Annotated in this window: 192 protein-coding genes, 3 tRNA genes and 3 riboswitches; of the genes, 99 read left to right on the top strand and 96 right to left on the bottom strand. The window is 75.1% G+C overall.

Translation table 11 applies throughout. From position 1 onward, the window contains the following. Nucleotides 1-161 precede the first annotated feature (161 nt). Nucleotides 162-1,004 (top strand): glycosyltransferase, encoded by an 843-nt coding sequence (locus ACFVNO_RS16235; RefSeq protein WP_378893320.1) that lies wholly within the window; start codon nucleotides 162-164, stop codon nucleotides 1,002-1,004. Here the strand turns inward: ACFVNO_RS16235 and ACFVNO_RS16230 are convergent. From ACFVNO_RS16230 to ACFVNO_RS16200, 7 genes are all read right to left on the bottom strand, one after another. Beyond that, nucleotides 982-1,866 (bottom strand): aminoglycoside phosphotransferase family protein, encoded by an 885-nt coding sequence (locus ACFVNO_RS16230; protein WP_378893317.1) that lies wholly within the window; start codon nucleotides 1,864-1,866, stop codon nucleotides 982-984. The genes ACFVNO_RS16235 and ACFVNO_RS16230 overlap by 23 nt on opposite strands. Before the next feature lie 115 nt (nucleotides 1,867-1,981). After that, a complete protein-coding gene (locus ACFVNO_RS16225; protein ID WP_378893406.1) occupies nucleotides 1,982-2,614 on the bottom strand; it encodes a histidine phosphatase family protein in 633 nt (210 codons plus the stop codon). Beyond that, complete coding sequence (locus ACFVNO_RS16220) at nucleotides 2,614-3,720, bottom strand: ABC transporter ATP-binding protein (protein ID WP_378893314.1); 1,107 nt, start codon at nucleotides 3,718-3,720, stop codon at nucleotides 2,614-2,616. Before ACFVNO_RS16220 ends, ACFVNO_RS16225 begins: the two co-directional genes overlap by 1 nt. 38 nt (nucleotides 3,721-3,758) lie before the next feature. Further along, nucleotides 3,759-5,537, bottom strand: a complete 1,779-nt coding sequence (locus tag ACFVNO_RS16215) for an ABC transporter permease (protein WP_378893311.1) — start codon at nucleotides 5,535-5,537, stop codon at nucleotides 3,759-3,761. A gap of 32 nt (nucleotides 5,538-5,569) precedes the next feature. Further along, on the bottom strand, nucleotides 5,570-6,736 hold the full coding sequence (locus ACFVNO_RS16210) for an ABC transporter substrate-binding protein (protein WP_378893308.1): 1,167 nt from the start codon (nucleotides 6,734-6,736) through the stop codon (nucleotides 5,570-5,572). Nucleotides 6,737-6,820: 84 nt separating this feature from the next. Then, nucleotides 6,821-7,648 (bottom strand): MurR/RpiR family transcriptional regulator, encoded by an 828-nt coding sequence (locus ACFVNO_RS16205; RefSeq protein ID WP_355266759.1) that lies wholly within the window; start codon nucleotides 7,646-7,648, stop codon nucleotides 6,821-6,823. A gap of 428 nt (nucleotides 7,649-8,076) precedes the next feature. Further along, nucleotides 8,077-10,911, bottom strand: coding sequence for a BTAD domain-containing putative transcriptional regulator (locus ACFVNO_RS16200; RefSeq protein WP_378893305.1), 2,835 nt, complete (start codon nucleotides 10,909-10,911; stop codon nucleotides 8,077-8,079). 183 nt (nucleotides 10,912-11,094) lie between these two features. Between ACFVNO_RS16200 and ACFVNO_RS16195 the strand changes: the two genes are divergently transcribed. The 6 genes from ACFVNO_RS16195 to ACFVNO_RS16170 all read left to right on the top strand — a co-directional run bounded on the left by ACFVNO_RS16195 (nucleotide 11,095) and on the right by ACFVNO_RS16170 (nucleotide 14,878). Further along, on the top strand, nucleotides 11,095-11,679 hold the full coding sequence (locus tag ACFVNO_RS16195; RefSeq protein ID WP_355266766.1) for an XRE family transcriptional regulator: 585 nt from the start codon (nucleotides 11,095-11,097) through the stop codon (nucleotides 11,677-11,679). A gap of 72 nt (nucleotides 11,680-11,751) precedes the next feature. After that, entirely contained in the window at nucleotides 11,752-12,429 is a 678-nt protein-coding gene (locus ACFVNO_RS16190) for a class I SAM-dependent methyltransferase (protein ID WP_355266769.1), read from the top strand. After that, on the top strand, nucleotides 12,426-12,920 hold the full coding sequence (locus ACFVNO_RS16185) for a DinB family protein (protein ID WP_378893300.1): 495 nt from the start codon (nucleotides 12,426-12,428) through the stop codon (nucleotides 12,918-12,920). Before ACFVNO_RS16190 ends, ACFVNO_RS16185 begins: the two co-directional genes overlap by 4 nt. 42 nt (nucleotides 12,921-12,962) lie before the next feature. Next, nucleotides 12,963-13,520, top strand: coding sequence for a helix-turn-helix domain-containing protein (locus ACFVNO_RS16180; RefSeq protein ID WP_220560582.1), 558 nt, complete (start codon nucleotides 12,963-12,965; stop codon nucleotides 13,518-13,520). Between the two features lie 2 nt (nucleotides 13,521-13,522). Further along, complete coding sequence (locus ACFVNO_RS16175; protein ID WP_378893296.1) at nucleotides 13,523-14,410, top strand: CPBP family intramembrane glutamic endopeptidase; 888 nt, start codon at nucleotides 13,523-13,525, stop codon at nucleotides 14,408-14,410. A 96-nt stretch (nucleotides 14,411-14,506) separates the two neighbouring features. Beyond that, the gene (locus ACFVNO_RS16170) at nucleotides 14,507-14,878 is read left to right on the top strand and encodes a VOC family protein (RefSeq protein WP_220560584.1); all 372 of its coding nucleotides are present in this window, start codon (nucleotides 14,507-14,509) and stop codon (nucleotides 14,876-14,878) included. 57 nt (nucleotides 14,879-14,935) lie between these two features. Here ACFVNO_RS16170 and ACFVNO_RS16165 read toward each other — a convergent pair whose 3' ends face one another. The 5 genes from ACFVNO_RS16165 to ACFVNO_RS16145 all read right to left on the bottom strand — a co-directional run bounded on the left by ACFVNO_RS16165 (nucleotide 14,936) and on the right by ACFVNO_RS16145 (nucleotide 20,503). Beyond that, complete coding sequence (locus ACFVNO_RS16165) at nucleotides 14,936-15,814, bottom strand: shikimate dehydrogenase (protein ID WP_355266779.1); 879 nt, start codon at nucleotides 15,812-15,814, stop codon at nucleotides 14,936-14,938. Then, entirely contained in the window at nucleotides 15,811-17,688 is a 1,878-nt protein-coding gene (locus tag ACFVNO_RS16160; protein ID WP_378893291.1) for a TIM barrel protein, read from the bottom strand. The genes ACFVNO_RS16165 and ACFVNO_RS16160 overlap by 4 nt, the downstream gene beginning before the upstream one ends. Before the next feature lie 65 nt (nucleotides 17,689-17,753). Next, entirely contained in the window at nucleotides 17,754-18,755 is a 1,002-nt protein-coding gene (locus tag ACFVNO_RS16155) for a DctP family TRAP transporter solute-binding subunit (RefSeq protein WP_355266785.1), read from the bottom strand. A 36-nt stretch (nucleotides 18,756-18,791) separates the two neighbouring features. After that, nucleotides 18,792-20,066, bottom strand: a complete 1,275-nt coding sequence (locus ACFVNO_RS16150) for a TRAP transporter large permease (RefSeq protein WP_378893288.1) — start codon at nucleotides 20,064-20,066, stop codon at nucleotides 18,792-18,794. Then, complete coding sequence (locus ACFVNO_RS16145; RefSeq protein WP_378893285.1) at nucleotides 20,063-20,503, bottom strand: TRAP transporter small permease; 441 nt, start codon at nucleotides 20,501-20,503, stop codon at nucleotides 20,063-20,065. Before ACFVNO_RS16145 ends, ACFVNO_RS16150 begins: the two co-directional genes overlap by 4 nt. Nucleotides 20,504-20,765: 262 nt before the next feature. Between ACFVNO_RS16145 and ACFVNO_RS16140 the strand changes: the two genes are divergently transcribed. Then, nucleotides 20,766-21,767 (top strand): LacI family DNA-binding transcriptional regulator, encoded by a 1,002-nt coding sequence (locus tag ACFVNO_RS16140; RefSeq protein WP_355266793.1) that lies wholly within the window; start codon nucleotides 20,766-20,768, stop codon nucleotides 21,765-21,767. 45 nt (nucleotides 21,768-21,812) lie between these two features. On the opposite strand, the gene ACFVNO_RS16135 is transcribed toward ACFVNO_RS16140, so the two are convergent. Beyond that, complete coding sequence (locus tag ACFVNO_RS16135) at nucleotides 21,813-22,625, bottom strand: NAD(P)H-dependent oxidoreductase (protein WP_355266796.1); 813 nt, start codon at nucleotides 22,623-22,625, stop codon at nucleotides 21,813-21,815. Between the two features lie 130 nt (nucleotides 22,626-22,755). Between ACFVNO_RS16135 and ACFVNO_RS16130 the strand changes: the two genes are divergently transcribed. From ACFVNO_RS16130 to ACFVNO_RS16115, 4 genes are all read left to right on the top strand, one after another. Beyond that, entirely contained in the window at nucleotides 22,756-23,706 is a 951-nt protein-coding gene (locus tag ACFVNO_RS16130; protein ID WP_355266799.1) for an AraC family transcriptional regulator, read from the top strand. Between the two features lie 190 nt (nucleotides 23,707-23,896). Next, nucleotides 23,897-24,409: a hypothetical protein gene (locus ACFVNO_RS16125; protein WP_355266802.1), complete on the top strand. Its 513-nt coding sequence runs from the start codon at nucleotides 23,897-23,899 to the stop codon at nucleotides 24,407-24,409. Between the two features lie 38 nt (nucleotides 24,410-24,447). Beyond that, a complete protein-coding gene (locus ACFVNO_RS16120; protein WP_355266805.1) occupies nucleotides 24,448-25,290 on the top strand; it encodes a DUF4097 family beta strand repeat-containing protein in 843 nt (280 codons plus the stop codon). 23 nt (nucleotides 25,291-25,313) lie between these two features. Next, nucleotides 25,314-26,465: a DUF418 domain-containing protein gene (locus ACFVNO_RS16115; protein WP_378893279.1), complete on the top strand. Its 1,152-nt coding sequence runs from the start codon at nucleotides 25,314-25,316 to the stop codon at nucleotides 26,463-26,465. A gap of 96 nt (nucleotides 26,466-26,561) precedes the next feature. On the opposite strand, the gene ACFVNO_RS16110 is transcribed toward ACFVNO_RS16115, so the two are convergent. The 4 genes from ACFVNO_RS16110 to ACFVNO_RS16095 are packed head-to-tail and all read right to left on the bottom strand — an operon-like array spanning nucleotide 26,562 to nucleotide 28,864. Beyond that, complete coding sequence (locus ACFVNO_RS16110; RefSeq protein ID WP_378893276.1) at nucleotides 26,562-27,323, bottom strand: ABC transporter permease; 762 nt, start codon at nucleotides 27,321-27,323, stop codon at nucleotides 26,562-26,564. 10 nt (nucleotides 27,324-27,333) lie between these two features. Further along, entirely contained in the window at nucleotides 27,334-28,146 is an 813-nt protein-coding gene (locus tag ACFVNO_RS16105) for an ABC transporter ATP-binding protein (protein ID WP_220560595.1), read from the bottom strand. After that, entirely contained in the window at nucleotides 28,146-28,532 is a 387-nt protein-coding gene (locus ACFVNO_RS16100) for a DUF1048 domain-containing protein (protein ID WP_378893271.1), read from the bottom strand. Before ACFVNO_RS16100 ends, ACFVNO_RS16105 begins: the two co-directional genes overlap by 1 nt. Before the next feature lie 2 nt (nucleotides 28,533-28,534). Further along, nucleotides 28,535-28,864, bottom strand: a complete 330-nt coding sequence (locus ACFVNO_RS16095) for a PadR family transcriptional regulator (protein WP_355266818.1) — start codon at nucleotides 28,862-28,864, stop codon at nucleotides 28,535-28,537. A gap of 199 nt (nucleotides 28,865-29,063) precedes the next feature. On the opposite strand from ACFVNO_RS16095, the gene ACFVNO_RS16090 reads away from it, so the two are divergent. The 11 genes from ACFVNO_RS16090 to ACFVNO_RS16040 all read left to right on the top strand — a co-directional run bounded on the left by ACFVNO_RS16090 (nucleotide 29,064) and on the right by ACFVNO_RS16040 (nucleotide 44,750). Beyond that, nucleotides 29,064-30,347, top strand: a complete 1,284-nt coding sequence (locus ACFVNO_RS16090; RefSeq protein ID WP_355267011.1) for a hemolysin family protein — start codon at nucleotides 29,064-29,066, stop codon at nucleotides 30,345-30,347. A 346-nt stretch (nucleotides 30,348-30,693) separates the two neighbouring features. Continuing rightward, entirely contained in the window at nucleotides 30,694-31,707 is a 1,014-nt protein-coding gene (locus tag ACFVNO_RS16085) for a ParB/RepB/Spo0J family partition protein (protein WP_378893267.1), read from the top strand. Further along, the gene (locus ACFVNO_RS16080) at nucleotides 31,704-32,798 is read left to right on the top strand and encodes a thiopeptide maturation pyridine synthase (RefSeq protein ID WP_378893263.1); all 1,095 of its coding nucleotides are present in this window, start codon (nucleotides 31,704-31,706) and stop codon (nucleotides 32,796-32,798) included. The genes ACFVNO_RS16085 and ACFVNO_RS16080 overlap by 4 nt, the downstream gene beginning before the upstream one ends. Next, entirely contained in the window at nucleotides 32,795-34,159 is a 1,365-nt protein-coding gene (locus ACFVNO_RS16075) for a SagB family peptide dehydrogenase (protein WP_378893260.1), read from the top strand. Before ACFVNO_RS16080 ends, ACFVNO_RS16075 begins: the two co-directional genes overlap by 4 nt. After that, nucleotides 34,156-36,021: a hypothetical protein gene (locus tag ACFVNO_RS16070; RefSeq protein WP_378893258.1), complete on the top strand. Its 1,866-nt coding sequence runs from the start codon at nucleotides 34,156-34,158 to the stop codon at nucleotides 36,019-36,021. Before ACFVNO_RS16075 ends, ACFVNO_RS16070 begins: the two co-directional genes overlap by 4 nt. Next, nucleotides 36,018-37,937 (top strand): TOMM precursor leader peptide-binding protein, encoded by a 1,920-nt coding sequence (locus tag ACFVNO_RS16065; protein WP_378893255.1) that lies wholly within the window; start codon nucleotides 36,018-36,020, stop codon nucleotides 37,935-37,937. Before ACFVNO_RS16070 ends, ACFVNO_RS16065 begins: the two co-directional genes overlap by 4 nt. Before the next feature lie 15 nt (nucleotides 37,938-37,952). Further along, the gene (locus ACFVNO_RS16060) at nucleotides 37,953-39,692 is read left to right on the top strand and encodes an ABC transporter ATP-binding protein (protein WP_355266836.1); all 1,740 of its coding nucleotides are present in this window, start codon (nucleotides 37,953-37,955) and stop codon (nucleotides 39,690-39,692) included. Between the two features lie 168 nt (nucleotides 39,693-39,860). Continuing rightward, nucleotides 39,861-40,103 carry a thiomuracin/GE37468 family thiazolyl RiPP peptide gene (locus tag ACFVNO_RS16055; protein ID WP_220560607.1) on the top strand — a complete coding sequence of 81 codons (243 nt, stop codon included), beginning with the start codon at nucleotides 39,861-39,863 and terminating at the stop codon, nucleotides 40,101-40,103. Between the two features lie 40 nt (nucleotides 40,104-40,143). Further along, complete coding sequence (locus ACFVNO_RS16050; protein ID WP_378893250.1) at nucleotides 40,144-42,843, top strand: lantibiotic dehydratase; 2,700 nt, start codon at nucleotides 40,144-40,146, stop codon at nucleotides 42,841-42,843. Beyond that, complete coding sequence (locus ACFVNO_RS16045; protein ID WP_378893247.1) at nucleotides 42,840-43,802, top strand: lantibiotic dehydratase C-terminal domain-containing protein; 963 nt, start codon at nucleotides 42,840-42,842, stop codon at nucleotides 43,800-43,802. Before ACFVNO_RS16050 ends, ACFVNO_RS16045 begins: the two co-directional genes overlap by 4 nt. 159 nt (nucleotides 43,803-43,961) lie before the next feature. After that, nucleotides 43,962-44,750, top strand: a complete 789-nt coding sequence (locus ACFVNO_RS16040; protein ID WP_378893236.1) for a 2-keto-4-pentenoate hydratase — start codon at nucleotides 43,962-43,964, stop codon at nucleotides 44,748-44,750. Nucleotides 44,751-44,849: 99 nt separating this feature from the next. Here the strand turns inward: ACFVNO_RS16040 and ACFVNO_RS16035 are convergent, their stop codons facing one another. Further along, a complete protein-coding gene (locus tag ACFVNO_RS16035) occupies nucleotides 44,850-45,518 on the bottom strand; it encodes a TetR/AcrR family transcriptional regulator (RefSeq protein ID WP_355266849.1) in 669 nt (222 codons plus the stop codon). A 106-nt stretch (nucleotides 45,519-45,624) separates the two neighbouring features. On the opposite strand from ACFVNO_RS16035, the gene ACFVNO_RS16030 reads away from it, so the two are divergent. Beyond that, the gene (locus ACFVNO_RS16030; protein ID WP_378893232.1) at nucleotides 45,625-46,083 is read left to right on the top strand and encodes a nitroreductase/quinone reductase family protein; all 459 of its coding nucleotides are present in this window, start codon (nucleotides 45,625-45,627) and stop codon (nucleotides 46,081-46,083) included. Nucleotides 46,084-46,162: 79 nt separating this feature from the next. On the opposite strand, the gene ACFVNO_RS16025 is transcribed toward ACFVNO_RS16030, so the two are convergent. From ACFVNO_RS16025 to ACFVNO_RS16000, 6 genes are all read right to left on the bottom strand, one after another. Further along, complete coding sequence (locus tag ACFVNO_RS16025) at nucleotides 46,163-47,329, bottom strand: thiolase family protein (RefSeq protein WP_355266855.1); 1,167 nt, start codon at nucleotides 47,327-47,329, stop codon at nucleotides 46,163-46,165. A gap of 375 nt (nucleotides 47,330-47,704) precedes the next feature. After that, complete coding sequence (locus ACFVNO_RS16020) at nucleotides 47,705-48,706, bottom strand: phosphatidylinositol-specific phospholipase C (protein ID WP_378893228.1); 1,002 nt, start codon at nucleotides 48,704-48,706, stop codon at nucleotides 47,705-47,707. A gap of 172 nt (nucleotides 48,707-48,878) precedes the next feature. Further along, nucleotides 48,879-51,188, bottom strand: a complete 2,310-nt coding sequence (locus tag ACFVNO_RS16015; RefSeq protein ID WP_378893225.1) for a transcriptional regulator — start codon at nucleotides 51,186-51,188, stop codon at nucleotides 48,879-48,881. A 1-nt stretch (nucleotide 51,189) separates the two neighbouring features. Further along, a tRNA-Glu gene (locus ACFVNO_RS16010) sits at nucleotides 51,190-51,262 on the bottom strand. A 40-nt stretch (nucleotides 51,263-51,302) separates the two neighbouring features. Then, a tRNA-Ser gene (locus ACFVNO_RS16005) sits at nucleotides 51,303-51,375 on the bottom strand. A gap of 19 nt (nucleotides 51,376-51,394) precedes the next feature. After that, nucleotides 51,395-51,467, bottom strand: a tRNA-Met gene (locus ACFVNO_RS16000). 222 nt (nucleotides 51,468-51,689) lie between these two features. Here ACFVNO_RS16000 and ACFVNO_RS15995 point away from each other — a divergent pair. Further along, nucleotides 51,690-53,540 carry a BTAD domain-containing putative transcriptional regulator gene (locus ACFVNO_RS15995; protein WP_378893223.1) on the top strand — a complete coding sequence of 617 codons (1,851 nt, stop codon included), beginning with the start codon at nucleotides 51,690-51,692 and terminating at the stop codon, nucleotides 53,538-53,540. A 125-nt stretch (nucleotides 53,541-53,665) separates the two neighbouring features. On the opposite strand, the gene ACFVNO_RS15990 is transcribed toward ACFVNO_RS15995, so the two are convergent. The 7 genes from ACFVNO_RS15990 to ACFVNO_RS15960 form a co-directional block, all read right to left on the bottom strand. Then, nucleotides 53,666-54,136 (bottom strand): S26 family signal peptidase, encoded by a 471-nt coding sequence (locus ACFVNO_RS15990; protein WP_355266867.1) that lies wholly within the window; start codon nucleotides 54,134-54,136, stop codon nucleotides 53,666-53,668. Further along, the gene (locus tag ACFVNO_RS15985; RefSeq protein ID WP_378893219.1) at nucleotides 54,133-56,058 is read right to left on the bottom strand and encodes an ABC transporter ATP-binding protein; all 1,926 of its coding nucleotides are present in this window, start codon (nucleotides 56,056-56,058) and stop codon (nucleotides 54,133-54,135) included. The genes ACFVNO_RS15990 and ACFVNO_RS15985 overlap by 4 nt, the downstream gene beginning before the upstream one ends. Beyond that, nucleotides 56,048-56,596: a TlpA disulfide reductase family protein gene (locus tag ACFVNO_RS15980; protein ID WP_378893217.1), complete on the bottom strand. Its 549-nt coding sequence runs from the start codon at nucleotides 56,594-56,596 to the stop codon at nucleotides 56,048-56,050. The genes ACFVNO_RS15985 and ACFVNO_RS15980 overlap by 11 nt, the downstream gene beginning before the upstream one ends. Further along, nucleotides 56,593-57,168: a MauE/DoxX family redox-associated membrane protein gene (locus tag ACFVNO_RS15975; RefSeq protein ID WP_378893215.1), complete on the bottom strand. Its 576-nt coding sequence runs from the start codon at nucleotides 57,166-57,168 to the stop codon at nucleotides 56,593-56,595. Before ACFVNO_RS15975 ends, ACFVNO_RS15980 begins: the two co-directional genes overlap by 4 nt. 15 nt (nucleotides 57,169-57,183) lie before the next feature. Continuing rightward, nucleotides 57,184-57,369 (bottom strand): hypothetical protein, encoded by a 186-nt coding sequence (locus tag ACFVNO_RS15970; protein WP_220560623.1) that lies wholly within the window; start codon nucleotides 57,367-57,369, stop codon nucleotides 57,184-57,186. Nucleotides 57,370-57,551: 182 nt separating this feature from the next. Then, nucleotides 57,552-57,746, bottom strand: a complete 195-nt coding sequence (locus tag ACFVNO_RS15965) for a hypothetical protein (RefSeq protein WP_355266879.1) — start codon at nucleotides 57,744-57,746, stop codon at nucleotides 57,552-57,554. Between the two features lie 152 nt (nucleotides 57,747-57,898). Then, on the bottom strand, nucleotides 57,899-58,651 hold the full coding sequence (locus ACFVNO_RS15960; RefSeq protein ID WP_355266882.1) for a hypothetical protein: 753 nt from the start codon (nucleotides 58,649-58,651) through the stop codon (nucleotides 57,899-57,901). Between the two features lie 228 nt (nucleotides 58,652-58,879). On the opposite strand from ACFVNO_RS15960, the gene ACFVNO_RS15955 reads away from it, so the two are divergent. Then, nucleotides 58,880-59,734 carry a hypothetical protein gene (locus ACFVNO_RS15955; RefSeq protein WP_378893209.1) on the top strand — a complete coding sequence of 285 codons (855 nt, stop codon included), beginning with the start codon at nucleotides 58,880-58,882 and terminating at the stop codon, nucleotides 59,732-59,734. A gap of 251 nt (nucleotides 59,735-59,985) precedes the next feature. Here ACFVNO_RS15955 and ACFVNO_RS15950 read toward each other — a convergent pair whose 3' ends face one another. Further along, nucleotides 59,986-60,759 (bottom strand): DNA polymerase beta superfamily protein, encoded by a 774-nt coding sequence (locus ACFVNO_RS15950; RefSeq protein ID WP_355266888.1) that lies wholly within the window; start codon nucleotides 60,757-60,759, stop codon nucleotides 59,986-59,988. A gap of 230 nt (nucleotides 60,760-60,989) precedes the next feature. Between ACFVNO_RS15950 and ACFVNO_RS15945 the strand changes: the two genes are divergently transcribed. Then, nucleotides 60,990-61,790 (top strand): SAM-dependent methyltransferase, encoded by an 801-nt coding sequence (locus ACFVNO_RS15945; RefSeq protein WP_355266891.1) that lies wholly within the window; start codon nucleotides 60,990-60,992, stop codon nucleotides 61,788-61,790. A gap of 147 nt (nucleotides 61,791-61,937) precedes the next feature. After that, on the top strand, nucleotides 61,938-62,402 hold the full coding sequence (locus tag ACFVNO_RS15940) for an SRPBCC family protein (protein ID WP_355266894.1): 465 nt from the start codon (nucleotides 61,938-61,940) through the stop codon (nucleotides 62,400-62,402). A gap of 29 nt (nucleotides 62,403-62,431) precedes the next feature. On the opposite strand, the gene ACFVNO_RS15935 is transcribed toward ACFVNO_RS15940, so the two are convergent. Then, nucleotides 62,432-63,352 carry an AraC family transcriptional regulator gene (locus ACFVNO_RS15935; protein WP_355266897.1) on the bottom strand — a complete coding sequence of 307 codons (921 nt, stop codon included), beginning with the start codon at nucleotides 63,350-63,352 and terminating at the stop codon, nucleotides 62,432-62,434. 177 nt (nucleotides 63,353-63,529) lie between these two features. Here ACFVNO_RS15935 and ACFVNO_RS15930 point away from each other — a divergent pair, with 177 nt between their 5' ends. Together ACFVNO_RS15930 and ACFVNO_RS15925 are read left to right on the top strand one after the other, a co-directional pair. Then, on the top strand, nucleotides 63,530-64,987 hold the full coding sequence (locus tag ACFVNO_RS15930; protein WP_378893203.1) for an aldehyde dehydrogenase family protein: 1,458 nt from the start codon (nucleotides 63,530-63,532) through the stop codon (nucleotides 64,985-64,987). Between the two features lie 93 nt (nucleotides 64,988-65,080). Beyond that, nucleotides 65,081-67,024, top strand: coding sequence for a primary-amine oxidase (locus tag ACFVNO_RS15925; RefSeq protein ID WP_378893200.1), 1,944 nt, complete (start codon nucleotides 65,081-65,083; stop codon nucleotides 67,022-67,024). A gap of 13 nt (nucleotides 67,025-67,037) precedes the next feature. On the opposite strand, the gene ACFVNO_RS15920 is transcribed toward ACFVNO_RS15925, so the two are convergent. Then, the gene (locus tag ACFVNO_RS15920) at nucleotides 67,038-67,448 is read right to left on the bottom strand and encodes an arsenate reductase ArsC (protein ID WP_355266906.1); all 411 of its coding nucleotides are present in this window, start codon (nucleotides 67,446-67,448) and stop codon (nucleotides 67,038-67,040) included. Nucleotides 67,449-67,541: 93 nt separating this feature from the next. On the opposite strand from ACFVNO_RS15920, the gene ACFVNO_RS15915 reads away from it, so the two are divergent. From ACFVNO_RS15915 to ACFVNO_RS15905, 3 genes are read left to right on the top strand one after another with little or no spacing between them, the layout of a single operon-like run. Further along, entirely contained in the window at nucleotides 67,542-67,853 is a 312-nt protein-coding gene (locus ACFVNO_RS15915; protein ID WP_220560635.1) for a helix-turn-helix transcriptional regulator, read from the top strand. After that, entirely contained in the window at nucleotides 67,853-68,932 is a 1,080-nt protein-coding gene (gene arsB, locus ACFVNO_RS15910) for an ACR3 family arsenite efflux transporter (protein ID WP_220560636.1), read from the top strand. Before ACFVNO_RS15915 ends, arsB begins: the two co-directional genes overlap by 1 nt. Beyond that, nucleotides 68,929-69,969, top strand: coding sequence for an ArsO family NAD(P)H-dependent flavin-containing monooxygenase (locus ACFVNO_RS15905; protein ID WP_355266910.1), 1,041 nt, complete (start codon nucleotides 68,929-68,931; stop codon nucleotides 69,967-69,969). Before arsB ends, ACFVNO_RS15905 begins: the two co-directional genes overlap by 4 nt. A 28-nt stretch (nucleotides 69,970-69,997) precedes the next feature. Here ACFVNO_RS15905 and ACFVNO_RS15900 read toward each other — a convergent pair whose 3' ends face one another. Then, complete coding sequence (locus ACFVNO_RS15900; protein ID WP_355266913.1) at nucleotides 69,998-71,068, bottom strand: NAD(P)-binding domain-containing protein; 1,071 nt, start codon at nucleotides 71,066-71,068, stop codon at nucleotides 69,998-70,000. Beyond that, nucleotides 71,065-72,528 carry an FAD-dependent oxidoreductase gene (locus ACFVNO_RS15895; RefSeq protein ID WP_378893194.1) on the bottom strand — a complete coding sequence of 488 codons (1,464 nt, stop codon included), beginning with the start codon at nucleotides 72,526-72,528 and terminating at the stop codon, nucleotides 71,065-71,067. Before ACFVNO_RS15895 ends, ACFVNO_RS15900 begins: the two co-directional genes overlap by 4 nt. 93 nt (nucleotides 72,529-72,621) lie before the next feature. Between ACFVNO_RS15895 and ACFVNO_RS15890 the strand changes: the two genes are divergently transcribed. Beyond that, nucleotides 72,622-73,479, top strand: a complete 858-nt coding sequence (locus ACFVNO_RS15890; RefSeq protein ID WP_378893191.1) for a helix-turn-helix domain-containing GNAT family N-acetyltransferase — start codon at nucleotides 72,622-72,624, stop codon at nucleotides 73,477-73,479. 15 nt (nucleotides 73,480-73,494) lie between these two features. Here the strand turns inward: ACFVNO_RS15890 and ACFVNO_RS15885 are convergent, their stop codons facing one another. Then, entirely contained in the window at nucleotides 73,495-74,646 is a 1,152-nt protein-coding gene (locus tag ACFVNO_RS15885; protein WP_355266922.1) for a helix-turn-helix domain-containing protein, read from the bottom strand. Between the two features lie 215 nt (nucleotides 74,647-74,861). Here ACFVNO_RS15885 and ACFVNO_RS15880 point away from each other — a divergent pair, with 215 nt between their 5' ends. Beyond that, nucleotides 74,862-76,148, top strand: coding sequence for a M20 family metallo-hydrolase (locus ACFVNO_RS15880; protein ID WP_378893188.1), 1,287 nt, complete (start codon nucleotides 74,862-74,864; stop codon nucleotides 76,146-76,148). A 266-nt stretch (nucleotides 76,149-76,414) separates the two neighbouring features. Here ACFVNO_RS15880 and ACFVNO_RS15875 read toward each other — a convergent pair whose 3' ends face one another. Continuing rightward, on the bottom strand, nucleotides 76,415-77,749 hold the full coding sequence (locus ACFVNO_RS15875) for an MFS transporter (protein ID WP_355266928.1): 1,335 nt from the start codon (nucleotides 77,747-77,749) through the stop codon (nucleotides 76,415-76,417). A 71-nt stretch (nucleotides 77,750-77,820) separates the two neighbouring features. After that, nucleotides 77,821-79,479 (bottom strand): amidohydrolase, encoded by a 1,659-nt coding sequence (locus tag ACFVNO_RS15870; RefSeq protein WP_378893185.1) that lies wholly within the window; start codon nucleotides 79,477-79,479, stop codon nucleotides 77,821-77,823. A 271-nt stretch (nucleotides 79,480-79,750) separates the two neighbouring features. On the opposite strand from ACFVNO_RS15870, the gene ACFVNO_RS15865 reads away from it, so the two are divergent. Then, on the top strand, nucleotides 79,751-81,082 hold the full coding sequence (locus ACFVNO_RS15865) for an SLC13 family permease (protein ID WP_355266934.1): 1,332 nt from the start codon (nucleotides 79,751-79,753) through the stop codon (nucleotides 81,080-81,082). Between the two features lie 71 nt (nucleotides 81,083-81,153). Here ACFVNO_RS15865 and ACFVNO_RS15860 read toward each other — a convergent pair whose 3' ends face one another. Continuing rightward, on the bottom strand, nucleotides 81,154-81,861 hold the full coding sequence (locus ACFVNO_RS15860; RefSeq protein ID WP_260697219.1) for a FadR/GntR family transcriptional regulator: 708 nt from the start codon (nucleotides 81,859-81,861) through the stop codon (nucleotides 81,154-81,156). Nucleotides 81,862-82,108: 247 nt separating this feature from the next. Between ACFVNO_RS15860 and ACFVNO_RS15855 the strand changes: the two genes are divergently transcribed. Beyond that, a complete protein-coding gene (locus ACFVNO_RS15855; protein WP_378893182.1) occupies nucleotides 82,109-83,599 on the top strand; it encodes a carboxyl transferase domain-containing protein in 1,491 nt (496 codons plus the stop codon). Between the two features lie 46 nt (nucleotides 83,600-83,645). Beyond that, complete coding sequence (locus ACFVNO_RS15850) at nucleotides 83,646-84,851, top strand: CaiB/BaiF CoA-transferase family protein (RefSeq protein ID WP_220560646.1); 1,206 nt, start codon at nucleotides 83,646-83,648, stop codon at nucleotides 84,849-84,851. A gap of 45 nt (nucleotides 84,852-84,896) precedes the next feature. Here ACFVNO_RS15850 and ACFVNO_RS15845 read toward each other — a convergent pair whose 3' ends face one another. The 8 genes from ACFVNO_RS15845 to ACFVNO_RS15810 all read right to left on the bottom strand — a co-directional run bounded on the left by ACFVNO_RS15845 (nucleotide 84,897) and on the right by ACFVNO_RS15810 (nucleotide 95,273). After that, nucleotides 84,897-86,300, bottom strand: a complete 1,404-nt coding sequence (locus tag ACFVNO_RS15845) for a lyase family protein (protein WP_378893180.1) — start codon at nucleotides 86,298-86,300, stop codon at nucleotides 84,897-84,899. Beyond that, a complete protein-coding gene (locus ACFVNO_RS15840; RefSeq protein WP_355266947.1) occupies nucleotides 86,297-88,285 on the bottom strand; it encodes an FAD/NAD(P)-binding protein in 1,989 nt (662 codons plus the stop codon). Before ACFVNO_RS15840 ends, ACFVNO_RS15845 begins: the two co-directional genes overlap by 4 nt. Before the next feature lie 83 nt (nucleotides 88,286-88,368). After that, nucleotides 88,369-89,940: a class I adenylate-forming enzyme family protein gene (locus ACFVNO_RS15835; protein WP_355266950.1), complete on the bottom strand. Its 1,572-nt coding sequence runs from the start codon at nucleotides 89,938-89,940 to the stop codon at nucleotides 88,369-88,371. Nucleotides 89,941-89,968: 28 nt separating this feature from the next. Beyond that, nucleotides 89,969-90,517 (bottom strand): SRPBCC family protein, encoded by a 549-nt coding sequence (locus ACFVNO_RS15830; protein ID WP_355266953.1) that lies wholly within the window; start codon nucleotides 90,515-90,517, stop codon nucleotides 89,969-89,971. Between the two features lie 55 nt (nucleotides 90,518-90,572). Then, nucleotides 90,573-91,568 carry a zinc-binding dehydrogenase gene (locus tag ACFVNO_RS15825; RefSeq protein ID WP_378893175.1) on the bottom strand — a complete coding sequence of 332 codons (996 nt, stop codon included), beginning with the start codon at nucleotides 91,566-91,568 and terminating at the stop codon, nucleotides 90,573-90,575. 55 nt (nucleotides 91,569-91,623) lie between these two features. Beyond that, nucleotides 91,624-92,982, bottom strand: a complete 1,359-nt coding sequence (locus ACFVNO_RS15820) for an FAD-dependent oxidoreductase (RefSeq protein ID WP_355266959.1) — start codon at nucleotides 92,980-92,982, stop codon at nucleotides 91,624-91,626. 222 nt (nucleotides 92,983-93,204) lie between these two features. Further along, nucleotides 93,205-94,002 (bottom strand): phytanoyl-CoA dioxygenase family protein, encoded by a 798-nt coding sequence (locus tag ACFVNO_RS15815; protein ID WP_220560655.1) that lies wholly within the window; start codon nucleotides 94,000-94,002, stop codon nucleotides 93,205-93,207. A gap of 44 nt (nucleotides 94,003-94,046) precedes the next feature. Continuing rightward, the gene (locus ACFVNO_RS15810) at nucleotides 94,047-95,273 is read right to left on the bottom strand and encodes a cytochrome P450 (protein ID WP_355266963.1); all 1,227 of its coding nucleotides are present in this window, start codon (nucleotides 95,271-95,273) and stop codon (nucleotides 94,047-94,049) included. 368 nt (nucleotides 95,274-95,641) lie between these two features. On the opposite strand from ACFVNO_RS15810, the gene ACFVNO_RS15805 reads away from it, so the two are divergent. After that, nucleotides 95,642-96,298 (top strand): NADPH-dependent FMN reductase, encoded by a 657-nt coding sequence (locus ACFVNO_RS15805; protein ID WP_220560657.1) that lies wholly within the window; start codon nucleotides 95,642-95,644, stop codon nucleotides 96,296-96,298. Then, on the top strand, nucleotides 96,298-97,935 hold the full coding sequence (locus tag ACFVNO_RS15800; RefSeq protein ID WP_355266966.1) for an MFS transporter: 1,638 nt from the start codon (nucleotides 96,298-96,300) through the stop codon (nucleotides 97,933-97,935). The genes ACFVNO_RS15805 and ACFVNO_RS15800 overlap by 1 nt, the downstream gene beginning before the upstream one ends. Nucleotides 97,936-98,006: 71 nt before the next feature. Here the strand turns inward: ACFVNO_RS15800 and ACFVNO_RS15795 are convergent, their stop codons facing one another. Next, nucleotides 98,007-99,110, bottom strand: coding sequence for a nucleotide disphospho-sugar-binding domain-containing protein (locus ACFVNO_RS15795; protein ID WP_378893167.1), 1,104 nt, complete (start codon nucleotides 99,108-99,110; stop codon nucleotides 98,007-98,009). 116 nt (nucleotides 99,111-99,226) lie between these two features. Further along, nucleotides 99,227-100,627, bottom strand: coding sequence for an alpha-L-fucosidase (locus ACFVNO_RS15790; protein WP_378893164.1), 1,401 nt, complete (start codon nucleotides 100,625-100,627; stop codon nucleotides 99,227-99,229). A gap of 204 nt (nucleotides 100,628-100,831) precedes the next feature. Here ACFVNO_RS15790 and ACFVNO_RS15785 point away from each other — a divergent pair, with 204 nt between their 5' ends. The 3 genes from ACFVNO_RS15785 to ACFVNO_RS15775 all read left to right on the top strand — a co-directional run bounded on the left by ACFVNO_RS15785 (nucleotide 100,832) and on the right by ACFVNO_RS15775 (nucleotide 106,536). Beyond that, nucleotides 100,832-104,086 carry a BTAD domain-containing putative transcriptional regulator gene (locus ACFVNO_RS15785; RefSeq protein WP_378893161.1) on the top strand — a complete coding sequence of 1,085 codons (3,255 nt, stop codon included), beginning with the start codon at nucleotides 100,832-100,834 and terminating at the stop codon, nucleotides 104,084-104,086. Nucleotides 104,087-104,203: 117 nt separating this feature from the next. Next, a complete protein-coding gene (rfbA, locus tag ACFVNO_RS15780; protein ID WP_355266978.1) occupies nucleotides 104,204-105,130 on the top strand; it encodes a glucose-1-phosphate thymidylyltransferase RfbA in 927 nt (308 codons plus the stop codon). Continuing rightward, nucleotides 105,127-106,536, top strand: coding sequence for an NDP-hexose 2,3-dehydratase family protein (locus ACFVNO_RS15775; RefSeq protein WP_378893157.1), 1,410 nt, complete (start codon nucleotides 105,127-105,129; stop codon nucleotides 106,534-106,536). Before rfbA ends, ACFVNO_RS15775 begins: the two co-directional genes overlap by 4 nt. Before the next feature lie 27 nt (nucleotides 106,537-106,563). On the opposite strand, the gene ACFVNO_RS15770 is transcribed toward ACFVNO_RS15775, so the two are convergent. The 5 genes from ACFVNO_RS15770 to ACFVNO_RS15750 all read right to left on the bottom strand — a co-directional run bounded on the left by ACFVNO_RS15770 (nucleotide 106,564) and on the right by ACFVNO_RS15750 (nucleotide 112,368). Continuing rightward, nucleotides 106,564-108,450: an anthranilate synthase family protein gene (locus ACFVNO_RS15770; protein WP_355266984.1), complete on the bottom strand. Its 1,887-nt coding sequence runs from the start codon at nucleotides 108,448-108,450 to the stop codon at nucleotides 106,564-106,566. After that, a complete protein-coding gene (locus ACFVNO_RS15765; RefSeq protein WP_378893154.1) occupies nucleotides 108,447-109,118 on the bottom strand; it encodes an isochorismatase family protein in 672 nt (223 codons plus the stop codon). Before ACFVNO_RS15765 ends, ACFVNO_RS15770 begins: the two co-directional genes overlap by 4 nt. 67 nt (nucleotides 109,119-109,185) lie before the next feature. Further along, nucleotides 109,186-109,968: a 2,3-dihydro-2,3-dihydroxybenzoate dehydrogenase gene (locus ACFVNO_RS15760; protein WP_220560667.1), complete on the bottom strand. Its 783-nt coding sequence runs from the start codon at nucleotides 109,966-109,968 to the stop codon at nucleotides 109,186-109,188. Nucleotides 109,969-109,993: 25 nt separating this feature from the next. Continuing rightward, nucleotides 109,994-111,169: a 3-deoxy-7-phosphoheptulonate synthase gene (locus tag ACFVNO_RS15755; RefSeq protein ID WP_378893151.1), complete on the bottom strand. Its 1,176-nt coding sequence runs from the start codon at nucleotides 111,167-111,169 to the stop codon at nucleotides 109,994-109,996. 59 nt (nucleotides 111,170-111,228) lie between these two features. Further along, nucleotides 111,229-112,368: an IS701 family transposase gene (locus tag ACFVNO_RS15750; RefSeq protein ID WP_378893148.1), complete on the bottom strand. Its 1,140-nt coding sequence runs from the start codon at nucleotides 112,366-112,368 to the stop codon at nucleotides 111,229-111,231. A 430-nt stretch (nucleotides 112,369-112,798) separates the two neighbouring features. Here ACFVNO_RS15750 and ispH point away from each other — a divergent pair, with 430 nt between their 5' ends. Genes ispH through ACFVNO_RS15725 form a run of 5 tightly spaced genes read left to right on the top strand, consistent with a single transcriptional unit; the run spans nucleotide 112,799 to nucleotide 118,886 of the window. Next, on the top strand, nucleotides 112,799-113,749 hold the full coding sequence (gene ispH, locus ACFVNO_RS15745) for a 4-hydroxy-3-methylbut-2-enyl diphosphate reductase (RefSeq protein WP_378893145.1): 951 nt from the start codon (nucleotides 112,799-112,801) through the stop codon (nucleotides 113,747-113,749). 28 nt (nucleotides 113,750-113,777) lie between these two features. After that, on the top strand, nucleotides 113,778-114,824 hold the full coding sequence (locus ACFVNO_RS15740; protein ID WP_355266999.1) for a polyprenyl synthetase family protein: 1,047 nt from the start codon (nucleotides 113,778-113,780) through the stop codon (nucleotides 114,822-114,824). 49 nt (nucleotides 114,825-114,873) lie between these two features. Continuing rightward, nucleotides 114,874-116,730: a 1-deoxy-D-xylulose-5-phosphate synthase gene (locus ACFVNO_RS15735; RefSeq protein WP_355267002.1), complete on the top strand. Its 1,857-nt coding sequence runs from the start codon at nucleotides 114,874-114,876 to the stop codon at nucleotides 116,728-116,730. Beyond that, a complete protein-coding gene (gene ispG, locus ACFVNO_RS15730; protein ID WP_378893140.1) occupies nucleotides 116,727-117,884 on the top strand; it encodes a flavodoxin-dependent (E)-4-hydroxy-3-methylbut-2-enyl-diphosphate synthase in 1,158 nt (385 codons plus the stop codon). The genes ACFVNO_RS15735 and ispG overlap by 4 nt, the downstream gene beginning before the upstream one ends. 42 nt (nucleotides 117,885-117,926) lie before the next feature. Then, a complete protein-coding gene (locus tag ACFVNO_RS15725; protein ID WP_355268026.1) occupies nucleotides 117,927-118,886 on the top strand; it encodes a UbiA family prenyltransferase in 960 nt (319 codons plus the stop codon). A gap of 118 nt (nucleotides 118,887-119,004) precedes the next feature. Here the strand turns inward: ACFVNO_RS15725 and ACFVNO_RS15720 are convergent, their stop codons facing one another. The 3 genes from ACFVNO_RS15720 to rfbB form a co-directional block, all read right to left on the bottom strand. Beyond that, entirely contained in the window at nucleotides 119,005-121,305 is a 2,301-nt protein-coding gene (locus ACFVNO_RS15720; protein WP_378893137.1) for an ATP-binding protein, read from the bottom strand. Between the two features lie 613 nt (nucleotides 121,306-121,918). After that, nucleotides 121,919-122,482 (bottom strand): NAD(P)H-dependent oxidoreductase, encoded by a 564-nt coding sequence (locus tag ACFVNO_RS15715; protein WP_355268032.1) that lies wholly within the window; start codon nucleotides 122,480-122,482, stop codon nucleotides 121,919-121,921. A 201-nt stretch (nucleotides 122,483-122,683) separates the two neighbouring features. Next, nucleotides 122,684-123,661, bottom strand: coding sequence for a dTDP-glucose 4,6-dehydratase (gene rfbB / locus ACFVNO_RS15710; protein WP_355268035.1), 978 nt, complete (start codon nucleotides 123,659-123,661; stop codon nucleotides 122,684-122,686). Nucleotides 123,662-123,896: 235 nt separating this feature from the next. On the opposite strand from rfbB, the gene ACFVNO_RS15705 reads away from it, so the two are divergent. Further along, a complete protein-coding gene (locus tag ACFVNO_RS15705; protein WP_355268038.1) occupies nucleotides 123,897-125,006 on the top strand; it encodes a DegT/DnrJ/EryC1/StrS family aminotransferase in 1,110 nt (369 codons plus the stop codon). 15 nt (nucleotides 125,007-125,021) lie between these two features. Here the strand turns inward: ACFVNO_RS15705 and ACFVNO_RS15700 are convergent, their stop codons facing one another. From ACFVNO_RS15700 to ACFVNO_RS15685, 4 genes are read right to left on the bottom strand one after another with little or no spacing between them, the layout of a single operon-like run. Further along, complete coding sequence (locus ACFVNO_RS15700) at nucleotides 125,022-125,942, bottom strand: NAD(P)-dependent oxidoreductase (protein ID WP_355268041.1); 921 nt, start codon at nucleotides 125,940-125,942, stop codon at nucleotides 125,022-125,024. Continuing rightward, on the bottom strand, nucleotides 125,932-126,552 hold the full coding sequence (locus tag ACFVNO_RS15695) for a dTDP-4-dehydrorhamnose 3,5-epimerase family protein (protein WP_220560682.1): 621 nt from the start codon (nucleotides 126,550-126,552) through the stop codon (nucleotides 125,932-125,934). Before ACFVNO_RS15695 ends, ACFVNO_RS15700 begins: the two co-directional genes overlap by 11 nt. A gap of 2 nt (nucleotides 126,553-126,554) precedes the next feature. Next, nucleotides 126,555-127,298, bottom strand: a complete 744-nt coding sequence (locus ACFVNO_RS15690; RefSeq protein WP_355268044.1) for a methyltransferase domain-containing protein — start codon at nucleotides 127,296-127,298, stop codon at nucleotides 126,555-126,557. Between the two features lie 27 nt (nucleotides 127,299-127,325). After that, nucleotides 127,326-128,573 (bottom strand): class I SAM-dependent methyltransferase, encoded by a 1,248-nt coding sequence (locus tag ACFVNO_RS15685; protein ID WP_355268047.1) that lies wholly within the window; start codon nucleotides 128,571-128,573, stop codon nucleotides 127,326-127,328. A 238-nt stretch (nucleotides 128,574-128,811) separates the two neighbouring features. Here ACFVNO_RS15685 and ACFVNO_RS15680 point away from each other — a divergent pair, with 238 nt between their 5' ends. Further along, a complete protein-coding gene (locus ACFVNO_RS15680; RefSeq protein WP_378893128.1) occupies nucleotides 128,812-130,218 on the top strand; it encodes a serine hydrolase domain-containing protein in 1,407 nt (468 codons plus the stop codon). Here the strand turns inward: ACFVNO_RS15680 and ACFVNO_RS15675 are convergent. Further along, the gene (locus ACFVNO_RS15675; protein ID WP_378893125.1) at nucleotides 130,204-132,438 is read right to left on the bottom strand and encodes an ATP-binding cassette domain-containing protein; all 2,235 of its coding nucleotides are present in this window, start codon (nucleotides 132,436-132,438) and stop codon (nucleotides 130,204-130,206) included. The genes ACFVNO_RS15680 and ACFVNO_RS15675 overlap by 15 nt on opposite strands. A 62-nt stretch (nucleotides 132,439-132,500) precedes the next feature. Between ACFVNO_RS15675 and ACFVNO_RS15670 the strand changes: the two genes are divergently transcribed. Both ACFVNO_RS15670 and ACFVNO_RS15665 read left to right on the top strand, forming a co-directional pair. Then, entirely contained in the window at nucleotides 132,501-133,454 is a 954-nt protein-coding gene (locus ACFVNO_RS15670; protein WP_378893122.1) for a helix-turn-helix transcriptional regulator, read from the top strand. Between the two features lie 281 nt (nucleotides 133,455-133,735). Next, the gene (locus ACFVNO_RS15665) at nucleotides 133,736-135,004 is read left to right on the top strand and encodes a metallophosphoesterase family protein (protein ID WP_355268059.1); all 1,269 of its coding nucleotides are present in this window, start codon (nucleotides 133,736-133,738) and stop codon (nucleotides 135,002-135,004) included. A 59-nt stretch (nucleotides 135,005-135,063) separates the two neighbouring features. Here the strand turns inward: ACFVNO_RS15665 and ACFVNO_RS15660 are convergent, their stop codons facing one another. The 4 genes from ACFVNO_RS15660 to ACFVNO_RS15645 all read right to left on the bottom strand — a co-directional run bounded on the left by ACFVNO_RS15660 (nucleotide 135,064) and on the right by ACFVNO_RS15645 (nucleotide 139,269). Then, the gene (locus ACFVNO_RS15660) at nucleotides 135,064-135,753 is read right to left on the bottom strand and encodes a response regulator transcription factor (RefSeq protein WP_355268062.1); all 690 of its coding nucleotides are present in this window, start codon (nucleotides 135,751-135,753) and stop codon (nucleotides 135,064-135,066) included. Beyond that, a complete protein-coding gene (locus tag ACFVNO_RS15655; protein WP_378893117.1) occupies nucleotides 135,750-136,880 on the bottom strand; it encodes a sensor histidine kinase in 1,131 nt (376 codons plus the stop codon). Before ACFVNO_RS15655 ends, ACFVNO_RS15660 begins: the two co-directional genes overlap by 4 nt. A gap of 27 nt (nucleotides 136,881-136,907) precedes the next feature. After that, nucleotides 136,908-137,642: a hypothetical protein gene (locus ACFVNO_RS15650; protein WP_378893114.1), complete on the bottom strand. Its 735-nt coding sequence runs from the start codon at nucleotides 137,640-137,642 to the stop codon at nucleotides 136,908-136,910. Nucleotides 137,643-137,808: 166 nt separating this feature from the next. Next, nucleotides 137,809-139,269, bottom strand: coding sequence for an alanine/glycine:cation symporter family protein (locus ACFVNO_RS15645; RefSeq protein WP_355268071.1), 1,461 nt, complete (start codon nucleotides 139,267-139,269; stop codon nucleotides 137,809-137,811). A 302-nt stretch (nucleotides 139,270-139,571) separates the two neighbouring features. Here ACFVNO_RS15645 and ilvA point away from each other — a divergent pair, with 302 nt between their 5' ends. Both ilvA and ACFVNO_RS15635 read left to right on the top strand, forming a co-directional pair. Continuing rightward, the gene (ilvA, locus tag ACFVNO_RS15640; RefSeq protein ID WP_355268074.1) at nucleotides 139,572-140,852 is read left to right on the top strand and encodes a threonine ammonia-lyase IlvA; all 1,281 of its coding nucleotides are present in this window, start codon (nucleotides 139,572-139,574) and stop codon (nucleotides 140,850-140,852) included. A gap of 4 nt (nucleotides 140,853-140,856) precedes the next feature. Further along, complete coding sequence (locus tag ACFVNO_RS15635) at nucleotides 140,857-141,258, top strand: hypothetical protein (protein WP_355268077.1); 402 nt, start codon at nucleotides 140,857-140,859, stop codon at nucleotides 141,256-141,258. A gap of 11 nt (nucleotides 141,259-141,269) precedes the next feature. Here the strand turns inward: ACFVNO_RS15635 and ACFVNO_RS15630 are convergent, their stop codons facing one another. After that, on the bottom strand, nucleotides 141,270-142,481 hold the full coding sequence (locus tag ACFVNO_RS15630) for a hypothetical protein (protein ID WP_378893109.1): 1,212 nt from the start codon (nucleotides 142,479-142,481) through the stop codon (nucleotides 141,270-141,272). 731 nt (nucleotides 142,482-143,212) lie between these two features. Between ACFVNO_RS15630 and ACFVNO_RS15625 the strand changes: the two genes are divergently transcribed. The 3 genes from ACFVNO_RS15625 to ACFVNO_RS15615 all read left to right on the top strand — a co-directional run bounded on the left by ACFVNO_RS15625 (nucleotide 143,213) and on the right by ACFVNO_RS15615 (nucleotide 144,625). Further along, nucleotides 143,213-143,761 (top strand): hypothetical protein, encoded by a 549-nt coding sequence (locus tag ACFVNO_RS15625; RefSeq protein ID WP_378893106.1) that lies wholly within the window; start codon nucleotides 143,213-143,215, stop codon nucleotides 143,759-143,761. Between the two features lie 141 nt (nucleotides 143,762-143,902). After that, the gene (locus ACFVNO_RS15620) at nucleotides 143,903-144,025 is read left to right on the top strand and encodes a hypothetical protein (RefSeq protein WP_355268086.1); all 123 of its coding nucleotides are present in this window, start codon (nucleotides 143,903-143,905) and stop codon (nucleotides 144,023-144,025) included. Nucleotides 144,026-144,133: 108 nt separating this feature from the next. Continuing rightward, nucleotides 144,134-144,625: a hypothetical protein gene (locus tag ACFVNO_RS15615; protein WP_355268089.1), complete on the top strand. Its 492-nt coding sequence runs from the start codon at nucleotides 144,134-144,136 to the stop codon at nucleotides 144,623-144,625. Between the two features lie 67 nt (nucleotides 144,626-144,692). Here ACFVNO_RS15615 and ACFVNO_RS15610 read toward each other — a convergent pair whose 3' ends face one another. The 5 genes from ACFVNO_RS15610 to paaK all read right to left on the bottom strand — a co-directional run bounded on the left by ACFVNO_RS15610 (nucleotide 144,693) and on the right by paaK (nucleotide 149,366). Continuing rightward, entirely contained in the window at nucleotides 144,693-145,046 is a 354-nt protein-coding gene (locus ACFVNO_RS15610) for a hypothetical protein (protein WP_378893101.1), read from the bottom strand. 401 nt (nucleotides 145,047-145,447) lie between these two features. Next, nucleotides 145,448-145,846: a RidA family protein gene (locus ACFVNO_RS15605; RefSeq protein ID WP_355268095.1), complete on the bottom strand. Its 399-nt coding sequence runs from the start codon at nucleotides 145,844-145,846 to the stop codon at nucleotides 145,448-145,450. A gap of 27 nt (nucleotides 145,847-145,873) precedes the next feature. Further along, nucleotides 145,874-147,127, bottom strand: coding sequence for an MFS transporter (locus ACFVNO_RS15600; RefSeq protein WP_378893096.1), 1,254 nt, complete (start codon nucleotides 147,125-147,127; stop codon nucleotides 145,874-145,876). 97 nt (nucleotides 147,128-147,224) lie between these two features. Next, nucleotides 147,225-147,698: an RrF2 family transcriptional regulator gene (locus ACFVNO_RS15595; RefSeq protein WP_378893093.1), complete on the bottom strand. Its 474-nt coding sequence runs from the start codon at nucleotides 147,696-147,698 to the stop codon at nucleotides 147,225-147,227. A 306-nt stretch (nucleotides 147,699-148,004) separates the two neighbouring features. Further along, nucleotides 148,005-149,366 (bottom strand): phenylacetate--CoA ligase PaaK, encoded by a 1,362-nt coding sequence (paaK, locus tag ACFVNO_RS15590; protein WP_220560714.1) that lies wholly within the window; start codon nucleotides 149,364-149,366, stop codon nucleotides 148,005-148,007. Nucleotides 149,367-149,614: 248 nt separating this feature from the next. Between paaK and ACFVNO_RS15585 the strand changes: the two genes are divergently transcribed. From ACFVNO_RS15585 to ACFVNO_RS15535, 11 genes are all read left to right on the top strand, one after another. Then, on the top strand, nucleotides 149,615-150,850 hold the full coding sequence (locus ACFVNO_RS15585; protein WP_378893090.1) for a thiolase family protein: 1,236 nt from the start codon (nucleotides 149,615-149,617) through the stop codon (nucleotides 150,848-150,850). Between the two features lie 11 nt (nucleotides 150,851-150,861). Then, nucleotides 150,862-151,617, top strand: a complete 756-nt coding sequence (locus tag ACFVNO_RS15580) for an enoyl-CoA hydratase/isomerase family protein (RefSeq protein WP_355268108.1) — start codon at nucleotides 150,862-150,864, stop codon at nucleotides 151,615-151,617. Continuing rightward, on the top strand, nucleotides 151,614-152,504 hold the full coding sequence (locus tag ACFVNO_RS15575; RefSeq protein WP_378893085.1) for a 3-hydroxyacyl-CoA dehydrogenase family protein: 891 nt from the start codon (nucleotides 151,614-151,616) through the stop codon (nucleotides 152,502-152,504). Before ACFVNO_RS15580 ends, ACFVNO_RS15575 begins: the two co-directional genes overlap by 4 nt. Before the next feature lie 4 nt (nucleotides 152,505-152,508). Next, on the top strand, nucleotides 152,509-153,297 hold the full coding sequence (locus tag ACFVNO_RS15570; protein WP_378893082.1) for an enoyl-CoA hydratase/isomerase family protein: 789 nt from the start codon (nucleotides 152,509-152,511) through the stop codon (nucleotides 153,295-153,297). Nucleotides 153,298-153,721: 424 nt separating this feature from the next. Beyond that, entirely contained in the window at nucleotides 153,722-154,714 is a 993-nt protein-coding gene (paaA, locus tag ACFVNO_RS15565) for a 1,2-phenylacetyl-CoA epoxidase subunit PaaA (protein WP_355268117.1), read from the top strand. Beyond that, entirely contained in the window at nucleotides 154,711-155,046 is a 336-nt protein-coding gene (gene paaB, locus ACFVNO_RS15560; protein ID WP_378893078.1) for a 1,2-phenylacetyl-CoA epoxidase subunit PaaB, read from the top strand. The genes paaA and paaB overlap by 4 nt, the downstream gene beginning before the upstream one ends. A gap of 40 nt (nucleotides 155,047-155,086) precedes the next feature. Continuing rightward, entirely contained in the window at nucleotides 155,087-155,965 is an 879-nt protein-coding gene (gene paaC / locus ACFVNO_RS15555; RefSeq protein WP_220560720.1) for a 1,2-phenylacetyl-CoA epoxidase subunit PaaC, read from the top strand. Then, complete coding sequence (gene paaD / locus ACFVNO_RS15550) at nucleotides 155,962-156,480, top strand: 1,2-phenylacetyl-CoA epoxidase subunit PaaD (protein ID WP_255646520.1); 519 nt, start codon at nucleotides 155,962-155,964, stop codon at nucleotides 156,478-156,480. Before paaC ends, paaD begins: the two co-directional genes overlap by 4 nt. A 2-nt stretch (nucleotides 156,481-156,482) precedes the next feature. Beyond that, nucleotides 156,483-157,583: a 1,2-phenylacetyl-CoA epoxidase subunit PaaE gene (paaE, locus tag ACFVNO_RS15545; protein WP_220560722.1), complete on the top strand. Its 1,101-nt coding sequence runs from the start codon at nucleotides 156,483-156,485 to the stop codon at nucleotides 157,581-157,583. 38 nt (nucleotides 157,584-157,621) lie between these two features. Continuing rightward, nucleotides 157,622-157,999 (top strand): hydroxyphenylacetyl-CoA thioesterase PaaI, encoded by a 378-nt coding sequence (gene paaI / locus ACFVNO_RS15540; protein ID WP_220565721.1) that lies wholly within the window; start codon nucleotides 157,622-157,624, stop codon nucleotides 157,997-157,999. Nucleotides 158,000-158,187: 188 nt separating this feature from the next. Continuing rightward, nucleotides 158,188-160,323 (top strand): LamG domain-containing protein, encoded by a 2,136-nt coding sequence (locus ACFVNO_RS15535; protein ID WP_378893072.1) that lies wholly within the window; start codon nucleotides 158,188-158,190, stop codon nucleotides 160,321-160,323. A gap of 184 nt (nucleotides 160,324-160,507) precedes the next feature. On the opposite strand, the gene ACFVNO_RS15530 is transcribed toward ACFVNO_RS15535, so the two are convergent. Next, entirely contained in the window at nucleotides 160,508-162,166 is a 1,659-nt protein-coding gene (locus ACFVNO_RS15530; protein ID WP_355268126.1) for a catalase, read from the bottom strand. A 153-nt stretch (nucleotides 162,167-162,319) separates the two neighbouring features. After that, nucleotides 162,320-163,195 carry an alpha/beta fold hydrolase gene (locus ACFVNO_RS15525; RefSeq protein ID WP_378893069.1) on the bottom strand — a complete coding sequence of 292 codons (876 nt, stop codon included), beginning with the start codon at nucleotides 163,193-163,195 and terminating at the stop codon, nucleotides 162,320-162,322. 569 nt (nucleotides 163,196-163,764) lie between these two features. Between ACFVNO_RS15525 and lhgO the strand changes: the two genes are divergently transcribed. The 3 genes from lhgO to ACFVNO_RS15510 all read left to right on the top strand — a co-directional run bounded on the left by lhgO (nucleotide 163,765) and on the right by ACFVNO_RS15510 (nucleotide 168,169). Then, complete coding sequence (gene lhgO, locus ACFVNO_RS15520) at nucleotides 163,765-164,970, top strand: L-2-hydroxyglutarate oxidase (protein ID WP_355268129.1); 1,206 nt, start codon at nucleotides 163,765-163,767, stop codon at nucleotides 164,968-164,970. A gap of 85 nt (nucleotides 164,971-165,055) precedes the next feature. Beyond that, the gene (locus tag ACFVNO_RS15515; protein WP_378893065.1) at nucleotides 165,056-167,320 is read left to right on the top strand and encodes a protein kinase; all 2,265 of its coding nucleotides are present in this window, start codon (nucleotides 165,056-165,058) and stop codon (nucleotides 167,318-167,320) included. 447 nt (nucleotides 167,321-167,767) lie between these two features. Beyond that, a complete protein-coding gene (locus tag ACFVNO_RS15510) occupies nucleotides 167,768-168,169 on the top strand; it encodes an ADP-ribosylation/crystallin J1 (RefSeq protein WP_370634688.1) in 402 nt (133 codons plus the stop codon). Here the strand turns inward: ACFVNO_RS15510 and ACFVNO_RS15505 are convergent. Then, nucleotides 168,166-169,476 carry a DUF4303 domain-containing protein gene (locus ACFVNO_RS15505; protein ID WP_378893062.1) on the bottom strand — a complete coding sequence of 437 codons (1,311 nt, stop codon included), beginning with the start codon at nucleotides 169,474-169,476 and terminating at the stop codon, nucleotides 168,166-168,168. The genes ACFVNO_RS15510 and ACFVNO_RS15505 overlap by 4 nt on opposite strands. 299 nt (nucleotides 169,477-169,775) lie before the next feature. Here ACFVNO_RS15505 and ACFVNO_RS15500 point away from each other — a divergent pair, with 299 nt between their 5' ends. After that, nucleotides 169,776-170,666 (top strand): ABC transporter ATP-binding protein, encoded by an 891-nt coding sequence (locus ACFVNO_RS15500; protein ID WP_355268138.1) that lies wholly within the window; start codon nucleotides 169,776-169,778, stop codon nucleotides 170,664-170,666. Between the two features lie 56 nt (nucleotides 170,667-170,722). Further along, nucleotides 170,723-171,439 (top strand): ABC transporter permease, encoded by a 717-nt coding sequence (locus ACFVNO_RS15495; protein WP_355268141.1) that lies wholly within the window; start codon nucleotides 170,723-170,725, stop codon nucleotides 171,437-171,439. A 135-nt stretch (nucleotides 171,440-171,574) separates the two neighbouring features. Here the strand turns inward: ACFVNO_RS15495 and ACFVNO_RS15490 are convergent, their stop codons facing one another. Further along, nucleotides 171,575-171,763: a hypothetical protein gene (locus ACFVNO_RS15490; RefSeq protein ID WP_355268144.1), complete on the bottom strand. Its 189-nt coding sequence runs from the start codon at nucleotides 171,761-171,763 to the stop codon at nucleotides 171,575-171,577. A gap of 276 nt (nucleotides 171,764-172,039) precedes the next feature. Here ACFVNO_RS15490 and ACFVNO_RS15485 point away from each other — a divergent pair, with 276 nt between their 5' ends. Together ACFVNO_RS15485 and ACFVNO_RS15480 are read left to right on the top strand one after the other, a co-directional pair. Beyond that, nucleotides 172,040-173,152, top strand: coding sequence for an LLM class flavin-dependent oxidoreductase (locus ACFVNO_RS15485; RefSeq protein WP_355268147.1), 1,113 nt, complete (start codon nucleotides 172,040-172,042; stop codon nucleotides 173,150-173,152). Beyond that, nucleotides 173,149-173,769 (top strand): FMN reductase, encoded by a 621-nt coding sequence (locus tag ACFVNO_RS15480; protein WP_378893057.1) that lies wholly within the window; start codon nucleotides 173,149-173,151, stop codon nucleotides 173,767-173,769. The genes ACFVNO_RS15485 and ACFVNO_RS15480 overlap by 4 nt, the downstream gene beginning before the upstream one ends. A gap of 139 nt (nucleotides 173,770-173,908) precedes the next feature. Here the strand turns inward: ACFVNO_RS15480 and ACFVNO_RS15475 are convergent, their stop codons facing one another. After that, nucleotides 173,909-174,493 (bottom strand): TetR/AcrR family transcriptional regulator, encoded by a 585-nt coding sequence (locus tag ACFVNO_RS15475; RefSeq protein ID WP_355268153.1) that lies wholly within the window; start codon nucleotides 174,491-174,493, stop codon nucleotides 173,909-173,911. A gap of 74 nt (nucleotides 174,494-174,567) precedes the next feature. Between ACFVNO_RS15475 and ACFVNO_RS15470 the strand changes: the two genes are divergently transcribed. From ACFVNO_RS15470 to ACFVNO_RS15460, 3 genes are all read left to right on the top strand, one after another. Further along, nucleotides 174,568-175,740 (top strand): MFS transporter, encoded by a 1,173-nt coding sequence (locus ACFVNO_RS15470; protein WP_355268156.1) that lies wholly within the window; start codon nucleotides 174,568-174,570, stop codon nucleotides 175,738-175,740. 105 nt (nucleotides 175,741-175,845) lie between these two features. Further along, a complete protein-coding gene (locus tag ACFVNO_RS15465) occupies nucleotides 175,846-176,514 on the top strand; it encodes a maleylpyruvate isomerase family mycothiol-dependent enzyme (protein WP_378893052.1) in 669 nt (222 codons plus the stop codon). Between the two features lie 339 nt (nucleotides 176,515-176,853). After that, nucleotides 176,854-178,224 (top strand): cellulase family glycosylhydrolase, encoded by a 1,371-nt coding sequence (locus ACFVNO_RS15460; protein ID WP_355268162.1) that lies wholly within the window; start codon nucleotides 176,854-176,856, stop codon nucleotides 178,222-178,224. A gap of 69 nt (nucleotides 178,225-178,293) precedes the next feature. Here ACFVNO_RS15460 and ACFVNO_RS15455 read toward each other — a convergent pair whose 3' ends face one another. Beyond that, complete coding sequence (locus tag ACFVNO_RS15455; protein ID WP_378893049.1) at nucleotides 178,294-178,890, bottom strand: flavin reductase family protein; 597 nt, start codon at nucleotides 178,888-178,890, stop codon at nucleotides 178,294-178,296. A gap of 68 nt (nucleotides 178,891-178,958) precedes the next feature. On the opposite strand from ACFVNO_RS15455, the gene ACFVNO_RS15450 reads away from it, so the two are divergent. Then, nucleotides 178,959-179,924 carry a threonine/serine dehydratase gene (locus ACFVNO_RS15450; protein WP_378893046.1) on the top strand — a complete coding sequence of 322 codons (966 nt, stop codon included), beginning with the start codon at nucleotides 178,959-178,961 and terminating at the stop codon, nucleotides 179,922-179,924. A 148-nt stretch (nucleotides 179,925-180,072) separates the two neighbouring features. On the opposite strand, the gene ACFVNO_RS15445 is transcribed toward ACFVNO_RS15450, so the two are convergent. Together ACFVNO_RS15445 and purB are read right to left on the bottom strand one after the other, a co-directional pair. Beyond that, nucleotides 180,073-180,249: a hypothetical protein gene (locus ACFVNO_RS15445; protein WP_355268171.1), complete on the bottom strand. Its 177-nt coding sequence runs from the start codon at nucleotides 180,247-180,249 to the stop codon at nucleotides 180,073-180,075. A gap of 145 nt (nucleotides 180,250-180,394) precedes the next feature. After that, nucleotides 180,395-181,825 (bottom strand): adenylosuccinate lyase, encoded by a 1,431-nt coding sequence (purB, locus tag ACFVNO_RS15440; RefSeq protein ID WP_378893043.1) that lies wholly within the window; start codon nucleotides 181,823-181,825, stop codon nucleotides 180,395-180,397. 157 nt (nucleotides 181,826-181,982) lie between these two features. Here purB and ACFVNO_RS15435 point away from each other — a divergent pair, with 157 nt between their 5' ends. Further along, nucleotides 181,983-183,374, top strand: coding sequence for a sensor domain-containing protein (locus tag ACFVNO_RS15435; RefSeq protein ID WP_355268177.1), 1,392 nt, complete (start codon nucleotides 181,983-181,985; stop codon nucleotides 183,372-183,374). Then, nucleotides 183,344-184,024 (top strand): response regulator transcription factor, encoded by a 681-nt coding sequence (locus tag ACFVNO_RS15430; RefSeq protein WP_255646521.1) that lies wholly within the window; start codon nucleotides 183,344-183,346, stop codon nucleotides 184,022-184,024. Before ACFVNO_RS15435 ends, ACFVNO_RS15430 begins: the two co-directional genes overlap by 31 nt. 138 nt (nucleotides 184,025-184,162) lie before the next feature. Here ACFVNO_RS15430 and ACFVNO_RS15425 read toward each other — a convergent pair whose 3' ends face one another. Then, the gene (locus ACFVNO_RS15425) at nucleotides 184,163-184,873 is read right to left on the bottom strand and encodes a nuclear transport factor 2 family protein (RefSeq protein ID WP_355268180.1); all 711 of its coding nucleotides are present in this window, start codon (nucleotides 184,871-184,873) and stop codon (nucleotides 184,163-184,165) included. Between the two features lie 246 nt (nucleotides 184,874-185,119). Here ACFVNO_RS15425 and ACFVNO_RS15420 point away from each other — a divergent pair, with 246 nt between their 5' ends. Further along, nucleotides 185,120-186,058, top strand: coding sequence for an oxygenase MpaB family protein (locus tag ACFVNO_RS15420; RefSeq protein ID WP_355268183.1), 939 nt, complete (start codon nucleotides 185,120-185,122; stop codon nucleotides 186,056-186,058). Nucleotides 186,059-186,071: 13 nt separating this feature from the next. Here the strand turns inward: ACFVNO_RS15420 and ACFVNO_RS15415 are convergent, their stop codons facing one another. Next, nucleotides 186,072-186,758: a TetR/AcrR family transcriptional regulator gene (locus tag ACFVNO_RS15415; protein WP_355268186.1), complete on the bottom strand. Its 687-nt coding sequence runs from the start codon at nucleotides 186,756-186,758 to the stop codon at nucleotides 186,072-186,074. A gap of 61 nt (nucleotides 186,759-186,819) precedes the next feature. Between ACFVNO_RS15415 and ACFVNO_RS15410 the strand changes: the two genes are divergently transcribed. From ACFVNO_RS15410 to ACFVNO_RS15390, 5 genes are all read left to right on the top strand, one after another. Continuing rightward, nucleotides 186,820-188,043 carry an oxygenase MpaB family protein gene (locus tag ACFVNO_RS15410; protein ID WP_355268189.1) on the top strand — a complete coding sequence of 408 codons (1,224 nt, stop codon included), beginning with the start codon at nucleotides 186,820-186,822 and terminating at the stop codon, nucleotides 188,041-188,043. 112 nt (nucleotides 188,044-188,155) lie between these two features. After that, nucleotides 188,156-188,683 (top strand): GNAT family N-acetyltransferase, encoded by a 528-nt coding sequence (locus ACFVNO_RS15405; RefSeq protein WP_355268192.1) that lies wholly within the window; start codon nucleotides 188,156-188,158, stop codon nucleotides 188,681-188,683. A 220-nt stretch (nucleotides 188,684-188,903) separates the two neighbouring features. Next, nucleotides 188,904-190,397, top strand: coding sequence for an aminopeptidase P family protein (locus ACFVNO_RS15400; protein WP_355268195.1), 1,494 nt, complete (start codon nucleotides 188,904-188,906; stop codon nucleotides 190,395-190,397). 133 nt (nucleotides 190,398-190,530) lie between these two features. Beyond that, entirely contained in the window at nucleotides 190,531-190,938 is a 408-nt protein-coding gene (locus ACFVNO_RS15395) for a YciI family protein (RefSeq protein WP_378893034.1), read from the top strand. Further along, nucleotides 190,929-192,167 carry an RNA polymerase sigma factor gene (locus ACFVNO_RS15390; RefSeq protein WP_378893031.1) on the top strand — a complete coding sequence of 413 codons (1,239 nt, stop codon included), beginning with the start codon at nucleotides 190,929-190,931 and terminating at the stop codon, nucleotides 192,165-192,167. Before ACFVNO_RS15395 ends, ACFVNO_RS15390 begins: the two co-directional genes overlap by 10 nt. Before the next feature lie 21 nt (nucleotides 192,168-192,188). On the opposite strand, the gene ACFVNO_RS15385 is transcribed toward ACFVNO_RS15390, so the two are convergent. Genes ACFVNO_RS15385 through ACFVNO_RS15375 form a run of 3 tightly spaced genes read right to left on the bottom strand, consistent with a single transcriptional unit; the run spans nucleotide 192,189 to nucleotide 194,697 of the window. Continuing rightward, on the bottom strand, nucleotides 192,189-192,614 hold the full coding sequence (locus ACFVNO_RS15385) for a GNAT family N-acetyltransferase (RefSeq protein ID WP_378893028.1): 426 nt from the start codon (nucleotides 192,612-192,614) through the stop codon (nucleotides 192,189-192,191). Nucleotides 192,615-192,661: 47 nt separating this feature from the next. Beyond that, nucleotides 192,662-194,035 carry an ATP-binding protein gene (locus ACFVNO_RS15380; protein WP_378893025.1) on the bottom strand — a complete coding sequence of 458 codons (1,374 nt, stop codon included), beginning with the start codon at nucleotides 194,033-194,035 and terminating at the stop codon, nucleotides 192,662-192,664. Continuing rightward, nucleotides 194,032-194,697: a response regulator transcription factor gene (locus tag ACFVNO_RS15375; protein WP_220560750.1), complete on the bottom strand. Its 666-nt coding sequence runs from the start codon at nucleotides 194,695-194,697 to the stop codon at nucleotides 194,032-194,034. Before ACFVNO_RS15375 ends, ACFVNO_RS15380 begins: the two co-directional genes overlap by 4 nt. Nucleotides 194,698-194,820: 123 nt before the next feature. Between ACFVNO_RS15375 and ACFVNO_RS15370 the strand changes: the two genes are divergently transcribed. Together ACFVNO_RS15370 and ACFVNO_RS15365 are read left to right on the top strand one after the other, a co-directional pair. Beyond that, entirely contained in the window at nucleotides 194,821-195,600 is a 780-nt protein-coding gene (locus ACFVNO_RS15370; protein ID WP_378893021.1) for a PepSY domain-containing protein, read from the top strand. Nucleotides 195,601-195,738: 138 nt separating this feature from the next. Next, nucleotides 195,739-196,818, top strand: coding sequence for a hypothetical protein (locus ACFVNO_RS15365; protein ID WP_378893018.1), 1,080 nt, complete (start codon nucleotides 195,739-195,741; stop codon nucleotides 196,816-196,818). On the opposite strand, the gene ACFVNO_RS15360 is transcribed toward ACFVNO_RS15365, so the two are convergent. Both ACFVNO_RS15360 and ACFVNO_RS15355 read right to left on the bottom strand, forming a co-directional pair. Then, nucleotides 196,815-197,774, bottom strand: a complete 960-nt coding sequence (locus ACFVNO_RS15360) for an oxidoreductase (RefSeq protein ID WP_355268215.1) — start codon at nucleotides 197,772-197,774, stop codon at nucleotides 196,815-196,817. The two genes, ACFVNO_RS15365 and ACFVNO_RS15360, sit on opposite strands and share 4 nt — an antisense overlap. Before the next feature lie 270 nt (nucleotides 197,775-198,044). Continuing rightward, on the bottom strand, nucleotides 198,045-198,881 hold the full coding sequence (locus tag ACFVNO_RS15355) for a hypothetical protein (protein ID WP_378893015.1): 837 nt from the start codon (nucleotides 198,879-198,881) through the stop codon (nucleotides 198,045-198,047). 117 nt (nucleotides 198,882-198,998) lie between these two features. Continuing rightward, a riboswitch (cobalamin riboswitch) is annotated at nucleotides 198,999-199,207 on the top strand. Between the two features lie 52 nt (nucleotides 199,208-199,259). On the opposite strand from ACFVNO_RS15355, the gene ACFVNO_RS15350 reads away from it, so the two are divergent. The 4 genes from ACFVNO_RS15350 to cobM are packed head-to-tail and all read left to right on the top strand — an operon-like array spanning nucleotide 199,260 to nucleotide 203,087. After that, entirely contained in the window at nucleotides 199,260-200,135 is an 876-nt protein-coding gene (locus tag ACFVNO_RS15350) for a nitrite reductase (protein WP_378893012.1), read from the top strand. Then, on the top strand, nucleotides 200,132-200,797 hold the full coding sequence (locus ACFVNO_RS15345) for a precorrin-8X methylmutase (protein WP_378893009.1): 666 nt from the start codon (nucleotides 200,132-200,134) through the stop codon (nucleotides 200,795-200,797). The genes ACFVNO_RS15350 and ACFVNO_RS15345 overlap by 4 nt, the downstream gene beginning before the upstream one ends. After that, nucleotides 200,794-202,335, top strand: a complete 1,542-nt coding sequence (locus ACFVNO_RS15340; protein ID WP_220560757.1) for a precorrin-2 C(20)-methyltransferase — start codon at nucleotides 200,794-200,796, stop codon at nucleotides 202,333-202,335. Before ACFVNO_RS15345 ends, ACFVNO_RS15340 begins: the two co-directional genes overlap by 4 nt. Further along, entirely contained in the window at nucleotides 202,320-203,087 is a 768-nt protein-coding gene (cobM, locus tag ACFVNO_RS15335; protein WP_355268230.1) for a precorrin-4 C(11)-methyltransferase, read from the top strand. Before ACFVNO_RS15340 ends, cobM begins: the two co-directional genes overlap by 16 nt. A gap of 47 nt (nucleotides 203,088-203,134) precedes the next feature. Here the strand turns inward: cobM and cbiE are convergent, their stop codons facing one another. Continuing rightward, the gene (gene cbiE, locus ACFVNO_RS15330) at nucleotides 203,135-204,367 is read right to left on the bottom strand and encodes a precorrin-6y C5,15-methyltransferase (decarboxylating) subunit CbiE (RefSeq protein WP_355268233.1); all 1,233 of its coding nucleotides are present in this window, start codon (nucleotides 204,365-204,367) and stop codon (nucleotides 203,135-203,137) included. 52 nt (nucleotides 204,368-204,419) lie between these two features. After that, nucleotides 204,420-204,558: riboswitch (cobalamin riboswitch) on the top strand. A gap of 25 nt (nucleotides 204,559-204,583) precedes the next feature. On the opposite strand from cbiE, the gene ACFVNO_RS15325 reads away from it, so the two are divergent. The 3 genes from ACFVNO_RS15325 to ACFVNO_RS15315 are packed head-to-tail and all read left to right on the top strand — an operon-like array spanning nucleotide 204,584 to nucleotide 209,804. Next, complete coding sequence (locus ACFVNO_RS15325; RefSeq protein WP_378893004.1) at nucleotides 204,584-206,683, top strand: VWA domain-containing protein; 2,100 nt, start codon at nucleotides 204,584-204,586, stop codon at nucleotides 206,681-206,683. Next, a complete protein-coding gene (gene cobO / locus ACFVNO_RS15320) occupies nucleotides 206,683-207,297 on the top strand; it encodes a cob(I)yrinic acid a,c-diamide adenosyltransferase (RefSeq protein ID WP_355268239.1) in 615 nt (204 codons plus the stop codon). The genes ACFVNO_RS15325 and cobO overlap by 1 nt, the downstream gene beginning before the upstream one ends. After that, complete coding sequence (locus ACFVNO_RS15315) at nucleotides 207,291-209,804, top strand: cobyrinate a,c-diamide synthase (RefSeq protein WP_378893001.1); 2,514 nt, start codon at nucleotides 207,291-207,293, stop codon at nucleotides 209,802-209,804. The genes cobO and ACFVNO_RS15315 overlap by 7 nt, the downstream gene beginning before the upstream one ends. Before the next feature lie 61 nt (nucleotides 209,805-209,865). Here ACFVNO_RS15315 and ACFVNO_RS15310 read toward each other — a convergent pair whose 3' ends face one another. The 7 genes from ACFVNO_RS15310 to ACFVNO_RS15280 form a co-directional block, all read right to left on the bottom strand. Continuing rightward, nucleotides 209,866-210,585, bottom strand: coding sequence for a cobalt-precorrin-6A reductase (locus ACFVNO_RS15310; RefSeq protein WP_355268245.1), 720 nt, complete (start codon nucleotides 210,583-210,585; stop codon nucleotides 209,866-209,868). Further along, a complete protein-coding gene (locus ACFVNO_RS15305; RefSeq protein ID WP_378892998.1) occupies nucleotides 210,582-212,063 on the bottom strand; it encodes a cobyric acid synthase in 1,482 nt (493 codons plus the stop codon). Before ACFVNO_RS15305 ends, ACFVNO_RS15310 begins: the two co-directional genes overlap by 4 nt. A gap of 167 nt (nucleotides 212,064-212,230) precedes the next feature. After that, the gene (gene cobF / locus ACFVNO_RS15300; protein ID WP_220560763.1) at nucleotides 212,231-212,953 is read right to left on the bottom strand and encodes a precorrin-6A synthase (deacetylating); all 723 of its coding nucleotides are present in this window, start codon (nucleotides 212,951-212,953) and stop codon (nucleotides 212,231-212,233) included. After that, complete coding sequence (cobN, locus tag ACFVNO_RS15295; RefSeq protein ID WP_378892994.1) at nucleotides 212,950-216,540, bottom strand: cobaltochelatase subunit CobN; 3,591 nt, start codon at nucleotides 216,538-216,540, stop codon at nucleotides 212,950-212,952. The genes cobF and cobN overlap by 4 nt, the downstream gene beginning before the upstream one ends. Continuing rightward, nucleotides 216,537-217,481, bottom strand: a complete 945-nt coding sequence (locus tag ACFVNO_RS15290) for an ABC transporter ATP-binding protein (RefSeq protein ID WP_378893402.1) — start codon at nucleotides 217,479-217,481, stop codon at nucleotides 216,537-216,539. The genes cobN and ACFVNO_RS15290 overlap by 4 nt, the downstream gene beginning before the upstream one ends. A gap of 17 nt (nucleotides 217,482-217,498) precedes the next feature. Next, nucleotides 217,499-218,515 (bottom strand): FecCD family ABC transporter permease, encoded by a 1,017-nt coding sequence (locus tag ACFVNO_RS15285; RefSeq protein WP_378892991.1) that lies wholly within the window; start codon nucleotides 218,513-218,515, stop codon nucleotides 217,499-217,501. Then, nucleotides 218,512-219,549: an ABC transporter substrate-binding protein gene (locus tag ACFVNO_RS15280; protein ID WP_355268256.1), complete on the bottom strand. Its 1,038-nt coding sequence runs from the start codon at nucleotides 219,547-219,549 to the stop codon at nucleotides 218,512-218,514. Before ACFVNO_RS15280 ends, ACFVNO_RS15285 begins: the two co-directional genes overlap by 4 nt. A gap of 56 nt (nucleotides 219,550-219,605) precedes the next feature. Continuing rightward, nucleotides 219,606-219,818: riboswitch (cobalamin riboswitch) on the bottom strand. A 193-nt stretch (nucleotides 219,819-220,011) separates the two neighbouring features. Here ACFVNO_RS15280 and ACFVNO_RS15275 point away from each other — a divergent pair. The 3 genes from ACFVNO_RS15275 to ACFVNO_RS15265 all read left to right on the top strand — a co-directional run bounded on the left by ACFVNO_RS15275 (nucleotide 220,012) and on the right by ACFVNO_RS15265 (nucleotide 222,084). Next, a complete protein-coding gene (locus tag ACFVNO_RS15275) occupies nucleotides 220,012-221,091 on the top strand; it encodes an RNA ligase (ATP) (RefSeq protein WP_355268259.1) in 1,080 nt (359 codons plus the stop codon). A gap of 176 nt (nucleotides 221,092-221,267) precedes the next feature. Continuing rightward, a complete protein-coding gene (locus ACFVNO_RS15270) occupies nucleotides 221,268-221,750 on the top strand; it encodes a hypothetical protein (protein ID WP_378892987.1) in 483 nt (160 codons plus the stop codon). Between the two features lie 130 nt (nucleotides 221,751-221,880). Beyond that, complete coding sequence (locus ACFVNO_RS15265) at nucleotides 221,881-222,084, top strand: hypothetical protein (RefSeq protein ID WP_378892984.1); 204 nt, start codon at nucleotides 221,881-221,883, stop codon at nucleotides 222,082-222,084. Nucleotides 222,085-222,151: the final 67 nt, after the last annotated feature.

The raw sequence follows: 222,151 nt of genomic DNA, 5'->3' as shown, positions 1-222,151 counted from the left end.
CGCCGCCCCCCCCTGTTTTTTCACGCAGTTATCGGGGGGGCTGTGCGTTTTGTTTTTCTCCGCCGGCCCGTGGGTGGGGTCTTTGGGCCCGGGCCCGGGGCGGCCGCCCGGGTCCGGGACGAGGCGGGCACAGCCGTCGCAGGACCGAGGAGAGGAAATCCGTGACCGACGTCGATATCCCGAGAAGGAGGCGCGGGAGGGCGGCCCGGGCGGTGGCGTCCGCGCCGACGGTGTCCCTGGTCATCCCGGCGTTCAACGAGGAGGCCACCATCGAGCGGTGCCTGCTCGCCGTGCTGGCGCAGACACGGGCCCCCTGGGAGGTCATCGTGGTCGACAACCGCTCGACCGACGGCACGGCGGAGACCGTCCGGCGCCTGGCCCGGGCCCACCCCGAGGCGGGGATCAGGCTCCTACGGCAGTTCGACGCCCAGGGGCTGGTCCCCACCCGCAACGCCGGGTTCGCCGCGGCGACCGGCGACGTCCTCGGGCGTATCGACGCCGACTCCGTGCTCGCCCCGGACTGGGTCGAGAACGTCTCCCGGGCCATGGAGGACCCGGCCGTCGGGGCCGTCACCGGGCCGGTCACCTACTACGACGTGCCCCGGTTCGGGTCCCTGCCGGTGTCCGACGACCTCGTGCGGCGCACGCTCTGGCACCTGGGGAGGCGGCGCTGCCCGTTCCTCTACGGCAGCAACATGGCGATCCGCGCCACGGCGTGGAAGTCGATCGAGCACGCGGCCTGCCCCGACCACGAGGACGTGCTGCACGAGGACATCGACCTGGCCGTGCACCTCAAGCAGACCGGTATCCGCGTCGCCTACGCCCCCCGGATGCGGGCGGGGGTCTCCGCCCGCCGGCTGGACTCCTCCCCGGCGTCCTTCCGCGCGTACACCCACCGCTTCGTCGCCACCTACGAGAGCCACGGTATCGACCACTGGACCCTCCGCGCCCCGCGCCACCTCCTCCAGGGGCTGTTCTGGGCTACCCGGCGAGGGCGGCGGTGATCTGGCGGGTGGTCTGCGCGGCGACGCGCGCGTCGGTGGCGGCGTAGGCGGTGTAGGCGTTCAGGCCGGTGGCCAGGGCCCAGCCGCGGCCGCGCAGCCAGGTGGCCCCGTCCACGCCCAGCGCCGCCCGGAAGTCGGCCCGGCGGTCGGCCGACATCAGCGTGAAGGCGACCATCAGGTCGCGGGACGGGTCGCCGGCGCCGAACCCGCCGAAGTCGATGACCGCGCTCAGGCGGCCGCCGACGGTCAGCAGGTTGCCGGTGTGGAAGTCGCCGTGGAACCACACCGGGGGCCGCCGCCAGTCCGGCGCGGCCAGCGCCGCCTCCCACACCTCCGTCATCGCCGCCGCGTCGAACACGTCGGCGGTCGCGGCGATGGCGGCTCGGGTCTCGCGGTCCCGGTCGGCCAGCGGCTCGCCGGCGAGCCCGCCGCGGGCGCTAGCGGCCGGGACCGCGTCGGGGGCGAACCGCTGTAGGGCGGTGAGGAATCCGGCGAGCCCGACGGCGGCGTCGGAGGAGTCCGCCAGCGCCCCGACGGTCGCGGGCTCGCCGTCCAGCCAGCGGGTCACCGCCCACGGCCACGGGTAGCCGAAGCCGGGAGATCCCACCGCCACCGGCTCGGGCACGGCCAGCGGCAGGTGCGGGGCGAGCCGGGGCAGCCACTCGGCCTCCTTGCGGGCCTGCCCGACGGCCCCGGCGTGCCGGGGCAGCCGGACGGACAGCTCCCCGCCCAGCCGGTGGATCACGTGGTCCGAACCGCCGGGCTCCACCCTGGTCAGGGGCAGGTCCGCCCACCGCGGGAACTGCGCGTCGACCAGGCGTCGGACGAGGTCGTGGTCGATGGCGGGGCGGACGGTTCCCACAGGCGCGCTCCTGCGTTCGGTCCGCCCGGGGCGGGCGGCGGTGTACACGGCAGGTCCCCATCCCAGCGCCTCGGCGCCCGTCCGTCCAAGGGTTTTCCCGGGCCCCGGGGCGGAGTCAGTCCGGCGGGTCCAGCGGGGACAGGGCCGGGGCGTAGTTGAACAGCCGCAGCCTGGCCGCCCCCGGCTCGGTGAGGGAGGCCGCCCCGGGGTCGACGTCCACGATGCTGAGGCTGGCCGGATGGCTCGGCACCGTGCGGGCCGGGTCGAGCCCGACGGCGGCCGTGAGCAGGGCCCGGGCCGGCCCGCCGTGGGTGACCGCCATGAACAGCTCGTGTCCCCGGGCCGCGGCGTCGCGTACGGCGGCGTCGATCCCCGCGACCACCCGCTCGGTGAGCGTGCCGAAGCTCTCGGCCCCGGGCGGGTGGTAGCGGCCCGCGCGCCACGCGGCGTACACGCCGCCGCCCTCCTCCTTGATCTCCGCCGAGTACCGCCCCTCCCAGCCGGCCAGGTACGCCTCGTTCAGCCGCGGGTCGCACGCGTCCGGGCGGACGCCCAGCACCTCGGCGGTCTCGCGCGTGCGGCGCAGCCCCGAGGTGACGACGTACCCCGGCGCCAGGTACCCGACCATCTCCGCCAGCGCGGCGACCTGCCGCCGCCCGGTGGCGGACAGCCCGATGTCCTGCTGCCCCTGGAGGCGCCGTTCCTCGTTCCACTCGGTCTCGCCGTGGCGGACCAGGACCAGCCGCATCACAGGGCGGCCCCGGCCGCCGGGCGCCCGTCCGCGGCGTCGAAGTACGCGTCCGCCCTCTCGGGCAGGCGCACCCCGAGCCGGTCGCCGGGCCGCAGGTCCACCGGGGCGTCCCGGGAGAGGTGCAGCCGGGTCCCGTCGTCGAGGTCCGCGCCCAGCACCCACCGGTCGGCCATCGGCACCTGGTCGGCGAACGTCGCCGGCAGGCACCCGGGCCCCGGCTCGGCGGCCGGCGCGAGCGAGCCCGCGCGGTACATGGCCTGCACGGCCCCGCCCGTGACGCCGTCGGGGGCGGGGCCGCAGTCGACGCCGTACGCCCGCAGCCGCCCGTCCTCCACCCGGCATCCGATGATGTTGGCCGGGGGAGTGCCCACGAACGTCGCGGCGAACGGCGTGCGCGGCGCCTCCAGCAGCTCCCGCGGCGTGCCGAACTGCTCGACGCGGCCGTCCCTCATGAGCGCGATGTGCGTGGCCATGGTCATCGCCTCCACCTGGTCGTGGGTGACGTAGACGCTCGTCGCGCCGGTGGAGCGGTGGATGCGCATCAGCTCCCCGCGGGTCTCGACCCGCAGCCGCGCGTCGAGGTTGGACAGCGGCTCGTCGAAGAGCAGGACCCGGGGTTGCGGCGCGATCATGCGGGCGATCGCGACCCTCTGCTGCTGCCCGCCGCTGATCTCCCCCGGGTAGCGGTCGGCGAGGTCGGTGATCGCCAGCATCGACAGCACCCGCTCGGCGCGGGCCCGCCGGTCGGCCCGCGGCCACTTGGCCACGACCAGCGGCCATTCGACGTTCTGCCGCACCGTCTTGTGCGGCCACAGCGCGTACGACTGGAAGACCAGCCCGGCCTCGCGCTCGCCGGGGGCCACGGCCGGGCCGCCGCCCCGGGCGATGACGCGGTCGCCGAACCGGATCTCGCCCCCGGTGGGGTCCTCCAGCCCCGCGAGCATCCGCAGGGTCGTCGTCTTCCCGCACCCGGAGGGGCCGAGCAGGACGAGGAAGGAGCCCGCGGGGACGTCGATCGAGATGCCGTCGACGGCCGCGGTGCCGCCGAAGTCCTTGCGCAGGTCGGTGATGGTCAGGGAGGCAGCGGGTGCTCCGGTTCTCATGCCGGTCCTTTCCGCCCGTCGGTGGTCCGTCGTGGAGGTCATGGGTTCGGGTTCCAGGGTTGGGCGGCGCCTTCGAGGCGCCGGGCGAGGACGGTCGCCCCGACCGAGATCACCGCGATGACGACGGTGACCGCGTTGGCGAGCTGGGTGAAGTTCTCCGAGGAGTACTGGTAGGTCAGGACGGCCAGGACCGGCATCGCCGGGGTCGCCAGCAGCACGACCAGGGACAGGTCGCGCACCATCTGGACGAACACCAGCACCCCGCCGGTGAACAGGCCGCGGGCGGTCAGCGGCGCGATGACGGCGCCGATCCGGCGGAACAGGCCGGCCCCGGCCATCACCGCCGCCTCCTCCACGTCCCGGGACACCTGGCTCAGCGCCGAGGTGCCCGACCGCACCGCGAAGGGGATCGTCGCGGCGATCCCGGCCAGCACCAGGATCGCGAAGGTCCCGTACAGGCTCGGGAACGGCCCGATGGGCGCCCCGAACTGCGCGATGAACGCCGCCCCGAGCGCGATGCCGGGGATGAGGAACGGCACGAAGGAGACGACTCCCAGGGTCGCGGGCAGCCATCCGGTGCCGCCGGAACGGGTGACGGCGTAGGAGACGAGCAGCCCCAGGACGCCGGCGCCGACCGCCACGCACACCCCCAGGAGCACCGTGTTCCAGGTCGCCTGGAGGATCTGCGGGTTGCCGAGGATCCCCGGCAGCCCCTGCGCGAACGCCGGGTCGGAGTCACCGATCCAGTAGTGGAGGGTGAACCCGGAGGCGAAGTCGTTGGTGCGCCGGGTCAGGGAGCTCAGCACGAGCACCGCGCCGGGGACGACGGTGGTGCACACGACCACCAGCCAGGCGAGCGCGGCCGTCGGCCGGGTCCACGGACCGAGGTCGACGCTGCGGCGGCGGCCGCCCTTGCCGGTGATCGTCGCGAAGCTCCGCCGGCCCCCGGTGAGGCGGGTCGAGGCGTACATGATCATCGCGGCCACGAGGATGAGCACGATCGACAGCACGTAGCCGCGCACGACGTCGCCGGTGGAGATCGCCCCGTACAGCCGGGTCGAGAGCGTGTGGAACCGGACCGGCAGCCCCAGGAGCGCCGGGGTGACGAAGTTGGAGACCCCCTCGGCGAAGGCCAGCAGCGCGCCGGACACCATCGCCGGGGCCACGACGGGCAGGGCGATGTCGCGGGCCACGCGCAGGGTGGAGGCCCCCGTCAGCTCGGCGGCCTCCATCAGGTCCCCGTTGACGCTCGCCAGGGCGGCGGCGATGAGCATGAACGACAGGGAGAAGTAGTGGGCCGTCAGGGTCGCCGCGACCGGCACGGGCCCCCAGGCCAGCCAGTCCGGGACGGCGACCCCGAGGTTCGTCAGGATGCCGGCGGAGCCGCCGATCAGGTCGTTGCGGAACACCGACTCCCAGGCCAGCGCCAGGGCGAAGCTCGGCAGCGCGAACGGGATCGTCGCCAGCAGTCCGAGGACGCCCCGCCCGGGGATGCGGGTCGTCACGACCACCCAGGCGAGGAATCCGCCGATCACCGTGGAGCCGACGGCGGTGGCCGCGCCCACGAGGATCGAGTTGCCCATCGGCCGCCACAGGAGGTTCTCCGACATCGGGCTGGCGAAGACGTCGGCCCACGCCCCGCGCCCGTCCTGGGTGAGGGTCGTGTTGACCAGCCCGGCGAGCGGCGCCACCACGAGGACGGCCAGGACGAGCAGTGTGCAGGCCCCCAGCACCGCGGTGGGCCGGGTGAGGGCGGTCCGGGCGCGGGCCGCCGTGCGGCCGGCCGCGGTGCGCCGGGGGGAGGGTGCCGTCGGCATGGCGTCCTTTCGTCGCTGCGCTGGCGGGGGGCTCACAGGGTGAGCAGGAAGTCGGCCACGCCGTCGCGGATCCGGGCGGTCTCCTCCGGGACGATGTCCCAGGCGCCCAGCTCCTCCAGGGGGGCCGCGTCCGCGGGCTCGGCCATGTCGGTGCGCACGGGGTAGTCGCCGGGGACGTAGAACGGCTCGTAGGCGGGGCCGCCGGTCTCGGAGCCGTCGCCCATGAGGAAGTCCGCGACCAGCCGCGCGGCGGCCGGGTTCCGGGCGCCGTTCACCATGCCGATGTAGGCGGGGAAGGTGATGCCCGGCGACGGGACGGTGCCCAGGGACGCCTGGAGGGCCCAGCCCTCCTCCTCGTTGTCCCGGCGGTCGGAGTACGAGGTGATGCCGACCGGCGGGTCGTCCTGGCCGGTGGCGCCCACCGCCTGGTTGACGTTGTCGGTGTCGTCGACCAGGACCAGCCCGTTGGCGTACAGGTCCTTGATGAACTGCTGCCCGGCGTTCTCGATGCCCTCGTCGAGGACGACCTCGGTCCCGAAGTGCTCCCGGTGCGCCTGCGCCATCTCGTCGGACCGCCGGACGATCTCCGCCATGAGGTCCAGGTAGTCGCCGCGAACGGAGGGGTCGACCATGACGACCCGGCCGTTCCACTCCTCCTCGGTGAGCTGCCACAGGTTCTCGACCGGGCTGCCGTCGGGGTGGGCCTCCTCGTTGTACATGAGGATCTTGGTCGAGAGCCGGTTGGCCAGCAGCGGCTCCCGGTACTCCCGGGGGACGCTCTCCGCCAGGCGCGGCGGGACGTAGTTCCGCAGGATGCCGCCCGCGACGAGCTCGGTGACGACCACCGGCGCGTCGGAGATGTAGGCGACGTCCGCGGACGGGGCCCCGGCCTGCGACTCCGACCGCAGCCGGGTGATCTGCTCGGAGGAGGCGATGTCGTGGCCGATCAGGTCGATCCCGGGGTACTGCGCCTCGAACGCCTCCTCGACGGAGGCGATGCGGGAGGTGAAGGAGTAGACGGTGACCGACCCCTCCTCCGTGGCCAGTTCCACGAGCTCCTCGTGGGTGGCGTCGTCGAGTTCGTGGGGTTCGGCGGCCGCGTCGGCGGCGGGGGCCTGGGGGGTGCCGCCGCCGCAGGCGGTGAGGGCCGCGGCGAGGGAGAGGGCGACGGGGGCGGAGAGCATTCCTGACAAGCGCATGACGGTTCCTCGGTGTCGGTGGGCGCGCTGGTGGAGGGGTGGGGGACGGCGCTGCCGCCGTGCCGGGGCTTTCGGACCGTGCGGTCAGTCGAAGTCCGCGAGCAGGCCGTCCAGGCGGTCGAGTGCGGGCAGGACGGCGTCCGGGTGCCGCCGGGCGATGGTGAGCACGATGGCGTTCGCGATCAGCATCGGGACGCTGAGGGAGGAGAAGCCCTCCTGGTGCCCGCGCGGGGCGGACAGCACGGTGGTCGGGGCGGGGTCGAGGGTGTGCAGGGTGTCCGTGACGAGCACGGAGGGGGCGCCGACGGCGGCCGCGTGGGCGTACAGGTCGGTGAGGTTGCGCGGGGCGCGGCGGAAGGCGAAGGAGACGACGGCGTCGGACTCCGACATCGCCAGGAGGCGTTCGGCGACCTCGCGGCCGGGCCCGGTGAGGTTGACCGACCGCATCCCGAACCGGCGCAGGCGGCCGTCGAGGAGTTCGGCCAGGACGGCCGCGTTGCCCCGGGCGAAGAGGTAGACCGTCCGGGCTCCGGCCAGGAGGTCGGCGACGCCGTCGATCTGCGACTGGTCCACGTGCCTGACGACCGCGGACAGCGATTCCAGCTCCGTGGCCAGGAGCGTGTCCAGGACGAGCCCCGGCTCGCGGAGCTCCTCCCGGAAGCGGTCCCCGGCCCCGTTGAGGCGGTCCTCGCGGTCCTTGCGCAGGTCGTCCCGCAGCTCCGGGTACCCCTGGTAGCCCAGTCGCTGCGCCAGGCGGGTGGCGGCGGCCGCGTGGACCCCGGCGCGCCGGGCGACGTCGCCGCCGCGCCAGAACGGAGCCTCCGCCGGGTGGGCGAGGATCTCGTCGAGGAGCACGCGGTCGGACCTGGTCAGTCGGTCGCGGTACTCGTTCACACGCTCGGGGAAGGTCATGGCCGTCACGCTACAGCAACTTTAATTGCAGAGATAGGAATCTCTGCAACTTTACTTGCGTTTCATCGGTCCGTCACCCTTCGGACGGGCGCGCTTCCCCTGGTCAACGCCCTGCGGCGGGCGCGGTCGGGCCCTGTCGCAGGAGCTTGTACAGGCCGGCTTCGGCGGGGCCGTGGGGGGTGGCGGTCAGGCCGTGGGGCGCGGGCGTACGAGGGCCCGGCCCGGTGGCCTCCCGCGTCGGCGGGGGCACCCGTCGGCGCGGGACCGCGGCCCGACGGCCTGTTCGGACACAGGGGGCGGGGCGCGGGTCCGGCGGACGGGCGGCGCCCGGACGGAGGACGCCGCGGGGCCGGGAGGCGCCTCGTCCCGGGCCGGGGCGATCGCGGTGGCCGCACCCTCCCGCGCCCGCCCGGCGCGTCACCGAGGGGTCAGGACGAGGCGCGGAGCCTCTCCTCGGTCTCCCGCACCTGTTCCGTCCGGTGCTGGGTGCGGTAGAGGTCCAGGGCCCGCAGCCAGGCACCGCGGGCGGCCTCCGTCTCGCCGAGGGCGTGGTGGGCCTCGGCGATACCGCTGAGCGTGTTCGCCTCCTCGAAGGCGTCCTTCAGGGCCCGGTGCACCTGAAGTGCCTGTCGGTAGTGTTCGACCGCCTCCGTGTGGCGGCCCGAGCGGGTGGAGATGTAGCCCAGGCTGTCCAGGGAGGCGGCCTCACCCACCCTGTAGCCCAGTGCGCGCGCGGCCTCCAGCGCTTCGAGGCAGCATTCGCGTGCCCGCTCGTACCGGCCGAACCGCGCGAGGAACCAGCCCAGGTTGTTGAGCGCTCCGGACACCCACATCGACTGTCCGGCGCTCCGGTACAGCTCCAGGGACCGCTCCGCGGCTTCGACGCCCTTCTCGTCGCCGGTGAGGATCGCCATCAGCACGAAGGTCTGGAGCGTGTGCGCCTGGTTGAGCAGGTCCCCGGTCTCCTCGAAACCCTTGAGAGAGCTGGTGAGGTGGTCCAGAGCCTCCTCGCCGGGACGCCCGGCCAGAAGAAGGGCGGAGGCCAGGCCCCGGTGCGCCATCGCCCGCATCGTCAGGGCGTCCGGACCGGTGAGCCCGGCCGTGGAGTCGAGCCCGACGCGGCGGAGTTCGATGAAGTCCTCGACCCGTCCGCGGCGACGGACGTAGGAGTTGCAGTCCCAGCACAGCCGCCAGACCTGTCGGTTCAGGCCCAGGTCCGAGGCGAGCCGGACCACGGCCGGAAGCCAGGACCATTCGGTGGTGAACCACTCCAGCGCCTCGGTGTCGTTCGCCATACCGGGGGCGAGCGGGTGCCCGTCGGACGGTCCCCCGGCCAGGGACGAGGGGACTTCGTGCGGGTTCAGGGCGCTGTTGGCGAGGGTGGTGGTGTGGACGTAGAAGTCGACCAGGGAGCGCAGGGCCTCGCGGCGCTCCTCCTCCGGAAGGTCCCCCTCGGCCCGCTCCCTGCCGTACAGGCGGACCAGGTCGTGCAGTTCGTAGCGGCCCGGTACCGGCTGTTGGACGAGGTGGGCCGACTCCAGGGTGCGCAGCAGGGTCCTGGTGCGGGCCGGGCCGTGTCCGGCCAGGGCCGCGACGGCGGTCAGTCCGATGTTCTGGCCCGGGAGCAGGCTCAGCAGGTCGAGCAGGCGTGCCGCCGCGCCGGGCAGCGCCCGGTGGGAGGCTTCCAGGACACCGCGCAGGGAGGTCCCCAGGTCGCCGGTGTCCAGGGCGTCCAGCCGGGTCTCGGCCTCCCGCAGTTCGGAGGCGAGTTCGGCGAGCGGGAGGTGCGGGCTCCCCGCGGCGCGGGCGGCGGCGACCACCAGGGCCAGGGGGAACCTGTCGCAGCCGGTGATGATGGACTCCAACGCTTCGGGTTCGGCCGCCACACGGTGCTCCCCGATCCGGGCGGCGAGCAGTCGGCGTGCTTCGGCCGGGGTGAGCGGGCCCAGACCGACGGAGCGGGCCCCCTCGGTGGCGACCAGGCCGCTGAGCCGGTCGCGGCTGGTGACCAGGACGACGCACGAGGGGGAGCCGGGGATCAGGGGGCGCACCTGCCCTGCGTCGCGTGCGTTGTCCAGCAGGATCAGCATCCGCTTGCCCGCCAGGAGGCTGCGGTACAGGCCGATCTTGGCCTCGGTGCTGGTCGGGATGGCCTTGTTGTCCACGCCCAGGGCGATGAGGAAGTCGTGGATCGCGGATTCCGGCTGTGTCGCGGAGGTACTCGGGGAGAAGCCGTGCAGGTTCACGTAGAGCTGGCCGTCGGGGAACCGGTCGAGGTTGTCGTGCGCCCACCGCAGGGCCAGCGAGGTCTTGCCGATGCCGCCGATGCCGGAGACCACGGTGACGGGGGCCGCCTCGGCTTCCGGAGCGGTGTCGAGCGCGGCGAGTTCCCTGCCGCGTCCCGCCAGCAGCGGCGGCGGCGCGGGGAGCTGGCTCGGCAGGGGGACGGGAGGGGGCTCCACCGCAGAGGACGAACGGACCGCGGAGAGGGCCGTCGCCGGGGACGGGGCGTCCAGTGCCGGGTCGGTGTTGAGGATCTTCAGGTGGAGGTCCCGGAGTTCGGCCCCGGGGTCGGCGCCCAGTCCGTCGGACAGCGCGCCGCGGATGCGGTCGTAGTGCTCCAGCGCCTGGGCGGCCCGTCCCTCCCGGTACAGCGCGAGCATGAGCTGGCCGATCAGCCGTTCGTCGAGCGGGTGCGCCCGGGCCAGGGAGAGCAGGTCGCCGAGGCGTTCGGCCTGCCTGCCCTGGCGCAGCAGCAGCTCGTTGCGGTCCAGTTCCGCCCGCAGGCGCTCCAATCGCAGGCTCTCCCGGAACTCGTTGACCCAGGGGCCGTCCAGGGTGCCGAAGGCGTCGGCCCGCCACAGGGCGAGCGCCTCCTCCAGGAGGGGCAGGGAGGCGTGCTCGGTCGGGGCGTCCCGCGCCCGGGCGGCGAGTCGGCGGAAGCGGTACAGGTCGACGGTGTCGAGGGCGTCCCGGCTCAGGGAGAGGACGTAGCCGCCCGGGCGGCGGCCGACCGCCGCGTCGTCCCCGGCCGCGGACAGGGCGGTGCGCAGCCGGGAGACGTAGCTGTAGAGCGAGGACCGCGCCCCGTCGGGCGGCACGTGCCCCCAGACCCGGTCGATGAGCCGGTCCACCGGGACCGTGCGGTTGACGTCGGCCAGCAGTCCGACGAACACGGACTGCCGCCGCCCGTGCCCCAGGTCGACGGCGCGCCCGTCGATCCGCGTCTGGATGTCGCCGAGTACGGAGATCTCGACCGTCAACGCCACTCCCGGGCTGGAGAGAAAGGGGACGCCTGCGGGTCCGGTACGCGGGAGCACAGCGATACCTGGGGTCCCAGGAGTTTACTCTCCGAAGACCGTTCCGGAAGCCGTGTTCCCGGCCGCCCCGGCCGGGCTTTCCGGAGGGGGACCGCCGAACGCCGGGCCGGCCGCTAGATTGCCGACATGGACGACACCGGGGACGACGGCGCGGTGCTGCGGGCCGTGGGCGAGCGGCTGCGGCGGCTGCGCACGGGGGCGCGGATGACCCTCGCCGAGCTGGCGGAGCGGACCGGGATCACCCCGAGCACCCTGTCGCGGCTGGAGACCGGGCGGCTGCACCCCACCCTGGGACAGCTGCTCCCGCTCTCGCGCGTGTACCGGGTGCCGATCGACGAACTCGTGGACGCGCCCCCGGTGGGGGACCCGCGGGTGCACCTGCGCCCGGTGCGCCGCTTCGGCCTCACCTTCGTCCCGCTCACCCGGCGCGCGGGCGGGGTGCAGGCCTACAAGGTGGTCTACCCGCCCGCCCGGACGCTCCCCGCGCCCGAGCTGCGCACGCACGAGGGCCACGAGTGGTTCTACGTGCTCTCCGGCACCGTCCGGCTGGTCCTGGGCACCGAACAGGACCTGCTGCTGGGGGCGGGGGAGGCGGCCGAGTTCGACACCCGTGTCCCGCACTGGATCGGCAACCCCGCCGAGTCGGCCGCCGCGGAGGTCATCGCGATCTTCGGGACCCAGGGGGAGCGCATCCACCTGCACGGGGCCTGAGGCGCCGCCTCCCCTTTTGCGGATCCGCAAGAGAACGTGCGCGGCGGGCGCGGGTGCGCCCACCATGGCGGCATGGAACCAGACACCACCCGATCCCCGTCCGGCCGCGGGTTCTGGGAGCAGCGGTACCGCGACGAGGACCCCTCGGGGCCGCCGCCCGCGCCCAACCCCGCCTTCACCGCACTGGCCGGCGAACTCTCCCTCGTGCCGCCCCCGTCGGAGGGGGCCCGAGCGCTCGAACTCGCCTGCGGCCGCGGCGGGGACGCCCTGTGGCTCGCCGCCGCGGGATGGCGCGTCACCGCCGTCGACATCGCGGAGCACGCCCTCTCCGCACTGGCGGAGCGGGCCCGCCGGGCCGGCCTGGGGGACCGCCTCGCCGTGGAGCGGCACGACCTGGCCCGGTCCGCCCCCGCGCCCGGGAGCCGGGACCTCGTCTACGCGAACTACTTCCACACCGTCGTGGACCTCGACCGCGGCGCCGCGCTGCGCCGGGCGGCGCGGTCCGTGGCCGACGGCGGGGTGTTCGCCGTCATCGACCACGGCTCCAGCGCGCCCTGGTCCTGGGAGCAGCGCGACGACCACCCGAGCGCAGAGGACCTGTGGCGCTCGCTCGGCCTCGGGGCCGGCTGGACCCTCCTCGTGTGCGAGGGGCGTTCCCGGCTCGCCCGCGGCCCCCACGGGGGGACGGCGACGGTGGTCGACACCGTGGTGGCGGCGCGCCGCCGGGCGGGCGGGGGTGAGCGCGCGTGAGCCCCGCGGGACCGCGCCGCCGGGACCGGCCGCCGCCCCGGACCGGCCCCGGTGAGAAGGCGGTGCTCACCGGTTTCCTGGACTACCTGCGCGGGAGCGTCCTGGCCAAGGTGGACGGGGTGCCGGAGCACGACCTGCGCATCCCCCGGGTGCCCTCGGGCACCAACCTCCTCGGGCTCGTCGAACACCTGGCCCACGTCGAGCGCTTCGTCTTCCTGGGGGAGCGGGCCAGCGACTGGCAGGCCACCTTCCACGCCGCCCCGGACGCGAGCCCGCGGGACGTCGTCCGCGGGTACCGGGAGGCCGTCGCGGCCGCCGACCGGGCCATCGCCGCCTGTCAGGACCTGGACCTGCCCGCCCACGCGGGCGGCCCGGGCGGGCCCGCGCCGTCGATGCGGTGGGCGCTGGTGCACATGATCGAGGAGACCGGCCGCCACGCCGGCCACCTCGACATCCTCCGCGAGCTGGCCGACGGGGCCACCGGCCGTTGATATCGGATTTGATAACATTCTCAAAGTTGATAACGTAAGGGCATGGCCACCGCCGACGTCCTCCTCCACCCGGTGCGGCTGCGCGTCGTGCAGTCGCTGTTCGACTCCGACCCGCTGACCACGGCGCAGCTGCGCGACCGCCTCCCCGACATCCCGCCCGCGACCCTGTACCGGCACATCGCCGTCCTGGTCGAGGCCGGCGTCCTGGAGGTGGTGGAGGAGCGCCGCGTGCGCGGGGCCGTGGAACGCGGCTACCGGCTGAGCCGGGGACGCGTGGAGGTCGACCCCGAGGCCCGGGCCGCGATGACCGCGGACGACCACCGCCGCGCGTTCACCGCGTTCGCCGCCTCGCTGATGGCCGACTTCGACCGCTACCTCGACCACGAGGACGCCGACCCCGTCCGGGACGGCGTCGCCTACCGGCAGGCGGCGGCCTGGCTCACCGACGAGGAGCTGGCCGACCTGGTCGCCCGGATCGGCGAGCTGGTCCTGGCCGCGGCCGGGCGCGGCCCGGGCGGCGGGCGGCGGCGGCGCGTCCTCAGCTACCTGGCGGTACCCGACTCCCACCGGGGCCACGGGGCCCCGCGAGAAGGAAAGTGATCATGTCCGACACCCCCCGAACCGCGGTGGCGCCCGAGTCCGGCCGGAGGGGGCCGGCGCCGGCCCGCAACGGCCCGCGGTGGCTGCGCCCCGCCCTGGTGCGCATCGTGCTGCTGACCGTCCTCTTCCTGGCGGTGCAGGCGCTCGCCGCCCAGTTGATCCTGCCGGTGATGGACCGCCCCCTGTGGGCCCAGACCCTGGGCGTGGGGGTCGCGGTCCTCACCCTGCTCCTCTACGCCGCCATGGTGCGCCTCACCGAGCGCCGGGGCGTCACCGAACTGCGCGTCACGGCCCTGCCCCTGGGGCTGGTGGGCGGTTCGGTGCTGGGCGTCGCGCTGTTCGCGGCGGTGATCGGGATCATCGCCGTGCTCGGCGAGTACACGATCACCGGCCGGGGCCCGGTCGACGGCGTCATGGCGGCGATCGGGCTGATGTGCGCGGTCGCGGTCATCGAGGAGGTGATGTTCCGCGGGGTCCTGCTGCGCGTCCTGGAGGAGGTCACCGGCCCGTGGATCGCGCTGGCGCTGTCCTCGGTGCTCTTCGGCGCCATGCACATGGCCAACCCCGGGGCCACCCTGTGGACCGGGACGGCCATCGCCGTGGAGGCGGGCCTGATGCTCGGCGCCGCCTACCTGCTCACGCGCAGCCTGTGGCTGCCCATCGGCCTGCACCTGGGCTGGAACCTCGCGGCCTCGGGGATCTTCGGCACCGCGGTCTCCGGCGTCGACCACGGGGAGACGAGCGTGTTCACCGCCACGGCCTCGGGCCCCTACCTGCTCACCGGCGGCGACTTCGGACCCGAGGCGAGCCTCACCGCGGTCCTCGTGTGCAGCGTCCTCACCGTGCTGTTCCTCCTCCGGTTCCGGAAGGGGGCCCGAGCGGACCGCTGACCCGCCGCACGGGGGACGCGGGCCCCGCGGAGAGCCCGCCACGCCCGCGTCCCACCGCCTTGACCGGTCCGGCGGCGGCTCCTAGGGTCGTGCACCATGGAGCCCATCGCCACGTTCAGCCTCGTCGCGCTCGACTGCCCCGACCCGGCCGGCCTGGCCGAGTTCTACGCTGCGGTCACCGGTTGGCGGGTCCGCCCTTGGGAGGACGACTCCTGGATCCAGCTCGTGAGCGACACCGGTGCCACGATCGCCTTCCAGAAGGCGCCCGGCCACGTGCCGCCCGAGTGGCCCGGCGACGAGCGCCCGCAGCAGCTGCACCTGGACTTCGACGTCCCCGACCTCGACACCGGCGAGCAGCGGGTGCTCGCGATCGGTGCCCGCAAGGCCGGGTTCCAGCCCGCCCCGGACTCCTTCCGGGTCTACCTCGACCCGGCCGGGCACCCCTTCTGCCTCGTGCGCTCCGGCTGACCGCGGGGCGGGACCCCGCCCCGCGCCCCGCCCCGCGGCGCCCGCGCCGTGCGCACGTCACCCCGCGGTGAGCCCGGCGAAGTGGGCGGCCATGCGGTCCCGGTCGGGGACCAGGCCGGTGATCAGCTCGAAGGCCTCCACCGCTTGGAGCACGGCCATGCGGCCGCCGGGCAGCACGCGGCATCCGCGCCGCTCCGCCGCGGCGACCAGTGCGGTGCGCAGCGGACGGTAGACGAGGTCGGCCACCCACAACCGGGGCTCCAGCAGTTCGGCCGGGACGGGCAGCCCCGGATGACCGGCCATACCGCTGGGGGTCGCGTTCACCAGGCCGTCGGCGGCCGCGACCCGTTCCCCCACGGCTCCGGGCGGGACCGCGGAGCACGACCGCCCGGGGAACCCGGCCCGCAGGCTCCCCACCAGCTCGGCGGCGCGTTCGAGGTCCAGGTCGACCACGGTCAGGTGCTCGGTGCCGGAGCCGAGCAGGGCATGGGCCGCGGCGGCCCCCGCCCCTCCGGCGCCCAGGAGCACCACGCTGCGGCGCGCCGCGCCCGGCAGCCCCTCCTCCAGGGCCCCCAGGAACCCCGACCGGTCGGTGTTGTGGCCGACGGCCGATCCCTCGTCGAACACCACGGTGTTGACCGCGCCCACCGCGGCGGCGCCGGGGGCGAGCGCGTCCAGGTGGGGCAGGACCAGCCGCTTGCACGGGTGGGTGATGTTGAGGCCGTCGAAGCCGTAGCGCGGTGCCGCGCGGACAAGCTCCCCCACGGCCTCGGGGGGCAGTTTCAGGACGTCGATGTCGATCGTCCGGTACACCAGCCGGCGTCCCAGGGCGGCGGCCTCCCGTTCGTGCATCGCCGGGGTGAGGGACGGGCCGATCCCCGCGCCGATCAGTCCGACCAGGAAGGACCGCTCCGGCACGGCCGCCGTCCCCCTCACGCGGCGCGCTCCGTCCGGTGGACCGCCAGGCGCACCGGGGTGTTGCGCGCCCCGTAGCCCGCGTAGCCGCCGATGCGCTGGACCACCTCGAAGAAGAGGTGCCCGTCCAGCAGCGGTGTGAAGAAGTGCAGGAACTCGCCCCGGCCGTCGGGGTCCCGGTCGTGGAGGATGTTCAGCCTTCTCATGTGCTCTCTTCGGTGCGGCGGCAGGTCGGTACGCGCCGCCAGGTCGTCGTAGTAGTTGTCGGGGACCGGTAGGGTCCGCAGCCCGGCCGCCACCGCGGCCTCGGCCACGGCGACGGCGTCCTCGCAGGCCAGGGCGATGTGCTGGACTCCTCCCGCGGTGTCGGCCCGGGGTCCGTCGCCGACCAGTGAGACGTTCAGCGCGATCCGCGGCCCGCCCCCGGCGATCGCCAGGGCCCGGCTGCGGATCAGCCCCTCCGGGGAGGCCAGTTCCGTGCTCTCCCCCGGGGACAGGCCCAACAGGGCGGTGTAGAACAGCGAGGCCTCGTCGAAGTGGGCGAAGGGCTGGTGCAGCCCCACGTGGTCGATCCCGGTGAGGGCGGGGCCGCCTCCGGAGTGGACGTCGCCGACCGCGGGGGCCGAGAAGTCCGACAGCCAGGGCTCCTCCCCGCCGTCGCCGGACGGGCAGAGGAAGACGGCGGTCCCGTCCGGGGCCGCGACCGCGTGCAGCGGCGTCTCGGACGGGTCCTGCCGCCGGGCGAGGACCGGGGAGCACAGGCGCTCGGCCCGGGCGGCGGAGCGTTCGGGGGAGTCCAGGACCAGACCGAGCGCGGTGACGGAGGCTGCGCCGTCCCAGGTGTGTCCGAGCCGGGGGTCGGCCGCGTTGAGCAGGATGCGGGCGGGACCGTGCTCCCACAGCTGCACCGGCTTGGAGCGGTGGTCCCGGGTGTGGGCGAAACCCAGGGCCGCGAGCATGGGCCGGATCCTGCCGGCCGCCTCCCCGGTCGCGGCCACCTCCACGAACCCGAAGCCCCGCGGAACCTGCGGTTCGGGCAGTCGGGCGAGCGTCACGGACGGCCTGTCCCCGGGCGGGGCGTCCCGGCGGGCGAGGGCGTCCTCCAGGACGGTGAGCGAGCGCAGCGCGTCGGCCGCGGTCCGCCCGGGGTCGCCCGCCCGGAACACGTCGTTGAACACCTCCAGGGACAGCGGCCCCGTGTACCCGGCGGCGAGCACGTGTCCGGTGAACGCGGCCAGGTCGAAGCCGCCCTGGCCGGGGAAGCACCGGTGGTGGCGGCTCCACTGGAGCACGTCCATGCTCAGCCGCGGCGCGTCCGCGAGCTGGAGGAAGAAGAGCTTCTCCCCGGGGATGCCGCGGACGCCCTCCGGGTCGTCCCCGCGGGAGAGGATGTGGAAGCTGTCCAGGCACAGCCCGAGCGACGGGTGGTCGGCCCGGCGGACGAGTTCCCAGGAACGGCGGTAGGTGGACACGTGGGTCCCCCAGGCCAGGGCCTCGTAGGCGACCCGGACCCCGTAGCGTTCGGCGGTCTCGGCCAGCAGCCGCAGTTGGGCGGCGGCCCGGGCGTCGTCGTCGATCGCCGACGTTGTGGCGTTGGAGCACACCAGGACGGTGTCCGCGCCCAGTTCCACCATGAGGGCGAACTTGGCCTCGGCCCGCCGCAGGTTCGCGGCCAGCGTCGCGTCGTCCACGCCCTCGAAGTCACGGAAGGGCTGGTAGAGGTCGATGGTCAGGCCCAGGTCCCGGGCCAGGGCCCGGATCTCCCGGGGGCGCAGCGGGGAGGCGACGAGGTCGTTCTCGAAGATCTCCACCCCGTCGAAGCCGGCCCCGGCCGCGGCACGCAGTTTCTCCTCCAGGGTGCCGCTGAGGCAGACGGTGGCGATGGAATGCCGCATGTGGGCGTCCTCCGATTCCGGTAGGGGGCGCGGTCGGGACCGCGCCCGTTCGGGTGCCGGGCGGGTCAGCGGGCGTCCTGGAAGCCCTGGTAGAGCTCCAGCTCCTCGCCCTCGAGGTTCCGGGCGAAGTACTCCCGCGCCCGCTCGCGGAAGGCCTCCACGTCGACGTCGTCGACGACCTCCATGGCCCCGGTCTCCTCCCATTCGGCGAGGGTCTCCGCTTCGGCCTCCTCGATGCAGGCGCGGTTGTCCTCGCGGACCGAGGACACGGCCTCCTGGAGCGCGCGTTGCTGCTCCTCGGTCAGGCCGTCCCAGGTGGTTCCGGAGACCACGATCATCTGCGAGCCGATCTGGTGGCCGGAGAGGCTGATGTGGGACTGGACCTCGTCGAAGTTGTCCGCGGCGACGGTGGCGATGGGGTTCTCCTGGCCGTCGACGATGCCCTGCTGGAGTGCCATGTAGACCTCCTCGAAGGCGACGGTGGTGGGGCTGGCCCCCAGGGCTTCGGCGTTGGCGAGGTAGACGGGGGAGTCGGGGAAGCGCATCCGCAGCCCCTCCAGGTCTCCGGGGGTGCGGATCGGCCGGTCGGCGGTGAAGTGGCGTTCCCCGAAGTACCAGACGTCGAGGATGTGGGTGCCGGTGGCCTCGGCGAAGCCGTCCTTCATCGCGTCGGCGGCCGGGGAGTCGAAGAAGGAGAACATGTGGTCGACGTCGTCGAAGGCGTAGGCCGCGTCGAAGACCCCGATGGGGGAGTAGGCGGCGCCCAGTGCGGCCGAGCCCTGCACGTCCATGTCGATGTCCCCGGACATGACGGAGGCGAAGGTCTCCGTGTTGCTGCCGAGTTGGCTGTTGGGGAAGGTCTCGACGGTCAGGCCGACGCCGGCCTCGGCCACCCGCTCGGCGACCAGGTCGATGCCGCAGCGGGTGTGCGGGTGGTCCTCGGTGTAGCTGTTGGAGAAGGTCAGGGTGGTGCCCTCCGCCCCGTCGCCGTCGCCGGAGGCGGAACAGCCGGTCAGGGCCAGGGCGGCGGCCAGGGCGGGTGCGGTCGTGCGAAGCAGGCGGTTCACTTCGGGTCTCCTTCTGGGGTGGGGGGAGGGGCGGGGTCACAGACCCAGCAGTCCGGGAAGGAACAGGACGAGGTCCGGGGCCAGGGTGAGCAGGAGCAGTACGGCGACGATCGGGACCAGAAACGGCGCGGTGCCGCGGAAGACCTCGTGCATGGGTGTGCGGGTGGCGGAGCCCAGCACGAAGAGGACACCGCCGATGGGCGGGGTGAGCAGGCCGATCATCAGGTTCACGATCACGATGACCCCGAAGTGGACCGGGTCCACGCCGAACTGGGCGGCGATGGGGAGCAGGACCGGGACGGTGATGACCAGGGCGGCCATGGGCTCCAGCAGCGCGCCGATGATGATCAGAGCGACGTTCACCATGATCAGGAACACCACGGGGCTGTCGGTGAACCCGAGCAGGAAGGAGGCGACGTCCTGCGGGACGCGCTCGCGGGCCAGGACCCAGCCCAGCAGCCCGGAGGCGGCCAGGATGAGGGCGATGGAGGCCGTCGTGGAGGCGGTCTCGACGGTGATGTCCCACAGGGAGCGCAGTGTGAGCCGGCGGTAGGCCAGGCCCAGGAGAACGACGTAGGCGACGCCGACCGCAGCGGCCTCGGTGGGGGTGAACAGGCCGCTGAGGATGCCCCCCAGGAGGATGACGGGGGCGCCCAGCGGGCCGATGACCCGCAGCCCGGCCCGGCGGAACTCTCCCGGTTCGGCCCGCCGTCCGGCGAGCTCGGGCCGCCTGCGGCTCCAGAGGAAGACGTACAGCGCCAGCCCGAGCGCGATGAGCAGGGCGGGGACCACGGCGGCGGCGAAGAGGGCGGCGGTGGACACCGCCGCGACCGAGGCGTACACGATCGCGGGGATGCTCGGCGGCATCACCGGGCTGATAAGGCTGGAGGACGCGGTCAAGCCCAGGGTGAACCGACGGGGGTAGCCGCGCCCGGTCATCGCCGGGACCATCATCTTCCCCGTGCCGGCGACGTCGGCCATGGCGGCGCCGCTGATCCAGGAGAACCCGAGGCTGACACCGATGTTGACATAGCCCAGGCTGGCCCGGACCCGCCCCAGGAGCACCTGTGCGAAGGCGAAGATGCGGTCGGCGATGCCGGTGCGGTCGGCGACGACCCCCAACAGGATGAACAGCGGGACGGCCAGCAGGGGGAAGCTGTTGACCTCCTGCGCTGCGGTGCGCAGGCTCAGGCCGGTGGACTGGTCGGTCAGGGACATGTACACCAGGCAGGGGCCCAGGATCGCGAACGCCACCGGTACGCGCAGGACCAGCAGGACGAGGATGCCCAGGATCACCGGTACCGCGCTCATCGGGCCTCCTCGCTCGGTCGGGTCTCCAGGGCCGGAGGCGTGGGAAGCAGGGTGTTGAGCAGGGCCCGCAGCCCGGCCAGGGCCAGGCCGGCCATGGGGACGGCGTAGGTCCAGGACAGCGGGACGCCCAGGGCGGGGGTGCGCTGGGGCGAACCGCCGAAGACCAGTTCGGCCGCGTCCAGGACCAGCCCCGCGGCCACCGCGGCCACGACGAGGTTCGCCAGGACCCACACCGTCCGCAGTGCCCGGCCCCGGAGGAAGAGGTCGACGATCTTCAGAGTGATGTGCTCGTCGCGGCCGACCAGATACCCGGCCAGGGCGAAGGCCAGCCACACGAGTCCGTACCGGGCGAGTTCGCCGGTCCAGACCCAGCCGGCCACCGGCAGGTGGCGCTGCACGGCCTGGGTGAACATCAGGGCGAAGACCATCGTGAGCATGAGCGCCCCGGTGGTCAGTTCCGCCTTCTCGAGCCACCGGGAGGCGGTTGCCAGGGGGCGCGGGATCAGGGGGGGCGGGTGGACGGGAAGAGGCTGTCATGGGAGTGGGGTTTCCGGTCGGCGGGGGGTGTTCGTGCTGATCAGCGGAGTGAGTGTGGCGTGGGCCACTTTCTGCTGAGTTGTGCCGTGAACTCTAGGTTTCGGGCTTATCGAATGGCAAGCGATTGCCAAATGTTGCCGCGGGAGGGTAGGAACGGGAGCCATGAGCTCCCCCCGACGCACGACCATCTACGACGTCGCCCGCGAGGCGGGCGTGGCCGCCTCCACCGTCTCCCGCGCCCTCAACAACCCCCGCCGGGTCAACCCCGCCACCCGCGAGCACGTCCTCGCCGTCGCCGAGCGCCTCGGCTACCGGCCCGATCCGCTGGCCACGGCCCTGCAGTCCGGGCACAAGGCGACGATCGCGATGCTGGTCCCCGACATCACCAACCCCCACTTCTTCGGCACCATCCGGGGCGCGGAGAAGCGGGCCAGTGAGGCGGGGCTGACCTTCATCCTCGCCAACACCGAGGAGTCGGCGGACAACGAGCGCAACCGGATCGAGCGGCTGTCCCGGTCCGTGGACGGATTCGTCCTGGCGGCCAGCCGCATGCGGGAGGAGACCACCCGGGAGCTGGCCCGCGAGTACAACCTCGTCCTGGTCAACCGGCAGGTCGAGGGACTGCCCAGCGCCGTGGTGGACAACGGTGCGGGCAGCCGCCAGATCGTTGAGCACCTGGCCTCGCTGGGACACCGGTCCCTGGTCTACCTCTCCGGGCCGCACCGCTCCTGGCCCGCGGCCCAGCGCTGGCGGGCGCTGCGCGCCGCGGCCGAGGCGCGCGGCATGGCCGCGCGGCGGCTGGGCCCCTTCCCGCCCAGGGTCGAAGGCGGCGGGGTGGCGGCCGACGCCGGGCTGGGCGCGGGCGCCACCGCCCTGGTCGCCCACAACGACCTGCTCGCCATCGGCGTGCTGCGGCGGCTCGCCGAACGCGGCGTGGCCGTCCCCGAACAGGCCAGCGTGGTCGGCTACGACGACATCTTCGGCGCAGACCTGTGCGTTCCCGCGCTGACCACGGTCGCCGGGCCGCACGAGGAGGCGGGGCGGGCCGCGGTGGAGCTCCTCACCCGCAAGGGGTCCCTGTCGCGCTCCCAGCCCGCCCCGCAGCAGGTGGTGCTCTCCTCCCACCTGGTCATCCGCCGGTCGACCGGCCCGGCCCCGCGCTGACCCGGCCGGCTACGCGGGCCGGACGCCCGCGCCGGCGGGGCCGGGTCAGCGGTCGGCCTCCCCGTCCCCGGCCAGGTGGATGCCCAGGTCGGTGCGGCCGGGAAGCAGGTCCTCCCGCAGCGCGCGCGTGCCGTGGTAGTCGCCGTCCCGCAGGCGGCGGAACGGCCGGGCCCGCTCGGTGTCCAGGGTCTTCAGCCGGTCGCGCAGCCGCCCGGCCTCGTGCTCCAGGCCCTCCGCGTCCAGGGAGTCGGCGTCGTGGACCACGTGCAGGTCCAGCACGTCGATCCCGACGTACCACAGGGTGCCGTGGGTGAGGGGGAACAGGAGGGAGTCGAGGTCGCCGCTGATCCCGCGGGGCCCGATGGAGCGCTCGTCCTCGCCCGCCGTGACCACCACGAGCGCGCGGCGCCCGGCCAGCCCGCCGTCGCCGTAGCGGCGGGGCAGGCCGGAGGCCGGGTCGAGGTCGCCGTAGGCGAACCCCTGTGTCAGCACCCGGTCGAACCAGCCCTTGAGGATCGCCGGCGGCCCGTACCACCACAGCGGGAACTGCAGGACGAGCAGCTCGGCCGCGGCGAGTTTCGCCTGCTCCTCCCGGACGTCCGCGGGGAGCAGGCCCCGGGAGTACGCCTCGCCGGCGAGTTCGGCGACGTTCCCCGGGCGGCCCGCCGGCTCCCCCAGGTCGCGTTCGGCCAGCACGGGATCGAAGCCCTGGGCGTACAGGTCCGAGGCCGTCACCTCGTACCGCTCCGCCAGGGCCTCGGTCCCGGCCCGGAAGAGCCGGTCGTTGAACGACCCGCGGCGGGGGTGCGCGTACACCCACAGGGCGGTGCCGGGTTCGGGCCGGTGGGCGATGGTCATGGTGCGCCTTTCCGTGTCGGTGCGCGGCGGCCGGAGCGGTCCGCCGGACGCCCTCCAGTCAAGCCGCCGCCGTGAGACGGGGGAATACCTCCGAGGCTCGGATCGATACGCGATCGTCTAGGCTGGCGGCATGGACACGCTGAGCGAGGTGCTCGACCACATCCGTTCCTCCGGCGCCCTGGTCGGGCGGAACCTCATGTCGCCGCCGTGGTCGATCGGGTTCGACGAGGGCGCGTCGATGACCCTCGTGACCATGCTGCGCGGGGACGGGTGGATCGTCCAGGAGGGGGCCGGGCCCGTGCGCCTGTCCAACCGCGACCTGGCGGTCGTGACCGGCCCGCGGCCGTTCGGCGTCACCAGCGACCCGGACGCGCGGATCGCCCCCCTCTACGTCCTGTCCGCCCAGGGGACCTGCACCGACGGGGCGGGGAGGGCGCTCGCCCCGGAGGACGTCTCCCTGGGCGTGCGGACCTGCGGTACCCGCCTCGACGCCGAGCACGCGCTGCTCACCGGTTCCTACACGGCGACCGGGCGGATCGCCGACCGCCTGCTGACCGCCCTGCCGCGCGTCCTCGTGGTCCCGGGGCGGCACCGGCGCTCGGCGCCCCTGGAACTCCTGGAGGCCGAGATCGCGCGCGACGAGCCCGGCCAGCAGGCGGTGCTCGACCGCCTGCTGGACCTGGTGCTGGTCGGCACCCTGCGCGACTGGTTCGCCCTGCCGGAGGCGTCCGCGCCCCGCTGGTACCGGGCCGCGGCCGACCCGGTCGTGGGACCCGCGCTCAGCGCGATCCACGACGACCCCGCCCGGCCGTGGGACGTGGGGAGCCTGGCGCGCGAGGCGGAGGTCTCGCGCGCGACCTTCGCCCGCCGGTTCACCGAGGTGATGGGCGAGCCGCCCATCTCCTACCTCACCGGCTGGCGCCTGTGCCTGGCCGCCGACCTGTTGCAGCGCAGCGACGACAGCATCGAGTCCATCGCGCGCCGGGTGGGCTATTCCAGCGCCTACGCGCTGAGCGCCGCCTTCGTGCGGGAGTACGACGTCCGCCCCGGCCGCCACCGCGCCCTGGCCCGGGCCCTGTAGGGGGCGCTCCGGCCGGGGAGCCCGGGGTCTCCGCGTGTCGCTCGGGGGCGATCCGGTGTCATCTTGGCGCCATGAGGTGTGTCGTGGCGCCATCCCATTCCTGCTGTTCAGGGGAGTCGTATCCCTCTTTCTGGTGGGTTCGGCGCAGATATGCCTTTGAGTTGCGCCATCTGTGTGCCACTATGGCGCCATGGATCTCACGTCATATGTCGCCGCGCTGAGGGACGAACTCGCCCTCGCCGCCGAAGCGGGCGGGGACGACGCCCGGGCCCTGGCCGAACGCCTCGTCGCGCCCCTGGACTCCGCCGCCCGCCTCATGCTGCTCAACGTCCTGTCCGACGCCATGGCCGAGGTCACCCGCGAGCTGGCCCCGGGATCGGTCGACGTCCGCCTGCGCGGCCGCGACCCCGAGTTCGTCGTCACGCCGCCACCGCCGGAGCCCGAGGCCGCCGGCGTCCGGGCCGCCCGGCCCCTGCCGCCCGCGCCGCCCGCCGACGCCGAAGGCGAGGGCGGCACCGCCCGCGTCAACCTCCGCCTGCCCGCCCACCTGAAGGGCCGCCTCGACGCGGCCGCCGAGCAGGAGGGCCTCTCGACCAACGCCTGGCTCGTGCGGGTCGTCGCCACCGCCCTCGACCCCGCCGACCTCCCCGCCTCCCGCGCCCGCGGCGGCGGCCGCGAGAGCTTCACCGGATGGGTCCGATGAACCCCCGCCCGTCCGCCCCCGACCGTGAGGAGACCGCCATGCCCGCCTTCGACACGCCCGGCCCGACCCCGCTCGTCCTGCGGCTCGAGATCGGCACCGTCCGCGTCACCGCCTCCGACCGCGCCGACACCCTCGTCGAGGTGGCGCCCGCGGACCCCGGCACCGGGGCCGACGTGCGCGCGGCCGAACGGATCGAGGTCACCCGGACCGCCGACGGGATCTCCGTCAGGGCACCCCGGAGCCTGTCCTCGCTCGGCTCCCGGAACCAGGGGTCCGTCCGGGTGAGCGTGGACCTGCCCGCCGGCTCCCCGGTCCGGGCCCGCACCGAGATCGCCGACCTCCTCTGCGAGGGCGACCTCGGCCACTGCGACCTGCGCACCTCCATCGGGGACGTGACCGTCGAGCGGGCCCGCGGAGCCACCCTCGCCAGCGGCAACGGGACCGTCCGCGTGGACCACGTGGCCGGCGACCTGCGGCTGACCGGATCCGACCGGGTCCGCGTCGGCCGGGTCGAGGGCGCCGCCACCGTCACCGGGCTCAACGGCGGGATCGAGATCGGCGAGGTCGCCGGCGAACTCGCCGTCACCTCCGCCAACGGCCACGTCCACGTGGGCGGCGCGCACGGCCGGGCGGAGATCCGGTCCTCCAACGGCACCGTCCGCGTCGACGAGGTCGTCCGCGACGAGGTCACCCTGCGCGTCGGCGTCGGCGACATCGAGGTGGGCGTGCGCCGGGCCACCGCCGCCTGGCTGGACCTGGACACCCGCCTGGGCCGCGTCCACCGCTCCCTGGAGGACTCCGCCGGGCCGGACGGGGACGAGCGCACCGTCCGCGTCCTCGCCCGCACCGGGGTCGGCGACATCACCGTCCATCCCGCCTGAACGACACGGAAGGGAACACCGACATGCCCCCCGGCCGACCCGGGACGGAGGTCCCCGCCGGGACCCGCTCCCCGGCCCCCGACCTGGCCCGCGGCGTCATGCTCCTGGCCATCGCCGTCGCGCACGTCCCCGCCCTCCTCGCGCACTGGGGCACGGGAGCCCCCGACCGGGCGGCCCTGTTCGCGGGGACGCTGCTGGCCGAGGACCAGGCCCGCCTGATGTTCGTGCTCCTCTTCGGCTACGGCGTGGGCCAGATCCTGCGCCGCGAGACCGGGCGGGGCGCGGACTGGCCGGACGTCCGGTCCCTGCTGCGCCGCCGCGGCCTGGTGCTGCTGCTCATCGGCTTCGTCCACACCCTGCTGCTCCCGCTCGACATCGTCGCCGTCTACGGGGCCGCCCTGCTCCTGGCGGCCCCGCTGGCCCGGGCGCGCACCGCCACCCTGGCGTGGGTCGGGGCGGTGGCCCTCGTGCCGGGCGTCCTGCTGGTCTCGGCCCCGGCCGTGGCCCTCGCGCAGGCGGGCGTCCCGCCCACGATCGCCCACCTCATGGCCGACGGCCCGGTCGCGCACGTGGCCGCCAACCTCCAGTGGACGTGGCCGCTGGAGACGCTGGTCTCGGTGGTGTCGGTGCTCCCCGCCATGGTCCTGGGCATCGGGGCCTCCCGCCTGCGCGTCCTGGAGGAACCGGCCCGCCACCGGACCCTGCTGGTCCGTGCCGCCGTACTGCTGACGGCGGTCTCCCTGGCCGGGCGGCTGCCCCACACGCTGGTGGTCACCGGGGTCTGGCCCGTCGACGCGTCCGCGCCCCTGCACGCCTTCTCCGCGCTGCACGTCCTGGCGGGGCACGCGGGCGGCGTCGCGGCGGCGGCGCTGGTCGGCCTGTGGGCCCTGCGGCCGACGGACGGCCCGTTCGCCACGGCCGTCATCGCCCTGGGCCGCCGGTCGCTGACCTTCTACCTGTTCCAGTCGGTGGTGTTCGTGGCGCTCTTCTACCCGTTCACGCTGGGCCTGGCCGACGACCTCGGCGCCGCCGCGGGGCTGGGCGTCTCCGCCGCGCTCTGGGCGGTGTCCCTGCTCCTGGCCGAGTGGATGCGCCGCACCGGCCGCCGGGGCCCGGCCGAGACCCTCCTGCGCCGCCTCACCGCGCGCCCCTGGCGCCTTCCCGCCGCGAGGTGACCCGCGCCGCCGCGTCGTCCGTCCGGGCGACGGGTGCCTGAGACGCGAACGGGCGGCGGCCCCCCGGGGGGGGCCGCCGCCGGGGGGGGGCGGTGGTCAGGAGGTCTTCCTGCGGTAGGTGGCCATCGCGAAGGCGTAGGCGACGACGAGGATGCCCGTGCACCAGGCCAGGGCGGTCCAGGCGTCGTCACCGGCCGGCCGACCGGACAGCAGGTCGCGGATGGTGTTGACGATGGAGGTCACCGGCTGGTGCTCGGCGAACCAGCGCACCGGGCCGGGCATGGTCTCGGTGGGGACGAACGCCGAGCTCAGGAACGGGAGGAAGATGAGCGGGTAGGAGAACGCGCTCGCGCCCTCCACCGAGGTCGCCGTCAGGCCCGGGATCACGGCGATCCAGGTCAGCGCGAGGGTGAACAGCAGCAGGATCCCGGCGACGGCGAGCCAGGCCGCCGGTCCGGCGTCCGAGCGGAAGCCCATGAGCAGGGCCACGCCCACGACCACCGCCAGCGAGATGACGTTGGCGACGAGCGAGGTCAGCACGTGCGCCCACAGCACGCCCGACCGGGCGATCGGCATGGACTGGAACCGCTCGAAGATCCCGCCCTGCATGTCCGTGAAGAGCCGGAACGCCGTGTAGGCGATGCCCGAGGCGATCGTGATGAGCAGGATGCCCGGCAGCATGTAGTTCACGTACGGGCCCGAGCCGACGTCGATGGCGCCGCCGAACACGTACACGAACATCAGCATCATGGCGATGGGCATGACCGCGGTCGTGATGATCGTGTCGGGGCTGCGGGTGACGTGGCGCATGGTGCGCCCGGTCAGGGCGGCGGTGTCGCCGAGGAAGTGTGTCGCCATGGTCCGTCCCCTACTTCTTCTCGCTCGGTGCGGTCCGGCGGTCCCCGCCGTTCCCGCCGGAGCCGCCGGTGACCGCGAAGAAGATCTCCTCCAGGGTCGGCTGCTTCTCGACGTACTCGATCTCGGAGGGCGGCAGCAGCTTCTTGAGCTCCTCCAGGGTGCCGTTCACGATGATCCGCCCCTGGTGCAGGATCGCGATCCGGTCGGCCAGCTGCTCGGCCTCCTCCAGGTACTGCGTGGTGAGCAGCACCGTCGTGCCGCTGTCGGCGAGGCCCTTGACGGCCTCCCAGACCTCGACGCGCGCCTGCGGGTCGAGCCCGGTCGTCGGCTCGTCCAGGAAGACGACCGGCGGGTTCCCGATGAGGCTCATCGCGATGTCCAGGCGCCGGCGCATCCCGCCGGAGTAGGTCGACACCCGCCGCCCGCCCGCCTCGGTGAGGGAGAAGCGGGCGAGCAGGTCGTCGGCGATCGCGCCGGGGTCGCCGAGGTGGCGCAGCCGGGCGACGAGCACGAGGTTCTCCCGCCCGCTGAGGATCTCGTCCACCGCCGCGAACTGGCCGGTGAGGCTGATGGACTCCCGTACCCGCGCGGGCTGCGCGGCGACGTCGAAGCCGTTGACGGCGGCCGTCCCGCCGTCGGCCCTGAGCAGGGTGGACAGGATCCTCACGAGCGTGGTCTTGCCCGCCCCGTTGGAGCCGAGCAGTGCGAAGATGCCGCCGCGCTCCACGTCGAAGTCCACCCCGCGCAGCACCTTCAGGTCCTTGTAGGACTTCTCCAGGCCCCGCAGGCGGATCGCCGGTACCGGCCGTGTCTTCGTCTCCATCAGAGGGATTCCCCGTCCTTTTCGCCGTCTTCTCCGGCCGCGCGGTCGATGGCCTCGACCAGCCGGTCCCGTTCCTTTTTGATCCACCGGCCCTCGGAGTAATTCGCCAGGAACGCCTCGGCGAATTCGACGGGGTCCTCCCCGACGACCTGGCGGACCGGCGTCCCGTTCGCCGCGCTCTGCTCGAACAGGTCGATGAGGTCGTCCAGCATCGTCTGGAGGATGTCCTCCCTGGTGATGGCCCCGAAGTACATCAGGTACCGGTCGAGCGCCTCGACGGCCGTGCGGTGGTTCTCGGGCAGTTCCCTGACGCGCGCCTTGTACCGCTTGTAGCGCTTCTTGTCCTCGAACGATCCCGTGACCTTCTCGATCCATTCAGCCGCCATGGCTACCGGCCCCCTTCTCGGAGCTGTTCGATCTTTTCCGCGAGGAAACCCCAGTTCCCCCAGAACTCTTCGAGGTATTCCCGCCCTCGGGAACCGAGCGAGTACACCTTGCGCGGCGGGCCCTTCCCGGACGGGACCCGCCGCGCGTCGACGAGGCCGCGCTGCTCGAACCTGACGAGCAGGGCGTAGACGGTGCCCTCGGCGATGTCGGTGAAGCCCTGGTCCCGCAGCCACGCCGTGATCTCGTAGCCGTGCGCGGGCCGGCCGGACAGGGCCGCGAGGACGATGCCCTCCAGGGTCCCCTTGAGCATCTCCGTCGCCTGCCTTCCCATGGGTGCCTCCCTTCACTACTCGTTGCCGCTGAGTACCACTGCATAGTAGTACTGACTACCGGTACATAGCAACACCGAATACCGGGCGGGATGCGGCGTGTGCGTCCGGACGCCGGGAGGCCGCCGTGTGAAAGGGTGAGTCGGCACGGAAACGGCCCCAGGGCCACCACCACCATCCGCATCGGAGATGACCGCAGTCATGGAGAGTTACGGGGTGCAGATCGGCCTCGTCCTGGTCCTCGTCCTGGTCAACGCACTGTTCGCGGGCAGCGAGATCGCCCTGATCACCCTGCGCGAAGGCCAGATCAGACAACTGGAGGAGAGGGGGCCCGGCGGCAGGGCGGTCGCCCGCCTGGCCCGCGACCCCAACCGCTTCCTCGCCACCATCCAGATCGGCATCACCCTCGCCGGCTTCCTCGCCTCCGCCACCGCCGCGGTGGCGCTCGCCCAGCCGCTCGTCGAGCCGCTGGGCTTCCTCGGCTCCGCCGCGGGGCCCGTGTCCGTCATCCTGGTCACCGTCGTCCTGACCTTCGTGACCCTGGTGTTCGGCGAACTGGCCCCCAAACGCATCGCCATGCAGCGCGCCGAGGGCTGGGCCCTCATGGTCGCCCGCCCGCTCAACCTGCTCGCCACCCTGTCCCGCCCGGTCGTGTGGCTGCTGAGCGTGTCCACCGACCTGGTCGTCCGCCTCACCGGCGGGGACCCCTCCGCCGCGCGCGAGGAGGTCGGCGAGGAGGAGCTGCGCGACATGCTCACCGCCCAGCGCGGCATGACCCGCGAGCAGCGCACCATCATCAGCGGCGCCTTCGAGATCGACGACCGCAGGCTGCGCCAGGTCGTCGTCCCCCGCGGCGAGGTCTTCACCATCCCCGCGGCCACCCCCACCGCCGAGGCCACGCGCATGCTCGCCGAGCACGGCCACTCGCGCGCCCCGGTCGTGGCCGACGACGACCTCGACGACGTCCTGGGCATCGTCCACTGGTCCGACCTGGTCCGCGGCACCGGCACCGCCCGGGACGTGGCCCGCGAGGCGATGCTGCTGCCCGACTCGCTGGTCGTCTCGCTGGCGCTGCGGCAGATGACGGCCGAGCACCAGCAGCTGGCCGTGATCGTCAACGAGATGGGCGGCATCGACGGCATCGTCAGCCTGGAGGACCTGCTGGAGGAGATCGTCGGCGAGATCTACGACGAGACGGACTCCGACATCCGCACCGTGGTCTCCAACGACGACGGGACCCTGACGCTCCCGGGCACTTACCCGGTGCACGACCTGTCCGACATCGACCTGTCCCTGACCGACCCGCCCGAGGGCGACTACGTCACCGTCGCGGGCCTGGTCATCGCCGTCCTGGGCCACATCCCGCGGGAGCCCGGCGAGACGGTCGACTTCGGCGGGTGGACCGCGGAGGTCGCCCGGACCAGCGGCCGCACCATCACCGAGGTCAGGGTGCGGCGCATGGAGGAGGCCCGGCCCGAGGAGTGAGCGCGGGACCGGGCCCTGTCCGACGGCCGCACCGCTTTCGGCGGTGCGGCCGCCGGCGTCCTCCGGGCGGCGCGCGGCCCGGAGGACGCCGGGAGTCGGCCGGGCGGCCGGGCCCGTCCCGCGGCGCGCGCACCGCGGTTCAAGGTCGCCGCAAGGTCCGTTCAAGGTCGGGCCGGGAGGATCCTGCCACCGAACGCGAGCCCGTCCACGGCGGCGGGCGTGGCCGGTCGGCCCCCTCACCCCTCGGAGAACGCATGCCCAGCGCTTTCGATCGGACCGCCGACCCCGAAACCCGGAACGCCCCCGGCGGCCGGCTGTCGGCGCGGGAGCGGGCGTGGCGACGGGGATGAGCACCCGGGAACGGCGGTCCGCCGCCCCGGATCCCGTGCTCGCCCGCCTCCCCGTCGAGACCGCCCGGGTCGCCCTGCTGAGGGACGCCCGCTCCCCGCGGCTCGACGGCACCGACCCAGCCCGGGTCGCGCGGCTCGCCGAGATCGTCGACGAGCTGCCGCCCATCGTCGTGCAGCGCCCGGCCATGCGCGTGGTGGACGGCATGCACCGCCTCCAGGCCGCCCGGAGCCGGGGGCGCGCCTCGATACGGGTGCGGTACTTCGACGGGTCGGACGAGGACGCGTACATCCTGGCCGTCCGCCTCAACGTCTCCCACGGCCTGCCCCTGCCCATGCGGGACCGGCTGGCGGCCCTGTCCCGTGTCCTACAGGCGTTCCCCCACTGGTCGGACCGGCGTATCGCGGCGACCTGCGGGGTGTCGCCGGGCACGGTCGCCGCCCGACGCCGCCGTTCAGGTGACGAAAGACTGCACGTGAACATGCGGATCGGCAGCGACGGGCGCCGCCAGCCCCGGTCGGCGGCCGCGGGCCGGCAGGCGGCGGCCGAGTTCATGCGCCACAACCCCGAGGCCAGCCTGCGGGTCGTGGCCCGCCACGCCGGGATCTCCGTGGGCACGGCACTGGACGTCCGCCGCAAGGCCGCGCACGGCCCGACCTGCCCGGACCCGGGAGGCGACCGGCCCGAGCCGGACGCCGCGGCCGCCGTGCTGCGCGACGCCGCGGCCCGGGTCGAGCAGCTCGCCCGCGACCCCTCCCTGTGGGGCTCCGAACACGGCCGGGCGGTACTGCGCCTGGCCTCGGCCACCCTGGGCCTGACGAAGCGGTCCGAAGAACTGGCCGACGGTATGCCCGACCACGCCCGGCGGGCGCTGCACGACGTCGCGCGGGCCTGCGCCCTGGTCTGGAACCGGTGCGGCGACCGGGTCGGCGGCGCCGGAGCGGCCGCACCGCCCCCCGGCGTCCCGGACCGGCCCCACCGCCCGCCGGAAGAGGAGAACGGAGAACCATGATGGACGCCCGGTCGTGGCACAGCATCCACGTCCACCACCACGGCGAGGCCACGTCACAGCTGGTGGCCGAGGCCCTGTGGCCGGTCTCCCGCGAGCTGGAGCGCCGCGGACTGCGGAACTGGTTCGTGCGGCACTGGCGGCGCGGGCCGCACCTGCGCCTCAACGTCGAGGCGGGGAGCGGGGAGTTCCGCGCGGCCCTGCCGATGGTGGCCCAGGTACTGGACCCCTACCTCGCCGCGCTGCCCGCCACAGAGACCGACGTCGGCGCCCTCCTGCCGCTGCACCGCCGCACGGCCGAACAGGAGCAGGAGCCGGGCCCGCTGACCCCGTGGTTCCCCGACAACTCCTGGCACGTCGACGACTACGACGACCGGATGGCGGTGCACCGGACGCCGGAGGCGGCGGCCCTGGTCGCGGACTTCCTGCGGGACGCCAACGAGCACGCCTTCGAGGTCACCGCTGAGGTCGCGGCCGGGGCGAGCCTGCCCGCCGTCGTCTTCGACACCATGGCCGTCCTGGCCGACCGGCTGGTCGACGGCGGCATCGCCGTCGGCTACCTCAGCTACCGGTCCCACGCCGAGGCGTACCTGTCCTACCTGCCCGAACGCGCCCCCTGGCGCCGCGAGTGGGACGACCGCTACCGGTCCCACGCCCGTGCGCTCGCGGACCGGATCGACCGGCTCGTCGGTCCGGGCTCCCCGGGGGACCCCCGGGCGTCGGAGTTCGCGGACCTCATCGCGCGGTACCGGTCGGCCGGGGCGGAACTCTACGAGCGGGGGCTGCTCCCGGCACTGCGGATCGACCCCCTGGACGGCCAGCGGGACGACCCGCGGGCCGCGGACAGCCCGTTCCACCACGCCCTGCTGTCCAGCGGGCACTGGACGACGCGGGTCGGGCCCTCGGCCGACTTCGCGGTGTACCGGCTCGCACTCAACCTGATGTACCTCCAGTTCACCCGGCTCGGGATCACGCCGCACCACCGGCTGTTCCTCTGCCACCTGCTCGCGGAGGCGGTGGAGCGGCGCACGGGGCGGTCGTGGGCCGACCTGATCCGCTCCTGGGACGCCCCCGCCGCCGGAGCGGTGACATGAGCCCGCCGGACACGGGACCGTACGAGACCGTGCGGCTGCGCGGCGGGGTCGAGAGCATGCGCCACCCGCGCGGGACGTCGCTGGTCGACCTCCCCGACCAGGAACCGGTCACACCCGAGGAGGAGGCGGTCGTCCGAACGCTGGTCGACGGATCGCACCGGATGACGGTCCGGGACGACGGCACCGGCGCGCTGCTGGACCGGCTGCGCAGCGGAGGCTGGCTGGCGGTCACCGTCCATGACGCGGACGGCCCCGTCTTCACCGTTGAACCCCACCGCTCGCCCGCCGCGCGGCCCGTCCCGCCGCCTCCCGGGCGGCCGCGCCTGTCCCGTTTCACCGCCGTCCGGGCGTCGGCCGACGGCCTGCTGTGGGTCTCCTCGCCGCGCGCCTGGGCGGCCGTGGTCGTGCACCGGCCCGAGGCCGCCGTGGTCCTGGCCGATCCCGGCGGGGAACGGCGGGTTCCCGGCCTGGACGAGGCGGTGGCCGCCCGGCTGCGCCACGACCTGCTGTGGGCCGGGCTGGCGGTGGTCGGCGACGAGGACGAGGAGTTCCGGGTACGGCAGTGGTCGTGGGCCGACCTGGAGTTCCACCAGAGCAGCCGGGGTTATACACCGGGGTTCAGGCTCGGGCGGACCGGCTGGGGAGCGGAGTACGCCCCGGCGCCTCCCCCCAGGCCCGAGCCCTCCGGGCCAGCGGTCGAGCTGCGCCGCCCGGACCTGGAACGGCTGCGCGGGACCGACCCGCCGTTCACCTCCGTCCTGGAGAGCCGGCGCTCCCTGCGCCGGCACGACCCGCGGAACCCGCTCACCTGCGACCGGCTCGCCGAGTTCCTGTACCGCACCGCGCGCACCGTGCACCGCCGACCGGGTGACGGTATGGAACTCCAGTACCGCCCCTACCCCTCCGGCGGCGCGGCGCACGAGCTGGAGGTCTACGTCGTCGCCGCCCGGGTGGCCGGGCTCGAACCCGGCACCTACCACTACGACGGCCACGACCACCGGCTCGAACTCGTCCGCCCGATGGACGGCCCGGGGCGCCTGCTCGTGGACGGCGTCGGGAGCGCCACCTCGCAGACCGGCGCCCCCCAGGCGCTGCTGCTGATCAGCGCCCGGTTCGAGCGGTTGATGTGGGCCTACGAGGGGCTCGCCTACGCCCTGATCCTCAAGCACGTGGGGGCGCTGATGCAGACGATGAACCTGGTGGCCACCGCCATGGGCCTGGCCGGCTGCGCCCTCGGCACCAGCACCCGGCACGCGTTCGGCCGCCTGACCGGGCTCGACCCGCTGGAGGAGGACCTCGTCGGCGAGTTCCTCCTCGGTGTCCCCGCCGGACCGGCACAAGAAGAAGGAGGCCGCCGGTGAAGCTGCGCCTGCACGACGACGCCTACCTGGCACCCGTCGACGACGGCACCTACATCATCGCACCGCGGGAGCGGACCTGGGTGGGCGGCACGTCGTTCGCCCGCTGGGTGGAGGCGCTGTCGCCGTGGTTGGACGGCCGGTTCACGGCCGCCGAACTCGGCGCGCGGTTCCCGGACACGCACACGCCCGCGCTGGAGGCCGTACTCGGGCGCCTGCGCGACGCGGGCGCCGTGGTGGAGGAGCCGACGGGGCCGCCACCACTCGACTCCCCGGTCCGCGAGCGGTTCGCGCCCGAGCTCTCCTACCTGGCGGCGCACCACGGCGACGCCGCCGCGGCGTTCGGCCGGTTCCGGGACCTCTCCGTGGCCGTGCTGGCCGAGGCCGCGTGGGCGGCGCCCATCCGGGAGCACCTGCGCTCCGCCGGCGTGCTCCGCGTCGACACCCTCCCCCTCGGGGCGGACGGCGCCCGAGCCGAGACCGTCACCGGTCGCGACCTCGTCGTCGCCGTCGTCGCGGACCCGGCGCGGCTGCTGCGGCTCGACGCGCGCTGCGCCGGGTCGGGGACCGCGCTGGCGGCCGTGCTGCCCGACGGGGCCGACCTCTGGCTGCCGCCGATCGCGGACCCCCGCGCCGACCCGGGTGACCCGCTCGCGCCGGCGCGCCCCGGCTCGGTACTCGACCGGTCACCCGGCCCGCGGCCGCCGGTGGAGCCGACCGCGGCCCACCGGGAGGTGGTGGCCGCCGCCGTGGCGCGGTCGGCGTTCCACTGGGCGACCGGCACCGGCACCCCCCGGTGGGAGCGAGATGTCATCCGGATCGGGCCCGACCTCGCCGCGCACCGCCACCACTGCCTCCGGCACCCCCGCCGGCTGCCGGTGCCCCCGGGCGGCGGCGAGGGGGGCCGGGACCGGGTCGCGTCGCTACGCGACCGCCCGGCTGTGGCCGACGCCGAGTTCGCGCGGACGGCGGTCCGCGCCGCCGACGACGTCTTCGGCCTGTTCCGGTACCTGCCCGACGACGGCGCCGCGCAGAGCCCGGTGCACGTCGCCGAGGCGCAGATCCGAGACCCCCTCTCCGACACGGGCTGGGAGGGGGCCGCGGTCGTGCGCGCCGTCGCGTTCGACTACGCGACCGCCCGGATCGAGGCCGCCCGATCGGCGCTCACCTGGTACGCGGAACGGTTCGTCGACCCGCGCCGATTGGTGGACGCGCCGGACGGCCCCCACAGCCTCGTCGCCGGATACGACCTGGTCGCCGACCGCGTCGTACGGGTCCCCGCCGCCGCCGTCTTCCCCCGGCTCAGCGGCCCGGCCGCCGGCACCGCGGCGGCCGCCGCAGGGGAGTCCTGGGACGCGGCCCTGGAGCGGGCCGTGGCCGGGCTTTGGTGGAGCGACCCGCGGCTGGTCGGTGACACCGCCGGACGGCCGGTCCGGGTGGACCCGGCGACGCTCGACGAGGCGGGGCGGCGCTGCGCCCTGATCCTCGCCGAACTCGGCGAACTGCCGCAGGTGTACGACCACGGCGGCCGCCACGGTGTCACGGCCCTGTCGTTCCGGCGCGGCGACCTCGTCCTGGAGCGCACCGCGGGCCCGGCCGGACGGGCCTGGACCGACGGCCTGCTCAGGACCCTTTTCACCGTCCAACGGTGGATCCACGGCGACCTGCGGCGGCCGCCGCAGGCGACCGCGCCCCGGGCCCCCGCGACCGGGGAGGAGGTCCGGGCGGACCCCGCCGCGCCGGACCCCGGCACGGTCCTCGCCGCGCTGGCCGCGGCGGGCCGCACGGCCGTCGTCGTCCCGCTCGACCACGACCCGGCCGCGGCCGCGCTCCTTCCCCACACACTCAAGGTGGTGCTGCTGTGACCTACCCGCTGCCCGGACCGGCCGTCGTCGGACGGGGCCTGATCGCCGACGCGGTCGCCGAACGCCTGGGGGTGTCCGTCCGCCCGGCGTCCGGCGACGCCCCCACCGGTGGTCCGACCGTGTTCGCCGCGGACGGCTGGGCGGACCCCGTGCCCGAGGGGGCACGGGCCCGCGGCCCGTTGCTGCCGGTGCGCACCGAGATCGACCGGCTGGTCATCGGCCCCTGGGAGGTCCCCGGGGAACGGGGGTGCGCGCGCTGCGCGCAGACCCGGTACCGGAGGATGGGTCACTCCGGCGAACAGGCCGCCCGACGGCTCCACAGCGGCCGGCTGGACCGCGCCCCGGCACTGCTCACCGGTCAGGCCGCCCGGCTGGCCGCGGCGCTCGTCGAGGACGACGTCCGCTCCGCCGCACGCGGAACCGCCCCCCGCACCCGCCACGCCGTGCTCTGCGTCGACCTGCGGGACCTCACGGTCACGACGCACCGGGTCCTGCCCGATCCGGCCTGCGAGACCTGCGCGTCCCCGCGGCCGGACGCCCCCGACGACACCCTCGGCCGACCGGTGCCGCGCCCCGCCCACCGTCCCGGGGCGGCCCGCGGCCGCGATCTCCCCGTGGAACTGGAGAGCCTGACCGCGCGCTACGTCGACGCCCGTACGGGCGTCCTACGGCGCCTGCACGACCGCACCGAGGGCGCGCAGATCGTCACCACCGCCGAACAGGCCGGACCGCACCACGGCATGGCCGGGTACGGCCGTTCGCCGCAGCGGCGGACCAGCCGCACCACGGCGATCCTCGAAGGGCTCGAACGGTTCGCCGCCACACCGGCGGCGGGCCGACAGGTCACCGTCGGCTCCCACCGGGAGCTCGCCGACCGGGCGCTGGACCCGCGTACCCTCGGGCTGCACCCGCCGCGGGAGTACGACCGGCCGGGCTTCCCCTACGCGCCGTTCGACCCCGACCGGTCCTACCGCTGGGTGTGGGGGTGGTCCTTCCTGAGGGGCGCCCCGATCCTGGTGCCCGAACCCCTGGCCTACTACGGCCTCGGACCGCACGGGGGCGGCTTCGTCTACGAGATCTCCAACGGCTGCGCCCTGGGCGGCAGCCTCCAGGAGGCCGTCCTCTACGGGGTGCTGGAGGTCGCCGAACGCGACGCGTTCCTGATGACCTGGTACGCGCGCCTGCCCGGCCCGGAGATCGACCCGGCCACCCTGGACGAGGCGGACCGGCTGCAGGCGGCCGTGCTGCGGGCGGAGACCGGCTACGACATCAGGTTCTTCGACATCACGACCGAGCAGGGGATCCCCGCCGTGTGGGCGATGGCCACCGCCCCGGCCGGCTCGACCGGCGCCGCCCTGCGCTGCGCGGCGGGCGCCCACCTCACCGGCGCGCGTGCGGTCCGCGGCGCGCTGTCCGAGCTCGGCGCCGGCCTGTCCTACGCGATCGAGCACTTCGCGCACCCGGAAGTCGCCGCACGGGCGGCCCGGATGGCCGACGACCCGGAGGCGGTGCGCGATATGGAGGACCACCCGCTCCTCTACTGCGAGCCGCGCACCGCCGAACGGCTGGGCTTCCTCACCGGCCTCGCCCCCACACGCCCGGTCGGCGACGTCGGCGTCCGAACCGGGGAGTTCGCCGACGACGACATCGACACCGTGATGCGCGCCGTCGTCGGACGGTACCTCCGCGACGGCCTCGACGTCGTGGTGGTCGACCAGACCCCCGACGAACTGCGGGAGGCGGACCTGCACTGCGCCAAGGTGCTCGTCCCCGGAACGCTGTCCATGACCTTCGGCCACCGCAACCGCCGCACCACGGGCCTGCCGCGGCTGCTGGAGGCGCGCCGGCGCCGCGGGCTCGCCGACCGCCCGATGCGCGAGGACGAGGTCAACCCCCACCCGCACCCGTTCCCCTGACTCCGAGGAGCCCACGTGACGACGTCCACCGGCGCCGCCCCGCGACCCGCCTGGCGGGCCGTCCTGGGCCGACTGCGCCCCTATCGCGGCGGGGCGGCCGTCGGCATCCTGCTCTCCCTGGCGGCCTCCGCCGGCGGACTGGTGCTGCCGCTGCTGACCCGACGGCTCATCGACCGGGTGGCCGACGGCGGAGACGTGACCGCCCCGGTACTGATGACCGTCGGCCTCCTGGCCGGCGGGGCCGTGGCGGGCGCCTTCGGCTGGTTCCTCCTGGACCGGATCGCGATCACCCTGGTGCGGGACGCCCGGCGGTCCCTGCTGTCCCGGCTGCTGCGCGTGGACGCGCGCACCGTCGACCGGCTCCAACCCGGCGACCTGCTGGCCCGCCTGACCACCGACGCCGCGGCACTGCACATGCTCGCCGTCGAGGTGCTGGCCGGAGTCGGCACCAACCTGCCCGTGATCGCCGTGGCGATCACGCTGATGGCCTACCTCGATCCGGTCCTGCTGGCCGTCACACTGGCCGTCTCGGTCGCGGCGGGGGTGATCATGCACGTGCTGTCACCGCGTGTCCAGCGGTCGAGCCTGGCCGCGCAGGAGGCGGTCGGCGCCATGACCGCGGCGATCGAACGCGCGATCGGCGCGATCCGCACGATCCGGGCGAACGGCGCCGAGGCCGCCGAGGAGGCCCACCTCCACGCCGCCGTCGGGCTGGCGTGCACGGAGGCGGTCCGGACCTCGGCCTGGAGCACCGTCGCCGCGAGGGCCACCGGCATGACGTTCCAGTTGGCGTTCGTGGCCGTGCTCGCGGTGGGCGGGGCCCGGGTCGCGACCGAGCAGCTGACGGTCGGCGCCCTGGTCGCGTTCCTGCTCTACGTCTTCTACCTCGTCATGCCGATGCAGAACCTGGTCGGCGCGGTCGCCGCGTACCGGGTCGGGATCGCGAGCGTGACCCGGATGGGCGAGGTGCTGGAGTACCCGGCGGAACCGGTCCACCCCGCGCCCGGCACGGTCCGCGGCGGGGCGCCGCTGGACGTGCGGTTCGCGTCCGTCCGCTTCGCCTACCGGCCCGGGGAGGAGGTGCTGCGGGCCCTGTCGTTCACCGCTCCGGCCGGCGCGGTGACGGCGATCGTCGGCCGCTCCGGAGCCGGCAAGTCCACCGTGCTCGACCTGATCGAACGCTTCTACGACCACTCCGCCGGGGAGATCCTCCTCGGCGGCCGCGACGTGCGCGACTGGCCGGTCGCCGAGCTGCGGCACGCGATCGGCTATGTGGAGCAGGACAGTCCGGTCCTCGCGGGCACGCTGCGCGACAACCTCCTGCTCGGCGCCCTGAATGCGGGCGAGGCCGAGATCCGCGAGGTCCTCGGACGGGCCCGGCTCACCGACCTCGTGGCGGGGCTCCCCGAAGGGCTGGACACCGTCGTCGGGCACCGGGGGAGCACGCTGTCCGGCGGGGAGCGGCAGCGTGTGGCGATCGCCCGGGCCCTGCTGCGCAGGCCCAGACTGCTGCTGCTCGACGAGGCGACCTCGCACCTGGACGCGGAGAACGAGGCGGCGCTGCTGGAGTCGATCCGCGACATCGCCGGTACGGCGACGGTGGTCGTCGTAGCGCACCGCTCGTCCACCGTCCGGCTCGCCGACCGGATCGTCGTCCTGGACGGCGGTGCCGCGCGCGCGACCGGAGACCACGAGGAACTCGCGGCCGGAGACGCGCTCTACGCCGAGCTGGTCGCGACGCGGCTCACTCCGTAGCGCTCGCCACCCTGCCCGCACGGCCTCCCCGCCGCCGTTCCACCGGCGCGGGGAGGCTTCGTGCTGCCCGCCCGTCGCCTGGTTGAACACGATTGACCGGGACCGGCGGCCTGGGGATCCTTCCTTGCAGCAAGCCCGACCGCGGGCTTGGCAAGGAAAGGAGGAACCATGGCGACCCAGCGGAACGCGGCGCGATTCGACATCGACGATCTTCCCGTCGACGTGTTCGACCTTGTGGCCGACGGCACCGTGGGCGAGTCGCTCGCCGCCGGCCACGGCATGACCGAGTACGACGCCTCGCGCGCCTACATCACCTGCAACTGCTACGCGAGCTGCACCTGCGGAGGCAGCTGCGGCAGTGGCGGCGGTGGCTGCGGCGGCGGCAGTGCCGCGCCGGACAGGCCCCTCTGATCGATCGGTCCCGTGTCGCTGCGGAAAGGAAGGTTGCAGGGTGGAGCCTCCACCGACGATGTACACGCACGGTGATGCCGCAGCGGCCGTGACGGATCCGGTGCGGCCCGGCCCGGCGGTGTTCCGCCGGGCCGGGCTGCCCAGCGGGGTCCTGGACACCCTCCGTTTCCCCTCCACCGGCCGGGCCGTCGACGAGATCCTCGCGCGGCGGTCCGCCGTGGCCGAGCGGGGCCGGTCCGCGGCGGACGCCCTGCACCCGGTCATCGGCGCCCTGCCCGAGCGGGAGCCCCTGCGGCCGCGGCTCGTCGGACTCCGCCGGGCGCTGTACCGGGGACGCCGGCCCACGGCCAAGGAATGGGCGCCCGACCTCGCCGACCGGTTGCCTGCCGGGCCGGCCCGCGACATCCGGCGCTGGCTGGCGGACCTGGACGGCCTCCGGTCGGCCGAGGCGTCGCTGGAGCGCGTCCTCGACGCCGAGGCGGCCGAACGCCGGGACCTGCTGGTCGGGACCGCCGCCGACCCGGCGTTCCGGATCGGCCTGGACGTCTCCAGCCCCGCGCTCGCCGCGGAGCTCGACAAGTGGCTCGGGGATCCGGCGCGCTCGCCCCGGCCGCGCACCGTGTCCACACTCGCCCGCTACGTGGCCCGGGCCGCGGCCAAGACGAGTCCGCTGAGCGCCTTCCTGACCAGCGGGCCGGTCGAATGGGCGGCCGACGGCCCTGCGGTGGCGGTCCACCCCCGGCAGGCCCTCGGCGTCCACGAGCCGGCCGAGCACGGGCTCAGGGAGAGGATCGCGGAGCTGGCCGCCTCGCGGCCCGATCTCCGCGATGAGGCGGTGCTCAGGCTCAACCCGACCGCCGAGCGGGACGGCGGGACGATCGGCTACATCGGCCCCACGGCCTCCCAGGCCCCCTGCTCGATCCCCGCCCGCCCGGCGGTGCTCGACGTCGTCGCACTGCTCGGGGCCGAGGCGGCCGGACTGTCCCGCCGGGAGCTGCGCCGGCGCCTGTGCGGCGGTGGCGCCGAACCGGCCGAGCGGGTGGACGCCTTCATCGACCACCTCCTCAAGGCCGGGCTGCTCGTCCGCGTCGTCCCCGTGTCCCGGTTCGAGACGATGCTCGGCGACTGCGCGGCGTGGCTGGACGACCGCCACCCGGCCGACCCCGGAGCCCGAGCACTCGCCGACGACCTGCGGGAGCTGGACCGGACCCTCTCGACGCGGGTGCCGCTGGACCGGGTCGAGCCCTACCGGGAGCACCGGCGGAGGGTGATCGGACAGGTGCGGGGACTCGCCGCCCACGCACCGGCCTCCGACCCGCTGGGGGCGTACCTCGCCACCAGGACGATCAACGGCCTGCGGGACAGCGCCGTGACCCCTGGACCGCTGGCGTCCTGCTCGGTCCCCGCCTGGGAACCGGTCCTGGACGACCTCGACGCGCTGCGGCGGTGGCTGGCGCCCTTCGCACTGTGGCTGCCCGCCCGGCTCGTGCTGACCGAGCTGTTGGGCGAGGCCGTCGCGGCACGCGGGACGATGCCGCTGGTCCGCTTCTACCGGGAGCTGCAGAAGGCCCGGAAGGCGACCGGCGACATCTACCGGGAGCTGAACGCGTGGCTGGCGTCGCCCACCGCCATGTCGGCCCGGGAGAGCGCGTGGGAATCCGTGCGCCGGCTGGCGGGCGTGTGCGATGCGGCCACCGCCGCCATCGCCCCCTACCCGGTCTCGGGCCCGGTGCCCGCGCCCACGGGCGCCCCGGCCTGGCCGGAACCGGTCGTGATCGGAACGGAGCGGCTGCGCACCGCCGCGGCGGGTTTTCCCGCGTGGGTCCCGCCGGTGCGCTCCCTCGACGCCGCCGTTCAAGTCGTGCCCGGCGACGGGCCCGGGCCGGCCGTCGTGGTCAACACGGTCATGCCCGGATTCGGGGCCGTACGGGCCCGGATCGACCACCTCACCGACCCCGGCCGGCTCCAGGCGCCCCCTCGCTTCCCGGACCTCCCGGGAGGCCCGGTCTACGCCTGTTTCAGCGACCGGTTCGGCCTGTCGCTCAACGACCACCGGCAGGTGCTGCCCTACACGCTCGGCGACGCCCCGATGCGAGTGCCGGGCGACCGCGACACGACCCTGGCGGTCGAGGACCTGCTGGTGCGCGTCGAGGAGGAGACCGGGCTGCTGGCCCTGTGGTCGCGCCGCCACCGGCGGCCCGTGCGGGTGGTCCACACCGGCATGATGGTGTCCCTGTGGCAGTACCCCTTCTCCCACCTGCTGTCGATCCTCTCCGGTGAGGTGCTCACACCCGCACCGGCTCCGCCCGTCACCGCCGCGGCCGGCCTGCGCCGCGACCGGCCGCGGCTGACCGCGGGAGGGCTCACCCTCGTCCGGGGCGCCCGGCGCTTCCCGGTGTCCGAGGTCCCCGTGATCCGTCCCGGGGAGCGGAGCGGACAGTACCTCCTCCGGCTGGAGGAGTGGCGCCGAACGGAGCGGCTCCCGCAGCGGTGCTTCCTCACGCTGTGGCGGACCTCCGAGGAGGGTCCGAGGCCGGCGTCGACGAAGTGGCGCAAGCCGATGTACCTCGACTTCGGGAGCTGGTTCCTGGTCCAGGGCCTGGTCGGCGTGCTCCAGCGGCCGGACGCGGGGGCGGTCGTGTTCACCGAGGCGCTCCCCGACCCCCTGGCGCCGGGATCCGGCCCGGACCCGCACGTCGCGGAACTCGTCCTGGGCGTGAGCGGGGACGGACGGCCGTGACACGACCGCACCACGCAGGCGGGGGGAGTCCGGCGCCGGCCCCGGAGCCCCGTTCGTGGCTGGGCGTCCACGTCTTCTACGACGGGGACCTGGACGCGGTGGCCGGCGACCTCCTCGGCGACATCACGGCCCGGCTGGCCGCCGAGGAGGCGGCCGAGGGCCTGTTCTTCCTCCGGCACTGGGAGGCCGGGCCGCACGTGCGGATCCGTGTCCTGCCCGGACCGCGCCGGACCGGCGACGCCCGGCGCATCGTCACCGGCGCGGCGGAGGCGTTCCTGGCCCGGCGTCCGGCGCCGTCCCTGGTGGGACAGGCCGAGTACGAACGGTACGCGCCGGCCTTCGCGGCGGCCGAGGAGGCGGCCGGGTACGAACGCCGCCGACGGCCGAACAACTCCCTCGCCGAGATCCCCTACCGGCCGGAGACCGGCAAGTACGGCACGGGCGCCGCCCTGCACGCCGTCGAGGACCACTTCGTCCGGTGCAGCGCGGTGGTGCGGGAAGTCATCAGCGCCGACCCGCAGGGCGGGCGGCGCGCCGCGACGGCCTTCGCCCTGCTGGCGCTGGCCTGGTGGACGGCGCCGTCGTCGGGTGACGCCCCATCCGCACCGGTCTCCCCGCCGCGCGGGGTCCCCGAACCCGCCGCGGCCCCGGCCGACCTGTACCACCGGCGGCGCGACGCGCTCCTGGACACCCTGGCCAGGACGCGGGACCTCGCCGCGGCGGCGCGCGGCCGCCCGGCGGGCACCCTGGGCATGTGGGCGTGGTCGGTCGCGGCGGCCGTCGACGGTCTCCGCGACCCCGCGCGGGCACGGCGGGTCCTGGACCAGTGCGCCCACCTGGCGTGCAACCGCCTCGGGCTGGACGCGTCCCGGGAGCTCACCCTGCGCCGCCTCCTCCACCTCGCGGCCGCCGACCACTTGTCGGCCGGCCGGTCCGGCGGCCCCGCGTCCGCGACATGACCCGGCCGGGTGCCCGCCCGGAACCCCGGCGGGCAGGGCGTTCCGGGCGGAGCGGTCGCCACGGTACGGTGAGGCGACCCGGCCGAGGAGCCCCGGGGCGGGGGACGCCCTCCGGGGCCGCGAGACCGGCCGTGCCCGCGTCGCGGAGAAGGAGACCGAGTGACCCTGGACGAGAAGACACGGCGCGAGGCCGCCCGGGCGCTGCGCGAGGCGGACCTCTCCGTCCGCCCGGTGGAGCCCCTGAGCCGGACCTACCCCGGCCTGGACGTCGCCGACGCCTACGACATCCAGCTGCGCAACATCGCCGCCCGGGTCGGGGAGGGCGCCCGCACGGTCGGCTACAAGGTGGGCCTGACCTCCCGCGTCGTCCAGGAACTGCTGGGCGTCGACGAACCCGACTTCGGCCACCTGCTCGACGACATGGTCGTCGAGGACGGCGCGACCGTGGACGCCTCCCGGTACTGCGCCCCGCGGGCGGAGCCGGAGATCTGCTTCCGCCTCGCCCGGGGCCTGCGGGGCCCGGGCGTGACCGCCGCGGACGTGCTGGCCGCGACCGACGCGGTCGCCCCCGCGCTGGAGATCGCGGACAGCCGGGTCCGGGACTGGGAGATCACCCTCGTCGACACCGTCGCCGACAACGCCAGCGCCGGCGCCCTGGTGCACGGCCCCTGGACCCCCCTGTCCGAGGTGCCCGACCTCGCCGCGCTCACCGCCGAGCTGTACATCGACGGCGAGAGCGTCGCCCGGGGCGAGGGGAAGGCCGTGCTCGGCCATCCCGCCGAGGCCGTGGCCTGGCTGGCCGACGGCCTGGCCGGTATCGGGGCCGCCCTGGAGCCCGGGCAGGTGGTCCTGTCCGGCTCCATCACCACCGCCCCCTTCGTCACGGCGGGCCACCGCGTCGAGGCGCGCTTCGACGCCCTCGGTGCGGTCTCGGTGTCCTTCTCCTGAGACGCCCCGTGAGCGGACGCCCGGCCGCGGCCGCGAGGGGCCGCGGCCCGGGCGCTCTTCCGGCCCGCGCGGTCCGGGCCGCGCCGCGGGGCGGGAGACCTACCGTCCGGCGGCGCGGCGGCGTTCCAGGCCCTCGAGGATGAGGTCGAGCGAGAACACGAACTCCGCGTCGTCGTCGCAGCCGCCCAGGGCGCCCTCGTGGGTGGACCCGGTGATCATCTCCGCCACCCAGGGCATCTCCGGCGCCAGCGCCGCGGCCTGGGCGGCGGCGACCTCGGGCGGGGTGTCGGCGCCGTCGTCGAACAGGTCCTGGCTGAACCCCAGGATGCGGCTGCCCAGGGCGTGCAGGGCGTGGTGTGTCAGCTCCAGGCTCAGGCCCCCGCCGCGCAGGATGCCCAGGACGGTGTCGACGTAGCGCAGGGCGGCCGGGGTCGGGGCGGGCCGGGCCTTGATGACCTCGGCGGTCCAGGGGTGGCGGAGCATGGTGCGGCGCGCGGCCAGCATCTGCTCGCGGGCGGTCTCCACCCAGGTCGCCCCCGGTCCGACCCGTTCGATCCCGGCGACGACGGTGTCGGTCATGAGGTCGAGCAGGCCGTCCTTGGCGCCGATGTGGCGGTACAGGGACATCGGGTCGACCCCGAGTTCCTGCGCGATCCGCCGCATGCTGACCGCCGCCGGGCCGTCGGCGTCGGCGACGCGGATCGCGACGCCGACGATGCCCTCCCTGGTGAGCCCCGCCGGGGCCGTCCTCGATCGTCGCGTCGTCACCCGCCCCAGTCTAGGCACCCCATTCCGTTGACCGCGCGCAGGCGGCGGTCTACTCTGTAGGTCTACGGTGTAGGTCTACGCCGTAGACGACCCGAGGAGGGTGACGATGACGGATCGTGAGAAGACCCCCGCCCCGCCGCCGCGCTGGTTCGTCCGCAGTGTCTGGACCGGCCACCGGCTGCTCTTCCGCGCCACCGGCCGCGGGCTGTCGCGCCCCCGGCCGGGCGACCGGATGGGAATGCTGCGGCTGCGCGTGCAGGGCCGCCGCACCGGCCGCGAGCGCGCCGTGATCCTCGGCTACCACCTGGACGGGGACTCCTACGTCACGCTCGCGATGAACGGCTGGGCCGAGGCCGACCCGGCCTGGTGGCTGAACCTCCGGGCGCACCCGCGGGCCGAGGTCGACACCCTCGACGGCACGTTCGGCGTGGTCGGCCGCGAGGCGGCGGGCGAGGAGCGCGAACGCCTCTGGCGCAGGTTCGACGACTACCGGGGCTGGGGCGACATCGACGCCTTCTCCGCCCGCCGCCCGCACACCCCCGTCGTCGTCCTCGACCGCCGCTGACCCGCACCCGGACCGGGCCGCCCGGACCCCCGGCGGCCCGCCGGGCGTTCACGGAGGCGGAGCCCGGTCCTTCCGGGACTCAGAGGCGCTCGAAGACCGTGGCGTTGGCGAGGCCGCCCGCCTCGCACATCACCTGGAGCCCGTAGCGGCCGCCCGTCTGCTCCAGCACGCTGAGCAGTGTGGCGGTCAGCCGGGCGCCGGAGGCGCCCAGCGGGTGGCCGATGGCCGTCGCGCCGCCGTTGACGTTGACCTTCGCGGGGTCGGCGCCGGTCTCCTTCTGCCAGGCGAGCACCACCGGGGCGAAGGCCTCGTTGACCTCGAAGGCGTCGATGTCGTCCAGGCGCAGCCCGGCCCGGGCGAGCACCTTCTCCGTGGCCGGGATGATCCCGGTGAGCATGTACAGCGGGTCGTCGCCCACGACCGCGAAGGAGTGGACGCGGGCGCGGGGCCGCAGGCCCAGGCGGCGGGCCGCCTCCTCGCCGGCCACGAGCACGGCGGCCGCGCCGTCGTTGATGGGGGAGCTGTTGCCAGCGGTGATCCTCCACTCCAGGCCGGGGAAGCGCCGCTTCCAGTGGTCGTCCTCGAAGGCGGTGCGCAGCCCGGCGAGGATCTCCGGGGTGGTGTCCGGGCGGATGCTCTCGTCGGTGCGCAGGTCGTTGACGGGGCTCACCTCGGCGTCGAACCGGCCCTGCGCCCAGGCGTCGGCGGCCCGCCGGTGCGAGGTCGCGGAGAACTCGTCCAGGACCCCGCGGTCCAGGCCCCAGCGCTGCGCGATGAGCTCGGCGCTCACCCCCTGGGGGACCAGGCCCTCGGGGTAGCGCTCCCCGACGCCGGGGCCGGTGAAGTCGCGGCCCAGGGACTGCGAGCCGATGGGCACGCGGCTCATGGACTCCACACCGGAGGCGATGGCGAGGTCGTAGGCGCCGGCGATGACGCCCTGGGCGGCGAAGTGCAGGGCCTGCTGGCTCGACCCGCACTGGCGGTCGACGGTCACGGCGGGGACCGATTCGGGGAACCCGGCGGCCAGGGCGGCCCACCGCGCGGTGTTCCCCGACTGCTCGCCGACCTGGCCGACGGCGCCGCCGATGACGTCGTCGATCCGGGCGGGGTCGATCCCGGTGCGCTCCACCAGCGCGCGCAGGACGTGCGCGTGCAGGTCCACGGGGTGGACGTCGGCGTACGCGCCCCCCGGCCTGCCCTTGGCGATCGGGGTGCGGACGGCGTCCACGATGACGGCGGCGGTCATGGCGACTCCCTTGTTGCGCGGCCTGTGCGGTCACCCTAACCGAGAGGGTTTGATTTTCAAACCCTCGGGGTGTCTTCGGGGCCGCCGAAGGAGCCGTACCGGGAAGTGCCGGGACCGTCACCGTCGATAACGGACAGTGCGAGACAAGGGCCACAGCAGCCCCTCATGTCCCACGGGTTTTCCAAAAGCGTTCACGTTCACTCCCTCGTATTCCGTAAGGTGTTATTCGGGACCCGGAGGTCCGGAGCGGGACGGTGTGGACGGACGCCCCGCCCGGGCCCCGGATCCCACCGGTCCCGCCGGTGCCGGCCGTGCCCTAGGGCGGACGGCGGTCGGCCCCGGCGGGCCGGACCCCGGGGGGCGCGCCCCCCGGGCTCACCCCGTGTTGCGGGCCAGGACCAGGTCGATCAGCTCCCGGTCGGGGAAGTCCATCACCACGATCCCGGTCCGTTCCAGGGGCGCCTGCCGCAGGTGGGCGACCGCGTAGGTGTTGACCCCCCGCGAGCCGAGGAAGCCCCAGGCCACCTCGCGCGGATTCGCGAACGGGGCGCCGCTCCCGCTCAGGTGGTTGACGTACAGCGTCCCGGGCGACCCCGCCGCCGCCTTCTCCAGGTGCGCGCGCACCTTGTCCCACTTGGCCGGGATGTCGAACAGGGTGGGCACCTGGTAGGCGTCCTGGATGTCCGTCGCCGGGCCGTTCCACCCGATCCCGTAGTCGCGCGAGGCCGCGAAGTCCTGCACGATGACGATCCGCCCGCGCACCTCGCCCAGGTCCGGCACGTACGCCCCGCCCTGTACCGGCGGCCGCCACAGGTGCTCGCCCAGGATCCCCCGGGTGCCGGGGTCCTCCTCGATGTAGTGGTCCAGGGTCTCCTGGTAGCTGCGGGTGTTCTCCTCCTCGGTGTGCTCCTTCTTCATCCGGATCAGCACCGTCTCGGTGGGGTTGCGGTCCAGGAACGCGTCGATCGCCACGACCACGTCGGTGAAGTTCAGGTGCAGGTACTCGGCGCCGTGGTGGATGGGGAAGGAGTCCCGGTAGTGGCGGGTGCGCACGTCCAGGAAGCGCACGCCGGCGTCGAGCTGCTCGGCGATGGTCAGGTCCTGGGTGCGCGACCACACCGTGCCGCGCCAGGCGCCGCTGTCGTGGGTGCCGGGGATGGACAGCTCCGCCAGGCCCGTGCCGTCGGGCAGGGAGCCCATCCATCCGGCGGGTTCGGCGGCGGCCACGGTCTCGGCGGCGGCCGGGGCGGGGGCCATGAGGCCCGGCAGGACGACCAGGGTGACCAGGGCCGACCACACCAGGGACAGGGGCGAGGGGCGCGGGACGGCCGGGGCGGGGGCCGGGAGGGCAGGTGAGGGGGCGGACGCGGGGAGCATGGGGTTCCTCCGTTCGCGGGGGCGGGCGCGGGGGAGCGCCCGGTCCCGTCCACACTGCCACGCGGAGGGTGCCCCCCACATCCCCCTATCGCGCCGGGGGCCGCGCGCCGTTCCCGCCCGCCCGCCCCGGAGGGCGGCGCACCGGGGACGGACGGCGCCCCCGGGCCGGTCCTCAGAAGCGGTGGCGGTTCCGGAGGAGCGCCTCGGGGGCGATGTCCAGCATCCAGTGCCGCCCCACCGTCCACCCCAGGAAGCGCCGGGCCTCCCCGTCGCCGCGGGCCGGGAGGGTGTGCCCCTCCACCGCCGCGCGCAGCCCGGCCAGCGCCGGGGCCAGCCGCTCGCGCACGTGGTAGGGCGGGCCGGCCTCCTCCATCCAGGCCAGCACCGCGCGCTGCTCCCGCGGCGTGCACCGGGACAGCAGGAACACGGTCTGCCGCCAGGCGAACGCCGCGTTCTTGACGTGCGCGAGCGCGTCGTGGACCCGGGGCAGCGCGCCCAGCAGCCGCACCGTCATCCGGTGCGCCCGCCGTGCCGCCGCCTCCCAGCCGTCCCGCGGCCGGGACCCGGCCGCGACCAGCGCCGCCAGGTTGTGGGTGGTGAGGATCTGCGCCTGCTCGATCACCGTGCCGTTGCCCGGCACCGTCCGGGGCGGGTCCCCGGCGCGCTCCCGGCACAGCCCGGCGAAGGTCTGCTCCCCGCCGGAGCGCTTCTCCTCCAGCGCGAACACCCCGGCGCAGTCGATCCCGTAGTACCGGGCGTACAGGGTCCCCTCGACCACCTCGGCGGCCCGCCGGGCGGCCCGGGTGAACTTGGCCGAGAAGGCGCCCATGAAGATGTCCGAGGCCAGCTCCTCCACGAACGGGAAGTCCACCTGCGACGGCGGCACCCGCCCCTCGGCGGTGCGGGCCAGCCCGTTCAGCTCGCTCACCAGCGGGTTCGGCGTGATGGTCCCGGGGAAGCAGGTCAGCGCGGTGTCGCCCACCCGGACGATCACGCTGCGGGCGGCCTCCCGGCGCGCCTCGGCGGACCCGTGGTGGCGCTCCAGTTCCCGCACCCAGGGCAGCTCCCCCTGCCGCACCTGGGAGGCCAGGTGGAGCAGCAGCAGGGACCGCCGCCGCGCGAACGCCTCGTGGTTCGCGGCGACCAGCCGGGCCGCCGCCGGGTCGCCGACCGCCGACGCCTGCGCCTCGGCGGCCAGGGCGGGCACCAGGGCGGCCAGCACCTCGGCCGAGGGGACCACGCCCAGCTCCACCAGGTCCTCCGGCGGGGCGATGACGGCCTTCTCCACCCGGGCGCGCAGCGGCCCCGGGATCGCGGACCCGGCGGCGGCGCCGGAGTCCCGCGCCTCCGCGGCGGAGACGGGGGCCAGGGCGGCGTCCGGGTCGGGCACCCCGGAGTTCTCCGGCAGGGCGGACAGGCGCTCGGCGAGCAGCGCGGCCAGCACGTCATAGGTGGGCAGCGCCGCCTGGCCGGCCTGCCGGGCGCGCAGTTCGGCGTGCCCGGCGGAACCGGGGACGCCGCGCTTGGCGGTCATCGCGGCCACGGCGCACCGCAGCAGGCCGCGCCGCCGTGCCCCGAGCACGCCGGACCCGGCCGGGTCCACGGCCTCGCGCAGTGCGGCCAGCAGGATCGCGAGGTTCTCCTTGGGCCTGCGGTGCTTGGTGCACAGCGTGTGCTCGGCGGCCAGCCGCTCGTACTCGTCGAGCAGGGCGGCGCCGCGCGCGGCCCACCCGTCGGGGCGGTGCGCGTCCACCCCGGTCCCGCCGTCCGCGGCGGTCTCCAGCCAGTGGGCCAGGACCCGGTCGGCGAACGGGTTCCACACCGCCAGCGCCTCCTGCTGGACGCCGGGCGCCCCGGAGCCCCGGGCGGCCACCGAGGTCAGGGTGTCGCGCACCTCGCGGACGGAGTAGCGGAACACCGCGCCCGGCGGCAGGTCCCGCACGGGGGCCGGGCGCGGGGTGAGGCACAGGGTCGTGGCGAAGGGGTCCAGCTCGGCCAGCAGCCGCAGCGCGGCGGCGGTGTCGCCCGCGCGCAGCAGCCACACCACGGTGAGCAGGGCCGCCTGCTCGGGCTGGTCCACGGCGTAGCCGCCACTGTCCAGCAGTGCGCCCAGGTGCTCCAGGCCCGCCTCGGTGAGGTGGTGGGCGTACAAGGCGGCGCGGTCCTCCCGCAGGCCGTGCCGGCGGACGAGGTCCAGCTCGTGCGGGCGCAGCGGCCCTCCGGCGGCGGCCTCACCGGTGGCGAACCCCCCGTGCGCGACCTCGGGGGTGACCCAGGCGGGCAGGCCCCTGACCGGGGTGCGCGAGCCGACGGACAGCAGCCCGGAGGCCATGCCCGCCGCGACCCGGCGCCAGGTGGCGGCGCGCCGCTCGGCGGCCCTGCGCACGGCGGGGTCGTCGTGGGCCGCGGCGGTGGCCAGCTCCTTGAGCAGGCGGCTCGCCGGGTACCCGGGGTTCGCGTGTACGGGGGTGGTGTCGTCCATGCCGGTGCGGTGGGTTCCGCCCCCACGCCCTCCCGGTTGAGAGCCGGGCGCTCTGCTGGCTGAGCTACACACCGTGTGGGCCGACGCGCGCGGTCGGGAGCGCGCGTCGGCCGGCCGGTACGGCGGGTCCCGCCCCCGCTCCCTCCCGGACTCAAGCCGGGCGCTCTCCTGGTTGAGCTACGTACCGCCGCCCCTGGCGGGGCCCGTCGACGTGGCGGGCCCTGCCCCCGCGACCTCCCGGTTATGAGCCGGACGCTCTCCTGACTGAGCTACACGTCGTCGATGGGGGAACCGTAGCGCGCGGGGCGCGGTGCGGGGAAACGCTTTTCCGGACCCGGCTCCGCCCCTCGCGGCCGATGCTCCGCGTAGCCGGGGTGTCGCGCGGAGAAAGCCCTGTTGACGGCGCATTGGACGAGAGGTAACGTGTTTGGGAGCGCTCCCAAAGTTGGTCGTCCTGCCCCCGGGCCACCGCTCCCCGCCTCCCTCCCCCCTGGAGGACCCATGGGACTGCGATTCGGGCTGCTGGGCCCCACCCAGGTGTTCGCCGGAGCCCGAGAGCTCGACCTCGGCACCACCAAGCAGCGGACCCTGCTGGCCGCCCTGCTCCTACGGCCCAACCACGTGGTGCCGCTGGACGAACTGGTCACCGCCCTGTGGGACGGGGAGCCGCCGCGCTCGGCCGTGGCCAACCTGCGCACCTACGCGGCCCGGCTCCGGCGGCGGATCGGCGACCCGGGGCGCATCCTCACCCGCCACCCCGGCTACCTGCTGCGCGTCGAGGGCGGCGAACTGGACGTCACCGCCTTCACCGAGCACGCCCGCGCGGGCCGCAGCGCCCTGGACGGCGGGGACCTGGCCCGGGCGGAGGAAGAACTGGCGGCCGCCGTGGGCCTGTGGCGCGGCGGCGCGGCCGAGGACGTCCCCCGTACCCTCGACCTGGCCCCGCGCCTGCAAGCGCTGGAGGAACTGCGGCGCGGCGCCGCCGAGGACCTGGCCAGGACCCGGATCCTGCGCGGCGCGGGGGCCGGGCTGGTCGGCGAGCTGCGGGCCGGCGTCGCGGCCGACCCCCTGCGCGAGCGGCAGTGGGCCAACCTCATCCTCGCCCTCCACCACGCCGGGGACACCGCCGGGGCGCTGGACGCCTTCCGCTCCGCCCGCGCGGCGCTCCGCGACCACCTGGGCCTGGACCCGGGGGAGGAGCTGACCCGGCTGCACCGCTCCCTCCTCGACCGGACGTCCCCGCCGGTCCCGCCGGTCCCGCGGCAGGTCGCCGCGACCCGGCCGGTCCCCCGGGTCGACGTCCTGGTGGGCCGGGACACGGAGCTGTCCGCCCTGGCCGAACTGCTCGCCCCGGGGCCCGCGCCGGTGCTGGCCGCCGTGCACGGCCCGGTGGGCAGCGGGAAGTCGGCCCTGGCCGCGCGGGCGGCCGACGAGGCGGAGCGGTGGTACCCGGACGGGCGGCTGTGGGCCGACCTGGAGGCCTCCGGCCACGGGGGGAGGCCGCGGACGCCCGCGGACGTCCTGGCCGAACTGCTGCACGGGCTGGGGGTGGACCCGGCCCGCGTCCCCCGGGGGGTGGACGGGCGCGTGCGCCTGCTGCGCGAGCGCGGCGCGGGGCGGCGCCTGCTGCTCGTGCTGGACAACGCGGTCGACGAGGCGCAGGTCCGGCCCCTGGTGGCCACCTGGCCGGGGGCGGGGACACTGGTCACGAGCCGCCGGCACCTCAGCGCGCTGGACGGGGCGGGCCACGTCGGGGTCGGCGCGCTGCGGCCCGGCGACGCGGTCGCCCTCCTGGCCCGCATGTGCGGGGCCGCGCGCGTGGGGGCCGATCCCGGGTCGGCGGCGCGGATCGCCGCCTTCTGCGACCACCTGCCGCTCCCGCTGTGGATCGCGGGCCGCCGGCTGCAGGCGCGCCGGGAGTGGCCGCTGCGCGCGTTCGCCGACCTGCTCGACGACGAGCGCCACCGGCTGGACGCCCTGGTCTGCGCGGACCGGTCGGTGCGCGCCGCGTTCGCGAGCGCCGTCGCCCCGCTGCGCTGCGCCGCCCGCGCCACCGAGCGGTTGGCGGCCGACCTCTTCGAGCGCCTGGCCGTCCGTCCGGCCGGCGCCTTCGGGCCCGGGGAGGCGGCGGAACTGGCGGACTGCGACACCGTCACCGCGACCGCGGCCCTGGGATACCTGGCCGACGCCCGCCTGATCGAGCCCGCGGGCGACAACCGCTACCGCGTCACCGGGCTGCTCCGCCTCTACGCCTCCGAGCAGGGCGCGCGGCTCCGGAGGGGGCCCGGCGTGGCGCTGCCCCACCGGGGGGCGCGCCCGGTCCTGGCGGCCTCCGACGGCCCGGCGGTCTGACGGCGGGCCGCCCGGGCCGCTCCGGGGTCGGGGGAGCGGTTCCGGGCGGCCCTCGCGGGCACCGGGGAGCGGCCCCGATCGGGGCCGCGTGCGGGGCCGGTGCCCGGCCTGTGGGTGCGGGGCGCTCAGGCGGAGGGTGTGCGCGGGCGCGCCATGCGGCGCCGGACCACGCCCAGGAGGCGCCGGGCGGGGACGTACCCCCACACCCGGGAGTCGGCGCTCAGGGCGGCGTTGTCGCCGAGCACCACCATGCGGCCCGGCGGGACGGGCGCGCCCGGGGCCACGCCCGCCGCCCGAGCGCACACGGCCGGGGTCGGGTCTCCGGGCAGCGCCGCCACCCTCTTGACCATCCAGCGGTGGCCGGGGTCCGCGTCGGCGGGCCACGGCCCGGCCCCCCGCGGCACCTCCAGCACCACCACGTCGCCGACGCGCAGGTCGGCCGTCCGGCGGCGGCGGACCAGCACGCGGTCGCCGTCGGCCAGGGTCGGCGCCATGCTCGGACCGGACACGTCCACGGCCACCAGCGTGCGGCGCAGCCACCACAGCACGCACCCCGCGGCCGCCACCGCCGCCGCGACCGACAGCAGGGCGGTCACCGCGCGCTCCCCGCCGGGTCGGCGGGCCGCCCGTCCGCGGTCCATTCGTCGGCGGCCTGACCGTCCGCGACCGGGTCCTCGCGGTAGCCGCGGGCCTGGAGGCCGAACATACGGGCGTAGACGCCCCCGGCGGCCACCAGCTCGGCGTGCGTGCCCGACTCGGCCACCCGGCCCCCCTCCAGGACGACCAGCAGGTCGGCGTCGCGCACCGCCCCCAGCCGGTGGGAGACCAGCAGACTCGTCCTGCCGCGGCGGTGCTCGCGCAGGCCGGTGTGCACGGCGTACTCGGCCTCGGCGTCCAGCCCCGAACTGGGCTCATCCAGGATCAGCAGGTCGCGCCGCCCGCGCAGGTAGGCGCGGGCCAGGGCCAGCCGCTGCCACTGGCCGCCCGAGAGCGGTACCCCCGGCTCGTCGCCGGCGTCCGCGCCGCCGTCGAAGAACAGCCGGGAGAGCAGGGTGTCGTACCCGCGCGGCAGCCCGGCGACCATCCCGTGCGCGCCCGCCCGCTCGGCGGCCTCCCGCAGAGGGGCCCGGTCCCCGGACTCCAGCACCCCGACGTCCCCGAGGCCGATGTTCTCCCCGGCGGTCAGGTCGTACTCCATGAAGTCCTGGAACACCGCGCCGATCCGGTCGCGCAGGGAGGCCGGGTCCAGGTCGCGCAGGTCCACGCCGTCCCACAGGATCGCCCCGCGCTCGGGGTCGTACATCCGGCACAGCAGTTTCACCAGGGTGCTCTTGCCCGCCCCGTTGCCGCCGATGAGCCCCACCGAGCGCCCGTGCCCGACGGTGAAGTCGACGCCGCGCAGCACCCACGGGTGGTCCGGGGAGTAGCGGAACCACACGTCGCGGAACTCGATGCCCCGGCGCAGGGCGGGGGCCGGGCGCGCGGCGGCGCGCACCGGCAGGTCCGGCCGGCCGTCGACGACCGCCAGGTAGTGGCCGAACATCAGGAGCTCGTGGTGGGCCATGGTGATGTCCCGGATCATGCCGGCCATCGCGGCCTGCACCCCGGCGACCGCGGCGACGAACAGCGAGACGTCGCCGACCGAGACGCGCCCGTCGGCCGCCGCCGACACCGCCCACACCAGCCCGGCCCCCGCGATCACCGCCGACAGCGCGCCCAGGCCGCCCTGGGCGCCCAGCACCCGGCGGTCCATGCGGCGGTGCTCGGCGTTGGCGGTCCGCCGCTCCCGCGCCATCCGGTCCCGCAGGAACCCGGCCGTGCCGAACAGGCGCAGCTCCTTGGCGGCCCGGACGTCGGACAGCAGGCCGCGGAAGAAGATCTCGCGGCGCTCCACCGGCCCGATCCGCCACATCATCGCCGCCCGGCCGCGGGACAGGCGCAGCTCCACGGCCAGGGCGGGGACCGCCGACAGCAGCACGGCCGCCGCCATCCACGGGCTGACCACCAGCAGGGAGCCGAGGAAGCCGAGGATGGTGACGGCGCCGCCGGCGATCGTGAACACGCTGTTCACGACCACCCCCGGCGTGCGGCCGCCGGACTGCTGGGCCAGCCGCAGCCGGTCCAGGAAGGCGGGGTCCTCGAAGCGGGCCAGCCCCGTGAGGCGTTCGGCGGCGGCGAAGAGGCGGTCCTGGGACACCAGGGCCACCCGCCGCTCGACCTCCATCGTCAGGTAGTGCGCCGCGTGCGGGGCCAGCGTGACGACCACCCCGGCCGCGGCCAGGCCCATCGCCACCGCCGCGAGCCGCCCGTCCGGGGCGCCGGGGGCGACGATCATGTCCAGGGCCAGCTTGGTCAGCCACGCCGTGGCGACCGGCACCCCGGCCTGGACCAGGACCAGCAGCCCGTACCCGGCGGTCAGGTGCGGCCCCGCCCGCCAGGCCAGCGCGAACGCCGAGCCGACGGTGCGGGCGGCGGCCCGGGGGCCGGAGGGCCCCTCAGGCCCCGCGTCAGACCGCAACGGACTCGTCCAGGTCGGCGGCCAGGTAGCCGCTGGCGAGCACCCGTCCGGTGGAGTCCAGGCGCAGGAAGGCGGGGAAGGCGCGCACCCCCAGGGCCTCGGCCACGGGGCCGGCGGCCCCCTCGACGACCACGCGGGCGACGGGGGCGAGCCGCCGGGCCTCCTCCTCCACCTCCCCGGGGGACCCGGCGAGGACGGCCAGGACGTCGCCGCGGCCGCCGGGGAAGGCGGCGGCGCGGTCGACGAAGAGGGGCAGCTGTTCGGCGCAGGCCCCGCAGCCGGGGGAGAAGACCGCGACCAGGGTGGGGTCGGCCAGGGAGTCGGTGCCCACCGTCCCGCCGTCCTCGGCGGTGGCGGTGAAGGGCGCCGAGCGCTCCCCGGGGGCGAGCACCGTCCGGTCGGGCATCCCGGCGGTGGACAGGTTCCGGATGAGCTCGGTGTGCTCCTTGAGTCTGCGGATGACACCGACGGTCAGGAGGAGGTCGAGCAGGCACAGCGCGACGGCCAGGACGGCGGCGGCGAGGGCGACGACGGTCATGGTGAGGTCCGATTCCCGGGTCTGAGAGGGGTGAACAGGTCGAGGAGGTCGTCCAGCAGCAGGAACGGCAGGGCCGCGGCCGCCCCGGCGGCGGCGGCGACCGCCGCGGCGGCGGCCCCGGCGGGCTGCGGGTCCAGGGCGGCCGCCGCCAGGCCGGCGGCACCGGCGCCGGCCAGGAGGAGGTTGCGGACCACGTGGGCCGGGCGGATCGGGTGCCCCGCGGCGCCGAAGCAGGCGCAGGGGGCGCGGTCCCCCCGCCGCAGCGCCCCGACCAGGGCGGCCGTGAAGGCGGAGAGCAGCACGAGCGCGCACAGGAGGCCGGCGGCGGGCGCCGACACCAGCAGCGCGACCGTCGCCGCCTCGGCGGCCAGGACGCCGGCCGCCGCGGCGCGGGCCCCCGCCCGGCGGGGGCCGCCGGGCGGGGTCAGCGCCCTGACGGCCCGGGCGGGGGCCAGGCGCTCCACGGCGGACACGAAGTCCCGCCGTGCGGAGCGGCCGCGCAGCTTGCCCAGGACGGAGGCGGCCAGGACCACGGCCAGCAGCGTCCGGGCGGCGACCAGGAGGGAGAACACGGGTGTCCCGTCCGGTCAGCAGGCGCTGTACCCCGTGCAGTAGGAGCCTCCGGGGATACCGCTGCCGGTGCAGCAGTACCGGCGGTAGCAGGGGCTGCTGATCGGGAGGTACTCGTACCAGCAGACCACGGCCGACGCCCGGGCCCGGGGGACGAGGCGGGACAGCAGCCGGTCGCTCACGGAGGCGAGTCGTTCGAGCATGGGGGGCTCCTCGGGATGCGGTGGGACCGTCGTCCGCCGCCCCGCCCGGCCACAGGGCCGGACGGGGCGGCGACGGCTGCGCGCCACGCTAGGCACGGGGCCGATAAACCGGATACATCCCCGATACATCGGCTGGCCGCGCCACGCGCGGGCCGGGAGCGGGTGCGGCCGACGGGTCCGGGTCAGCAGGGGCGGTAGGGCGAGCAGACGGTGGCGCCGTTGGTGCCTCCGCTGCCGGGGACGTTGCAGCAGGAGCGGCGGATGCACGGGCTGCTGATGGGGGCGTACTGCCACCAGCAGTAGCTCGCCGACGCGGTGGCGCGCGGGACGAGGCGGGCCAGCAGCCGGTCGCCGGCGGTTCCGAGGGTTCGGAGCACGGTGATGCCTTTCCGGGAAGGTGCGCGGTCGGGGACGCCCCCTCGGGCCGGATGCGGACCGAGGAGTGGTGCGCAACGCTACGAGCGGCGGCGATAAACCGGATACACGCCGGATACACGTCCTGGAAGGGCGGTCGGGAGGGCCGGGCCGCTCAGGCGCTGGACTCCAGCCCGTAGGGGGTGGAGAACCGGGTCGCCAGCGCGAACACCGCCGTCGGGTCCGGCAGCGGTCCCCGGTCCAGCAGCGCGGCCAGGGCCGGGCACCAGCGGGCCCGGCCCTGCACGGCGCAGGCCAGCACGCCCAGCAGCCGCAGGGACAGGGCCAGGTCGGCCAGGTGCGGTGCGGGGCGCTCGACGGCGGCCCCGGGGGCGAAGGCGCGCAGGCCCAGCTGCTCCTGTTTGGCCCGGGCCAGGGCGCGGGCGACGCGGTGCTCGGGGGTGGGCCGCAGGTCGGCGAAACCGTCCTCGGCGATACGGGGGAGGGCGCCGGCGGCGACGGCGGCCGGGGACTCGCAGGCCCGGGCCAGGGCCTCCAGGGTCGGGCAGTCGGCGCGGTGCGACGGAGAGCAGACGCGGTGCCGGCACGGGGCCGGGAGCAGGGAGGCGAAGCAGTCCAGGGCGGCGCGGGCGCGCGGGGTGAGCCAGCGGCGCACGCGCTCGGCGTTGCCGGGGGAGTCCGCGGCGGACGGCCAGGCGGTGGGGAGCAGGGCACTCAGCCGGGGGCCGTTGCGGCGCGGCGCGCGCAGGGGGGCCGGGCGGCGCGCCCACGGCCCCGGGGAGCTCCGGCGGGCCAGGGCGTGCGGGGTGTGGTCGGAGCAGGGCGGGACCAGGCGGGGACGGCGGCAGCGGCCGCCGCGGAGGGTGGGACCGTCGCAGGGGCGGGCGCGAACAGGGTTCCGGGCCATGCCTTCGAGGATGTCCGGCCTGCGTGGACGCGTCCATGTCCCCGGCGGTGAGGTTCCCGGGACGGACGGTAAGGGGTGCGGGGCGGCCGGGACCGGCCGCGGTGACGGGGGTTTCGGGAGGGTTCCCCGTATTCTGCGGGGGTACCTCCCAAGCGCGCGGATTCCGGGAACACGGCACGCTCCGGGGTCCGGCGGCGTACGGTGGGGCCGAGCGGGGGGAGGGCACCCTTGGCGGAAGGTGACTGGCGGTGCGGCGTCTGCGCCGCTCCCAACGAGGAGGCGGTCCGGGCCTGCCTGGTGTGCGACACCGTCCGCACGGCGGCCCGTCCCGCGGGCCCGGCGGACCTGCTGGCCGAACCCGTGGGGGCCGACGCGTTCCACGCCCCGGTCCCGCCGCCGCTCGCGGCGCAGGACCCGCCCCCGGTCCGTGTGGTGGAACCCCCCGGCCTGCCGCTCCGGAGCCCGGCTCCGGGGCCCGGCCCGGCCGGACCCCTCCCGGAGGCGCCCGCCGTGCCGGTTCCCGCCGTGCCCGCGCCCACCGTTTCCGTGCCCGCCGAGGCCGGCGGTGCGTCCGACCCCGGCGGAGGGGGCCGGGAGCCGGTGACCGAGCCGCTGCCCGTGGTGGGCGGGCGCTCGCGCGACCGGCCGCGGGTACCGCCCGGAACGGTGCGGGCGCTCGCGCTCGGAGCCCTGGGGCTGGCCGCCGTTGCGCTCTGGTGGTGGCCCGACGGTGAAGAGCCCGACAGGGCCCCGTCCGGCCCCGCGGCCCAGGTGCCCTGCCCCGACCGGGTGGCCGAGCTCATCCCCGGTTCGGGGAACGGGCCGCTGGTGGAGTCCTACGAGACCTCGCGGCACCGGATCGTCCTGTGCGCCGACGGCACGGGGGACCTGTACTGCTTCGGGGAATTCCTGGACGGCACCGGCGAGCCCATGGTGGTCCCCGCGCGGCGCGACGGGGACGGCTACACCGCACAGGCGGGGGAGACCCGCTACGAGATCTCCGGCGGCCGGGTCGCGGTCATCGGCGGCGACGGCACCGAGCTGGCCCGCCACGACCTCGTGGAGGTCGATCCCGGGCGGTGAGGCGGCGGGCGCACCCCGCGGGGCGCGCCCGGACGCACGCCCTAGCGGGTCTTGATCAGCGTGGCGATGAGACCGGAGACGATCATCATCGACAGGCTCACGCACATCAGCACGAAGGCGATGGTTCCGATCACGGTGGGGCTTCCTCACGTTCCTTGCCGGCACTCACCCGGCGTGTACCTCTACGGTGGGCCAGCCTATCCCGCCCCCGGCGGACCGCCGCGCCGGGGCGCCCGTCGCGACCTGTGCGTTCACCCCCGGTCCCAGGACCTCCGGTAGGCGTCCACCAGCCAGGCGTCGGCCCAGGCGGTGTCGGGCTCCTCGGGCAGGTCGGAGCTCTCGCACAGGGCGGCAAGCCGCTCCTCCAGCTCGCCGGCGCGCGCCAGCGCCTCGGCCCTGGTGTGCTCGCCGCGGCGCAGGGCGAGCAGCCACTCCCGGTCGTCCGCGGGCATGGGCAGGGTGATGCGGCCGGTCTCCATCAGTTCCACGCCCTGGAGGCCCAGCCGGACCATGTGGTAGGCGAACTTGGTGTCGAACCCGTGTTGCTCGACGAGCTCGGGCCGGTTGGTGTGCTTGCCGCCGCGGGTGCCCTCCAACCGGTCGCGCTGGGCGCGCAGGTAGCCCAGGAACCGCCGCCCGGCGTGGCGGGACACGATGCGGTCGGCCCGGGAGCGCAGGTCGCGTCCGGTGTCGGTGATCCCGACGATCTCGTCCTCGGGCACGAACAGCGGCAGCAGGACGGTGGGGTTGCCGTCCAGGGCCAGGCGCATCCACTTGCGCAGCGAGTACACGGTGAGGTCGAGGTCGCCGGGCCCGGAGCGGACGTGGTCGTCCTGGGAGCGGTACATGTACTGCTCGAACCCGCGCAGGCCGATGACGTACTCGGGCGGCTCGACGCAGATCCCCATCTCGTCGCGGTCGTTCTGGCCGGGGAGGCCGAGTCCGTGGACGCCGGAGCCCACCTGGCAGCGCAGGACGGTGTGCTTCGCGGCGATCTCGGCGAACTCGGGTGACGCGTGCTTCACGGGCGGCTCCAGTGGTGGGGTCATCGGAAAACTACCGGCCGGGCGGCGGGGCCGCCCGTGATTTTCGCACCGGGTATCCCGACAGAGGGCGCATGTCCTTAATGCGAAATATTTGAAGAATGTGGGTCGAGGGACCGTCGGTACTTGCCCGCGGGGCCCCGGAACCGTTTACTGGGCGGCATATCGCGCGAACGGCGTCCCGGCGCCGCTCCCGGACAGGAAGAAGGAACGTGACCTCCGATACTCCCCCCAAGATCGACACCACCATCCCCCACAACGCCCGCATCTGGAACTACTGGCTGGGCGGCAAGGACAACTACCCGGTCGACCGCGAGATGGGCGAGCAGATCCGCTCGTTCTTCCCCGAGATCGTGGACAACGCGGTCGCCGACCGGGCCTTCCTGGTCCGCGCCGTCACCCACCTCGCCGAGGAGGAGGGGATCCGCCAGTTCCTCGACATCGGCACCGGCCTGCCCACCCACAACAACACCCACGAGGTGGCCCAGGGCATCGCCCCGGACGCGCGCGTGGTCTACGTGGACAACGACCCGCTGGTGCTCGCCCACGCCCGCGCCCTGCTCACCGGGACCGACGAGGGCGTCACCGACTACATCGACGCCGACCTGCGCGACCCCGCGGGCATCCTCGCCAAGGCGGCCCTGACCCTGGACCTGTCGCGGCCGGTCGCGCTGATGCTGCTCGGCGTGGTGAACTTCATCGACGACGACGCCGAGGTCCGGAACGTCCTGGACACCCTGCTGGAGGCCCTGGCCCCGGGCAGCTTCCTGGTGGTCTCCCACCCCGTGGACGACATCGACCGCGAGCGCGCCCACCAGGTCGCCGCCGCCTGGAACGAGAAGGGCACGCCCAAGCTCACCGTCCGCACCGCCAAGGACGTCGAGGCGCTGTTCGACGGCCTGGAGCTGCTGGAGCCGGGCGTGGTCTCCTGCTCGCTGTGGCGCCCCCTGGAGACGGAGATCGGCGAGATCCGCCCGGTCGCCGAGTACGCCGGCGTCGGCCGCAAGAAGTGACCTGCTGCGGTCCCGCCCGCCGGACGGGACCGCGCACCCGGCCGGGGTCCGGGGCGCCCCCGGCGAGGCGGGCCGTCCCCCGCCGGGGCCCGGAACCGTCGGCGGGGCGTGGGAGGGTGGCGGGGCACGCACGAACGGGGGAGTGCCATGACCGGGAAGCGCGTCGACCGCGGGGAGCGGCGCATCGCCGCCCCGCCCGGGGACGTCTACCGCGCCCTGCTGGACCCCGCCGCGCTGGAGCGGTGGCTGCCCCCCGAGGGGATGACCGGCCGGATGGATCACTTCGACCCGCGCCCGGGCGGCGGCTTCCGGCTGACCCTCACCTACCGGGAGCCGGGCCGCGGCAAGACCGACGCGGACACCGACGTCGTCGAGGTGGGCTTCGCCGACCTCGTCCCCGGCGAGCGGGTCGTCCAGAAGGCGGTGTTCGACTCCGACGACCCCGCCTTCGCCGGGACCATGACGATGACCTGGGCGCTCGCCCCCGACGGCGGCGGCACCGTGGTGACCGTCACCGCCGAGGACGTCCCGCCGGGCATCTCCGCCGAGGACCACGCGACCGGGATCGCCTCCTCCCTGGCCCAGCTGGCCGCCTTCGTCGAACCCCGCTGACACCCGGACCCGGGGCGCCCCCCGGGGGCTCAGGACCGGGCGCGGGCGCGGATCTCGGGGACGGTCTCGCCGAACTCCGCGCGCAGCATCCGCCCCAGGTGGGCGGCGTCCAGCACGCCCCAGCGGGCCGCGATCGCCGCCGCGCCGCGGTCGGCCAGCGCCGGGTCGGCCAGGTCGCGGCGGATGCGGGCCAGCCGCTCGCCGCGGATCCACCGGCCCGGGGCGAACCCGCGCTCGGCGCACAGCTTGTACAGGTAGCGGGTCGAGATCCCGTGCGCCCGGGCGACCGACTCCGCCGACAGCCCCGGGTCGGACAGGTTCGCCAGGCAGTACGCCCGGATCCGCTCCCAGGGGTCCTCGTCCTGCGCCGCGGCGGCGGCGTCGGCGAACGCCGCGCACACCAGTGACACCAGCGCCGCCGCCAGGTGGTGGCGGCCGCCCGCGCCCAGGTCGGCCGCGGCCCCGCCGGACACCCCCTGGAACAGCGCGCCCACCACCCCGCCCAGCCCGCGGCCCGCCCGCACCGGGACGGCCGTCCGCCGGCGCAGCACCGCGGCGTGCGCCCCGAACAGGCGCGGCGGCACCCCCATCACGACGGTGTCGTAGGGCTCCCAGAACGGCAGCTCGTAGGGGCGTCCGGTCTCGTAGACCACCAGGTCGCCGGGGGACAGCAGGCACTCGCGCCCGTTCTGCGCCACCCCGGCCCGCCCCGACACGTGCCAGGCGACCTTGAACAGCTCCGGGTCGGTGGAGCTCATGGACGACGGCTCGCGCCGCACCAGCACCGGCGCGGCCGTGATCCGGGTGAGCACCACGTCGTCCACGCGGGTGCTCGCGAACGAGCCCCGGAACGGCCGCTCGTCCGCCCGGCGCATGCGCAGGGGGGCGAACGCCCGGGACGCCTCCGCCTCGAAGCGGTCGAGCCGGTCGGTGGCCTGCGCTCCCTCCACGCCCTGCTCCCTCCCCGCGTCCTGACCGGATGTTAGCCCGGTCACGGAAACCCGGACAAGCACAGGCCGGGCGGAGCGGGCGCCGTGCACGGAACGGCGACCACCCGTGCGCAGAACGGAGACCCGCCCGCCACCACTGTGCCTAGGCTCACGCCCCAACCGACGAAGGGACGCCCCATGGCCGAGCACCGCCACACCGACCTGCACACCGACATGCTCATCGACGGCGCCCCGGTCCCCGCCGCCGGGCGCGCCGTCCGCGCCACCGTCGACCCCGCCACCGGCGGCGTCATCGCCGAGGTCCCCGAGGCCACCGCCGCCGACGTGGACGCCGCCGTCGCGGCCGCCGCCCGCGCCTTCGGCTCCGACGCCTGGGGCGGCCTGCTCCCGGCGGCCCGCGCCCGCCTGCTGCTGCGCCTGGCCGACCTGCTGGAGGCCGACGCCGAGGCGTTCGCCGCCCTGGAGACCACCGACCAGGGCCAGCCGCTGGCGGTCAGCGCGGGCTTCTCGGTGCCCAACGCCGTGGAGCACCTGCGCTACTACGCCGGCTGGGTCACCAAGATCACCGGCGTCACCGCCCCGCTGTCGGTCCCCGACGTGGACTACCGCACCCGTCGCGAACCCCTGGGCGTGTGCGCGCTCATCACGCCGTGGAACTTCCCGCTCATGATCCTGGTGTGGAAGCTGGCCCCCGCCCTGGCCGCCGGCAACACCGTGGTCGTCAAGCCCGCCGAGCAGACCCCGCTCACGACCCTGCGCCTGGCCGCCCTGGTCCGCGAGGCCGGGTTCCCCGACGGCGTCGTCAACGTCGTCACCGGCGGCCCCGAGGTGGGCCGCGCCCTGGTCGCCCACCCCGACGTCGCCAAGGTGTCCTTCACCGGCTCCACCGAGGTCGGGCGGGAGATCGCCGCCGGGGCCGGGCGCGACCTCAAGCACGTGTCCCTGGAGCTGGGCGGCAAGGCGCCGTCCATCATCACCGCCGACGCCGACATCGACGCCGCAGTGGCGGGCAACCTCATGGGCGGCCTGCTCAACTCCGGGCAGGTGTGCGCCGCCTACACCCGGTTCTACGTGGACGCCGCCCGCCACGACGAGTTCGCCGAGAAGCTCGCCGCCGGGGCGGCCTCGATGAAGCTCGGCCACGGCCTGGACGGCGCCACCCGGCTGGGGCCGCTGGTCTCCGCCGAGCAGCGCGACCGCGCCGAGGAGTACGTCCGGATCGGCCGGGAGGAGGGCGCCCACCTGCACGACCGCGCACCGCTGGAGGACGGGGACGGGTACTTCGTGCGCCCGGCCGTGTTCTCCGGGGTCACCGACGGGATGCGCATCGCCCGCGAGGAGATCTTCGGCCCGGTCCTGTCGGTGCTGCCCTACGACGACCCCGACGAGCTGGTCGCCCGCGCCAACGACAGCCGGTACGGGCTGGCGGCGGTGATCTGGTCCCGCGACATCGGCACCGCCAACCGGCTGGCCGCCCGGGTCAGGGCCGGGACCGTGTGGATCAACATGCCCCCGATGCTCGACGCCGCCGCGGCCTGGGGAGGGATGAAGGACTCGGGGCTGGGCCGCGAGATGGGCTGGTCCGCCATCGAGGCGTTCACCCAGGTCAAGAGCATCTGGACCAGCCTCGCCTGAGACCCGCCGCAGAGCCGCCGCCGGGGGCGGACGCCCCGCCCCCGCGCCCCGACGCCGTTCCGTTCCCCTCACCTGGAAGGACCCAGGACCGCCATGAGCGACCACCACCCCCTCGACGCCCTCACCGCGGAGGAGATCACCGCGGCCCGGGACCTGCTGGCCGGTGCCGGGCACCTGGCCGACACCACCCGGTTCGTGTACACCGGGCTGGCCGAACCCGCCAAGGAGGTCCTGCTCGCGTACACCCCGGGCGACCCGGTGGAGCGCCGGGTGCGCGTCCTGCTGCTGGACGTGGGCACCGGCACCGCCCGCGACCTCGTCGTCTCCCTCACCCGCGGCCGGGTCGACTCCGAACGGGTCCTGGACCCGGTCGCGGACGGGCAGCCGCCCGTGCTGGACGAGGAGTTCGAGCTGGTCGAGCGGGTCCTGTCCGCCGACGAACGCTGGCTGGCGGCCCTGCGCGACCGCGGCCTGGACCCCGCCGCCGTGCGCGTGGCCCCCCTGTCCGCGGGCGTCTACGACGACGAGTACCCCGAGGAGAGGGGCCGCCGCATCCTGCGCGGGCTCGCCTTCGTGCAGGAGCACGCGGCCGACCACGCCTGGGCGCACCCCGTCGACGGCCTGGTCGCCTACGTGGACGTGCTGGCGGGGAGGGTCGACCGGGTGCTGGACTTCGGCCCCGTCCCGGTGCCGTCGGTGTCGGGGAACTACACCGACCCGGCGGTGACCGGACCGCACCGCACCACCCAGCGCCCCATCGAGATCACCCAGCCGCAGGGGCCGAGCTTCACCCTGGAGGGCAACCTGCTCACCTGGGAGAACTGGTCGCTGCGCATCGGGTTCGACGCCCGGGAGGGCCTCGTCCTGCACCGGGTGTCGTTCCACGACCGGGACAGGGGCCGCGACCGGCCGGTCGTGCACCGGGCGTCCATCGCCGAGATGGTCGTCCCCTACGGCGACCCGTCCCCGGTGCGGTCCTGGCAGAACTACTTCGACACCGGCGAGTACATGGTGGGGCGCTACGCCAACGCGCTCCGGCTGGGCTGCGACTGCCTGGGCGAGATCACCTACATGGACGCGGTCATCGCCGACGAGTCCGGCGCGCCCCGGACCCTGCCCAACGCGGTGTGCCTGCACGAGGAGGACTTCGGGGTGCTGTGGAAGCACACCGACCTGTGGGCGGGCTCCTCCGAGACCCGGCGCCAGCGCCGGATGGTGGTCTCGTTCTTCACCACCGTCGGCAACTACGACTACGGCTTCTTCTGGTACCTGTACCTGGACGGCACCATCGAGTTCGAGGCCAAGGCCACCGGCATCGTGTTCACCAGCGCGTACCCGGGCGGGGACTACCCCTACGCCTCCGAGGTCGCCCCGGGGCTGGGCGCGCCGCTGCACCAGCACCTGTTCTGCGCGCGGCTGGACATGAACGTGGACGGGACGACGCACCGGGTGGAGGAGGTCGACGCCGTCCGCGTCCCGGTCGGGCCGGACAACCCGCGCGGCAACGCCTTCGCCCAGAAGCGCACGGTGCTCGCCACCGAACTGGAGGCGCGGCGCACGGCCGACGCGTCGGTGGACCGGGTCTGGCACATCTCCAACCCGCAGGTGCGCAACCACCTGGGCCGGCCGGTCGCCTACGCCCTGCACCCGGAGGGGAAGCCGGTGCTGCTGGCGGACCCGTCGTCGTCGGTGGCGGCCCGGGCGGCCTTCGCCACCCGCCACCTGTGGGTGACCGCGCACGACGAGGACGAGCGCTACCCGGCGGGCGACCTGGTCAACCGGCACCCGGGCGGGGCGGGTCTGCCCGCGTTCACGGCCGACGACCGGGCCATCGACGGGCGGGACGTCGTGGTGTGGCACACCTTCGGGCTGACCCACGCGCCGCGGCCGGAGGACTGGCCGATCATGCCGGTGGACCGCACCGGGTTCCGGCTGCGGCCGGTCGGGTTCTTCGACCGCAACCCCACGCTGGACGTCCCGCCGAGCGCCTCCGCGCACTGCGCCGCACAGGACCCGGACGAGGGCCGCTGCCACTGACGCCGGGAGGCGCTCAGCGGGGCAGGAGCTCCCCGATGAGCGCCTCCACGCGCTCGCGGATCTCGTCGCGGATGGGGCGCACCGCGTCCACGCCCCGCCCGGCGGGGTCGGGCAGCTCCCAGTCGAGGTAGCGCTTGCCGGGGAAGAAGGGGCAGGTGTCGCCGCAGCCCATGGTGACGCACACGTCGGAGGCCTCGACGGCGTCGGCGGTGAGGAGCTTGGGACGCCGGCCGGTGATGTCGATGCCGACCTCGGCCATGGCCTCGACCACGGCGGGGTTGAGGGCGTCGGCCGGCGCGGACCCGGCCGAGCGGACCTCGATCCGGCCCTCGGACAGGTGGGCCAGCCAGGCGGCGGCCATCTGGGAGCGGCCCGCGTTGTGCACGCACACGAACAGCACGGACGGCCTGTCGTCGGAGGTCATGGTGGGACTTCCCGTTTCGTCTCGGTGGAGGTCGGCCGGGCCGCCCCCGGGTGTCCGGGGCGGGCGCGTCCGGTGCCGGGATAATATCAGTGCATGCTGATATCAGTCGACGCTGACCTGTTGAAGGCGCTCGCCGACCCCCTGCGGACGCGGATCCTCTCCCTGCTGTCCCGCGAGACCCTGTGCACCACCCACCTCATGGAGGAGACCGGGGCCCGCCAGACCAACCTGTCCAACCACCTGCGCGTCCTGCGCGAGGCGGGCCTGGTGGAGACCGAGCCCTGCGGCCGCTTCACCTACTACCGGTTGGTCCCCGAACGCCTGGAGGCCCTCTCCGCCGACCTGGCGCGGGTGGCCGCCACCGCGCGCGCCACGGGCGCGGCCGACCGGAAGCGGGCCTGTTGATGACACGCCTGGACGGAACCCCGCAGGCCGGGCCGGCCGTCGTCGCGAAGCTCCCCTTCCTTGACCGGTTCCTGGCCGTGTGGATCCTGCTCGCCATGGCCGCCGGGCTGGGGCTGGGCCGCTTGGTCCCCGGCCTGGACGAGGCGCTGGCCGCACTGGAGGTCGGCGGGATCTCGCTGCCCATCGCCCTGGGCCTGCTCGTCATGATGTACCCGGTGCTGGCCAAGGTCCGCTACGACCGCCTCGGCACCGTCACCCGGGACAGGCGCCTGCTCCTCTCGTCCCTGGTGGTCAACTGGGTCGTCGGCCCCGCGGTGATGTTCGCCCTGGCCTGGATCTTCCTGGCGGACCTGCCCGAGTACCGCACCGGGCTGATCATCGTCGGCCTGGCCCGCTGCATCGCCATGGTGATCATCTGGAACGACCTCGCCTGCGGGAACCGGGAGGCCGCCGCCGTCCTGGTCGCGCTGAACTCGGTCTTCCAGGTGCTGGCCTTCGGCCTGCTGGGCTGGTTCTACCTGGACCTGCTGCCCGGGTGGCTGGGCCTGGACACCGGCGGGCTCGACGCCTCCCCGTGGCTGATCGCGCTCAACGTGGTGATCTTCCTCGGCGTCCCGCTGGCGGCCGGGTTCCTCACCCGCCGCGTCGGCGAGAAGCGCATGGGGCGGGAGCGCTACGAGTCGGCGTTCCTGCCGCGGATCGGCCCGTGGGCCCTGTACGGGCTGCTGTTCACCATCGTGCTGCTGTTCGCCCTCCAGGGCGACCGGATCATCGAACGGCCGCTGGACGTGGCGCGCATCGCCCTGCCGCTGCTCGCCTACTTCGTCCTCATGTGGTTCGGCACCTTCGCCCTGGGCAGGGCGCTGGGCATGGACTACGGGCGCACCACCACGCTGGCGTTCACCGCCGCGGGCAACAACTTCGAGCTGGCCATCGCGGTGGCCGTGGCGACCTTCGGCGTGGCCTCCGGGCAGGCGCTGGCGGGTGTGGTGGGGCCGCTGATCGAGGTGCCCGTGCTGGTCGGCCTGGTGTACGTGTCCCTCGCCCTGCGCGGGCGCTTCGCCCCGGGGCCCCGATGAGCGCCGCGGACGTGGTGGTCATCGGCGGCGGCCAGGCCGGGCTGGCCGCGGGGTACTTCCTGCGCCGGGCGAAGGCGGACTTCGTGATCCTGGACGCCGCCGGGCGCCCCGGCGGCTCCTGGCCCGAGTACTGGGACTCGCTGAGGCTGTTCTCCCCGGCGGGGCACAGCATGCTGCCCGGCTGGTGGATGCCCGAGGAGCCCGGCCGGGAGTACCCCTCGGCCGCGCACGTCGCGTGGTACCTGTCCGAGTACGAGCGCCGCTACGACCTGCCCGTGCGCCGGCCGGTCCGGGCGGGCGCGGTCGAGCGCGCCGACGGCGCCCTGCGGGTGCGCACCGACCACGGCGACTGGACCGCCCGCCACGTCGTCAGCGCCACCGGCACCTGGCGCGCCCCGTACGTCCCCGACGTGCCCGGCCGGGACGCCTTCGCGGGCCAGCAGCTGCACACGGTGGACTACCGCCGCCCCGAGGCGCTCGCCGGGCGCCGGGTCGCCGTGGTGGGCGGCGGCAACTCGGCGGCGCAGATCCTCGCCGAGCTGTCCCGGGTCGCGGACACCACGTGGGTCACCGCCCGGCCGCCCCGCCTCATGCCCGACGGCCTGGACGGGCGCGCCCTGTTCGCCGGGGCCACCCGCCGGGTGCTCGACGGGACGGCCGAGCGGCCGCCCGGGGACATCGTCATGGTGCCGAGCGTGCGGGAGGCCCGCGACCGAGGAGTCCTCAAGGCCGAGCCGATGTTCGAGCGGCTGACCCGCACCGGCGCGGTCTGGGCGGACGGGACCGCAGCCGACTTCGACGCGGTCCTGTGGTGCACGGGCTTCCGCCCGGTGCTGGACCACCTGGCCCCGCTGGGGGTGCTCGACGACCGGGGCCGGGTCGGGGTCCGGGGCAACCGCTCCCGTGCCGAGCCGCGGCTGCACCTGCTGGGCTACGGCGACTGGACGGGCCCGGTCTCGGCGACGCTCATCGGTGCGGGCCGCACCGCCAAGACCGCCGTCGCCGAGATCGTCCGCTCCCTGGAGCAGGGCCCCTGACCGGGGGCGGCGCACCGCCGCCCCCGGGTCACGGAAGCAGCCGCCGGACGACGTGCCGGGCGTCGCGGCCGACTCCGCGCAGGGTCGCGGAGGCGAAGGTGCGCTGGAACTCCAGCCCCACGTACCCCAGCCCGGGGACGGCGGTGGAGACCCCGCCGCGGTGCAGCGGGCGCCCTTCGCGGTCCAGCGCCCCGGTCGGGGCGAGGTGGTCCAGGGCGGGCCGGTAGCCGGTGGCGAGCAGGACGGCGTCCACCCTCTCCACGCTGCCGTCGGCCCAGGTGACCTCGTCCCCCTCCAAGCGGGTGAACATCTCCCGGCGGTCCGGGGCGCCGGCGGCGACCGCTGCCCGGTACCGGCCGTCGTCGTTCACCAGGACCGGGGCCCTCGCCCAGAGCCGTCCCAGGGGTGCGGCGTCCAGGCCGCTGCGCACGAACCACCAGTGGATGTCACGGCCCAGGGGACGCTGCTCCGCCCAGGCCACCGGGGAGCGGGTGGCCAGGGTGACACGTGCAGTCCCCGCCAGTTCCGCGGCGATCTGCACCCCGGAGTTGCCGCCGCCGACCACCACGACCCGCAGGCCGGCGAAGGGCTCGGGGGAGCGGTACTCGGCCGCGTGCAGCACGGCCCCGGTGAAGTCCGCCAGGCCGGGCGGCTCCGGCCGGTGGGGGCGGGCGAAGCCGCCGGTGGCGGAGACGACCGCCCGGGAGCGGATCCGGGAGCCGTCGGCGAGGGTGAGGAGGAACCCGTCCCCGTCGCGCACCACGCGCTCCACCCGGTGCCCGCAGCGCAGGTCGGCGTCCAGGCGGGCGGCGTAGTCCCGCAGGTAGGACACCACCTCGTCGCGGCGCGGGTAGCGGTCGGGGTCGCCGGGCATCGGCCGGCCGGGCAGGCCGGAGAACCGGGCGGGGGAGAACAGGGTCAGGCTGTCGTAGTAGTGCGGCCAGGAGCCGCCGGGGTGTCCGGCGGCCTCCAGCACCAGGGCCCGCACACCGCGCCGGGAGGAGGCGTGCGCCGCGGCCAGCCCCGCCTGCCCCGCCCCGATCACGGTGAGGAGGGCGTCCTCCGCGGAGTCCGCTCCCCCACCGGATCCCGGCGTCACGGCAGCGGGTCCGGGTCGGCGGCCCGGGCCGGGCGCGGGGAGTCCCCGCCGCCGCAGCACCCGCCGCCCGCGGAGGCGGTCGGAGCGGCCGTGAGCAGCGGCAGCGGCGAAACGGTCAGCAGGCCGGCGCCGGCCGTCGCCGGGGACGGCCGCTCCGCCTCGGGGGCGGGACCGCAGCAGCCGTCCGCGCCGGCCTTGGTGGCACCGGGGTCGTCGAACAGGCCGGCGCCGCCGCAGACACCGGTCTCGGGCAGGGTCAGCTCCACGCGGGCGGCGGCCTCGCGGTCCCCGGCCAGGTGGGCGGCGATACTGCGGACCTGCTCGAACCCGGTCAGGGCCAGGAAGGTGGGGGCGCGCCCGTAGGACTTCATCCCCGCCAGGAAGAACCCCTCCTCCGGGTGGGACAGCTCGGTGGCCCCGTGCGGGTACACCGTCCCGCAGGAGTGCACGTTGGGGTCGATGAGCGGGGCCAGTTCCACCGGCGCCTGGAGGGCGGCGTCCAGGCCGAGTCGGATCTCGGACAGGAAGGACAGGTCGGGGCGGAACCCGGTCAGGGCCACCACCTCGTCGACCGGCTCCAGGGCCCGGCCGCCGTCGTCCACCAGGACGAGGCGGTCCCCGTCCGGGCGCACCTCGGCGGTGCGGAACCCGGTGACCACCTCGATGTGCCCGGCCTCCACCGCGGCCCTGGCGCGCAGGCCCAGGGCGCCGCGCCCGGCGAGCCGGTCGGCGGCCCCGCCGCCGAAGGCGTCGCCCACGGCTCCGCGCCGCAGCACCCACACCGCGCGGGTGCCCGGGACCTCCTCGGCGAGGGAGGCGAGGGCCACCAGAGCCGTCAGCGCCGAGTGCCCCCTGCCGACCACCGCCGTGGTCCGCCCCGCGTGGCGGGCCCGCCCGGCCGGGTCGGCGGTGTCGGGGACGCGGTAGGAGACGCGCCCGGCCGCGTCGGCCTCGCCCAGGGCGGGCAGGCCGTCGCCGCCCGCCGGGTTGGGGGAGCCCCAGGTGCCGGAGGCGTCCACGACCGCGCGGGCGAGCAGCCGCTCCTCGCCGCCGGACGTGCGCACCCGGACGGTGAACGGCCGTCCGGCGCGCCCGGAGTCCACGACCCGGTCGCGGCCCAGGCGGCTCACCCCGGTCACCTCGGCGCCGAAGCGCACCCGCCCGCCCAGGGCGGCGGCCAGCGGGGCCAGGTAGGAGTCGACCCACTCGGCGCCGGTCGGGTAGCCGCCGTCGGCGGGGCGGGTCCAGCCGGCGGCGGTGAGCAGCTTCTCCGCCGCGGGGGCCACCAGGTCGCGCCACATCGAGAACAGGCGCACGTGCCCCCACTCGGACACGGCGGCCCCGGCCCGGTCGCCGCGCTCCAGCACCACGACCGGCAGGCCGCGCCCCACCAGTTCGGCGGCCGCGGCCAGCCCCACCGGCCCGGCTCCGATCACCACGACGGGAAGACCCTCGTCCATGACACACCCTTTCATCGATCGGTGTCTATGGAGCGAAACTTTATAGATGTATGTCGATGGACGCAACCATAGATCGTGGTCGATAATGAGCGCATGACCGTGACGACCCCGGACTCCCTGTCCGCCCTCGACGCCGAGACCTACGCCGCCTGGTTCGCCTGCCTGGCCGAACCCATGCGCGTCCGGCTGCTCCACGCCATCGCCACGACCCCGGGGTCGGTCGGTGTCGGGGAACTGGCCGAGATGGTGGACCTGCGCCAGCCCACCGTCTCCCACCACCTGCGCAAGCTCGCCGACGTCGGGTTCGTGACCCTCACCCGGGTGGGCACCTCCACCCGGGTCGCCGTCAACCCCGCCTGCTGCGTCGGCCTGCCGCACGCCGCCGACGCCGTCATGGGCCTGCTGGCCGCCCGCCCCTGCTGCCCCACCGACCTGCCCGGGGACGTCGCCACCCGCCCGATGGCCGACGCCGACCTGGAACGCGTCCGCGAGATCTACGCCGAGGGCATCGCCACCGGCGACGCCACCTTCGAGACCGAGGCGCCCCCGGTCGACGCCCTGAAGGACAAGTGGCTCCCCGGCCACCGCTGGGTCGCCGAACTCGACGGCGCCGTGGTCGGCTGGGCCGCCGCCGCCCCGGTCTCGGCCCGCGAGGCCTACACGGGGGTCGCCGAGACCTCGGTGTACGTCGCCGGAGCCGCGCGCGGCCGGGGCGTGGGCAAGGCGCTGCTGTACCGGCAGGTCACCGAGGCCGACACCGGGGGGCTGTGGACGCTGCAGACCTCGGTCTTCCCCGAGAACCGCGCCTCGCTGGCCCTGCACCACCAGGCCGGGTTCCGCACCGTCGGGGTGCGCGAGCGCATCGCCCGCCACCACGGCCGCTGGCGCGACACCGTCCTGCTCGAACGCCGCCGCGAGACCGGGGCCGAGCCTCCGGCCTGCGCCTGCTGAGCGCCGCCCGCCGCCTCACCCCCACCCGTCGCCCGGGCGCCGGTCGGAGAACAGCACCAGCGCCCGGGCCGCCTCCACCGGGACGGTCAGGTCCAGCCCCGTCACCTCGCGGAACGCCTGGAGCCGGTTCACCACCGTGTTCCGGTGGCAGTACAGCGACTCCGCGGTCGCCTTGACCGACCCCGTCGCCGTGTAGTGCTCCAGGGTCTCCAGCAGCCGCGCCCGGGCGTCGGGCTCCAGCGCCGCCACCCGCTCCACCGCCTCCCGGCCGAACCCGGGCAGCACCTCCAGCAGCCGGTCCCGGGCCAGCGCGGGCCACACCCCCTCCGCCCGGACGAAACCCCCGCCGGGGCGGGCGTACCCGGCCAGCCTCCGGGCCGCCGCGATCGCCGCGGGCACCTCGGCCAGCCCCCGCACCCCGGGGACCGCGCCCCCCGTCATCCCCTCCAGCGGCAGCGGCCACCGGGCCCGGCCCTCCCGCACCAGCGCCACCCCGTCGTCGAACTCCCACACCAGGCAGCCGTCGCGGGCCGGCCCGCCCGGTTCCGAGCGCCGCCCCGGCCCGGCCCCCGGCCCCGGCGCCGCGAACAGCACCTCGAACACCCCGTCCACGGCCACCCCCAGCACCGGGGCGACCTGCGCCGCCACCTCCGCGGCCCGGTCGCCCGACCCCAGCAGCCGGGACAGCGCCTGGGCCGCCTCGGCCCGCGAGTCCCGCTCCAGCGCCGCCCGCTCCTCCAGGAACGCCGCCTGCACGTCGCTGATGTACTGCTCGACGGTGCCGAGGATCTCCTCCACGTGCAGCACCAGGATCTGCGCCGAGTCCGCGCCGCCCGCGCGCACCAGCCCCGCCCACAGCACCCGGAAGTCCAGCCGCACCGCCTCCAGCAGGTCCTCGCGCGCCACCCCCTGCCGGGCCCGCCGCACCCCCAGCCGGGTCGGCAGGTCGCTCAGGTGCCCGGGCAGCGGCAGCCCGGCCAGGCGCCGGGTGAGCATGTCGAAGGTGTCGGTCGCGGTCTGGCGCAGGTCCTCGTCGGGGATCAGCCCGTCGCTGTAGCGCCCCAGCGCCGACAGCCGCCCCAGGAAGTCGGCGACCAGCCCGTCGCGGTCCCGGGCCAGCAGCTCCAGCATCCTCGGCCACGGCTGCGGTCCGTCCGGGTCCACCATGGTCTGCCTCCTCACGGCGTCCTTGGGCGAATACACCGGGAACGATCGTGCCACGGATCGCCCGGTGCCCCCCACCTGCCCCGACGCGGGCCGGGGCGGTTCCACCGTGGTCATGTGCACAGCCGAGCCCGGAAATCTTGGGTGAATGCCGATTGAGCGCGGCCGACCCGCACGCCGAGTATGGGAGCGTCACCACCGGACCCGAGAGGAACCACATGACCGCCCCCGGACGCACCGCCGCCGACACCCGCTTCCTGGAGGACTTCCGCGCCATGAGCGCCTTCGGCGCCACCCCCTCCGGAGGGGTCGACCGGCAGGCCGCCACCGAGCCCGACAACGCCCAGCGCCGCTGGCTGGCCGGGCTGCTGGAGGAGGCCGGCCTGCGGGTGGTGTACGACCGCATCGGCAACCAGTTCGGCCTGCTGGAGCGGGTGCCCGGCGCCCCCTACGTGGTCGTCGGCTCCCACATGGACTCCCAGCCCACGGCCGGCCGCTACGACGGCGCCTACGGCGTGCTGGCCGCGGCCCACGCGGTGCTGCGCGCCGCCGAGCGCGACGCGGCCGAGGGCGCGGAGCCGCCCTACAACCTCGCCGTCGTCAACTGGTTCAACGAGGAGGGCTCGCGGTTCACCCCCTCCATGATGGGCAGCGCCGTGTACACCGGCCGCCTGCCGCTGGAGACCGCGCTGGCCTCCCGCGACCGGGCCGGGACCACGGTCGCGCAGGCACTGGCCCCCACCGGGTTCCTCGGCGACACCGACGGCCCCGAGGCGGTCTTCTGCGCCGAGATCCACGTGGAGCAGGGCCGGGTCCTGGAGAACACCGGCACCACGATCGGCCTGGTCGAGGCCTGCTGGGCGGCCCGCAAGTACCGGGTGACGGTCCGCGGCGACCAGGCGCACTCGGGCGCCACGGTCATGGAGGACCGCCGCGACGCTCTGCTGGGCGCCTCCCTGCTGGTGGTCGCCGCCCGCGAGCTGGCCGACCGCTTCCCCGGCATGCTGCACACCGCGGTGGGCAGCATGGACGTCTACCCCAACTCCCCGGTCACGGTGGCCTCCCGCGCCGAGCTGCTGCTGGACCTGCGCTCCCACGACGAGGCGGTGCTGGCCGAGGCCGACCGGCTGCTCGCGCAGGAGGTCGCCCGCATCGAGGGCACCGCCCGGGTGGAGATCGACCTCGACCTCTCCCACGCCTGGGGCATCGACCGCTACCAGCCCGAGGGCGTGGAGCTGGCCCGGGGCGCCGCCGAGCGCCTGGGGCTGAGCCACCGCGGCATCCTCACCGTCGCCGGGCACGACTCGATCAACATGAAGGAGCGCGTCCCCACCGTCATGCTCTTCGTGCCCTCCGTCGAGGGCGTCTCGCACAACGAGGGCGAGTACACCCAGGACGACGACATGCTGGCCGGGCTGGACCTGCTCACCGACGTGGTCCGCGGCCTGGGCTCCGGGGCGCTGCCGAGCACCGGGGTCCACGACCCGGCCGCCGTCCGCGCCTGACCCCGTCCCCGCGCACCTGAAGGCCCCGCCCGGGAATCCCGGGCGGGGCCTTCACACGCGGACGTCCCGTCCGCACCGGTCCAGGGCGTGTTCGGTGGATGCTCTCGAGCGTTTCGGCGCTCGCGCCGAACGCCGGGAGCGGCCGCGGGGCGATCTCTCGCAAGACGACCGGCGCGGGTCGGCCCGGGGTTCGGCCGTCCGAGCGCGGGCGGCGCGGCGAGAGGCGGCCCCGCGGCCGCGACCCGGAATGATCCGCCGAACGCGCCCTAGCGGACCACGACCTCGTCGCGGACCCGCAGGCGCTCGCCGACCAGGCCGCCGACCGCGGTGATCAGCGCGATCCCCGCCAGCAGCAGCGAGGCCACCCACGAGCCGCCGTTCGAGACGTCCAGCAGGGCGGTGGCGGCGAACGGCAGGAAGCCGCTCAGCGCACCGGCCAGGTTGTACGCCAGCGCCACGCCGCTGTAGCGCAGGTGCGCCGGGAACAGCTCGGTGAGCAGCGCGCCCGACACCGCGTAGGCGATCGACAGGATTGCCACGCCCGCGGCCACCGCCAGCACCACGAGCACCGGGGAGCGCGTGTCGATCATCCAGAACACCGGGAAGGCGATGGCCGCAGTGGCCACACCGCCCCACAGCGTCACCCGGCCCGGGCCGATCCGCTCGGCCAGGCGGCCGAACACCAGGATGACCCCGATCTGGGCCACCGCCGCCACCAGGGTGGCGTTGACCATCAGCCCCCGCTCCAGCCCCAGGGTGCCGGTGCCGTAGCTGATCGCGAACGTGGTCATGACGTAGAAGCCGCCCACGCCCAGCAGCGCCGAGGCGATCGCGACCAGCAGCCGCCCCCAGGCCTTGCGGAACACGTCCACTGCCGGGACCTTGGACCGCGCCTCCTGGCGCTCCATCTCCTCGAAGACCGGCGACTCCTCGACCTTGCGGCGGATGTACACGGCCACCAGCAGCAGCGGGAACGCCGCCAGGAACGGCAGGCGCCAGCCCCAGGAGTCGAACTGCTCCGGCGGCAGCGTCAGCACCAGCGCGAACGCGCCCGAGGACAGCAGGGTGCCGACCGGGGAGCCGATCTGCGGCAGCGCCGCGTAACGCCCGCGCTTCTCGGGCGGGGCGTGCTCGACGGCGATGGTCACCGCGCCGCCCCACTCGCCGCCCACCGCGATGCCCTGCACCAGGCGCAGCAGCGCCAGCAGCAGCGGGGCCGCCACGCCGATGGCCGCGAAGTCGGGCAGCACGCCGATGAGGCCGGTCGCCACACCGATGGCGACCACCGTGATCAGCAGCGCGGGACGCCGTCCGATCCGGTCGCCCATCCACCCGAACAGGACGGCGCCCAGCGGGCGGGCCACGAAGCCCACGCCGAAGGTCGCGAACGCGGCCAGGGTGGCCGCCGTCGGGTTCAGCGTCGTGAAGTACAGCCGGTTGAACACCAGGGCGGCCGCGGTGCCGAAGAGGAAGTAGTCGTACCACTCCAGTGCGGTGCCGACGAACGCGGCGAAGGCGATGCGACCGGCCTCCTTGCCGCTCACCACCGGGGCCTTCCCGCCCGGTGGGGCCTCGGGGCCCGTGCGGTCGAGGTCGTTCATGGGGAATTCTCTCCTCTTCGGTGTCCGCGCCGCACCGGCGCGGGGTCTGTCAGGGGATGGGAGGGGGCGGGTCAGGCGCCGGCGCCGGAGGCCGTCGCGGCCAGTCCGGCGAAGGCGTCCGCGCCGTGGACGGCCTCGCCGCCCACGACGGTCGCCAGCACCTCGACGGTGTCGATGCCCTGGTCCGCCGTGTCGACCGGGTCGCGGTCCAGGATGACCAGGTCGGCGAGCCCGCCGGGGGACAGCGTGCCCCTGTCGTGCTCATCGTGGCTCGCCCAGGCCGCGTCGACGGTGTAGGCGCGCAGGGCCTGCTCGGCGGTGACCCGCTCGTCGGGGGCGAGGACGGCGCCCCCGCTGCTGAGCCGTTCCACCATCGAGGCCATGCCCGCCAGCGGCGCGCCGGGCGCGACCGGGCGGTCGGAGCTGCCCGGCACCCGGATCCCGTGCTCCAGGAACGACCGGTGCCGGTACAGCCAGCCCACCCGCTCCGGGCCCAGGGACGCCGCCATGGCGTCGCCCACGGTGTACAGGAACCGGGGCTGGGGGACCGGGACCACGCCCAGTTCGGCGAACCGGGCCAGCTGGTCGGGGCGGACCACCCCGGCGTGCTCGATCCGGTGGCGCACGTCCGGGCGCGGCAGCTCCCTGTGCGCCCGCTCGAAGGCGTCCAGCGCCAGGTCCACGGCCTCGTCGCCGATGGCGTGCGCGGCCACCCGCCACCCGGCGCGGTGGGCGGCCACCACCAGATCGCGCATCTCCTCGGGCGGGTTCTGGAACACGCCGTGCCCGTGCCCGCACAGGGGCTCGGTCACGGCCGCGGTACGGCCGATGAGCGAGCCGTCCAGCCAGATCTTCATGGGGCCCAGGCGCAGCCGGTCGTCGCCGAAGCCGGTGCGCAGCCCCAGGTCGATGCCGACGTCGATGCCGTCGTCGGCGTGCCCGTCCAGCGGGTGCAGGTTGTCGGCGGCCACCATCAGCTCCACGCGGGTGCGCAGGTCGCCGCGCTCGCGGGCCAGCTGGTAGGCGGCGGCCTCCACCGGGGTGCGGCCGATCAGCCCGCGCCCGATCCCGGCCTCGACGACGTGGGTGAGGCCCTCGGAGGCGTACACGCGCGAGGCCCGGCCGATCGCGTCGGCCAGGTCGGCGACGGGGTAGGGCATGACCAGGGCGGTGACCAGCTCCTGGGCGCGCTCCTGGAGCAGGCCGGTGGGCGTCCCGTCGCCGTCGCGGACGATCACCCCGCCCTCGGGGTCGCCCACCGCGGCGGAGTCGGCGCCGACCCGGCGCAGCACCGCGCTGCTCACGGTGCACATGTGCCCGGAGCGGTGCTTGAGCCACACCGGGCGGCCGCCCCCGGCCCGGTCCAGGCCGTGCCGGTCGGGGTGCGCGCCCATGGCGGTGTCGTCGTAGCCGGATCCGATGATCCAGGCGTCGGCGGGCAGGTCGGCGGCCCGGCGGGCCACCGCGTCGTAGAGCCCGTCCAGGGTGGTGACGTCCTCCAGGCCCAGCTCGCCCAGGGACTGGCCGAACCACGCCATGTGGTTGTGCGCGTCCCCGAAGCCGGGGACGACCGCGGCGCCGCCGCAGTCGACCACGGCCCGGGCGGGCAGGTCGGCGACGTCCCCGTCGAACCCGAGGACGCGACCGGCGGCGATGCCCACGGCGGTGGCCGCGGGCCGGTCGTCGTCGAGGGTGCGCACGCGCGCGTTGGTGAGCAGGAGGTCGAGCATGCCGGCGGTGTTCTTCCTGGAAGGGAGGGGTGTGACGGATTCCCTCCAGGGTGCCGGGTGGGTGCGCGGGGCCTCAATGACGATCCGCAGCGGATCATCCGCCCCCGGGTGGGCATGTGCACAATCCGGGGCGGGGGGCCGCGGCGCCGCGGGCCGGGCGGGTGACGGGGGTGTTTCCGGGGCTTGACAATTGGCCCATTGGCATATTGGCTAGGCCAGTCGCTCCTATGAGCTGAGTCACACCCCTCCACCGAAGCTCGAATGGCCGGTCATGACACCCCAGCTGCTCACCATTCTCGTGCTCGCGGCGATGTTCGTCGTCGCGACCGTCTTCCCCATCAACATCGGCGCACTCGCCTTCGTCGCCGCCTTCCTCGTCGGCACCCTCGCCCTGTCCATGGAGGCGGGGGAGATCCTCGGCGGCTTCCCGGCCGACCTGTTCCTCACCCTGGTCGGTGTCACCTACCTGTTCGCCATCGCCAAGAACAACGGGACCGTCGACCTGATGGTCCGGGCGGCCACCCGCCTGGTCGGCGGCCGGGTGGTGGCCATCCCCTGGGTGATGTTCGGCATCACCGCCCTGCTCACCGCCGTGGGCGCGCTCAGCCCCGCGGCCGTGGCCATCGTCGCGCCCATCGCCCTGGGCTTCGCCGCCAAGTACCGGATCGACCCCCTGATGATGGGCATGATGGTGATCCACGGGGCGCAGGGCGGGGGCTTCTCCCCGGCCAGCGTCTACGGGGTCACGGTCAACACCATCGTGGCGGACAACGGGCTCGACGTACACCCCGTGACCCTGTTCCTGGGCAGCCTGGTCTTCAACCTCGCCATCGCGTTCGTGCTGTTCATCGCCCTGGGCGGCCACCGGCTCGTCGGGGTCAGGGCGGAGCGGTCCGAGAGGGAGGCCGTCGCCGCGGGCGGCGGAGGAGCGGGCGGGGGCGGCGGCACCGCCGTGGCCACCGGCGGCTCCGGCGCCGGAGCCGGGGAGTCCGGGGCCGCACCGGCGGTCCGGTTCGACCAGATCGCCACCCTGCTGGGCATCCTCACCCTGGGCGTGCTGGCCCTGGGCTTCGGCCTCAACGTCGGGTTCGTCGCCATGACCGTCACGGTCGTCCTGGCGCTCATCTCGCCCCAGGCGCAGAAGAACGCGATCTCCCAGATCAGCTGGCCCACGGTACTGCTCATCACCGGCATGCTGACCTTCGTCGGCGTCATGGAGAGCGCCGGGACCATCGAGTACGTCGGCTTGGCCGCGGCCGGGCTGGGCGCGGCCCTGCTGGTCGCTCTGGTGCTGTGCTACATCGGCGGCATCGTCTCGGCCTTCGCCTCCTCCACCGCCATCCTGGGCGCCACCATCCCGCTGGCGGTCCCGTTCCTGCTCATGGGGGAGGTGAGCGCGACCGGCGTCATCGTCGCGCTGGCCGTGGCCTCCACGATCGTGGACGTCAGCCCCTTCTCCACCAACGGCGCCCTGGTCCTGGCCAACGCCACCGGGGTGGAGCCGGAGAAGTTCTACCGGCGGATCCTGGTCTACAGCGCCATAGTGGTGGTCCTGGGGCCGCTCGTGGCCTGGGGCGTCCTGGTCGTGCCCGGACTGCTGTGACGCCCGCGGCTCCGGCCGAGCGGTGACGGCCCGGCGCGGGGACCCCGCGCCGGGCCGCCCGCGTCCGGGGCTCAGTTCGCGGCGCGCTCGGGCACGTCGCCCACCTGCGACACCAGCCGCAGGTGGCGGCGCATGGCCTCGGCGGCCATGTCCGGGTCGCCCAGCCGGATCGCCGAGGCGATCTTCTCGTGCCCGGCCAGCGAGTCCTGCGGCCGCCCCGGCTGGGACAGCGACTCCAGGCGGGTCTCGCGGATCATCGGGGCGAGCTCGTTCATCATCCGGGTGAGCAGCCGCGAGCGCGCCGCCTCGGTGATCGCGGCGTGGAACCGCTCGTCGCCCTCCACCCCGCGCCCGCCCGCGCGCAGCTCGGCGCGCATGAGGTCCAGGGCGGCGTCGACGGCGGCGAGGTCGTGCTCGGTGCGGCGCTCGGCGGCCAGCTCGGCGAGCTTGACCTCCAGGGCCTGGCGGGCCTCGATGATCTCCGCTCGCCGGTTGGCGCGGTCGCGCAGCAGGGCCAGCACGCCCTCCTCGGAGGTGGTGCGGCGGATGATCGCGCCGTCGCCGTGGCGCACGTCGATGATCCCCTGCACCTCCAGCGCCACCAGGGCCTGGCTGAGCGAGGCGCGGCTCACGCCCAGGGAGGCGGCCAGTTCCCGCTCGGCGGGCAGGCGGTCGCCGGGGGTCAGGCCGGCCTCGCGCATGTACTCCACCAGCCGTTCCACCAGCTGCTCGTAGAGACGAGGCCGTGCCGGTGGCCGGGGGGTGGGCTTGGTGGGCACGCGGGCGGGCTCCTTCCGGCTCGGGCTGGGCGGACCTCCAGAGTAGTCCGGGAGCGTCGGTGCGGTCGACCGGGCCCGCGGGGGGATCCCCCCGCGGGAAGGGGATGTCGGCCTTCACAAAGCCGGGGGCGTGTGCCATGCTGACGAAGAGACCCAGTGGCCTAGCCACTGAGCCAATGAGGTGGCCGCTGAACCGACACGGCAGGCCACCGAGCCACTGGGTCGCCGAACCGATAAGGAGATGCCGATGGCCACCCGGTACGGCGCCCGCGACCTCCTCGACCGGATCCTGGACCCCGGGAGCTTCCGCTCCTGGGACACCACGCCCGTCGACGTGCGCCCCGACCCCTCCTACGCCGCCGATCTCGCCCGGGCCCGCGCCGCCTCCGGCTGCGACGAGGCGATCCTGACCGGCGAGGGCCTGCTGCGCGGCCGGCGCGTCGCCGTCGCCGCCGGCGAGTTCGCCTTCCTCGCCGGGTCCGTCGGCGTGGCCGCCGCAGAACGCCTGGTCACCGCCGTCGAACGCGCCACCGCCGCCCGGCTGCCGCTGCTCGTCTCCCCGGCCTCCGGCGGCACCCGCATGCAGGAGGGCACCGTCGCCTTCCTGGCGATGGTCAAGATCGCCGCCGCCATCGCCGCCCACAAGGCCGCCGGGCTGCCCTACCTCGTCTACCTGCGCGACCCCACCACCGGCGGGGTCCTCGCCTCCTGGGGGTCCCTGGGCCACGTCACCGTCGCCGAGCCCGGCGCCCTCGTCGGCTTCCTGGGCCCGCGCGTGTACAGCGCCCTGTACGGGGCCGACTTCCCCGAGGGCGTCCAGCGGGCGGAGAACCTCCTCGACCACGGCCTCATCGACGCCGTCCTGCCGCCCGAGGACCTGCCCGCCATCGCCGACCGCGCCCTCACCGTCCTGCTCGCCCGCGACACCGGCGACGCCCCGCCGCCGCCCGCCGAGCCGGCCGCGGCCACCCCCGCCTGGACCGCCGTCACACGCTCCCGCCGGCCCGGCCGGCCCGGGGTGCGCGCCCTGCTCCGCCACGCCGCCACCGACGTCGTCCGCCTGCGCGGCAGCGGCGAGGGCGAGTCCGACCCCGGCCTGCTGCTGGCACTGGCCCGGTTCGGCGGATCCCCCTGCGTCCTGCTGGGCCAGGACCGCGACCGCCAGACCCCCGAGCACCCCATGGGCCCGGCCGCCCTGCGCGCCGCCCGCCGCGGCATGCGCCTGGCAGACGAACTGGGCCTGCCCCTGGTCACGGTCATCGACACCCCCGGCGCCGCCCTGTCCAAGGAGGCCGAGGAACAGGGCATGGCCGGGCAGATCGCCCGCTGCCTCACCGAGATGGCCACCCTGGCCGCGCCCACCCTCGCCCTCCTCCTGGGCCAGGGCACCGGCGGTGGCGCGCTCGCCCTCATCCCCGCCGACCGGGTGCTGTGCGCCCAGAACGCCTGGCTGTCCCCCCTGCCCCCCGAGGGCGCCAGCGCCATCGTGCACCGCACCACGGAGAAGGCCGCCGACCTGGCCCGCGACCAGGGCATCGGCTCCACCGACCTGCGCGCCCACGGCATCGTCGACCGGATCGTCCCCGAGCACGACGACGCCGCCGACGAGCCCGAGGAGTTCTGCCGCCGCGCGGGCCTGGCCCTGCGCCACGAGCTCGCCGCCCTCACCCGCGCCCCGGGCGCCGCCCGGCGCGCCGCCCGGGCCGCCCGCTACCGCCGCCTGGGCCTGCCCTCCTGACGGGCCCGCCTCCCCGCCTCCCGCACACCACCACCGAAGGAGCCACATGGACCGCGAACGAGGACCGCTGCAGGGCACCGTCGTCGTCGACCTGTCCCGCGCCCTGGCCGGGCCGCACGCCGCCATGCTGCTGGGCGACCTGGGCGCCCGCGTCATCAAGGTCGAGCAGCCCGGCACCGGCGACGAGACCCGGGGCTGGGGTCCGCCCTTCGTCGGCCCCGAGGACGAGCGGATCAGCACCTACTTCCTGTCCTGCAACCGCAACAAGGAGTCCATCGAGCTGGACCTGAAGTCCCCCGACGGGGTCGAGCAGCTCACCCGCCTGGTCCGCGCCGCCGACGTGCTCGTGGAGAACTTCCGCCCCGGCGTCCTGGACCGGCTGGGCTTCTCCGCCGAACGCCTGGGCGAGCTCAACCCCCGCCTGGTGGTGTGCTCCATCAGCGGGTTCGGCCACGACGGCCCCGAGGGCGGCCGCGCGGGGTACGACCAGATCGCCCAGGGCGAGGCGGGCCTGATGAGCCTGACCGGCCCCTCCCCGGACGAGCCCACCAAGGTCGGGGTGCCCATCGGCGACCTCCTCGCCGGGATGAACGGCGCCCAGGGGGTGCTGGCCGCGCTCGTGCAGCGCGAGCGCACCGGCACCGGCGCGGTGGTGCGCACCTCGCTGCTGTCCTCCATCGTCGGCGTGCACGCCTTCCAGGGCACCCGCTGGACGGTGGCGGGCGAGGTGCCCCGCGCGATGGGCAACCACCACCCCTCCATCGCGCCCTACGGCGCCTTCGCCTGCGCCGACGGGGTCCTCCAGGTCGCCATCGGCGGCGAGTCGCAGTGGTCCAAGTTCGCGGGCCTGCTGGGCCTGGACGCCCAGGACCCCCGGTTCCGCGACAACGCCGCCCGCGTCGTCCACCGGGACGACCTGATCGCCGAGGTCGAGGCGGTGCTGGGCACCGCGCCCCGGGACGAGTGGCTGCGCCGCATCGGGGACATCGGCGTCCCCTGCGGGGCGGTGCGCACCATCGACCAGGTCTACGAGTGGGAGCAGACCCGCTCCCAGGGCCTGGTCCTGGACGTGGAGCACCCCGTCCTGGGGCGGGTGGAGCTGCCCGGCTCCGCGCTGCGCTTCGCCCCCCACCGCGGGGACGGGGGCGCGCCGCCCGCCGCGGAGGGGCACCTGCCGCCGCCGCTGCTGGGCGAGCACAACGAGCGGATCCGCGCCTGGCTGGACTCCCTGGAGGAGAGCCGGGCCGCCTGACCGCGGCCGCGGGCCCCCGCTCACAGACGGCCCGCGGCCGCGGGGTCAGCCCGCCTCCCGCGGCCGGCGGTCCAGGGCGCGGTCGACCAGGCGGGCGGCCGCGCCGGTGTACCGCACCGGGTCGCAGAGGGCGGCGAGGGCGTCCGGACCGGCGGCGCCCTCGAGAGCGGGGTGTTCAGCCAGGACGTCGGCCAGCGGCCGCCCGGACGCGGCCGCCTCGGCCGAGCAGGCGTCGAGGACCGCGCGGGCCCGGGGCCGTCCCAGGCGGGGGGTCAGGGCGGCGGCCACCCGTTCGCTGGTGGCGGCGCCCCCCGTCAGGGCGAGGTTCGCGCGCATGCGGACGGGGTCGGCCTCCAGCCCCCGGGCCAGCTCGACCATGGTGTGCGCCGCGCCGCCGGTGAGCCGCAGGCATTCGCGCAGCGGCTGCCACTCCGCGTGCCACGCCCCGGGGGAGCGCTCGTCCTCGGCGGACAGGCACTGGAGGACGCCCGCCGTCAGGACGGGCACCTGGAGCGCGGCCGTGCGCACCATCGTGGCCAGCACGGGGTTGCGCTTGTGCGGCATGGCCGAGGACGCTCCGCGTCCGGCGGGCGAGGGCTCGGCGACCTCGCCCACCTCGGTGCGCGACAGCGTGAGCACGTCCACCGCGACCTTGCCCAGGGCCGCGGCGGCGAACCCGAGCACGGACGCCACGTCCGCCACGGGGGTGCGCAGCGCGTGCCAGGGGAGCCGCTGCGGGGCCAGCCCCGTCTCGCGGGCGAACCCCCGCACCAGGGCGTCGCAGAACGCGCCCGGGTCCTCCTGATGCTCGGGCGCGGCGTAGGCCAGGTACCCGCCCAGCGTCCCCGCCGACCCGCCGAGCGAGACCGGCAGCCCGCCGTCGAGCACCCGGTCGATCCGCTCCACGGCGTCCAGCACCAGCGACCGCCACCCCGCGACCCGCAGCCCGAACGTCGTGGGCACCGCGTGCAGCGCCAGCGTGCGCGCCGCCGCCGGGGTGTCCCGATGGGCCCGGGCCGTCACCGCGAACGCCTCCGCGGCGGCCGCGAGGTCGGCCCGGACGGCCTCCAGGGCGCGCCGGCAGACCAGCATGGCGCCGGTGTCGAAGATGTCCTGGCTGGTGGACCCGCGGTGCACGTGTTCGGCGGCCGCGGGGTCGCGCGCGGCGACGCGCCGGGTCAGCTCCGACACCAGGGAGACGACCGGGTTGGCGTGCTCGCGCGAGGCCACCGCGATGACACGGGGGTCGGGCGCCCCCTCGCGCACGACCTCGGTGATGAGGTCGGCCGCCGCGCGGGGCAGCACCCCCAGGCCGGCCTGGGCGCGCGCCAGCGCGGCCTCCGCGTCCGCCATCGCCTGGAGCCAGGCCGCGTCGTCGACCAGGCGTTCCACGGGGGTGCCCGCCCGGACGGGGGAGAGCAGGCCGGTGTCCGCGGCCGGGGCGTTCATACGATGACCCCCGTCGACTCGATGCCGGTGGCGGTGTGCGGGACCGCGGGCACGTGGGCGACCGGCGGCAGGGCGAGCACGGCCCGGGCGATGGCGTCGGCGTCCTTCAGCGTGACCGAGTCGGACTCCGGCCGCACCCCGGCGGCGGTGACCCAGTGGACGGACTCGGTGGGCACCCCGTACGCGAAGCGCCGGGGGTGGGCCTGCCCCCGCCCGTCGACGACCCGGTACGGCCGCTCGGTGACCGTCAGCCCGCCGGTCTCGTACGGCTCGCCCCCGCTGGCGGCGATCCGGTAGGGCGTCGCCTGGTCGCTGTCGAGCAGGTGCCGCAGCAGGGGGTCGTCGGTGCGCAGCAGATCGGGCACGGGCAGCCGCGCCTCGATGAGGACCCGGGACCGCACCGGCGGACCGGGGACCAGCGGTGAGGAGGCGGTGAAGACCGCGGGCCCCGTCTCCAGGCGCACCTGGGTGCCCGGTCCCAGCACCTCCACCACACCGGCCTCGACGAGCGCGATCAGTTCCCGGATCCGGGAGGCGGGCGGGCCGATGGACAGGTACGCGTTGAGCGGCGTGTACTCGCCGTCGAGGTCGTCCCGGTGCGAGTGGCCGTCCAGCCCGCCGTGGTCCACCAGTTCCCGGATCTCGTTGCGCAGGTCGCGCAGCACGTCCAGGGCGCTCTTGAGCGGGCCGTCCACGTTGCCCCGCTCGGCCTCGCGGACGTCGCGGCGCAGGTGGTCGAGCAGCCAGGAGCGGAACGCCGCCCGGTCGGAGAAGCGCTTCCCCGCGCAGGGGCGGGCGACGCGCTCCCAGTCCCACCGGTCCGCGGTGCGGATCCCGTACTCGTCCGGCAGCAGCGCCGCCCCGGAGGGCGAAGCGGCGACGTAGCGGTCGGCGAACTCCAGCGCCTCCCGAGGCCGCCCCTGGGAGCGCAGCAGGGCCGTGTAGTAGACCGCCTCCACCTCCCGGGAGACGAGCGGCCACAGGTCCCGGGCGAAGTTCAGGGTGTCGCCGGACTCCGCCCGGAGCCGGCCGATGGCCTCCGGGGTGAGCAGCCGGGGCCGGTGCCGTCCGGCCACGCCCTTCTGGTTGCGCCCCCGCGCGTGGTAGGGCACCCCGCGGCGGGAGAACGCGTACAGGCGGGGTTCGCGGCCGGAGGGGAGGTACACGAGTCCCCCGTCGCGCTCGGCGTACCGCCCGCCGCGCTCCTCGGTGAACAGGGCCGTGTAGTCGAAGAAGTTCAGGCCGAGCCCGCGCAGCAGCACGGCGGCGCCGGGCTCGATGCCGTCCAGGTCCGCGTCGGCCGGGTTGACCGGGGTGATGTAGGTGAGGTGGTGGATCCGGGCCAGGCTCGCGGTGCGCGCCTCCTGCGCGGTCGACCGGACGGGCAGGTGGCCCTGGGCGAGGACGATGGCGTCCAGGTGGTTGAGCCGCGTCCGGTCCTGGAGCCGCAGCCCCTGGGGGCCGCCGGGCACGCCGTAGGTGTCGGCGATGGCCACGGCGCGGGAGCGGTGCGTCCGGACCTCGACGTGGCCGGGCGCGGCGTCGACGACCCGCGCGAAGCAGGCCCGCAGGTACCGGCCGTAGAAGACGCGCGTGGGGTAGGAGTCCGGCCCCAGGGAGCGGGCCTCCTCCAGGATGTGCTCGTCGTGGTCGCCGTCCCCGCCGAACAGGGCCGTGTCCCGGGCCCACTCGTACAGGTTGGGGCCGGGCTCGATCGGTCCCTCGATCACCACGCTGTGATCGGTGAAGGCGGTGATCTGCGAGGCGACGGTGTTCATCAGCAGCCTGCGCGACTGACCCTCCCGCCACACCGCGCCCGGCCCCGGTTCGTGCGGGTCGATGACGTGCACGGTCAGGTGCGCGCACGAGGGGCGCGCCCGCTCGTTGGCGCAGATCCGTTCCAGCAGGGCGAGGCCGCGGGGCCCCGCCCCGACGACGGCGATCTCGGTTCGGCCACCGCCGTGGTGGGCGTGGATCCCGGACACGTTCTGTCACTCCCTTGTGCGACGGATGAGAGGGGGCGGGGACGCGCGGAGCGCCCCGCCCCGGGTGGGGCGCGGGGCCCGGGTCATTCGGCGCGGTCGGCGGCGACCAGGCGGGCCGCCAGCTCCAGCCGCTTGATCTTGGTGGTGGCGGTCTGGGGAAGCTCCTCCAGCCGCCGGTGCACGGGCGGCTCCAGCGGGGGCAGGTCCGCGGTCGCCGCCTCCCAGGCGGCGGGGTCCAGCGGCCGGTCGTCGCGGGTGCACACCACGGGGACGGGGGAGCCCTGGGCGGAGGGGACGATGACCACCTCGACGAGGTCGGGCAGCCGGGTGAACAGCTTGTCCTCGATCTCCAGGGTGCTGTCGATGCCGTCGATCTCGTCGACCTCCCGGTCGAGCAGGTGCAGGCACCCCCACTTGCTCCGGTAGCCGACGTCGCCCATCCGCCACCAGCCGCCGTTGACCTGCTTGCGCCAGCGCGCGTGCTCGCCCATGTAGGTGATGATGCGGCCGTCGCTGCGGACCTCGATGTACCCCGGGGAGGACTTGGAGGGGGTCCTCCCGTCGCGGGGGACCACCCGGACGTCGGTCATGCCGGGGAACGGGAAGCCCACGCAGCGGCCGTCGGCGTCCGGCGAGCGGTCGCGCGAGTAGGTGCGCGCCGCGATCGGGCCGACCTCGCTCTGCCCGTAGGCCTGGGCGAACAGCGGGACGCTGCGCCGGGAGGCGCGCAGCATGGTGTGCACGGTCCGGGGGTGGATGGCGTCGAAGGTGCTGCTGAAGTACTTGACGTTGGCCAGCGGCTCGCGGGGGTCGTCCGCCAGCACCTCCCAGCGCAGGAACGTGTTGGGGTGCGCCTCGATGAACCCCGGCCGCACCCGGGAGAAGAGCTCGGCGACGTGCTCGGGGGCGTCGTCGCGCAGGATGACCAGCGGGTGCCCCTGGAGGATCGAGATGGGCATCGCCGTGTACATGCGCGAGTGGACGAAGGACACGTGGACCGCGATGGGCTCGCTGCGGCCCACGGCGGCGGCGACGACGGCGGCCTGGGGCCGGTAGCGCGACTGGAAGGTGAACCCGGTGTGCACGGCCAGCTTGGGCAGGCCGGTGGTCCCCGACGTGTGGGTGACCATCGTGGGGTGGTCGGGCGGCATGATGACCGGGCGCACCCGGGGGGTCCCGGCCAGGGAGGCCAGGGACACGGCGCCCTCGTACTCCCCGGAGGCCAGGATGACCCGCTCGCTGAGGTCGAACACCTCGGCGGGGAGCTCCTTCTCCAGCTTGGCCTGGTCGGTGAGCAGGTAGGGGCGGTCGACCCGGCGCAGGAGCGCGGCGACGGTGTCCCCGTCCAGCTTCGCCGACAGCATGACGGGGACGGCGCCCACGCGGTTGACCGCGCAGGCCATCAGGGAGATGTCGAAGCCGTCGGACTTGTGCACGACCACGTGCTCTCCCGGGCGGACCTTCAGCGCCCACAGCCGGGAGGCGAAGTCGTCCACCAGGTCGGCCGCCTCGGTCAGGGTCAGGCGGCGCCCGCGCTCGGGCGCGATGTCGAGGTCGTGGTCGAGGATCAGCGGACTCGCCGGGTGCCGGGCCGCGGCCCGGTCGAACAGGCTGCCCAACCGGATGCCCTGGTTGGCGATGCGTTGGAGGAACATGGCTTCGGTGTCCTTCGGGTTCGGGGGGTCAGGCCTTCTCGATCACGGCCTTGATCCGGGCCAGTGTCATCGCCAGGTCGTCCTCGAGCTTGGCGGTCCAGTCGGTGATGAAGCGCTCGCGGTCGGGCTCGCTCAGATCGGCGGTGATCTTGTGGATGCCTGCGGTCGCCCGGCCCATGCGGAAGTGGTGTTCGAGGTAGGAGTCGGGGCCGTCGGCGCCGGTGTCGAAGCCCCAGATGCTCTCCTGGTCCTCGCCGGCGTGGGACAGCATCATCCAGCGGAAGGTCCGCCCCGGCTCGGCGGCCACCACACGGCACTCGGTGTGCCAGGTGCCGCGGATCAGGGGCGCCCAGCCCACGACGTCCCGGGGCCGGTGGTTCTCCCCCCGGAAGACCGAGCCCACCTGCGCGGGCTCTCCGTGGATCCATTCCCCGCCGCGGCACTCGGGGCTCCACTCGGCGCTGCGGGGCAGGTCGGAGACCACCGTGTAGATCTCGTCGGGGGAGGCCGCGACGGTGATCCGGGCCCGGAGGTCGAAGAGGGGGCTGCGGTCGATGACGGAGACGGGTGCGTTCATGGGGAGAGGATCGCAGCGGGGCGGATCCGGTGGCCAAGCATCGGGTCAGGGTTGGTCAAGTCCTCCCGGCGCCCTCCCCGACCCGCAGCACGAACCGCCGCCCCCGGGCGCGGCCGGTCTCGACGGCGCGGTGCGCCTCGGCGGCCGCCTCCAGCGGCAGGACCTCCACCTCCCGCGGGCGCAGGCGCCCGTCGGCGATCAGGGGACCCAGGTCCGCGACCGCGCGGGCGAGCTCCCCGGTCGACGCCTGGGAGATGGCGAACCCCGTGACGGTGCGGTCCAGCAGGTAGAGGTCGCCCACCGGGATGACGGCCCGGGTGCGCATGCCGGCCAGGAGGACGATCCTCCCCCGCCGGGCCAGGACGCCCAGGGCGTGGTCGACCTCGTTGCGGCCCGCGGCGTCGACGTACACGTCGACCCCGTCGGGGCACAGGCGGGCCAGGCGGCGGTGGACGTCGGGGGCGGCGCGGTCCACGACCGCGTCGGCGCCCAGCTTCGCGCAGTAGTCCGCGTCGTGGGCCGAGGCCACGGCCACGACCCGGGCCCCGGCGTCCACGGCCAGGGCCACCGCGGCCCCGCCGACGTTCCCGCCGGCGCCGACCACGGCGACCGTCTCGCCGGCGCGCAGCCGGCCGCAGCGGAACAGGGCGGCGTGCGCCGTCGCGGCGGGGTGGGCCAGCGCCACCGCGTCGACGGGGTCGGCCCCCGCGGGCAGGTGGTGGAGGTGGTCGGCGGGGACGGCGACCCGTTCGGCCGCCGCTCCCGGGCGCCCGGCGTATCCCATGCTCAGCGACCAGACCCGGTCCCCGGGGGCGAAGCCGGACACCCGCTCGCCGGTGGCGGCGACGGTGCCGACCAGGTCCCGGCCGATGACGAACGGGAACGTGAGAAGGGTGCGCCAGGCACCCGAGCGCACGAAGGTGTCGACGTGGTTGACGGCGGTGGCGGTCACCTCGACCAGCACGTCCGCCGGTCCGGGGAGCGGGTCCGGCAGGCGCCCGTGGCGGATCTCGTCGGCCGGGCCCAGACGGTCTATGTATGCGGCGTCCATGTCCATGGAGTGTGGCCGCCCGCGGCCCGGCGCGGGCGGGTTCGCACGGAGTGTGTCACCTGGGTCCGCGGCTGCGCCCGAGGCCGTCCAGCAGGGTCTCGGCGGCCCGCTCCCCGGACAGCAGGGCCGCCTCGGTGGTCGGCGAGTTGAAGTAGTCGCCGCAGAAGACCACCGGGGGCCGCTGAGACCGGATGACCGCGGCGGAGGCGCGGTAGCGTCCCGGGGCCGGGATCGGGAAGCCGTAGGGGCGTTCGGCGATGTGGAAGGGCTCGACGTTCTCGGGCATGTCGGGCCACAGCGTGGGCAGCAGCGGGGTGACCTCGGCGAACTGCTCCTCGGCGGGGCGGCCGATCAGCCTGCGGGTGACCGCGCGGCCCGGGTAGGTGAACAGCAGGAGCGTTTCCCTGCGCCCCCCGTCCGGGTCGATCCGGGTCCGCGTGTAGGTGATCATGTTCCGCAGCGGCGGGTCCTGGCGCCCGCCGGCCACGATGTGGGCCTGTTCGGGGAGCGTGCCGCGGGGGACGAGGTAGGACACCGAGAGCGCCGGCTCGTACCGCTGGGTGGTCAGGAACGCGCGGGTGGCGTCCGGGACTGCCTCGGCCGACAGCTTCGCCGTGATCCGGTCGGCGACGGGCGCGGGCGTCGCCACCACGACCGCGTCGAACTCCTCCTCGCCCGGGGCGCCCGTGGCGTCGGTGAAGCGGACCAGCACGCCCGATCCGGTCTCGGCCGTCTCGGTCACCTCGTGCCGCAGGCGCACCTCGCTCCCGGCCGCGTTGCGCTCGGCGATGACCTCCATCCCGTCGCGCAGCACGTGGAAGCCCGCCCCGCCCAGCCATGCCACCAGGGCGCGGGCGTGCACCGCCGAGACCTCCTCGCTGGCGAAGTTCCAGAAGCCCTCGATCTGGGGGCGCAGCAGGTAGTCGAAGCCCTCGGGGGAGATGACCCGCGCCCCGTACCCGGCGGCGGTCTCGCCGTTGTCGAGGTGGGCCGTCTTGAGCGGGTCGAAGAGGTCGAGCTCGGACTTCTTGGACACCTCCCGCAGGGAGGCGATGAGGAAGGCGAACCGGTCCCGCAGCGACGCGTGCGGGTAGCGCAGCAGGTTGACCGGCGAGTCCGAGGACAGTCCCACGGCCCGGCCGTTCTTGGTGATGTGTACGTCGGTGGAGAGCTCGACCAGGTCGTTCTCCAGGCCGTACTCCCGGATGAGCGCGCCCATCCGCTCGTAGAAGCTCACGAACATGAGGTTGATGCCGACATCCGGCTCCAGTTCGGGCCGGTGCCAGGAGCGGGCCCGGCCGCCGAGGCCGTCCGCCCCCTCGAAGAGGACCGTCTCGGCGCCGTCGCCGGCCAGTTTCTTCGCGGCCGCGGTTCCGGCCATTCCGCCACCGACGATCGCGATCCTGCGGGGCATGGTGAACTCACTTCCGTCTTCGGTCGGGCGTGGGGGGTGACCGGGTCCGGGCCGCTCCGGGGGCGGAGCGGCCCGGACACCCCGCCCGCGGCGTGCGCGGGCGGGACGGGCGGCGGGGGCGGCGCATTCACCCCGCCGCCCAGGCGGGTACGGGCCCGCCTGGCGGGTGGGGCGGCCGCCGGTCCGGAGGAGGTCCCGGCGGCCGCACGGAGGGCGGGCCGGTCAGGCGCCGGAGCGGGCGAGCGGGAACCGCTCGCCGCGGACCGGCTGGCCGGGCTCCAGGCCGCCCAGGTCGTCGCCCGGGAACAGGTAGCTGTAGACGGGGTTGGGGCGGTACACGGCGTCGGCGTCCATGTACACCGTGCCCAGCGAGATCCGGGTCGTGTCGGTGTTGTTGGCCCCGGCGGAGTGGATGACCCGGCCGTGGTGGAAGTGGACGTCGCCCGCGCGCAGCGGGACGGTCACACGCTCCTCCCAGGCGAAGTGCGGCCACCGGTCCAGCGGGGACATGCCGTCGTCGCCCTCCTTGGGGGTGACCTCCTTGTGCGAGCCGGGGATGAACGACATGCAGCCGCGCTCCTCGGGGACGTCGACCAGGGCGGTCCAGGCGGTCAGGGTGACCGGTCGGCCCTCGAAGGGGTGGGAGGGCGAGTCGTAGTGGATCGGGGTGGGCGCCGACAGCCCGCCGGCGGGCTTGCGGAACAGCTCGCTCTTGAAGAGCCGCAGCGGGGTCCCGGCCAGCTTCTCGGCGGCGGCGGTGACCTTGGGGTGCAGCGCGAGGCGGCGGGTCACCTCACTGCGCAGGCCGGCGTCGGCCACCCAGTCCATGGCCAGCCCGTCCTCCTCCTCCCACAGTTCGGTCTCGCGCTCGGCGAACTGGCGCTCGGCGTCGGCGAACTGCTCGGCGACCTCCTCGGGGGTCAGGAGCGCCGGCACGTTCACGAAACCGCGCTCCCGGTAGAGCGCCACGAGCTCGTCCGTGACGATCGAGTCGATGTCCGATTCCTTCGCCACCGTCATGGTGAGGGTCCTTTCCGTTCTGGGATGGGTGGGGCGCGGCGTGGTCAGGCGCAGGACGCGGGCGTGATCCGCACGGGCAGGGAGCAGACCCCGCCCAGGAACGCCGACCCCTTGAAGACGGCCTCGCCCGCGGGCTCGATCGCCTTGGTGCGGTCCAGCAGCTCGGTCAGGAACAGCCGGATCTCCATGCGGCTCAGCGGGGCGCCGATGCAGTGGTGGGGGCCGTACCCGCCGAAGGCGAGGTGCCGGTCGGCGTCGGTCCGGGTGACGTCGAACCGCTCGGAGTCGGCGAAGACCTCCTCGTCGCGGTTGGCCGCGGGGTAGGACAGCATCACCCGCTCGCCCTTGCGGATCTCCACCCCGCGGACCTCGGTGTCCTCCTGGGCGGTGCGCAGGAAGTGCCGCACCGGGGAGGTCCAGCGCAGGATCTCCTCCACCGCGTTGGGGATCAGCTCCGGCTCGGCCCGCAGCAGGGCCAGCTGGTCGGGGTGGCGCATGAGCTCGTACAGGCCCCCCGCCAGGGAGAACGCCGTGGTCTCGTACCCGGCGTCGGCGATGAGCATGTAGTAGGTCGTCAGGTCCGGCTCCACGAGCAGCTCGCCGTTCACCCGCCCGTTGGCGATGGCCGACGCCAGGTCGGAGGTGGGCTCGGCCCGGCGGGACTCGGTGATCCGGGCGAACATGGCCAGGGTCGCCTGCCAGTTGGCCTGGGCGCCCTCCGGGTCCTTCTCCCAGGCCATGGTCTGGGTCGACCGGTACATCCGCTCGAAGCTCTCGTCGGGCAGACCCAGCAGGGCCATGACCGTGCGCAGCGGGAAGCGGGCTGCGACGGTCTCGACGAAGTCGCACTCGGGGCCCTGCTCCAGCAGCTCGTCCACCGACTGCCGGGCGAGCTCGGCCACGTGCTTCTCGATCTCGCTGATGGCCTTGTACCTGAACCAGTTCTGCGCGATGGCCCGGTGGGCCCGGTGGTCCTCGCCGTCGCGGTGGGGGAGGGGCTTGAGGTCCTCCTCCGCGGTCTCCTCCGGGGGCTCGGTGTACTCCAGCAGCGGTCCGGGCCGGTTCGTGAACAGCTCCGGGCGGCGCTCGATCGACGTGATGTCCGCGTGCCGGGTCACCAGCCAGAACGAGCGGAAGTCGGGGCTCTCCGCCAGGGCCACCGGCCGTTCCCGGCGGTAGCTCCCCAGGATCGCGAACATCTCCTCGGGGCGGCGCCACCGGGAGTCGTCGGCGAGCACCGCCAACGGCGTCAAGCTCTGGGTGTTCGTCACGGTCAACCTCGCCTTGTCAGGGGAGTGGTGCGGGCGGGCCCGTCGGCCCCGCGCCCTGCCGGGGGCGCCGGGGCGGGCGCCGCCGGGGGCGTCGACGGCTCAGACTCTGGCACCGGCGCCGCGGGCCGACCAGGGCGGTGCGCCGAATGTGTCAGGTCAGCCGCCCCGTTCGGCGCGACCATAACCGGAGCCGAACGTCTCCCGAACGGTTCCGATGGAGACTGCGTGCCAGGGCGTGTTCCGCGTGCACCGTCCGCCGCGGGGAGAAGGACCGCGCCGTGTGCGTCCGTCCGATGCGGTGGCGGGCGACGGACGGGAGAAGGGCCCGCGGAACACGCCCACTGGGGCACCGTGCGTGAGGAGTCGGGATGGGCAGTGCATCGCGGTTGGTGATCATCATCGGCAGCACACGCAAGGGGCGTGTGGGGCCGGTGGTCGCCGAGTGGTTCGCCGAGCGGGCCCGCCACCACGGGTTCTTCGACGTCGACGTGATCGACCTCGCCCAGGCGTGGCTGCCCGACATCCTGATCACGGACCGGGCGGAGGAGCCCCCGCAGGCCGTGCGCGACCTCAAGGGGTGGCTGCGCGCCGCGGACGCCTTCGCGATCGTCACACCCGAGCACAACAACGGGTACCCGGCCGCCCTGAAGAACGCCATCGACTGGTGCGTCGTGGAGTGGCGGACCAAACCGGTCGGCTACGTCTCCTACGGCGGCGCCGCCGGCGGCCTGCGCGCGGTCCAGGCCCTGCAACCGGTCCTCACGGAACTGGGGGCGGTGAACGTCCGCGAGACGGTCAGCCTGCCCCACTACCCGGAGCGCTACGACGGCGGGCCGGTCTTCACGGTGCTGCCGGAGCACGACGCGCACTCCCTGGCCCTGCTCGACTGCCTCGCCTGGTGGGCCCGCACCCTCCAGGACGGCAGGGAGCGCGCACCCTACCCCGGCGAGCCGGGGTCCCCCGGTCCGAGCGCGGAGGACCCCGCGCCCCCGGACCGACCGCACCACGAGGAACGGAGAAAGTGATGTCCCCAGCGGAACCCGGCGCGCCCGTACGCGCCACCCCGAGGCAATGGGCGGGCCTGATCGTCCTGGCCCTGCCCACCATGCTGCTCTCGCTGGATCTCACCGTGCTCTACATGGCTATCCCGCACCTGGGGGCCGACCTGGGGGCGAGCACCACCGAGCTGCTGTGGATCATGGACATCTACGGGTTCATGGTCGCCGGCTTCCTCATCACCATGGGGACCTTCGGCGACCGCATCGGCCGGCGGCGCCTGCTGTTGATCGGCGCGGTGGCCTTCGGCGCGGCCTCGGTGATCGCTGCGTTCTCCAACAGCACGGAGATGCTCATCGCCGCCCGCGTGCTCCTGGGGATCGCCGGAGCGATGCTCATGCCGCCGACACTGGCCCTGATCACGGTCATGTTCAAGGACCCCAAGCAGAGGTCGATGGCGGTGGCCGTCTGGCTCATGTCCTTCACGGTGGGAGGCGTCCTCGGCCCGGCCGTGGGCGGCCTCCTCCTGGAGTTCTTCTGGTGGGGGTCGGTGTTCCTGCTGGCCGTCCCGGTCATGGCCGTCCTCCTGGTCGCGGGCCCGTTCCTGCTGCCGGAGTACCGGGACTCCTCGGCCGGGCGCATGGACCTGGTGAGCGTGGCCCTCTCGCTGGCGGCCATCCTGCCCGTCGTCTACGGCATGAAGGAGATCGCCGCCGACGCGGCGGTGCGGGCGGTGCCGCTCCTCGCCCTGGCCGTGGGCCTGGCCGCGGGCGTGCTCTTCGTGTACCGCCAGCGCAGGATCGCCCACCCGCTGCTGGACCTGAGCCTTTTCTCCAGCCGCACGTTCACCGGCGCCCTCCTGGCGCTGCTGCTCGGCCAGGTGGTGTTCTACTCCTTCACCTACCACTTCACCCAGTTCATGCAGCTGGTCCAGGGGCTGTCGCCGTTCGCGGCGGGCCTGTGGTTCATCCCCCTGGGCATCGCCAGCGTCGTCGGCGCGACCGCCGCCCCGATCCTCGCGGCGAAGTACCCGCCGGCCACGGTCATCGGCGCGGGGCTGGCGCTGTGCGCGCTGGGGTTCGGCGCGATGGCCTTCGTCGGCCCGGCCTCCGGCCTGGTCCTGTTCATGACCGGCGCGGTCGTCGGGATCCTGGGCGCCCAGCCGCTGCTGGCGCTGAGCACCGACATGGTGGTCAGCTCCGCGCCCCCGGAACGGACCGGCACGGCGTCGGGCATGTCGGAGACCGGTGCGGAGTTCGGCGCGGCCATGGGCATCGCCACGTTCGGCTCGCTGGGCGCCGCCATCTACGCCTCGCGCGTGGGCGGCCTGCTGCCGGAGGGCCTGTCGGCCGAGGAGGCCGAGAGCGCCCAGGGGAGCTTCGCCGGCCTGATCGGCGTCGTCGAGGGCCTGTCCGGCCCGCTCGCCGACCAGGTGCTGGCCGCGGGCCGCGAGGCGTTCATGAGCGGCATGAACGCCGTGATGCTCGTCAGCGCGCTGCTCATGCTGGGCACCGCCGGCATGGTGGTGGTCCTGCTGCGCCACCTGCCCCCGATCGGACACGAGGACGGCGCCGCGGAGGAGGACTCCGGCGAGGGCGGTGCCGCCGGGGACGCGGCGGCCGCGGAGCCGGACCGCCGCGGTGACGACGTCCCGACCCAGGGCTGACGGCAGGCCCCGTGCCGGGGGCGGTGCGGGGACCGGGACACGACCCCCGGTCCCCGCGCCGCCCCGAGCGGTCAGCCGACCAGGCGCTCCAGCCGCTCCACCATGGCCGCCGGGCCCGGCTGCGCGGCGTTCTCCGCGGCCAGCTCCCGTGCCCGGGCGCGGTAGGAGGGGGAATCCAGCAGCGTCGAGCACGCCCGGGCGATGTCCTCCACCTCCTGGCGGTCCGGGTCGAGCATGATCGCCGCACCGGCGTCGGCGATGCGGCGCATCTCCACCGCCGACACGTCCTGGATGACGATGAGCTGGGGGACGCCGCAGGCCATCGAGGTCATGTCGGTGGCGCCGCCGCCGTGGTGGACGATGACGTCGCAGGTCGGGGCGAGCACGTCCAGGGGGACCCAGCCCGCGCGCACCTGCGGATCGCTCTCGCGCACCTGCTCGGCCACCGGCTCGGGGGCCGCGACCACCACCTCCACCCCCAGCGCGCCGATGGCGCGCGCCGTCCGCGCCAGCCGGTCGCCCTGGAACACCCGGCTGCCGCCGGTGATCGCGACCCGCGGGCGGTCGGCCCGGGTGTACATCCACGGTTCGAGGTGCCGCTGCGGGTTCGCCGGGACGAAGCGCATCGTCACCGACTCCGGCGCGCCCTCCGGGCGCAGGCTCGGCGGGCAGACGTCGATGTGCAGGTCGGGCCCGGGGAGCCGGTCCAGGCCCAGCCCGTCCAGGACCGGGCGCAGCACCTCCATCGCCCCGGGGTGGTAGATGGAGGCGTCGCCGCGGTCCCACTCCAGCATCACCCAGGGGACCGAGAGCCGCTGGGCCAGGAGCGCGGCCCCGTAGTACATCGGGCTGCCGACCACGAGGTCCGGCCGCCAGTGCTCGGCCATCTTCACCAGGGGGTCCAGGGATTCGACGCCGATCTCGGCGTACACCCGCCCGGCGGCCCGCGCCGCCCCCTCGGGGTCGGCGGGCATGCCGGCCATGAACGCCATGACGTCGTCCAGGTCGATCGGGGAGGTGCGCACCGCGGGCAGGCCCACGGACACGATGTCCGGGATCACCCACTGGATGCCGGCCATGAACACCTCGTGCCCCGCGTTGCGCACGGCCGTGGCCAGGGCCGCGTGGGTGTAGACGGTCGCCGGACTGTTGCCGGGGATGAACAGCGCCTTCATCGGTTCTGCCTTTCTCGTGGAACCAAGGGGCGGACCCGGTCCCGGGGTCCGCGGAATCGAAGGGGAGGCGGCCGCCGTCGCGCCCGCCCGGGACCGGGTCCGCCCGGTCGCGGGGGTCACACCGGGGAGACCCCGTCCACGGGGCCGATCCGCACGGCGAGGGCGGGCTGCTCGGGCGGGGCCTCGCGCAGCCGGACGGTCGTCCCGTGTGGCGAGGGCCGCCAGTCCAGGGGCCCGGAGCCGTCCAGGGCGGTCACCTCGGAGCCGGGTTCCAGGAGCAGGTCCAGCCCCAGGTCGGCGGTGCGCGGCGTGCCCAGGACGATCGCGTTGAGGTGCCGGCCGGTGCGGGTGTACCGCACCTGGAGCCCCTCGTCGGTCGTCCCGTGCACCCTGGTCCAGGGGCGGGTGCCGCGGACGGCCTCCCCGTACACGTCCATCCAGGCGCCCAGCTCCAGCAGCCGCCGGGACTGGGACCAGGGGACGGCGCCCGCCCCGGTGGGGCCGACGTTGACGAGCAGGGAGCCGCCCCGGGCGACGACGTCGGCCAGCACGTGGACGAGGTGCACGGGGTCGATGTGGTCGGAGTCGCGCTCCTCGGCGTTGTAGAAGTAGCTGCCGCTCAGCGGCCGCACCGCCTGCCAGCGGCCCCGCTCCGGGGGCGCGACCCCGGGTTCGCACGTCGCGTACCCGGCGTGGAGGTCGCCCCGGCCCTGGGCGGCGATGTCGAACCTGTCGTTGACCAGGCCGTGGGGGACCCTGTCGTGGTACCACTCGAACAGGGCCGGCAGGTCGAGGCCGGGAGGGGAGACCCCGTAGTCGTTCCACAGGGTGCACGGGCGGTACCGGCGGACCAGCTCCTTCCAGTGCCCGAGGAACAGGTCGCGGTAGTCCTCACCCCGGGGCAGGGCGGCCAGGGCCGACGCGAGGTCGGAGACGGGCGCCTGGGAGAAGGAGAAGTCCCAGGCGCTGTAGTAGACGCCGAACTCCATGCCGCGGCCGCGCACCTCCTCCGCCAGCTCTCCCACGACGTCGCGCGGCGACGACCAGGCCGTGCCCCGCGGGTGGGGGTGCTCGCTGGGCCACATCAGGAAGCCGTCCTCGGCCTTGGCGCTGAACACCACGTACCCGGCGCCCGAGCGCTCGAACAGCTCGCCCCACGGGCGCGGGTCCCAGCGGGGGACGACCTCGTCGCGCAGGCGCTCCACGAAGGCGGAGTAGGGCAGGTCGCCGTACCGCTCCCGGTGGTGGCGCCCGACGGCGCTCCCCGGGAGCGCCAGGGCGTTCTGGTACATGCCCGCGTCCCCGTCGGTCCGCCACCACGCGGGGACGTCCGCGCGCTCGACCACGCCCATGTCCGCCACCGGGTCGGGGAGCAGGGACCGCCGTACCGGGGCGTAGGCCGGGATCGAGGCCGCCCCCCAGTGGACGAGGATCCCGAGTTTGGCCTCGTCGAACCAGGAGGGGTGCCGCAGGGCGTCACCCCGTCCCGTCGTGCCGGTGTCCGCGGATTCGTGCATGGACGGCCTCCCGAAGTCTCACCGGGGGAGTGTAGGGTTCCCCGGCCCCCCGGAACCGGCGCGGTTCCAGGGGTTTGTCACCTCCGCCGCCGTCGCTCCCCGGCTATATAGTGAGCCCCGTTCCGCGGACCCCCGCGGACCGGCGGGGACCGCGCACCGGCCGGGCACCGGGGGCGGAGAAGGGGAAGGGGACGGGGGACGACGATGCGATTCCGCCTTCTCGGGCCGCTGGCCGTGGAGACGACGGACGGCCGCCCCGTCCAGGTGCCCGAACTCAAGGTCCGCAGGCTCCTGGCCGTACTGCTCACCGGTGAGGGGCGGGCGATCCCCGCCGACCGGCTCATCGACGAACTGTGGGGGGACACCCCGCCCGCCCGGCCGCTCCCGGCCCTGCGGGCCAAGGTGTCCCAGCTCCGCCGGGCCTTCGACGAGGCCGAGCCCGGCGGCCGGGACCTCGTCGTGTCCATGGCCTCCGGCTACCGGCTCGCCGTCGGACCCGACGACACCGACACCGACCGGTTCCGCCAGCTCATGGAGCGGGCCCGCGCCACCGGCGAGCCCCGCATGCGGTCCGTCCTGCTCTCCGACGCCCTCGCCCTGTGGCGGGGCCCGGCGCTCGCCGACTTCGCCGACGAGCCCTTCGCCCGGCCGGTGGTCGCCAACCTGGAGGAGCAGCGCCTGTCGGCGCTGGAGGAGCACGCGCAGACCCGCCTGGACCTGGGCGAGCACCACCGGCTCATCGGGGACCTGGCCGCGCTCGTGGACGAGCACCCCCTGCGCGAGCGCGCCCGCGCCCTCCACATGCTCGCCCTGTACCGGTCCGGCCGGGGCTCCGAGGCGCTGGAGAGCTATGCCGACGTGGACCGCCTCCTGCGCGAGGAACTGGGGCTGGACCCGGGGGTCGAACTCGTCACCCTGCACCAGAGGATCCTCACCCAGGACCCCGCCCTCCTGCCGTCGGACGCCCGTTCCGACACCCCTCGGCGCAGGTCCAACCTGACGGCACCGGTCAGCGACCTGATCGGACGCGCGGACCTGATCGAGCGCCTGCGCGAGGTGGTCCGTGCCGAGCGCCTGGTCACCCTCACCGGCCCCGGGGGGATCGGCAAGTCCCGCCTCGCGCTCGAACTCGCGCGGAGCATGGTCGACGTCTTCCCCGCCGGGGTCTGGTCGGTGGAGGCCGAGGCGGGCCGGTCCGCGAACCCCGGCGGGGAGTCCCCCGCCGCCCGGGTCGTCCAGGCCATCGCCGACTCCCTCGAACTGCGCGACCCGCTCCCGGCCGGTGCGGGCGAGGACCTGTTCCACCGGGTGGCCGACGCCCTGCGCCCGTCCCGCGCCCTGCTGGTCCTGGACGGCTGCGAGCGCGTCCTGGACGGGGTCGCCGACCTGGTCGAGCGCCTGTTGGGCGAGGTCCCCGAACTGCACGTCCTCACCACCAGCCAGGAGCCCCTGGGCATCGTCGGCGAGTGGCTGCACGTCGTCCCCCCGCTGGAGGTGCCCGACCCCGGCACGGACGCGGCGGCCGCGCGCACCGCCGGGGCGGTCGAGCTGTTCGTCCGCCGCGCCGCCGCCTCCTCGCCCGGGTTCGAGCTGACCGACGACAACGTCGGCCCGGTGACCGCCATCTGCCACCGCCTCGACGGGGTCCCCCTGGCCCTGGAACTGGCCGCCACGCGCGTACGCGGCCTGGGGGTGCACATGGTCGCCGAACGGCTGGACGACCGCTTCCGGCTGCTCACCGGAAGCCCCCGCCGCACCCCGGCCCGGCAGCGCACCCTGCGCGCCACCATGGACTGGAGCTGGGACCTGCTCTCGGCCGCCGAGCGCCGGGTGCTGCGCCGCCTGGCCGTGCACGCCGACGGGTGCGCGCTGGCCGGCGCCGAGGCCGTCTGCGCGGGCCCGGACGTGCCGGCGGACGAGGTCGTGGACGTCCTGGGACGGCTGATCTCCCGCTCCCTGGTCGTCATGACGGAGGAGGAGACCGGGCCGCGGTACCGCCTCCTGGAGTCGGTCGCCCTCTACTGCGACGAGCGCCTGGCCGAGGCCGGGGAGGACGGGGAGGTCGCCGCCCGGCACGCCCGGTACTACACCGAGCTGGCCGAACGCGCCTCCTCCTTCCTGTACGGACCCGAGCAGCGCACCTGGCTGCGCCGCCTGGACACCGAGACCGCGAACCTGAGGCTCGCCCTGGACACGGCCCGGCTCACCGGCGAGGGCGACCTGCTCCTGCGCCTGGTCCGGGCCCAGCTCTGGTACTGGTACCTGCGCGGCCGGATCCAGGAGTGCCGCAGGGCCCTGGACGCCGTCCTGTCCGGGCCGGGGCCGCTGCCGCCGGGCGTGCGGGAGCGCATGTCGGTGTGGGCGGACGGCCTGGCGGTGCTCTCCGGCGCCGGACCCGAACCGGCCGCGCTCGTCCACGAGAGCCTCGCGGCGTGCGAACGGGTCTCCGGCCCCGTGGACGCGGCCCGGGCCCGCTGGTTCGTCTCCATCGTGCTGTTCACGGTGGGCGAGAACGGACTGGGCGCCGAACTGGTGGAGCCTGCGCTGGTCGACTTCCGCGCGCACGGCGACCGCTGGGGCGCCGCGGCCGTCCTGGCCCAGCGCACCTGGTTCTCCCTGGTGGCCGGGGACTACACAGCGGCCGCCCGCGACGGCGAGCAGAGCATGGCGCTGTTCACGGAGCTGGGCGACCGCTGGGGGCAGGTCCAGGCGGGCGACGCCCTGGCGACCCTGGCCGAGGCCCTGGGCGACCACGCCTCGGCCGAGCGCCGCCACCGCGAGGGGCTGCGCGTGGCGGAGGAGCTGGGGCTGTGGCACGACGTCTCGTGGAAGCTCTCCGGGCTGGGGCGGGCCGCCCTGCTCACCGGGGACCACGCCGCGGCGCGCGAGTACCACCTGCGCGCGGTGCGCGTGGCGGAGGAGCACTCGGACCGGGCCGGGCTGATCTACGCGGAGATCGGACTGGCCCTGGGCGCCCGCCGGGAGGGGGCGCTGGACGAGGCGGAGCACCGCCTGAGCGGACTCCACCGGCGGCTGGACGGCCAGGGCGGGGTCGTGCTCGCGCAGGTCCTGAGCGAATGGGGCTTCGTCGCCGAGGCGCGCGGCGACGCCGGCACCGCGCTGCGCCGCCACCGGGAGGGCTGGGCGGTGGCCCGCCGGGAGGGGGACCCCCGGGCGATGGCGTCCGCGCTGGAGGGGATGGCCGCCGCCTGCGCCCTCGCGGGCCGGCACGCGCACACCGCCCGGCTGCTCGGCGCGGCCCGGGCCCTCCGCGAGGGGCTGGGCGTCGCGCCGCCCGCCGCCGAGCGCGCCGACGCCGACCGGGCCGGACAGGCCGCGGTCGCCGCCCTGGGGGCGGACGCCGTGGAGCGGGAGATGGGCGCGGGCGCGGAGTCCGACCCCGAGGACCTGGTCGCGCGGTCCGTGTCCTCCGGGGCCCCGGGGGACGCCGCGCGCTGAGCGGGGCCCGCGAGGTGACATACCCGGCCCGGCGCGTTGGCCGCCCCGCGCCCCGGTGCACCACGATCGGTTCCGTCCGGGTCCCCGGGGCCCACGTCGAGCACTCGGAGGTCGTCGGTGAAGGGGATCATCCTCGCGGGCGGCAGCGGAACACGGCTGCACCCGATCACCAAGGGAGTCTCCAAGCAGCTCCTGCCGGTGTACGACAAACCGATGATCTACTACCCGCTGTCGGTGCTGATGCTGACCGGCCTGCGGGAGATCCTGATCATCTCCACCCCCGAGGACCTGCCGGGGTTCCGGCGCCTCCTGGGAGACGGCTCCGACCTGGGACTGAGCCTGGACTACGCGGAGCAGAAGCACCCGCGCGGGCTGCCCGACGCCTTCCTCATCGGGGCGCGGCACGTGGGGGCGGACCGGGTCGCGCTCATCCTCGGCGACAACATCTTCCACGGCTGGGGCCTCTCCGACCTGCTGGTGGAGCAGGCGGCGGCGGTGGACGGCTGCACGCTGTTCGGCTACCGCGTCTCCGACCCCGAACGCTACGGGGTCGGGGAGACCGACGCCTCGGGGCGGCTGGTCTCCCTGGAGGAGAAGCCGAGCCGCCCGCGGTCCAACCGGGCGATCACCGGCCTGTACTTCTACGACAACGACGTGCTGGAGATCGCTCGCGACCTGCGGCCCTCGGCGCGCGGGGAGCTGGAGATCACCGACGTCAACCGCGCCTACCTGGAGCAGGGGCGCGCCCGCCTGGTCGAGCTCGGCCGCGGGTTCGCCTGGCTGGACACCGGCACCCACGACGCCCTCCTCCAGGCGGGCGAGTTCGTGCGCATCCTGGAACAGCGCCAGGGCGTCCGGATCGCCTGCGTGGAGGAGGTCGCCCTGCGGATGGGGCTGATCGACGCCGGGAGCTGCCGCCGCCTGGGCGAGGCGCAGGCGACGACCGGCTACGGGCGCTACATCATGGACGTCGCCGACGAGTACGAGGCGAGCGCCCTGCCGGACGCCGAACCCGGCGCCGTGACCTGGGCGGGTGTCCGATGACGCCGCCCGGTACCGCGCCCGCCGCCCCGCGCCCGGTGGCGCCGAGGTGGCGTTCGGACCGCTCCGCCGCCGCGCGCCTGCGCCGCTCCGCGGCCGTCGTGTCGACCCCCGGGCACCCCGACGGGGTCGCCGGGGTCCTGGACTGGATCGCCGAGCGGGCCCGCTCCGGCGGCTTCGGCGTGGACCGGATCCCGTTCGACGCGATGGGGGAGTGGGGGTTCGACCCGGCGACGGGCGACCTCGTCCACCGCACCGGGCGCTTCTTCGCCGTACGCGGTCTGCGCGTGTGCTCCGGCTCCGGCCCCGCGGACGTGCGGCACCAGCCCGTCATCGACCAGCCCGAGGTCGGGGTGCTGGGCATCCTCGCCCAGGAGATCGACGGCGTCCTGCACCTCCTGATGCAGGCCAAGATGGAGCCGGGCAACCCCGACCCCGTCCAGCTGTCCCCCACCGTCCAGGCCACCCGCAGCAACCTCTCCCGGGCCCACGGCGGCCGCACGGTCCGTTACCTGGAGTACTTCCTGGACCCCGGCGAGGGCCGGGTCCTGGCCGACGTCCTGCAGTCCGAGCACGGCGACTGGTTCCTGCGCAAGAGCAACCGCAACATGATCGTGGAGGTCCCCGCCGGCCACCCGGTCCCCGAGCACCCGGACTTCCGGTGGATGAGCCTGGGCGCCCTGGGGCGGCTGCTGCGCCTGGACGGCGTCGTCAACATGGACGCCCGCAGCGTGCTGGCCTGCGCCCCCGCCCATGCCGGCGCCCCCGACGCCCTGCACACCGACACGGACCTGCGGTCGTGGTTCGTCGGCGAGCGCTCGCTGACGCCGCTGCGCGCCGACCCGGTGCCCCTGGCCGGGCTGCCCGGCTGGCAGCGCGGCGCCGACCGGATCCACCGAGAGGACGGCCTCGGCTTCGAGGTCGTCGCGGTCGGGGTCCGGGCGGGCTCGCGGGAGGTCGCCCGGTGGAGCCAGCCCCTGCTGCGCCCGGTGGGGGAGCGGGTGGCGGCCTTCCTCACCCGGCGGTTCGGGGGCGTGCCGCACCTGCTGGTGCGCGCCCGCCCCGAGGGCGGCCTGCCTGGCGGGGTCGAGCTCGGCCCGACGGTCCAGGGCGCGCCCGGGGACCCCGACCCCTTCGAGGGGCGCTCCCCCTTCCTGGACACCGTCCTGTCCGCACGCGGCGACGCGGTGCTCTACCGGGCCGTGCACACCGAGGAGGGCGGCCGGTTCCTCGACTCCCACGGCGTCTACACGGTGGTGCGCGACGACACCGCCCCGGCGGACCCGCCGCCGGGGCACCGGTGGGCCACCCCCGCCCAGCTCGGGGAGCTGCTCCGGCACGGCCACTACGTGAACGTGCAGGCGCGCACCCTGCTGTCCTGCGTCGTCACCGGCGCGGTGCGGCTGTGAGCCGGGGCCGGCGCGGCCGGCCCCGGCTCACCCCTCCAGCGCGTCCCCCACCACCCGGGAGAGGATCGCGACGCCGTCCTGCGTGAGCAGGGACTCGGCGTGGAACTGCAACGAGCCGAACCACGGCCCCCGCAGGGCGTGGACCTCCCCGGTCTCCGCGTCCCGGCTGACCTCCACGGCGCCGATGCCCGCGCACGCGACCTTGTCCTCCGCGCAGCGGGCGGCGAACGTGTTGTAGAAACCGACCCGCTCCCGCCGGCCGAACAGGTCGATCACGTGCTGGGCGCCCTGGTTGGGGACGGCCCTGGGCGCCACCTCCAGGCCCAGCTCCAGGCACAGGACCTGATGGCTCAGGCACACGGCGAGGAACGGGCGGCGGGACTCCAACAGGGTCCGCGTCGCCGCGCGCAGGCGGGCGATCTTGGGGTGGGAGGCGTCGCGCGGATCGCCCGGCCCCGGCCCCAGCACCACGAGGTCGTACCCGCCGAGGTCGACGTCCTCCGCGAACGGCCGCACGGCCACCGACGGCCCGATGGACTCCAGCTGGTGCGCCAGCATCGCGGTGAAGGTGTCCTCGGCGTCCACGACCAGGACCGACAGCCCCTCCCAGGAGCGCACGGGGGGCCGCCCCGCGCCCAGCCAGAAGTCGGACACCCGCGTGTTGCGCGCCCGGAGGGCCTCCCGGACCCGGGGGTCCTCGTTCATGCTCCGCGGCCGCCCGCCCTTGAGCGCCCCGAGCACCCCGGCCACCTTGGCGTGGGTCTCGGCGACCTCGGAAGCGGGATCGGAATGGCGCACCAGGGTCGCGCCCACGGAGACGCGGGTGCCGCCGCAGGGCGAGATCTCCGCGGTGCGGATCATGATCGCCGAGTCCAGCGTGGTCCGGCCGTGCCGGTCGCGGCCGATGAGCGCGAGCGCGCCGCTGTAGTGCCCCCGGCCCCGCCCCTCGTAGCGGGCGATGACCCGGCAGGCGTTCTCCAGCGGACTGCCGGTGACGGTCGGCGCGAACGCGGTCTCGCGCAGCACCTCCCGCGGATCCCGGTCGCACCGCCCCTCGATGAGGTACTCGGTGTGGGCGAGCCGCGCCATCTCCTTCAGGCGGGGGCCGTGCACCCGCACCCCCGCGTCGCAGATCCGGGCCATCATCTTCAGTTCCTCGTCCACCACCATGTACAGCTCGTCGGTCTCCTTGCCGTCGTCGAGGAAGCCGAGCACGCCCTCCAGGCTCGGGCCGGAGGGCGGGTAGCGGTAGGTCCCGCTGATGGGGTTCATGGTCGCCGTGCCGTCCCGCACGCTCACGTGCCGCTCGGGGGTGGCGCCGACGAAGGTGCCCTCGGGCGTGTACAGGACGAACGTCCAGTACGTGCCGGACTCGTGCTCCAGCAGCCGCCGGAACAGGGCGAGCGCGCGGGTGCGGTCGAAGCCGTCGATCCGGGTGGTGAAGGACCGCTTCAGGACGAAGTTGGCGCCCTCGCCCCGTCCGATCTCGTCGGTGACGACCCGGCGCACGGCCTCGGCGTAGGCGTCGTCGTCCACGTCGAAGGCGCCGCCCGACAGGGTGATCCCCGGGTCGGGGACGCGCTCGCACACCTCCGCCAGCGGCATCCTCCCCTGTCCGGTGACCCGGAGCGCGACCAGGGGGGCGCCGTCGTCGATGTGGTCGAAGCCGCGCTCGCGGATCTGCCGGTAGGGGACGGCCACCAGCAGGTCGTGCCGCTCCCCGCCCCCGCCGTCCGCGCGGGCCCCCTCCAGCGGCAGGTCGGCCAGGGTGTCGTGGACGGCGGTCTCGCCCGTGAGCACCTCGACCTCGCCCGGCGAGGTCTCGGGCCGGTACAGCAGTGCGAAGGCGGGCGCGTCGCCGGACAGGACCGCGGCGAACGGGTCGTGGCCGCCGTACGGCCGGGTGCCGCTCATCCGCCCACCCCCGCGCCCGCCCCGCCCGCCGGTGCCAGCGCGTCGAGCAGGCGGTCGGTCAGGGTGACCCTCCCGCAGCGCAGGGCGGTGTACTCCAGGGCCCACCGGTGGCGTTCGGCGTCGAAGTCCGCGACCGCGTCGGCCGGCAGGAACACCCGGATGTCGTTGCTGTAGGCGTCCACGGCGGTCATCAGGACGCCGACGTGCGCGTACACGCCGCACACGATGAGCTGGTCGCGTCCCAGGGCGCGCATCCTGCCCAGCAGGTCGGAGCGGTGGAAGGCGCTGTAGCGCCACTTGGTGAACATCCAGTCCTCCGGGCCCGGAGCCAGGGGCGCGACGACCTCGCGGTCCTCGGGGGAACCGGTCATCCCCGGCCCCCAGAAGTCCATCAGCAGACCGCGCTCCGGCGGGGTCATCCGGCCGGGCTGGGCGGTGTAGGCGACGGGGATCCCCAGGGAGGCGCAGCGCTCGCGCAGCCGGGTGCACTGCTCGACGAGCGTCTTGCGCAGGTCGGGGGCGTCGTCGAAGGGGCGGAGGAAGAACTTCTGCATGTCGTGGACGAGCAGGACGGCCCGGTCCGCTCGCGGCTCCCAGTCCACGAGGGGGGCCGGAAGGTCGTCGGGCCCCGGCAGAGGGTAGGAGCGGATCGGTGGGATGGTCGGCATGGTCGTCCTTCCGGTGTCGGTCGGGTGTCCTTCTCCGGCGGGCGCGCCGCCGCGCCCGGGCGGCGGTTCAGGTGCCCAGGGTGGCTCCGCCGTCGACGGTCAGGGTGTGCATGGTGATGTGCGCCGCCCGGTCGGACAGCAGGAAGAGCACCGAGTCGGCGATGTCGTCGGGGGAGGCGATCCGCCGCAGCGGGATGCCCACCCGGTACGCCTCCGGGGTGCCGTCGAGCGTGCCCCGGGGGTCGGCGCCCGAGGCCCGCCACAGGGCGCGCAGCATGGGGGTGTCGGTGGACCCCGGCGCCACGACGTTGCAGCGGACGCCGTGCCCGGCCACCTCCAGCCCCAGGCACTTGGTGAACATCTCGGCCGCGGCCTTGGACGCGGCATAGGCCGCCATCCCGGCGCGGGCGGTGCCGGCGGCGTTGGAGGCCACCGTGACGATGGAGCCGCGCGAGCGGGCGACCATGTCCCCCACGACGGCCCGGGACATGACGAACACGCCCTTGGCGTTGACGTCCAGGCTCTCGTCCCAGTCGGCCTCGGACAGGTCCCGGGCGGGGCCCGGGCGCATGATCCCGGCCGCGTTCACCAGGTGGTCCGGCGGCCCCCACCGGTCACGCACGGCCTCCACCGCCCGCCGGGCGTCGTCGGGCGAGCGCACGTCGCCCGCGACCGCGGCGACGTCCAGGCCCGCGTCGGCCAGGCTCCCGGCGACCGAGTCCAGGGCCGCGGGGTCGCGGTCGAAGACCGCCACCGCGGCCCCCCGCTCCGCTGCGCCCCGTGCCACGGCCGCGCCGATGCCGCTCGCGGCGCCGGTCACCAGCACCACTTCGTCCTTCATGTCCTGCATCGCCGTCTCCTCGCTCGGGGGGCGTTCATCGGGCGGACCAGGCCGAGGCGACGGCGACGGCCTGGTCCGGGTTGAGCCTGGGGTCGCACAGGCTGGTGTACTTGTCGGCCACGCGCTCGACGTGGCGCCGGTCGGGCACGCACTCGGTGACCGCGTCGGGGGTCGTCTCCAGGTGCAGGCCGCCGGCGGTCCCGCCGGCGGACCGGACCGCCGCCCCGAACCCCCGGACCTCGCGGACGATCGCCTCCAGGTAGCGCGTCTTGAGCCCCGACGGCGTCTTGACGGTGTTGCCGTGCATGGGGTCGGACATCCAGATGACCGGGTGGCCCGCGCCGCGCACCGCCGCGACCAGCGGCGGGAGCAGGGACCCGACGGCGTCGGCGCCCATACGGGCGATGAGCGTGAGGCGGCCCGGGGTGCGGTCCGGGTCGAGGCGTTCGCACACCCGCAGCAGCTCGCCGGGGTCCGCGGACGGGCCGACCTTGCAGGCGACGGGGTTGGCCACCCGGGCCAGCAGGTCGACGTGCGCCCCGCGCGGGTCCCGGGTGCGGTCCCCGATCCACGGCCAGTGGGTGGACGACAGGAAGAGCCGGCCGTCCGCAGCCCGGCGCAGCAGGGGGGCCTCGTAGTCGAGGAGGAGGGCCTCGTGCGCCGTCCACACCGGTGCCGCCGGCCGCGGGCGGCCCGCCCCCGGGGACCAGCCCAGGTGCCCCATCAGGGTGCGGGCGGCGTCGTACCCCGCCAGTAGGCGCGTCGGGTCCGGGGCGCGCAGCTCCGCCACGGGTTCGGGCGCGTTGACCAGGTGTCCCCGGTACACGGGCAGGAGCAGGCCGCCCACCCGCTCGAAGGGTTCGGAGCGCGGTTTGGCGAACTGGCCCGCGATGCGCGCCAGCCGGACGACCGGCCTGCCGGTGTTCTCCTCCACCACGTCCGCCAGGGCCCCGACCAGTGCCGCCTTGGCCGCGGCGTCGGTGGCCGTGCACTCGGCGGGGTCCTCGGCGCAGTCGCCGGCCACCACCATGAGGTCCTCGCCCGCCGCGACCCGCGCGAGGCGGGCGCGCAGCCGGTCGGCGTCCTCGATGCGGACCAGCGGCGGACGCCCGGCGAGTATCCGCCGGGCGGCCGGCAGCCGGGGGTCCGCGGACCAGTCGGGCTGCTGCGGGGCGGAGGGGACGGGAGGATCCTGCTGCGGGGTGTACACGGAGCGCTCCACGTGGCGGGGACGGGGGTCTGCCGGGCCGGGGGGCGGGTGTTCGCTTCTCACGGTCGGTGCGGTGCCCCCGCGCTCCCGGCCAGTTCGGCGACGGCGTAGGCGGCCGACGCCAGGGTGATGTGCCGGTGCCAGCCGTTGAAGGAACGGCCCGCGTAGTCGCGCACGCCCACGCGGTCCCCGACCGAGGCCAGGGAGCGGCCGACGCGGTCGACCAGGTCGGCGGAGCGGGGGATCGCCATCGCCGCCCGGTCCGCCGGGTAGGTGGTCAGCCACAGCTCACCGGGCCAGTCGGGGCCGCCGGGGCCCAGGCCGACCAGGGTCAGGCCCCCGCCGGGGGCGGTGCCCGCGGGGTCCGCGGACCCCGGAACCGGGCGGCCGACCCGCACCGTGGCCATCAGCGGCGGCCTGCGCACCGGGCGCGGTCCGCCGCCCGTGCCCCGGATGACCGGGCGGCGCAGTTCGCGGGAGGCGCGCATGATGCTCCCCGCGGGCAGGGTCCGGCCGTGGTGCCCGGTCAGCGCGGGCTCCTCCACCCGCAGCTCCACGTCCTCGGGCACCCGCGCCACCGCGCGCAGGCCGGCGGCGCGCAGCCGTTCGAGCGCGGGGAGGGGGTCGGCCCCGTCCAGGTCCAGGACCGCCGGCCGGACGGGCGCCCCCCAGGAGGCCACGGCCAGGCACGCCTGGGCGGCGTGCTCCGCCAGCAGGCCCGGGTCGGGCCGAGCCGGGATCCGGACGCCGCCGCAGTCCAACGCGGACCGCGGGGGCTCGGAGAGGTGGAGCCGCCACTCGACCGGCACGCTGACGCGGTCGGACGCCATCCACACGCCGATCGCCCGCTGGGCGGTGATCATCTGGCCCTCGGCGGAGGAGAAGTAGCGGCCCACCCCCACCGAGTGCCGCCCCACCTTGGGGATGGTGAGCGGGCGCACCACCCACGCGACCGGCGGCGCCGCCCGCAGCAGGTGGGCGGCCAGCGCCCGGCGGACGGGGGTCCAGTCCCAGGTGGAGTTGCAGATGAAGTGGTGCAGGCCCTGGCCGGTGGCCGAATCGCCGATCAGGGACGCCATGTTGCGGATCGACTTGCGCCCGGGGGTGGACAGCAGGCCGCGCAGGTAGTCCGACCCCTTCCTGCGCTGGTCGCTGCGGGCCAGCGAGACGAACAGCTTCTCGGTCAGGGCGCCGAGCACCCCTTCCTCGTCGGGCGGTGCGCCGGCCGGCCCCGCGGGGACGCCCGGAAGGGCCGCCGGTCGGACGCGGTGCGCCGGCCGGGGCGCCGGGACCTTGCTCTTCGGGTGTTCGATCGCTGTGTTCACACGGATTCTCCGGTCCGTTCGAGCCGGCTGTGCCTGCTTTATTCGGCGAATGGTCATCGGGTCGACGTGCTCGGACCAAAGCTAGGAGTCGGTTCCTGACATGTGAATGGCAAACAGGCGGCAATAACGTGTGGGACAGCATCTAGCCATGCATGGCTATTTCTTGCCGGTACGCCCTTCCCGGGGTTGACGGTCCCGGCGGGCGTCAGCAGAGTGAGGAACGCTGACCGTCGGGATCGGATCCGCTTCCCCGTCGGGCCCGGGTGCGAGCGGCCTCCCGCCACCGGAATCGGAAGAGGGCCAGATGTCCCAGAAAAAGAAGGTAATTCTTGCCGAGCCGCGCGGTTTCTGCGCCGGGGTCAGGCGGGCGATATCCATCATCGAACTCGCCCTGGAGCAGTACGGGGCGCCGGTGTACGTGCGTAAGGAAATCGTGCACAACCATTACGTCGTTCGCGTGCTGAAACAGCGGGGAGCGGTTTTCGTCGATTCGGAGACGGAGGTCCCCGAGGGCGCCGTCTGCGTCTTCTCCGCCCACGGCGTGTCCCCCGAGGTGCGCCGCCGCGCCGACCAGCGGAGCCTGGACGTCCTGGACGCCACCTGCCCCCTGGTCTCGAAGGTCCACCAGGAGGCCGTACGGTTCGCCCGCGACGAACGCACCCTCCTGCTCATCGGCCACGCCGACCACGAGGAGGTCGAGGGCACCTACGGGCACGCGCCCGACCGCACGATCATCGTCGAGACGGTCCAGGACGCCGAACGGCTGGGCCTGCCCGCCGACACCCCGCTGGCCTACCTCACCCAGACCACGCTGTCCGTGGACGAGACACGGGACATCATCGGCGTGCTCAAGGACCGCTTCACCGACCTGCGCGGGCCGGGCACCAGCGACATCTGCTACGCCAGCCAGAACCGGCAGGACGGGATCAAGGCGATCGCCCCGCGCAGCGACCTGGTGATGGTGGTCGGGTCCCGCAACTCCAGCAACTCGGTCCGCATGGTCGAGGTCGCCCGCGGCATGGGCGTCGACGCCCACCTGGTGCCCGACGTGGGCGAGTTCTCGTCCGACTGGCTGGAGGGCGTGAGCACCGTGGGGATCAGCGCGGGCGCCAGCGCCCCCGACATCCTGGTCGACCAGCTGCTGGAGGAGCTGGCCGGCCACGGCTTCGAACACGTGGAACTGGAGAGCGTCGCCCGGGAGGACGTCGTCTTCTCCCCGCCGGCCAAGCTCGCCCGCTCCGCGCCCACGGCGTGACCCGGCATCGAGAAGTGGAGGAATCCCCATGACGGTCCCCGCGGTCCGCACCGCCCCCCGGGCCCTGCGCACCCGGCTCCTGGCCCTGGTCGAAGAACGCCTGGACGGCCTCCTGGCCGAGGAGCACCGAAGGTGGTCGCGCGTCGACACGCGGGGCGCGGTCCCCGTCGCCGACGTCGCCGCCCTGGTCCGCGCGGGCGGCAAGCGCCTGCGCCCCTCCTTCTGCCTCACCGGCTACCTGGCCGCGGGCGGCGACCCCGGGGCCGGCACCGTCGTCGACTGCGCCGCCGCCCTGGAGCTCGTCCACGTCGGCGCGCTCATCCACGACGACGTTCTGGACGCGGCGGACACCCGCCGCGGAGCGCCCGCCGTGCACGCCCGCCGCGCCGCCGACCACGCCGCGCGCGGCTGGCACGGGGAGGCCCGCCGCTACGGGGAGGGCGTGGCGATCCTGGCCGGGGACCTCGCCGACATCCTGGCCGACCGCCTGACCGCGGACCTGCCCCCGCACTGCCGCCCCCTGTGGAACGAGCTGCTGACCGAGATCGTCATCGGCCAGCACCTGGACGTCGCCGTCGCCGCCGAGGCGGTGGTCGACCCCGACCTCTCCCGCTGGATCGCCGTGTGCAAGTCCGGCCGCTACAGCATCCACCGCCCCCTGGCCCTGGGCGCCGCACTGGCGGGCCGCCCCGACCTCGCACCCGTGTTCGAGGGCTACGGGGAGGCGCTGGGGGAGGCCTTCCAGCTCCGGGACGACATGATCGACGCCTTCGGCGACGGGGCGGTCGCCGGCAAGCCGGTCGGCCTGGACCTGGAACAGCACAAGATGACCCTGCTCCTGGCCCTGGCGGTGCGCGCCGACGACCGGGTGCGCGCCCTCGTGGAGCGCCCGGTCTGGGACGTCCCGGCCCTGCGCGACCGCCTCGACGAGATCGGGGTCGGCCACGAGATGGAGGAGCGCATCGGCACGCTCGTCGCCCGCGCGCTCGAAGCGCTGGAGGACTCCGGACTGCCCGCCCCCTGGCAGGAGGAGCTCACCGCCATGGCCTACGAGGTCGCCTACCGCGGCAGGTGACCCGCACCCTTCCACCACCACGGCCGTGCCAGCGGCCCGAGGAGAGCACATGACCTTGCTGGAACGAGTGGACGGACCCGCGCGGCTGCGCGGGTTCACCACCGACGAACTCCGCGAACTCGCCGGAGAGATCCGCGGATTCCTGATCGACCGGGTCTCCAGGTCGGGCGGCCACCTGGGCCCCAACCTCGGTGTGGTCGAGCTGACGATCGCTCTGCACACGGTCTTCGATTCCCCGCACGACCGCCTGCTGTGGGACACCGGCCACCAGGCGTACGTGCACAAGATCCTCACCGGCCGCCGCGACGGCTTCGACCGGCTGCGCCGTTCCGGCGGGCTGTCCGGCTACCCCTCCCGCACCGAGTCCGACCACGACCTGGTGGAGAACTCCCACGCCTCCACGGCACTGTCCTACGCCGACGGGCTGGCCCGCGCCGACGCCCACAACGGGGTCACCGACCGCTCCGTGGTCGCGATCATCGGCGACGGCGCCATGACGGGCGGCATGGCCTGGGAGGCCGTCAACAACATCTCCGGCGGCCCCGACCGGCCGCTCGTCATCGTCCTCAACGACAACGGGCGCTCCTACGCCCCCACCGAGGGCGGTCTGGCCGAGCACTTCAGGGAGCTGCGCGCGGGGGCCGACGGGCGCAACGTGTTCGAGCAGTTCGGGCTGGCCTACATCGGCCCCGTGGACGGCCACGACATCCCCGCCCTGCGGGAGGCCCTGACCCGGGCCAAGGGGGAGCCCGGACCGGTCCTGGTCCACGTCGTCACCGAGAAGGGGAAGGGGTTCGTCCACACCGAGACGGACGACCTCGACCGCGGGCACGCGATCAAGCCCATGGACCCGGAGACCGGCCTGCCCCTCGCGTCCCCCTCCGGTCCCTCGTTCACCTCGGTGTTCGGCCGGGAGATGGTCGGGATCGCGCAGGAGCGCCCGGACGTCGTGGCGATCACCGCCGCGATGCTGGAGCCCACGGGCCTGCTCCCGCTGTACGAGCGGCTGCCCGAGCGCGTCATCGACGTGGGGATCGCCGAACAGCACGCCGTCACCATGGCGGCGGGGCTGGCGATGGGCGGCGTCCACCCGGTGGTGGCCGTCTACTCCACCTTCGTCAACCGCGCCTTCGACCAGCTCCTCATGGACGTCGCCCTGCACCGCCGGGCGGTCACCTTCGTGCTCGACAGGTCCGGGGTCACCGGCGACGACGGGCCCAGCCACAACGGCATGTGGGACATGTCGGTGCTCCAGGTGGTCCCGGGGCTGCGCATCGCGGCCCCCCGGGACGCCACCCGGCTGCGCGAGCTCCTGAGGGAGGCGGTCGCCTGGAAGGACGGGCCCACCCTGGTGCGCTTCCCCAAGGGGGCGGCCGGCCGCGACATCCCCACCGAGGCCCGCTTCACCGGTATGGACGTCCTGCACCGGTCCGGCTCCCTGGACGTCCTCATCGTCTCCATCGGCGCGCTGGCCGGGGTGTCCCTGAGCGTGGCCGAGGGCATCCGGGAGCAGGGGATCGGCGTCACCGTGGTCGACCCCCGCTGGGTCTCCCCGGTCAACCCCGGGCTGGCCGACATCGCCCGCAGGCACCGGACCGTCATCAGCATCGAGGACAACAGCCGGGTGGGCGGCATCGGGTCCACCATCGCCCAGGCCCTGCGCGACGCCCGGGTCCCCACCCCGTTCCGGGAGTTCGGCATCCCGCGCAGGTTCCTGGAGCACGGGAACCGGGCCGAGGTGCTGTCCGGCTGCGGGCTGGACGTCCGCGACATCACCCTGGCCGCGGTCGAGGCGCTGGCCGAGTCCGACGCCCTCACCGGACCGCGGCCGGCCCCGGACCCCATCGACGAGGGCCTGTACCGCCTGGCGCACGACGCGCGCCCCAACGGAGGGACGGACTCGTGACCGTCGATCTCGGCATTCCCGCCACCCCGCCGCGCCCGCTGGCGACCCGGCGCAAGACCCGGCAGATCATGGTCGGCAACGTCCCCGTGGGCGGGGACGCGCCGGTGTCCGTGCAGTCCATGACCACCACCCGCACCTCCGACATCAACGCGACCCTGCAGCAGATCGCGGAGCTGACCGCCTCGGGCTGCCAGATCGTCCGGGTCGCGGTGCCCACCAACGACGACGCCGACGCCCTGCCGGTCATCGCCAGGAAGTCGCAGATCCCGGTGATCGCCGACATCCACTTCCAGCCCAAGTACGTGTTCCAGGCCATCGACGCCGGCTGCGCCGCGGTGCGCGTCAACCCCGGCAACATCAAGAAGTTCGACGACAAGGTCGCCGAGATCGCCAAGGCCGCCGGCGAGGCGGGGGTGCCGATCCGGATCGGCGTCAACGCCGGGTCCCTGGACAAGCGGCTGCTCGCCAAGTACGGCAGGGCCACCCCCGAGGCGCTGGTGGAGTCCGCTCTGTGGGAGTGCTCCCTGTTCGAGGAGCACGGCTTCCGCGACATCAAGATCTCGGTCAAGCACAACGACCCGGTGGTGATGGTCAACGCCTACCGCCAGCTGGCCTCGGCGTGCGACTACCCGCTGCACCTGGGGGTGACCGAGGCCGGCCCCGCCTTCCAGGGCACGATCAAGTCCGCGGTGGCGTTCGGCGCGCTGCTGTCGGAGGGGATCGGGGACACGATCCGGGTGTCGCTGTCGGCGCCGCCGGCCGAGGAGGTCAAGGTCGGCACGCAGATCCTGGAGTCGCTGGGGTTGCGCGAGCGGGGGCTGGAGATCGTCTCGTGCCCCAGTTGCGGGCGGGCGCAGGTGGATGTGTACACGCTGGCGGAGGAGGTCACCGCGGGCCTGGAGGGCCTGGAGGTGCCGCTGCGGGTGGCGGTGATGGGGTGTGTGGTCAACGGTCCGGGTGAGGCGCGTGAGGCGGATCTGGGGGTGGCCTCGGGCAACGGCAAGGGGCAGATCTTCGTCAAGGGCGAGGTGATCAAGACGGTGCCGGAGTCCAAGATCGTGGAGACGCTGATCGAGGAGGCCATGCGGATCGCCGAGGAGATGGGCGAGGCCGGGGTCGAGCCCGGCGAGCCCACCGTCGCCGTCACGGGCTGAAAGCCCCCGTCCCCCCTTTCCCCGACACGTCCAGGAGGACCCATGTCCACGACCTCCCCTCCCCGGACCGCGCGCGGTCCCCTCCACGCCGTCGGCCGCTACGCGCGGCTCGTCAAGTACAAGTTCGTCATCGACTTCCTCCTCGCGCTCGTCATCGTCGCCACCCTGCTCGGACCCGCCGCGCTCGTGTCCGGCACCACCCCCCTCGCGCTGCTGTTCTTCGCCCTGGGGATGCTCGGCGTGCTGGCGGCCGTCATGACCCTGGACGACGTCACCGGGGCGCAGGACGGCAGCGACACCGCGAACTACGTGGAGACGCCCAGCGGCCAGCTCCGGCCCCTGTCCCGCAAGCCCCTCCTCACCGGTGAGATCACCGTCCGCGATGCGCGCGCCTTCGGCATCGCGGGCCTGGTCTGGGGGGTGCTGTGGTGGGCGGCCGCGCTGCTGTACGCCCCCGGCGAGCCGTGGGTGATCGTCACCATGGCCCTGCTGGCGTTTCTGAGCGTGCAGTACTCCTGGGGGCTGAAGTTCAGCTACTACGGGCTCGGCGAGGCGGTGCTCCTGTTCTCCGCCGCGGCGTTCCTGATCGCCCCCTACGGGCTGGTGACCGGGCAGCTCCCCCTGATGGTGCTGGTCCAGGGCCTGCTGTTCGGCTTCGGACAGCTCCTGATCGCCGGCTACTCCAACACCAACGACGTGCGCGGCGACGCCGAGGCGGGCCGCCGCACCGTCGCGGTGCTCACCTCCGAGTCCGGGAACAAGGTGTTCCTGGCCGTGCTGACCTGCGTGAACATCGCGGTGATCGTGGTCCCGGTGGCCGTGGGCGCCCTGCCCTGGACCTTCCTCCTCGTCCTGGCGCCCTTCGTGGTCCTGCGGGTGCGCCAGTACGCCGGGTTCCTGCGCACCGGCGACCCGCTGGTCGCGCGGAGCCGGGGCATCTGGGCCTTCCGGACGGTGGTGGCCTGCCTGCTGCTGTTCAACGTGCTCGAAGCCGTCCTGTAATGCGGGCGGCGGGCCCCCTCCCCCCGAGGGGAAGGGGGTCCGCCGCCCGGGGAACGGGGACGGCCGGTGCTCCCCCGCGGGGAGCACCCACTCCCATGGGCGGCCGCCCGTCCCCCCGTCACTCCCTGGAGCCGTGGCCCGGCCTGCCGCCCGCCGCGATCCCGTGCTCGCGCCGGGTCTTCTCGAACCAGCCGGCCACCTCGGCCCGGGAGGACATCTCCAGCTTGCGCATGACGTTGCGCAGATGGTTGATCGCGGTCCATTTGGAGATCCCCAGCCGGTTGGCGATCCGGTGGTTGGTGTCGCCCTGCGCCACCAGTTCGGCCACCTGGAGCTCCCGCGCGGTCAGCGGGGTCCCGGTGATGCCCGCGGGCTGTGCCGGGCCGGTGTCCGCGGCCGGGGCGTCGGTGGTGTGGAGCGGTGTGAGCGCCTCGGCCACCACCGTCCTGACGTCCAGACCCTGACCGGTGGACCAGCACTCCATGAACGCCCGTTCCCCGAGGGCGCTCCGGGCCTGGTCCAACGACCGCTCCACCTCTCCGGCCAGCGGTGCCAGGGAGGCGTAGCCGGTCTCCGCGCGCCGGGCGGCCATCGCCGAGGCGATGAGCACGGCCTGGCGCAGCGGCTCGCGCTGCCCGCGCGCGGTCCACGCGCGCAGCACCGCCACACGCTCCAGCGCGGGGATCAGCGCGGGCAGGCAGTTCCACCCGGCCAGGCAGCGGATCGAGGACTCGAGGCACTCCTCGGCCTCCTGCTCGTCCTCGGGGCGGCCCCCGCAGAGCATCGCGGTGGAGAAGACGGCCTCGGCCACCGCCGCGCCGACCTTGTGGCCCACCCGCTCGGCCATGTAGAAGGACGCCTCCGCGGTCTTGCGGGCCGCCCGGTGCTCCCCCCGCGCGATCAGGGCCTCGGCCAGGTCGCGCAGCACGCCCGACCGCTCGTCCTCGGCCCCGGACCTCGACAGGTGGGCGTCGGCCTCCCGGAGCAGGGCCTCGGCCTCGCGCGGGGAGCTGCGCTGGAGCGCGAGGACCCCGGCCCAGCGGGTGTCGACGGCCATGGCGACGACGTTCCCGGAGGCGCCGTGCTCGCGGCGGGCGGCGGTCAGCAGCTCCTCCGCCTCCTCGTACCGCCCCAGGAGGACCGACAGCCGGCCCAGGGCCGAACGGGCCTCCCGGGCCCGCCGCTCCGGGAGCAGGCCCTCCCGCAGCGCGTCGCGCAGGACGGCCGCGACCCGGACCATGTCCTGGTGCCCGTACAGCCCCAGGGTGGTGGCCAGGTCGGTGGCGGTGAGGGGGTCCTCCTCCAGCAGGAACTCCATGGCCGCCAGGAGGTCCGCCTGGCGGCGGTACACCCCCTGGGAGCGGCGCGGGCGGTTCCAGCGCGTGGCCGGGTCGCACAGGAAGAGCGCCCACCGCGCGAAGTACGCGGCGTGGGCGCGGCGCGCGCCGTCCAGCCGGCCCTCGGCGCGCATGCTCTCCAGGAGGAACTGCCGGGTCAGGCCCAGGAGGCGGAAGACGATCTGGCCGTCGGACTCCTCGACCGCGTCGAGGAGGCTGACGTTCACCAGGCGCGCCAGGTGCTTCTCCGTCTCGTCCGCGCCGGTGCCGGAGATGGCGACGGCCGCCGGGACGTCGACCTTGGAGTGGAAGACCGCGAGGTGTTCGAGAAGCGCCCGCTCCTGCGGTGTGATCTGGCGCAGGGCCCAGGCGATGGCCTCCTGTACACCGGTGTGCCGGGAGAGGGTCTCCCCGTGCTCGCCGGAGAGGGTCCCCAGGTCCTCCTCCAGGCCGTCCAGGACCTCGCGCGCGGAGCAGAACTTCATCCGCGCCGCGGCGAGCTCGATGGCCAGGGGCAGGCCGTCGGTCCTCTGGCACAGGAGCATCACCGCCTCGTGGTTCTCGGGGGTGAACTCGAATATCGGGCGGATCGCCTGGACCCGCCGCAGGAACAGCCGGACGGAGGGCAGGGACCGGGAGTCGGTCCACTCCTCCCCGTTGCCCGCCTCCGGGGTGGGCAACGGCGCCAGGCGCAGGACGGCCTCCCCGTAGGCCCCGATGGGCGTCGGCCCGGTGACCAGGACGGTCGTCCCCGGGCGGGCGGCGAGCAGGGGAGGGAGGGCCTCCCGGAGCTGGGGGAGGATCTGCTCGCATCCGTCGAGGATCAGCAGCGACCTCCCCTCTCCCGTCGGCGGCGCCCCGGCCACCGGGGAGGGGAGGACGTCGACCAGGGCGGACTCGACCTCCTCCAGGGGGACGTCCGCGGACTTGCCGTAGTTGAGTCCTCCGATCTCCGGGCACACCACGTCGAGTTCGATGATCTTCGTCCCGGCCGTGAAGGTCTCCGAGACCTTCTCCAGGGCCGCGGCGGCCAGCCGGCTCTTGCCCACGCCCACGGGGCCGGTGATGGTCAGAATGCGCACTGCGGGGTCCGAAAGCCACTTCCCCAACCGGTCGAGTTCCGCCTCGCGGCCGATGAGAGGGGTGGAGAAATGGTTCCAGGATGTACGGTACGGGGCGGTTACATAACCCATGGTGCGCGGCAATGAATGCGACATGCTCAATCGTCTTCCGGTGCCGTGGTCCGATCGGTGATGTGCATTGCGCACTGCGCCGGGGTCAGGGGGGTGGTCGTCTCGTGCTCTGCGGGCGGCGGCCCCCGTTGTACGGGAATCCCCGGGCTGTGGGCCGGTGTCGGGTGTCGTGTTCTGTGTACTCTCGAGTACACCCGGTCACCGAGCATAGCGGTAAGGACGGTTCTGTGCCAAGGTTCTCCATTTCCCCGTCGGCCGGGCTCCGGGATAATTCATTTGTCCGCATCTCGGAATAGCGGGCGCCGGCGCCGGGCCGGATGTCCGCCCGGATGAGCCGATCCGGCGCCGGCGCCCGCCGGGTCCCGATCGGGACCCCATTCCGTGTTCGTTTCCCGGGATTTCCCCCGGCCCTCTGTGAACGCCCGCCCGCACCGAAAGGCGTCCGGCGCCGGGGACGGTGCCCGGGCCGGCGAATTCTCCCGGATTTCCCGCGCGGGCCCTTCTAGGTGGTGTACGGCCGCTTCCGGCGGCCCTCGCGCAGCACGTCGGACCACCACATCAGCTGGTCGAGGAAGGCCTTGGCGGCGATCTCCGTCTCCTCCACCTCCACCGGCCGCCCCTCCGCGTCGAAGCGGTCCCAGAAGTTCGGGAAGCTGAGCGTGTTCCGGATGGTGGCGGCGTGGACCTCGCTGAAGACCGGGCGCAGCTGCTCCACCGCGTGCAGGCCGCCGCCCACGCCCCCGTAGCTGACGAAGCCGACGGGCTTGGCGACCCACTCCTGGAAGAACCAGTCGATGGCGTTCTTCAGCGACGCGGGGTAGCCGCGGTTGTAGACCGGTGTCACCACGATGAAGGCGTCCGCCGCCGCCAGGCGCTCGCCCAGCGCCCGGACCTGGTCGGGCGCCTGCTCCCCGTCGTCCCCGGGCAGGACCACCGGGAGGTCCGCCTCGGCGAGGTCGATGAGATCCACGTCGATGTCGCCGTGCGCGCGGGCGCGCTCCGCCACCCACGCGGCAGGGGTCGCGCAGAAGCGGTCCTTGCGGATGCTCCCGATGATCACTGCCACACGTGTACGCTCGTTCTCCACCGTGCAACGGTCCTCTCTGGCGGTCCGGCCGTTCGGCCCGGGGTGCAGGGTTGCGGACCACTGTGCCCCCCGGGGGCTCCGGAATGGTTGTGATCGTGTTCCGGTCCGGCCCGAACCGCCGTAACCGCAGGAAGGGCGTCCGCGGGGGACGCCCGTTCGGCCGGCCGGGGGCCGCGCCGTTCACCCGGCCGCGGAGTCCCCGCGCAGCGGCCCCCACCAGTCGGGGTTCTCCGTGTACCAGGCCACGGTGGACGCGAGCCCCTCGTCGAAGGGCACGCGGGGCGCGTATCCCAGCTCGGTGCGGATCCGGGTGTCGTCCACGGAGTAGCGGCGGTCGTGCCCGGCCCGGTCGGCCACGCGGTCCACGGCCGACTCCGGGGCGCCGAGCAGCTCCAGGAGCCGCCGGGTCACGTCGAGGTTGGTGCGCCCGCTGCCGCCGATGTTGTAGACGCGGCCCGGCTCTCCCTTGGCCAGGACCAGGCCCAGGGCCCGGCAGTGGTCGTCCACGTGCAGCCACTCGCGCACGTTGAGGCCGTCGCCGTAGAGCGGCACCCGCCCGCCCCCGATCAGGGAGGTCGTGAACCGCGGCACCAGCTTCTCCGGGTGCTGGAACGGCCCGTAGTTGTTGGAGCAGCGGGTGATGCGGGCGTCCAGTCCGTGCGTGCGCACGAAGGACTGCACGAGCAGGTCGGCCGCGGCCTTGGAGGCCGCGTAGGGCGAGTTGGGGGCCACCGGGCAGGACTCGTCCCAGGAGCCCGTCTCGATCGAGCCGTACACCTCGTCGGTGGAGACCTGGAGGAAGCGGACCCCGCCGGCGCGCCGCGCCGCGTCGAGCAGGACGTGGGTCCCGAGCACGTTGGTCCGCACGAACGCCTCGGCCGCCGCGATGGATCGGTCGACGTGGCTCTCCGCCGCGAAGTTCACCACCGCGTCGTGGCCCGGGACGAGCCCGTCCATCCGGGCCGCGTCGGTGATGTCGGCCCGGACGAACGACAGGCGGGACGACTCCTCGGGCAGCCGCCGGCGGTCCCCGGCGTAGGTGAGCAGGTCGACCGCCGTCACCCGCGCCCCCTCGGTCCCGGGCAGCAGGTCCTCCAGGACGGAACGCACGAAATGCGCGCCGATGAATCCCGCGGCCCCGGTCACCAGAATCCTCATGGTGCCTCCGTGCTCGCCCCGTGTTCGACCGGCGGTCGCGAAGGTTTCATTCACAGAGGGCGGCGCTGATCGTATTGAAACCTCCGATCACCTGAAAATAATGGTCGTGAAAGCCAATGCGGCAAGGATTTGCGCGCTGGTTTGTCAGGTTGAAAAAAATGGATCGACGCCATTGACACGCATATCCTTTCCTGCGAGCCTCGGTTCGTCGAATTTCACACGGGAAAGAGTGGTCATGGCCATGCGGGTGTGGGACTACGTGGAAGAGTACGAAGCCGAACGGGAAGAGATCCTGGCCGCGGTCGACAGGGTCTTCCGTTCCGGGCAGCTGGTCCTGGGCGAGAGCGTCCGCGGATTCGAGCGGGAGTTCGCGGGCTACCACGGGACTGCGCACTGCGTGGGAGTGGACAACGGCACCAACGCGCTCGTCCTCGCACTGGAGGCCCTCGGAGTGGGCCCCGGCGACGAGGTCGTGACCGTTTCCAACACCGCGGCGCCCACCGTGGTCGCCATCCACTCCACGGGCGCCACCCCGGTGTTCGTCGACGTCCGGGAGGAGGACTTCCTCATGGACGTGAAGCAGGTCGCCGCCGCCATCACGCCCCGGACCCGGGCGCTCCTGCCGGTGCACCTGTACGGCCAGTGCGTCGACATGGAGCCGCTGCTGCGGCTGGCCGAGGAGCACGGCCTGGCCGTCGTCGAGGACTGCGCGCAGGCGCACGGCGCCCGGCACCACGGCAGGATCGCGGGCACCATGGGCCACGCGGCCGCCTTCTCCTTCTACCCCACCAAGGTCCTGGGCGCCTACGGCGACGGCGGCGCCGTCCTGACCCCCGACGCCGGGGTCGACGCGAACCTGCGCCGCCTGCGCTTCTACGGCATGGAGGAGCGCTACTACACGGTGGCCACCCCGGCCCACAACAGCCGGCTGGACGAGGTGCACGCCGAGATCCTGCGCGGCAAGCTCGCCCGCCTGGACTCCTACATCGAGGGGCGGCGCCGGGTGGCGCGCCGCTACGCCGAGGCCCTGGCCGACACCGACCTGATCCTGCCCCGGACCGCCCCCGGCAACGACCACGTGTACTACGTGCACGTGGTGCGCCACCCGCGCCGGGACGCGATCATCGAGGCGCTGCGCGAACACGACATCCACCTCAACATCAGCTACCCCTGGCCGGTGCACACCATGAGCGGGTTCGCGCACCTGGGCTACTCCGAGGGCGACCTGCCGGTGACCGAGCGGCTGGCCCGGGAGATCTTCTCGCTGCCCATGTACCCGTCGCTGTCGGAGGGCGCCCAGGACAAGGTCATCGGCGCACTGAGGGAGGTCCTGGCCCGGATCTGACCGGGGCCGGAGCGCTCAGGCGTGCCACATGTCGTGGAGGGAGCGCTCCACGGGGATCCGGGGGCGCCAGTCCAGCAGGCGTTCGGCGGCGGACACGTCGGCCAGGGACCATCCGCCGCCGAACCCGCCCACGTCCCCCGGCGTCTGCTCGACGGCGTCCGCGGGCACCCCGGACACCTCCACCATGCGGGCGACCATGTCCTTGACCGCGACGGCGCGGCCCCCGCCGATGTTGACCAGGCCCCCGCCGCGCTCACAGGCGCGCACCACCGCGCGGGCGACGTCCCGGACGTCGACGTAGTCGCGGTGGTCCCCCGCGATCCGCAGCGACGGCCGCTCGCCCGCCAGGGCGCGGCGGAACGACCGCTGGAGCAGGCCGGGGAAGGAGGCGGGGGAGGGGTGCGGCCCGCACACGTTCGCCAGCCGCAGCACCGCCGGGTCCGGGACCCCCGGGCCCGCCGAGGCCAGCACCGTCTCGCTCGCGATCAGCCTGCTGCGCGCGTAGGCGCCGCGGGGGCGGGCCGGGTCCTCCTCGCGGACCCGCCCGCCCCACTGCTGTTCGCCGTACTCGTGCAGGGTCCCCAGGTGCACCAGCCGGGGCGGGTCCGCCAGCTCCCGAACGGCCCGCACCAGGGTCAGCGCCGCCGTGGTGTTCGCCTCGTGCACGACCGCGTCGGGCCGGTGCCACCCGTCCCTGGCGTTGGCCGCGTCGGTCGCGTTCACCACCGCCGTCACCCGCTCCGAGCGCAGCAGCCCGGCGAGCGCCCCGGGCCGCACGGACGTCAGGTCCACGGGGTGGAACGGGTACCCGGACAGGTGCGCGGCCGGCGACCGCGCCAGCGCCACGACCCCGTGGCCGTGCGCGGCCAGGGCGGCGCACACGTGCCGCCCCACCCAGCCGGTCGCGCCGATCACCGCGACCCGCTCACCGGACACGGCCGCCCTCCCCGGCGTGGAGGGACTGTTCGAGGACGAGGCACTCCCGGTAGTCGGGCAGGGCCCCCAGCCGCGCGGCCTCGCCCAGGGACGGGGCCACCCGGTCGCGCTCGGAGATCTGCGTGTGCCCCGGCGGGATCTCCAGCCCCAGGTCGGGGTCGAAGGGGGCGACGGCCCGCTCGTTCTCCGCGACGTACTCCCGGGAGAGGAAGTACGACATCACGGTGTCGTCCTCCAGGGCGACGAAGAGGTGGCCCACACCCACCGGCAGGTAGGCCGACCTCCCCGAGGCGGGGTCCAGTTCGACGCTCTCCCACCGCCCGAACGCCGGCGAGCCGGTGCGCAGGTCGACGATGAAGTCCAGGGCCCGGCCCTGGGGGCAGTGCACGAGCTTGGCCATGCCCGGCGGGGTGGCGGTGTAGTGCACCCCGCGGACCACGCCGCGGCGCGACCGGCTGTGGCTGATCTGCGCCGGGGCGAACAGGGGGTGCCCCGCGGCCTCGGCGAAGGCCGAGGCCAGGAACGGCGAGGTGAACGTGCCGCGGGGGTCGGAGTACACCGGGGCCGTGAACACCAGCGCCCCCGGGATCGACAGCTGACGCGCGCGCATCCTCACCCGTTCCGTCGCGAGGTCGCGACGAACAGGCCGGGGCCCTCCGTCTCGACGTAGTCCACGTCGCAGCCCACCGCCGCGAACGCCTTCTCGTAGATCCCGCGCTCGATGATCGCCAGCACGTGCTCGTCCTCGAAGGCCCGGATGCCCTCCGCGGGATCGGCGACCACGTAGTGGACGCGCATCCGGTGCGCCCCCTCTTCCCTGACCGCGTGCGAGACCCGGGCGATGGTCCGGTCCCCGACCGTCATCACGTCGCCCACGACGTGGCGGTCCAGGGCGGTCTCGGGGAAGTACCACGGCTCCAGGACGATCACCCCGCCCGGCGCCAGGTGCCGCGCGAAGGTGTCGAGCGCCTCGACGAGCCCGCGCTCGCCGCCGGCGTAGCCGATGGAGCTGAACATGCAGGTGATCACGTCGAACCGGCCGTCGATGCGGAAATCGCGCATGTCGCCGATGTGGACGGGGACGTCGGCGAGTTTGGCGCGGGCCACCCGCACCATGTCGGGGGCCAGGTCGATCCCCTCGACGTGCTCGAAGTGCGCGCTCAGGTGCTCCAGGTGCGAGCCGGTCCCGCAGGCGACGTCGAGCAGCGACGCCGCCCCGGGCCGGCGCTCGCGCACCAGCGCGGCGATCTGCCCGGCCTCGCGGGCGTAGTCCTTGCCCCGGCGGCTGTAGATGGCCTCGTACAGGTCGGCCGAGGACCGGTAGATCCCCGAGAGCGGTGCGGAGGGGCTGTTCATGGCGGACTCCTCGTCGGCTGCGCCGGGTCAGACCGTGTGCGGTTCGGGGACGTAGAGGACCCAGCGGCCTCCCTGCTCGCGGAACCACCGCTCCTTCTCCATGATCTCCTCGGCGTGGTTCCAGGCGAAGAGCAGCAGGTGTCCGGGAGGGTCCTCGCGCAGGGCGGCGGGCGGCACCACGGGGATGTGCGCCCCGGGGGTGAGCATGCCCTGCTTGGCCGGGGTGCTGTCGTAGACCCGGCGGATGAGGCCGGGGCCCAGCCCGGCGTAGTTGACGACGGTCGCGCTCTTGGCCGTGGCGCCGTAGGCGTCCACCGTCCCGCCCTCCGCGACGATCCGCTCGAGGAGGGCGATCAGGCCGTTCCTGACCGAGGCCACCGACCCGGCGAAGGCCCGCAGGGTGTCGGGGGAGTGCAGCCCCCGCTCCTCCTCTTCGGCGATCAGCGCGGTCACCGCGTCCGAGACCGGCCGCGCGCCCGCACGGGCGATGGTGTAGCGCACCTCGCCGCCGTGGACGGGCAGCCGCCGCACGTCGACCAGCTCCAGGCCGTGGCGGGCCACCATCGCGCGCACCGACGTCGCCGAGAACAGGAAGAAGTGCTCGTCGTAGATCTGGTCGAACGAGGTCCGGGACACGATGTCGCCGAAGTAGGGGTCCTCGAACACGAAGACGCCGTCCGGCCCCAGCAGGGCGTCCACGCCCTTGAGGACGGAGTCGATGTAGGGGATGTGGCAGAACGTGTTCGCGGCGAAGATGACGTCCGCGGGGCCCTCCTCCAGCCGCAGCGCCTCCGCCGTGGTGGCCTCGAAGAACTCCTCCCGCACCCGGATCCCGGCGCCGCGCGCCACCGCGGCCACGCTCCCCGACGGCTCGAACCCGACGTGGCGGACGCCCGCGTCGCGCACGGTGGAGAGCATGACCCCGTCGTTCGAGCCGATCTCGACGATGAGCGGGTCGTTCCCGGTCAGCTCCGTCTCCAGGAAGCCCCGCGCCGTGCCGGCGAAGTGCTCGCGCATGACGGAGGAGCCGCTGGAGAAGTACGGGTAGTCGGCGTGGAACATGCGCTCGCGGGGGACCTCCTCCATGAGCTGCACCATGGAGCAGGAGCCGCACTGCCCCACGTGCAGCCGGTAGAAGAACTCCTCGGTGTCGTCCTGCGGCGAGCGGAAGACGTCCGAGAGCGGCTGCCGGCCCAGGTCGAGGAAGCGTTCGACGGACCCGCCGCAGACGCGGCACCGGGTCGTGGCGGGCGGGGACTGCGCGGGCGCGGCCATGGGGTCTCCTCCTGAGCGGTGTCGCCCCGGCGGCCCGGACCCCGGGTCCGGGCCGCCGGGGCCGGAGCGATCTGGCCCGAGCATGCCCGCCGGGCGGCGGATCGGCCACGGGCGGTCCCGGCGCGTGTCAGGTCGGCGGGCCGTGCGGGGTCCCCGGACCGGAGCGCGGGGCACGTTCTAGGGTGGCCGGTGGGTCCCGGTACCGGGACCCACCGGCCACGACCGACAGGGGAGCACCTTGCCCGACGAACCCACCCCCCTCGACCCCGGCCACTGGGCCGCCCGGCTGTCCGACCTCGCCGGACGGCACGGCGTCCCCGGCGCCCAGCTCGGCATCCTGCGCCTGTCCCCCGACGGGGGGCAGGAGACCGCCGCGGTGGCGCACGGCGTCCTGGACACCGACACCGGCCACCCCGTCACCCCCAGGTCCGCCTTCCAGATCGGCTCGGTTTCCAAGGTCTGGACGGCCACCGTCGTCATGGGCCTGGTCGAGGAGGGCCTGCTGGCCCTGGACACCCCCGTCGCGGAGGTCCTGCCCGAGCTCGTCCCCTCCGCCGGCGCCACCACCGCCGGGGTCACCGTCCGCCACCTGCTCACCCACACCAGCGGTATCGACGGCGACCTGTTCACCGACACCGGCCGCGGCGACGACGCGATCGAGCGCTACGTCGCACCGCTCGCCGAAGCCCTCCGCGTCCACCCCCTGGGCGCCACCTTCTCCTACTGCAACTCCGGGTTCGTGCTGCTGGGCCGGATCATCGAACGCCTCACCGGGCAGGTGTGGGACGAGGCGATGCGCGACCGCCTCTTCGCGCCGCTGGGCCTGGAGCGCACCGGCACCCTGCCCGAGCACGCCCTGCTGAACGACCCCGCGACCGGCCACGTCGAGGGCCTGCCCGACCCGGTGCGGACCACGCAGTGGGGGCTGCCCCGGGCCATCGGACCGGCCGGGGGCGTCACCGCCGACGTCGGCGACGTGCTGGCCTTCGCCGCCCTCCACCTGCGCGGCGGCACCACGGCCGACGGGACCCGCCTGCTGTCGCGGGACACCGTCCGCGCCATGGCCGAGCCGCAGGTGGGCCTGCCCGACCCCTACACCCTCGGCGACTCCTGGGGGCTGGGCTGGATCCGCTACGACTGGGACGGGCACCGCGCCATCGGCCACGACGGCAACACCATCGGCCAGTCCGCGTTCCTGCGCCTGCTGCCCGGGGCGGGCCTGGCCGTCGCCCTGCTCACCAACGGCGGCCGCACCCGCGACCTCTACCAGGACCTGTACCGGGAGGTGTTCGAGGCCCTGGCCGGGGTGCGCGTCCCCGGCGCCCTGGAACCGCCCGCCGACCCGCCGCACCACGACGTCACCCCGCACCTGGGCGTGTACGAGGGCGCCGCCGGGCGCCTGGAGGTGCTGGCGGGCGCGGACGGCCCGGTACTGCGCAGCACCGCCCTGGGCCCGCTGGCCGAGCTGCGGCCCGACCCCGTCCAGGAGCACCCCATGGCGGCGGTCGCCCCCGGTGTGTACGCCACCCGCCCCGAGGACGCCGTGACCTGGTCGCCGGTGACCTTCTACCGGCTGGAGACGGGGCAGGAGTACGCCCACCGCAACGGCCGCGCCCTGCCCCGGGTGGACTCACCCGCCGTGTAGGGCCTCGGCGGTCGCCGTGCCGACGATCCCGGCGGGCGGTCCCTGGTAGAGGACCCGCCCGCCGCGTTCGCCCGGCCCCGGCCCCAGGTCGATGAGGTGGTCGGCGTGGCGCATGACGTCCACGTCGTGCTCGACGACGACCACGGTGTGCCCCCGCTCGACCAGCCGGTCCAGCACCCCGAGCAGCACGGCGACGTCGCCCGGGTGCAGCCCGGTGGTGGGCTCGTCCAGGACGTACAGGGTCGGGCCGGCGGCGTCGCGCAGCTCCCGGGCGATCTTGAGGCGCTGGCACTCGCCGCCGGACAGGCTCGTCAGCGGCCGTCCCAGCCGCAGGTGGCCCAGCCCCACCCGGTCCAGGCGGCGCAGCGCCGTCCGGATCGCCTCGTCGGGCAGCAGGGCGAGGGCCTCGGCGACCGTGAGGGCGTCGATGTCGGCGATGGTCAGCCCCGCCACCCGGTGGCGCAGCACCTCCTCGGTGAAGCGCCGGCCCTCGCAGACCGGGCACAGGACCTCCTCGGCCTCCAGGAACGCCAGGTCCACGCGGACCGTGCCCAGCCCCCGGCACTCGGGGCAGGCGCCCTCGGAGTTGGCGCTGAACCGGCTCGCGGGCAGCCCGCTGCGCTCGGCGAACAGCGCGCGCAGCGGCGCGGCGATCCCGGTGTAGGTGACGGGGGTGGAGCGCCGGTGGGCGGTCACCGGCCGCTGGTCGAGCACCACCGCCCCGTGCCCCTCGACCAGCTCCGCCGCCAGGCTGGACTTGCCCGAGCCGGCGACGCCGGTCAGGACGGTGAGCACCCCGGTGGGCACGTCCACGGTGACGTCCTTGAGGTTGTTGCGGCGGGCGCCGCGCACCGTGAGCGCCCCGGTGGCCGGGCGGGGCACGGCCCGGACCGGCGCCCGGGCGGCCAGGGCCGCGGCGGTGGCCGTGCCCGCGGACCGCAGCGCGCCGAAGGTCCCCTGGTGGACCACCCGGCCCCCGTCGGCCCCGGCCCCCGGGCCGATCTCGACGACCTCGTCGGCGATCGCCATGACGGCCGGGTCGTGCTCGACCACCAGGACCGTGTTGCCCAGGTCGCGCAGCCGGAGCAGCAGCTCCGTCATCGACGCGACGTCGCGCGGGTGCAGGCCCGTGGTGGGCTCGTCGAAGATGTAGGTCATCCCCACCAGGCCCCCGGCCAGGTACCGGACGGTCGTGATCCGCTGGGACTCGCCGCCGGACAGGCTCGCGGTGCCCCGGCCCGGGTGCAGGTACCCCAGCCCGATCCCGACCAGGGCCCGCAGGCGCGCCTCCAGCCCGGCCACCACCGGGGCCACGGCGGGGTCGTCCACCTCCCGCACCCAGGCGGCCAGGTCGGCGATCTCGGTGCGGGCGAGCCCGCCCAGCGTGCGGCCGCGGACCGTGGCGGCGCGGGCCGCCGCGTTCAGGCGGTCGCCCCCGCACTCCGGGCAGGGCGCCGCGCGGGTGAACCGGGCCGTCACCTCGCGCTTGCGCTCGGAGGCCTCCCCGCCGGAGCGCAGGTGGATGCGCTCGAACCGCTCCACGATCCCCTCGTACTCACGGGCGGGCCGGGTGCCCAGCCGCGCCGCGTGCTCGCCGCCGTACAGCAGGGCGCGGCGCTCCTCGGGCGTCCACTCGCGCAGCGGGGTGTCGGCGGTGAAGGAGCCGATGTCGGCGTAGCGCTCGTACCAGTGGCGGCCGTCGCCGAACCCCGGCACCCGGATCGCCCCCTGAGCCAGCGACAGGTCGAGGTCCAGGAACCGGTCGACGGCGCTCACCACGGTCTCGCCCAGCCCCGAGCAGGCCGGGCACATCCCCGCCGGGTCATTGAACGAGAACCGGGAGGCCTCGCCCACGTGCGGGGTGCCGATCCGGGAGAACAGCAGCCGCAGGTACGCCCAGACCCCGGTGGCGGTGCCGACGGTGGAGCGGGCGTTGCCGCCCAGCCGGCGCTGCCCGACCACCACCACGGGGGTGAGCCCCTCGACGAGGTCGGCGTCGGGGCGGCTCCACTTGGGCAGCCGCTCCCGGGCGAACGGGGGGAAGGTCTCGTTGAGCCGGTGCCCGGCCTCGGCCGCGACCGTGCCGAACACCAGCGACGACTTGCCCGAACCCGACACGCCCGCGAACACCACCAGGCGTCCGCGCGGGATGTCGAGGTCGATGGACTTGAGGTTGTTGGTCCGCACTCCGCGCAGGCGGATCACCGCGTTGGTCTCCATACCGGCGACGCTACGAGCAGATGTGGCCGGAATCCGGCCGCGATATCGGCGAGACTGGACCCATGGCGGACGTCACCGGGCGCACCCTCGCCCTGCTCACCACACTCCAGTCCGGGCGCTCGTTCACCGGGGAGGAACTGGCCGCGCGGCTGGGCGTCAGCCCCCGGACGCTGCGCCGCGACGTGGACCGCCTGCGCGGCTACGGCTACCCGGTGAGCACCCGGCCCGGGCCCGGCGGCCACTACCGGCTGGTCGCGGGCTCCTCCGTGCCCCCGCTGGTGTTCGACGACGACGAGGCGACCGCGACCCTGCTGGCGCTGGCCGCCCTGGCGGCGGGCGGCGCGGCCGAGGGCGGGAGCGTGGAGGAGGCCGCCACCCGCGCCTACGGCAAGGTCGACCAGTACCTGCCCGCGCGGCTGCGGCACCGGGCGGCCCGCCTCCGGGAGAGCCTGGAGAGCACGACGCCGCCCGGGCCGGGCACCGCGGCCGGGAGCCTGGCCGCCCTGGCCGACGCGATCCGGGACCGGCGGACCGTCGCCTTCGACTACCGGGGGCGCACCGGGCGGGAGTCCTCGCGGCGGGTCGAGCCCCACCGGCAGGTCCACCACCGGGGCCGGTGGTACCTGCTGGCCTGGGACACCGGCCGCGAGGACTGGCGGGTGTTCCGCACGGACCGCATGGCCGGCCTGCGGACGACGCACGACGCCTTCACGCCCCGGCCGCTGCCCGCCGACACCGCCGCGGAGTACCTCCGGCGCGGCCTGGACCGGGAGCGCACACGGGTCGTCCTCACCGTGGCCGCGCCCGCTGCGGCGGTCGCCGACGCCTTCGCCGAGCACGACGCCGAGGTCGAGGCCCTGGCGGGGCAGCGGACCCGGGTGGCGGTCATGGCCGACACCTGGGAGTGGCTGCTCACGCCCCTGGCGTTCCTGGACGCCGACGTCACCGTGCACGGGCCGCCGGAGGCGCGGGCGGCCCTGCGGGCCTTCGGCGCCCGCCTGGCGGAACAGGGCTAGGCCCCGTCCGTCGGCGGTGCCGTTCCGGGCCCGGGTGGGCGCCGCCCACCCCGGGCGCCGTGTCCACCGGATCGGGTGCGGGGCGGCGCTGTACCGCCGGACCCGGAGGCGGCCGCTCCCGGCCCCAGGGCACAGCGCCGACCCCCTGCGCAGGGGCGGTAACAGTGCGCACGTACGGCGTTCACCGGGCCGCGACTGATGGTCCCCGACCGTTCACACCGCGTTGCCCCCGGGCGGCTACCGTCGCTGCGTCAGCGTTCCCCGGCAGAAAGGCACCCCCCGTGTCCCCCCTCGCCGCCCGCCGCGCCTTCGCCCTGTTCGGCTCGACCCTCCTGGCCCTGACCGCGGTCGCCGCCACCGCCCCCGCCGCGACCGCGGCCACCGACCCCGAGCGCGTGATCCTCACCCCCACCGCCGACCCCGCCACCTCGCAGACCCTCACCTGGCGCTCGGACGGCTCCGGCGACCCGGTGCTCCAGATCGCCCCGGCCGCCGACCCCGACCGGGTCGACACCGTCGAGGGCGCCGACACCGCCTCGGTCAACGGCACCTTCCACGCCGCCACCGCCACCGGCCTGACCCCCGGCACCGACTACCGGTACCGCGTCGGCGACGGGACCTCCTTCAGCCCCTGGCGGGTCTTCACCACGGCCTCCTCCGGCGCCGACCCCTTCACGTTCCTGTACTTCGGCGACATCCAGAACGGCATCTCCACCGGCGGCGCCACCATGGTGCGGGCCGCCCTGGCCGCCGAGCCCGACGCCGAACTGGCCGTCCACGCCGGCGACCTCATCAACACGGCCGACAGCGAGTCGGAGTGGACCGAGTGGTTCGACGCCATCGGCCCCGAGGCCGCGGGCACCATGAACCACATCACCGCCCCCGGCAACCACGAGTACTCGCTGCTGTCCCTGAGCCGCTACTGGACCGCCCAGTTCCCCGGTGCGGGCAACGGCCCCACCGGCGGCCGCCACCTGCCCGAGACCGTCTACCACACGGACTACCAGGGCGTGCGGTTCGTCGTCCTGAACTCCAACTACCGCAACGCCGCCCCGCTGAGCACCCGCTCCTGGCTGGACACCCAGCAGCGGTGGCTGGAGGAGACCCTGGAGTCCAACCCCCACGAGTGGACGGTGGTCACCTTCCACCACCCCGTCTTCTCCAACAGCCCCAGCCGCGACAACCGGCCGCTGCGCGACGCCTGGCTGGACACCCTGGAGGAGCACGGCGTCGACCTGGTCCTCCAGGGCCACGACCACTCCTACGCCCGCGGCAACCTCACCGCCAACCGCACCGACGACCCGGCCGTGCAGACCGGGACCGTCTACACCGTCGCGGTGACCGGCACCAAGATGTACGACGTCTCCGACGGCAACTGGACCTCCAACGGCGCCGAGGCCCGCGTCCAGATCGCCGACACCCCGACCTTCCAGGCCGTGGAGGTCGACGGCGACCGGCTGGTCTACACCGCGCGCACCGCCGACGGCACGGTGGTGGACGCCTTCACCATCGACAAGAGCGACGGCAAGCGCGTCACCGACACGCTCTGACCGGGAGCGGCGCCCCCGGCCCCCGGGGGCGCCGCGGCCCTCCCGGCAGGGGCTCCGCCCTAGGCGCGGGGCCGCTCCGCGCGCCCGGCGCCCACCAGCCCGGACTCGTAGGCGGCGATCACCAGCTGGGCCCGGTCCCGGGCGTGGAGCTTGGCCAGCAGCCTGCCGATGTGGGTCTTGACCGTGGCCATGCTCAGGTGCAGGTGCTCGGCCAGCTCAGCGTTCGAGAACCCCGAGGCGACCAGCCGCAGCACCTCCGTCTCCCGCTCCGTGACACTCCCCGGCAGGGCGGACGGGCGCCCGGCCCCGGGGCCGCGGACGAAGGCGGCGATCAGCCGGCGGGTGACCGAGGGCGACAGCAGCGACTCCCCGGAGGCCACGACGCCGACGGCCTCGATCATCTTCGCGGGCGGGGTGTCCTTGAGCAGGAAGCCCGCCGCCCCCGCGTGCAGCGCCGCGTAGACGTACTCGTCCAGGTCGAAGGTGGTGAGGACGAGCACGCGGACCCCGGACGTCCGGGGGTCCGCGCAGATCCGGCGGGTGGCCTCGATGCCGTCCAGGACCGGCATGCGGATGTCCATCAGGACGACGTCCGGCAGCAGGCGCCGCGCCTCCTCCACCGCCTCCGCCCCGGTGGCGGCCTCGCCCGCGGCGGCCATCCCCGGGGTGTGGTCGATCAGGAACCGGAGGCTGCCCCGGAGCATCGCCTGGTCCTCCGCGACCAGCACCCGGACGCCGGGACCCGTCACCGCCCCTCCTCCGCGACCGGCAGGCGCGCGGAGACCGCGAACCCGCCGCCCGGGCGCGGCGCCGCCGAGAGCTCGCCGCCGTACAGCAGCACCCGTTCGCGCAGGCCCGCCAGCCCGTGCCCGCCCGGGAGGCGGGGCCGCCGCCACCCCGCCGGCCCCTCGTCCACGACGTCGACGGCGACCGTGCCGTCCCCGACCGCCACGGTGACCCGGCACCGGGTCGGGGCGGCGTGCTTGACCGCGTTGGCCAGGGCCTCCCGCACGATCCGGTGCACCAGCGCCCGGGGGGCGTCGGACAGGGCGTCCAGGCCGCCGACCGACGACTCCACGGCGACCCCGGCGCGTTCCGCGTCCCCGATCGCCTCCCGCAGGTCCCCGTCGGCGGGGGAGAGCGGTCCGCCCTCCCGCAGCGCCCCGAGGGTGCGGCGCACGTCCGTCAGCGCGGACCGGCCGATCTCCTCGATGTCCCGGAGCGCGGCTCGCGGGTCGGCCTCGGGCACGTGGGCGGCCACACCCGCGCGCACCGTGATCAGGCCCAGGGTGTGCGAGACGGCGTCGTGCATGTCACGGGCGATCCGCAGCCGCTCCTCGGCCGCCGCCCGCTCCGCCAGGTGCCGTTCCCACCGGCCCTCCTGCTCCTTCCGGACGCGGACGGCGGCCCCCAGCGCCCACGCGCCGCCGACGGCCGCCGCCACCAGCAGGGCCAGGCCGACCGCCTCCGCCCGGTCACCGGAGGGGGTGACCAGCGCCTGACCGGCGTACACCCCGCCGCAGGCCACCGCCAGCGCGGCGGCGAGCGCGGGCGCCGAACGCCGGGAGGGCGGCGCGGACCCCGCGGTGTGGGCGGCCAGCGCGGCCGCCAGATAGGGCTCCCGGGTGAGGTCCAGGAGGGTGGCTGCGGTGAGGGCGGCCAGGATCACGCCCAACGCCGCCAGGGGCCACCGGCGGCGGAACACGAGCGGCGCGCCGGCCCCGAGGGCGATGGCGACGGCGAGCCAGGGCGGGCCGGGGTAGGCGGGCTGCCCGTCGGTCCCGGGCAGGTACGCGAAGCCCGTGTAGACCGCGGTCGCGGCGACCGCCGCCACCAGGTCCTGGACACGGGGGCGACGGACATCGCGGGAATCCATGGCGTAAAGGTACCGATACCGGTGTGCTCAGCCCAGCCGGCCCAGGACCGTCAGCGCCGCCAGCGCCGCCAGGGCCACCGCTCCCCACCCCAGGACCGCGGCCGGCCGCGGCCTGGGCCGGGCGCGCAGCAGTTCCACTCCGGTGGGCACCAGCGCGATCGCGAGCCCGGCCACGGCGACCAGCGACAGCGGCGCGGTGCCCTTCAGCACGCCCAGCGGCAGCGCCGCGGTCGCGGCCAGGGCCAGGGCGCGGACCGGCCCCAGGACCCGGGCGCGCAGCGCGCCGAACGCGAGGATCACCCAACCGGCCGGGATGACCGCGTTCAGCGTCGAGAACACGTGGAAGGCACCGTAGGTCTCGGAGACGACCCGGGCGGTGGCGGCGGCCCCGAGTGCCTCGGCCGACCGGAAGGCCATGTGGTCCGCCCCGGCGTGGAAGACCCGGGCGACCAGCCCGGACACGACCGCCAGCCCGCCCCACAGGCCCCAGGCGGGGGCGCGTTCGGCGACGCGCGCCGCGAGCACCGCCGCGGCGGGCCACAGCAGCAGGAGCGCGGCCCCGGTGAGGGCGTGCGAGACGGTCATGGTGACGGGATGGTGCCCGTAGGCGGTGAGCTGCGCCGCGGGGGTGAACGCCGCGGGGAGGCGCACCAGCATGCCGGCCGCCAGGAGCAGGGGCGCGAGGACCGCGCACACACCGCCGACCCACCGGACGGGGAGGTGGAGGGCCGGAACGGACACGGGTGTTCGGGGAGAGGTCATGTGCACGACCCTGCCGGGCGGACGGCGCCGGGGCGTCGGACCGGGGACCGGTCCTGGCCGTCCTACCGTGGCATGACCCGGGGCGCCGGAGCCGCTCCGGGAGGCCCGCCCCTGTCGGGGACCGGGCGGGCCGCCCCGGCCGCCCCGCCGGAACGGCCCGCCGGTGTCAGGCCTGCGTCCGCTCCGCCTTCTCGGGCTCGGCGGAGCCCCAGCAGAGCACGTTGGGCAGGTCCGGCAGCCGGTCCGCGGTGAAGACCGGGTCCAGGCCCTGCCTGCGCTGGTCCGTGTAGTCCTTGAGCAGTTTCAGCGCGACCCCCGCCAGCGGGACGACCGCCGCCAGGTTGACCAGCGCCATGAAGCCCATGGTCGTGTCGGACAGCGTCCACACCAGCTGGATCGAGCCGATGGAGCCCAGGAAGGTCGCCACCAGGAACACCCACTTGTACGCGGTCAGCAGCTTCTCGCTCGGGTTGAGGAAGCCGACGTTGGACTCGCCGTAGTAGTAGTTGCCCAGCACCGAGGTGAAGGCCAGCAGGAAGATGATGATGGTGAGGGCGTGCACCGCCCAGGCGCCCAGGTTCGCGCCCAGGGCGTCCTGGGTCATCGTGGCCCCCAGGTCCTCGCCGTAGGCCGGGTCGGACACCAGGATGATGAAGGCGGTGACCGAGCAGACGACGAGGGTGTCGAAGTAGACGCCCAGAGTCTGCACCAGCCCCTGCTTGACCGGGTGGCTGACACTCGCCGTCGCGCCCGCGTTGGGCGCCGACCCCAGCCCGGCCTCGTTGGAGAACATCCCGCGGCGCACGCCCTGGATGATCGCCGTGCCCAGCCCGGCGGCGGCGATCTCGCGCAGCCCGAACGCGTGGGTGAACATGAGCGCCAGGACGCCGGGGACCTTCTCGATGTTCATCAGGACGACCGCCACACCCAGCAGCAGGTAGGCGAGGGCCATGAACGGCACCAGCAGCTGGGCGACGTGGGCGATGCGCCGGATGCCGCCGAAGATCACCGCGGCGGTCAGCGCCACCAGGCCCAGCCCGATGGCTGCGGGCAGCCACGGCATGGCGCCGGTGTCCGCGCCCAGTTCCGCGGCGGACCCGGCCAGGGTCGTGGAGATGGTGTTGGCCTGCACGGCGTTGAAGACGAAGCCGAAGGTCACCGTGATGGTGATCGCGAAGACCACGCCAAGCCAGCGCCTGCCGAGCCCGTACTGCATGTAGTAGGCGGGGCCTCCCCGGAAACCGCCCTGGTAGGGCACCTTCCACAGCTGGGCCAGCGTGGACTCCACGAAGCTGGCCGCGCCGACCAGGAGCGCCATCATCCACATCCACACCACGGCGCCGGGGCCGCCCAGGGAGATGGCGGTCGCGACGCCCGCGACGTTGCCGGTGCCGACCCGGGCCGCGGCGGACACCGCGAACGCCTGGAAGGACGAGATGGAGCGCCTGCCGTCGCCGTCCGTCCGTGTGGAGCCGCCCAGCGCGCGGAACATGTCGGGCAGCAGGCGCAGCTGCACCAGCCCCAGGCGGACGGTGAAGTACAGGCTCGCGGCGACCAGCACCACGATGACCAGGGGCCAGAAGAGGTCGTTGTTGAAGGCGCCGATGGCGTCGGTCAGCCCTTGCATGGGAGAGAGGATCACCGTTTCCACAGAGGAGGACAGAGGAGGTCAGTACGAAGGGCCTTTTTCGCCTGATTCGTCCGCATCAAACACGGAGCGACCGTCGAGACACCTCCTGTCACGTAATCGTTGCCCGACCGTGGTGGCATCGGGACCTGTGCGCGCCGCCGGACCCGGGTGCCCCTGTGTCCCGTGGGGCACGAGTGCCACCCGAACGCCCATGGGACGCTGTACGGTCGGAGCGGACGGTTCCGGAGCCCCGCCCCCCGGCGGAGCCGGGCCCCACGCCCGCGACGACGAGGACCACGGTGAACGACAACGACCGGTACGGGGACGCGGCGCCCGCGCGGGTGACCGCGGCGCAGGTGGAGGAGGCGGCCGCCCGCCTCGCCGACGTCATCGCGCCCACCCCGCTCCAGCGCAACGAGCGCCTCTCCGCGCGCTACGGCCTGGACGTGCGGCTCAAACGCGAGGACCTCAACGCCGTCCGCTCCTACAAGGGGCGCGGCGCCCTCAACTTCGTGCGCTCGCTCGACCCCGCCCGCCGGGAGCTGGGCGTGGTTTGCGCGAGCGCGGGCAACCACGCCCAGGGGGTGGCGTTCGCGTGCGCCTCCCTGGGCATCCGGGCGCGCATCCACCTGCCCAGGACCACCCCGCGCCAGAAGCGCGAGCGGGTGACCGCGCTGGGCGGGGGGAGCGTGAGCGTCATCGTCGCCGGGGACACCTACGACGACGCCGCGGCGGCCGCCCGGGCCGACGCCGAGGTGCTGGGGATGACCCTGCTGCCCGCCTTCGACGACCCGCGCACCATCGCCGGGCAGGGCACCGTGGTCAAGGAGGCCGTGGAACAGCTCGGCCGGGCCCCCGACGCCGTCGTGGTGCCGGTGGGCGGCGGCGGACTCCTGGCGGGGACGCTCACCTGGCTGCGCGGGCACCACCCGCGGGTCCGGGTGATCGGCGCCGAGCCGGAGGGGGCCGCGAGCATGGCGGCCGCCCTGCGCGCGGGGCGGCCGGTGGACCTGGACCACCTCGACCCGTTCGTGGACGGCGCCGCCGTGCGCCGGGTCGGCCGCATCACCCACGCGGTGGCGGCCGAGCGCCCGCCGCACCTGGTCGCCGTGCCCGAGGGGCGCATCTGCCGGGAGATGCTCGACCTGTACCAGACCGACGGCATCATCAGCGAACCCGCGGGCGCGCTCGCCTCCGCCGCGCTGGACCTGGACGTCGATCTCCCCGAGGGCGCGACGGTCGTGTGCGTGCTCTCCGGCGGGAACAACGACGTGAGCCGGTACGCCGAGATCGTCGAGCGGGCGCTGGTCCACGAGGGGCGCAAGCACTACTTCCTGGTGGACTTCCCCCAGGAGCCGGGCGCGCTGCGCCGCTTCCTCGACGACATCCTGGGGCCGGACGACGACATCACCCGGTTCGAGTACGTCAAGCGCAACAACCGCGAGACCGGCCCCGCCCTGGTGGGCGTGGAGCTGGGGGCGCCGGAGGACCTGGAACCCATGCTCAAGCGCATGGAGGCCGCCCCGCACCGCATCGAACGGGTCCGCCCGGACAGCCCCCTCTTCGGTTTCCTGGTCTGACCCCGTGCACGACCGCGCCGCAGAACCGACCGAACCGTGCACGGCCTGCGGCGGAGCCCGCACCGGTTGGGCGGGTCGGTCCGTCGAGGACGGCCGCCTGCACTGGACACTCGAATGGCTCTGTGCCTGCGGTCAGGTCTGCGACCGTGGCAGGGGCCCGGCCCCGGCACGGGTCCGCGAGGCGATCGTCGCCCGCCACGGCACGCACCGCCTCGTCCTGACCGATCCGCAGACCCGGAGCGGCGCGGTCCCCAAGGCCTTCCGCGACGTGTTCGGCCTGCCCCTCGCCGAGGCCGTACGGGCCGCCGCCGCGCTGCGCGGCCCGGGTTGGGAGGGCACCCACCCCGAGGTCGCCCTCATCGCCGCCCTCCTGGCCGCGGCGGGTCTGTCCACCGCCGTTCGCTGATAGTCGTGCGCTCAGCCGCCGGGGAGGAGGTCGGGGCGGACGGCGCGGAACGCGCGGACGAGCTCGCCGTGCCGGGCCTGATTCGGCTTGATCCGCATCTTCTCGCCCTCCAGCCCGACCCAGTGCGGCAGGTCGACGCCGTACAGGGGCTCGCGGGTCACCACGTCGACGGAGAACTGCGGCTTCCGGCCCGAAGTCCGGTGGTCGGTCCCCACGTCCTGGCCCACGCTGCGCACCTCCGACCAGGGGATGCGGGCGCGCACACCCGCGAACGAACCCTTCGGCTCCTGCACCAGGGTGATGCCCTCCGCATCCAGTTCGACGCCCTGCACGGTCGTGTAGCGCGGGGTTCTCCGCAACAGCGGGCGGCTGACCAGCGCGAAGAAGACCGTGAGGAACAGCATCACGCCCGCGCCCCCGTACTCCCCGTTCACCGCTGAGACCACGGTCAGCACGGCCAGCCCGAGCGCGAAGTAGACGCAGACCACGGTCGTGACCAGCCAGCCGGCGGCCTGCTGCCACCGCATGTCCACCCGCAGCACGCCGGCCCCGGCGGGCCCGGGGGCCGCCGCCTCCGGTACGGGCTCCGCGGCGGCCGCCGACTCCGGCGCCGCCGGCCGGGCCCGCCCCGCCCCGGCGGGGCGCCACACCCCGATCTCCTTCTCGATGCGGCTCAGCAGGTCATCGCCCAGGGTGACGACGATCCGGGGCCGCGAGGCCGTCGTCCCCTTCCAGTTCCTCCCGGCGGGGACGAGCGTCGCCCACCGCACCACGGGCTCGGACACCCCGTCCCCCCGCTTCAGGTGGATCTCCAGGGTGCGCCCGGGGACGGAGCCCTTGCTCACGCTCCGGGTGACCAGGTGCACGTCCCGCCAGGGGACGAACACCGTGCCGCCGCGCGCCCACGACCGGCGTTCGCGCACGAGGCCGATGCCCCGGTCGCCGACCTCCACGCCCTGCTCCGCCAGGTGGCGCGGGCCGGTCAGCACCAGCGCCAGGAGCGGGACGAGCAGCAGGGCGCCCAGGACCCCGAACACCACCAGGTCACCGGACGGGTCCTCGACGTTGCCCCTGACGTACGCGGCGTAACGGGCACCGACGCCGAGCCCCACGGGCAACAGCAGGATCAGGCCGAAACCGATCCAGCTGCCGATCCAGTACTGCGCCTGGTCTTTGCGCACGTCCACCCGGCCGGAGCCGGGCGCGGGGGAGGAGGCGGGCATGGGGGTCCTGTCCTGAGGCGGGGTGACAAGCCGACCGTACCGGGAACCACCGGTCGGATGTGCGCCCGAACCGTCCGTACCGGATGCCCGGAACCCGCCCCACCCGGGCGAGCCCGTCGGCGGCGCAGTCGCCCCGTTCGGGGTTCCAGAGCACGATCTCGAAGCTCGCGAACCCGCAGGGCCGGTCGCAGTCCAGGGCGTCGACACCGGTCTCGGCCCCGCGGCAGGGCATTCGCACAGCGAGCACCGCGAAGTCCTCCTCGTAGCGCTCGTCCATGAGGTCACGCCACCACTCGGTGTCCACCGAGGCCCCGCAGACGGGGCAGCCGATCCGTTCCAGGTTCTGTCCGCAGCCGACGAACACGGTGGAGTCCGTCCACCGCACGTCGATCTCCCGTCCGAGGTCGTCGACCGGGCACAGCGAGTCCGCGAGGGCGGCGGCCCGGCCCGCCGCCTCCCTCCCCGGCCGCCAGTACGGGTCGGTCGGGATCACCGAAAGGACGTCGTCGCTCACGTCCGCCCGCCCGAAGCCGTGATGTCGAACAAGGGGAGTGTCTCGCACACGACCGCTGCGCCGGACTTTGTCCTGGCATGCCGGCACTACGGTCTCCGGGCCTCTTCCCGGACCGAGACGGTTCCGTGAACCTCCCGGGGTTGGCCCGAAATGTTCCATTGCGAGTCTTATATCCGTCATGCGCGGGGAGTGCGGAGAAGGCGAAGGAGAGGGCCGGGTGGTCATCGGCAATCGCGCGCAGCGGGCGGGACTCACGGTGGTCTGCCTCTTGCTGTGGGGAGTGCTCGCGTTGGGGAGTATGGCCGGTGAGTTTCGTGAGGACCCGGGTGGCTTGCTGTTCGTCTCCGCGATCATCGGTTCTGCGCTCTGGCTGAACCTCAAGATCGGCTTCTGGCGCAGACTGGAACTGCACGAGGGTCACATCGTCCTGTACGACTACGTGACGCGCACCGTCGTCCCCATCGGCCTCGTCCAGGGGGTGGCGGTGGCGGACGGTCAACTGTCCCTGGAGCTGTCGGACGGGAGGTCATTGCCCTCCGCGGCCTTCGAGGGCTCCCTGTGGGCAACGCTGTTCGGCAGCCGGTCCGCAGCCCGTGCCGAGCGCCTCATCAACGACTTCTACGGGTTCGGGAAGGGCAGGCGTACTTCCAAGGGTGATCCCGGTGAGCCCTGTCGCTCCCCGCACCTGAATCTGCTTGCTCTTCCCGTCGTCATCGGGACCGTCTTCGTGAGCTACTACCTGATCGGGCTCGTCTTCTCTCCCTGACCCCTGGTCCGCGTGGTCCCGATGTGCCACGGCTGATCGTGCCGGGCTTCGCGGAGCGATCTCTCCGCCGACCGGGCCCGGTTCTTCGAAGACCGGGCCCCGGCGTACCCGGAGGGCGGAGCCGACAGTCGGCAGGAGGTCGTGCGCGTGGTGCTGCTCGGGTACGCCGAGGCCGAGCCGACGGAGGAGAACACCACGAAGGTGTACGCCCGCCACTGCACCGACCCGGCCACGATCACGGATCTGCGCTTTCGGGACGTGTGAGAGGCACGGACACGGTGTGCGTCCGAGCCGATGGAGCGCGCCGAACTTCCGGCCGCGCACTCCACGGTCCGACGGGAAGGGCTTTCAGCCCCCCGATAGGGTGGCCGCATGTCCGCTGACGAACGCGTGACCCGATCCACGTTCTCCGGTCGTATCGAGCCGATTTCCGACCCCCGGCCGATGCCTCGGCTGCCCCGACGTATCTGGTCGGACGAAGACTGGGAGCGAATCCGGCGCGGGTACGCATCGCGTGACATGGATGAGAGATGGGACGTCTTCGCGGAGGGCGATGTCGTCTTCCTGCACCGGAGCTGGACCGGACACGGGATTTTCGCAGCGACCTTCACTCCGGTCGACGGCGGTGGCCGACGTATTTCCCGTGCCGTGGTGGAACGCGACCCCGAGCGCTACGGGGGTGCGGACGACGATCACGACCAGCTGATGCTGGAGCTGGTCATCAGCGCCATCGTGCTGGGAGAACCGGCCCGTGACCTCCGTACGAAGCTGGTGGAGCTGACACGCCGGAGGTCCGGCTCCGCCGATGCGCCCGCCGGACTCATCCGGCACAGCGCGTTGGGGCTGCGTTCGGACCCGTCCTGAAAGGCCGTCGCGCAGCGCGGGACCTCCTGCCCGGACGGCCTGTACGGAGCACGTGGGCAGGGCGTCCTCACCCGCGTTCGTCCTCCTCCTTCGCGGCGAGGAACCCGTCCAGGAGCCGGAACAGCGTGGCGACGGCGTGTTCCTCCTCTTCGCGAGTCAGATCCCTGAGGCGTTCCTCGTCGGGGAAGGCGATCCTGCGCGCCTGGCCCCACCAGCCGGTGGCGCCGCGCGGGGTCCCCTGCGCCTCGATCCACGCGTCGAACCCGTCCAGTACGGATCTCCCGCCACGTCGCGCGTGACTCTCGTACCCGTGGAGGAAGGCGACCGCCAGCTCGAAGGAGGTCCTTCCGGTGTACATACCGGGTCGCTTCCCCACCAGTGCCAGGAACTCCCGGTCGCTCAAAGCCGTGACGTCGAACAAGGAACCGCACCTCTCACACCGTGGCCGATGCGCGGCACCCTACCTCGGTGCACCGACGCCGCGCGCCCGTGTACGCCGGGGCGATCCGGACCGGGGGCCATGGGCGCTTCACGGTGCCGGCAAGGGATCCACCGGAACCTGACCGGGCGTTCGCTGGGAACGGTCGACCGCCTCGATCTCCCTGCGGGCAGGGGGCGGAAAACCGCCGGTCACCGGGGTACGTCCCGCATTCACCCACCCCGGATGTGCGTTCCCGGCCGGAGCCTGACAGGCTTCCACCACCGTGCGCCCGGGTGGGAAGCGCAGCCCCACCGGCCAACGACACCCACCCGGCGCACGCCGTCCCGGGCGCCCGGCGGGACGGTACGGCCGCCGCCCCGCCCCGCGTACCGGGCGCGGCCTCAGCTCCGGGCGCGCACGGCGACCGCGTCCACCTCGAAGAGCATCCCCGGCAGCGCCAGCCCGGCCACACCGAGCAGCGTCTGCGTGGGCGGGCGGTCGCCCCAGGTCCGCGCGATGCGCGCGGTGAGCACGCCCAGGCGGTCGAGGTCGAGCCCCACCACGTAGGTGCCGAGCCGCACCACGTCGCGCGGCGCGACCCCGGCGGCCTCCAGGGCGGTCTCCAGGTTCGCGAAGGACCGCTCCACCTGCTCGGCGAAACCGTCGGAGGCGACCCCTCCCTCCGCGTCGGAGGCGTACTGCCCCGCGACGAACACGAACTCCTCCGTGCGCGCCACGTGGCTGTAGCCGAAACCGGTCGGGTCGTGCAGGGCGGCGGGGTTGAGGACGGTGTGGCCCATGGTTCTCTCTTCTCTCTCGTTCGTCTCTTACAGCTCGTCGTCGTTCTCGTCGGCGGGTCGGTCGCGCGGCGGCGCCGCGCGGGGGAGCGGGACGGCCACCAGGACCAGCGCCGCCACCAGCAGCGCTCCCGCCAGGAGGAGCGCCCCGTTCGATCCCGCCGCGTCCAGCGCCAGCCCGCCGCCCAGCGCCCCCAGGGCGATCGCGGCGTTGAAGGCCGCCACGAACAGCGAGGTCGCGCCCTCGGCCCGCTCCGGCGCGGCCCGCAGCATCCAGGTCTGGAGGCCGACCGACACGCCCCCGTACGCCAGCCCCCACAGGCCGACCGTGAGCGCCCCCGACCACGGTCCGCCGACCGCCGCGAGCAGGAGCATGGTCAGCGTGAGCGCCCCGGCGATGCCTCCCAGCACCCCGCGTACGCTCCGGCCGACCAGCACCCCCGCCAGGAGGTTCCCGGGCAGCCCCGCCGTTCCGAACAGCAGCAGCGTCCAGCCGACCGCCGCGGCGTCCATGCCCGCCTGTTCGTGCAGCAGCGGGCGGACGAAGGTGTAGGCCGTGAAGTGCCCGGCCACCAGCAGCAGGGTCAGCACCACCCCGATCCGCACTCCGCCGCCGCTCCGGAGCAGGCCGCCCAGGTCGGCCGGCCGCAGCGACCGCTCGACGGGCAGCGGGGGCACGAGGGCGAGCACCCCCGCCAGGGCCACGACCCCCAGCAGCCCCGCCGCCCCGAACAGCGGCCGCCACCCGTACGCCTCGGCCAGCAGCGTCCCCAGCGGCACCCCGACCACCGAGGCGGCCGAGACCCCGCTGAAGACCACCGCCGTGGCCGCGCCCACCCGGCGGGCCGGGACCAGCCGCGGCGCCAGACCCCCGGCGACGGCCCAGAACCCGCCGATCGCCGCGCCGATCGCGACCCGCGCGGCCAGTACGGCGGCCAGGTCCTGCCCCACGGCGGTGACCAGGTTCCCCGCGGCCAGCAGGGCCAGCAGCCCGGCCAGGACGAGCCGCCGGTCGATCCGGCCCGCGGCGGTCGCGGTGAGCGGCGCGGCCGCCGCCGCGACGATGCCCGGCACGGTGACCGCCAGGCCCGCCCGGGCCTCCTCCACGCCCAGGTCCGCGGCCATCGGGGTGAGCAGCCCGACGGGCAGCAGCTCGGTCGTCATCAGCGCGAAGATGCCCAGGGACACGGCCGCCACGGCGGACCACCCCCGGGCTCCGCCCGGCGCCGTCCGGGTGGCGGTCGCGGCGCCCCAGGCCCCCGGTGCGGCGGCCTGCCGGCTCATCGCGGCCTCCGATCAAAGAGTTCCCGGATATTTGATATCGATAATTGGTGCACGGTGAGTCCTCCGTCGTGAAGGGGGTGGTGGGGGCCGTTCGGGGCTAGCGGAGCGCCTCACGGGTGGCCGGAGCCGCCGCCGGGTCCCGCTGTTCGACGGTGCGGCGGATGTCGGCGACGGTCTGCCCGGCCAGCTCCGCGCGCCAGGCGAGTTCCGCCCTGCGCATGGCCTGGGAGACCGCGCACGTCCGCCGGTAGTCGACGTCGGGCCGGCCGCCCGGCCCGTCCTTGAGGATCTGGCGGCAGCGGAACGCGTCCTCGGGGCCCTCGATCGCGGTGACGACGTCCAGCAGCGTGATGTCGCCCGGATCGCGGGCGAGTCGGAAGCCGCCGCGCGGCCCCGTGGTGGAGATGAGGATGCCCGCCCGGGCCAGCGCCTGGAGGTGCTTGGCCAGGTAGGCCGTGGGCAGGGCGAAGATCTCCGCCAGCCGCGCGGCGGGGACCGCCTCACCCGGGTCGGTCCAGGAGAGGTTGACGCAGGTGTGCAGCGCCCACTCGACTCCCTCGCTCATCTTCATGATCCCGGATGTTATATGTCCTGAATAGGTCGTGGCAACACCCGGGTCCCGGAGACGGCACCCGCCCCTCGTGCCCGACGGGCGCCCGCCGCCCCGCGCCGGTGCCCGTCGTCCACCGCCCCGTGCAGGCGGACGGCCCCGCCCCCACCCGCCGCGGCCGCTCTCGCCGCACGGGTGGGGACGGGGCCGACACGGGCCCCGGGCCCCTCGGACACCCCGGCCCCCAGGCTGCTCGGGCCCCGAGGGCCCCGGGCCCCTCAGGCCCCTCGAGCGCCGCAGACCCCTCAGAGCCCCCAGGCCCCGGGACTACTCCTTGGGCCGGTTGTCGATGATCCGGCGGAACTTGCCCACCGACCGCTCGATCTGCTCCGGGTCCACCACGTCCACCGTCACGCTCACCCCGACCCGGTCCTTCACGGTCGCGGTGATCTCCCGGGCCAGCGCCGCGCGCCGGTCGGCCGCGCAGTCCGGCGCCGCCTCGATCCGCACCGCCATGCGGTCCAGGCGGCCCTCCTTGGTGAGCACCAGCTGGAAGTGCGGAGCCAGCCCGTCCAGGCCCAGCACGATCTCCTCGATCTGGGTCGGGAACACGTTCACCCCGCGCAGGATGATCATGTCGTCGCTGCGCCCCGTCACCTTGTCCATCCGCCGCATCGGCCGGGCGGTGCCCGGGCGCAGCGTGGTCAGGTCGCGGGTGCGGTACCGGATGACCGGCATGGCCTGCTTGGTGAGCGAGGTGAACACCAGCTCGCCGTTCTCCCCGTCGGGCAGCACGTCCTGCGTGACGGGGTCGAGCACCTCCGGGTAGAAGTGGTCCTCCCAGATGTGCAGCCCGTCCTTGGTCTCCACGCACTCGTTGGCCACGCCCGGCCCCATGACCTCCGACAGCCCGTAGATGTCCACGGCGTGGATGTCGAACCGCTCCTCGATCTCCGAGCGCATCTTCTCGGTCCACGGCTCGGCGCCGAAGATGCCGATCCTCAGGGACGTGCTGCGCGGGTCGATGCCCTGGCGCTCGAACTCGTCCATGAGCGTCAGCATGTAGCTCGGGGTGACCATGATGATCTCGGGCCGGAAGTCCTGGATCAGCTGCACCTGCTTGGCGGTCTGCCCGCCCGAGGCCGGGATCACCGTGCAGCCGAGCTTCTCTGCGCCGTAGTGCGCGCCCAGGCCGCCCGTGAACAGCCCGTACCCGTACGAGACGTGCACCTTGTGCCCCGGGCGCCCGCCCGCGGCGCGGATGGAGCGGGCCACCACGGTCGCCCAGGTGTCGATGTCCTCGCGGGTGTAGCCCACCACGGTCGGCTTGCCGGTGGTGCCGCTGGAGGCGTGGACGCGGGCCACCTTCTCCTGCGGGACGGCGAACATGCCGAACGGGTAGTTGTCCCGCAGGTCGGCCTTGGTGGTGTGCGGGAAGTGCCGCAGGTCGGACAGCTCCCGCAGGTCCGCGGGGGTCACGCCCGCCTCGTCGAACTTCTTCCGGTACAGCGGCACGTTGGTGTAGGCGTGCTCCAGGGTCCACTTGAGCCGTTCGAGCTGGAGCGCCCGCAGCTCGTCGACACTCATGCGCTCGGCCGGGTCCAGGATCTCGGGGGAGGGTGCCTCCCCGAGACGCGGGGTGGTACCGGTGACACCGGTCGACCGCCGGATGGTGTCGTGGCTCGCCATATGAGACTCTCCGTGTGCGAGTGCGCGGTGGGCCGCCGGGCCGGAGCCCGGGAGGGTGGTGCGACGAGTGCGCCGCGCGTTCGAGGTGGGTGCCGGCCCGCTACGGGGCGGGCCGACTTGCTTACTGACCGAACGTTCGGTTACTAATGCATTAAGTCAGTCTCCGAGACCTGTGTCAAGGAGACCTGTCGATCAGTTCACTGTCGACGGTGGCGCAGGCCACCGTCAACCTTCATGGGAGGCCGTTCGTGAGCGACGTCTATGTGGTCGACGGGGTCCGCACCCCGCAGGGTCGGTACGGCGGCGCCCTCGCCGCGGTCCGCCCCGACGATCTGGCCGCCACGGCCATCGCCGAGGCGGTCCGCCGCGCCGGCGTCCCCGGGGACGCGATCGACGAGGTGATCCTGGGCGCCGCCAACCAGGCCGGTGAGGACAACCGCAACGTCGCCCGCATGGCCGCCCTGCTGGCCGGGCTGGACCCGAGCGTCCCCGGCTACACCGTCAACCGCCTGTGCGCCAGCGGCCTGACCGCCGTCTCCTCCGCCACCCAGGCCATCCGCGCGGGCGAGGCCGACGTGGTCGTCGCCGGAGGCGTGGAGTCCATGACCCGCGCCCCCTGGGTGATGGCCAAGCCCGGCACCCCCTGGGCCAAGCCCGGCGAGGTCGCCGACACCTCCCTGGGGTGGCGCTTCACCAACCCGCGCTTCGCCGCCCACGACGCCGACGCCCCCGCCGACGCGGCCCCCGGCGACCTGCGCTACACCCTGTCCATGGGCGAGACCGCCGAGGAGGTCGCCGTCCTGGAGGGCATCACCCGCGAGGAGTCCGACGCCTTCGCCCTGGGCAGCCACCGCAAGGCGGTCGCCGCCGCCGCGGCGGGCCGGTTCGACCGGGAGATCGTCCCCGTCACGGTCACCGGCCGCAAGGGCGCCACCCACGAGGTCACCGCCGACGAGGGCCCCCGCCCCGACACCGACGAGGCCACCCTCGCCAAGCTGCGCCCGGTGTTCCGCAAGGGCGGCATCGTCACCGCGGGCAACTCCTCCTCCCTGTCCGACGGCGCCTCCGCCCTCGTGCTGGCCTCCTCCGCCGCCGTCGAGCGCCACGGCCTCACCCCGCGCGCCCGCGTGGTGGCCTCCGCCTCGGCCGGGGTCCCCCCGCAGATCATGGGCCTGGGCCCGGTGCCCGCCACACAGAAGGCGCTGGCCCGCGCGGGCTGGACCCTGGACCAGGTCGGCTCGGTCGAGCTCAACGAGGCCTTCGCCGCCCAGTCCCTGGGTGTCATCCGCCAGCTCAAGCTGGACGCCGAACGCGTCAACGCCGACGGCGGCGCCATCGCCCTGGGCCACCCGCTGGGCAGCTCCGGCGCCCGCATCCTGGTCACCCTCCTCAACCGCATGGAGCGCGAGGGCACCGACCGGGGCCTGGCCACCCTGTGCGTGGGCGTGGGCCAGGGCGCCGCGCTCCTGGTCGAGCGGGTCTGAGGGGGCACGTCATGACCGAAGCGGACAAGACCGACTTCGAGACCCTGCGGGTGGAGTGGCGCGAGGACCGGGTCGTGGTGGAGCTGCACCGGCCCCAGGCCCGCAACGCCATCAACGCGGCGATGATCGCCGAGCTGCACGAGGTGTGCGCGCGCGTCGAGGCCGACCCGCGCCCGCTGCTGCTCACCGGGCACGGCACCGTGTTCGCGGGCGGCGCCGACATCTCCGAGCTGCGCGAGCGCGGCCGCGAGCAGGCGCTGGCCGGGATCAACAGCCGCCTGTTCGAGCGCCTGCACCGACTGCCGGCCCCCACCGTGGCGGCCGTGGACGGCTGGGCGCTGGGCGGTGGCGCCGAGCTGTCCTACGCCTGCGACATCCGCATCGCCACCCCCACCGCCGTGTTCGCCCAGCCCGAGCCGGGCCTGGGCATCATCGCCGGGGCGGGCGCCTGCTGGCGGCTCAGGGAGCTGGTGGGCGCCTCGGTGGCCAAGCAGGTGCTGCTGGGCGGGTTCCGCCTGGACGCCGAGGCGGCGCTGCGGCACGGCCTGGTCGCCGAGATCGTGCCCGCCGAGGAGCTGCGCGAGCGCGCCCACGCCCTCATCGACCGCATGGCCGCCTCCTCGGCCCTGGCCCTGCGCATGACCAAGATGGTGCTGGACGCCGACGGGCCCCACCCGCTGGCCGACGACCTGACCCAGGCGGTGCTGTTCGAGACCGCCGACAAGCACGACCGGATGACCCGGTTCCTGGAGAGGAAGAAGCGTTGACCTCCGGCAGCACCGCAACCCCGGACACCGCCGTCCCCGCCCTGGTCGCCGTCATCGGCGGCGGCACCATGGGAGCCGGGATCGTCCAGCAGTTCCTCACCGCGGGCGCCTCGGTGACCCTGGTCGAGGCCACCGCCGAGGCCGCCGGGGCGGGCCGCGACCGGGTCACCTCCGGCCTGGCCGCCTCCGCCGCGCGCGGCAAGCTGGACGGGGAGCCCGACGCGTACCTGGACCGGCTGTCCACCGCCACCGACGCCGCCGACATCCCCGCCGGGACCGGCCTGGTGGTCGAGGCCGTGCCCGAGAGGCCCGAGCTGAAGATCGCCGTCCTCACCGCCGCCGAGGCCGCAGTGGGGGAGGAGGCCGTGCTGGCCTCCAACACCAGCTCCCTGTCGGTCACCGAGCTGGCCGCCGCCCTGAAGCACCCGCGCCGGTTCCTGGGCACCCACTTCTTCAACCCGGTGCCCGCCTCCAAGCTGGTGGAGATCGTCACCGCACCCGACACCGACCCGGCGGTCACCGCCGCGGTGCGCGGCTGGGTGGCCGCCCTGGGCAAGACCGAGATCGTCGTCCGCGACGCCCCCGGGTTCGCCACCAGCCGCCTGGGCGTCATGCTCGGCCTGGAGGCCATCCGCATGGTCGAGGAGGAGGTCGCCTCCCCGGCCGACATCGACACCGCCATGGAGCTGGGCTACCGCCACCCGATGGGCCCGCTCAGGCTCACCGACCTGGTCGGCCTGGACGTGCGCCTGGCCATCGCCGAGTACCTCGCCGCCGAGTTGGGCGACCGCTTCTCCCCGCCGGAGCTGCTGCGGCGTATGGTCGCGGAGGGGAAGCTCGGCAAGAAGACCGGACAGGGCTTCCACACCTGGAACAAGGGAGAGTAGGGCGTTGAGCGAACAGAGGGCGGCGGAGTTCTCCGAATCCGACGGGCTGGCCGTGGTGCGGCTGAACCGGCCCGCGCTGACCCGGGAGGTGAAGGAGGAGCTGCTGGCCGCGCTGCGCGGGGCCGCCGCCTCCACCACCGCCCGCGCGGTGCTGCTGCTGGGGTCGGACAAGGCGTTCTGCGTGGGCCAGGACCTGGCCGAGCACGCGCGCACCCTCCAGGAGGGCGCCGGCGGGGCCCTGAACACCGTCCGCGAGCACTACAACCCGATCGTGCTGGCCCTGGAGTCGATCCAGGTGCCGGTGGTGGTGGGCATCGGCGGCGCCTGCGTGGGCGCCGGGATGGGCTTCGCCCTGGCCGGGGACGTGCGGGTGGCGGCCCGCCGGGCCAAGTTCGGCACCGCGTTCACCGGCATCGGCCTGGCCTCCGACTCGGGCCTCGCCTCCCGGCTGGTCGCCTCGCTGGGCCAGGCGCGGGCCATGGAGCTCATGCTGCTGGGCACCCTGTTCGGCGCGGACCGGGCGCTGGAGCTGGGCCTGGTCACCGAGGTCGTGGACGACGACGCCTGGGAGAAGCGCGCCCGCGAGCTGGCCGCGACGCTGGCGGCCGGACCGACCGCGGCGTTCGTCGCCGCCAAGCGCGAGGTGCGCTCCGCGGCCGAGGGCGGGCGCCCGCTGGCCGAGCTGCTGGAGGAGGAGGCCGACCTCCAGCAGCAGCTCGGGGAGACCGCCGACCACGCCGGGGCCGTCGACGCCTTCGTGAACAAGCGCCCGCCGACCTTCACCGGTCGCTGACCCGCGGCCGGCCGGCGGCCCGCGCCGCCGGCCGGCCCCGTGGGTCCCGGTGGCCGCATCGGCTCCGGTGGCCCTGTGGCGCTGTGGACCCGCCGGTTCCCGTGACCGCGTGGGTCCCGGTGACCGCGTGGGCCCTGGTGGTCCCGGCGGTCCCGTGGTCCCGGCGGCCTGTGGGCCCGGTGACCACGCCGGTCCCCGCGGCCGCGTCGGCCCCGGTGGCACCGGCCGCCGGGGCCGACGCGGTGTCCCGTTGACCGGCGCGCCGTCCTGCCGTGGCCGCCACGGCGTTCCGCCGGGGCCGGAGCGCGCCCGTTGGCCGGCCCGTCCGAGGCAGGACCCGCCCGCGCCCGGACTTGACCCGCGCGGCCGGATGCGTGGATACTAATTACTGACCGAACGTTCGGTTATGAATGGGGATGGATCAATGACCGTGACGCAGGAGGCGCCCCCCGGCGCCGACGACGCGCTCCAGGCGGACTTCGACGCGAAGATCGCCGCGGACCAGCGCATCGAGCCGCGCGACTGGATGCCCGAGGCCTACCGCAGGACCCTCGTGCGCCAGGTCTCCCAGCACGCCCACTCGGAGATCATCGGCATGCAGCCGGAGGGCGACTGGATCGCCTCCGCGCCCAGCCTGCGCCGCAAGGCCATCCTCCTGGCCAAGGTCCAGGACGAGGCGGGCCACGGCCTGTACCTGTACGCCGCCGCCGAGACCCTCGGCGTCGACCGCGCCGACCTCACCACGCGCCTCATCGAGGGCCGCCAGAAGTACTCCTCGATCTTCAACTACCCCTCGACGACCTTCGCCGACGTCGGCGTCATCGGCTGGCTGGTGGACGGCGCCGCGATCTGCAACCAGGTGCCCCTGTGCCGCAGCTCCTTCGGCCCCTACGCCCGGGCCATGGTGCGCATCTGCAAGGAGGAGTCCTTCCACCAGCGGCAGGGCTACGAGCTGCTCATGCGCATGATGGAGGGCACCGAGGGACAGCGCCGGATGGTCCAGGACGCCGTCGACCGCTGGTGGTGGCCGTCCCTGATGATGTTCGGCCCGCCCGACGCCGACTCGCCCAACACCGCGCAGTCCATGGCCTGGCGGATCAAGCGCGACACCAACGACGACCTGCGCCAGAAGTTCGTCGACATGACCGTCCCCCAAGCGGAGAAGCTGGGCGTCACCCTGCCCGACCCCGAGCTGGCCTGGAACGCCGACCGCGGCCACTACGACTTCGGCGAGCCCGACTGGGTCGAGTTCAAGCAGGTCGTCTCCGGCGCCGGCCCCAAGAACGCCGAGCGCATCGCCCGCCGCCGGGCCGCCCACGAGAAGGGCGGCTGGGTCCGCGAGGCCGCCACCGCCTACGCCGCCAAGCAGGCGGCCGGGGCCCGCAACACCGAGAACCTCCAGGAGGCCACGGCATGAGCAACGACACCACCGCGACCTCCGGCGCCGCCGGCACCTCCGGCGCGGCCCGCCCGGAATGGCCGCTGTACGAGGTCTTCGTCCGCGGCAAGCGCGGCCTCAACCACGTCCACGTCGGCTCGCTGCACGCCCCCGACGACACCATGGCGCTGCACAACGCCCGCAACCTGTACACCCGCCGCAACGAGGGCGTCAGCATCTGGGTGGTCCGCGCCGAGGACATCACCGCGTCCAGCCCCGACGAGAAGGACCCCTTCTTCGCGCCCAGCGGAGACAAGGTCTACCGCCACCCGACCTTCTACCCCATCCCCGAGGACGTCCCGCACATCTAGGCGGCGACCCGGGACGACGAGGCTTCGAGGAACAGAACACATGAGTGGCGACAACATTTTCACCGGCCTGGTCGAAGAGCACCAGGGCGACGCCCGCTGGGCCTTCGGCACCGGCTTCACCGACGCCCTCGCGGGCGTCGACACCACCCTCCCCGCGGGGGTGGACGGCGCCGACCTGGCCCTGTACTGCCAGATGCTCGGCGACGACGCGCTGGTCCAGGCCCAGCGGCTGATCCACTGGGTGACCGACGCGCCCGAGCTGGAGGAGGAGGTGGCGCTGGCCAACATCGCCCTGGACCTGCTCGGCCAGGCGCGCCTGCTGCTGGCCCGCGCCGGCCAGGCCGACGGCACCGGCCGCGACGAGGACGCCTTCGCCTACCGCCGCGCCCCGCACGAGTTCCGCAACGTGCACCTGGCCGAGGCGCCCCGCGGCGACTTCGCCCGCGCCGTCGTCACCCTGCTGGTGCTCTCCAGCCACCGGCTGGCCCTGTTCACCCGGCTGGCCGACAGCGCAGACCCGGTGGTCGCCGCCATCGCGGCCAAGGGGGTCAACGAGCTGGCCTACCACCGCGAGTACGCGGTGTCCTGGGCGCTGCGCCTGGGCGACGGCACCGACTACTCGCACGAGCGCCTGGCCGAGGCCGTCGCCGACGTGTGGCCGCTCACCGGCGAGCTGTTCGCCGCCCACCCCGTCGAGACCCGCCTGGCGGGCCTGAACGCGGCCGTGGACCCCGTCACCGTCCGCGACGAGGTCCACGCCGTCCTGACCTCGGTCCTCACCGAGGCCACCCTGCCCGCCCCCGGCCCCTTCCCCGAGGCCGCGGTGGCCGGGCGCGAGGGCCGCCACACCGCCGAGCTCGCCCCCCTGCTGGACGAGCTCCAGAAGGTGGCCCGCGAGCACCCGGAGGCGACGTGGTGACCGCCGCACCGGTCCGGGACGTCGAGCGCGCCCGCGCCGCGGCCGCCGCCGTCACCGACCCCGAGCTGCCCATGCTCACCCTCGCCGACCTGGGCATCCTGCGCCGGGTCGAGATCGACGGGGAGGGCACCGTGCAGGTGTGGATCACCCCCACCTACTCCGGCTGCCCGGCCCTGGCCGAGATGCGGGTGGACGTGGACCGGGCGGTGCGCGCCGCCGGGTTCGGGGCCGTCGAGGTGCGCACCGAGCTGTCCCCGGCCTGGACCACCGACTGGATCACCGACGAGGGGCGGCGCAAGCTCGCCGAGCACGGCATCTCCCCGCCGGGGGCCGCCCCCCGGCGGGCCGCCGGGCCCGTCCCGCTGACCCTGCTGCCCACCCGGACCGCCCCGCGCTGCCCGCTGTGCCGGTCGGCCGACACCGAGGAGCTGTCCCGGTTCGGGGCGACCTCCTGCAAGTCGCTGCACCGCTGCCGGTCCTGCCTCGAACCGTTCGAGCACGTCAAGGAGATCTGACCGTGACCACACCCGTCACCGACGCCCCCGCGGCCCCGCGCCGCGGGTCGGTGTTCCACCGGCTGCGCGTGGCCGCCGTCGAGAAGCTGTGCGACGACGCCGTCGCCGTCAGCTTCGACGTGCCCGACCACCTGGCCGAGGAGTTCGCGTTCGCCCCGGGGCAGTCGCTGACGCTGCGCCGGGAGGTCGACGGGGTGGAGGAGCGGCGCAGCTACTCCATCTGCGCACCCGCGGGCGACGCGCCCCGGGTGGGCGTGCGCCTGGTCGCGGGCGGGCTGTTCTCCACCTGGCTGGTGGAGGAGGTGCGCCCCGGCGACGAGGTCGAGGTGGGCGTGCCCACCGGTCGGTTCTGCCCGGACCTGTCCACCGCCGCCAGGCACGTGATGATCGCCGCCGGGTCGGGCATCACCCCGATGCTGTCGATGGCCGCGTCGCTGCTGCGCCGCACCGGCTCCCACGTCACCCTGCTGTACGGCAACCGGCGCAGCGACACGGTGATGTTCGCCGACGAGCTGGCCGACCTCAAGGACGCGTTCGGGCACCGCTTCGAGCTGGTGCACGTACTGTCCCGCGAGCCGCGCGAGGCCGAGCTGTTCACCGGCCGCCTGGACGGCGCCAAGCTGGAGGCGCTGCTGGACACCATCGTCGCGGCCGACGCCGCCGACCACTGGTGGCTGTGCGGCCCCTTCGGGATGGTCACCGACGCCCGCCGGGTGCTGGCCGAGCGGGGGGTGTCCGCCGAGCGGGTCCACCAGGAGCTGTTCTTCGTCGAGGGCGCCGAGCCGCCGCCCCAGGCCCGCCACGAGGACCCGGAGGTGGAGGGCCCGGCCAGCGAGGTCACCGTCATCCTCGACGGGCGCACCACCACGCTGACCCTGCCGCGCGGGGTGCCGGTGCTGGACGCCGCCCAGCGGTACCGGCCCGACCTGCCCTTCGCCTGCAAGGGCGGCGTGTGCGGCACCTGCCGTGTCAAGGTCTGCGACGGCGAGGTGCGCATGCTGCGCAACTACGCCCTGGACGAGGCCGAGGTGGCGGCCGGGTACGCGCTGTCCTGCCAGGCGCTGCCCGAGACCGACGCCGTGACCGTGGACTTCGACTCGTGAGCGGGGAGGGCGCGGTGCGCAACGGGGCCGCCTGGGAGATGTTCGAGGCCGACCGGGCCTCCAAGAACCTGGGGATGCGCCTGGTGCGCGCCGACCTGGGGATCGCGGTGGTGGAGATGACCGTGGGGCCGCTCATGGTCAACGGGCACGGGATCGCCCACGGCGGGTTCGTGTTCACGCTGGCCGACACGGCGTTCGCGTGCGCCTGCAACGTGGACGGGCGCGGGGTCACCGTGGCCTCGGGCGCCGACGTCACGTTCGTGGCCCCGGCCCACGAGGGCGACCTGCTGGTGGCCACGGCCGAGGAGCGGACGGTGTTCGGGCGCAGCGGCGTCTACGACGTCACCGTACGCCGCGGCGAGGAGGTCGTCGCCGAGTTCCGCGGCCGCAGCCGCACCCTGCCCGCCAGGGGCTGACACACGCGTCGGGGCCGCCCGGGGAAGTCCCCGGGCGGCCCCGACGCGTGACCGCAAGTGGCCAGAACGACCGCGGGGAGCCCAGGAGTATTGTGGTCGACTTTCGCTTATTTGTAGGTTTCCTATGATTTGCGACCTGTTTCCTCCCCCGGCCCCCACGAGGGCCGGGTAGACGGGTGATCCCCCTGATGCGTCGTTCCCTGACCCGTTCGACGGCGGCCGCGGCCGCCATCGCCCTGGTCTCGTCCCTGCTCGGGCCGGCCTCCGCGCTCGCGGACGAGAACCGTCCCCCCGACCGGCCCGACACCGCGACCCTCACAGCCAGGGGAGAGGCCTGCTCCACCGACAAGGCGAACCCCACCCTTCTCAACAGCACCGAGCTCACCCTGAGCGGTCGGTTCTCAGACCCCGACCCCGCCGCGACCGGGGTCTCCCAGCAGATCAAGGCCGAGTTCGAGTGGGCGCTGGAAGGCTCCGAGGAGGCCTTGGGCCGTTCGGAGTCCGCGTACATCGCACAGGGCCCGAGCGCCGGTCCCCAATCCCGCTCGGTCACGGCACGGGACCTCCCTGAGAAGGTCCTCATCGGTTACCGCGCCCGCGCCCACGACCCCCAGGCCGCGGGGGAGTGGTCCGAACGCTGCTGGATCGAGATCAGCACGGCCAAGCCCGCCTCACCGCCTACGGTGACCTCCGAGGACTATCCTTCGGACAACCGCTTCCACGGGGCTCCCGGGCGCCCCGGCGAGTTCACCTTCGACGGCAACGGCGTGGACACCGCGGTCGCCTACTACTACAGCCTGGACGATCGAACCTGCAGTACCCTCGCGGAGCCCGACACCCCGGGGGGCTCCGTGACGGTGACCATCGTTCCCCGGCAGGACGGTCCGCGCACGATCTCCGCCAGGAGCGTGGACGCCTACGGCAACTCCTCGGAGTGCAAGGCGGTGTACAGATTCCTCGTCGCACCGCCGGCCGATCCCGTCGCCCATTTCACCCTGGACGAGGGGGCCGGGGACACGGCCGCGGACGCCATGGACCCGACGCGCACCGCCGAGGCCGCCGGGGGCATCGACTGGACCCGGGGCAGGGCGGGCGTCCAGGAGTGGGGCTACGACTACCGGCTGGAGGGCACGGCGGCCTCCACCGCGGGCGGCGCCCTGCGCACACAGGCCTCCGTCGTGGACACCGGCGGCACCTTCACGGTCTCCGCATGGCTGCGCCTGGACGACACCGGCCGCGACGCCGTCGCCCTCTCCCAGGACGGTGAGCACGTCAGCGGTTTCCGGCTGGGCTATGACGCCGACGAGGAGGCGTGGTACTTCGCCGTGCCGAATGGTGACGATCCGGCTGCCGCGGAGACCCGGATCCTGTCCACCGCCTCGGTGCGCTCCGGGGCCTGGACCCAGGTCACCGGTATGCACGATGCGGAAACCGGTGAGCTGAGCCTGTACGTGGACGGCGCCCGCCAGGGAGTCGCCGAGCACGATGCGCCCTGGACCGCCGAAGGCGCGTTCGTCCTCGGCGCGGGGTACGGGCCGGAGGCGTCGAACTGGCCCGGTGCCGTCGACCACGTCACCGTGTGGGACCGGACGCTCTACACGGAGGACACGCCGGCCACGTTCTCCGGTCGCTCCGAGATCTGGGAGTGGGCGACCCGCCCGGTCGTTCCGGAGGGCGTGTGGCGCCTGAACGAGACACAGGGCCCGACCGCGGACGACGGCTCCGACCACGGGCTCGACGCCACGCTGCACGGAGACCCGGCCACGGTGTGGAACGGCGAGATGAACCAGGGAACGTGGGAGACCACCGCCCGGCTCGACGGGTCCGCGTACTTGAGCACGGAAGGGCCTGCGGTGCGCACCGATACCGGGTTCACCGCCTCCGCCTGGGTGCGTCTGGACGACACCGGGCGGGACGCCGTGTTCCTCTCCCAGAGCGGTGGGCACACCGACGGTTTCGCCCTCGGGTACGACGCCTCCGATGAGAAGTGGTTCTTCGAGACCGCCGCGCAGGACGCCTCCGGCGCCACGGTCTCCCGCGTCTCCTCGGATTCCCTCGCGAGCTCCGCCCAGTGGGTCCATCTCACCGGCACGTACGACCACGTGGACGGGACGTTGGCTCTCTACGTCGACAGGGTTTTCCAGGGTTCCGTGGAGCGTCAGGGCTCCTGGAACGCGGACGGGCCGGTCCTCATCGGCGCCGGTACCGGGGCGGAGGGCGTTGAGCGCCACTGGACGGGGGGCATCGGCCTCGCCCAGGTCCACCAAGGGGTGGTTCTCGGTGACGAGGTCGGCAGGATCTCGATGGGATACCCGCCCGTCTGACCGGTAACGGGTCCGGAGGGGCGGCGGGCGGGGCCCGCCGCCCCTTCCGTGTCCGGGGTGTGCGCCGCCGGGAGCGGGGGCGGTGGATCCGTCGCAGGCGGGAGTGGCGCTCCGTCCGAATCCCGTCGCCACGGGACGGAGCCGGGCGCGGCCCGCGCGCACGGCTCCGTCCGGTACGGCCGTCTCAGCGTTCGACGACGTGGCGCTCGTTGGGGACGCAGTGGGTCATGGTCAGGCCGGAGACGTCGCGGGGGCCGTTGGAGCCGAGTTTCGACAGGCGCCGGAGGTCCTCCTCCGTGAGGCTCTGGCTCTCCAGCGGCGCCAGGTGGGACACGTCCTCGGGGCTGATGCCCAGCCTCTTGCCCACGCGCAGCCCCAGGTCGTCCTCCACCAGCAGGAAGTGCCACACCATGCGCTCCTGGACGGCCCGGTCGCACTGGGAGAGCAGCGTCGAGAAGTTGTGCACGAGGTCGTCGCGCTCCCACTGCTCCATCAGCAGGTAGCGCTGACCGGCCTGCCGGTAGTCGTTGGTGCGCGCGATGCGCTTGCGGGTGACCCGGCCCCGGATCTCCGGGCCCTGCTCGTCGTGCGTGGGGTACTTCCCCTCGCGCAGGCCGCCGGTGATGGACGGCTCGTAGTTGACGTGCGGGTTCTCCCCGCCCGTGTCCTGCTCGTAGGTCATCAGGCCGTCGCGCTGGTTGGTGCGCACGTTCGCGTTCTTGGCCCGGTTCACCGGCAGCTGCAGGTAGTTGGGGCCCACCCGGTAGCGCTGGGTGTCGCTGTAGGAGAAGGTGCGGCCGACCAGCATCTTGTCGTCGGAGAAGTCCAGGCCGTCCACCAGCACGCCGGTGCCGAAGGAGATCTGCTCGTTCTCGGCGAAGTTGTTCGACACGTTGCGGTCGAGCACGATCCGCCCCACCGGTTTGGGCGGGAAGTCCTGCTCCGGCCAGGTCTTGGTGTCGTCCAGGGGGTCGAAGTCGAGTTCGGGGTGCTCGTCGTCGCTCATCATCTGCACGAGCAGCTCCCACTCCGGGTAGTCGCCCCGGTCGATGGCCTCGTGCAGGTCCTTGGTCGCGTGCCCGGTCTCGGTCGCCTGGATGTTCGCGGCGTCGGCCTCGGTCATGCTGCGCACGCCCTGCTTGGGCATCCAGGTGTACTTGACCAGGACGGTCTCACCCGCGGCGTTGACCCACTTGTAGGTGTTGACGCCGAAGCCCTGCTGGTGCCGGTAGTCCGCCGGGATGCCGCGCGGGCTGAACAGGTTGACCAGCATGTGCATGCACTCGGGGGTCTGGGACATGAAGTCGAAGATGCGGTTGGGCTCCTGCCGGAACGTCACCGGGTCCGGCTTGAGCGCGTGGATGACGTCGGGGAACTTGATGGCGTCGCGGATGAAGAACACCGCGAGGTTGTTGCCCACCAGGTCCCAGTTGCCGTCCTCGGTGTAGAACTTGACCGCGAACCCGCGCGGGTCGCGGGCGCACTCGGAGGAGTCCCGTCCGCCGATGACCGTGGAGAAGCGCAGGGCGATGTCGGTGCGCTTGCCCTTGCCCTGGAAGAGCTTGGCGCGCGTGTACCGCTCGATCGGCTCGTCGCCCCAGGTCCCGTAGGACTCGAAGTAGCCGAAGGCGGTGGCGCCCCGGGCGTGCACCACCCGCTCGGGGATGCGCTCCCGGTCGAAGTGGCTGATCTTCTCCAGGAACTGGTAGTTCTCCAGGGTCGCGGGCCCCCGCTCGCCGACCGTCCTCTGGTTCTGGTTGTCGTAGACGGGGTGCCCCTGGCGGTTGGTGAGCACCTCCCGGTCGTCTCCCGGCTGCGGTCCCCGGCTGGATACGTCCGTCATGCGAGTGGTCCCCCGACGCTCGTCGTGATCCGTTCCCCCGCCCACACTGCCCCGTGGCGGCCGACGGACACCCCCGAGCCACGGGAAAGTGACAGATTTTTACCGGCCCCGCCCCCGGCCCCGGCCCTTCGGCCGCAGGGCGGCCGGCAGGTGTCAGCGCGGGGGAGCACCGGAGAAGAAGCCGGTGAGGGCCCGGGCGACCAGGTCCGGGGCGCCGTCGTTCGCGGCGGCCAGGTGGCCCTGGCCGGGCAGCTCCAGCCGGCGTGCCCGGGGCAGGACCCCGTCCAGTGCGGTGAGGGCGTCCTTGAAGTACGGAGCGCTGCGCGAGCCGCCCAACAGCAGTACCCCGGCGCGGACACCGGAGTACAGGGAGAGCGGCCGGCCCTCCGCCTCACGCACCATCCGGGCGTCGGCGGCCATGGTGGGCAGCAGGTCCCGCAGCGGGATGCCGCCCTCGACCGGGGCGCGCAGGGCCAGGCCCATGAGCCCGGCCAGGAGTGGACGGGGAACGTACCGTGCCCAGGGCGGGTCCTGGGTGCCCCGCATCAGAGTGACCATGGCGCGCGCTCCCCGGCCTGCGGCGAGCTCGCGTTCGAACCGTTCCAGCCACGCGCTGGGGGAGAACGCGCCGGTGCGCAGCGGGGGCTCGTACACGGCGATCCGCCGGTCGGCCGGGGCCGTGCGGGCCCATTCCAGGACGGGGACCGCCCCCGCGCTGAGCCCGAAGACCCCGTGCGCGCCCGTGTGTTCCGCCAGCGCCGCCACGTCCGCGGTGGCGCGCGCCAGGTCGTGCCCGGGGCCGTGCGGGCCGCTCAGGCCTCGGCCGCGCCGGTCGGCCAGGTGCACGGTGAACCGTTCGGCCAGTGCCGTGCCCAGGGCCAGGAGGTCGTGGGAGGACATCATCGAACCGTGGAACAGCAGCACCGGCGGCCCGGCGCCCAGGGTTCGGTGCCCCAGGACGGTGCCGTCGGGCGCAGTGGTCGTACCGGTCGTGGACACGGGTCCGGCGGCGGGCGCGTCGTCGCTCATGGCCCCAGTGTCGACACTCCTCCTAGGCATGTCAAGATTAATTGACACGCTTGATGAGGGTGGGCTGGGGCGCCCGGGCCCGGGCGGCCGGGGCGTCGGCGCGGGCACGGCGCTCGGGGGCGCCGACGCGGGGCGGCGCGTTCGGAGAAGGGGTCCGGACATGGGGGTGCCCGGGGGCGCCGTCGGGTGGGGACGGCGCGCTCCCGGGCACAGGCCGGGCCCATGTCCCCCAACATGGGCCCAGCGGGTGCGGCCGGGATGCACGGGATGCGGTCCGGCCGCTGGGAAGGCGAACGCGGCGGTCGGGTACGTGCCGGAAACCCCCATTGCCGGCACGAGCGCTCACGTTCGCACATGGTCTCGTTGTCACGCTCCGGACCCGTGGGGCGGGTTCCGTCCGCGTTCACCTGAGAGAACGTGCCATGGCGGCCGGATGTTCCCGGCTAGCACGATTCCTGAAAGATGTCCAGGTCACATTCGCGGATGTCGCCTCCTCGACCACGCGCGGTAACGTCGGGGGCGCGCCCGCGCCGGGCGCGCACGGCTGACGACGGGAGGACGCGTCCACCATGGCCGACCGGAGCATCGGCGTCGTCGGCGCCGGGATCGTCGGGCTCGCCACGGCCCGTGAACTGGTCCTGCGCCGACCGGGGACCCGTGTCGTGGTCTTCGAGAAGGAGGACCGGGTGGCGGCGCACCAGACCGGGCACAACTCCGGGGTGGTGCACGCGGGCATCTACTACGAGCCCGGCGGCCTCAAGGCCCGGCTGTGCACGCGCGGCCGGGACCTGCTGCGGGAGTACTGCGCGGAGCGGGGACTGCCGTACGAGGAGTGCGGCAAGCTCGTGGTCGCGCTCACGCCGCGGGAGGTGGACCGGCTGGACGCCCTGCACGCCCGGGCCGGCCGCAACGCCGTCCCGGGGCTGCGCCGCCTCGGGCCCGAGGGGATCCGCGAGATCGAGCCGCACGCCGCCGGCCTGGCCGCCCTGCACTCCCCGCGCACCGCCATCACCGACTACACCCGCATTGCCCGCGCCTTCGCCGAGGACATCGCCGCGGCCGGGGGCGAGGTCCGGTTCCGGGCCCCGGTCACCGCCGCCGTCCCCGCCGGGGACGGGGTGCGCGTCACCGCCGGGGGCGAGGACCTGCGCCTGGACGGGCTGGTCGTGTGCGCGGGCCTGCACGGCGACCGGGTGGCCCGGGCCGCCGGGGACGGGGACGGGCCCCGCATCGTGCCGTTCCGCGGGGAGTACATGCTGGTGCGCCCGGCCAAGGCGCACCTGGTGCGCGGGCTGGTGTACCCCGTGCCCGACCCCCGCTACCCCTTCCTGGGGGTGCATTTCACCCGCCGGGTCTCCGGGGAGGTCGAGGTCGGCCCGAACGCGGTCCTGGCGCTGGCCCGCGAGGGCTACCGCCACTCCGACATCCGCCTCGCCGACCTGCGCGACACCCTCACCTGGCCGGGTTTCTGGGCCATGGGGCTGCGCCACTGGCGCACCGGGGCCGCGGAGGTGTACGGGTCGTTCTCCAAGCGCGCCTACATGCGGGCCGCCCGGCGGTACGTCCCCGACATCGGGCCGGCCGACGTCGTGCGCGGCGGCTCGGGTGTGCGCGCCCAGGCCCTGGACCGCGACGGCTCGCTGGTGGACGACTTCCGCATCCACCGGGTCGGGCCGGTCACCGCCGTGCGCAACGCGCCCTCTCCCGCGGCCACGTCCTGCATGGCCATCGCCGAGCACATCGCCGACACCCTCGAAGGCGGCCCCGGGGGCTGAGGCGGAGAACACCCGGGCCGGGACGGGCGTCACACGGTGCGGAACCGGGAATCCCCCGGAGGCGACACCGATCAGGGAGGGCCCGATGAGCACCCCCACCACCCCCGAGCCGCCCGCCCCCGCCCCCACCGCTCCTCTGGGGCCGCCTCCGGGCCTTGCGCCCCTGACCGCCGACGACCCCCGCGCCCTGGGGCCCTACCGCCTGGCCGGCCGCATCGGCGCGGGCGGCATGGGCGCCGTCTACGGGGGAGTGGGCCCCGACGGGCGGTGCGTCGCCGTCAAGACCGTGCACGCCCGCCACGCCCGCAGGCGCCGCTACCGGGAGGCGTTCGCGCGCGAGGTGGAGATGCTGGGCCGGGCCCGCGGCATCGGCACCGCCGCGCTGTACGCCGCCGACGTCGCCGCCCGGGTGCCCTGGCTGGCCTTCGAGTACATCCCCGGACGCGACCTGCGCGCCCATGTGCGCGCGTTCGGCCCGCTGGAGGGGGAGATGCTGCGGGCGTTCGCGGTCGGCACCGCCGAGGGCCTGGCCGGCCTGCACGCCGCCGGGATCGCCCACCGCGACATCAAGCCCGGGAACGTGGTGCTGTCCCCGACCGGACCCAGGATCGTCGACTTCGGCATCGCCACCGAGATCGGCGCCGACCGGTCCACCGACCGCGCCGCCTCCTACGGCACCCCCGGCTGGGTGGCGCCCGAGCGCTACGCGGGGGCCGCCGCGGCCCCGGCCGCCGACGTGTTCGCCTGGGGCGGCCTGGTGGCGCTGGCCGCCACCGGCCGCGACCCGTTCGGCGGCGGGACCCCGCAGGAGCTGCGGGCCCGGGTCGAGGCCGGGGAGTACGACATCGACGGGGTCCCCGACACCCTCCGGCCCCTGGTGGAGGCGGCGCTGTCGGTGGACCCGGCGGCGCGCCCGCGCGCCGTGCAGGTCATGCGCGCGCTGCTGCCCGAACCCGGGGAGTTCGGCCTGACCGACGCGAGCGGCCGGGTGCCCGCCGCCCGGACCCTGCGGGCGCTGCTGGACGCCCACTGGCGGGGCGTCGACGCCGCCGGGCACGACCCGCGGCTGTGGGCGGGCGCGGTCGGCCTCGCCTCGGCGGCCGGACTGGCCGGCACCGCCCTGCTCTCCGGCGGCGGGTCCGCGACCGCGGGCGGCGGCGCGGCCGCCACCGGCGGCACCGCGGCGGGCGGCACGGCGGCGGGCGCCGCCGGAACGGGCACGGCCGCCACGGGCACCGTCACGGGCGCGGCCACGGTCAAGGGCGGCGGCGTGCTGGCCGCCGTGGCCGGGTCCAAGGCGGCGACGGCCGGTGCGGGGGTCCTCCTCGCCGGGAGCCTGGCCGGCGGCGGCTACCTGGTCTACGAGCGGGTCGCCGACGACCCCGCCGAGGCGGTGCTCGCCGCCGCGCAGGTCCTGGAGACGGGGGAGGGCTTCACCGCCCGCGTCGAGCGCACGGCGGTCGGCGGGGGCGAGACGGTCGTGGAGGAGTACCTCTACTCGGCGGAGGAGCGGACCTTCCTCGTCCGGGGCGCCGCCATGGGCGAGGGGACCACCGCCGTGGCCGCCCACCGCGGCGGGCTGTACGTGTACGCCCCCTGGGAGGAGGGGTTCTCCGGTGATATCTGGCACGATTCGGCCGCCCCCGTGCCGGTCGACGCGAGTGTGACCGCCGATTCCCTCACCGGCCTGGCGACCGCCCCGCTGCGCGCCCTGGCCGACTCGGGGGAGGCCGCCCGGGACGGAGGGGGGACCGTGTACACGGGGCCGACCGTGCTCGGCGTCCTGGCCGGGGGCGTCCTCACCGAGGAGGAGGCGACCGCCCGGGTGGAGGTCGGCGCCGACGGCGCCCCGGTGCGGGCCGAGTACACCACCGGTTCCTGGGAGGTGCGGGTCGACTTCACCTCCACCGGGGAGGCGGTCGAGGTGGAGGACCCGCGGACCGCGTCCGCCGGGGCCGGGGCCGGCTGGGCCGCGGTCCACGCGCCGGTGTGCGGGACCGTGACCGCGTTCGACCGGGAGTGGGACGTCCAGGCCAGCGGCTGGGAGGTGGACTGCGACTACGCGATGGAGGTCGCGGAGGCGATGACCGACCCCGGCACAACCCCGGAGGAGGCCTTCCCCGACCGGTTCGAGTACCTGGCCGGCTACAGCGGGAGCGGCGGCGGCACCTGGCTCGTCGACGGCGAGATGGCCTGTGCGATCTTCCGCCGCGACCTGGGCGGGACGATCGAGGGGCGCACCTGGTACCTGTCCCCCTGCCACTCGGCCTCGGCGGTCGCCGAGGACGGGCCCTTCACCACGGTGGAGTTCGGGCCGCGGACCCTGATCGACTACCACGAGCGGCCCTGACCGGCCCGGACGGGAAGAGGCCGGGGCCCGCCGCGCGGTGGCGGCGGACCCCGGACACAGGCCGGGCCCGTGTCCCCCAACACGGGCCCGGCGGGCGCGGCCAGAAGCACTGAGTGCGGTCCGGCCGCTGGGAAGGCGAACGTGGCGATCAATTCGTGTCGGAAACCCCCATTGCCGACACGACGCGCACGTTCGCGCATGGTCTGTGATGTGTGGTGCGGCGCCTTCGGGACCTCGGCGGCGGGTTGCGGGATCGGGGTCTGCGGGGTTTCGAGGTCCGGGGTTCGGGGCGCTTCACCTGTGAGAACGCTTCGTACAGCTTGGGTGTTCCCCGTGGTCCCGGGGATTTTCACCCCGCCCGGTAAAAACCGGGTGCGGACCCGGCCACGGAATCCCTAAGCTGCCGGTCGCGCGGGGTGCGAACGCCCCGTGCCGACGACGAGGGGGATGATCGGTGTGGCCGGGGTCATGACGTTGTGGCGTCCGACGGGGCCGGAGGAGCTGGACCTGGTGCGCGCGTCGGGGTGGCGGGAGTGGCCGCCGCGCCTGCCGGACCAGCCGATCTTCTACCCCGTCCTCAACGAGGACTACGCCGCCCGCATCGCCCGCGAGTGGAACCTGCCCCGGTCCGGGGCGGGGTACGTGACCCGCTTCGACGTGGACGCGGACTTCGCCGCCCGCTACCCGGTGCGGCAGGCGGGCGGGCGCACGATCCTGGAGCTGTGGGTGCCGGCCGAGGAGCTGGAGGAGTTCAACGCCCACCTGGTGGGGCCGATCCGCCTGGTGCTGTCGTTCCTGCCCGAGCACCCCGAGGGCCTGCGCCACGACGGGGACGGCACCGCCTCCTAGGCCGGCCCCTGAACCGGCCCCTCGCCGCGGCCCGGGGCGCCGCCCGCGCGGCCGTCCCGGGCCGCGGGCTCCCGGTGGGACAGCCACCCCACGAGGTCGTCGGTGAGGAACTCCCCCTCGTCCGCGACCCCGGGGCACAGCGCGCCCAGGTCCAGCAGCACCACCTCCGCCGACTCCCGCCCCGTGGCCGGGTCGAAGTCCGGGCCGGCCTCCCGCATGAGGAGCCCGCGGCCGCCGCCGTCGTCACCGACGAGCACCCACCCGGGGGCGTGGCGGGCGACCTCGAAGGCGGCGTTGCGCTCGGCCAGGGTGTGCGGGCCGTAGACCGCCGTCCCGTCCGCCAGGTGCAGGCCGGGCGTGGTGCGCCACAGGTCGGCCACCGAGGGGTTGGGCGCCGGGGCGAGCCCGCCCCGGTGGCCGGCGAGCTCGGCGCGGGCCCCCTCGTCCACCGGGAGGCCGGGGTCGTCGGACTCCTCGCGCAGCCACGAGTCCCGCAGCGGCCCCGCCGGGTTGAGCCGCCGGACGGCGCCGGCGTCCTCCTCGTCCGGGGGCATGGTCCCGGCCAGCAGCAGGACGCCGAGGCGGTCGGCGCCCCTACCGAAGAACCCCTCGGCGTCCAACCGGCGCAGCGCCTCCTCCATGGACGCGAGCCGGGTCGCGTACTCGGCGAGGCGGTCCCGCTCGCCGGGGAGGTCGAACAGGTCGCCGCGGGCCCCGAACGCCCGCACCACCTCCCCGAAGTGCTCCTCGTAGCCCCACACGGCGTACGGGCCGTCGGGCAGGCTCCAGGGGTGGGCCCCGGTGCGCGCCGCGCCCTCGGCCGAACCCGCCGCCAGGTACGGCGGGAGCGCCTCGCCCGTCGTCAGGAGCGCGAAGGCGTGGAAGTGCTCGGGGTGGCGCGCCCGCAGGTCGGCGACGGCGGCGCGGGTCGCCTCGGCGATCACGCGGGTCAGCTCCGGATCGGGTGCCGGGCGCACCGGGGCGGGCGGCTCCGGGGCCGCGGCCAGGGCGGCGAGCAGGGTCGCCGCGTCGGTCCGGTTCTCCGGTCCGGGAGAGGCGCCGCCGACGCACTCGTGCACCTCGTGGCGGTGGGGCGCGACCAGGTCGAGCACGGTGCGCAGGCGGCGGGCCGCCTCGGCGTGGTCGTCGCCGAACAGCTCGACCCGCAGCAGCGGCTCACCCGACAGGGCGCGCCGGGCCACCTCGGACACGCCCAGGCCCAGGACGCGGTGCAGGGCCGCCAGCACGGCGGCGGGCGGACGCTCGCGCAGCAGGACGTACGCGCTGACGGCGTTCGGATCGGTCACCGGCGCCCCTTTCCACGGTTCGGTAGCGGGGGACAGGCTAGCGGGAGACGGGGACGGGGACCGCCCGCACCCGCGCCGGCGCGGCCGAAGACCCGTGCCGGAGAGGGGCCGCCGGCCGCCCCGGGACACGGGCCACGGGGGAGAACGGCGGACGCGGCCGCGCACGGCGGCACGTGTACCGCGGGCGCCGCGGGCGTGTGAAGTGACACCACGTCATGCGTTCACCTGCGAGAACGTCACGGCCGGGTGGTGACACGGCGGGACTGCCGGGCGGGCGCGCCGCCGACTGTAATGGGGCCATGTCCACTTCCACCACGGCAGTCATCGACGTCCAGAGCCTGAACATGAAGTACGGCGACTTCCACGCCGTCAAGGACCTGTCCTTCCAGGTGCGGCGCGGGGAGCTCTACGCCCTGCTCGGCACCAACGGGGCGGGCAAGACCTCGACCCTGGAGGCCGTCGAGGGCCACCGCGCCGCCACCTCCGGCACCGTCCGCGTCTTCGGCCGGGACCCGCGCGACCGCGGCGGCGTCCGCCCCCGGACGGGCATCATGCTCCAGGAGAGCGGCTTCTCACCGGACCTCACGGTCCGGGAGTCGGTCCGGCTGTTCGGGACGCTCTCCCGGCGCACGGACCGCGTGGAGCGGCTGCTCGGCCTGGTCGACCTCTCCCACAGGGCCGGCACCCGGGTGTCCCAGCTCTCCGGCGGCGAGAAGCGCAGGCTCGACTTCGCCACCGCCGTCTACGGGGGACCCGAGCTGGTCTTCCTCGACGAGCCCACCACCGGCCTGGACATCCGCTCCAGGGACGCCCTGTGGGACGCCGTGGACCGGCTGCGCGAGGACGGCGCCACCGTCGTGCTCACCACGCACTACCTGGAGGAGGCCCAGCAGCGCGCCGACCGCATCGGGCTCATGCACCAGGGCACGCTGCGCCGCGAGGGGACCGTCTCCGAGCTCACCCGGACGCTGCCCGCGACCGTCCGCTTCTCCCTGCCGCCCTCCGCCCCGGTGCCGCCCCTGCCCGCCGTCCGCGGGGAGGACGGGGCGTTCCTCGTCGAGACCCCCGCCCTGCAGAAGGAGCTGCACGTCCTCCTGGACTGGGCGCGGGACCACGCGGTCGAGTTGCGCGACCTCCAGGCCGGGCCGACCCGGCTGGACGACGTCTTCCGCGCCATGGGTGCCGAGTAGCGGCCGGCGCGGCGCCCGACGAACCCCTCCCGAACCTTCCAGACAAAGGACCCGCCATGCTCGCGATCGCTCAGGGTGAGCTGATCCAGATCTTCCGGAACCGGCTGGTGCTGGTCACCATGCTCGTCATGCCCGCGGCGGCCAGCGCGTTCTACATGTACCTGCAGGACCGCATACCGTTCCTCGACCTCGGCGGCGTCGCCGCGATCCTGGTGTTCCTCGTGGTGACGATGGGGCTCTACACCACCGCGGTGACCACGCTCGCCTCCCGCCGCCAGAACCTCTACCTCAAGCGGCTGCGCTCCACCGCGGTGGACGACGCCCGCATCCTCACCGGGCTGCTGCTGCCGGTGACCGCCTTCACGGTCGCGCAGGCGGCCGTGGTCCTGACCGTGCTGTCGGTGGTCGCCGCCCCGCCGGAGCGGCCCCTGCTGCTGGTGGCGGCCGTGCTGGCGGCGGTCGTCATGATGATCGGCCTGGCGCTGGCCACCGCCGGGGTGACCAACTCGCCCGAGCACGCCCAGGTGACCACGCTGCCCGTCCTGATCGGCGTGCTGGCGGTCTCCGGCTGGGTGGGGTTCACCGGGGCGGAGGAGCTGGCGCCGCTCAAGCGGCTGCTGCCCGGCGGCGCGGCCACGGAACTGGTCGTCGGCGCCTGGAACGGCGGCGTCCCGCTCGCGGACTCCCTGCTCCTGCTGGCCCCGACCCTGGCCTGGGTGGTCGTCGCCGTGGCCCTGGCCTTCAGGGTCTTCCGCTGGGAGCCCCGCCGCTGACGGCGGGGCCCCGGCCGCCGGCCGTGCCGCCCGGTTCCAGGGCGCACGGGAGGGCGGCGCGGCGCCGGGGGACGCCTGGGGTACCGCCGCACGGCCGTATCGACGCCGTCGATACGGCCGTCGCTGTGTCGGGGGTCAGGCCTCGCCGAGGCGCGGCCTGGGGGCCAGGTCGGGGTCCAGACTGCTCAGCGCGGTGACGACGTCGGCCAGCGCGTCGGCCAGGACCACCGGCTGGCGGGGGCCGTCGGCGTGCGCGGCGTCGGCGCGCTCGTGGTCGTCGGGTCGGTGGTGGGGAAGCCGCCGGGGATCGAGGGTGACGGACATGTGGTTTCGGGCGCGGGGTCGAGGGGGCGCCCTTCTCCTTCCGGTGCGTTCGACGTCCTCGTGTCCGGCCGACCATGACTCCGGGTGACCGGGATGGTGTCGGCTTTACCAGGGATAGCAGGTCCGGATGACATTCTGCGGATACGGAGCGTGCCTGTGGATGAACAGCGTCCGGCCGCGGAGGCGCCGGCGGGGAATACGGGGGGTGTGTCCACCGTTCGAACGTGATAGTTTCGCAGGAAACTACTTCTTGGAAAGCTAGTTCAGGAGCGGGCCATGCAGTTCGGAATCTTCTCGGTCGGCGACGTGACCACCGACCCCACCACCGGCCGGACGCCGACGGAGCACGAGCGCATCAAGGCCATCATCGAGATCGCGCTCAAGGCCGAGGAGGTCGGGCTCGACGTCTTCGCGACCGGTGAGCACCACAACCCGCCGTTCGTGCCGTCCTCGCCGACCACCATGCTCGGCTACATCGCCGCGCGGACGGAACGGATCGTCCTGTCCACCGCGACCACCCTCATCACCACCAACGACCCGGTGAAGATCGCCGAGGACTACGCCTTCCTCCAGCACATCGCCGACGGCCGGGTGGACCTGATGATGGGCCGCGGCAACACCGGCCCGGTCTACCCCTGGTTCGGCTACGACATCCGCGAGGGCATCCCCATGGCCCTGGAGCACTACAACCTGCTGCACCGCCTCTGGCGCGAGGACGTCGTGAACTGGGAGGGCAAGTTCCGTACTCCGCTGCAGGGCTTCACCGCCACCCCGCGCCCGCTCGACGGCATCCCGCCGTTCGTGTGGCACGGCTCCATCCGCAGCCCGGAGATCGCCGAACAGGCCGCCTACTACGGTGACGGCTTCTTCCACAACAACATCTTCTGGCCGGCCACCCACACCAAGAAGCTCATCGCGCTGTACCGCCGCCGCTACGAGCACTACGGCCACGGCAAGGCCGAGCAGGCCATCGTCGGCCTGGGCGGGCAGGTGTTCATGCGCAAGAACTCCCAGGACGCGGTCAAGGAGTTCCGGCCCTACTTCGACCACGCGCCCGTCTACGGCGGCGGGCCCTCCCTGGAGGAGTTCACCCGGGAGACGCCGCTGACCGTCGGCAGCCCGCAGCAGGTCATCGACCGCACCCTGACCTTCCGCGAGATGTTCGGCGACTACCAGCGTCAGCTCTTCCTCATGGACCACGCGGGCCTGCCGCTCAAGACCGTCCTGGAGCAGCTGGACCTGCTGGGCGAGGAGGTCGTGCCGGTGCTGCGCAAGGAGTTCGCCGCCGGCCGGCCCGCGCACGTACCCGACGCGCCCACCCACGCCTCGATGCTCGCCGCCCGGCGGGCCGAGGACCGCAACGAGGAGAACACGGAGGCCCGGGCATGACCGTCCGCCGCATCGTCACCGTCTCGGCGGGGCTGAGCACCCCGTCGTCCTCCCGGCTGCTCGCCGACCGGCTCACCGCCGCCACCGAGCGCGCCCTGGGGGACGAGGGGATCCGGGCGCAGGTGCGCACGGTGGAACTGCGCGAACTCGCCCACGACGTCATGAACGCCATGGTCACCCAGGTGCCCACCGGCGACCTGCCCGGCGTGCTGTCCGACGTGGCCGGGGCCGACGGGATCATCGCGGTGACCCCGGTGTTCAACGCCTCCTACAGCGGACTGTTCAAGTCGTTCTTCGACGTGGTCGAGCAGGGGGCGCTGGACTCGGTCCCGGTGCTCGTCGGCGCCACCGGCGGCAGCCCGCGCCACTCGCTGGTCCTGGAGCACGCCCTGCGGCCGATGTTCACCTACGCCCGGGCGCTGGTCGTCCCGACCGGTGTCTACGCGGCCTCGGAGGACTGGGGCGCGGGCGACGAGGGCGCCCGCGAGCTCAACGAGCGCATCGAGCGGGCCGGCCGCCAGCTCGCCCGGCTGGCCGCCGTCCACGAGCGGCGCGAGGAGGACCCCTACGACGAGCCGGTCGCCTTCGCCGACCTGATGTCCGGCCTGGGCACCTGACCCGCCCGTCCGCGCGGCCCCGACCGGGAACCCCCGGCCGGGGCCGCGCTGCGTCGCTGGGAGAGGTCGTGGGCGACGGGCTGTGGCTGCTGCCCGACCGGGCGTGGGACCGGATCCCGCCGCCGCTGCCGGACGGGGACTAGCCGCGGGGCGTGGTCCGGGCGTCCACCCAGGCGCACAGGTCCTCCAGCGCGGCCTCGGCGCGGTCGCGGTCCCCGGTGGTCAGCAGGTCGGTCTCCAGTCCGGAGAAGGCCGCGTTGAGCAGGGTCGCGGTCCGCAGGGCCTCGGCGGCGGGCAGCCCCCGCAGGGACAGGCAGGAGGCGACGAACGCGGCCCGGCCGCGCACGAAGCCCGGCACCTCCACGGGCAGCCGGCCGGCGGCGGCGAGCCCCTCGATCTCCCGGATGAGCCGGGTCACGGCGATCTCCGGCTCCGCCAGGGTGCGCCGCCAGGTGTCGCGGACGATGTCGCCCACCGGGACCCCCGGGTCGTCCCAGCCGGGGGTGGCGCGCAGCGCCGCGTGCTGCACCTCGTCCAGCCGCTCCAGCACCGCGACGAGCAGGGCCTCCTTGCCGGAGAAGTGGTGGGTGAGGACCCGGGTGCTCTGCCCCAGGCCGTGGGCGAGGTCGCGCAGCGAGAAGTCGGCGGCGCCGATGCGGGCCAGTTCGGCGATGACGGCGTCCAGGACCTCGCGGCGGCGCTCGGGGTCGGCGGTTCGGGGCATGGGGCGCGATCACCTCTTCTTCCTTCGCCCCACGTTCGCACACCTATTAAGGAAACAGTTGTTACCCTAATCGCATGCGCTCACCCCGGTGGCTCCCCGCCCTCACCCTCACCGCCTTCGCGGTCCAGACCGACGACTTCGTGGTCATCGGCGTCCTGCCCGGGCTCGCCGCGGACCTGGCCGTCCCCCCGTCCGCCGCCGGCCAGCTCGTCACCCTCTACTCCCTGGGCTACGCGCTCACGGCACCGCTGTGGGCGCTCCTGCTGGCACGGGTCCCGCCCCGGGCCGTGCTCACGTGCTCCCTGGCGGTCTTCACCGCGGCCAACCTCGCCGTGCCGCTCACCGAAGGGCTCGGCCCGCTGCTGGCGCTGCGCCTGCTGGCGGCCCTGTCCGCCGCCGTGGCCCTGCCCTGCGCCCTCGCCCTGACCGCCGCCCAGGCCCCGCCCGAGCGGCGCGGCCGCCACCTGGCCACCGTGATGACCGGGCTGACCGGGGCGGTCCTGCTCGGCGTCCCGCTGGGCGCCTGGGCCGGCGGCCTCTTCGGGTGGCAGGCCGCCTTCGTGCTGGGCGGGCTGCTGGGCGCCGCCGCCCTGGCCGCCTCGGCCGCCACCGTGCCCGCCTCCGGACCGGTGGGGGAGCGGCGCGGACCGGTGGACCTGCTCCGCCCGCTCGCCTCCCGCGCCGTCGCCGCCGTCCTGGCCGCCACCGTGCTCACCGTCGCGGGCAACATCGCCTTCCAGACCTACCTCGCGGTGTTCCTGGCCGGCCTCGCGGGTGTGGGGCCCGCCGCCCTGGGCGCGCTGCTGGTCGCCGCGGGGGTCGGCGGACTGGTGGGCACCCGCGTCTCGGGGACGCTCGCGGACCGTGTCGGGCCGGGCCGCGCCTTCGCCGGGGCGGGCGCGGTGTTCGGCGCGGCGATGGTCGCGTTCGCCCTGCTGTGGTGGCTGCGCCCGGTGCCGGTCGCGGTGGTGGCGCTCCTGCTCGTGCCCTGGTCGGCCGCCGCCTGGGCGGTGCCGCCGGCGCTCCAGACGCTCATGGTCGCCCGCGTCGGCACGCGGACCGCCGGCCGGGCGCTGGCCGTGCACAGCTCGTCGGTGCACGTCGGCGCCGCCCTGGGCGCCGTGCTGGGCGGTGCCGCCGTCGCGCTCGGCCCCGGCCTGGTCCCGGCCGCCGCGGCCCTCGCCGCGGCGCTGGGCCTGGCCGCGGTCCCCCTCGCCCGCCGCCCCCGCCCCCTCCCGCACCCCTGACCGGACCCGGAGCCGGCCCGCGGGGAAAGGACGGATACCCGGGGGACGGGGCCGGTGGGCCACCCGGGCCGGGGTTTCCGAACGGTGTTCGGTAAGGTGGCCCGCATGGATCCCGTGCGCATCTACAGCCAGTCCCAGGAGCGTCTGATCGCCCTGGCCGGCGGCCTCGACGCCGCCGCTCTGGACACCACCGTCCCCGCCTGCTCCGACTGGACCGTCCACCAGACCTACGCGCACCTGGCCGGACTGTGCGCCGACGTGGTCGCCGGAACCGTCACCCCGCCCGCTTCCGACGAGGTCACCGCCCGCCAGGTCGCGGAGCGGGAGGGCCGCGGCATCGCGGAGGTCTGCGACGAGTGGCGCGCGGGCACCCCCGCCCTGCTGGAGCTGCTCGGTACGCAGAACCGCATGCGCTATCGCCTGCCCGTGGTGGACGTCTGGACCCACGAGAACGACATCCACGGCGCGCTGGGCCTGGACCCCGTCACCGAGCACGCCGACGCCCTGCTCGACTTCGCCCTCTCCGGGCTGGGCCGCGCCTGGCCCGAGCAGGCGCCCGGCCTGACCGTCACCGCCACCGACGCCGACCGCTCCTGGACCCTGGGCGCGGGCGGCGGCCCGCACTGGCGGGGCACGGCCTTCGAGCTCTACCGCGCCCTCATGGGGCGGCGCACCCCCGATCAGATCGCCGCCATGGACTGGACCGGCGACCCCGCGCCGGTCCTGCCCGCCCTGTCCCTGCTGCCCGCCACCCGCGAGCCCCTCACCGTCTGATCCGCGCGCCGGGCCGGGGCGGTCCGCCGTACCCGGTCCCGCGAAGTACCGGTTTCCCCTCCATTGCGGGGCGACGGCGGCGGTGTTAATTTCTCCCCATCGGCCATGGGAGCGCTCCCTCACGGAGAGTGCCCCCACGGCCGGAACGGGCGCGGCCCCCGCCGCGCCCGGGCGGCGGCGCCGGTGCCGGTCACCGCCGGCACCCCCTGTCCGTCCGCCGATCCTTCCGCACGAGATGACAACGTTGTCTCACGGTGGCGCATCCCGGGTCCTCCTGCTGTCCGGGAGGCCCCGCCACAACAAGACAACGTTGTCCTCCGTCCTTGAGGAGAACCCCCCATGGTCCGACGTCTGCTCACGGCCCTCGTGGCCCTGACCGGGATCGCAGCCCTCGCCTTCGCGTGGGCCTCGCCCCCCGCGCCCTCCGGGGCGCACCTCACCGCCTCCGCGCAGGCCGACACCGGCTTCCGGATCGAGAACGGCCGCCTCGTCGACGCGGCCGGCAACGACTTCGTGATGCGGGGCGTCAACCACGCCCACACCTGGTACCCGCAGGAGACCGGGTCCCTCGCCGACATCAAGGAGCTGGGCGCCAACACCGTCCGCGTCGTGCTCAGCAGCGGCGACCGGTGGACGGAGAACGGCGTCGCCGACGTGGCCGCCGTCGTCGACGACTGCAAGGCCAACCGCCTGATCTGCGTGCTGGAGGTGCACGACACCACCGGCTACGGCGAGCAGTCCGGGGCCGCCACCCTCGACCAGGCCGTCGACTACTGGCTGCGCGTCCAGGACGCCCTGCACGGCGAGGAGGACTTCGTCCTCGTCAACATCGGCAACGAGCCCTACGGCAACGACCAGGCGACCGTGGCGAACTGGGCGTCCGACACCTCGGCGGCGATCGGCCGGCTGCGGGACGCGGGGTTCCACCACACCCTGGTCGCGGACGCGCCCAACTGGGGCCAGGACTGGTCGCACACCATGCGCGACGGCGCCGCGTCGGTCTTCGCCTCCGACCCGCACGCCAACACGCTCTTCTCGATCCACATGTACGGGGTCTACGCCCAGGAGTCCACCGTGGTCTCCTACCTGGAGCACTTCGCGAACGCGGGGCTGCCGCTGATCGTCGGCGAGTTCGGCCACGACCACAGCGACGGGAACCCCGACGAGGACGCCATCCTGGAGCACACCCGGCGCCTGGGCCTGGGGTACCTCGGCTGGTCGTGGAGCGGCAACGGCGGGGGAGTGGAGTACCTCGACATGGTCGAGGGCTTCGACCCCGAGCGGCTCACCCCCTGGGGCGAGCGGATCTTCCACGGGCCCGACGGCATCGCCGAGACCTCCGTCGAGGCGCCCGTCTACGGTGGCGGGGAGCCCACGGAGGAGCCGACCGAGGAGCCCACCGAGGGCCCGGGCGGCGACGGCTGCGAGGCCGTCTACACGGTCGTCCAGGAATGGTCGGGCGGGTTCCGGGCCGACGTGACCGTCACCGCCGCCGAGGACCTGACCGGCTGGACCGTGAGCTGGACCCATGCCCCCGGGCAGCACGTCGTCCACGCGTGGAACGCCGAGGTGACCTCCGACGGTCCGGACGTCACCGCCGTGAACGCCTCCTACAACGGCACACTCGCCTCGGGGCGGTCGACCACCTTCGGCTTCACCGGTTCCAGTGAGGGGAGCCCGCGGGTCCCGGCCCTGACCTGCCGATCCTGACGCACGTTCCGTCCCCGGCCGCGCGGACCGCCGGGTCCGCGCGGCCGGGGACCCCGGGGAAGGGGCGGCTCAGGGGGTGTAGGGGAGGCGGTCGACCGCGCGCACCTCGCCCAGGGTGGACCACTCGTTGCGGCCCAGGCGGGCCAAAGGACGCAGCCGCTCCACCTCCGGCAGGCCGTCCCGGCCCAGCACGCCGTCGTCCACCGCCACGTGCACCACCCGGCCGAACACCACCGTGGAGGTGCCGAACCCCACCGTCGAGTGCAGCGTGCACTCCAGCGCCACCGGGGAGGCCGCCACCCGGGGCGGGCGCACGGCCGCGCTCTCCTCGCGCGCGATCCCCAGCGCCTCGAACTCGTCCACCTCGGGCGGGTAGGCGGTCCCGGAGGCGTTCACCTCCTTCCACAGCGGCTCGGAGGCCAGGTTCACCACGAACTCGCCGGTGGCCTCCGCGTTGCGCAGGGAGTCCTTGCGGCCGGTGGAGGTGAACTGCACGATCGCCGGATCGGCGCAGGCGATGGTGAAGAAGGAGTGCGGCGCGAGGTTGTCCACGCCGTCGGCGGAGGTGGTGGAGACCCAGGCGATCGGCCGCGGGACCACCACCGCGGTGATCATCCGGTAGAAGGCCCGGCCGGGCAGGTCCTGGGGAGTCCATTCGGTACGCATCACCACCGATTATCCACAGGGGGAGGCCGCCCCGTGAGGGCGGCGGGGCCAGGGGGCATACCGGGGTCATGGAACTGGTCTCAGCAGACGACATCCGCGCCGCGGCCGCCCGCCTCCAGGGCTCGGTCGTGCGCACCCCCCTGACCGCCGGACCCGCCCAGGGGCCGCCGTTCCTCGTCAAACCCGAGAGCCTCCAGCCCACCGGGGCCTTCAAGCTGCGCGGCGCCACCAACGCCGTCGCCCTGCTCACCCCCGCCCAGCGCGCCCGCGGCGTCATCACCCACTCCTCCGGCAACCACGGCCAGGCCCTGGCCTACGCCGCCGCCCGGCTGGGCGTCCCCTGCACGGTGGTCGTCCCCGACAACGCTCCCGAGGTCAAGGTGGAGCGGATGCGGGACCGCGGGGCCCGGGTGGTCCTCGTCCCACCGGAGCGGCGGGCCGAGGTCGCCGAGGAGACGGCGCGCGCCGAGCTGCTGGCGCTGGTCCCGCCGTTCGACGACCCGGCCGTCATCGCCGGCCAGGGCACGGTGGGCCTGGAGATCCTGGAGCAGTCGCCGGAGGTGACCACGATCGTCGTCCCGGTCGGCGGGGGCGGGCTGGCCTCGGGGGTGGCCACGGCGGCGCGGACCGTCCACCCGCGCCGGATACGGGTCGTCGGGGTCGAGCCCGAGCTGGCCGCCGACGCCGCCGAGAGCCTGGAGCGGGGCCTGCGGGTCCCCTGGGAGCCCGCGCGCACCCACCGCACCATGGCCGACGGGGTGCGGGTGTGCCTGTCCGACCTCACCTTCGAGCACCTGCGCCGGCGGCTGGACGCGATCGTCACCGTCACCGAGGACGAGATCGCCCGCGCGGTCGCGCACCTGGCCCTGGGGGCGCGGGTGGTGGCCGAGCCCAGCGGGGCGCTGGCCGCGGCGGCGGTCCTGGCCGGCCGGGTGGCCGTGGAGCCGGGCAGACCGGAGGCCACGGTCGCGGTGGTCTCCGGCGGCAACGTCGACCCGGACCTGTTCGCCCGGCTCATCGCCGAGCACCGCTGATCCGGGAGGGGGGCCGGAACGCGGGCGAAAGGGGGGAGGGGGCGCCGAAGCCGCGAGATCCCGGCGGTGCGGCCCGGCCCCATGAGACCGGCACGGGAGGCTCCACGGTGCGCGAAGCCCGGGGCGGAAGGCGGCCCGGGGATTGTTGTCAGACGGAGGTGCCGGAGCGCTCCCGGTCGGCGGCCTCGCGGCGGGCCCGCTCCTCGCGGTCCTCGCGGCGGCGCAGCGCCATGTCACCGAGGGCGGCCGCGCCGAAGGCCAGGGCGATCCCGGTGATCAGCAGCAGGGTCCACAGGGCGGTGCCGAAGGAGTCGGGGTCGGTCAACAGGGCCTCCAGGGGGTGCGGAACGCCGACCCCACAACCGTAATAGGCGTTAACTTCCGAACCCAGTGTTCGCGGGGGTGAACTGTGCCATACCGCACACGCGAAGGGCCGGGGCCGCGCGGCCCCGGCCCCTCGCGGACGGCGACTAGAGGATGGACCCCGGCGTGTACGCCGCGGCCTCCGGGTGCAGCGCCACGAGCGTGTCGATCCGCTCCACCACCGTGCCGACCTGGTCGGCCGCCGCGCCCGTGAACGTGATCCGGTCCGCGAGCAGCGCGTCCAGGGCCGCCCGGTCCAGCGGGAACCGCTCGTCCCCGCCCAACCGCTCCAGCAGCCGGTTGCCCGTGCCCTCCCGGCGCATCGCCAGCGCCGAGCCCACGGCGTGCTCCTTGATCAGCTCGTGCGCCGTCTCCCGGCCCACGCCCTCGCGCACCGCGGCCATCAGCATCTTGGTGGTCGCCAGGAACGGCAGGTACCGGTCCAGCTCCGCCGAGATCACCGCGGGGAAGGCGCCGAACTCGTCGAGCACCGTCAGCATCGTCTCGACCAGGCCGTCGAAGGCGAAGAACGCGTCCGGCAGCGCCACCCGGCGCACCACCGAGCACGACACGTCGCCCTCGTTCCACTGGTCGCCGGCCAGCTCGCCGGCCATCGACGCGTACCCGCGCAGGACCACCGTCAGGCCGTTGACCCGCTCGCAGGAGCGCGTGTTCATCTTGTGCGGCATCGCGGAGGAGCCCACCTGGCCCTCGGCGAAGCCCTCGGTGACCAGCTCGTGCCCGGCCATCAGCCGGATCGTCTTGGCCAGCGACGACGGGCCCGCCGCCAGCTGCACCAGCGCCGTCAGCACGTCGAAGTCCAGCGACCGCGGGTACACCTGGCCCACGCTCGTGAACCGGTGGGCGAACCCCAGGTGGGCGGCCACCTCGTCCTCCAGCTGCGCCAGCGCGGCCCGGTCCCCGCCCAGCAGGTCCAGCATGTCCTGGGCGGTGCCCACCGGGCCCTTGATGCCGCGCAGCGGGTAGCGGCCGATCAGGTCCTCCAGCCGCCCGAGCGCCACCAGCACCTCGTCGGCGATCGACGCGAACCGCTTGCCCAGCGTGGTGGCCTGCGCCGCCACGTTGTGCGACCTCCCGGCCATCACCGTCGTCCCGTACTCGGCGGACAGGCGGCCCAGGCGCGCCAGCAGCGCCACCGTGCGGTCGCGTACGAGCAGCAGGCTGTCGCGGATCTGCAGCTGCTCGACGTTCTCGGTGAGGTCGCGCGAGGTCATGCCCTTGTGCACGTGCTCGTGCCCGGCCAGGGCGTTGAACTCCTCGATCCGCGCCTTGACGTCGTGGCGGGTGACCCGCTCACGGGCGGCGATGGACTCCAGGTCCACCTGCTCCAGGACCTTCTCGTAGTCGGCCACCACGCCGTCGGGGACGTCCACGCCCAGACGCGCCTGCGCCCGCAGGACGGCCAGCCACAGCCGCCGCTCGGCGACCACCTTGTACTCCGGGGACCACAGCCGGGTCAGCTCGGCCGAGGCGTACCGGGCGGCCAGGACATCGGGGATAACGGGTTTCGCGCTCACGTTCGTCCACCCTACCGTCCTGAGCAGGCACGCCCGCGACCAGGCGAGGCCTTGCGGACCGCGCCGCGGGGGCGGCCGCCGGGGTAGGGGCGGCACTACCCCCGACCCGGTGGCCCGGCGGATTCCCCGGGCGCCCCCGGCTTCCTACCGTGGAGGCATGACCACAGGCACCGTACGGCAGCGCACCCCGGGCGCACCCGCCGACCTCCTCCGGGCGATGGCCCGACCGGGATTCCCCGTCTCCCGATGGTCGCTGAGGGCGATCACCTACACCGCCACCACCATGGTGATCGGGATCGCCGCCATGGCCGTCGCCTTCCCCCTGTACGGGCCCTGGCTGCTCGTCGTCATCGCCCTGTTCGACGCGCCCCCGGGCTCGGGGGACCGGGCGTTCCTGCTGGTCTCGGGGACCCTGAGCGGCCTGGCCACGGTCGCGTTCTTCGGCCCGCTGGTCGGGATGCCGCTGGGGGCGGTGGAGCGCCGCAGGCTGCGCCTGGTCTCGCCCGGCCTCGCCGACAGCGGCCACCGCGTCCCCCCGCCCGGGCTGTGGGGCTGGATCAAGACCCGCTACACCGAGGCCGCCACCTGGCGCGAGGTCGCCTACCTCTTCCTGCTCATGGTCATCGCCTTCTCGCTCTTCACGGTGATGGGCATGCTGCTGACCTTCGCCGTCGTCCTGTTGGCGGGACCGGTCCTGGTCGGGGACGCCCCCGGCTCCCAGGTGAGCCTGGGCTTCGTCACCGCCACCACCGTCGAGGAGGCGCTGCCGCTGACCCTGCTCTCCCCGGTCGCCCTCCTGGCCGCCGTCTACCTGAGCGGCGTCACCTCCTACGGCCACGGGGTCCTGGCCCGCGCCCTGCTGGTCGGCCCGCCCAAGGAGGAGCTGCGCGCCGAGCTCACCGAGGTCACCCACTCCCGGGCCCGCCTCGTCGACGCCTTCGAGTACGAGCGGCGCCGCATCGAACGCGACCTGCACGACGGGGCGCAGCAGCGCCTGGTGGCCCTGAACATGGACCTGGGCATGGCCCGGCTGGACGTCGAGGAGGGCTCGGAGGCCGACCGCCGCCTGGCCGCCGCCCAGCGCAAGGCCGACGAGCTCATCACCGAGCTGCGCGAACTCGTCCGCGGCATCCACCCGCGCGTCCTCACCGACCGCGGCCTGCCCGCCGCCCTGGCCGAACTCGCCGACCACTCGCCCGTCCCGGTCACCGTCCAGGCGGAGCTGCCGCGCCGGCTCCCCTCCCACGTGGAGGGCACCGCTTACTTCGTGGTCGCCGAGGCGCTCACCAACGTCTACAAGCACACCGAGGCCAACGCCGCCACCGTGCACGCCTCCCTGGTCCCCGCCGCCCACGGCGACGCCCTGGTGGTGGAGGTCACCGACTACGGGCCCGGCGGCGCCGACCCGGCGCGCGGCAGCGGCCTGACCGGGATGCGCGACCGGGTCGCGGTCATGGGCGGCACAATGGACCTGACCAGCCCCCAGGGGGGTCCGACCCGCATCCGAGTGGAGCTGCCGTGCACGATCGACCGGACGGATCCGAGGTGACGCCCGTCCCCACCGTGCTCGCCGAGGACGGCGTGCTGCTGCGGGAGGGCCTGGTGGGCGTGCTGGAGCGCTTCGGGTTCCCCGTGGTGGCCGCCGTCGGTGACGGCGACGCCCTGCTCAGGGCCGTGGACGAGCACCGCCCCGGACTGGTCGTCACCGACATCCGCATGCCCCCGGACTTCACCGACGAGGGGCTGCGCGCCGCCGTCGAGCTGCGCCGCCGCCACTCCGATCTGGCGGTGGTGGCGCTCAGCCAGTACGTCGAGCTCAGCTACGCCTCCGACCTGCTCGACTCCGGGGCGGGGCGCGGCGTGGGCTACCTGCTCAAGCAGCGGGTGGGCGACGTGCGCGAGTTCGCGACGGTGCTGCGCCGCGTGGTGGAGGGCGCGACCTTCGTCGACCCCGAGGTGGTCCGCCAGCTGCTGCGCCGCCGCTCCGACCCGCTGGAGCGCCTCACCCCGCGCGAGCGCGAGGTGCTGGCGCTGATGGCCGAGGGCCACTCCAACGGGGCGATCGCCCGCCGCCTGGTGGTCAGCGACGCCGCCGTCGGCAAGCACGTGGGCAACATCCTCGCCAAGCTCGACCTGCCGCCCGACGAGGACGTGCACCGCCGCGTCCAGGCCGTGCTGGCCTACCTGCGCGGCAACTGACCGGCCGCCGGGCGGGCCCACGGCCCCGCGGGCGGCCCGCGTTCGGCGCAGGGGCCGGGGCTGACGGCTCCGCGGGCGGGCGGTCCGCGTCCGCGGGCAGGGCGCGGGTCCGCCCGGCGTGGCGGACCCGCGACCGGGTCAGTCGTTCCCGGTCCAGTCGACCGCCATGACGGTCTCGTCGCCGACCACCCAGGCGTCGTGGCCGGGCGGGATGTACGCGAGCCGGCCGGTGGAGGCCTCGGCCTCGGTGCCGTCCTCCATGCGCACCCGCAGGGTGCCGGACAGGACCAGGATGCTGTGGGCGAGCATGCACAGGTCCGTGCCCGCCTCCTCGCGCCGGTGCTCCGACCAGCGCCACCCCGGCTCGAACGTGAGGCGGGTGACGTTGTGCCCGCCCAGCCGCACGGTCTCCGCGTGCCCGTGGTCGAACGCCTGGCGCTCGTCGGGGGACTCGAAGCCGCCCGTCTCGATCCGGTCGTGCGCCTCCTCGTCCCACGCCTGCACGGTGGTCTGGTGGGCGATGGCGCCGTCGCTCAGGTCCAGCATGGTGTTGCTCATGACCATGCCGCCGTCGGGGTAGACGCACCGCTCGGTGTAGGCGACGTGGTCCCCGTCCACGGCCACCGTGAGGACCTCGTGCGTCATCTCCCGGCCGCACAGCTCGCGCACGACCGGCTCGATGGCGTCCTTGCCGTGCAGGACCGCGGGGGACCCCGGCGGCGTCCGCTTGTCGAACATCTCCAGGTCGGCGTCGTCCCGGAACATCGCGATCATGGTGTCGGCGTCCGTCTCCTCGATGGCGCGGCGGTAGGCCTCGACGTCGAAGCGGGCGTCGTTCTGGGTGGACATGTCTCACTCCACATGGGAACGGAGGGAAGGAAGGGGCGCGGCCGAGGGGCGGGCCCGGGGCGTCCCACTGCCAGGTTGCGCCCGGCCCCGGCCCCGCGCGTGCCAAGAATCGGTGCTTTCTCGGCAAGGGCCGCAGGGGTCGGGCCGCCGAGGCGTCCCGCGGGGCCGGACGTATCGTGGTCCCACAGGCGGCCCCGGGCCCCGGCCCAGAACGCGAAGCCCCCGCGCAGCCCTGGAGGAGAGCCGATGAGACCGACCGTCGCCGCACCCGAGAGCGTCACCTGGGCGGTCCACCTGGACCGCGCCATGTGGGTGGCGGGGGTGCGCGCCCTCATGCTCCAGGCCCTGCACCCGGTGGCGATGCAGGGCGTGTGGCAGCGCTCGGACTTCCGCAGCGATCCCACAGGGCGGCTGCTGCGCACCGCCCACTTCGTCGCCGTCACCACCTACGGCTCCCCGGAGGAGGCCGACCGGCTGGGCGCGCACATCCGCCGGGTCCACCGGGCGCTGTCGTTCACCGACCCCGCCACCGGCCGCCGCCACCGCGTCGACGAGCACGACCTGCTGGTGTGGGTGCACTGTGCCGAGGTGACGTCCTACCTGGAGACCGCGGTGCGCGCCGGGGTGCCCCTCACCCCCGCCGAGTACGACCGCTACTTCGACGAGCAGTCCGCCACCGCCGCCTACGTGGGCCTGTCCCGGGACGACGTCCCGCGCTCGGCCGCGGACATGCGCCGCTACCTGGCCGCGGTCCGCCCCGTGCTGCGGGCCACCCCCGAGGCCCGGCAGGCGGTCCGGTTCCTGCTGTGGCCCGCGGTGCCCGAGCACCTGTCCGCGCTGGCCCCGCTGCGGCCCCTGTGGTTCCCGGTCGGGGCCCTGTCCTACGCCACCCTGCCCGCCTGGGCGCGCCGCGAGTACGGGGTCCTGCCCGAGGTCCCGGGCGGGGAGGCCGCGGCCACCGCGGCCCTGCGCGCGCTGCGCGCCGGGCTCAACCGGGTGCCGGAGCGCTACTACAACCTCATCTTCGACGAGGCGACCGTGCGCAGCGCCGAGGAGGCGCGCGAGCGCCTGCTGGCGGCGGGCTACCGGGTGGAGAACGGGTTCCGGGCGCTGCGCTCGCGCACCCGCTTCCGCGCCCCCGACCCGGCCGCCCTCCCCGCGCCGCGGGTCCCCGCCGGGCCCTGACCCGGCGCGCCGCTCACCCCCGCGCGGGCGGCACCCGGTCGATGAGCCCGTCGAGGACGGCCTCGGCCAGCCTCCCGGCGTCGTCCCGGCGCTCCCGCGGGGTGCGCCCGCCGCGCCCGGCGAGCCGGTCGGCCAGCGGGAACTGCGTGAAGCCCGTGGCCGGTCCGATGACCGCGAAGTAGAGCAGGTCCGTCGGCAGCGGCCGGATCCGCCCCTGGGCGGCGAGCCGCTCCACGGAGGGCATCACCGCGGCCAGGACCGGCGCGATGTAGTCGCGGTGCAGGTGGTCGAGCCGCTCGCCCTCGCGGCGGAACTCGTCGGTCAGCACCCGGCCGAGCATCGGGGTGTCCACGACCGAGCGGTAGAAGTGGCCGATGACGGCGCGCAGCACCGCCTCGTCGTCACCGGTGTGCTGCTCCACCAGTGCGGTCAGCCGGTCCTTCTGCGCGGCCAGGACCCGGTCCACGACCGCGCGCCAGAAGGCGGCCTTGGAGCCGTAGCGGTCGTTGATGAAGTTGTGGCTGACCCCCAGTCGGCGGGCCAGCTCCCGGGCCGAGGCCCCGTCGTAGCCGAGCTCGGCGAACGCCTCCAGGCCGCGTTGCAGGACGGTGTCCTCGTCCGGCGCCGCCGGGCCGCCCCGGCCCGGCCGCCCGGGCCCCCTGACGGTGTGCGCGCCCATGCCGACCTCCTCGCTTGACACCTGTCAGATTCTATTTAATCTGACAGGTGTCAGACCTTGTCGCGTCCCGCAGGAGGACCCCGTGCACGAGTCCACAGCCACCACTCCCTGGCCCGTCGGGCGCGGCTCCCGGGACCGGGTCGCCGCCCGCTTCGGCGCAGGGCGCGCCGACCTCGCCCACCTGGCCCTGACCACCGGCGACCCCCTCGCCGACGCCGTCGCCGACGAGATCGCCGCGGGCGGCCGCCGTGTCCGCGTCGCCCTCCAGGAGGGCATCACCCGCGGCCTGGCCTCCCTCGCCGACCCGCCCCCGGCCGTCGCCGCCCTGCTCGCCGACACCGAGACCCCGCCCGACGGCGCCGACGACGCGCTCCTGGACCGGGCCTCGCTCTCCGCCTTCGACGCGCCCCAGGCCGCGCGCATCATCGCCCTGACCGCCGGCTCCCTCGTCAGGACCTACGAGTCCCCCTCCATCGCCGAGGTCCTCAAGCTGAGCGGACGCCTCCTCGACGCCGTCCCCCGCAGGTTGGAGGACACCGGCCGCTGGTACCTCACCGCGCTGCTGCCCGGCTCCCTGCGCCCGGGGGAGGCGGGCTACACCGCCACCCTCCAGGTGCGGGTGCTGCACGCCCACATGCGCGCCATGGCCCGCCGCCGCGGGTACGACGAGGCCGCGCTGGGCGTGCCGATCAACCAGGTCGACCTGGTCCGCACCTGGATGGACTTCACCCTCACCTCCCACAACGCCCTGGACGCCATGGGCTACCACTCGTCCGCCGCGGACCGGGCCGACCAGTACCGGTACTGGCACCACGTCGCCCACCTGCTCGGCATCGACCCCCGCCTCCTCGACGGCGTCCGCGACCAGGCGAGCGCCCGCGAGGCCGACGACCTCCTCCAGGCGGTCACCGGACCGCCGGGCCCGGACTCCGCGGCCCTGGCCGAGGCCACCCTGCGCTCGACCGCGGCCACACTGCACGAGGTCGCCTCGATCCCCGGCGCGGTCGGCCTGCCCGCCCTGTACGCCCTCGCGCGCCGCTTCCACGGAGACGCCCGCGCCGACGCGCTCGGCCTGCCCCGCGCGGCCGTCGCCGGCGCCGTCCTGGACGCCGCCGCGGCCCTCAACCGCGTGCGCGGGCGGCGCCTGCTCCGCGACCCCCGGCGGCTCGGCGCGGTCCGCGCCCGCAACGTCGCCGCCACCCGCGCCCACCTGGCCCGGACGGCCCGCCCCGCCACCCACGCCCGCGGGGGCGACCCCGACCGGCCCGTCCCCGCCGAGCACCGCACCGGAGAGGAGCGCCCCTGAGGCGCAGGCCCCGCCGCCCGGGGGTGACATTCGCCGCGTGGCGGGGCGCTCCGGGCGCCGGTAGCATTCCCGGCGGGCGTCCACGGGCGCCCTTTCGCACGGGGGAGGGGCCATGGCACAGGACGGGACGACGGCGGGAACGGCCGAGGCCGCGGACGTGCGCATGCTCACCGTCCACCACGACGACCCCCGGGTCCAGGGCCTGCTCGACGGCCTGCTGGAGGAGTACACCGAGCGCTACGGCGCCGAGGGCGCCGCGAGCGAGCTGTCCCGCTACCCGGTCTCGGAGTTCGCCGCGCCCCACGGCCGGATCGTGCTCGCCGAACTGGACGGCGAGGTCGTCGCCGGGGGAGCGCTGCGCCCCTACGCCCCGGGCGGCGGCGAGCGCCCCGGCACCGCCGAGTTCAAGCGCATCTGGACCTCCGCCCGGCACCGGCGGCGCGGCCTGGGCCGCCGGGTCATGACCGCCCTGGAGGACGCCGCCCGCGCCCTGGGCTACCGCGACGTCATCCTGTTCACCGGCCCCAACCAGCCCGAGGCGGTCGCCCTGTACGAGCGCATCGGCTACCGGTGGACGGACCCCGCGACCATCGCCGACCTGCCCTATCCGAAGGCCATCCCCTTCGTGCACGGGCTCTGAACCCGGCCGGGTCCGGAGCACCCGTCCCCACCTGCGCCGATCGCGGTCACAGGGGCATAACGGGGTGTGCTCGGGCGTTATGGGGTTCGCTATGTCCGCGCGACGGCCACGGCGCCGCCCGCCGCCGTACGATGGGCGCCGAGACCGCCGCCGGCGAGCCGTCCGGCCGCCCACCCGCGGCGGCGGCCCCACACCGACGCACGACGAGGAGAGTCACGACGTGAGCGAGCAGCAGCGCCCCGGAGCCGACATGGGCACCTTCGTGTTCACGCCACGCAAGAACGGCCAGGCGCAGTCGGTCTCCGACGAGCTCGCCGCGTGGATGACCACCGGGTGGGCCGACACCGAGCGCCGCGACCTGGAGCCCATCGAGCAGGCCGGGCACACCGCCCGCCGCCGCGCCGCGCTCAGCGCCGCCTTCCCCGGCGAGCGGCTCGTCGTCCCCGCCGGACAGCTGCTCACCCGCTCCAACGACACCGAGTACCCCTTCCGCGCCGCCAGCGACTACGCCTACCTCACCGGCGACACCTCCGACGGCGGCTGCCTGGTCCTGACCCCGCGCGCCGACGGCGGCCACGACGCCGTCCTCTACCTCAAGCCGCGCTCCAACCGCGAGAACGGCGAGTTCTGGCTCGGCGGCTACGGCGAGCTGTGGACCGGCCGCCGCAACAGCCTGGCCGAGGCCGCCGACCTGTTCGGCGTGCCCACCGCCGACGTCACCACGCTCACCGGCGTCCTGGCCGCCACCGACACCGCCGTGCGCATCGTCCGCGGCCACGACGCCGAGCTCGACGCCGTCATCGACGGGGTGCGCGCCGACACCGACGAGGAGGCCCGCGCCAAGTCGGCCTCCCTGGACGAGGAGCTCGCCGTCACCCTGGCCGACCACCGCCTGGTCAAGGACGAGTGGGAGATCGCCCAGCTCCAGCTGGCCGTCGACGCCACCGCCCGCGGCTTCGAGGACGTCGCCAAGACCCTGCCGCAGGCCAAGGACACCTCCGAGCGGTTCATCGAGGGCACGTTCTTCCTGCGCGCCCGCGTGGAGGGCAACGACGTCGGCTACGGCACCATCGCCGCCTCCGGCGCCAACGCCACCACCCTGCACTGGACCCGCAACGACGGCCCCGTCCGCGACGGCGACCTGCTGCTGCTGGACGCCGGTGTGGAGACCACCACCCTGTACACCGCCGACGTCACCCGCACCATGCCGGTCTCGGGCACCTTCACCGACACCCAGCGCAAGGTGTACGACCTGGTGTACGCCGCCCAGGAGGCCGGCATCGCGGCCGTCGCCCCCGGCGCCCCGTTCATCGCCTTCCACCAGGCCGCCCAGCGGGTGCTGGCCGAGGGCCTGATCGAGTGGGGCCTGCTGGAGGGCCCGGTGGACCGCGTCCTGGAGCTGGGGCTCCAGCGCCGTTACACCCTGCACGGCACCGGCCACATGCTCGGCCTGGACGTGCACGACTGCGCGGTCTCCCGCCAGGAGGTCCACCTGTACGGCGACCTGAAGCCCGGCATGGTCCTCACCGTCGAGCCCGGCCTGTACTTCCAGGCCGACGACCTGACCGTCCCCGAGGAGCTGCGCGGCATCGGCGTGCGCATCGAGGACGACGTCCTGGTCACCGAGGACGGGCGCGCCGTCCTGTCGGCCGCGCTGCCGCGCTCCTCCGCCGAGGTCGAGGCCTGGCTGGCCGAGCGCCTGCCGCGCTCCTGACCCCCGGTCCGCCCCCGGGCCGCCCGCGCCGTCCCCCGGCGCGGGCGGCCCGGATCTTTTTTCCGACGATTCCCGCGGACGGCTGTCGAATCCCCGGCCCGTCGATCGTCACCCTTGCGAACCGCCCTCCCGGGTGGTCACGTGGAACGACGACGAGGAAGAGGAACCCGCCATGCGCTACGCGCTGCTGCTGCACAACGCCGAACCCGCCGAGGGCGAGATCCCGCAGGAGGCCGTCGAGGCCGTGCAGGAGGCCTTCGGCGCCTACGGCCGAGCCCTGGAGGCCGCCGGCGTGCTGGTCGCCGCCGAGGTCCTGGCGACCCCGCGCGTCACCACCACGCTCACCCGCCGCGAGGGCGGGCTGCGCGTCCAGGACGGCCCCTTCGCCGACACCAAGGAGGCACTGGCCGGGGTGTTCGTCATCGACGTGCCCGACCTGGACGCCGCCCTGGCCTGGGCCGAGAAGTGCCCGGGCGCCCAGTACGGGGTCCTGGAGGTCCGACCCGCCGCCACCTCCTACATCGACGGCGCATGGACCTGACCGCCGGTCCCGCGGTGCGGGCCGCCCGCGCGGCCCGCACCTCCCACGGGCGCCTGCTCGCCCTGCTGGCCGCGCCCACCGGAGACCTGCCCGCCGCCGAGGACGCCCTCGCCGACGCCTACGAGCGCGCCCTCACGGCCTGGCCGCGCGACGGCGTTCCCGCCGACCCCGACGCCTGGCTGTTCACGGTGGCCCGCAACCGGCTCCGCGACCACTGGCGGTCGGCCGCCGTGCGCACCGGGGTGCCGCTGGACCCGGACCGGCACGCCCCGGCCGCCGACGCCACACCCGACGTGGACGCCGTCGGCGACCGCCGCCTGGAACTGATGCTGGTGTGCGCCCACCCGGCGGTCGACCCCGCCGTGCGCACCCCGCTCATGCTCAACACCGTCCTGGGCCTGACGGTCGCCCGCATCGCCCCCGCGTTCGCCCTGCCCGCGCCCACCCTGGCCGCCCGGCTCACCCGGGCCAAGAAGCGGATCAAGGAGGCGGGCGTGCCCTTCCGCATCCCCGACCGGGACGCCCTGCCCGAACGGCTGGACCACGTCCTTGAGGCGGTCTACGGCGCCCACGCCGTCGACTGGGAGATCGGCGGCACCGAACCCCGCACCGGCCTGACCGCCGAGGCCCTGGACCTGGCCGAGGTCCTCGCACGGCTGGTCCCCGACAGCGCCGAGGCCCACGGCCTGGCCGCGCTCATCGCCCTGGCGGCGGCCCGCGCCCCCGCCCGCCTGGACGGACGGGGCCGCCCGGTCCCCCCGGCCGAACAGGACACCGGCCGCTGGGACCGCGCGCTCATCGAGCGCGGCCGCGCCCACCTGCGCGCCGCCCACGCCCTGGGCGCCGTCGGCCGCTTCCAGCTGGAGGCCGCCGCCCAGGCGGTGCACTGCGCCCGCGCCGACACCGGCACGGTCGCCTGGGAGCACCTGCGCGAGCTGTACCGGCACCTGCACCGGCTGGCCCCCACCCTGGGGTCGGCGACCGCGCTGGCCGCCGTCACCGCCGAGACCGACGGGCCCGCCGCGGGCCTGGCCCTGCTGGAGGAGGAGACGGCGCCCTGGGGCGCGCGGGCCGCGCGCTTCGCCCCCGCCTGGGCGGTGCGCGCCCACCTGCTGCGGGCCCCGGGCCGCACCGGCCCGGCCCGCGCCGCCTACGACAGGGCGGTCTCGCTCACCACGGACCCCGGTGCCCGCTCCCGCCTGGAGGAGGAGCGCGCTCGGTCGGGCTGACCCGTCCGGTGAGGGCGCCCCTCAGCCGAACCGCACGAACGCCCGCAGCGGCGGGCTGTGGTCGTGCGCCTCCGTGAACCCGAGGGCCTCGTAGAACGCCCGCTGCCGGTCCTCGTCGTCGGTGAGCAGCACCCGCTGCCGGACGCCGGGGTACCCGGCGAACAACTCCTCCAGCAGCCGCCGCCCCAGACCGCCGCGCTGCTCTCCGGGGGCCACCAGCACGTCCTGGAGGTACACGACGGTCGCCCCGTCGGAGACCGACCGGGCCAGCCCCACCAGCCGGCCGTCCCTGCGGGCCGCCACCACCCGGTGGGACCCGGCCAGGGCCCGCACCAGCCCCTCCGGATCGCGGGTGTAGGCGTCCCAGCCCACCGACCCGTACAGCTCCAGCACCTCGTCGCGCGCCAGCTCCGGCGCCGCACAGGCGCGCACCTCCACCCCGGCCACGGACCGCCCTCCCGTCCTCGTCTCCGAAAGGGGGAGTCTGGCACGGATCAGGCGGTGGCGCGCGGCAGGGTGATGGTCACGGACGTGCCCGACGGGCCGCTGTCCAGGTCCACCCGGCCGCCCTGGGCCGCCACCAGCGAGCGCACCACGGCCAGGCCCAGCCCGGCGATCCGCCCGCCCCCGCCCGCGCGCGTGGTCACGAACGGCTCGAACACCCGCGGCAGCACGTCCGGGTCGATGCCCGGGCCGTCGTCGGCCACCACCAGCGCCACCCCGTCGCCGGTGCCGTGCGCGGACACCTCCACCCGGGTCCCCTCCGGGGTGTGGTCCACCGCGTTCCCGATCAGGTTGGCCAGGCACTGCTCCAACCGGGCCTGGTCGCCCAGCAGCACCTCCGGCGGCGGCTCGGCCACGGTGACCGCCCCCCGCGCGGGCAGCGCCCGCGCGCGCGAGCGCACCTCGTCGAACAGGTCGGGCAGGAACACCGGCTCCCGGGCGGCGTCGATCTCGTCGCCGCCGCGCGCCACCGCCATCAGGTCCTCCAGCACCCGGCGCAGCCGCACCAGCTCGGCGCGCACGATCTGCGCCTCCGGGCCGCCCAGCAGCTCCAGGTGCCCCTCGGCGACCGCCAGCGGGGTGCGCACCTCGTGCGAGATCACCGACAGGTAGCGCCGCCGGTCGGCCTCGGCCCCCTCGATCCGGTCCAGCATGCGGTTGATCTCCCCGGCCAGCTCGCCGATCTCGTCCCGGGTGCCGGGAACGGGCACCCGTGCCGCCAGGTCGGCGGGGGAGACCTCCTTGGCCGCCGCCGACACCTCCCGCACCGGCCGCAGCGTGCGCCGCACCACCGCCCACAGCAGCAGCCCGCCCCCGGCCAGGCCCACCGCGCCCGCCGCGCCGACGCTCGCCAGCACCGCGCCGGCCGCGTCCCGCGACGGCTCCAGCGGCGCCGCCACCGTCACCACCGCCACCTGCGCGCCGTCCCCGTCCACCACGGCGGTGTCCATCACCCGCAGCGGCCCGACGCCGCTGTCCACCGTGCGCAGGGAGCCCGGTTCCACCGGCGGCGCCCCGGGGCCGCTCAGCAGCGTCGCCACCGGTCCCGGCCCCCCGGTGCTCTGCAGCCGGACCCCGCCCGCGGACACCAGCGTCACGTGCCGGGCCCCGCTCGGCCGCGTCGCCAGCGCCTGCCGCGCCGCCCGCTGCGCCTCCGGACCCGACACCACCCCGTCGATCCCGGCGGCCTCGGGCAGCCGGTTCCCCAGCGCCTCGCCCACCAGCGCCGCCTCCTCCTGGAGCAGCCGGTCCACGTCGGCCCGGCCCGACACCCGCACCAGCTCGTAGGTGAGCAGGGCCACCCCGCCGATCACCAGCGCCATCACCAGCAGGGCCCGGAGCACCACCCGGGCGGTGAGGTTCACCGGTCACCGCCGTCCAGCCGGTAACCGACCCCGCGCACCGTCACGATCCGCTCCGCGCCGAGCTTGCGGCGCAGCTGGCTGACGTACACCTCCACCACGTTCGACGCCCCGTCGAAGTCGTAGCCCCACACCCGGTCCAGCAGCTGGGGCTGGGAGAACACCTGCCCCGGGTGGCGCACCAGCACCTCCAGCAGGCCGAACTCGCGCGCCGACAGGGTGACGGTGGCCCCGTCCACCGACGCGGTGCGCGCCCCCAGGTCCAGCACGATCCCCCCGGCGGCCAGCACGTCCGCGCGCTCCTGGCCGCCGGTGCGCAGCCGGGCCCGGACCCGGGCCAGCAGCTCGCTCACGCTGAAGGGCTTGACCATGTAGTCGTCGGCCCCGGCGTCCAGGTTCGCGACCCGGTCGCTCACGGCGTCCTTGGCGGTCAGCACGATCACCGGAACCGAGGGGCGGCGGCTCCGCAGCCGGCGCAGCACCTCCTCGCCCGGGATGCCCGGCAGGCCCAGGTCCAGCACCACCAGCTCGACGTCGGGGGACAGGGCCATCGTCAGCCCGTCGATGCCGTCGGAGGCGACCAGCACCCGGTGCCCGGCGCTCTCCAGCCCGCGCCGCACGAAGGAGACGATGCCCTCCTCGTCCTCCACCACCAGAATCGCCACGCCCCCGCGCCCCTTTCCCCCGCCTGTCGTGGCCCAGCCTCCCAGGGGGCACTGAGCCGTTCCTGAGCGCAACATGAAGAAGGTCTTCAGGTTGCACTCATGTCCCCATCATCCCGCCGTCCCATGCTGGAGTCAGTGAACGGGACCTCCACGGGTAAGGACACCATGATGCAGAAGCGGACCACGATCCTCCTCGCCACCTCCGCGGCCGGGCTGCTGGCCGTCGGCGCGGTCGGCGGCTACCTGCTGCTCGACGACCCCGAGCAGCAGATCCAGCCGATCAGCCTGACCGGTTTCTCCTCCGGCGGCGCCCCGGCGGCCGCCCCCGCCGACGGCGACGGCGGCACCTCGGCCACCCGGTCCGTCGAGGGCCTGGAGCAGCTCACCGGCGAGCTGCGCGCCGACGACGACCAGGACCGGGACGAGGACCACGACGACTGGAGCGTGGCCGGGGTGGACGTCGACTTCGGCCCCGAGGAGTGGCTGCTGACCGACCCGGTCCTGGAGGACTACGACGGCGACGGCACCGCCGCCCCGCTGCTGGAGGAGCTGCGCGGGCTGGAGGGCACCGAGGTCACCCTGGGCGTCCGCTACGAGGAGGACGACGACGGCGAGCGCGAGGACGCCGACGTCTACACCGTCAACGGGCTCAACCTGCGCGACCCCGACGGCGGCCCGGCCCCCTGGGACAACTCCGGCACCGAGGGCGAGGCCGACCGCGACGCCGTGTCCGCCGCCGCCGAGGCGGCCGTGGGCGAGGGCGCCCGCGCCGTGGACGCGGACCGCGACGACGAGGACGGCCACCAGGTCTGGGACGTCGAGGTGCACGGCGCCGACGGCCGCGAGTACGACGTCATCGTCGACCTGTCCGGCGAGGTCGTCGACGTCCGCGAGGACGACTGATCCGCTCCCGCCGTCCCGTCCGCCGACGGGACGGCGGGAACGGCACCGCCGGGACGGCCGGGGGTGGGCCCGGGGACACCCCGGGGGTAGGGCCCGCCGTAGTGACCGGCCGGTGCGCCGTCGGCCAGGCTCGATGCCATGACCGAGAACGCCCGTCCGCCCGGCACGCTTCTCCGCCTGCCGCCCGTCCTGGGACTGCTCCTGCTCGCCCCGGTCTGCGCCGAGTACCTCTACGGCTACGACGACTCGACCGGCGACCCGCGGGAGCTCCTGGGCGGGCTGTTCCTCTTCGCGCCCCTGTACGGCGGGGCCGCCGTGCTCATCCGCGAGGTCGTCCGCAGGACCGGGCGCGGGTGGCCGGCCGTCCTGCTGCTGGGCGCCGCCTTCGGCGTGGTCCAGGCGGGGCTCGTGGACCTGTCGCTGTTCAACCCGTCCTACCGCGGCATCCCGTACTGGGAGGACATGTTCTCCTCCTCCCTGCTGCCGGCCCCGGGTGTGAACCCCAACCTGGCGCTCGTCTTCACGGCGGGGCACGCGGTCTGGAGCGTCACCGTGCCGATCGCGGTCGTCGAGTCGCTCGCCCCCCGGACGGCCGCCCGGCCGTGGCTGGGGTGGTTCGGGCTGGCCGTGGTCGCGGCCGGGTTCGCGGCCGCCGCCGTGCTCGTGCTGCGGTGGTCCGTGGAGACCGAGGGGTTCGTGCCCTCCGCCGGGCAGGCCGTCGGCGCGGCCGCGGCGGCGCTCGCCCTGGGCGCCGCGGCCTTCCTGTGGCGCGGGCCCGCCCGGCCCGACCCGCGGCCCGCGCCCCCGCCGTGGGCGGTCGGCGGCACCGTCCTGGCGGCGCTGGGCCTGCCCGGGGCGGTCGCGCACCTGCTGCGGGCGGTCGGCCTGGGGGAGGGGCCGTGGCGGATCGCGGACTCGTCCTGGTTCCTCATCGGCTGGCCGGGGTTCGCGGTCAACCTGGCCGTCCTGGGCGGCCTCGCCGTGCTGCTGGCCCGCTGGTCGGCCCGGGCGGGCTGGGGACCCCGCCACGTGCTCGCCGCAGCGGGCGGCGCCCTGCTCGCCAACGTGTTCACGGCCTTCCTCGCCCGCCCCATCGGCGACGTGGCGGCGGCCGCCAAGTACACCCACAACACGGTCGCCCTCCTCGGCTCGCTCGCGGTGCTCGCCCTGGGCTTTCGCCGCCTCCGGAAGGCCCGGCCGCCCACGCCCGGGTCCTAGAGAACGGCGCCGACGCCGGTGGCGCCAGCGGACCACCACCACAGCCGCTCCGCGGCCCCGCGGTCCAGCACCCACGGTTTGACCCCGCCCCTGAGCATGTCGTCGGAGTCCGCGGGCGCGGCGATGTCGCAGTCCTGGCAGTAGGCCCCGCCGTGCCCCTCCAGCAGCGGAGAAGTCGCCGCCCACACCGCCGTCGCCGCGCCCTGTTCGGGGGTCTTGAACCCGGGGGCGGGCCGGTCGTCCTCCCCGACCACCCACCCCAGTCGGCGCCGGGTTCGCAGCGGTACCTCCCGTTGCAGCGGGGTGAGGATGCTGCCCGGGTGCACCGAGAACGCGTGCGCCCCGCGCGGCGCCAACAGGCCGTCCAGGTGCAGTGCGGCCAGGGACACCGCCGTCTTGGACTGGCCGTAGGCGGTCCACTGGTCGTACGCGTCGGGCTGGGCGAAGTGCGGGTCCTCCCAGCGCATGTCCGACAGGAAGTGCCCGGCCGACGACAGCCCCACCACCCGCGCACCCTCCGCCAGGGCCGGTGCCAGCAGCGCCGTCAACGTGAAGTGCCCCAGGTGGTGCACCGCAAGGTGGGCCTCCCACCCCGGGCCCACCGCCGTGCGCGGTCCCCGCATGATCCCCGCCGCGTTGATGACCAGGTCGACGGGCCGCCCGGCCGCGCGCACCTCCCCGGCCAGGCGGCGGACGTCGGCCTGGTCGGTCAGGTCGAGCGCCGCCACCGAGACCCGGGGGAGATCCGCGAGCGCCTCTCGTGCCCGGTCGGGGCGGCGCGCGGGCACCAGCACCTCGGCACCGGCCCGGACCAGGGAACGGGTCATCTCCAGGCCCAGGCCCGAGTACCCGCCGGTGACCACGGCGAACCGGCCGCCCAGATCGGTGTCGGCGAGCACGTCGTCGGCCGTCGAGTCGTGTCCGAACCCGCTGTGCAGGGGAGTGGGAGTTTCCATGCCCGCGATGCTGCCTCCTGGAGTGCGCTCCAGGTCAAGCGGCGCCGCGGACCCGGCCGAGGGCGTTCCGGCAGTATTTCCGTGCGTACCGTTGCATGCCGGGGGCGCCCCCCTCGAGCGGACGGAGCGGCTCGGCGGCCTCGGTGATGGGCGTGCGCCTCCTGTGCGGGCTGAGGGGCGGGGGTCGGCCGGGGAGCGGCCTGGGGAGGCCGTACACAGGCGTCCCGTACCCGGAGCCCCGTGGCCGATCACGGCCGCGCCCGGAACCGGTCAGCCGCCGAGCCGTTCCTCGGCCCGGACCCGGGTGGCCCGGTCGGGCGAGGTGCGGGCCGCCGCCAGCAGCCGGGCCCGCAGCGGGGCGGGCAGCGCGGCGATGTCCCGCCGGATCCGCTTGCGGGACCTCCACCCGATCAGGTGCCGCACGGCCCCGGCCTCATGGCGGGCTCCGGCGCGGGGGTCCTCCAGGGCGGCGGCGATCTCCCCGATCGGCACCTCCCCGAGCATCGCTCCCGGCAGGTCCTCGTAGACCGGGTACCCGGAGTAACGGCCGCTCCCCGCCGCGTACCAGGCCAGCACCGCCTGCACCCGGACCACCGGGTCCGGGACCGCCTCGGCCAGCAGTCCGGCGGCCTCGGACCGCAGTTCGGACCCTCCCGCGCTCTGGAGCATCCGCTCCGTCAGGCCGCGCAGCGCCCCGGGCACCGCGGCGACCCAGTCCTCCCTCTCCCGGGCGGCCGCGGCCCGGCGCGCCTCGGCCTCGCGGAACAGGCGCAGCGGCTCCGGGACCCCGTGCCGGTCGAGCCAGGCCAGGAGCCCGGGGCCGTCGGCGAGCAGCGCGTCCCCGTCCCACCCCTCCCAGGACAGGGTCACACCGTGGTGCAGCGCCACCACCGCCAGGGACCGGCCGTCCGGGCCCCGGACGTCGAGCCGCGCCTCCCCGGCGCACGCGCACACCATCCCCGGCAGCGAGCGCACCGCCATCACCGCCCGCAGCTCCTCGCGCGCGCCCGCGTCGGTGAGGCCCACGACGGTCTCCGTGCCGGAGGCCGTGATCCCGAGCGACCCGGCCGCGGCCAGGAGGGCGTCCAGTGCGTGCGGTCCCGCCATCGTGCGACTCCTTCGTCCGTTCACCCCGCAGAACCCGGCGGTCGCACCGTACCGGTCCAGCGGGCCCGTCGTCGGCGGCGGGAAGGCGAGACCGCTGGTCGGAGCCGGAAGCGGACGTTGTACGCTCTTCGGGCCAGTCGTACTCCACTTCGTGGGGCAGGGAACCCGGTGCGAATCCGGGACTGACGCGCAGCGGTGAGGGTGACGGGCGGGCATGTGCCGGGACCTCCGCGTCCCGGACGGCCACTGGGGCGCACCGCCCCGGGAAGGCGCTCCGCTCCGGAAGACCCCGAGTCCGAAGACCTGCTGGCACCGGCGGTGACGGGCCGCCGGGTCACCCGCGGGCCCCGCGTACGGGCCCCGAACCGAAGGACGTGCATGTTCCCCGCGGACGCCCCCGCGCCCCGCACCCGGCGCGACCGCTGCCCCGGCGCGCTCCGGCCCTGGGAGGCCCCGGACGGCCTGCTGGTCCGGCTCCGACTCGTCGGCGGCCGCCTGCCGGCCCGGTCCCTGGCCGCCCTGGCCGCCGTCGCCGAGGAGTTCGGCTCCGGCCGGGTCCACGTGACGGGGCGGGCCAACCTCCAGGTGCGCGCCCTGCCCGGCCGGGACGGGCGCCTCGACCCCGCGGTCCTCGGCGCGCTGGAGGAGACGGGGCTGCTGCCCTCGCCCTCCCACGAACTGGTCCGCAACGTGATGGCCTCGCCGCTCACCGGGCTGTCGGGGGGACGCGCCGACCTGCGCCCCGTCGCCGCCGCCCTGGACGCGGCCCTGTGCTCGGCCCCGCACCGCGCCGCCCTGCCCGGCCGCTTCCTGTTCGTGCTCGACGACGGGCGCGGCGACCTCGTGGAACGCCCCTGCGACCTGGGCCTCACCGCGCTCGACGGGGCCACCGCCCAACTGCGCGTCGGCGACCGCCACGGGCCGGCGGTTCGGCTGGACGGGGCCGCCGACGCCCTCGTGCGCCTGGCCGACCTGTTCCTGGAGCGGCGCGGCGAGGGCCCCACCGCGCCCTGGCACGTGGCCGAGCTCCCCTCCGCGCTGTGCGCGCCGCATCCCCCCGACCCGCGCCTGCCCGCGCCCGCCCCGCCACCGCCGTACGGGCCGCTGCCCGGCGGCGCGCACCACGTCCCCGTCCCGGAGGAGGGCCTGGACCGGGCCGCCGCGGACGCCCTGGCCGCCGACGCCCTCGCCGCGGGCGGCGACCTCGTGGTCACGCCCTGGCGCGGCGTCGTCGTCCCCGGGGCGCGGCGGTGACCGCCCCCCGCCGGCCGAACCGGCACTACGAGTACATCGACGACGGGCCCGCGATCTACACGGACTCCTTCGCCACCATCCGTGCCGAGGTGTCCCTGGGCCACCTGCCCGCCGACGCCGAGCGCCTCGCGGTGCGGATGATCCACGGCACCGGGCAGGTCGACCTCGCCGCCGACCTGGTGGTCCACCCCGGCCTGGTCGGTGCCGCCCGGGCGGCCCTGCGGTCCGGCGCGCCGATCCTGTGCGACGCGACCATGGTCGCCACCGGCGTCACCCGCGGCCGCCTGCCCGCCGACAACGACGTCCTGTGCCTGCTGGGCGACGAGCGGGTCCCCGGCCTGGCCCGGCGCTGGGGCACCACCCGCTCCGCCGCCGCGGTCTCCCTGTGGGAGCCCCGGCTGGAGGGCGCCGTGGTCGCCTTCGGCAACGCCCCCACGGCGCTCTTCCACCTGCTGGAGATGCTCGTCGACGGCGCCCCGCGCCCCGCGGCGATCATCGGCTGCCCGGTCGGCTTCGTCGGCGCCGCCGAGTCCAAGCAGGCCCTGGAGGAGTTCGCCGGCCGCCACGGCATCGACGTCCCCTACGTGCTCGCCCGCGGCCGCCGCGGCGGCTCCGCGATGGCCGCCTCGGCCCTCAACGCCCTCGCGAAGGAGGAGGAATGACCGGCAGGACCGGCAGGTTCCACGGCGTGGGCGTCGGCCCCGGCGACCCTGAGCTGATGACCCTCAAGGCCGCCCGGCTCATCTCGGCCGCCGACGTCGTCGCCTACCACTGCGGCCCGGGCAAGGACTCCAACGCCCGCCGCATCGCCGCCGGCCTGATCCCGGCGGGGGCGGTCCAGGAACGGCTCGTCTACCCGGTGACCACCGGCGCGGCCGACCACCCCGGCGGCTACGAGGGCGCCCTGGCCGACTTCTACGAGGAGTCCGCCGCGCGCCTGGCCGCCCACCTCGACGCGGGGCGCGACGTCGTCCTGCTCTCCGAGGGCGACCCGCTGTTCTACGGGTCCTACATGTACATGCACGACCGCCTGGCCGACCGGTACGAGACCGGGATCGTGCCCGGCGTCCCGGCCTTCGCCGCGGCCGCCGCCACCGCGGCCGCGCCCCTGGCCCGCCAGACGGACGTGCTCACCGTCCTGTCCGGCACCCTGCCCGAACCGGAACTCGCCCGCCGCCTCGCCGACACCGACGCGGCCGTCGTCATGAAGCTCGGCCGGACCTTCCCCGCCGTGCGCCGCGCCCTCGCGGCGGCGGGGCGGCTGGACCACGCCGTGTACGTGGAGCGCGCCTCCATGGAGGGCGGGCGCCGCCTGCCGGCGGCCGAGGTCGACCCCGACACGGTCCCCTACTTCTCCCTCGTCCTGGTCACCGGCGACAGCCGCAACGGCACCCGGTCCCGCGACGGCGCCACAGCGCCCGGGAGCGCCGCCGCGCCGGGGGAGGCCCCCCGGCCCGCGCGCCCGGCGGCCGAGCTGCTGGTCGTCGGCCTGGGGCCCGGGCCCGGCCACTGGCTCACCCCCGAGGCCGGGGAGGCGCTGGCCGGGGTGGACCACGTGGTCGGCTACGGGCCCTACGTCGCCCGCGTCCCCCAGCGCCCGGGGCTGACCCGCCACGCCTCGGGCAACACCGTCGAGCTCGACCGCGCCCGGCACGCCCTGGACCTGGCGGCCCGGGGCGAGCGCGTGGCCGTGGTCTCCGGCGGCGACGCCGGGATCTTCGGCATGGCCACCGCCGTGTTCGAGGCGGCCGAGGACCCCCGGTACCGGGACGTGTCCGTCCGCGTGGTGCCCGGGGTGAGCGCTGTCCAGGCCGTGGCCGCCCGCGCGGGCGCCCCCGTCGGCGGCGACTTCGCCGTCATGAGCCTCTCGGACCGCCTCAAACCCTGGAAGGTCGTCGAGCACCGGCTGCGCGCCGTCGCCGACGCCGACCTGGCCCTGGCCCTGTACAACCCCGCCTCGCGCTCGCGCACCGAGCAGATCGCCACCGCGCGCCGCGTCCTGCTGGAGCACCGCGACCCCGACACGGTGGTCGTGGTGGGCCGGGACGTGGGCCGCGACGGGGAGTCGCTGGAGGTGACCACCCTGGCCGGGCTCGACCCCGCGGCGGTCGACATGCGCTGCCTGCTCATCGTCGGGGCGTCCGGGACCCGGGTCTCCCCGTCGGGCCGCGTCTGGACCCCCCGGTGGGTGAAGCCGTGACCGTGCACTTCGTGGGCGCCGGACCCGGGGCGGCGGACCTGCTCACCGTGCGCGCCACGCGCATGCTCGGCGCGGCCGACGTGGTGCTCTACCCCGGGACGTACCTGGACCCCGGGGTCCTCTCCCACTGCGCGCCCGGGGCGGAGCTGGTGGACACCCAGGGCCTGGACCTGGACCGCATCACCGAACGCCTGGTGGGAGCCCACCGGGCCGGCTCCGACGTCGTGCGGCTGACCTCGGGGGACCCGTCCCTTTACTCCGCGCTCGCCGAGCAGACCCGCAGGCTCGACGCGCACGGGGTGCCGTGGGACGTCACCCCGGGCGTGCCCGCCTACGCCGCCGCCGCGGCCCTGGCGGGGAGGGAGCTGACCGTGCCCCTGGTCGCGCAGTCGGTGGTCCTCACCCGGACCCGGGCGCGGTCCACGGCCATGCCGGACACCGAGACCCTGGCCGCGTTCGCCGCCACCCGGGCCACCCTGGTCCTGCACCTGGCGATCACCCGGGTGCGGGCGCTCATGGGGGAGCTCGCCCCCGAGTACGGGGCGGACTGCCCGGTGGTCGTCGTCCACCGGGCCAGCCAGCCGGGCGAGGCGGTCCTGCGCGGGACGGTGGCCGACATCGCCGACCGGGTCGAGGAGGCCGGGTTCCGGCAGGCGGCGGTCATCCTGGTCGGACGGGCCCTGGACCCGCGGGGCGGCGGGGAGTCCTTCCTCTACGACCCCGCCCGGCCCCGGCCGGCGGACGGCGGATAGGCCGCGCCCCCCGGGGGCGCCGGGGCCGCGGGGGCCGCGCCGCAGGGTCAGGCCCGCCAGGACCACTGGGTGACCGTGCGCGCGGGCGTCCACCCGGTGAACCCGCCGATCGGCGCGGCGGTCTCCACGGCGATCCGGGTCAGCTCGCCGCCGTGCTCCCGGTGGGCCTCGCCCAGCAGCCGCTCGGTCTCCAGCGTCACCCCGTGCACCACCAGGCGGCCGCCCGGCCGCAGCGCCTCCAGGCACGCCCCGAGCACACCGGGCCGGGTCGCGCCGCCGCCGACGAACACCGCGTCGGGCGCGGGCAGCCCCGCCAGCGCCTCCGGGGCGCGCCCGTGGACCACCCGCAGCCCCGGCACGCCGAGCCGCCCCGCGTTGCGGCCGATCCGCGCGGCCCGGCCGGCGTCGGCCTCTACCGCCGTCGCCGCGCACTCCGGGTGCGCGCGCATCCACTCGATCCCCACCGACCCCGCGCCCGCGCCCACGTCCCACAGGTGCAGCCCCGGGGCGGGCGCCAGCCGGGCGAGGGCGCAGGCGCGCAGGTCGCGCTTGGTGAGCTGCCCGTCGTGCTCGTAGGCGTCGTCGGGCAGCCCGGCGGCCAGCCCGTACCCGGGCGGCCCGTCGAGCTCCAGGGCGAGGACGTGCAGCGCCGGCACGGACGCGGGGTCCACCCCGGGCCACCCGTCCGCGGTGCCCTCCAAGCGCGACTCGGCGTCCGAGCCCAGGTCCCCGAGCACGGTCATGCGGGTGCCCCCGTACCCGGCGCCGCTCAGCAGGGCGGCCGCCAGGGCCGGGGTGCCCGCGTCCGAGGAGAGCACCAGCAGCCGTGCCCCGGGGGACAGCCAGCGCAGCAGCAGCCGGGGGTCGCGCCCGACCAGGGTCACCACCGCGCACCGCTCCGCGGGCCAGCCCATCCGCGCCCGGGCCAGCGCGACCGAGGACAGGGCGGGCTCCACCCGCACCGCGTCCGCGCCCAGCAGGTCGATGAGCGTGGCCGCCACCCCCGACACGAGCGGGTCGCCGGAGGCCAGGGCCACCACGCCCCGGCCGGGGCAGGAGGCGAGCAGCCCGGGCAGCCCCTCCCGCAGGGGGGAGGGCCAGGGCTCCCGGCGCTGCCCCCGCCGGTCCGGCACCATCGCCAGGTGCCTGCGCCCGCCCAGCAGCGTGTCCGCCTCCAGCACCAGGCTCCGCAACCGTTCGGGCACCCCCGCCCAGCCGTCGGCGCCGACGCCGACGACGGTGACACGGGGGACGGGGGTGGGGCGGGTGTCGGTGCTCATGGGGTGGACGCTATCGTCGAACCCTGGTGCGAGGTGCCCCGGCCTCCCCACCTTCGGAAACGGTGGGAAGGGCGGTCGGGGAGAATCTGGGAAGCCGGTGAGATTCCGGCACAGGCCCGCTGCGGTGAACCGAGCCCCCGAGGAGGGGGACCCGGCAAGTCCGAAGACCGGCCCCGCACCCGTTCAGACCCATGGCGAAACGAGCGGGAGCCTCACATGCCATTGCGGCCATCGCACTACCCCTTTTCGGCGATCGTCGGCTGCGACACCGAACCGCTGGACGACCTGGGCCTGGCCCTGGTCCTGGCCAGCGTCTCCCCCGAGATCGGGGGCGTCCTGGTGCGCGGGGAGAAGGGCACCGCCAAGTCCACGGCGGTGCGCGCCCTCGCCCCCCTGCTGCCCCCGGTTGAGGTCCACCCGGGCGACCGCTTCTCCGTCGACCCCGCCGACCCCGCGCAGGAGTCCCCGGACGGGCCGTTCCCGCCCGGCACGGCCGTGGAGAGCCGCCCGGTGCGCCTGGTCGAGCTGCCCGTGGGCGCCACCGAGGACCGGGTGCTGGGCTCCCTGCACCTGGAGCAGGCGCTCACGCACGGCAGGGTCGCCTACGAGCCAGGGCTGCTGGCCCGCGCCCACCGGGGCCTCCTCTACGTGGACGAGGTCAACCTGCTCCACGACCACCTGGTCGACCTCCTCCTCGACGCCGCCGCGACCGGCCGGGTGACCGTGGAGCGCGACGGGTTCTCCGTGGAGCACCCCGCCCGGTTCCTGCTCATCGGCACGATGAACCCCGAGGAGGGCGAACTGCGCCCGCAGCTCCTGGACCGGTTCGGGCTCACCGTCGAGGTCCGCGCGCCCGCCGACCCCGCCGCCCGCGTCGAGGTGGTCCGCAGGCGCATGGCCTACGACTCCGACGCCGCGGCCTTCGCCGACCGCTACGGGGCCGCGGAGAAGGCGCTCGCCGAGCGCATCGCCGCGGCCCGGGACACCGTCCGGGGCGCCCGGCTCTCCGAGGCCGCGCTGCTGAAGATCGCGCAGGTGTGCGCGGCGTTCGAGGTCGACGGCCTGCGCGCCGACATCGTCACCGCCCGCACGGCCCTGGCGCACGCCGCCTGGGAGGGCCGGGCCTTCGTCACCCGGGCCGACATCCGCCGCGCCGCCCTGCTGGCGCTGCCGCACCGGCGGCGCCGCAACCCCTTCGACGCTCCAGGCCTGGACGAGGAGCTCCTCGACCGGGTCCTCGGCGACGGGGACCCGCCGCCCGACCCCCCGCGGCCGCCGGGGCCGGACGGGGCGGACGGCCCCGCCGAAGACGGCGGCCCCGGGGACGCCGACGCTCCGCAGGCCCCGGACGCCCCCGGGGACGGCCAGAGTCCCGACGCCGGGTCCCCTGAGGCCGGGCCCTCCGGGGACGGCGACGGGATCGGCAGCGCCGAGCACGCCCCCGCTCCACAGCCCCCCGCGGGCCCCGACGACGCAGCCCCCGGGACCCCGGCCGGCGCCGCCCCCTCCGTCACCGCGAAGGCCGCCGCCCCCTACCGCCCCCGCACGCTCACGGTGCGCGGCGCGGGAGCGGGCGCCGACGGCCGCCGCAGCCGCGCCATCGGCACCCGGGGCCGCAGGATCGGGGCGCAGCCGCCGGGCCGGGGCCCGGGCGGTTCGCTCCACCTGGTGGAGACCGTCAAGGCCGCGGCCTCCCGCCCGCACGGCGGCGGCCGGATCGGCCTGCTGCCCCGCGACCTGCGCGTCGCGGTGCGTGAGGGCCAGGAGAGCAACCTGGTGCTGTTCTGCGTCGACGCGTCGGGCTCCATGGCGGCGCGCAAGCGCATGGGCGAGGTCAAGACCGCGATCCTGTCCCTGCTCCTGGACGCCTACCGGCGCCGCGACAAGGTCGGCCTCGTGACCTTCCGGGGGACGGGCGCCGAACTGGTGCTGCCGCCGACCCGGTCGGTGGACACCGCCGCCGCCCGCCTGGACGGGCTGCCCGCCGGAGGCCGCACCCCCCTCGCCGAGGGCCTGCTGGAGGCCGCCCGGGTCCTGCGGCGCGAACGCCTGCGCGACCCGCGCCAGCGCCCGCTGCTCGTCCTGGTGACCGACGGCCGGGCCACCGCCGGCCCGGGCTCCGTCGGCCGTTCGCTGGCGGCCGCCGACCACGTCGCCGCGCTGGGCGTGACCACCGTCGTCGTGGACGGCGAGTCCGGTCCGCTGCGGCTGGGGCTGGCCGCCGGCCTCGCCCGCAGGCTGGGCGCCGACCACATCCCCGTGTCCGAGGTCAGCGCCGCCGCCCTGGGCGGCGCGGTGAGGGAGAGGGCCGCCTGATGCCGCAGGGAAAGCCGCTCGTGGTCCCCGACGACGGGCTCACCACGCGCCAGCGCCGCAACCAGCCGGTGCTCGCGGTCCACACCGGCGACGGAAAGGGCAAGTCGACCGCGGCGTTCGGGCTCGCCCTGCGCGGCTGGAACCAGGGCTGGCGGATCGGGGTGTTCCAGTTCGTGAAGTCGGCGAAGTGGCGCATCGGCGAGCAGACCGTGCTCGAACGCCTGGGCCGGCTCCACGAGGAGACCGGCGAGGGCGGCCCCGTGGAGTGGCACAAGATGGGCTCGGGCTGGTCCTGGAGCCGCCGCCCCGGCAGCGCGGAGGACCACGCCGCGGACGCGGCCGAGGGCTGGGCGGAGATCAAGCGCAGGCTCGCCGACCAGCGCCACGACCTGCTCATCCTCGACGAGTTCACCTACCCCCTGAACTGGGGCTGGGTCGACGTCGACGACGTCGTGGCGACCCTGCGCGACCGCCCCGGGCGCCAGCACGTGGTGGTCACCGGCAGGCGCGCCGACCCCCGGCTGGTGGAGGCCGCCGACCTGGTCACCGAGATGGCCAAGGTCAAACACCCCATGGACGCGGGCCGCAAGGGGCAGCGGGGCATCGAATGGTGACGGCCCTGCCCCGGGTCATGGTCGCCGCCCCCATGACGGGCCAGGGCAAGACCACGGTCGCGACCGGGCTCATGGCCGCGCTCCGCGCCGCCGGGCACACCGTGAGCGGCCACAAGGTCGGCCCCGACTACATCGACCCCGGCTACCACGCCCTGGCCACCGGCCGCCCCGGCCGCAACCTCGACCCCCACCTGGTGGGGGAGGACCGGGTGGCGCCGCTGCTCCTGCACGGGGCGCGCGGCGCGGACGCCGCCGTCGTCGAGGGGGTCATGGGGCTGCACGACGGGCGGATCGGAACGGGCGGGTTCTCCTCGTCGGCGCACGTCGCGGCCCTCACCCGGACCCCCGTGGTCCTGGTCGTGGACGTGTCCCGCATGTCCCGCTCCGCGGGCGCCCTGCTGGCGGGCATGGCCGACTACGACCCGTCGGTCGATGTCGTGGGCGTGATCCTCAACCGCGCCGGGTCGGCGCGCAACACCGCGGAGATCACCCGCTCCACCCGCCTGCCGGTGCTGGGCGCCGTCCCCCACGACGAGCGGATCGCGCGCCCCTCCCGGCACCTGGGCCTGGTCCCGGCCGCCGAACGGGCGGAGTCGGAGCGGGTGGTGGCCCGCCTGGGCGAGCACATCGCCGCCCACGTCGACCTGGACGCGGTGCTGGAGCTGGCCCGCTCCGCCCCCGCCCTGGACGCCCGGCCCTGGGACCCGCCCGACGCGGTCGGCTCCCGCACGGGCGGGCGCCGACCGGTGGTGGCGGTGGCCCAGGGGCGCGCCTTCACCTTCCGCTACCCGGAGACGGAGGAGCTGCTGCGCGCGGCCGGGTGCGACGTGCGGGCGTTCGACCCGCTCACCGACACCGGGCTGCCCGCCGGGACCCGCGGGATCTACCTCGGCGGCGGCTTCCCCGAGGTGTACGCGGGCTCCCTGGCCGCCAACCGCTCCCTGGCCGCCGAACTCGGCGAAGCGGTGCGGGACGGGGTCCCCACCGTCGCCGAGTGCGCGGGGCTGCTCTACCTCGCCCGTTCCCTGGACGGGCGCCCCATGGTCGGGGCGGTGCGGGCCGACGCCCGGATGACCGACCGCCTGACACTGCGCTACCCGGAGGCGGTCTCCCCGGGGGACACGCTGCTGGCCCGGGCGGGGGAGAGGGTGACCGGCCACGAGTTCCACCGCACCCGCGTCACCCCGGAGACCGGGGCGGACGGCCCCGCCTGGGAGATCGAGGGCGCCGCGGAGGGGTTCGCCTCGCCCACCCTGCACGCGTCCTACCTGCACGTCCACTGGGCCGGGCACCCCCGGCTCGCCGCCCGCTTCGCCGAGGCCGCCGCCTCCGGCGCGCCCGCGGCCACGGACAGCGGCGCACATACCGGCGCTGTCTCCGCGGCGGCGGGCGCGGGTGCCACTCCGGGCCTTCCCGATGGTGCGCACACGGGTGCCGCCCCCGGCCCTTCCGGCGGCGCGCTCCCCGCGGACCCGCTGCGCCACCACGGCGACGCCGAGACCGGCGACGGGCTGCTGGACCTGGCCGTCAACGTGTACGCGGGGCCGCGCCCCGCCTGGCTCGACCGGGCCCTGCACGCGAGCCTGGCCGACGCCGCCGCCTACCCCGACCCCCGCCCCGCCCGCGCTGCGATCGCCCACCACCACGGCCGCGGACCCGACGCCGTCCTGCCCACCGCCGGCGCCGCGGAGGCGTTCACGCTCCTGGCCCGGCTGCGGCCCTGGCGCCGGCCGGTGGTCGTGCACCCCCAGTTCACCGAGCCGCACGCCGCGCTGGAACAGGCCGGACACCGCGTCACCCCGGTGCTGTGCACCGCCGGGGACGGCTTCGCGCTCCGCCCCGAGGCCGTCCCCGAGGACGCCGACCTCGTGGTGGTGGGCAACCCCACCAACCCCACCGGGGTCCTGCACCCGGCCCGGGTGCTGCGCGCCCTGCGCCGCCCCGGGCGCCTGCTGGCCGTGGACGAGGCGTTCATGGACGCCGTCCCCGGCGAGCCGGAGTCGCTGGCGGGGGAGGAGCTGGAGGGGGTGGTGGTCCTGCGCAGCCTCACCAAGCACTGGTCGATCCCCGGCATCCGCGCCGGGTACGTCGTCGGCGACCCGGCGGTGGTCCGGGAGCTGGCCCGCGGGCAGACGCCCTGGTCGGTGTCCGCGCCCGCCGTCGCGGCCATGGTCGCCTGCACGGCGGACCCGCGGGCGGCGGCCGAGGCGACCGAGCGCGCCCGCACCCTGGACGGGTGGCGGGACACGCTGGAGGCCGGGCTGCGCCGGGCCGGGCTGGAGCCCGTCCCCTCCCGCGCCCCGTTCGTGCTGGTCCGGGTCGGGGAGGGCGTCCACACCCGCCTGCGCGCGGGCGGTGTCGCGGTGCGGCGGGCCGACACCTTCCCCGGCCTGGACGCCTCCTGGGTACGGGTGGCCGTACGCCCGCCCGAGGCCACCGCGAGGTTCCTGGCCGTTCTGGAGGCGGTCGCGGAGCGGTCGGCGCCCGCCCTGTCCGCGCGGGCGTGAGCCCCGGGACGGTGCCCGGTGACCCGCGCCGACCGGTGCGCGCGGAATCGGTCGGGGCCGCTCAGCCCAGGCCGCGCACCCAGGCGAACGCCGACGCCACGTCGTGCACCACGGGCACACCCGCGGGCCCCGGCGGGCGCCGCACCACCACGACCGGGACGCCCAGCAAGCGCGCGGCCTCCAGCTTGGGCCGGGTGTAGGTCCCGCCCGAGTTCTTGGTGACCAGCACATCCGACCCGTGTCCGGCCATGAGGCCGCGCTCGCCGTCCAGCGTGTACGGCCCCCGCCCGGTCACCAGCCGCCAGGGGGCGGGCGGCGCCTGATCCGGCGCGTCCACCACCCGGGCCAGGACCGGGAGCCCGCCCAGGGCCGGGACGAACCGCGCCAGCTCCTGGCGCCCCACGGTCAGGAACGGCCGGGAGCCCAGCCGCGCGGCCGTCCGGGCCGCCTCCCCGTGGTCGGCGGCGTGGTGCCAGCCCGGCTCCGGTTCCCACCCGGGCCTCTCCAGCCGTAGCAGCGGCAGGTCCGTGCAGGCCGCGGCCGCGTTCGCCGACATGCCCAGGGCGAAGGGGTGGGTGGCGTCCACGACCGCGTCGTAGTCCGCGAGCGCCGCCCGCAGCCCGGCCACCCCGCCGAAGCCGCCGATGCGGACCCGGCCCTCCGGCAGGCGCGGCCGCGCCACCCGCCCGGCCAGCGACGAGGTGACGTCCACCCCGGCCGCCACCAGGAGCGCGGCCAGTTCGCGGGCCTCGGAGGTGCCGCCCAGCAGGAGCAGCCTCACCGCGCACCCCCGGGGTGCGGTTCGGGCAGTCCCGGCGGGGCGCCCTCGAGCGCCAGCTCCAGCAGGGCGTCGACGTCCAGGTGCTCCTCCACCAGGTCGGCCAGCAGGTCCAGGCGCCGCTCCCGGGCCGGGGCGAACCGGACGCCGGACGCCCCGTGCCCGAGCGCCTCGGCCAGGAACGCCTCCCGGAACGCGTCGCCCTCCAGGGCGCCGTGCCACAGGGTGCCGAACACCGCCCCCGCGCGCGCCCCGCCCGGGAACGCCTCGGCCCCCGGCCCGCGCGTCACCGTGCCGTGGTGGATCTCGTAGCCGCTCACGGGCACACCGAACGCCTCCCCGGACGGCAGCCCCAGGGTCTTGTCCGCGGTGAAGTCGGTGCGCACGTCCAGCAGGCCCAGCCCCGGCGCCCGCGCCCCTCCGGGCGCCTCCACCCCGTCGGGGTCGGCCACCGTGGTGCCCAGCATCTGGAACCCGCCGCAGATCCCCAGCACCGGCCGCCCCCGGCGGGCGTGCTCGACCACGGCCCGGTCCAGCCCCCGCGAGCGCAGCCACGCCAGGTCGGCCAGGGTGGCGCGGGTGCCGGGCAGCACCACCAGGTCGGCGTCGGAGAGGTCGCGCGGACCCGACGCGAACACCACGTCCAGGTCCGGCTCCAGGCCGAGCGCGTCCACGTCGGTGAAGTTGCTGATGCGGGGCAGGCGCACCACCGCCACCCGCCGCACCCGGTCCCCGTCCGCGCGCCGGCCCTCCAGGTCCAGGGCGTCCTCGGAGTCCAGCCACAGCCCGGGATCCCACGGCAGGACGCCGTAGACGCGCCGGCCCGTGCGCCGCTCCAGGTCCGCCAGTCCCGGTTCGAGGAGCGCGGGGTCGCCCCGGAACTTGTTGACGACGAAACCCGCGACCAGGTCGCGGTCCGCCCGCTCCAGCAGCGCCACCGTGCCGTACAGGGCGGCGAACACCCCGCCCCGGTCGATGTCGCCCACGACCACCGCGGGCAGGTCCGCGTGCCGGGCCAGCCCCATGTTGACGTAGTCGCCCGCCCGGAGGTTGGTCTCGGCGGGGCTGCCCGCGCCCTCGGCGACGACGACGTCGTACCTGGACGCGAGGTCGTCGAAGGCGGCGTGCGCCGCCTCGGCCAGGTGGCGGCGGCCCGCCTCCCAGTCCGCGGAGGACACCTCGCCCGCCGGATGGCCCATCAGCACCACGTGGCTGCGCCGGTCGCCGCCGGGTTTGAGCAGCACCGGGTTCATCGCGGGCTCCGGTTCGGCGCGCGCGGCCAGCGCCTGCACCCACTGCGCCCGGCCGATCTCCGCCGCCCGCCCGTCCGGGCCCCGGCAGACCATGGAGTTGTTGGACATGTTCTGCGCCTTGTACGGGGCGACCCGCACACCGCGGCGCGCGAAGGCCCGGCACAGGCCGGTGGTGACCACGCTCTTGCCCGCGTCGGAGGTGGTCCCGGCGACGAGCACTCCTCCCACCCGTCGCCCGCCACCGTCCGACGCGGGCGCTTCGCGCCGGTGTGGACTTCCGCCCTCAGCGGTGGCCTTCGGCCCGGTACTTCTCACCCGTCGCCCGCCACCGTCCGACGCGGGCGCTTCGCGCCGTTCCGGACTTCCGCCCTCAGTGGTGGCCTTCGGCCCGGTGCTCATCGCGGCCTCCGCAGCAGCGCGGTGTCCATGACCCATCCCGCCTTCCCCCGGGCCCGCAGCCGGGCCTCCTCGATCTCGGGCAGCACGTCGCCGACCCGTCCCGCGACCAGTTCCTCGGTCTCGGTGCCCAGGTTGGCACCCCACCACACGGACCAGTCCGCCAGGCCGTCGAACCCGTGCCGCCCGGACAGCATGACGACGATGTCGCGGTGGCCCGCGGCCACCGCCTCCCCCAGGCGGCGGGCCGGGGTGACGTGGACCGGGTCGCCCACCCCGTGCAGCACGATCCGGTGCCGCGCGGCGAGCAGCTGCGGGGCGCTGATCCCCGGCAGCACGTCGTACTCCACCGGCACGGCGCCCCGCGCGGCCACGGCCTCCACGATCCGCAGCGTCGAGTCGTACAGGGAGGGGTCCCCCCAGACCAGGAACGCCGCCGTCCCGCCGCGCTCGCCCAGCACCCGCTCGTAGGCGCGCACCCGGGCCTCGTGCCAGGCGGCCACGGCCCCCTTGTAGTCCCCGGAGCCGCGGTCCCGCACGGGGTCGGGCACCTCCACCAGCGGGACGCCGTACGCCGCGCAGACCGCCCGCCGCAGCGCCAGCAGCCCGTCGTCGTCGCCCTTGCGGGCGGCGACCGCGTAGTCGCACCCCCGCAGGGCGTCGGCCGCCTCCCCGGTGAGCTGGCGGGGACCCGTACCGATCCCCAGGATCCGCACCCTCACTCGGCCCGCTCCTCCAGGTCGCCCTCGACCTCCAGGTACACCTCGGTCAGCGCCTGGAGGGTCGCGGGGTCCGGCTCCGCCCACAGGCCGCGCCGCGCCGCCTCGTGCAACCGCTCCACGATGCCGTGCAGCGCCCACGGGTTGGACGCGCGCAGGAACTCCTGCGTGGTCCCGTCGAGCACGTACTCCGCCGCGAGCCGCTCGTACATCCAGTCGTGGACGACCCCGGCCGTGGCGTCGAACCCGAAGAGGTAGTCGACCGTGGCGGCCAGCTCGAACGCGCCCTTGTAGCCGTGCCCCCGCATCGCGGCGATCCAGCGGGGGTTCACCACCCGGGCCCGGAACACGCGGGCCGTCTCCTCCGACAGCGTGCGGGTGCGCACCGCGTCGGGCGAGGTGGAGTCGCCCACGTACGCCCGGGGGTCGGAGCCGGTGAGCGCGCGCACGGTGGCGATCATGCCGCCGTGGTACTGGAAGTAGTCGTCGGAGTCGGCGATGTCGTGCTCGGCGCTGTCGACGTTCTTGGCCGCCACCTTGATCCGCCGGTAGTTGGCGCGCATGTCGTCGGCGGCCGGGACCCCGTCGAGCCCGCGGCCGTAGGCGAAACCGCCCCAGGCGGTGTACACCTCGGCCAGGTCGCGGTCGTCGCGCCAGTTGCCCGACTCCACGACCTGGAGGATGCCCGCCCCGTAGGACCCGGGCGCGGAGCCGAAGATCCGGGTGGTGGCCCGCCGCAGGTCCCCGTGCGACTCCAGGTCGGCCAGGGCGTGCGCGCGCACGAAGTTGAGCTCGGCCGGCTCGTCGAGCCCGGCCACCAGCGCCACGGCGTCGTCCATCATGGCGACCACGTGCGGGAAGGCGTCCCGGAAGAAGCCGGAGATGCGCACCGTGACGTCGATCCGCGGCCGCCCCAGCTCCTCCGCGGGCACCACGTCCAGCCGCGCGACCCGGCGTGACGCCTCGTCCCACTCGGGCCGCACCCCCAGCAGGGCCAGCACCTCGGCCACGTCGTCGCCGGACGTGCGCATCGCCGAGGTGCCCCACACCGACAGGCCCACCGACTCCGGGTAGGTCCCCGTCTCCTCCAGGTGGCGGCGCAGCAGCGACTCGGCCATGGCCTGGCCGGTCTGCCAGGCGAGCCGCGACGGCACCGCGCGGGGGTCCACGGTGTAGAAGTTGCGCCCGGTCGGCAGGACGTTGACCAGGCCCCGCAGGGGCGACCCGGACGGCCCCGCCGGGACGAACCCGCCCGCCAGGGCGTGCAGGACGTGGTCCATCTCGTCGGTGGTGCGGGCCAGGCGCGGGACGACCTGCGCGGCGGCGAACTCCAGCACGGCGCGCACCCGGTCGTCGTCGTGCAGGCCCGGCACCGCGGCCGGGTCCCAGCCCGCGGCCTCCATGCGCTCCACCAGGGCTCGGGCGGCCGCCTCCACCGCGTCGACCTCGGCGGTCGGCGCGCCCTCCTTCAGGCCCAGCGCCGCGCGCAGCCCCGGCACGGCCCCGCCCACCCCGCCCCACACCTGGGCCGCGCGCAGCACGGACAGGACCAGGTCCACCCGTGTCGCGCCCTCGGGGGCGGCGCCCAGCACGTGGAGGCCGTCGCGGATCCGGGTGTCCTTGATCTCGCACAGCCAGCCGTCGACGTGCAGCAGGAAGTCGTCGAACTCCTCGTCGCCGGGGCGCTCGGCCAGGCCCAGGTCGCGGTGCATCTCCGCGGCCCGCATCAGCGCCCAGATCTCGCCGCGGACCGCGGGCAGCTTCGCCGGGTCCATGGCGGCGATGTTGGCGTGCTCGTCCAGCAGCTGCTCCAGGCGGGCGATGTCGCCGTAGGTCTCCGCGCGCGCCATCGGCGGGATCAGGTGGTCCACGACCGTGGCGTGGGCGCGCCGCTTGGCCTGGGCCCCCTCGCCCGGGTCGTTGACCAGGAACGGGTAGACCAGCGGCAGGTCGCCCAGGGCCGCGTCGGTGGCGCAGGCCGCGGACAGGGCGGCGTTCTTGCCCGGCAGCCACTCCAGCGAGCCGTGCTTGCCCAGGTGGACGACCGCGTGGGCGCCGAACCCGTGCTCCAGCCACCGGTAGGCGGCCAGGTAGTGGTGGCTGGGCGGCAGTTCCGGGTCGTGGTAGATCGCGATGGGGTTCTCGCCGAACCCGCGCGGCGGCTGCACCAGGACGACGACGTTGCCCGCGCGCAGGGCGGCGAGCACGATCTCGCCGTCGTCGTTGACGTAGAGGTTCCCCGGGGCGGGCCCCCAGGCCCCGGCCACCGCCTCCCGCAGCTCCGCGGGCAGGTCCCGGGTCCACTCGGCGTACTCCCGGGCGGTGATGCGCACGTGGGCGTCGGTGAGCTGGCCGGAGGTCAGCCACTCCTCGTCCTGGCCGCCCGCGGCGATCAGGGCGTGGACGAGCGCGTCGCCCGCCCGCGCCTCGTCGGGCAGGTCCAGGCCGGGCAGGTCTCCGGGCCCGCCGAGGTCGTAGCCCTCCTCGCGCAGCCGCCGCAGCAGGCGCACCAGGGACCGGGGCGTGTCCAGGCCGACCGCGTTGCCGATCCGGGCGTGCTTGGTGGGGTAGGCCGACAGCACCACCGCGATCCGCTTCTCGGCGGGCGGCACGTGCCGCAGCCGCGCGTGCGCCACCGCGATCCCGGCCAGGCGGGCGCAGCGCTCGGGGTCGGCGACGTAGCGGGGCAGGCCGTCCCGGTCGATCTCCTTGAAGGAGAACGGCACGGTGATGATGCGGCCGTCGAACTCGGGGATGGCGATCTGGCTCGCCGAGTCCAGCGGTGTGACGCCGTCGTCGGACGCCTCCCAGGCGGCGCGCGGGCTCGTCAGGCACAGCCCCTGGAGGACCGGGACGTCCAGGGCGGCCATGCGCTCCACGTCCCAGGCCTCGTCGTCCCCGCCCGCGCCCGCCGTGGCGGGGGTGCTGCCGCCCGCGGCCAGGACGGTCACCACCAGCGCGTCGAACGCGCCCAGCGCCTCGTACAGGTCGTCGGGCGCCGAGCGCAGCGACCCGGCGAACACCGGCACGCCCACCGCCCGGCCGGTGGCGTCCACCGCGTCGGCCAGGTCGTGCGCGAACGCCGTGTTGCCGCCCGCCTCGTGGGCCCGGTAGTACAGGATGCCGATCCGGGGCAGGCCGGGGCCGGCGGGGAGGTCGCGCTCGGCGAAGCCCCACGCCGGGATCTCCAGGGGAGGCTCGAACCCCTCGCCGGTCAGCAGGACGGTGTCCGACAGGAAGGCGTGCAGCCGGGCCAGGTTGGCGGGCCCGCCCTGGGCGAGGTAGCGGTGCGCGTCGGTGGCCGCCCCGATCGGCACGGTGGAGTGCTCCATCAGCTCCGCGCTGGGCTGCTGCTCGCCGCCGAGCACGACCAGCGGGACGCCCCGCTCCCGGACGGCGGCCAGCCCCGGCCACAGGTCGTGCGGCGAGCCCAGCAGCCGCACCACGACCAGGCCGGCGCCCTCCACGGCCGCGGCGAGCTCGTCGTCGGAGGCGCGGGACGGGTTCGCCCACGTGTAGGCGGCGCCGCTCCCCCGCGCGGAGAGCAGGTCGGTGTCAGAGGTGGACAGCAGTGCGATCCGTACCGTCATGGCCGGATACCTCCCCAGGGGGTCGTGGGCTGTGGTTCGTCGGGACCGTCGGTGTTCGCGGAAGGAGGGCGTTCGGGCGGGGCGGCGTCCCGGGGGCCGCCCGGGGGCAGGGGGCGGTCCGGGGACCGGGGAGGGGCCGGGGTCCGGCGCAGGAACCGGACCACCGGGTGGCCGGGCCCCTCGTCGACCTCGGCGCGCACCCCGTACACCTCTCCGATGAGGGCGGGGGTGAGCACCTCGCCGGGCGTCCCCCCGGCGACCGCCCGGCCGCCGCGCAGCACGAGCAGCCGGTCGCAGTACATCGCGGCCAGGTTCAGGTCGTGCATGGCGATCACGGTGGTCACCGGAAGGCCGACGACCAGCTCCATCAGGTCCAGCTGGTACTGGATGTCGAGGTGGTTGGTCGGCTCGTCCAGCAGCAGCTCCCCGGGCTCCTGGGCCAGGGCGCGGGCGATCTGGGCGCGCTGGCGCTCGCCGCCCGACAGCGTCTGCCAGGACCGGTCGGCCAGGCCGGCGAGCCCGGTGGCCTCCAGCGCGGCCGCCACCGCCGCGGCGTCGGCGGCCGACGCGGGCGTCCAGGCGCGCCGGTGGGGGATGCGCCCCAGCGCCACCACGTCGCGGACCGTCAGCTCGGTCCGCGCCTCCGCGTGCTGCTCCACGACCGCCACCCGCCGCGCCGCCGCCCTGCGGGGCGTCCGGGCGAGCGGGCGGCCGTCCAGGACGACGACCCCGGAGGAGGGCGCCAGCACACCGGACAGCAGCCGCAGCAGGGTGGACTTGCCCGAGCCGTTCGGCCCCAGCAGCCCGACCGTCTCGCCGGGGCGCGGGGCCAGGCTGACCCCGTCCACGACCAGGCGCCCCCCCGCCGGGCGGCTGACCCGCTCGGCCCGCAGCCCGCGCTCCCGTTCCGGGGGCGCGGCCTGCGGGGGCGCTCCCGCCAGGGTGGTCCCGCGATCGGTCACAGCGCCCTCCTCGTCCGGTACAGCACGGCGACGAACGCCGGCACGCCGATGAGCGAGGTCACCACGCCCACCGGGATCTCCCGCGGGTCCAGCAGCGTGCGCGCCGCCGTGTCCACCCACACCAGGAAGACGGCGCCGGTCAGCGCGGCCACCGGCAGCAGCCGGGCGTGGCCGGCCCCGGTGAGCATCCGGGTGACGTGCGGGAGGACCAGCCCCACGAACCCGATCGCCCCGGCGGCGCTGACCAGCGCGGCCGTGAGCAGCGCAGTGACGGTCAGCAGCACCAGGCGGGCCCGGGCCACCCGCACGCCCAGGTGCGCGGCGGCCTCCTCCCCGAAGGCGAAGGCGTCCAGGGTGCCGGTGTTGGCCAGGCAGACCGCCAGTACGGCGGCCAGCACCAGCGAGCACAGGGCCACGTCGGACCACCCCGCGCTGGAGAGCGAGCCCAGCAGCCAGAACAGCACCCCGCGCGTGGTCTCGGCGTCCGCCGAGGTCAGCACCACGAACGAGGTCAGGGCCGAGAAGAGCTGCATCGCCGCGACCCCGGACAGGACGACGCGGTCCATGCCGCCGCCGAGGGTGTGGGACAGCAGCACCACCGTCCCGAAGGACAGCACCGCCCCGGCGAAGGCCCCCGCCGACAGCGACACCGCTCCGGCGCCCCAGCCCAGGACGATCACGAGCACGGCCCCCGTGGAGGCGCCGGAGGACACCCCCAGCACGAAGGGGTCCGCCAGGGGGTTGCGCAGCAGCGACTGCATGACCGCCCCGCACAGCGCCAGCCCCGCCCCGCACACCGCGGCCAGCAGGGCGCGGGGCATGCGCAGGTTCCAAACGATGCCGTCGCGCAGCACCGACAGGGGGCTCTGTCCGTGGCCGAGCCGGGCGAGCACGGAGCGCCCGACCTCGGCCACGGTGATGTCGGCCGGGCCGACGGTCACCGCCGCGGCGACCGACACGGCCACCGCCGACAGGCCCAGCGGGACGAGCAGCGCGAGGCGCGCGCCCCTCACTGCGCGAGCCCGAGTTCCCGCAGTCCGGCGGCGACCTGCTCCACACCCTCGACGGTGCGGATCGACGGGTTCATGGCCTGGCCGCTCAGCAGGATGTAGCGCTCCTCGCGCACCGCGGTGAGGTTCCGCGTGGCGGGGTGCCCCTCCAGGAAGTCGATCTTGGCGGCGGCGGTCTCGGCGGTCTGCGACTCGCGGGTCAGGTCGCCCAGCACGATGACGTCCGGGTCGCGGTCGGCGACGGTCTCCCAGTTGATCTGGGGCCACTCGTCGTGGGTGTCGTCGAAGGCGTTCTCCGCGCCGACCGCCCGGGTGATGGCGCCCGGGGCCCCGCAGCACCCGGCCAGGTAGGGGGACTCGGAGTTCGCGAACCAGTACATGAGGGACACCCCGGAGGCGTCCAGGTCCGCGGTGGCGGCCTCCACCCGGCCCTCCAGGCCGGCGACGAGCTCCTCGCCGCGCTCGGGGACCCCGAAGACCCGGGCCAGGTCGCCGATCTCCCCGTAGACGACGTCCAGGGTCAGCGGTTCGCTGCGCGACCCGTCGCCGCCGCTGTCGTTGTCCTTGCCCGCGGCGCAGTCCGAGGGGGAGACGTAGGTGCCCACGCCCAGCTCCTCGAACTGCTCCCGGGTGGCGACGCCGCCGGTGCCCAGGGTGGACTCGAAGGACGCCGTGACGAAGTCGGGCTCGGCCTCCAGGACGCGCTCGAACGAGGGGTTGTTCTCCGCCAGGCGCGGGACGCCCTCGTCGGCCTCCTCCAGGCCCTCCATGATCGGGTCGGTCCAGGTGGCGGTGCCGACCACGCGGTCCTGGAGCCCCAGGGAGTACAGGATCTCGGTGGTGCCCTGGTTGAGGGAGACCACCCGCTCGGGGGGAGCGCCGAGGGGCACCTCGTGCCCGCAGTTGTCGAGGGACGCCCCGTCGGCCGGGGCGGAGCCGGCCTCGGCCCGCCCGTCCCCCGGGCCGGGGGAGCAGGCGGTGAGCAGTAGGACGGGGACGAGCAGCAGGGGGCCCGCGAGGGGCGTACGGCGGTGCATGGGATGCCTTGCATGTCGGGGCTCGGACGCGGAGCCTGGCATGGGTCGCCCGCGCGGTGTCGGCGCGCGGGGCCAGCAGGTCTTCGGACTCGGGCTCACCCGGACGGAGTGCCTTCCCAGGCCGGTCCGCACCGCCGTTCCCGGCCCGCACGGTCCCGCCCCAGTGGCGCAGTACCCCGCCCGTCCCCCTCACCGCTGCGCGTCAGTTCCGGATTCGCACCGGATTCCCTGACCACCGGAGTGGTACGACTGGCCCGGGCAGGATACCAACGCCGCCCCGGGCGTACGCGGCCGGTCCCGGCGGGAAAAGGCGTTGTCGCCCGGACGGCGCCTCGGCCATAGTGGCGGGACCCCGGGAGCCCGGCGCCGGGACGCCGGTGATCCGGCGCCGCCGCCCGCGCCCCCGGGCCCCTGCCCTGCCCCGGCACGACCCTGCGCCCCCTCACCAGGAAAGGAACCCCCATGTCCACCCTCCGGGTCACCGCGGAGAGGCTCACCGTCCACCCCCACCCCAACGCCGACGCGCTCGAACTGGCCCAGGTCGGCCTGTTCCGCGCGGTCGTGGCCAAGGGCGCCTACCGCACCGGTGACTGGGCCGTCTACATCCCCGAGAACGCCCTGCTGCCCGACGGCCTCATCGACGAGCTCGGCCTGACCGGCAAGCTCGCGGGCTCCCGGCGCAACCGGGTCAAGGCGATCCGGCTGCGCGGCGAGATCTCCCAGGGCATCGTCTGCAGCCCGCGGGCGCTGGCCGACCGGGACCTGGCGGCGGCCCACGAGGAGGGCGCGGACTTCGCCGCGGAGCTCGGCGTCACCAAGTGGGTGCCCGAGATCCCGGTGCACATGAGCGGGGAGGTCGTCGCCGCCCCGGACCTGCTGCGCTGGATCGAGGTGGAGAACGCCAAGCGCTACCCGGACGTCTTCACCCCCGGCGAGCCGGTGGTGGCCACGGAGAAGATCCACGGCACCGCCTGCCTGTTCACGCTGGTCGCGGAGACGGGCGAGGAGTTCGTCTCCTCCAAGGGGCACGGGTCGCGCAACTTCGCGCTGGCCTTCGCCGAGGACAACCTGTACTGGCGCTCGGTGAGGACCCACGGGGTGCCCGATGCGGCCCGCCGGATCGCCGAGAAGTTCGGCGCGGCCCGGGTGGGCGTGTTCGGCGAGGTGTTCGGCGCCGGCGTGCAGGACCTGGGCTACGGCGAGCACGGGCGCAGCGAGCGGCCGGGGTACGCGGTCTTCGACGTGCGCCTGGACGTCGACGGCACCGTGTCCTGGGTCGACGCCGCCGACCTGCCGGGCCTGCTCGCCGAGGTCGGCCTGCCCGCGGTGCCCGAGCTCTACAACGGCCCCTACGACGAGGCCGCGCTGTTCGAGGCGGCCCAGGGCGACGAGACCTGGAGCGGCCGCGCCGCCCACATGCGCGAGGGCGTGGTGGTCCGGCCCGCCCGCGAGCGCTACTCGCCGGTCCTGGCGGGCCGCGCGATCGCCAAGTTCGTCTCCGACGCCTACCTCACGCGCAAGGGCGGCACCGAGTACGAGTGACCGCCGTGCCGCCGGGGCGCCCCGCCCCGGCGGCCCGCGCCCGCCGCGGCCCGGGACCGTTCTCCTGTGCCTGTGCCGGGGGCGGCGGGGTGCCCGGCGGGGTTCTGAAGGCCCGGAGGAGGCGTCCGCGCCCCGCCGGTCCGAGGGTCTGTGAGCCTTGAGGAGGAGGTTCCCGCGTGTTCGACTTCGGGATCGGGGGCTACCGCCCCCGGTGGGTCGTCGGCGCCGCCGCGGTCGGCGCCTACGGCGACCGGCTGCGGGCGCTCGCCGGCCGGCGGCTGACCCGGACCTGGCTGGTCTGGGACGTCGAAGGCGACGAGTGGTTCGCCGACTGCCCCGTGCTCCTCGATTTCGAGGGCGAGCAGGTGGAGGTCGACCACGCCCGGTTGGACGACCTCTCCATCACCTGGAACACCGTCGACCCCGCGGCCCCGGTCCGGTGGCCGGGGTTCACGCTGTGCCGGCGCCCCGACGCCCACCCCGCTCCGAACGGGCTGCGCGGCCGGGAGCTGCGGGGGGTCGACCTCCTCGAACGCAAGGGGTGCGTCGACGTCCGCTTCCGGTTCGACGGGGGAGACCTGACCGTCCTGAACGCCCTCGACGAGAACGAGTTGCGTTTCGACCCGGCTCCAGCGGACCGCCGTCGGGACAGCGGCTGAGACTCCGCGCGACAGTCCGCCGGAGCGCCCGATGCGAACGCGCAGCGTTTCAATTCATGATCGAAGGGTTATTCCCCCTGGTGGGCGTTGTGCCCGAATGATCATCGGATCAGAGCAACGGGGGGATTCCATGCGTACCGCTCTCAAGATCGCCGTCACGGGTCTGTTCGCCGCCGGCCTGCTCGGCGCGGGCGCGGGGGTGGCCAACGCCGCCCCGGCCACGGCCGTCGGCGGGCAGAAGTCCTACGAGGAGTGCATCGACGAGCAGAACGCTCTCGGCCTCATCAACCTGGACCTCAACCTGCTCAGCCAGTGCATCGCGTCCGACGGCTGACCCGCGGTGTCCGTCCCGGTGCGGCGCACCGGGACGGGCCCGGACCGGGCGCGGCCGGCCCCTGCGG

The sequence above is a fragment of the Nocardiopsis sp. NPDC057823 genome (assembly GCF_042797335.1).
Classification (GTDB): domain Bacteria; phylum Actinomycetota; class Actinomycetes; order Streptosporangiales; family Streptosporangiaceae; genus Nocardiopsis; species Nocardiopsis changdeensis.
This window is presented reverse-complemented; position numbering and strand designations above follow the sequence as displayed.

What these genes read in the sequence shown, in the direction of transcription:
- ACFVNO_RS16225 (WP_378893406.1), bottom strand. Translation starts at nt 2,614, where the DNA reads ATGCGGCTGGTCCTGGTCCGCCACGGCGAGACCGAGTGGAACGAGGAA.
- ACFVNO_RS16220 (WP_378893314.1), bottom strand. Translation starts at nt 3,720, where the DNA reads ATGAGAACCGGAGCACCCGCTGCCTCCCTGACCATCACCGACCTGCGC.
- ACFVNO_RS16215 (WP_378893311.1), bottom strand. Translation starts at nt 5,537, where the DNA reads ATGCCGACGGCACCCTCCCCCCGGCGCACCGCGGCCGGCCGCACGGCG.
- ACFVNO_RS16210 (WP_378893308.1), bottom strand. Translation starts at nt 6,736, where the DNA reads ATGCGCTTGTCAGGAATGCTCTCCGCCCCCGTCGCCCTCTCCCTCGCC.
- ACFVNO_RS16205 (WP_355266759.1), bottom strand. Translation starts at nt 7,648, where the DNA reads ATGACCTTCCCCGAGCGTGTGAACGAGTACCGCGACCGACTGACCAGG.
- ACFVNO_RS16195 (WP_355266766.1), top strand. Translation starts at nt 11,095, where the DNA reads ATGGACGACACCGGGGACGACGGCGCGGTGCTGCGGGCCGTGGGCGAG.
- ACFVNO_RS16190 (WP_355266769.1), top strand. Translation starts at nt 11,752, where the DNA reads ATGGAACCAGACACCACCCGATCCCCGTCCGGCCGCGGGTTCTGGGAG.
- ACFVNO_RS16180 (WP_220560582.1), top strand. Translation starts at nt 12,963, where the DNA reads ATGGCCACCGCCGACGTCCTCCTCCACCCGGTGCGGCTGCGCGTCGTG.
- ACFVNO_RS16175 (WP_378893296.1), top strand. Translation starts at nt 13,523, where the DNA reads ATGTCCGACACCCCCCGAACCGCGGTGGCGCCCGAGTCCGGCCGGAGG.
- ACFVNO_RS16170 (WP_220560584.1), top strand. Translation starts at nt 14,507, where the DNA reads ATGGAGCCCATCGCCACGTTCAGCCTCGTCGCGCTCGACTGCCCCGAC.
- ACFVNO_RS16160 (WP_378893291.1), bottom strand. Translation starts at nt 17,688, where the DNA reads ATGCGGCATTCCATCGCCACCGTCTGCCTCAGCGGCACCCTGGAGGAG.
- ACFVNO_RS16150 (WP_378893288.1), bottom strand. Translation starts at nt 20,066, where the DNA reads ATGAGCGCGGTACCGGTGATCCTGGGCATCCTCGTCCTGCTGGTCCTG.
- ACFVNO_RS16145 (WP_378893285.1), bottom strand. Translation starts at nt 20,503, where the DNA reads ATGCTCACGATGGTCTTCGCCCTGATGTTCACCCAGGCCGTGCAGCGC.
- ACFVNO_RS16140 (WP_355266793.1), top strand. Translation starts at nt 20,766, where the DNA reads ATGAGCTCCCCCCGACGCACGACCATCTACGACGTCGCCCGCGAGGCG.
- ACFVNO_RS16135 (WP_355266796.1), bottom strand. Translation starts at nt 22,625, where the DNA reads ATGACCATCGCCCACCGGCCCGAACCCGGCACCGCCCTGTGGGTGTAC.
- ACFVNO_RS16130 (WP_355266799.1), top strand. Translation starts at nt 22,756, where the DNA reads ATGGACACGCTGAGCGAGGTGCTCGACCACATCCGTTCCTCCGGCGCC.
- ACFVNO_RS16125 (WP_355266802.1), top strand. Translation starts at nt 23,897, where the DNA reads ATGGATCTCACGTCATATGTCGCCGCGCTGAGGGACGAACTCGCCCTC.
- ACFVNO_RS16120 (WP_355266805.1), top strand. Translation starts at nt 24,448, where the DNA reads ATGCCCGCCTTCGACACGCCCGGCCCGACCCCGCTCGTCCTGCGGCTC.
- ACFVNO_RS16115 (WP_378893279.1), top strand. Translation starts at nt 25,314, where the DNA reads ATGCCCCCCGGCCGACCCGGGACGGAGGTCCCCGCCGGGACCCGCTCC.
- ACFVNO_RS16110 (WP_378893276.1), bottom strand. Translation starts at nt 27,323, where the DNA reads ATGGCGACACACTTCCTCGGCGACACCGCCGCCCTGACCGGGCGCACC.
- ACFVNO_RS16105 (WP_220560595.1), bottom strand. Translation starts at nt 28,146, where the DNA reads ATGGAGACGAAGACACGGCCGGTACCGGCGATCCGCCTGCGGGGCCTG.
- ACFVNO_RS16100 (WP_378893271.1), bottom strand. Translation starts at nt 28,532, where the DNA reads ATGGCGGCTGAATGGATCGAGAAGGTCACGGGATCGTTCGAGGACAAG.
- ACFVNO_RS16095 (WP_355266818.1), bottom strand. Translation starts at nt 28,864, where the DNA reads ATGGGAAGGCAGGCGACGGAGATGCTCAAGGGGACCCTGGAGGGCATC.
- ACFVNO_RS16090 (WP_355267011.1), top strand. Translation starts at nt 29,064, where the DNA reads ATGGAGAGTTACGGGGTGCAGATCGGCCTCGTCCTGGTCCTCGTCCTG.
- ACFVNO_RS16085 (WP_378893267.1), top strand. Translation starts at nt 30,694, where the DNA reads ATGAGCACCCGGGAACGGCGGTCCGCCGCCCCGGATCCCGTGCTCGCC.
- ACFVNO_RS16080 (WP_378893263.1), top strand. Translation starts at nt 31,704, where the DNA reads ATGATGGACGCCCGGTCGTGGCACAGCATCCACGTCCACCACCACGGC.
- ACFVNO_RS16075 (WP_378893260.1), top strand. Translation starts at nt 32,795, where the DNA reads ATGAGCCCGCCGGACACGGGACCGTACGAGACCGTGCGGCTGCGCGGC.
- ACFVNO_RS16055 (WP_220560607.1), top strand. Translation starts at nt 39,861, where the DNA reads ATGGCGACCCAGCGGAACGCGGCGCGATTCGACATCGACGATCTTCCC.
- ACFVNO_RS16030 (WP_378893232.1), top strand. Translation starts at nt 45,625, where the DNA reads ATGACGGATCGTGAGAAGACCCCCGCCCCGCCGCCGCGCTGGTTCGTC.
- ACFVNO_RS16025 (WP_355266855.1), bottom strand. Translation starts at nt 47,329, where the DNA reads ATGACCGCCGCCGTCATCGTGGACGCCGTCCGCACCCCGATCGCCAAG.
- ACFVNO_RS16020 (WP_378893228.1), bottom strand. Translation starts at nt 48,706, where the DNA reads ATGCTCCCCGCGTCCGCCCCCTCACCTGCCCTCCCGGCCCCCGCCCCG.
- ACFVNO_RS16015 (WP_378893225.1), bottom strand. Translation starts at nt 51,188, where the DNA reads ATGGACGACACCACCCCCGTACACGCGAACCCCGGGTACCCGGCGAGC.
- ACFVNO_RS15995 (WP_378893223.1), top strand. Translation starts at nt 51,690, where the DNA reads ATGGGACTGCGATTCGGGCTGCTGGGCCCCACCCAGGTGTTCGCCGGA.
- ACFVNO_RS15980 (WP_378893217.1), bottom strand. Translation starts at nt 56,596, where the DNA reads ATGACCGTCGTCGCCCTCGCCGCCGCCGTCCTGGCCGTCGCGCTGTGC.
- ACFVNO_RS15970 (WP_220560623.1), bottom strand. Translation starts at nt 57,369, where the DNA reads ATGCTCGAACGACTCGCCTCCGTGAGCGACCGGCTGCTGTCCCGCCTC.
- ACFVNO_RS15960 (WP_355266882.1), bottom strand. Translation starts at nt 58,651, where the DNA reads ATGGCCCGGAACCCTGTTCGCGCCCGCCCCTGCGACGGTCCCACCCTC.
- ACFVNO_RS15940 (WP_355266894.1), top strand. Translation starts at nt 61,938, where the DNA reads ATGACCGGGAAGCGCGTCGACCGCGGGGAGCGGCGCATCGCCGCCCCG.
- ACFVNO_RS15930 (WP_378893203.1), top strand. Translation starts at nt 63,530, where the DNA reads ATGGCCGAGCACCGCCACACCGACCTGCACACCGACATGCTCATCGAC.
- ACFVNO_RS15925 (WP_378893200.1), top strand. Translation starts at nt 65,081, where the DNA reads ATGAGCGACCACCACCCCCTCGACGCCCTCACCGCGGAGGAGATCACC.
- ACFVNO_RS15920 (WP_355266906.1), bottom strand. Translation starts at nt 67,448, where the DNA reads ATGACCTCCGACGACAGGCCGTCCGTGCTGTTCGTGTGCGTGCACAAC.
- ACFVNO_RS15915 (WP_220560635.1), top strand. Translation starts at nt 67,542, where the DNA reads ATGCTGATATCAGTCGACGCTGACCTGTTGAAGGCGCTCGCCGACCCC.
- arsB (WP_220560636.1), top strand. Translation starts at nt 67,853, where the DNA reads ATGACACGCCTGGACGGAACCCCGCAGGCCGGGCCGGCCGTCGTCGCG.
- ACFVNO_RS15905 (WP_355266910.1), top strand. Translation starts at nt 68,929, where the DNA reads ATGAGCGCCGCGGACGTGGTGGTCATCGGCGGCGGCCAGGCCGGGCTG.
- ACFVNO_RS15895 (WP_378893194.1), bottom strand. Translation starts at nt 72,528, where the DNA reads ATGGACGAGGGTCTTCCCGTCGTGGTGATCGGAGCCGGGCCGGTGGGG.
- ACFVNO_RS15890 (WP_378893191.1), top strand. Translation starts at nt 72,622, where the DNA reads ATGACCGTGACGACCCCGGACTCCCTGTCCGCCCTCGACGCCGAGACC.
- ACFVNO_RS15885 (WP_355266922.1), bottom strand. Translation starts at nt 74,646, where the DNA reads ATGGTGGACCCGGACGGACCGCAGCCGTGGCCGAGGATGCTGGAGCTG.
- ACFVNO_RS15880 (WP_378893188.1), top strand. Translation starts at nt 74,862, where the DNA reads ATGACCGCCCCCGGACGCACCGCCGCCGACACCCGCTTCCTGGAGGAC.
- ACFVNO_RS15875 (WP_355266928.1), bottom strand. Translation starts at nt 77,749, where the DNA reads ATGAACGACCTCGACCGCACGGGCCCCGAGGCCCCACCGGGCGGGAAG.
- ACFVNO_RS15870 (WP_378893185.1), bottom strand. Translation starts at nt 79,479, where the DNA reads ATGCTCGACCTCCTGCTCACCAACGCGCGCGTGCGCACCCTCGACGAC.
- ACFVNO_RS15865 (WP_355266934.1), top strand. Translation starts at nt 79,751, where the DNA reads ATGACACCCCAGCTGCTCACCATTCTCGTGCTCGCGGCGATGTTCGTC.
- ACFVNO_RS15855 (WP_378893182.1), top strand. Translation starts at nt 82,109, where the DNA reads ATGGCCACCCGGTACGGCGCCCGCGACCTCCTCGACCGGATCCTGGAC.
- ACFVNO_RS15850 (WP_220560646.1), top strand. Translation starts at nt 83,646, where the DNA reads ATGGACCGCGAACGAGGACCGCTGCAGGGCACCGTCGTCGTCGACCTG.
- ACFVNO_RS15845 (WP_378893180.1), bottom strand. Translation starts at nt 86,300, where the DNA reads ATGAACGCCCCGGCCGCGGACACCGGCCTGCTCTCCCCCGTCCGGGCG.
- ACFVNO_RS15835 (WP_355266950.1), bottom strand. Translation starts at nt 89,940, where the DNA reads ATGTTCCTCCAACGCATCGCCAACCAGGGCATCCGGTTGGGCAGCCTG.
- ACFVNO_RS15830 (WP_355266953.1), bottom strand. Translation starts at nt 90,517, where the DNA reads ATGAACGCACCCGTCTCCGTCATCGACCGCAGCCCCCTCTTCGACCTC.
- ACFVNO_RS15825 (WP_378893175.1), bottom strand. Translation starts at nt 91,568, where the DNA reads ATGGACGCCGCATACATAGACCGTCTGGGCCCGGCCGACGAGATCCGC.
- ACFVNO_RS15820 (WP_355266959.1), bottom strand. Translation starts at nt 92,982, where the DNA reads ATGCCCCGCAGGATCGCGATCGTCGGTGGCGGAATGGCCGGAACCGCG.
- ACFVNO_RS15815 (WP_220560655.1), bottom strand. Translation starts at nt 94,002, where the DNA reads ATGACGGTGGCGAAGGAATCGGACATCGACTCGATCGTCACGGACGAG.
- ACFVNO_RS15805 (WP_220560657.1), top strand. Translation starts at nt 95,642, where the DNA reads ATGGGCAGTGCATCGCGGTTGGTGATCATCATCGGCAGCACACGCAAG.
- ACFVNO_RS15800 (WP_355266966.1), top strand. Translation starts at nt 96,298, where the DNA reads ATGTCCCCAGCGGAACCCGGCGCGCCCGTACGCGCCACCCCGAGGCAA.
- ACFVNO_RS15795 (WP_378893167.1), bottom strand. Translation starts at nt 99,110, where the DNA reads ATGAAGGCGCTGTTCATCCCCGGCAACAGTCCGGCGACCGTCTACACC.
- ACFVNO_RS15790 (WP_378893164.1), bottom strand. Translation starts at nt 100,627, where the DNA reads ATGCACGAATCCGCGGACACCGGCACGACGGGACGGGGTGACGCCCTG.
- ACFVNO_RS15785 (WP_378893161.1), top strand. Translation starts at nt 100,832, where the DNA reads ATGCGATTCCGCCTTCTCGGGCCGCTGGCCGTGGAGACGACGGACGGC.
- ACFVNO_RS15775 (WP_378893157.1), top strand. Translation starts at nt 105,127, where the DNA reads ATGACGCCGCCCGGTACCGCGCCCGCCGCCCCGCGCCCGGTGGCGCCG.
- ACFVNO_RS15770 (WP_355266984.1), bottom strand. Translation starts at nt 108,450, where the DNA reads ATGAGCGGCACCCGGCCGTACGGCGGCCACGACCCGTTCGCCGCGGTC.
- ACFVNO_RS15765 (WP_378893154.1), bottom strand. Translation starts at nt 109,118, where the DNA reads ATGCCGACCATCCCACCGATCCGCTCCTACCCTCTGCCGGGGCCCGAC.
- ACFVNO_RS15760 (WP_220560667.1), bottom strand. Translation starts at nt 109,968, where the DNA reads ATGCAGGACATGAAGGACGAAGTGGTGCTGGTGACCGGCGCCGCGAGC.
- ispH (WP_378893145.1), top strand. Translation starts at nt 112,799, where the DNA reads ATGTCCCAGAAAAAGAAGGTAATTCTTGCCGAGCCGCGCGGTTTCTGC.
- ACFVNO_RS15740 (WP_355266999.1), top strand. Translation starts at nt 113,778, where the DNA reads ATGACGGTCCCCGCGGTCCGCACCGCCCCCCGGGCCCTGCGCACCCGG.
- ACFVNO_RS15735 (WP_355267002.1), top strand. Translation starts at nt 114,874, where the DNA reads ATGACCTTGCTGGAACGAGTGGACGGACCCGCGCGGCTGCGCGGGTTC.
- ACFVNO_RS15725 (WP_355268026.1), top strand. Translation starts at nt 117,927, where the DNA reads ATGTCCACGACCTCCCCTCCCCGGACCGCGCGCGGTCCCCTCCACGCC.
- rfbB (WP_355268035.1), bottom strand. Translation starts at nt 123,661, where the DNA reads ATGAGGATTCTGGTGACCGGGGCCGCGGGATTCATCGGCGCGCATTTC.
- ACFVNO_RS15705 (WP_355268038.1), top strand. Translation starts at nt 123,897, where the DNA reads ATGGCCATGCGGGTGTGGGACTACGTGGAAGAGTACGAAGCCGAACGG.
- ACFVNO_RS15695 (WP_220560682.1), bottom strand. Translation starts at nt 126,552, where the DNA reads ATGCGCGCGCGTCAGCTGTCGATCCCGGGGGCGCTGGTGTTCACGGCC.
- ACFVNO_RS15690 (WP_355268044.1), bottom strand. Translation starts at nt 127,298, where the DNA reads ATGAACAGCCCCTCCGCACCGCTCTCGGGGATCTACCGGTCCTCGGCC.
- ACFVNO_RS15685 (WP_355268047.1), bottom strand. Translation starts at nt 128,573, where the DNA reads ATGGCCGCGCCCGCGCAGTCCCCGCCCGCCACGACCCGGTGCCGCGTC.
- ACFVNO_RS15675 (WP_378893125.1), bottom strand. Translation starts at nt 132,438, where the DNA reads ATGGAGACCAACGCGGTGATCCGCCTGCGCGGAGTGCGGACCAACAAC.
- ACFVNO_RS15670 (WP_378893122.1), top strand. Translation starts at nt 132,501, where the DNA reads ATGGCGGACGTCACCGGGCGCACCCTCGCCCTGCTCACCACACTCCAG.
- ACFVNO_RS15655 (WP_378893117.1), bottom strand. Translation starts at nt 136,880, where the DNA reads ATGGATTCCCGCGATGTCCGTCGCCCCCGTGTCCAGGACCTGGTGGCG.
- ACFVNO_RS15650 (WP_378893114.1), bottom strand. Translation starts at nt 137,642, where the DNA reads ATGACCTCTCCCCGAACACCCGTGTCCGTTCCGGCCCTCCACCTCCCC.
- ACFVNO_RS15645 (WP_355268071.1), bottom strand. Translation starts at nt 139,269, where the DNA reads ATGCAAGGGCTGACCGACGCCATCGGCGCCTTCAACAACGACCTCTTC.
- ACFVNO_RS15630 (WP_378893109.1), bottom strand. Translation starts at nt 142,481, where the DNA reads ATGCCCGCCTCCTCCCCCGCGCCCGGCTCCGGCCGGGTGGACGTGCGC.
- ACFVNO_RS15615 (WP_355268089.1), top strand. Translation starts at nt 144,134, where the DNA reads ATGTCCGCTGACGAACGCGTGACCCGATCCACGTTCTCCGGTCGTATC.
- ACFVNO_RS15605 (WP_355268095.1), bottom strand. Translation starts at nt 145,846, where the DNA reads ATGGGCCACACCGTCCTCAACCCCGCCGCCCTGCACGACCCGACCGGT.
- ACFVNO_RS15600 (WP_378893096.1), bottom strand. Translation starts at nt 147,127, where the DNA reads ATGAGCCGGCAGGCCGCCGCACCGGGGGCCTGGGGCGCCGCGACCGCC.
- ACFVNO_RS15595 (WP_378893093.1), bottom strand. Translation starts at nt 147,698, where the DNA reads ATGAAGATGAGCGAGGGAGTCGAGTGGGCGCTGCACACCTGCGTCAAC.
- paaK (WP_220560714.1), bottom strand. Translation starts at nt 149,366, where the DNA reads ATGGCGAGCCACGACACCATCCGGCGGTCGACCGGTGTCACCGGTACC.
- ACFVNO_RS15580 (WP_355268108.1), top strand. Translation starts at nt 150,862, where the DNA reads ATGACCGAAGCGGACAAGACCGACTTCGAGACCCTGCGGGTGGAGTGG.
- paaA (WP_355268117.1), top strand. Translation starts at nt 153,722, where the DNA reads ATGACCGTGACGCAGGAGGCGCCCCCCGGCGCCGACGACGCGCTCCAG.
- paaB (WP_378893078.1), top strand. Translation starts at nt 154,711, where the DNA reads ATGAGCAACGACACCACCGCGACCTCCGGCGCCGCCGGCACCTCCGGC.
- paaC (WP_220560720.1), top strand. Translation starts at nt 155,087, where the DNA reads ATGAGTGGCGACAACATTTTCACCGGCCTGGTCGAAGAGCACCAGGGC.
- paaI (WP_220565721.1), top strand. Translation starts at nt 157,622, where the DNA reads ATGTTCGAGGCCGACCGGGCCTCCAAGAACCTGGGGATGCGCCTGGTG.
- ACFVNO_RS15535 (WP_378893072.1), top strand. Translation starts at nt 158,188, where the DNA reads ATGCGTCGTTCCCTGACCCGTTCGACGGCGGCCGCGGCCGCCATCGCC.
- ACFVNO_RS15530 (WP_355268126.1), bottom strand. Translation starts at nt 162,166, where the DNA reads ATGACGGACGTATCCAGCCGGGGACCGCAGCCGGGAGACGACCGGGAG.
- ACFVNO_RS15525 (WP_378893069.1), bottom strand. Translation starts at nt 163,195, where the DNA reads ATGAGCGACGACGCGCCCGCCGCCGGACCCGTGTCCACGACCGGTACG.
- lhgO (WP_355268129.1), top strand. Translation starts at nt 163,765, where the DNA reads ATGGCCGACCGGAGCATCGGCGTCGTCGGCGCCGGGATCGTCGGGCTC.
- ACFVNO_RS15515 (WP_378893065.1), top strand. Translation starts at nt 165,056, where the DNA reads ATGAGCACCCCCACCACCCCCGAGCCGCCCGCCCCCGCCCCCACCGCT.
- ACFVNO_RS15510 (WP_370634688.1), top strand. Translation starts at nt 167,768, where the DNA reads ATGATCGGTGTGGCCGGGGTCATGACGTTGTGGCGTCCGACGGGGCCG.
- ACFVNO_RS15500 (WP_355268138.1), top strand. Translation starts at nt 169,776, where the DNA reads ATGTCCACTTCCACCACGGCAGTCATCGACGTCCAGAGCCTGAACATG.
- ACFVNO_RS15495 (WP_355268141.1), top strand. Translation starts at nt 170,723, where the DNA reads ATGCTCGCGATCGCTCAGGGTGAGCTGATCCAGATCTTCCGGAACCGG.
- ACFVNO_RS15490 (WP_355268144.1), bottom strand. Translation starts at nt 171,763, where the DNA reads ATGTCCGTCACCCTCGATCCCCGGCGGCTTCCCCACCACCGACCCGAC.
- ACFVNO_RS15485 (WP_355268147.1), top strand. Translation starts at nt 172,040, where the DNA reads ATGCAGTTCGGAATCTTCTCGGTCGGCGACGTGACCACCGACCCCACC.
- ACFVNO_RS15480 (WP_378893057.1), top strand. Translation starts at nt 173,149, where the DNA reads ATGACCGTCCGCCGCATCGTCACCGTCTCGGCGGGGCTGAGCACCCCG.
- ACFVNO_RS15475 (WP_355268153.1), bottom strand. Translation starts at nt 174,493, where the DNA reads ATGCCCCGAACCGCCGACCCCGAGCGCCGCCGCGAGGTCCTGGACGCC.
- ACFVNO_RS15470 (WP_355268156.1), top strand. Translation starts at nt 174,568, where the DNA reads ATGCGCTCACCCCGGTGGCTCCCCGCCCTCACCCTCACCGCCTTCGCG.
- ACFVNO_RS15465 (WP_378893052.1), top strand. Translation starts at nt 175,846, where the DNA reads ATGGATCCCGTGCGCATCTACAGCCAGTCCCAGGAGCGTCTGATCGCC.
- ACFVNO_RS15460 (WP_355268162.1), top strand. Translation starts at nt 176,854, where the DNA reads ATGGTCCGACGTCTGCTCACGGCCCTCGTGGCCCTGACCGGGATCGCA.
- ACFVNO_RS15455 (WP_378893049.1), bottom strand. Translation starts at nt 178,890, where the DNA reads ATGCGTACCGAATGGACTCCCCAGGACCTGCCCGGCCGGGCCTTCTAC.
- ACFVNO_RS15450 (WP_378893046.1), top strand. Translation starts at nt 178,959, where the DNA reads ATGGAACTGGTCTCAGCAGACGACATCCGCGCCGCGGCCGCCCGCCTC.
- ACFVNO_RS15435 (WP_355268177.1), top strand. Translation starts at nt 181,983, where the DNA reads ATGACCACAGGCACCGTACGGCAGCGCACCCCGGGCGCACCCGCCGAC.
- ACFVNO_RS15425 (WP_355268180.1), bottom strand. Translation starts at nt 184,873, where the DNA reads ATGTCCACCCAGAACGACGCCCGCTTCGACGTCGAGGCCTACCGCCGC.
- ACFVNO_RS15420 (WP_355268183.1), top strand. Translation starts at nt 185,120, where the DNA reads ATGAGACCGACCGTCGCCGCACCCGAGAGCGTCACCTGGGCGGTCCAC.
- ACFVNO_RS15405 (WP_355268192.1), top strand. Translation starts at nt 188,156, where the DNA reads ATGGCACAGGACGGGACGACGGCGGGAACGGCCGAGGCCGCGGACGTG.
- ACFVNO_RS15390 (WP_378893031.1), top strand. Translation starts at nt 190,929, where the DNA reads ATGGACCTGACCGCCGGTCCCGCGGTGCGGGCCGCCCGCGCGGCCCGC.
- ACFVNO_RS15370 (WP_378893021.1), top strand. Translation starts at nt 194,821, where the DNA reads ATGCTGGAGTCAGTGAACGGGACCTCCACGGGTAAGGACACCATGATG.
- ACFVNO_RS15365 (WP_378893018.1), top strand. Translation starts at nt 195,739, where the DNA reads ATGACCGAGAACGCCCGTCCGCCCGGCACGCTTCTCCGCCTGCCGCCC.
- ACFVNO_RS15360 (WP_355268215.1), bottom strand. Translation starts at nt 197,774, where the DNA reads ATGGAAACTCCCACTCCCCTGCACAGCGGGTTCGGACACGACTCGACG.
- ACFVNO_RS15355 (WP_378893015.1), bottom strand. Translation starts at nt 198,881, where the DNA reads ATGGCGGGACCGCACGCACTGGACGCCCTCCTGGCCGCGGCCGGGTCG.
- ACFVNO_RS15350 (WP_378893012.1), top strand. Translation starts at nt 199,260, where the DNA reads ATGTTCCCCGCGGACGCCCCCGCGCCCCGCACCCGGCGCGACCGCTGC.
- ACFVNO_RS15340 (WP_220560757.1), top strand. Translation starts at nt 200,794, where the DNA reads ATGACCGGCAGGACCGGCAGGTTCCACGGCGTGGGCGTCGGCCCCGGC.
- cbiE (WP_355268233.1), bottom strand. Translation starts at nt 204,367, where the DNA reads ATGAGCACCGACACCCGCCCCACCCCCGTCCCCCGTGTCACCGTCGTC.
- ACFVNO_RS15325 (WP_378893004.1), top strand. Translation starts at nt 204,584, where the DNA reads ATGCCATTGCGGCCATCGCACTACCCCTTTTCGGCGATCGTCGGCTGC.
- cobO (WP_355268239.1), top strand. Translation starts at nt 206,683, where the DNA reads ATGCCGCAGGGAAAGCCGCTCGTGGTCCCCGACGACGGGCTCACCACG.
- ACFVNO_RS15315 (WP_378893001.1), top strand. Translation starts at nt 207,291, where the DNA reads ATGGTGACGGCCCTGCCCCGGGTCATGGTCGCCGCCCCCATGACGGGC.
- cobN (WP_378892994.1), bottom strand. Translation starts at nt 216,540, where the DNA reads ATGACGGTACGGATCGCACTGCTGTCCACCTCTGACACCGACCTGCTC.
- ACFVNO_RS15280 (WP_355268256.1), bottom strand. Translation starts at nt 219,549, where the DNA reads ATGCACCGCCGTACGCCCCTCGCGGGCCCCCTGCTGCTCGTCCCCGTC.
- ACFVNO_RS15275 (WP_355268259.1), top strand. Translation starts at nt 220,012, where the DNA reads ATGTCCACCCTCCGGGTCACCGCGGAGAGGCTCACCGTCCACCCCCAC.
- ACFVNO_RS15265 (WP_378892984.1), top strand. Translation starts at nt 221,881, where the DNA reads ATGCGTACCGCTCTCAAGATCGCCGTCACGGGTCTGTTCGCCGCCGGC.